This is a genomic window from Burkholderia sp. MSMB1589WGS (assembly GCF_001636105.1).
Lineage (GTDB): Bacteria > Pseudomonadota > Gammaproteobacteria > Burkholderiales > Burkholderiaceae > Burkholderia > Burkholderia humptydooensis.
In genome coordinates this window covers 1,719,063-1,949,748 of record NZ_LNJT01000008.1, presented here as the reverse complement: position 1 = coordinate 1,949,748, position 230,686 = coordinate 1,719,063, and the positions used below count along the sequence as shown (strand labels likewise).

172 protein-coding genes, 3 tRNA genes, 3 rRNA genes and 15 pseudogenes (2 of these 193 only partly in view) are annotated in these 230,686 nt (G+C 67.1%); 75 read left to right on the top strand and 118 right to left on the bottom strand.

Features of this window, described 5'->3' with window-relative positions; all coding sequences use genetic code 11:
* The 4 genes from WT16_RS26055 to WT16_RS34015 form a co-directional block, all read right to left on the bottom strand.
* Positions 1-8,754, bottom strand: the beginning of a protein-coding gene (locus WT16_RS26055; RefSeq protein ID WP_063534971.1) for a non-ribosomal peptide synthetase. It extends 15,288 nt beyond the left edge of the window; only the first 8,754 of its 24,042 coding nucleotides appear in the window; its start codon is at positions 8,752-8,754; the stop codon falls past the left edge of the window.
* A 105-nt stretch (positions 8,755-8,859) separates the two neighbouring features.
* A complete protein-coding gene (locus WT16_RS26050; RefSeq protein WP_063534550.1) occupies positions 8,860-23,835 on the bottom strand; it encodes an SDR family NAD(P)-dependent oxidoreductase in 14,976 nt (4,991 codons plus the stop codon).
* 11 nt (positions 23,836-23,846) lie between these two features.
* Positions 23,847-23,993: a hypothetical protein gene (locus WT16_RS34020; RefSeq protein ID WP_156521503.1), complete on the bottom strand. Its 147-nt coding sequence runs from the start codon at positions 23,991-23,993 to the stop codon at positions 23,847-23,849.
* Positions 23,994-24,122: 129 nt separating this feature from the next.
* Complete coding sequence (locus tag WT16_RS34015; protein ID WP_156521502.1) at positions 24,123-24,368, bottom strand: hypothetical protein; 246 nt, start codon at positions 24,366-24,368, stop codon at positions 24,123-24,125.
* A gap of 170 nt (positions 24,369-24,538) precedes the next feature.
* Between WT16_RS34015 and WT16_RS34010 the strand changes: the two genes are divergently transcribed.
* The gene (locus tag WT16_RS34010) at positions 24,539-25,582 is read left to right on the top strand and encodes a hypothetical protein (RefSeq protein ID WP_156521501.1); all 1,044 of its coding nucleotides are present in this window, start codon (positions 24,539-24,541) and stop codon (positions 25,580-25,582) included.
* A gap of 1,399 nt (positions 25,583-26,981) precedes the next feature.
* Positions 26,982-27,797: a helix-turn-helix transcriptional regulator gene (locus tag WT16_RS26040; protein WP_063534970.1), complete on the top strand. Its 816-nt coding sequence runs from the start codon at positions 26,982-26,984 to the stop codon at positions 27,795-27,797.
* Here the strand turns inward: WT16_RS26040 and WT16_RS34005 are convergent.
* Genes WT16_RS34005 through WT16_RS26025 form a run of 4 tightly spaced genes read right to left on the bottom strand, consistent with a single transcriptional unit; the run spans position 27,719 to position 30,733 of the window.
* Positions 27,719-28,639 carry a hypothetical protein gene (locus tag WT16_RS34005; RefSeq protein WP_156521500.1) on the bottom strand — a complete coding sequence of 307 codons (921 nt, stop codon included), beginning with the start codon at positions 28,637-28,639 and terminating at the stop codon, positions 27,719-27,721. The genes WT16_RS26040 and WT16_RS34005 overlap by 79 nt on opposite strands.
* A gap of 9 nt (positions 28,640-28,648) precedes the next feature.
* On the bottom strand, positions 28,649-28,846 hold the full coding sequence (locus WT16_RS26035) for a hypothetical protein (protein ID WP_156521499.1): 198 nt from the start codon (positions 28,844-28,846) through the stop codon (positions 28,649-28,651).
* Between the two features lie 7 nt (positions 28,847-28,853).
* Complete coding sequence (locus WT16_RS26030; RefSeq protein WP_063534548.1) at positions 28,854-29,420, bottom strand: GNAT family N-acetyltransferase; 567 nt, start codon at positions 29,418-29,420, stop codon at positions 28,854-28,856.
* 32 nt (positions 29,421-29,452) lie between these two features.
* Positions 29,453-30,733 (bottom strand): MFS transporter, encoded by a 1,281-nt coding sequence (locus WT16_RS26025; protein ID WP_063534547.1) that lies wholly within the window; start codon positions 30,731-30,733, stop codon positions 29,453-29,455.
* A 186-nt stretch (positions 30,734-30,919) separates the two neighbouring features.
* Here WT16_RS26025 and ahpC point away from each other — a divergent pair, with 186 nt between their 5' ends.
* The 3 genes from ahpC to WT16_RS26010 all read left to right on the top strand — a co-directional run bounded on the left by ahpC (position 30,920) and on the right by WT16_RS26010 (position 33,922).
* Positions 30,920-31,483: an alkyl hydroperoxide reductase subunit C gene (ahpC, locus tag WT16_RS26020; protein WP_006028553.1), complete on the top strand. Its 564-nt coding sequence runs from the start codon at positions 30,920-30,922 to the stop codon at positions 31,481-31,483.
* 140 nt (positions 31,484-31,623) lie between these two features.
* Positions 31,624-33,231 carry an alkyl hydroperoxide reductase subunit F gene (ahpF, locus tag WT16_RS26015; RefSeq protein WP_006028552.1) on the top strand — a complete coding sequence of 536 codons (1,608 nt, stop codon included), beginning with the start codon at positions 31,624-31,626 and terminating at the stop codon, positions 33,229-33,231.
* 241 nt (positions 33,232-33,472) lie between these two features.
* Positions 33,473-33,922, top strand: a complete 450-nt coding sequence (locus WT16_RS26010; RefSeq protein ID WP_231892110.1) for an AraC family transcriptional regulator — start codon at positions 33,473-33,475, stop codon at positions 33,920-33,922.
* Positions 33,923-33,973: 51 nt separating this feature from the next.
* On the opposite strand, the gene WT16_RS26005 is transcribed toward WT16_RS26010, so the two are convergent.
* From WT16_RS26005 to WT16_RS25965, 9 genes are all read right to left on the bottom strand, one after another.
* Positions 33,974-34,345 carry an MAPEG family protein gene (locus tag WT16_RS26005; protein WP_063534546.1) on the bottom strand — a complete coding sequence of 124 codons (372 nt, stop codon included), beginning with the start codon at positions 34,343-34,345 and terminating at the stop codon, positions 33,974-33,976.
* A 252-nt stretch (positions 34,346-34,597) separates the two neighbouring features.
* A complete protein-coding gene (locus WT16_RS26000) occupies positions 34,598-36,733 on the bottom strand; it encodes a hypothetical protein (RefSeq protein WP_063534545.1) in 2,136 nt (711 codons plus the stop codon).
* Between the two features lie 13 nt (positions 36,734-36,746).
* Complete coding sequence (locus WT16_RS25995; RefSeq protein ID WP_063534544.1) at positions 36,747-40,607, bottom strand: AMP-binding protein; 3,861 nt, start codon at positions 40,605-40,607, stop codon at positions 36,747-36,749.
* Between the two features lie 127 nt (positions 40,608-40,734).
* Positions 40,735-41,631, bottom strand: coding sequence for an MBL fold metallo-hydrolase (locus WT16_RS25990; protein WP_063534543.1), 897 nt, complete (start codon positions 41,629-41,631; stop codon positions 40,735-40,737).
* 14 nt (positions 41,632-41,645) lie between these two features.
* Positions 41,646-42,644 (bottom strand): ketoacyl-ACP synthase III, encoded by a 999-nt coding sequence (locus WT16_RS25985; RefSeq protein ID WP_063534542.1) that lies wholly within the window; start codon positions 42,642-42,644, stop codon positions 41,646-41,648.
* Positions 42,634-43,740, bottom strand: a complete 1,107-nt coding sequence (locus WT16_RS25980; RefSeq protein WP_015603120.1) for a 3-oxoacyl-[acyl-carrier-protein] synthase III C-terminal domain-containing protein — start codon at positions 43,738-43,740, stop codon at positions 42,634-42,636. Before WT16_RS25980 ends, WT16_RS25985 begins: the two co-directional genes overlap by 11 nt.
* Positions 43,740-44,621 (bottom strand): hypothetical protein, encoded by an 882-nt coding sequence (locus tag WT16_RS25975; protein ID WP_006028544.1) that lies wholly within the window; start codon positions 44,619-44,621, stop codon positions 43,740-43,742. The genes WT16_RS25980 and WT16_RS25975 overlap by 1 nt, the downstream gene beginning before the upstream one ends.
* 34 nt (positions 44,622-44,655) lie before the next feature.
* Positions 44,656-46,287 carry an AMP-binding protein gene (locus tag WT16_RS25970; protein ID WP_015602810.1) on the bottom strand — a complete coding sequence of 544 codons (1,632 nt, stop codon included), beginning with the start codon at positions 46,285-46,287 and terminating at the stop codon, positions 44,656-44,658.
* 755 nt (positions 46,288-47,042) lie between these two features.
* Complete coding sequence (locus WT16_RS25965) at positions 47,043-49,574, bottom strand: adenosylcobalamin-dependent ribonucleoside-diphosphate reductase (protein ID WP_015603878.1); 2,532 nt, start codon at positions 49,572-49,574, stop codon at positions 47,043-47,045.
* Between the two features lie 418 nt (positions 49,575-49,992).
* Between WT16_RS25965 and WT16_RS25960 the strand changes: the two genes are divergently transcribed.
* Complete coding sequence (locus WT16_RS25960) at positions 49,993-50,439, top strand: PACE efflux transporter (protein ID WP_015603745.1); 447 nt, start codon at positions 49,993-49,995, stop codon at positions 50,437-50,439.
* A gap of 167 nt (positions 50,440-50,606) precedes the next feature.
* On the opposite strand, the gene WT16_RS25955 is transcribed toward WT16_RS25960, so the two are convergent.
* The 11 genes from WT16_RS25955 to WT16_RS25905 all read right to left on the bottom strand — a co-directional run bounded on the left by WT16_RS25955 (position 50,607) and on the right by WT16_RS25905 (position 61,913).
* A complete protein-coding gene (locus tag WT16_RS25955; RefSeq protein ID WP_063534541.1) occupies positions 50,607-51,482 on the bottom strand; it encodes an ABC transporter permease in 876 nt (291 codons plus the stop codon).
* Positions 51,475-52,665, bottom strand: a complete 1,191-nt coding sequence (locus WT16_RS25950; protein ID WP_063534540.1) for an ABC transporter substrate-binding protein — start codon at positions 52,663-52,665, stop codon at positions 51,475-51,477. Before WT16_RS25950 ends, WT16_RS25955 begins: the two co-directional genes overlap by 8 nt.
* A 27-nt stretch (positions 52,666-52,692) precedes the next feature.
* A complete protein-coding gene (locus WT16_RS25945) occupies positions 52,693-53,493 on the bottom strand; it encodes an ABC transporter ATP-binding protein (RefSeq protein ID WP_063534539.1) in 801 nt (266 codons plus the stop codon).
* A complete protein-coding gene (locus tag WT16_RS25940; RefSeq protein ID WP_063534538.1) occupies positions 53,490-54,605 on the bottom strand; it encodes an acyl-CoA dehydrogenase family protein in 1,116 nt (371 codons plus the stop codon). Before WT16_RS25940 ends, WT16_RS25945 begins: the two co-directional genes overlap by 4 nt.
* A complete protein-coding gene (locus WT16_RS25935) occupies positions 54,578-55,144 on the bottom strand; it encodes a carboxymuconolactone decarboxylase family protein (protein WP_015603753.1) in 567 nt (188 codons plus the stop codon). Before WT16_RS25935 ends, WT16_RS25940 begins: the two co-directional genes overlap by 28 nt.
* Positions 55,145-55,266: 122 nt before the next feature.
* Positions 55,267-56,256 carry an AraC family transcriptional regulator gene (locus tag WT16_RS25930; RefSeq protein ID WP_063534537.1) on the bottom strand — a complete coding sequence of 330 codons (990 nt, stop codon included), beginning with the start codon at positions 56,254-56,256 and terminating at the stop codon, positions 55,267-55,269.
* 226 nt (positions 56,257-56,482) lie between these two features.
* On the bottom strand, positions 56,483-58,123 hold the full coding sequence (gene groL / locus WT16_RS25925; RefSeq protein WP_015603836.1) for a chaperonin GroEL: 1,641 nt from the start codon (positions 58,121-58,123) through the stop codon (positions 56,483-56,485).
* 32 nt (positions 58,124-58,155) lie between these two features.
* Positions 58,156-58,446, bottom strand: a complete 291-nt coding sequence (gene groES, locus WT16_RS25920; RefSeq protein ID WP_004525505.1) for a co-chaperone GroES — start codon at positions 58,444-58,446, stop codon at positions 58,156-58,158.
* A gap of 212 nt (positions 58,447-58,658) precedes the next feature.
* Positions 58,659-59,621, bottom strand: coding sequence for an agmatinase (speB, locus tag WT16_RS25915; RefSeq protein WP_015602593.1), 963 nt, complete (start codon positions 59,619-59,621; stop codon positions 58,659-58,661).
* A gap of 133 nt (positions 59,622-59,754) precedes the next feature.
* Positions 59,755-61,245 (bottom strand): aldehyde dehydrogenase, encoded by a 1,491-nt coding sequence (locus tag WT16_RS25910; RefSeq protein ID WP_063534536.1) that lies wholly within the window; start codon positions 61,243-61,245, stop codon positions 59,755-59,757.
* A gap of 116 nt (positions 61,246-61,361) precedes the next feature.
* Positions 61,362-61,913: a cupin domain-containing protein gene (locus WT16_RS25905; protein WP_015603327.1), complete on the bottom strand. Its 552-nt coding sequence runs from the start codon at positions 61,911-61,913 to the stop codon at positions 61,362-61,364.
* 48 nt (positions 61,914-61,961) lie between these two features.
* Here WT16_RS25905 and WT16_RS35725 point away from each other — a divergent pair.
* The 12 genes and pseudogenes from WT16_RS35725 to WT16_RS25850 all read left to right on the top strand — a co-directional run.
* Positions 61,962-62,045: pseudogene (locus tag WT16_RS35725) on the top strand (chemotaxis protein); the annotation flags it as partial.
* A 299-nt stretch (positions 62,046-62,344) separates the two neighbouring features.
* Complete coding sequence (locus WT16_RS35225; protein WP_230479360.1) at positions 62,345-62,548, top strand: hypothetical protein; 204 nt, start codon at positions 62,345-62,347, stop codon at positions 62,546-62,548.
* Positions 62,549-62,854: 306 nt separating this feature from the next.
* Positions 62,855-63,652, top strand: coding sequence for a gamma-glutamyl-gamma-aminobutyrate hydrolase family protein (locus WT16_RS25895; protein WP_063534535.1), 798 nt, complete (start codon positions 62,855-62,857; stop codon positions 63,650-63,652).
* 26 nt (positions 63,653-63,678) lie between these two features.
* Positions 63,679-65,013, top strand: a complete 1,335-nt coding sequence (locus tag WT16_RS25890; RefSeq protein ID WP_006028528.1) for a glutamine synthetase family protein — start codon at positions 63,679-63,681, stop codon at positions 65,011-65,013.
* A 34-nt stretch (positions 65,014-65,047) separates the two neighbouring features.
* On the top strand, positions 65,048-66,487 hold the full coding sequence (locus tag WT16_RS25885) for an aspartate aminotransferase family protein (protein WP_063534534.1): 1,440 nt from the start codon (positions 65,048-65,050) through the stop codon (positions 66,485-66,487).
* A 67-nt stretch (positions 66,488-66,554) separates the two neighbouring features.
* Positions 66,555-67,676, top strand: coding sequence for a polyamine ABC transporter substrate-binding protein (locus WT16_RS25880; RefSeq protein WP_043283059.1), 1,122 nt, complete (start codon positions 66,555-66,557; stop codon positions 67,674-67,676).
* 289 nt (positions 67,677-67,965) lie between these two features.
* Positions 67,966-69,045: pseudogene (potA, locus tag WT16_RS25875) on the top strand (polyamine ABC transporter ATP-binding protein); the annotation flags it as partial.
* Positions 69,042-70,022 (top strand): ABC transporter permease subunit, encoded by a 981-nt coding sequence (locus WT16_RS25870; protein WP_015603585.1) that lies wholly within the window; start codon positions 69,042-69,044, stop codon positions 70,020-70,022. The pseudogene potA and the gene WT16_RS25870, both read left to right, overlap by 4 nt.
* On the top strand, positions 70,019-70,948 hold the full coding sequence (locus WT16_RS25865) for an ABC transporter permease subunit (protein WP_015604027.1): 930 nt from the start codon (positions 70,019-70,021) through the stop codon (positions 70,946-70,948). Before WT16_RS25870 ends, WT16_RS25865 begins: the two co-directional genes overlap by 4 nt.
* Positions 70,949-71,016: 68 nt before the next feature.
* Positions 71,017-72,597 carry a DUF3138 family protein gene (locus tag WT16_RS25860; RefSeq protein WP_015603040.1) on the top strand — a complete coding sequence of 527 codons (1,581 nt, stop codon included), beginning with the start codon at positions 71,017-71,019 and terminating at the stop codon, positions 72,595-72,597.
* A 114-nt stretch (positions 72,598-72,711) separates the two neighbouring features.
* The gene (locus tag WT16_RS25855; RefSeq protein WP_063534533.1) at positions 72,712-74,016 is read left to right on the top strand and encodes an FAD-binding oxidoreductase; all 1,305 of its coding nucleotides are present in this window, start codon (positions 72,712-72,714) and stop codon (positions 74,014-74,016) included.
* 65 nt (positions 74,017-74,081) lie between these two features.
* Positions 74,082-75,374 carry an FAD-binding oxidoreductase gene (locus WT16_RS25850; protein ID WP_063534532.1) on the top strand — a complete coding sequence of 431 codons (1,293 nt, stop codon included), beginning with the start codon at positions 74,082-74,084 and terminating at the stop codon, positions 75,372-75,374.
* Positions 75,375-75,461: 87 nt separating this feature from the next.
* Here WT16_RS25850 and WT16_RS25845 read toward each other — a convergent pair whose 3' ends face one another.
* The 4 genes and pseudogenes from WT16_RS25845 to WT16_RS34000 all read right to left on the bottom strand — a co-directional run bounded on the left by WT16_RS25845 (position 75,462) and on the right by WT16_RS34000 (position 80,005).
* The gene (locus WT16_RS25845) at positions 75,462-77,237 is read right to left on the bottom strand and encodes a methyl-accepting chemotaxis protein (protein WP_063534531.1); all 1,776 of its coding nucleotides are present in this window, start codon (positions 77,235-77,237) and stop codon (positions 75,462-75,464) included.
* Positions 77,238-77,550: 313 nt separating this feature from the next.
* Positions 77,551-77,706: pseudogene (locus WT16_RS35220) on the bottom strand (copper resistance protein CopD); the annotation flags it as partial.
* A gap of 53 nt (positions 77,707-77,759) precedes the next feature.
* Positions 77,760-79,610 (bottom strand): DNA polymerase/3'-5' exonuclease PolX, encoded by a 1,851-nt coding sequence (polX, locus tag WT16_RS25840; RefSeq protein WP_063534530.1) that lies wholly within the window; start codon positions 79,608-79,610, stop codon positions 77,760-77,762.
* A 71-nt stretch (positions 79,611-79,681) separates the two neighbouring features.
* Positions 79,682-80,005 carry a hypothetical protein gene (locus WT16_RS34000; protein ID WP_063534529.1) on the bottom strand — a complete coding sequence of 108 codons (324 nt, stop codon included), beginning with the start codon at positions 80,003-80,005 and terminating at the stop codon, positions 79,682-79,684.
* 167 nt (positions 80,006-80,172) lie between these two features.
* On the opposite strand from WT16_RS34000, the gene WT16_RS25830 reads away from it, so the two are divergent.
* A complete protein-coding gene (locus WT16_RS25830) occupies positions 80,173-81,261 on the top strand; it encodes a serine hydrolase (protein WP_063534528.1) in 1,089 nt (362 codons plus the stop codon).
* Positions 81,262-81,301: 40 nt separating this feature from the next.
* On the opposite strand, the gene WT16_RS25825 is transcribed toward WT16_RS25830, so the two are convergent.
* Both WT16_RS25825 and WT16_RS25820 read right to left on the bottom strand, forming a co-directional pair.
* Positions 81,302-82,378, bottom strand: coding sequence for a DHH family phosphoesterase (locus tag WT16_RS25825; protein ID WP_006028516.1), 1,077 nt, complete (start codon positions 82,376-82,378; stop codon positions 81,302-81,304).
* Between the two features lie 197 nt (positions 82,379-82,575).
* Complete coding sequence (locus tag WT16_RS25820) at positions 82,576-83,193, bottom strand: DJ-1/PfpI family protein (RefSeq protein WP_006028515.1); 618 nt, start codon at positions 83,191-83,193, stop codon at positions 82,576-82,578.
* Between the two features lie 88 nt (positions 83,194-83,281).
* On the opposite strand from WT16_RS25820, the gene WT16_RS25815 reads away from it, so the two are divergent.
* Together WT16_RS25815 and WT16_RS25810 are read left to right on the top strand one after the other, a co-directional pair.
* Positions 83,282-84,616 carry a PLP-dependent aminotransferase family protein gene (locus WT16_RS25815; protein ID WP_059934823.1) on the top strand — a complete coding sequence of 445 codons (1,335 nt, stop codon included), beginning with the start codon at positions 83,282-83,284 and terminating at the stop codon, positions 84,614-84,616.
* Positions 84,617-84,908: 292 nt separating this feature from the next.
* Positions 84,909-85,292, top strand: coding sequence for a hypothetical protein (locus WT16_RS25810; RefSeq protein ID WP_006028513.1), 384 nt, complete (start codon positions 84,909-84,911; stop codon positions 85,290-85,292).
* A 91-nt stretch (positions 85,293-85,383) separates the two neighbouring features.
* Here the strand turns inward: WT16_RS25810 and WT16_RS25805 are convergent, their stop codons facing one another.
* The 4 genes and pseudogenes from WT16_RS25805 to WT16_RS25790 form a co-directional block, all read right to left on the bottom strand.
* A complete protein-coding gene (locus WT16_RS25805) occupies positions 85,384-85,989 on the bottom strand; it encodes a flavin reductase family protein (RefSeq protein WP_059934824.1) in 606 nt (201 codons plus the stop codon).
* An 89-nt stretch (positions 85,990-86,078) separates the two neighbouring features.
* Positions 86,079-86,708: an NADH(P)-binding family protein gene (locus tag WT16_RS25800; RefSeq protein ID WP_015603045.1), complete on the bottom strand. Its 630-nt coding sequence runs from the start codon at positions 86,706-86,708 to the stop codon at positions 86,079-86,081.
* Positions 86,709-86,827: 119 nt separating this feature from the next.
* The gene (locus tag WT16_RS34575; RefSeq protein WP_197486503.1) at positions 86,828-88,099 is read right to left on the bottom strand and encodes an NERD domain-containing protein; all 1,272 of its coding nucleotides are present in this window, start codon (positions 88,097-88,099) and stop codon (positions 86,828-86,830) included.
* A gap of 92 nt (positions 88,100-88,191) precedes the next feature.
* A pseudogene (locus WT16_RS25790) lies at positions 88,192-88,606 on the bottom strand (quercetin 2,3-dioxygenase); the annotation flags it as partial.
* On the opposite strand from WT16_RS25790, the pseudogene WT16_RS35215 reads away from it, so the two are divergent.
* The 3 genes and pseudogenes from WT16_RS35215 to WT16_RS25780 form a co-directional block, all read left to right on the top strand.
* Positions 88,583-88,762: pseudogene (locus WT16_RS35215) on the top strand (LysR substrate-binding domain-containing protein); the annotation flags it as partial. The pseudogenes WT16_RS25790 and WT16_RS35215 sit on opposite strands and share 24 nt — an antisense overlap.
* A 423-nt stretch (positions 88,763-89,185) precedes the next feature.
* Positions 89,186-89,308, top strand: coding sequence for a hypothetical protein (locus WT16_RS35460; protein WP_009893885.1), 123 nt, complete (start codon positions 89,186-89,188; stop codon positions 89,306-89,308).
* A 58-nt stretch (positions 89,309-89,366) separates the two neighbouring features.
* Positions 89,367-90,320, top strand: coding sequence for a hypothetical protein (locus WT16_RS25780; protein ID WP_063534526.1), 954 nt, complete (start codon positions 89,367-89,369; stop codon positions 90,318-90,320).
* Between the two features lie 237 nt (positions 90,321-90,557).
* Here the strand turns inward: WT16_RS25780 and WT16_RS25775 are convergent, their stop codons facing one another.
* The 9 genes and pseudogenes from WT16_RS25775 to WT16_RS25755 all read right to left on the bottom strand — a co-directional run bounded on the left by WT16_RS25775 (position 90,558) and on the right by WT16_RS25755 (position 101,799).
* The gene (locus tag WT16_RS25775; RefSeq protein WP_063534525.1) at positions 90,558-90,965 is read right to left on the bottom strand and encodes a hypothetical protein; all 408 of its coding nucleotides are present in this window, start codon (positions 90,963-90,965) and stop codon (positions 90,558-90,560) included.
* Between the two features lie 393 nt (positions 90,966-91,358).
* Complete coding sequence (locus WT16_RS33990) at positions 91,359-91,496, bottom strand: hypothetical protein (protein ID WP_156521498.1); 138 nt, start codon at positions 91,494-91,496, stop codon at positions 91,359-91,361.
* A gap of 62 nt (positions 91,497-91,558) precedes the next feature.
* A pseudogene (locus WT16_RS35210) lies at positions 91,559-91,732 on the bottom strand (Arm DNA-binding domain-containing protein); the annotation flags it as partial.
* Positions 91,733-92,153: 421 nt separating this feature from the next.
* Positions 92,154-92,951, bottom strand: a complete 798-nt coding sequence (locus tag WT16_RS33985) for a hypothetical protein (RefSeq protein ID WP_156521497.1) — start codon at positions 92,949-92,951, stop codon at positions 92,154-92,156.
* Positions 92,952-92,976: 25 nt separating this feature from the next.
* Entirely contained in the window at positions 92,977-95,319 is a 2,343-nt protein-coding gene (locus tag WT16_RS25770) for an AAA family ATPase (RefSeq protein WP_082874998.1), read from the bottom strand.
* Between the two features lie 191 nt (positions 95,320-95,510).
* Positions 95,511-96,269, bottom strand: a complete 759-nt coding sequence (locus tag WT16_RS33980; RefSeq protein ID WP_156521496.1) for a replication initiator protein A — start codon at positions 96,267-96,269, stop codon at positions 95,511-95,513.
* A 567-nt stretch (positions 96,270-96,836) separates the two neighbouring features.
* The gene (locus WT16_RS25765; RefSeq protein WP_063534523.1) at positions 96,837-99,323 is read right to left on the bottom strand and encodes a DEAD/DEAH box helicase family protein; all 2,487 of its coding nucleotides are present in this window, start codon (positions 99,321-99,323) and stop codon (positions 96,837-96,839) included.
* Positions 99,320-100,966 (bottom strand): site-specific DNA-methyltransferase, encoded by a 1,647-nt coding sequence (locus WT16_RS25760; protein WP_063534522.1) that lies wholly within the window; start codon positions 100,964-100,966, stop codon positions 99,320-99,322. Before WT16_RS25760 ends, WT16_RS25765 begins: the two co-directional genes overlap by 4 nt.
* A gap of 218 nt (positions 100,967-101,184) precedes the next feature.
* Positions 101,185-101,799, bottom strand: a complete 615-nt coding sequence (locus WT16_RS25755) for a hypothetical protein (RefSeq protein ID WP_231892109.1) — start codon at positions 101,797-101,799, stop codon at positions 101,185-101,187.
* Positions 101,800-103,368: 1,569 nt separating this feature from the next.
* On the opposite strand from WT16_RS25755, the gene WT16_RS25750 reads away from it, so the two are divergent.
* A complete protein-coding gene (locus tag WT16_RS25750) occupies positions 103,369-103,788 on the top strand; it encodes a DUF6573 family protein (protein WP_063534965.1) in 420 nt (139 codons plus the stop codon).
* Positions 103,789-103,845: 57 nt separating this feature from the next.
* On the top strand, positions 103,846-104,028 hold the full coding sequence (locus WT16_RS33975) for a hypothetical protein (RefSeq protein WP_156521495.1): 183 nt from the start codon (positions 103,846-103,848) through the stop codon (positions 104,026-104,028).
* A gap of 18 nt (positions 104,029-104,046) precedes the next feature.
* Here the strand turns inward: WT16_RS33975 and WT16_RS25745 are convergent, their stop codons facing one another.
* The 5 genes from WT16_RS25745 to acs form a co-directional block, all read right to left on the bottom strand.
* Positions 104,047-105,819: a DUF6538 domain-containing protein gene (locus WT16_RS25745; RefSeq protein ID WP_197486502.1), complete on the bottom strand. Its 1,773-nt coding sequence runs from the start codon at positions 105,817-105,819 to the stop codon at positions 104,047-104,049.
* Between the two features lie 145 nt (positions 105,820-105,964).
* Positions 105,965-106,054, bottom strand: a tRNA-Ser gene (locus tag WT16_RS25740).
* Positions 106,055-106,116: 62 nt separating this feature from the next.
* Entirely contained in the window at positions 106,117-108,132 is a 2,016-nt protein-coding gene (locus WT16_RS25735) for a VC_2705 family sodium/solute symporter (RefSeq protein WP_063534520.1), read from the bottom strand.
* Positions 108,126-108,506: a DUF4212 domain-containing protein gene (locus tag WT16_RS25730; RefSeq protein ID WP_015603650.1), complete on the bottom strand. Its 381-nt coding sequence runs from the start codon at positions 108,504-108,506 to the stop codon at positions 108,126-108,128. Before WT16_RS25730 ends, WT16_RS25735 begins: the two co-directional genes overlap by 7 nt.
* 97 nt (positions 108,507-108,603) lie before the next feature.
* Positions 108,604-110,586, bottom strand: a complete 1,983-nt coding sequence (gene acs, locus WT16_RS25725) for an acetate--CoA ligase (protein ID WP_006028502.1) — start codon at positions 110,584-110,586, stop codon at positions 108,604-108,606.
* Between the two features lie 289 nt (positions 110,587-110,875).
* Here acs and WT16_RS25720 point away from each other — a divergent pair, with 289 nt between their 5' ends.
* The 9 genes from WT16_RS25720 (at position 110,876) to WT16_RS25680 (ending at position 118,239) form a co-directional block, all read left to right on the top strand.
* Positions 110,876-111,775 (top strand): DMT family transporter, encoded by a 900-nt coding sequence (locus WT16_RS25720; RefSeq protein ID WP_006028501.1) that lies wholly within the window; start codon positions 110,876-110,878, stop codon positions 111,773-111,775.
* A 184-nt stretch (positions 111,776-111,959) separates the two neighbouring features.
* Positions 111,960-112,568 (top strand): TIGR00645 family protein, encoded by a 609-nt coding sequence (locus WT16_RS25715; RefSeq protein ID WP_063534519.1) that lies wholly within the window; start codon positions 111,960-111,962, stop codon positions 112,566-112,568.
* Positions 112,569-112,607: 39 nt separating this feature from the next.
* The gene (locus tag WT16_RS25710) at positions 112,608-114,143 is read left to right on the top strand and encodes a fumarate hydratase (protein WP_015603323.1); all 1,536 of its coding nucleotides are present in this window, start codon (positions 112,608-112,610) and stop codon (positions 114,141-114,143) included.
* A gap of 154 nt (positions 114,144-114,297) precedes the next feature.
* Positions 114,298-114,774 carry a bacterioferritin gene (gene bfr, locus WT16_RS25705; RefSeq protein WP_006028498.1) on the top strand — a complete coding sequence of 159 codons (477 nt, stop codon included), beginning with the start codon at positions 114,298-114,300 and terminating at the stop codon, positions 114,772-114,774.
* Between the two features lie 45 nt (positions 114,775-114,819).
* On the top strand, positions 114,820-115,692 hold the full coding sequence (murI, locus tag WT16_RS25700) for a glutamate racemase (protein WP_059934832.1): 873 nt from the start codon (positions 114,820-114,822) through the stop codon (positions 115,690-115,692).
* A 134-nt stretch (positions 115,693-115,826) separates the two neighbouring features.
* On the top strand, positions 115,827-116,066 hold the full coding sequence (locus WT16_RS25695; RefSeq protein ID WP_009914377.1) for a (2Fe-2S)-binding protein: 240 nt from the start codon (positions 115,827-115,829) through the stop codon (positions 116,064-116,066).
* 222 nt (positions 116,067-116,288) lie between these two features.
* The gene (locus WT16_RS25690) at positions 116,289-117,029 is read left to right on the top strand and encodes an energy transducer TonB (protein WP_041861969.1); all 741 of its coding nucleotides are present in this window, start codon (positions 116,289-116,291) and stop codon (positions 117,027-117,029) included.
* 36 nt (positions 117,030-117,065) lie between these two features.
* Complete coding sequence (locus WT16_RS25685) at positions 117,066-117,797, top strand: MotA/TolQ/ExbB proton channel family protein (RefSeq protein WP_006028494.1); 732 nt, start codon at positions 117,066-117,068, stop codon at positions 117,795-117,797.
* 13 nt (positions 117,798-117,810) lie between these two features.
* The gene (locus tag WT16_RS25680) at positions 117,811-118,239 is read left to right on the top strand and encodes a biopolymer transporter ExbD (protein ID WP_009914375.1); all 429 of its coding nucleotides are present in this window, start codon (positions 117,811-117,813) and stop codon (positions 118,237-118,239) included.
* Positions 118,240-118,602: 363 nt separating this feature from the next.
* Here WT16_RS25680 and WT16_RS25675 read toward each other — a convergent pair whose 3' ends face one another.
* Positions 118,603-119,574: a LysR family transcriptional regulator gene (locus WT16_RS25675; protein WP_006028492.1), complete on the bottom strand. Its 972-nt coding sequence runs from the start codon at positions 119,572-119,574 to the stop codon at positions 118,603-118,605.
* 123 nt (positions 119,575-119,697) lie between these two features.
* Between WT16_RS25675 and WT16_RS25670 the strand changes: the two genes are divergently transcribed.
* From WT16_RS25670 to WT16_RS25660, 3 genes are all read left to right on the top strand, one after another.
* Positions 119,698-120,570: a pirin family protein gene (locus WT16_RS25670; RefSeq protein ID WP_006028491.1), complete on the top strand. Its 873-nt coding sequence runs from the start codon at positions 119,698-119,700 to the stop codon at positions 120,568-120,570.
* Between the two features lie 120 nt (positions 120,571-120,690).
* Positions 120,691-121,176, top strand: a complete 486-nt coding sequence (locus tag WT16_RS25665; protein WP_006028490.1) for an SRPBCC family protein — start codon at positions 120,691-120,693, stop codon at positions 121,174-121,176.
* A 227-nt stretch (positions 121,177-121,403) separates the two neighbouring features.
* Complete coding sequence (locus tag WT16_RS25660; protein WP_006028489.1) at positions 121,404-121,592, top strand: hemin uptake protein HemP; 189 nt, start codon at positions 121,404-121,406, stop codon at positions 121,590-121,592.
* 300 nt (positions 121,593-121,892) lie between these two features.
* Here the strand turns inward: WT16_RS25660 and WT16_RS25655 are convergent, their stop codons facing one another.
* From WT16_RS25655 to uvrB, 6 genes are all read right to left on the bottom strand, one after another.
* The gene (locus tag WT16_RS25655; RefSeq protein WP_063534518.1) at positions 121,893-122,303 is read right to left on the bottom strand and encodes a heme-binding protein; all 411 of its coding nucleotides are present in this window, start codon (positions 122,301-122,303) and stop codon (positions 121,893-121,895) included.
* A 59-nt stretch (positions 122,304-122,362) separates the two neighbouring features.
* Complete coding sequence (locus tag WT16_RS25650; protein ID WP_063534517.1) at positions 122,363-123,763, bottom strand: 4Fe-4S binding protein; 1,401 nt, start codon at positions 123,761-123,763, stop codon at positions 122,363-122,365.
* Entirely contained in the window at positions 123,760-124,602 is an 843-nt protein-coding gene (locus WT16_RS25645) for an FTR1 family protein (protein ID WP_015602848.1), read from the bottom strand. The genes WT16_RS25650 and WT16_RS25645 overlap by 4 nt, the downstream gene beginning before the upstream one ends.
* 60 nt (positions 124,603-124,662) lie before the next feature.
* Complete coding sequence (locus WT16_RS25640; protein ID WP_006028484.1) at positions 124,663-124,992, bottom strand: cupredoxin domain-containing protein; 330 nt, start codon at positions 124,990-124,992, stop codon at positions 124,663-124,665.
* 59 nt (positions 124,993-125,051) lie between these two features.
* Positions 125,052-125,603, bottom strand: a complete 552-nt coding sequence (locus WT16_RS25635; protein ID WP_009914338.1) for an iron transporter — start codon at positions 125,601-125,603, stop codon at positions 125,052-125,054.
* A 223-nt stretch (positions 125,604-125,826) separates the two neighbouring features.
* Positions 125,827-127,917 carry an excinuclease ABC subunit UvrB gene (gene uvrB, locus WT16_RS25630; RefSeq protein ID WP_006028482.1) on the bottom strand — a complete coding sequence of 697 codons (2,091 nt, stop codon included), beginning with the start codon at positions 127,915-127,917 and terminating at the stop codon, positions 125,827-125,829.
* A 278-nt stretch (positions 127,918-128,195) separates the two neighbouring features.
* Between uvrB and WT16_RS25625 the strand changes: the two genes are divergently transcribed.
* Positions 128,196-129,395 carry an amino acid aminotransferase gene (locus WT16_RS25625; RefSeq protein WP_006028481.1) on the top strand — a complete coding sequence of 400 codons (1,200 nt, stop codon included), beginning with the start codon at positions 128,196-128,198 and terminating at the stop codon, positions 129,393-129,395.
* A 181-nt stretch (positions 129,396-129,576) separates the two neighbouring features.
* On the opposite strand, the gene WT16_RS25620 is transcribed toward WT16_RS25625, so the two are convergent.
* On the bottom strand, positions 129,577-130,365 hold the full coding sequence (locus tag WT16_RS25620) for a 3-hydroxybutyrate dehydrogenase (protein ID WP_043283057.1): 789 nt from the start codon (positions 130,363-130,365) through the stop codon (positions 129,577-129,579).
* Positions 130,366-130,553: 188 nt separating this feature from the next.
* Between WT16_RS25620 and WT16_RS25615 the strand changes: the two genes are divergently transcribed.
* Together WT16_RS25615 and rlmJ are read left to right on the top strand one after the other, a co-directional pair.
* The gene (locus WT16_RS25615; RefSeq protein ID WP_063534516.1) at positions 130,554-131,525 is read left to right on the top strand and encodes an aldo/keto reductase; all 972 of its coding nucleotides are present in this window, start codon (positions 130,554-130,556) and stop codon (positions 131,523-131,525) included.
* Between the two features lie 140 nt (positions 131,526-131,665).
* Entirely contained in the window at positions 131,666-132,511 is an 846-nt protein-coding gene (gene rlmJ, locus WT16_RS25610; protein WP_009914331.1) for a 23S rRNA (adenine(2030)-N(6))-methyltransferase RlmJ, read from the top strand.
* A 12-nt stretch (positions 132,512-132,523) separates the two neighbouring features.
* Here the strand turns inward: rlmJ and WT16_RS25605 are convergent, their stop codons facing one another.
* The 16 genes from WT16_RS25605 to phnS all read right to left on the bottom strand — a co-directional run bounded on the left by WT16_RS25605 (position 132,524) and on the right by phnS (position 147,101).
* Positions 132,524-132,790 carry a hypothetical protein gene (locus WT16_RS25605; protein ID WP_197486531.1) on the bottom strand — a complete coding sequence of 89 codons (267 nt, stop codon included), beginning with the start codon at positions 132,788-132,790 and terminating at the stop codon, positions 132,524-132,526.
* A gap of 204 nt (positions 132,791-132,994) precedes the next feature.
* A complete protein-coding gene (locus WT16_RS32815; protein WP_006028476.1) occupies positions 132,995-133,141 on the bottom strand; it encodes a DUF3563 family protein in 147 nt (48 codons plus the stop codon).
* A 219-nt stretch (positions 133,142-133,360) separates the two neighbouring features.
* Positions 133,361-133,765 (bottom strand): Cu(I)-responsive transcriptional regulator, encoded by a 405-nt coding sequence (gene cueR / locus WT16_RS25600; RefSeq protein ID WP_009914330.1) that lies wholly within the window; start codon positions 133,763-133,765, stop codon positions 133,361-133,363.
* A 159-nt stretch (positions 133,766-133,924) separates the two neighbouring features.
* Positions 133,925-134,037: ribosomal RNA gene (rrf, locus tag WT16_RS25595) — 5S ribosomal RNA — on the bottom strand.
* 184 nt (positions 134,038-134,221) lie between these two features.
* A 23S ribosomal RNA gene (locus tag WT16_RS25585) occupies positions 134,222-137,102 on the bottom strand.
* Between the two features lie 395 nt (positions 137,103-137,497).
* Positions 137,498-137,573 (bottom strand) — tRNA-Ala (locus tag WT16_RS25580).
* Positions 137,574-137,610: 37 nt separating this feature from the next.
* A tRNA-Ile gene (locus WT16_RS25575) sits at positions 137,611-137,686 on the bottom strand.
* Positions 137,687-137,750: 64 nt separating this feature from the next.
* Positions 137,751-139,281 (bottom strand): 16S ribosomal RNA (locus WT16_RS25570).
* Together the 16S, 23S and 5S rRNA genes with 2 tRNA genes alongside form the textbook arrangement of a ribosomal RNA operon.
* A 218-nt stretch (positions 139,282-139,499) precedes the next feature.
* Positions 139,500-139,718: an enoyl-CoA hydratase gene (locus tag WT16_RS25565; RefSeq protein ID WP_231892108.1), complete on the bottom strand. Its 219-nt coding sequence runs from the start codon at positions 139,716-139,718 to the stop codon at positions 139,500-139,502.
* Between the two features lie 70 nt (positions 139,719-139,788).
* Positions 139,789-140,337 (bottom strand): phosphonate degradation HD-domain oxygenase, encoded by a 549-nt coding sequence (locus WT16_RS25560; RefSeq protein WP_063534514.1) that lies wholly within the window; start codon positions 140,335-140,337, stop codon positions 139,789-139,791.
* 4 nt (positions 140,338-140,341) lie between these two features.
* Positions 140,342-141,796 (bottom strand): phosphonoacetaldehyde dehydrogenase, encoded by a 1,455-nt coding sequence (gene phnY / locus WT16_RS25555; protein WP_015604083.1) that lies wholly within the window; start codon positions 141,794-141,796, stop codon positions 140,342-140,344.
* Positions 141,793-143,064 (bottom strand): phosphonoacetate hydrolase, encoded by a 1,272-nt coding sequence (phnA, locus tag WT16_RS25550; RefSeq protein WP_009914324.1) that lies wholly within the window; start codon positions 143,062-143,064, stop codon positions 141,793-141,795. Before phnA ends, phnY begins: the two co-directional genes overlap by 4 nt.
* A gap of 31 nt (positions 143,065-143,095) precedes the next feature.
* Entirely contained in the window at positions 143,096-143,950 is an 855-nt protein-coding gene (gene phnV / locus WT16_RS25545; protein ID WP_063534513.1) for a 2-aminoethylphosphonate ABC transport system, membrane component PhnV, read from the bottom strand.
* The gene (phnU, locus tag WT16_RS25540) at positions 143,940-144,887 is read right to left on the bottom strand and encodes a 2-aminoethylphosphonate ABC transporter permease subunit (protein ID WP_063534512.1); all 948 of its coding nucleotides are present in this window, start codon (positions 144,885-144,887) and stop codon (positions 143,940-143,942) included. Before phnU ends, phnV begins: the two co-directional genes overlap by 11 nt.
* The gene (gene phnT / locus WT16_RS25535) at positions 144,865-145,962 is read right to left on the bottom strand and encodes a 2-aminoethylphosphonate ABC transport system ATP-binding subunit PhnT (RefSeq protein WP_063534511.1); all 1,098 of its coding nucleotides are present in this window, start codon (positions 145,960-145,962) and stop codon (positions 144,865-144,867) included. The genes phnU and phnT overlap by 23 nt, the downstream gene beginning before the upstream one ends.
* Positions 145,963-146,018: 56 nt before the next feature.
* Positions 146,019-147,101, bottom strand: coding sequence for a 2-aminoethylphosphonate ABC transporter substrate-binding protein (gene phnS / locus WT16_RS25530; protein ID WP_006028971.1), 1,083 nt, complete (start codon positions 147,099-147,101; stop codon positions 146,019-146,021).
* Positions 147,102-147,341: 240 nt separating this feature from the next.
* Here phnS and WT16_RS25525 point away from each other — a divergent pair, with 240 nt between their 5' ends.
* Complete coding sequence (locus WT16_RS25525) at positions 147,342-148,451, top strand: 2-aminoethylphosphonate--pyruvate transaminase (RefSeq protein WP_063534510.1); 1,110 nt, start codon at positions 147,342-147,344, stop codon at positions 148,449-148,451.
* A 50-nt stretch (positions 148,452-148,501) separates the two neighbouring features.
* On the opposite strand, the gene WT16_RS25520 is transcribed toward WT16_RS25525, so the two are convergent.
* From WT16_RS25520 to aroQ, 3 genes are read right to left on the bottom strand one after another with little or no spacing between them, the layout of a single operon-like run.
* Entirely contained in the window at positions 148,502-149,848 is a 1,347-nt protein-coding gene (locus tag WT16_RS25520) for an MFS transporter (protein WP_063534509.1), read from the bottom strand.
* Positions 149,849-149,897: 49 nt separating this feature from the next.
* Complete coding sequence (locus WT16_RS25515) at positions 149,898-150,752, bottom strand: shikimate dehydrogenase (protein ID WP_015602966.1); 855 nt, start codon at positions 150,750-150,752, stop codon at positions 149,898-149,900.
* Positions 150,749-151,204, bottom strand: coding sequence for a type II 3-dehydroquinate dehydratase (gene aroQ, locus WT16_RS25510; RefSeq protein ID WP_009914313.1), 456 nt, complete (start codon positions 151,202-151,204; stop codon positions 150,749-150,751). The genes WT16_RS25515 and aroQ overlap by 4 nt, the downstream gene beginning before the upstream one ends.
* 259 nt (positions 151,205-151,463) lie before the next feature.
* On the opposite strand from aroQ, the gene WT16_RS25505 reads away from it, so the two are divergent.
* Positions 151,464-153,461: a sugar phosphate isomerase/epimerase and 4-hydroxyphenylpyruvate domain-containing protein gene (locus tag WT16_RS25505; RefSeq protein ID WP_063534508.1), complete on the top strand. Its 1,998-nt coding sequence runs from the start codon at positions 151,464-151,466 to the stop codon at positions 153,459-153,461.
* Between the two features lie 20 nt (positions 153,462-153,481).
* On the opposite strand, the gene WT16_RS25500 is transcribed toward WT16_RS25505, so the two are convergent.
* The 3 genes and pseudogenes from WT16_RS25500 to WT16_RS35720 all read right to left on the bottom strand — a co-directional run bounded on the left by WT16_RS25500 (position 153,482) and on the right by WT16_RS35720 (position 156,109).
* The gene (locus WT16_RS25500; RefSeq protein WP_063534507.1) at positions 153,482-155,131 is read right to left on the bottom strand and encodes an L-lactate permease; all 1,650 of its coding nucleotides are present in this window, start codon (positions 155,129-155,131) and stop codon (positions 153,482-153,484) included.
* 281 nt (positions 155,132-155,412) lie between these two features.
* A pseudogene (locus WT16_RS33970) lies at positions 155,413-155,665 on the bottom strand (malate synthase G); the annotation flags it as partial.
* A 327-nt stretch (positions 155,666-155,992) separates the two neighbouring features.
* Entirely contained in the window at positions 155,993-156,109 is a 117-nt protein-coding gene (locus WT16_RS35720; protein ID WP_308411149.1) for a malate synthase, read from the bottom strand.
* Here WT16_RS35720 and WT16_RS25490 point away from each other — a divergent pair.
* Positions 156,108-156,314, top strand: a complete 207-nt coding sequence (locus tag WT16_RS25490; protein WP_009914306.1) for a hypothetical protein — start codon at positions 156,108-156,110, stop codon at positions 156,312-156,314. The genes WT16_RS35720 and WT16_RS25490 overlap by 2 nt on opposite strands.
* 144 nt (positions 156,315-156,458) lie before the next feature.
* Here the strand turns inward: WT16_RS25490 and WT16_RS25485 are convergent, their stop codons facing one another.
* Genes WT16_RS25485 through WT16_RS25465 form a run of 5 tightly spaced genes read right to left on the bottom strand, consistent with a single transcriptional unit; the run spans position 156,459 to position 160,954 of the window.
* Positions 156,459-157,337 (bottom strand): AraC family transcriptional regulator, encoded by an 879-nt coding sequence (locus WT16_RS25485; RefSeq protein ID WP_063534505.1) that lies wholly within the window; start codon positions 157,335-157,337, stop codon positions 156,459-156,461.
* 35 nt (positions 157,338-157,372) lie between these two features.
* A complete protein-coding gene (locus tag WT16_RS25480) occupies positions 157,373-158,665 on the bottom strand; it encodes an FAD-dependent oxidoreductase (protein WP_063534504.1) in 1,293 nt (430 codons plus the stop codon).
* Positions 158,662-158,895 carry a 2Fe-2S iron-sulfur cluster-binding protein gene (locus tag WT16_RS25475; RefSeq protein ID WP_006028982.1) on the bottom strand — a complete coding sequence of 78 codons (234 nt, stop codon included), beginning with the start codon at positions 158,893-158,895 and terminating at the stop codon, positions 158,662-158,664. Before WT16_RS25475 ends, WT16_RS25480 begins: the two co-directional genes overlap by 4 nt.
* Positions 158,892-160,025 carry an FAD-dependent oxidoreductase gene (locus WT16_RS25470; RefSeq protein ID WP_063534503.1) on the bottom strand — a complete coding sequence of 378 codons (1,134 nt, stop codon included), beginning with the start codon at positions 160,023-160,025 and terminating at the stop codon, positions 158,892-158,894. The genes WT16_RS25475 and WT16_RS25470 overlap by 4 nt, the downstream gene beginning before the upstream one ends.
* The gene (locus tag WT16_RS25465; RefSeq protein WP_063534502.1) at positions 160,022-160,954 is read right to left on the bottom strand and encodes a 4-hydroxyproline epimerase; all 933 of its coding nucleotides are present in this window, start codon (positions 160,952-160,954) and stop codon (positions 160,022-160,024) included. Before WT16_RS25465 ends, WT16_RS25470 begins: the two co-directional genes overlap by 4 nt.
* 57 nt (positions 160,955-161,011) lie before the next feature.
* Between WT16_RS25465 and WT16_RS32790 the strand changes: the two are divergent.
* From WT16_RS32790 to WT16_RS25435, 7 genes and pseudogenes are all read left to right on the top strand, one after another.
* Positions 161,012-161,196: pseudogene (locus tag WT16_RS32790) on the top strand (hypothetical protein).
* A gap of 10 nt (positions 161,197-161,206) precedes the next feature.
* Entirely contained in the window at positions 161,207-162,127 is a 921-nt protein-coding gene (locus WT16_RS25460; RefSeq protein WP_006028985.1) for a dihydrodipicolinate synthase family protein, read from the top strand.
* 266 nt (positions 162,128-162,393) lie between these two features.
* Positions 162,394-164,019, top strand: coding sequence for an APC family permease (locus WT16_RS25455; protein ID WP_063534501.1), 1,626 nt, complete (start codon positions 162,394-162,396; stop codon positions 164,017-164,019).
* 75 nt (positions 164,020-164,094) lie between these two features.
* Entirely contained in the window at positions 164,095-165,687 is a 1,593-nt protein-coding gene (locus WT16_RS25450) for an aldehyde dehydrogenase (NADP(+)) (protein ID WP_063534500.1), read from the top strand.
* Positions 165,680-166,714 carry an Ldh family oxidoreductase gene (locus WT16_RS25445; RefSeq protein WP_015603763.1) on the top strand — a complete coding sequence of 345 codons (1,035 nt, stop codon included), beginning with the start codon at positions 165,680-165,682 and terminating at the stop codon, positions 166,712-166,714. The genes WT16_RS25450 and WT16_RS25445 overlap by 8 nt, the downstream gene beginning before the upstream one ends.
* A gap of 333 nt (positions 166,715-167,047) precedes the next feature.
* Positions 167,048-168,340, top strand: a complete 1,293-nt coding sequence (locus WT16_RS25440) for an MFS transporter (RefSeq protein ID WP_015603255.1) — start codon at positions 167,048-167,050, stop codon at positions 168,338-168,340.
* A 97-nt stretch (positions 168,341-168,437) separates the two neighbouring features.
* The gene (locus WT16_RS25435) at positions 168,438-169,859 is read left to right on the top strand and encodes an MFS transporter (protein WP_015603493.1); all 1,422 of its coding nucleotides are present in this window, start codon (positions 168,438-168,440) and stop codon (positions 169,857-169,859) included.
* 81 nt (positions 169,860-169,940) lie between these two features.
* Here WT16_RS25435 and WT16_RS25430 read toward each other — a convergent pair whose 3' ends face one another.
* From WT16_RS25430 to WT16_RS25410, 5 genes are all read right to left on the bottom strand, one after another.
* Positions 169,941-170,378: a DoxX family protein gene (locus WT16_RS25430; RefSeq protein ID WP_015604064.1), complete on the bottom strand. Its 438-nt coding sequence runs from the start codon at positions 170,376-170,378 to the stop codon at positions 169,941-169,943.
* 262 nt (positions 170,379-170,640) lie between these two features.
* Positions 170,641-172,359 carry a lactate permease LctP family transporter gene (locus tag WT16_RS25425; RefSeq protein ID WP_063534499.1) on the bottom strand — a complete coding sequence of 573 codons (1,719 nt, stop codon included), beginning with the start codon at positions 172,357-172,359 and terminating at the stop codon, positions 170,641-170,643.
* Positions 172,360-172,672: 313 nt separating this feature from the next.
* Entirely contained in the window at positions 172,673-173,362 is a 690-nt protein-coding gene (locus WT16_RS25420; RefSeq protein ID WP_063534964.1) for an LUD domain-containing protein, read from the bottom strand.
* Positions 173,359-174,810 (bottom strand): LutB/LldF family L-lactate oxidation iron-sulfur protein, encoded by a 1,452-nt coding sequence (locus tag WT16_RS25415; protein WP_063534498.1) that lies wholly within the window; start codon positions 174,808-174,810, stop codon positions 173,359-173,361. The genes WT16_RS25420 and WT16_RS25415 overlap by 4 nt, the downstream gene beginning before the upstream one ends.
* The gene (locus tag WT16_RS25410; protein WP_063534497.1) at positions 174,807-175,613 is read right to left on the bottom strand and encodes a (Fe-S)-binding protein; all 807 of its coding nucleotides are present in this window, start codon (positions 175,611-175,613) and stop codon (positions 174,807-174,809) included. The genes WT16_RS25415 and WT16_RS25410 overlap by 4 nt, the downstream gene beginning before the upstream one ends.
* 392 nt (positions 175,614-176,005) lie before the next feature.
* On the opposite strand from WT16_RS25410, the gene WT16_RS25405 reads away from it, so the two are divergent.
* The 3 genes from WT16_RS25405 (at position 176,006) to WT16_RS25395 (ending at position 178,367) form a co-directional block, all read left to right on the top strand.
* Positions 176,006-176,725 (top strand): FCD domain-containing protein, encoded by a 720-nt coding sequence (locus WT16_RS25405; RefSeq protein ID WP_009914283.1) that lies wholly within the window; start codon positions 176,006-176,008, stop codon positions 176,723-176,725.
* A 64-nt stretch (positions 176,726-176,789) separates the two neighbouring features.
* Positions 176,790-177,359, top strand: a complete 570-nt coding sequence (locus WT16_RS25400) for a hypothetical protein (RefSeq protein WP_059932392.1) — start codon at positions 176,790-176,792, stop codon at positions 177,357-177,359.
* Positions 177,360-177,539: 180 nt separating this feature from the next.
* Positions 177,540-178,367 carry a hypothetical protein gene (locus WT16_RS25395; RefSeq protein WP_043283198.1) on the top strand — a complete coding sequence of 276 codons (828 nt, stop codon included), beginning with the start codon at positions 177,540-177,542 and terminating at the stop codon, positions 178,365-178,367.
* An 80-nt stretch (positions 178,368-178,447) separates the two neighbouring features.
* On the opposite strand, the gene WT16_RS25390 is transcribed toward WT16_RS25395, so the two are convergent.
* The 6 genes and pseudogenes from WT16_RS25390 to malR form a co-directional block, all read right to left on the bottom strand.
* Positions 178,448-179,626 (bottom strand): acyl-CoA dehydrogenase family protein, encoded by a 1,179-nt coding sequence (locus WT16_RS25390; RefSeq protein WP_015603541.1) that lies wholly within the window; start codon positions 179,624-179,626, stop codon positions 178,448-178,450.
* Positions 179,627-180,008: 382 nt separating this feature from the next.
* Positions 180,009-180,665: a methionine ABC transporter permease gene (locus WT16_RS25385; RefSeq protein ID WP_006029001.1), complete on the bottom strand. Its 657-nt coding sequence runs from the start codon at positions 180,663-180,665 to the stop codon at positions 180,009-180,011.
* Complete coding sequence (locus tag WT16_RS25380; RefSeq protein WP_063534963.1) at positions 180,658-181,842, bottom strand: ATP-binding cassette domain-containing protein; 1,185 nt, start codon at positions 181,840-181,842, stop codon at positions 180,658-180,660. The genes WT16_RS25385 and WT16_RS25380 overlap by 8 nt, the downstream gene beginning before the upstream one ends.
* Before the next feature lie 20 nt (positions 181,843-181,862).
* A complete protein-coding gene (locus tag WT16_RS25375) occupies positions 181,863-183,257 on the bottom strand; it encodes an LLM class flavin-dependent oxidoreductase (RefSeq protein WP_063534962.1) in 1,395 nt (464 codons plus the stop codon).
* A 17-nt stretch (positions 183,258-183,274) separates the two neighbouring features.
* Positions 183,275-184,105, bottom strand: a complete 831-nt coding sequence (locus WT16_RS25370; protein ID WP_059932388.1) for a MetQ/NlpA family ABC transporter substrate-binding protein — start codon at positions 184,103-184,105, stop codon at positions 183,275-183,277.
* A gap of 260 nt (positions 184,106-184,365) precedes the next feature.
* Positions 184,366-184,791 (bottom strand): annotated as a pseudogene (malR, locus tag WT16_RS25365) (LuxR family transcriptional regulator MalR); the annotation flags it as partial.
* Here malR and WT16_RS35205 point away from each other — a divergent pair.
* The 5 genes and pseudogenes from WT16_RS35205 to WT16_RS25345 all read left to right on the top strand — a co-directional run.
* Positions 184,720-185,024, top strand: a pseudogene (locus WT16_RS35205) (ketol-acid reductoisomerase); the annotation flags it as partial. The pseudogenes malR and WT16_RS35205 sit on opposite strands and share 72 nt — an antisense overlap.
* A complete protein-coding gene (locus tag WT16_RS25360) occupies positions 185,021-186,091 on the top strand; it encodes a fkbH domain protein (protein WP_063534495.1) in 1,071 nt (356 codons plus the stop codon). The pseudogene WT16_RS35205 and the gene WT16_RS25360, both read left to right, overlap by 4 nt.
* 30 nt (positions 186,092-186,121) lie before the next feature.
* Positions 186,122-186,394: pseudogene (locus WT16_RS25355) on the top strand (acyl carrier protein); the annotation flags it as partial.
* Positions 186,382-186,714: pseudogene (locus WT16_RS25350) on the top strand (AMP-binding protein); the annotation flags it as partial. The pseudogenes WT16_RS25355 and WT16_RS25350, both read left to right, overlap by 13 nt.
* Before the next feature lie 298 nt (positions 186,715-187,012).
* Positions 187,013-187,912, top strand: a complete 900-nt coding sequence (locus WT16_RS25345; protein ID WP_063534492.1) for an AEC family transporter — start codon at positions 187,013-187,015, stop codon at positions 187,910-187,912.
* 147 nt (positions 187,913-188,059) lie between these two features.
* On the opposite strand, the gene WT16_RS25340 is transcribed toward WT16_RS25345, so the two are convergent.
* A complete protein-coding gene (locus WT16_RS25340) occupies positions 188,060-188,530 on the bottom strand; it encodes a GNAT family N-acetyltransferase (protein WP_015603616.1) in 471 nt (156 codons plus the stop codon).
* A 155-nt stretch (positions 188,531-188,685) separates the two neighbouring features.
* On the opposite strand from WT16_RS25340, the gene WT16_RS25335 reads away from it, so the two are divergent.
* Both WT16_RS25335 and WT16_RS25330 read left to right on the top strand, forming a co-directional pair.
* Positions 188,686-189,345 carry a GntR family transcriptional regulator gene (locus tag WT16_RS25335; protein WP_063534491.1) on the top strand — a complete coding sequence of 220 codons (660 nt, stop codon included), beginning with the start codon at positions 188,686-188,688 and terminating at the stop codon, positions 189,343-189,345.
* Positions 189,329-190,570: a dicarboxylate/amino acid:cation symporter gene (locus WT16_RS25330; protein WP_063534490.1), complete on the top strand. Its 1,242-nt coding sequence runs from the start codon at positions 189,329-189,331 to the stop codon at positions 190,568-190,570. Before WT16_RS25335 ends, WT16_RS25330 begins: the two co-directional genes overlap by 17 nt.
* Before the next feature lie 560 nt (positions 190,571-191,130).
* Here the strand turns inward: WT16_RS25330 and WT16_RS25325 are convergent.
* The 4 genes from WT16_RS25325 to WT16_RS25310 all read right to left on the bottom strand — a co-directional run bounded on the left by WT16_RS25325 (position 191,131) and on the right by WT16_RS25310 (position 198,054).
* Positions 191,131-192,663 (bottom strand): efflux transporter outer membrane subunit, encoded by a 1,533-nt coding sequence (locus WT16_RS25325; RefSeq protein WP_015603741.1) that lies wholly within the window; start codon positions 192,661-192,663, stop codon positions 191,131-191,133.
* 10 nt (positions 192,664-192,673) lie between these two features.
* Positions 192,674-195,859 carry a multidrug efflux RND transporter permease subunit CeoB gene (gene ceoB, locus WT16_RS25320; RefSeq protein WP_063534489.1) on the bottom strand — a complete coding sequence of 1,062 codons (3,186 nt, stop codon included), beginning with the start codon at positions 195,857-195,859 and terminating at the stop codon, positions 192,674-192,676.
* A 61-nt stretch (positions 195,860-195,920) separates the two neighbouring features.
* Entirely contained in the window at positions 195,921-197,150 is a 1,230-nt protein-coding gene (locus WT16_RS25315) for an efflux RND transporter periplasmic adaptor subunit (RefSeq protein ID WP_009914257.1), read from the bottom strand.
* 49 nt (positions 197,151-197,199) lie between these two features.
* Complete coding sequence (locus WT16_RS25310; RefSeq protein ID WP_015603779.1) at positions 197,200-198,054, bottom strand: alpha/beta hydrolase; 855 nt, start codon at positions 198,052-198,054, stop codon at positions 197,200-197,202.
* A 188-nt stretch (positions 198,055-198,242) separates the two neighbouring features.
* Here WT16_RS25310 and ceoR point away from each other — a divergent pair, with 188 nt between their 5' ends.
* Positions 198,243-199,247: a putative multidrug efflux transcriptional regulator CeoR gene (gene ceoR / locus WT16_RS25305; protein WP_006029017.1), complete on the top strand. Its 1,005-nt coding sequence runs from the start codon at positions 198,243-198,245 to the stop codon at positions 199,245-199,247.
* A gap of 387 nt (positions 199,248-199,634) precedes the next feature.
* The gene (locus tag WT16_RS25300) at positions 199,635-199,925 is read left to right on the top strand and encodes a DUF4148 domain-containing protein (protein ID WP_015603389.1); all 291 of its coding nucleotides are present in this window, start codon (positions 199,635-199,637) and stop codon (positions 199,923-199,925) included.
* Between the two features lie 211 nt (positions 199,926-200,136).
* On the opposite strand, the gene WT16_RS25295 is transcribed toward WT16_RS25300, so the two are convergent.
* Both WT16_RS25295 and selD read right to left on the bottom strand, forming a co-directional pair.
* The gene (locus WT16_RS25295) at positions 200,137-201,198 is read right to left on the bottom strand and encodes a purine nucleoside permease (RefSeq protein ID WP_063534488.1); all 1,062 of its coding nucleotides are present in this window, start codon (positions 201,196-201,198) and stop codon (positions 200,137-200,139) included.
* 321 nt (positions 201,199-201,519) lie between these two features.
* On the bottom strand, positions 201,520-202,584 hold the full coding sequence (selD, locus tag WT16_RS25290; RefSeq protein ID WP_009914253.1) for a selenide, water dikinase SelD: 1,065 nt from the start codon (positions 202,582-202,584) through the stop codon (positions 201,520-201,522).
* A gap of 241 nt (positions 202,585-202,825) precedes the next feature.
* Between selD and WT16_RS25285 the strand changes: the two genes are divergently transcribed.
* A complete protein-coding gene (locus WT16_RS25285) occupies positions 202,826-203,662 on the top strand; it encodes a DMT family transporter (protein WP_015603674.1) in 837 nt (278 codons plus the stop codon).
* A 124-nt stretch (positions 203,663-203,786) separates the two neighbouring features.
* Here WT16_RS25285 and WT16_RS25280 read toward each other — a convergent pair whose 3' ends face one another.
* Entirely contained in the window at positions 203,787-205,361 is a 1,575-nt protein-coding gene (locus WT16_RS25280; RefSeq protein ID WP_043283199.1) for a PLP-dependent aminotransferase family protein, read from the bottom strand.
* A 141-nt stretch (positions 205,362-205,502) separates the two neighbouring features.
* Between WT16_RS25280 and WT16_RS25275 the strand changes: the two genes are divergently transcribed.
* Both WT16_RS25275 and gabD read left to right on the top strand, forming a co-directional pair.
* Positions 205,503-206,786, top strand: coding sequence for a 4-aminobutyrate--2-oxoglutarate transaminase (locus WT16_RS25275; RefSeq protein WP_006029023.1), 1,284 nt, complete (start codon positions 205,503-205,505; stop codon positions 206,784-206,786).
* Positions 206,787-206,870: 84 nt separating this feature from the next.
* On the top strand, positions 206,871-208,340 hold the full coding sequence (gene gabD / locus WT16_RS25270; protein ID WP_006029024.1) for an NADP-dependent succinate-semialdehyde dehydrogenase: 1,470 nt from the start codon (positions 206,871-206,873) through the stop codon (positions 208,338-208,340).
* A gap of 112 nt (positions 208,341-208,452) precedes the next feature.
* Here the strand turns inward: gabD and WT16_RS25265 are convergent, their stop codons facing one another.
* Together WT16_RS25265 and pcaF are read right to left on the bottom strand one after the other, a co-directional pair.
* Positions 208,453-209,997: a PAS domain-containing methyl-accepting chemotaxis protein gene (locus tag WT16_RS25265; RefSeq protein WP_015603181.1), complete on the bottom strand. Its 1,545-nt coding sequence runs from the start codon at positions 209,995-209,997 to the stop codon at positions 208,453-208,455.
* Between the two features lie 663 nt (positions 209,998-210,660).
* On the bottom strand, positions 210,661-211,863 hold the full coding sequence (gene pcaF / locus WT16_RS25260) for a 3-oxoadipyl-CoA thiolase (protein WP_015600691.1): 1,203 nt from the start codon (positions 211,861-211,863) through the stop codon (positions 210,661-210,663).
* Between the two features lie 235 nt (positions 211,864-212,098).
* Here pcaF and WT16_RS25255 point away from each other — a divergent pair, with 235 nt between their 5' ends.
* Positions 212,099-212,884, top strand: a complete 786-nt coding sequence (locus WT16_RS25255; RefSeq protein WP_006029026.1) for an IclR family transcriptional regulator — start codon at positions 212,099-212,101, stop codon at positions 212,882-212,884.
* A 303-nt stretch (positions 212,885-213,187) separates the two neighbouring features.
* Positions 213,188-213,904, top strand: a complete 717-nt coding sequence (locus tag WT16_RS25250; RefSeq protein ID WP_015603543.1) for a TetR/AcrR family transcriptional regulator — start codon at positions 213,188-213,190, stop codon at positions 213,902-213,904.
* Between the two features lie 286 nt (positions 213,905-214,190).
* On the opposite strand, the pseudogene WT16_RS25245 reads toward WT16_RS25250, so the two are convergent.
* Both WT16_RS25245 and WT16_RS25240 read right to left on the bottom strand, forming a co-directional pair.
* Positions 214,191-214,886: pseudogene (locus tag WT16_RS25245) on the bottom strand (MFS transporter); the annotation flags it as partial.
* A gap of 138 nt (positions 214,887-215,024) precedes the next feature.
* Positions 215,025-216,236 (bottom strand): M20 aminoacylase family protein, encoded by a 1,212-nt coding sequence (locus WT16_RS25240; protein ID WP_063534487.1) that lies wholly within the window; start codon positions 216,234-216,236, stop codon positions 215,025-215,027.
* Between the two features lie 157 nt (positions 216,237-216,393).
* Here WT16_RS25240 and WT16_RS25235 point away from each other — a divergent pair.
* A pseudogene (locus tag WT16_RS25235) lies at positions 216,394-217,142 on the top strand (LysR substrate-binding domain-containing protein).
* A gap of 232 nt (positions 217,143-217,374) precedes the next feature.
* Entirely contained in the window at positions 217,375-218,157 is a 783-nt protein-coding gene (locus WT16_RS25230; protein ID WP_015603626.1) for an ABC transporter substrate-binding protein, read from the top strand.
* A 126-nt stretch (positions 218,158-218,283) separates the two neighbouring features.
* Here WT16_RS25230 and WT16_RS25225 read toward each other — a convergent pair whose 3' ends face one another.
* Positions 218,284-220,407, bottom strand: coding sequence for an acyltransferase family protein (locus WT16_RS25225; RefSeq protein WP_063534486.1), 2,124 nt, complete (start codon positions 220,405-220,407; stop codon positions 218,284-218,286).
* Positions 220,408-220,676: 269 nt separating this feature from the next.
* Between WT16_RS25225 and WT16_RS25220 the strand changes: the two genes are divergently transcribed.
* Positions 220,677-221,792: a succinylglutamate desuccinylase/aspartoacylase family protein gene (locus WT16_RS25220; RefSeq protein WP_009914239.1), complete on the top strand. Its 1,116-nt coding sequence runs from the start codon at positions 220,677-220,679 to the stop codon at positions 221,790-221,792.
* A 204-nt stretch (positions 221,793-221,996) separates the two neighbouring features.
* Here the strand turns inward: WT16_RS25220 and WT16_RS25215 are convergent, their stop codons facing one another.
* Complete coding sequence (locus WT16_RS25215; protein WP_006029034.1) at positions 221,997-222,806, bottom strand: MetQ/NlpA family ABC transporter substrate-binding protein; 810 nt, start codon at positions 222,804-222,806, stop codon at positions 221,997-221,999.
* Between the two features lie 303 nt (positions 222,807-223,109).
* On the opposite strand from WT16_RS25215, the gene WT16_RS25210 reads away from it, so the two are divergent.
* From WT16_RS25210 to WT16_RS33965, 4 genes and pseudogenes are all read left to right on the top strand, one after another.
* Positions 223,110-224,258 (top strand): porin, encoded by a 1,149-nt coding sequence (locus WT16_RS25210; RefSeq protein ID WP_015603693.1) that lies wholly within the window; start codon positions 223,110-223,112, stop codon positions 224,256-224,258.
* A gap of 208 nt (positions 224,259-224,466) precedes the next feature.
* Positions 224,467-224,727 carry a DUF2866 domain-containing protein gene (locus WT16_RS25205; protein WP_006029036.1) on the top strand — a complete coding sequence of 87 codons (261 nt, stop codon included), beginning with the start codon at positions 224,467-224,469 and terminating at the stop codon, positions 224,725-224,727.
* A 267-nt stretch (positions 224,728-224,994) separates the two neighbouring features.
* Complete coding sequence (locus WT16_RS25200) at positions 224,995-225,378, top strand: DUF6232 family protein (RefSeq protein ID WP_063534485.1); 384 nt, start codon at positions 224,995-224,997, stop codon at positions 225,376-225,378.
* Positions 225,379-225,473: 95 nt separating this feature from the next.
* Positions 225,474-225,569, top strand: a pseudogene (locus WT16_RS33965) (N-acetyltransferase); the annotation flags it as partial.
* 19 nt (positions 225,570-225,588) lie between these two features.
* Here the strand turns inward: WT16_RS33965 and dhaL are convergent.
* From dhaL to WT16_RS25165, 6 genes are all read right to left on the bottom strand, one after another.
* Positions 225,589-226,248 carry a dihydroxyacetone kinase subunit DhaL gene (gene dhaL / locus WT16_RS25190; protein WP_063534483.1) on the bottom strand — a complete coding sequence of 220 codons (660 nt, stop codon included), beginning with the start codon at positions 226,246-226,248 and terminating at the stop codon, positions 225,589-225,591.
* On the bottom strand, positions 226,245-227,249 hold the full coding sequence (locus tag WT16_RS25185; protein ID WP_015603786.1) for a dihydroxyacetone kinase subunit DhaK: 1,005 nt from the start codon (positions 227,247-227,249) through the stop codon (positions 226,245-226,247). Before WT16_RS25185 ends, dhaL begins: the two co-directional genes overlap by 4 nt.
* Before the next feature lie 4 nt (positions 227,250-227,253).
* Entirely contained in the window at positions 227,254-228,390 is a 1,137-nt protein-coding gene (locus WT16_RS25180) for an erythritol/L-threitol dehydrogenase (protein ID WP_015603458.1), read from the bottom strand.
* Positions 228,391-228,468: 78 nt separating this feature from the next.
* Positions 228,469-229,239 (bottom strand): SDR family oxidoreductase, encoded by a 771-nt coding sequence (locus WT16_RS25175; protein ID WP_063534482.1) that lies wholly within the window; start codon positions 229,237-229,239, stop codon positions 228,469-228,471.
* A gap of 11 nt (positions 229,240-229,250) precedes the next feature.
* Positions 229,251-230,279: a substrate-binding domain-containing protein gene (locus tag WT16_RS25170; protein ID WP_006029042.1), complete on the bottom strand. Its 1,029-nt coding sequence runs from the start codon at positions 230,277-230,279 to the stop codon at positions 229,251-229,253.
* Between the two features lie 31 nt (positions 230,280-230,310).
* Positions 230,311-230,686 carry the final stretch of an ABC transporter permease gene (locus tag WT16_RS25165; protein WP_063534481.1) on the bottom strand. Its footprint extends 614 nt past the window's final position, so 376 of the gene's 990 nt are visible here — the last part of the coding sequence; its start codon lies off the right edge, out of view; the stop codon is at positions 230,311-230,313.

Below are 230,686 nucleotides of genomic sequence, written 5' to 3'. Positions count from 1 at the left end.
GGCCTCGCCGGCCGCGTCATCGCGCTCCGGAGCCGGGCGGCCCGCCTGCCGGCATTGTGCGACGATCACCTGCTGGCCGAGCGGCAGCGCACTGTCGAGCGGGAAATGCACGTCGTCGAAACCGACGCGCTCGAGCTGGCGCTGCCATTCGGCCGGGAACAGGCCCGGACAACCCGGGATGCGCGCCGGCTCGTCGTCGTAGCGCCACCAGCCCTCCAGCAAGCCGAAGGTCAGGTGCGAGAAGATGCAGTTCCCGCTCATCTCGTTCAGCACCAGCACCCCGCCGTCGCGCATGAACGCATGCGCGTTGCGCAGCGTGCGGCCGATGTTGCGCGTCGCATGCAGGACGTTGGCCGCGATCACGATGTCGTAGCTGCCGAACTTGTCCGCATGCGGATGGCCATTCGCGGGCGGCGCCTCGATGTCGAGGATCGCGGTCTTGAGGAACGGCGCGGCCGGTGCGTAGGTGTCCTCGGCATAGAACAGGAAGGATTTCGACAGATCCGTGTAGCGGTACTCGTCGATATGCTCGCGCCACGGCAACAGGCCCGGCAGCACCTTGCTGCTGGTGCCGCCCGTGCCCGCGCCGATCTCGAGGATTCGCAGCCGCGCGCCCGGCTCGCGCGCCACGCGGTGGCGCACGTAGTCGGTCACCGTCGCGGCGACGCCCTCGTTGAAGTAGTCGGCGATCGGATGATTGCGGTGCACGTTCTCGACCAGTTGCATCGACGAATCGGGAAACATCACCGTGGTCGCCGCGATCCCGCCGCCGAGGATCGCCGGCAGGCTGCGCAGGCACGTGTCCATCAACTCGATGCCGGCGCGCACGCTCGGATGGGCGCGATAGCGGTCGCGCACCTGCGCCCAGGCCTCGTCGGCATCGTCGAGCGCCTGCGCCGCGACGGCGCCCGATGCGTCGATGAGCGCGTAGCGCAGCAACTGCCGGCAACTTTCCTGGTACCAGCGCTCGTAGGCCGCCGCGAGACGGCTGCCCGACGCGGGCAGCCAGGCGCCGTCGGGCGCGCGCCCGACCGGCAGCGCGTCGAGCGCACCGAGCGCCTCGCGCACCTTCAGCAGCGCTGCGCGCTCGACGGCCGGATCGCGCAGGCCGTTATGCTCGCGCAGCGCGTCCGCACGCCGTGCGAGCGGGCTCGCGCCATGCCGGAGCCGATGCTGCCGGTAATCGGCCGCGGGGGCGCCGCCGTGCGGCGCATCCGCCGCCGGCGGGGTCGTGGCGACTGCGGCGCCGGAGGCGCGCGGACGGGATTCGACAGCCATTTGCCGCATGTGATTGTCCTGCATGAATTGAGCCAGCCGTTGCATCGCGAGTTCAGGTTCGACCGAGCCGACGCCGGCCGCCGCCATGCGGCGACGATATTCAGGCGTCGCGACGACTCCGACACTCCCCCAGTACCCCCAGTGGACGAGCTTGACCGCGCACCGCCACTCGTCCGCCATTGCCAGCGCGTACGCATCCTGGAAGCTGCAGCCGGCCGCGTAGTTCGACTGGCCCGCGGCGTTCGCGAACGAGATCGTTCCGGAAAAGAACAGCATGAAATCGAGGTCGCAGCCGCCGAACGCGCGCGCGAGATTCACCGAAGTCGCGACCTTGGCGTCGAGCGCGCGCGCGAACTGCGCGTCGCTCATGCTCGCGATGCCGTGATCGTCCAGCACGAGCGCCGAATGGACCACGCCGTGCAGCGCGTCCACGCCGAGCTCCGCGAGGCGGTGCCGCGCGCGGCGCAGCGAGGCGAGATCGGTCGCGTCGGCCTGCAGGTAGATCGGCGCGGGGCCGAACGCGCCGAGGCGCGCGATCTCGTCTTCGATCTCGCGATTGCGCGGCTTGCGCCCCAGCCAGACCACGCGGGCGCGATAACGGCGAATCATGGTTTCGGTCCAGGTGCGGCCGATGCCTCCCGCACCGCCCAGCACCACGTAGTGGCCGCCCTGCCGATACAGCGTCGGGCGCGGCGCGGGCGCGGCCGTCTCGACGAGGCCGCGCGCATGCCAACGGCCGTCGCGCCAGGCGAACACCACCTGCTGGCTCGCGCGCGGCCAGCGCGCCGGCGCGGGCAGCGCGGCGAACGCGCTCACATCGAGCAGGCGCACGCGCCAGTGCCGATATTCGCCGGCAAGGCTCTGCGCCAGTCCGATCACGCCGGCGTGGGCCGGTGCGATCGGCTCATCGTCGCGCACCCGTTGCGTGCGCTCGACAATGAAAGTGCAGTCGAGGTCGGCGTGTTCGAAGCCGTGGCGGATCAGCGCCTGCAACCAGCGAAACGCCGCGATCACGCCGTCGCGCTGCGCGTCGATCAGCGCCGCGTCGTCGACGCGCGCGGCCAGCGCCGGCAGCGCGAACACCAGCGCGGCATCGGCGGGCAAGGCCGCCAGCGCCGTGCCGTCCGGCTCCGCGCGCAGCGGCACGTAACGCGCGAGCCGGCCCGCGAAACACGCGGCAAGCGCCGCGGGCGGCGTTTCGCCGATGCCGAACAGCACGACGGGCGTCGTCGAGACGCCGGCCTCGTCCGCGTCGTCGAGCGGGGTCCAGCCGATCGTCAGCGTGCGAAGCTCGGCGGCTGCCGCGGCATCGGCGGCATCAGTATGATCAGTGTGATCGGCCGTCGCCTCGTGCGCCGTCGCGCCCGGCAGCGCGCGCGTGACGAAATGGCGAATCGCGACCAGCAGCGCGCCGGACGCGCCATGTATGAAGATGTCGTGCCGCGCTTCGCGCGCCATCGAGGCCGTCTCGTGATCTTGCACCCGCACCCACACGTCCGCCTCGAGCGGCGCGAACACGTCGACACGCTCGACGAAGAACGGCAGCTTCTGTTCCGCCAGCGCCGCCCGCGGCCACTTCGCGGGATTCCCGCCGTGGCGCCGGACCAGATCCAGCGCGACGCTCGCCTGCAGCGCGCAATCGAGCAGCGCCGGGTGCAACGGGAAGGCGGCGAGCGAGCCGCACCCCGACTCGGGTAAGCGCACGCGGGCAGTCAGTCCGGCGTCGTTCCATCCGGCCTCGACGAGGCCGAGGTAGGCGGGCCCGTACCGAACGCGTCCTGCCGCGATCCAGCGATACCAGTCCGCCCCGTCGATCCGTTGCTCCGCGAGCGCCTGCCGCAGCATCGCCGGCGCGACGCGCCTGGCGGCATCTTCATCGTCGGCGTCGGCGCGCGTGTCGAGCGCGAGCCCGCCCTCGGCGAACACGATCGGCTCGCCCGTTGCGGCATCGACGCCTGTCAGCGCGAACGGGACGGGCGCACGCCAGTCCTGGCCGGGGGAGCGCGCGGCCAGTTCGACGCAAAGCGGCAGCGTCTCGTCGTCGCACACCACCGGCCGCAGCCAGGCGACGCGCTCGATGCGCAGGCAGGCCGCGCCAGGCACCGCGGCGTCGGTCATCGCGGCCGCGCGCAGCAGCTCGAAGGTCATCACGGCTGGCAGCACGCGGCGGCCGTCGACGCGATGCTCGTCGAGGTAATAATCGTCGCGCCGCAGCCGAACATGGACCTGCCGCGCGCCGTTGTCGCCAAGCTGCACGTCGAGCTGCAAACCGGCCGGCGCGCCGGCCGCCGGCCGCGCCGCGGCGGCTGTGCGCGGTGCGGCCGGCACACCGGCCACCGCATAGTGCCGGCGCGCGAACGGGTAGGTCGGCAGATGCACGCGGCGCACCGGCGCGCCGGCATGCAGCGGCGACCAGTCGACGTCGTGGCCCTCGACCCACAGAGCGGCCAGCGCGGCCAAGTCGCGACGCGCGAGGCCTTCGACAATCGCCGGCGCCGCCGCGTTCGCGGCGTCCGGTTCCGGCGCCGCATCGCCGGGCCGCGAGCACGCGATCGCGGCGGGCAGCGGCGCCGCCGTCGCGCCTTGAGCCGCATCGGCATAACGTTCGAGCAGCGCGCCCGCCTCGCGCGCGTCGGCCGCGATGATCGCGAGCCGGTGCCTCATCGGCTGGCGGCCGAGCTGCAGCGTGGCCGCCACCGCGCCGAACGGCAGATTCGGATGCGCGGCGAGGTACACCGACAACGTGCGCGCCATGATCGGCAGCAGCCGCGGCACGGCCGCCGACAGCAGCACCAGTTGCGGTTCGGCCGCCGGCGCATCGGCATCGCGCGGCGCGACGGGGAGCTCGGGGCCGGCCTCGAGAATCGCATGAGCGTTGGTGCCCCCGAGGCCGAACGAGCTGAGCGCCGCGCGCGGCGGATGTGCCCCCTCGGGCCACGGCGACGCCTCGCGCTGCACGCGCAAGCACGACGCGGCCCAATCGATCGCCGGATTCGGCGTGACGACGTTGATGGTCGGCGGAATCATGCGATGCTGCAGCGCCAGTGCGACCTTGATACAGCCCGCGAGCCCCGCCGCCGTGTCGAGATGGCCGATGTTCGGCTTCACCGAGCCGATCGCGCAGAATTGCCGCGCCTCGGTTCGCTGCCGGTACGCTTCGTCGATCGCCATCACCTCGACGGGGTCGCCGAGCCGCGTGCCGGTGCCGTGCGCCTCGACATAGGCGATCGACGCGACCTCGACGCCGGCCGCGCGTTCGAGCGCGGCGCGAATCACGCGGCCCTGGCCCTGCACGCTCGGCGCGTAGAAGCCGCTCTTCTGCGAGCCGTCGTTGTTGACGGCGACACTGCGCAGGATCGCGTGGATCGCGTCGCCGTCTTCCACGGCCTGCCGCGCGTTCTTCAGCACGATCACGGCAACGCCCTCGCCCGCCATCATGCCGTCGGCATCGGCGTCGAACGTCCGGCAATGGCCGGTGCTCGAGAAATTGAGGCCCGGCTGATAGAGGAAGCCGGCATTGGCGTGCGGAAACAGCGTCGACGCGCCGACGATCGCCTGCCGGCATTCGCCCGCGCGCAGGCTCTTGAACGCGGCGTCGATCGCGACCAGCGACGACGAGCAGTTCGTGCCGATATGCATGCTCGGCCCGGTCAGGCCGAGGTGATAGGAGATCAACGCCGCCGTCGAACCGACCTGCGACATGACGTAGGCCAGATATCGGTCGTTGTGCTCGATGTCGGCGGCGTTGTCCAACAGGCTCTGGTAGCCGCTATTGCCGGTCGAGACGAACACGCCGGTCGCATCGAGCCGCCCCGGCGCATAACCGGCATCCTCGAGCGCTTTCCATGCATGCATCAGCAACTGGCGCGACTGCGGATCGGCGAATTCGGCCAGCTTCGCCGACAGCTTGAAGAAATCGGCGTCGAAGCTCGTCTTGCCGGGAATCGTGAAACGCACCGGCACGTAGTCGGGATGGCTCGCGAGGTCCGGCGCGACGCCCGCCTCGTCGAGCGCGGCGCGCGAAAGCCGTTCCGCGCTCTCGCGGCCGGCCAGCAGATTGGCCCAAAACGCTTGATGGTCCGTCGCGCCCGGAAATTCGCACGAGATGCCGATGATCGCGAGGCTGTCGTCGTAATAGTCGGGCACGACGGGGGACGCATCCGCCTCGTTTGCGGCGGCCGCCGCGCGGCCCGCGCCCTGGCTCGCCACCAGATGGCCCGCGATTTCGCGCACCGTCGCAAAGCGGAACAGGTTCGCGGGCGCGAACGCGCAGTCGAACGCCTGCTCGATCGCGCGCGCGAGCAGCACCACGGACAGCGAATCGCCGCCCGCCTCGAAGAAGCCCTGGTCGAGATGCGCCGGCGCGACGCCGAGCACCTGCCGCCAGAGCTCGCGGACCCGCGCCTCGGTCTCGCTCGCGTCGGCCGCGTCGTGCCCGGCCGACGCGAGCACGATCGGCCTCAGGCTCAATGCGCGCCGATCGAACTTGCCGTTGCCGGTCACCGGCAGTTCCGCGAGCGCGACGAAGAAAGCCGGCACCATGTAGTCAGGCAGCTTTCCGGCGACGAAGGCGCGCAAGTCCCGCGTGCGCGCGTCGTCGTGAGCCCCCGGTTTGCGCGCCACGTAGTAGGCGACGAGATGCCGGGTGCCGTTGGCATGCTCGTGCGCGACGACCACGCTCTGACCGACGTCCGGATGCTGGTTGACGGCGGCCTCGATTTCGCCCAGCTCGATGCGGTAGCCGCGAATCTTCACCTGCGCATCGTTGCGGCCGACGTACTCGAGTTCGCCGCGTGCATTGCGCCGCGCCAAGTCGCCCGTCCTGTAGCAGCGCGCGCCCGCGATCTCGACGAAGCGCTCGCGCGTGAGTTCCGGCCGGTTCAGGTAGCCGCGCGCGACGCCTGCGCCGCCGACGTACATTTCGCCGATGTCGCCATCCGCCACCGGCGCGCGCTGCTCGTCGAGCAGCAGCACGTCGAGGTCGGGAATCGGCCGGCCGATCACCGACGCGCTCGCGCCTGCCACGTCCGCGGCCGTCACCGGCGCGTAGGTGACGTGGACCGTGGTCTCGGTGATGCCATACATGTTGATGAGCGCGGGGCGGCTGTCGCCATGGCGCGCGATCCAGGGCGCGAGTTGTGCGAAATCGAGCTTCTCGCCGCCGAACACCACGTAGCGCAGCGCCAGCGGACGCCGCGGCACGCTGCTCTCGGCCGCACGCACAACCGCGTAGAACGCGGCCGGCGTCTGGTTGAAGACCGTCACCTGCTCGTCGGCCAGCACTTCCAGCAGCCGCGCCGTGTCTTTGCGCTGCGCCGCGTCGAGAATCACGAGACGGCCGCCGTACAGCAGCGCGCCCCAGATCTCCCAGACCGAGAAATCGAAGGCCGCGGAATGGAACAGCGTCCAGACGTCGTCCTCTCCGAAGCCGAACCAGGGGTCCGTGCGGTCGAACAGGCGCAGCACGTTGCCGTGCTCGATCATCACGCCCTTCGGCTTGCCGGTGGTGCCCGAGGTGTAGATCACGTAGGCGAGATCGTCGCGCCGGACCTCGGGTAGCGCGAGGGCCGGCTCGCGCGCAGCCGACGCGGCAATCGCCGCGCCGTCACGATCGAGCACGATGCGCCGCGCGACGGTGGCGACCGGCGCCTCGCAATCCGAGGTCGTGACGGCAAAGCGCGCGCCGCTGTCCTCGCGGATGATCGCGACGCGCTGCGGCGGCGCACTCGGATCGACCGGAACGTAGGCGGCGCCCGCCTTCAGAATCGCGAGGATCGCCGTGATCAACGCCGGCGACGGCGCCACGCACAACAGCACCAGATCGCCGCGCTGCACGCCGCTTGCCGCGAGATGCCGCGCGAGCGCGTCACTGTCGCGGTCGAGTTCGCCGTAGGCGATGTGGCGGCCCGCGAAGCTCAGCGCGCGCCGCGCGGGGTCGCGCCGGCTGCGCGCCGCGAAACGCGCGCCAAGGCTCGCCTCGCCCGCGCGGGCGGCGGGCTCGCGCGTGGCGTCGCCGTGCGGGACATCGGGCGCGCCTGTCTCGCCGACGTCGCCGCGCGCCGTCAGCGCGCCCACCGGCCGGTCCGGATCCGCGAGCGCCTCGTCCAGCACGGCGACGAACGTCCGTTGCAACGCGCGCGCGGCATCGCCCCCGATCACCGCGCTCTTGTACTTGAGGTTCACTGTCCAGGCGTCGCCGGCTTCGACGGCCTCGCACGTCACCGGATACTCGTCGCGCTGAAAGACATCGTCGACGAATGCGAGCTCGATGGTGTCGGCGAGCCGCTCCGGCAGCGCGCCGATGTCGATCGCATCGCCGAACTTCTGGTAGGCGAACACGGCCTGGATCGACGGCGGCGCACCGGCATGGCGCGGCAGCGCACGCAGCAGTTCGGCGAACGGATACCAATGGTCGAGCGCGCGATAGACGTAGCGCTGGCAGCCGTCGAGCCATTGCGAGAACGGCTGCGCCGGATCGAGGTCGCAAATCACCGGCACGAGATTCGCGAAATTGCCGATGCTCGACGCGAAACCGCTGCCGGGGCGGCCGAGCGTCGGCAAGCCGAGCGTGAAGCAGCGCTTGCCGCGCCAGGCCGACAGCGCGAGCGCGAAAGCGCCCATCAGCAACGTGGACGGGCTCGACGAGCCGGTCTTGCGAAACGCATGGACGCGCCCGGCCAGCGCGCCATCGATCGCAAACGACAGCCGCTCGGTCGCGAACACGGAGGCATCGGCGGCGGCGGGCGCGGGATCGAGCGCCGCGTCGAGAGGCGGCAGGCCGTTCGGGCATTGCATGCGCCAGTAGGCGAGACTCTTGCGCCCCGCCGCCGAATCGAGATAGTCGGCCTCGTGCTTCACGAAATCGACGAAGCTCGCGCCGTCCGGCGCCGCCGACGGCGCGCACTGCCGCTTCATGGCGCGGTAGTCCTGCCAGATCGTCGAGAGCCAGCGGCTGACCGAAGCGCCGTCGCAAACGATGTGATGCACCGCCAGCAGCACGACGGTTTCGCCCGAGGCCGCGACGTGCAGATGGATCCGATAGATCGGACCGTCGTCGAGCGAGAACGGAACGTCGGCGTCGCGCCGCGCGCGCTCGCGGCAAGCCTCGAGCGTCTCGCCGAGATCGAATTCGCGCCACGCGAGTTCGCGGGCGGAGTCGACGCGCTGCACCAGCTCGCGCCCGTCGGCGACGATGCGCACGTTGAGCAGTTGGTGGCAATTCACGAACCGCTGACAAGCGCGCCGGAACAGCGCGCGATCGAAGCTGGCGCCAACCGTGCAGGCGACGGCCACGTTGTAGAGCGGGTCCGCCGGATACAGCATCTGCCGCGACCAGATGCCCCGCTGATTGCGCGACAGCGGTGCCTCGGCGTCGACCATCAGGTGCCGCTTCAGCCATGTCTCGACGTCGTTCCCCGTCAGCGCGCGCGCCGCACCGCCGCCGCCGGAAGCCGCCAGCCCTTTTGCCTCGCTCATCGATTTGCTCCCGTCACGCTCCCGCTTCATCCCACTCTCCCTTGCCCGGGCCGCGACGCGTGTCGCACGCGCACCGGCCGGGCCACCTTGGCGTTTCGCCCCGCATCATTCGGCGACAGCTCCCATGCCGTCGCGGCCCCCGGACGCGCGCAGCGTGCTGCGTAACTGCGCGATCGACAGGTCGCCGCCCAGGAAGCGTTCGAGCAGGCCCGACGCCTCCCCCTGCGCACCACTCGCCGTATCGCGTCCCGCTTCGCTTGCCGGCGCCATGCGCGCCGCCGGCGCGTGCACGCCACGCCCCAGTTCGTCGAAGCGCGGCGCGAACGACGCGACGAGGCCGGCCACCGGCGCGTCCGGCGCGCGCAGCATCGCGTCGGCCAGCTCAACGATCCGCAGCGGCAGCTTCTGCATCGTCTCGTGCTCGAACAGCGCGCGGCGGTATGCGTGGAAGATGTAGAGACGCCCATCGATCCGCAGGAACTGGAAGAACAGCGACGCAAGCGGCTGATCGAGGAAATGGATGCGGCGCTGTTCGAGCACCGCATCCATGTAGGTCGAGACGCCGTGCTCGCCGGCGATGCTTACCCTGGCCGTATCGATGTCGGCGCTGTCGAACACGACATCGCCGACCATCGCGCCGCAACCGGCCTCGCCGTCCACTCCGGCGATCCGCAGCAGATCGGCCGCCGGAATGCGCACGTGCTGAAGCGCGGTCAGCAGGGTTCGGCGCACCGCGTGCAACGTATCGATCACGCTGCGGCCCGGATCGAGCTCGAACGGCACGAAGGCGACGTTCGAGAAATCGCCGAGGCACGCGGCCAATGCCGCGCTGTCGCGCTGGTTGTGGATCACCTGCAGCACCGGGCGATCGTTGCCGAAGAACTCGCGTAGCACGATGGCCAGCACGGCCGCGAACAGTTGCGGATACGAGATGCCATGCGCGCGCCCCAGTTCCGCGATCCGCTCGCCGAGCGCCGGCGGCACCGGCACGATCTGGTTCGCGGCGAGCTCGCGCGACGGCGAGGAGGAGGAGGACATCACGTCCCGGCGGTACGGCAGCCGCATCTCGACGTCGACGCCCGCGAGCGCGTCGCGCCACCAGGCGCGGTGCGCATCCGCGCCGGCGCCGCGCGCGTCGTGCTGGCGCAGCGCATAGAGCCAGTACTGATCGGGCTGCCGCCAGTCGTCGTCGCGTGCGGCCGCCTCGCCGCCCAAAGCGCCGTAGAGCGCCATCAGTTGCGAGAACAGCAGGCCCGGCGTGAACGCATCGGCATGCGCATGATGCGCGACCAGGCCGAGATGGAATGCGCCGTCCGCCTCCGTGAGCCATATCCGGATCGCCGGGCCGCCGTGCTCCTCGAGCAGCGCATGGCTTCGGCTGCTCTGGATGAACTGATGGAAATCCTCGCGGCTGCGCGTCGAGATCGAATCGAGCGAGACGCCGACGAGCTCCGATACGCACTGCGCATGGCCGTCGCCGACCGCCACGTAACGCGTGCGCAGCAGGTCCTGCTGCCGCGCGAGCAGGATCAGCGCATGCCGCAGGCGCTCGACATCGACCTCGGCCGCGTACAGGCGGAACACGTGGAACACGTTCCAGGCCGTGTTGCCCATTCGCTCGGTCAGATGCAGGTGGCGCGCCTGTTCCTGCGACAGCGGCGCCCAGAGCTGCCCAGGCGCAAGCGCGCCGAGGCCCGCGGCGAGCGCGTCCGGCTCGAACCGCCGCAGATGCGCGTCGATGCCGACCGAGCGCGCCGCCAGCAACACCGCCTGGTCGGTGTCGCGGAACACCGCGATGCCGGCGTCGAGCAGCTCGGCCAGCACGCGGTCGCGATCCTGCCGCGACGCCGGCGCCGCCGCCTGCTGCGCCAGCGCGACCGCGACGACCTCCTCCGCCGCCCGCAGCGCGGACAGGCGTTCGCCGAACCACGGATACTGCACCGCCGGCAGCGGCGGCGCGTCGGCCCGCGTCACGCCATCGCCCTGTGCGGCCGCGAAGGCGCCAAGCGCTTCGAGATGCGCGTGCAGCACCGCCGGGGTGCGCCGGTCCAGCAGTTCGACAAGCGGAACCTCGACGCCGGTCCGCTCGCGAATCGCCGACAGCAGGCGGAGGCTCATCAGCGAATCGAAACCCATCTCGCTCCAGTTCGCTTCAGCGCTCACTGCGTCCGCGGCCTCGCCGGTGATCGTCGCGACCTGGCGCAGCAGCCAGCGCTGCGTATCTTCGCCGGCCGGCTGCGCAGCCATATCCGGCCCGCTCGCCGGCGCCTCGCGCAGCCAGTGGCGCGTGCGCGCGAACGGATAGCCGGGAAGCGACAGAGGCGCGCGATCGGCCGGCGCGAAGCCGCGGCGCGCGTCGAATGCGATGTCCTGCATGTACCAGTGCGCGGCGCGTTCGAGCGGCAGCGGCGCGCGCCCCGCGTCGAACGCCGCCGCCTCGCCGCGCAGCGCCGCGCGGATGTCGTCGTCGTTCGATGCCGCGCCGGCCGGGTTCGTCAGCACCTCGGAATCGCCCGCGTTCGCGACGAAGCGCGCCAGCAGTTGCTCCGCGTGGGCACGATCGCGAGCGATCAGCGCACAGCGATGACGGAAGTGATGGCGCCGCGACAGCAGGTTCGCCGACAGCCGCGCGGGCGACCACGACCTATCGTCCGTGGCTCGCACGTAGGCGAGCAGGTCCCGGCCGCGCTGCCGCAGCGCCTCGGGCGTCGGCGCCGAGAACGCCAGCAACGCCGGCCCTGCGGCCGGCGTCGGAACCGCGGCCGGCGGCGCCTCGGACACGACCAGATGCACGTTGATCCCCGTCGCGCTATACGAGCTGACGCCCGCGCGCCGCGCGGCGCCCGCGCGGCGCGGCCAGGGCCTCGCGTGCGCCGGAATCTCGAACGGTCCGCCGTCGGCGCCCGCGGCGGCTGTCGCGGCATCGACGTTCGCCGTCGGCGGCAGCGTGTCGCGATGCAGCGCCAGGATCACCTTCAGCAGGTGCGCGATGCCCGAGGCGGCGAACGAGTGGCCGACGTTGTTCTCGACGGTGCCGAGCGCGAGCGGACGCCCGACGGCTCGCCCGCCGAACACGGTGCGAAGGCCCTGCAGTTCGACCTTGTCGCCGAGCGGCGAGCCGCTCGCATTGGCCTCGAAGAAATCGAGCGAAGCGGGATCGATGCCGAAGCGCCGGTAGACGGACGTCAAGAGCGCCGCCTGCGAGGCGGCGCTCGGCGCCGCGATGCCCTGGGTGCGGCCGTTATGGGCGCTGCCCCATGCATCGAGCACGGCGTAGACGCGGTCGCCGTCGCGCACGGCGTCCTGCAGCGGCTTGAGCACCAACGCGCCGACCGCCTCGCCCGGCAGCATGCCGGTTGCGGCGGCACCGAGCGCGGCGCCGCGTTCCGTTTCGCTGAGCAAGCGGTAGTAGTGGCCTGTTTCGATCAGGTTGCGCGTCGAATACACCATCGCGCCGCCCGCGATCGCGATCTCGCACTGGCCGAGCCGCAGGCTGTCGCAGGCTTGTCCCACCGCCAGCAGCGACGACGCGCAGCCGGCGTCGATTGCCATCACCGGCCCGTGCAGATTCAGGTGATAAGCGACCCGGCCCGGCAAGGTCGAAGCCGAAACCTGCGGCGCGACGCCGAGCACCGACTGCACGTGCAGATCATAGTCGCCGCCGCTGCCGGCAAACACGCCCCAGTTCGCGCCCGCGAGCCGGTCGGGCACGAGGCCCGCGTCCTCGACGGCGCGCCACGCTTCCTCCAGGAACATCCGTTCGGCCGGTTCCATCATCTGCGCCTCGTTCGGACTCAGATGGAAGAACGCGTGGTCGAACTCGTCGATGCGCTCGAACAGGCAGCCGTGATCCGGCGCGCCATCGCGGGGGGGAAAGCGCCCGGCCGGCACCGCGCCGATCAGGCTCTTTCCCTCGGCCAGCACTCGCCAGAACGCATCGACGTCGCCGGCGCCGGGAAAGCGCGCCGAGATGCCGATCACGGCCACGCGCAACGCGTCGGATGCGGCGCCGGCCGGCGCGTTCGATGCGTTCGATGCGTTCTGTTCGATCGATGCGTTCGGCACATTCGCCGCATTCGAGTCGCCCGGGCCGGCCGTCGCCGCGCCGCCCGCCGCCACGGCGGCGGCCGGCTGCGCAGCCGGCGGCCGCCGCATCGATGCGAGCACCGGCCCGATCACCTCCTCGTCGCCGAGGGTCCGGTTGCAGAGATCGAAGTGATCCTCGCCGCCGACCACCACGGTTCGCACTTGCGGCATCCTCTCGACCCACGCGTCGAGCAGCGGGATCATCGAGCCGTGCACGCGCTGGAGCCTGTGGAGGTAGTTCGGGTTGTAGACCTGATCGGAGGTCGCCCGCGCGGACGCCGTGCGGAACATCAGAATCTCGACTTCGTCCGGCCGCGCGAGCGGCTGCCAGCGGTATTCGCGCATGCAGCGCAGGTTGTTGCGATGCGTGTCCGACATCGAGCGCAGACGCGTGCTCAGGATCTGCGGCGCCTGACGCACGCCGCGCTCGACGATCAGCTCGACCAGCCGCGACTCGAGCCGCTCGTCGTCGCGGGCGCCGTCCTCGTCGAGGCCCAGCTCGGGCGCCGTGATCGTGAGGTCGTCCCATTTGACGAGCCCGTCCTGCTTGCGCTGACGGAACGCGGGATCGAGGTGCAGCATCGCGATCATCAGGAAGTTCGCGTTCGTCAGCCAATTCTGCAGTTCGTCGAGCGCGAAGATGTCCGAATCGCGTTCACACGTGATGAGCGGCGTTTCCAGCATGAATACCGAGCTCACCCGCCGGCCCGCGTTCTGCAGCACGCGCGCGACCTCGTAGGCGACCACGCCGCCCATCGAAGCGCCCATCACGTGATACGGCCCGGCCGGATCGACCGCCTGGATGATCTCGGCGTGGTGGCGCGCCATCTCATACGCGTCGGCGCAGGCCGGCTGCCTGGTCAGGAAGCCGCGCGCCTTGATGCCGACCATGCGGCAGCGCGTGCCGACGGCCGCGGCGAGCTTGCCGAACATCGCGACGTCGCCCGATGCCGGATGCAGGCAGAACAGCAGCGGGCCATCGCCTTCGGTCTGGAGCGGCACCATTTCCTCGTAGGTGCGGCCGTGGCGGCGCAGGTTGTCCAGCAGCGCGGCGTGATCGAGCGGCGGCGGCTGCCGCCCGGCCGCCGGGGCGGCGACCGCATCGGCGGGCATCTCGACCGTGACGGCCGCCGCCATGCCCGGCACCCCGACGCGCGAGCGCCGCTGCGCCGCGACGTGGCCGGCCAGCGCGGCGAGCGTCGGATGATCGAACAGCACCGTTTCCTCGAGTTCGAGGCCGAGCCGCGCGGAAAGCGCCGCGACGAAGCCGACCATCCGGATCGAATCGACGCCGAGCTCGAAGAAGGTCGCGCCGTCGTCGAACCGTTCCGAATCGGGATAGTCCAGGATCGCCCTGACGGCGGCCTTCAACTGCAGCAGGACCGCGCCGTCGTCATCGTGCGAAGCCGCCGCAATGCTCGCGCGATCCGCGCGCGCGGCTGGCGCGGCGGCAAGCGCGCGAGGCGTGGCGGGCGCGGCAACGCCGGTTCCGGGCGGCGCGGCGGATGCGGCTGCGCGACCGTCGGGCCTATTCGACGCCGCGCGCAGACGCGCGACGTGTACGCAAAATTGCGCGACGGTCGGGCAATCGAACAGCACCGTTTCTTCGAGCGGAAGCGCCAAGCGAGCGGCGATCTCGTTCACGAACGACACCATCCGGATCGAGTCGATGCCGAGCTCGAAGAACGTCGCGTCGTCGATCGCCTCGGTCGGTTCGACATGCAGCAGCGCGCGGATCGCGTCCTTCACCTCGGCCACCGTCTCGTCCGGCGCCGCGCAGCCGGGCGCGGACAGTGCGACGGGCGGCGGCGCGGCCGTGTCCGCCGGGGTCGAGGCGGCCTCGATGCCGGCGGCCGTGCGCTCGCCGGCGCGGCGCGCGCACGGCGTCTCGCGCCAGAACTCGCGCGTATCGAACGGATAGGCGGGCAGCGCGAGCGGCGCGACGCGCATCGCCGCCCACGTATCGCCGTAGGCAGCCGGCCAGTCGACATCGCGCGCGGCCAGCCAGGCCTGCAGAGCCTCGTCGAGCCGGGCGCGCAACGGCGCCGCCGCGCTTGCCGGCGCTTGCGGCGCAGCGGTGCGGGCCGGGGCCGGCGGCTCGCCCGAGGCGAACTCGCGCAGCCAGCCCATCAGTTCGCGGCGGCTCTCGACGAGGCAGCCGGCGCGCACCGTCATCGCCTCGCGGCCCATGTGCAGCGTCCGGGCCACGTCCTCAATGCGCAGTTCGGGATAGGCGGCGAGGTGGTCGTGCAGCTCGGCGGCCATGCGCCGCAGCGCATCCCCGGACCGCGCGGACAGCGCGATCGCGACGACGGCGGCACGTGCGGCCGGCGGTGCGCCGATCGCCGGCGCCCGCTCGACCACCATCGCGGCGTAGGTGCCGCCGGCGCCGGCGGCCGTGATCAGGCAGGCCGACGCATCGCCCTGCTCCGGCCACGGCTCATACGCCGTAACGAGCCGCAGCCCGCTGTCGGCCAGCAACGCATGGTCGAGCCGCGCCGGGTCGACCAGGGTCGGCGCGAGCGCGCGATGCCGCAACTGCGCGACGACCTTGCTCAGTTGCGCCATGCCGGCTGCCGCCTCCGGATGGCCGAGGTTCGGCTTGACCGAGCCGATCGCGCACGGCTGCGCGCGCGTGCGGAACACGTTCTTCAGCGCGCCCCATTCGATCGCGTCGCCCATGCTGGAGCCGTTCGCGGCCGATTCGACGTAGGCGACGTCGTCGACACGCCGGCCGGCGCGCGCGATGACACGGCGAATCAACGCTTCCTGCTGCGCGAGGCTCGGCGCGGTATAGCCATGCGTGTGCCCGCTGTGGCTGAGGCCCGTCGCGGTGATGACCGCGTCGATCCGGTCGCCGTCGGCGAGCGCCGCGTCGAGCCGCTTCAGCACGACCGCGCCCACCGCCTCGCCGGGAATGAAGCCGTTGCCGCCAAGCGAAAAGCAGTTCACGTCCGCCTCGTTGCTCAACATGCCGAGGCGCTCCAGCGCGAGATAGTCGTTCGGATGCAGGTGCAGGTTCACGCCGGCCGCGATCGCGAGTTCGGCTTCGCCTTGCCGCAGGTATTGGCAGGCGTGATGGATCGCCGTCAGCGACGACGTGCACATGGTGTCGAATGCGATGCTCGGCCCGCGCAGGTCGAGGAAGTACGAAACGCGGTTCGCCATGTTCGCGAACGAGGTCGAGGTGACGGCCTCGCGCGCGCCGACGCCGACATCCGCGTGCGCCGCCGCGCCCGACGAGAAATGATTGAAGCCGCTCTTGGTCGCGCCGACGCAGACGGCGACGTTGCGGCCATGCCGCGCCGCGATCCGCTCGCGCGTATAGCCGCTGCTTTCGAGCGCGGCCCAGCACGACATCAGCACCATCCGCTCCTGCGGATCGATCGCGTGGACATCGACGGGCGCGATCTGGAAGAACGCCGGATCGAACTGGGCGAAGTCGTCGAGGAACGCGCCCTTGCGGCCGCGCAGCGCCGGATGGAGATCGCGCCCGGCATCGGCGTGCGGGCCGTGCCAGCGGCGGACCGGCAGTTCGCCGATCTCGCTCGACGCATTCTTCAGGCTCCGCCAGAGCGCGTCGAAAGACGGCGCATTGGGATAGCGCCCGCCGATGCCGATGATCGCGATCGGCATGTCGCGCGCCGCGTCCCCCGGGGCGTGGACGGCCGCGGACGCCGGCTTCGGCGCCGGCGCCGCGTCATGCGCGGCGCGCGCTGGCGCGGCCGGTTGCGCCTCGCCGCACACGGGCACGAAGCGGTCGGCCGGAATTCCCTGGAGGCGGATCTGCTCGGCCAGGTACGCGGCGAGCGCCTCGAGCGTCGGGTATTCGTAGAACAACGTCCTCGGCAGTTGGTGAAAGTTGGCGGCCAACGCCTTGTTCAGCTTCGCGAGCAGGATCGAATCGAGGCCGAGGTCCGCGAGCGGGCGATGTTCGTCGATCGTCGCGGGGTCGAGCTTCGTCGTGTCCGCCAGCACGCGTTTGAGATACGGGTACAGCGCCGCCGGGCTGGGCGCGGCACCGGCGGTTGCGGTCGCCGGCGCGCCGGCGACCGCGTCCGGCTGGCGGCGTGCCGACGCCGCCAGCGTGCGCGCCACCGCCTCGCCGGCGCCCGTCCCGACGAACACCTGTTGCGCGGCGCCGGCGAGCGCCCGATCGAGCGCGCGCATCCCGGCCTCGCTCGCGATCGCGTCGAGGCCGTGATGCTCGCGCAGCAGCGCCGCGAGTTCGGCGTCGAGCGCCATCCCGCCGTCGCGCCAGAACGGCCAGTTGATCGAAACGCTGTGCCCCGCCCGCTCGCCGGCACGCACGCGCGCGGCGCGACGGTGCGCGAACGCGTCCATGAACGCGTTGGCCGCCGCGTAGTCGGCTTGGCCGGCATTGCCGAGCACGCCCGAGATCGACGAGAACAGCGCGAAGAACGCGAGCGGCTGGCCGCGCGTCGCGCGGTCGAGGTTCAGCGTGCCGGCCACCTTCGGCGCCAGCACGGCCCGGAAATCGTCTTCGGACTTGTGGATCAGATAGGTGTCGCGAACCATTCCCGCGCAATGCAGTACACCTCGGAGCGGCCCGTGCGAGGCGACGATCGTCGCGACGCAGTCCTCCAGCGCCGGCCCGTCGCAGACGTCGACGCTGCGATAGACGATCCGCAACCCGGCTTCGCGCAGCGCGGCGAGACGATGCCCGCGCGGCGAGCCGGCAAGCGCGGCCTCGTCGCGACGCGCCAGCAGGACGATCGTCGCGCCGCGATCGCGCGCGCCGAGCCATTCGGCGCATTGCAGCGCGAGCGCGCCCGAGCCGCCGGTGATCAGGTAGACGCCCGCGCCGCCCGTGGACGCGGCCGGCCGTGCCGGCGGCGCCAGCGGATGCCAGGCCCGCACGTGCCGCTCGGGGCGGTAGCGGACCGACACGTCGCAGCCTTCGCGCATCTCGTCGTTCAGTATCGCGAACCATGCCGCCGCATCCGGCGCATCGTCGAATTCGATCAATTGCGCCGACAACATGGGATTTTCCTGCATCGCCGATTTCAGCAAGGCCGCGAGGCCCGTCCAGACCTCGTCCCGCGCTCCGGCCGCCGTGACCTGCACGCGAAGCGGCTCGCGCAGGCCGCTGCGGAGCAGTTCGCGCAGCCAGGTCGACAGCGCGGCCGCGCAATCGGCATAAGCATCCTCCCGTGTCCCTGCGGACAACGCGAGGAAATGCATCGACGCGTCGCTCGCCCGGCTCGCTGCGCGCAACGCCTCGCGCGCAGCGGCGTCGAGCCCGCAGAACAGGACGTGGCGCGCGATGACGCTCGGCGCCGGCTCGCGCGCGGCGGGCAGGTCCGCACGGACCCAGACCGGAGCGAACAGCACGGCGTCGCCGGCGGGCATGGCGGCCGGCGCTGCGGCGAGGCCGGGCATGGCCTCGCTGGGTTCGAGCCAGTGCGGACGCCCGTCGAACGGGTAGGTCGGCAGGCTGATCCGCGCCGGCTTGCGCGCCGTGTGGAGCGCCTCCCAGGGAATGCTGAAACCGTGCAGCCACAGCTGCGCGATCCGATGGTGTTCGTGCTCGCGCGCCCACTTGCGCAGCAATTCGCGCATGTCCGCCTGCCCGTCGAGGAAGTCGCCGAGCGCGTTGCGCGAGGCCGTGCTGCCGCACAGCCAACGCGCATCGGCGGCGGCGCCGCCCTGGAACCGTTCGAGCGCATCGAGCAGCGTGTCGCGGTCGTCAACGAGGAACACGACGCGATGATCGAGATGCTGACGGCCGACCTGCAGCGTGTACGCGAGCGCGCCGAGATCGATCTCGGCCGCGGCGTCGCGCAACAAGCGCTCGCGCAAGCGGCCCGCGAGGCGCGGCAGCAACTCCGGCCGATGCGTGGACAGCGGCACGAGATGGCGGCCCGCGCAGCCCTGCGCGACGCTCGCGGGCCACGCCTGGAGCACCACATGCGCGTTCGATCCGCCCGCGCCGAAATTGCTGATGCAGGCGGCAACAGGCCCCTCGTCCCCCGTCTCGGACCAGTCGGCCAGCGTGCGCTGCACCGCGAAGCCGGCCGCGGCGAAATCGATCGCCGCGTTGTCCTCCGCGGAGGTCGGCGTCGGCACCCAGCGGCGGTGACGGAATTGCAGCAGCACCTTGCTCAGGCTCGCGAGGAACGCGTTCGACTCGCCGTGGCCGACGTTCGCCTTCACGGAGCCGATGCGCCGCTCACCCGTTGCGCCGAGCTCACGAAACGCCCGGCCGAGCGCGCTGACCTCGATCGGATCGCCAAGCGCCGTGCCGGTGCCGTGCGCTTCGACATAGGCGATCCGCGCCGCCGGCACGCGCGCAGCGCGCAGCGCGCCCGCGATCAGGCTCGCCTGCGCATTCGGATTCGGCACGGTGAAGCCGTTGGTCTTGCCGCCGCTGTTGACCGATGAGGCCTTCACGACGGCATGGATGTTGTCGCCGTCGGCGAGCGCGCGCGACAGCGGCTTGAGCAGCACCGCGCCGACGCCCTCGCCGAGCAACGTGCCGTCCGCGTCGCGCCCGAACGGCGTGCAACTGCCGCGGCCGGAAAGCATGCCGGTCTGCGTGTACTGGATCAGGCGGCTCGGATGCAGAATGAGGTTGACGCCGCCGACGATCGCGGCCTCGCAGTCGCCGTGGCGGATCGCCCGGCAAGCCAGGTGAAACGCCGTGCCGGACGACGCGCAGGCCGCATCGATCGACATGCTCGGCCCGCTGAGATCGAAGTGGTACGAGACGCGGTTCGCGATCTGATAGTAGTCGGTATGGCGATACTGTTCCGGTTGCCGCAGCGCATGCAGATTCGCATACATCGCGTAGTCGTTCGACAGCACGCCGACGAACACGCCGGTTGCGCGGTCAAGCGTGTGCCGCGTATAACCGGCATCCTCCAGCAGCCCCCAGACGACCTGCAGGAACAGGCGCTGCTGCGGGTCCATCAGCTCGGCTTCCTTCGGCGTGATGCCGAACAGATCCGCCTCGAAACGCTCGATGCCGTCGAGATAGCCGGCGCGGTCCACGTGGCCGTGCAACGTCGCCGCGACTCCGGGCAGCGCCCGATCGATCAACTGCCGCCGCGCGTCGGGCATCGGCGCAATACGGCTCTCGCCCGCCTGCAGCAATTGCCAGAACGCGTGCATGTCGCTCGCGCCCGGATAGACACCGTGCAGTCCGATGATCGCGATCTCGTCGCGGGTTTCGTCCGCCTCATGCGCGTCTGGCGCGTCATGTGCATCGTGCCGCTCCGGATGCACCGCCTGGCGCGGCGGCGTCGCGGCCGGCGCCGGCGCGAGCCCGGACGCCGCCGCGCCGTACTCGGCGATCAGCGCGCGCACCACGTCGCGCAGCGTGCGATGCTCGAACAGGAAAGTCGGCGCGAGTCCCGGCACGAGCCGCTCGAGTTCGACGGTCAGGTTCACGATGTCGATCGATTCGAGACCGTATCGTTCGAGCTCCTCGGATTCGGACAGCGTGTCGGGGTCGATTGCCAGCACGCGCGCGTAACGCAGCTTGACTTCACGCAACAACGCCGCCTCACGCTCCGCCCCGCTCGCGATGCGCGTCGAGCCTGCGCTGCGCCGCGCCGCGACACCCGTTTCGGACGCGCGCGCAACGCCCGGCGCGGCGTCGGACGTCGAGTCGCCCGACGGGCCAAGCGCGTCGAACGCAGCGTGCAATCGCTGCGCGATGCCCACGTAGTCGGCGCCCTGCGCGCGAGTGTCCGCACTCACGACGAAAGGCGGCGCCGCGGGCGCGTCGTCGGCGCCGGGCCGCGGCGAGTGTTCGAGATAAGCCTGCCGATCGAGCGTCTCGCGCAACGCCTCGCGCTCGAACACGTAACGGCTCGTCTCGCCGAGCGCCGCGGAGTCGACCAAGATCGCGGACGGCGCGAGCTTGTCGAGGAACTGCCGGAACGGCGTGTTTCTGCGAGTCGGCGCGAACGCGACATGTATCTGCGCGACGCCGTGCTGCTGCGCGACCGCGACGAGCCGCTGCATCACGCGATCCTCGACCGTGCGTCCGAGCACGCGGCAACTGAGCAGGAACGCATCGACGTAGAGGCAGGACGGTTCGATCCGGTACGCGACGAGCCCGGTCGTGCCATAGTCGCCGAACCGGTCGACGACGTCGATCGTGAGCAGTCGCCATGCGTCGTCGTGCATCATCGCGACGATCTCGGCCCGGTCGCGCCGGATCGTTGTGTTGTTGAACTGGTTCGTTCGCAGCGTCATCTGCGACGCGCGATCGACGCGCGCCGCCGTGACCGGCTCGATCGCGACATCGAGGTTCAACCCTTCGATGAAGGCGCGGAACGATTCGGCCGACTTGCGGAACCGTTCGCGCTCGGACTGTTCGCGATACATCCGCGTGCGCGCGCCGTCCTCGCGGGTGTGCGCCAACTGGTCGAACACCCAGAGCCGATCCGCCCATTCCGACGGACGGAGCCCGCCTTGCGTCGTGCATACCGTCAGCACCTCGGGCGCGCCGGCGCGGACCTCCGCGCATTCGAGCGGGTTGTCGTCGAAGAACACGAAGCTGCTCATGCCGAGATCGAGCTCCTCGGCGAGCGCGCGCAGGTTCTCGGACTTCGGCAGCCAGTTGATCTTCGCGGCGGCGATGTCCTCGCGCGTCAGCACCATGCCGGGATGCCGGTCGAACACGTCCCAGACGTCCTCCTCCCGGTTCTTGCTGCACAGACACAGGATGAAGCCGCGCGCGAGCAGCGCCTTCATCGACTGCTGGAACGCGCGCAGTTCGTCGTCGATCACAAGCTGGCGAACGTCGGCCTCCTCGCCGCACACGCCGCGCCACAGCGTGTTGTCGCAATCGAGCACCACCACCTTCGCGGGCGGCTGCCGCTTGGCGTTCAGCATACGAACGGCGAGCGCCGCAAGGAAGCCGAAATAGCCCTGCACATAGGGAATGTGCGCGATGCGGTTGCGCGACGCATCGTCGATGCGCGTCGCGTCGATCCGGTGCATCGCGTGGTAGTCGCACGCGAACACGGTGGCGAGGTTCGGCAGTTCGCCGGGCAGCGCGCGCAGCCGCGCATGCACCGCGTCGAGCAGTGCGGCGCCCTGCGCATCGGCCGGGTCGAGGCGCGGATCGGGGCAGACGATCAGCAATTGCCAGGCGCGGCTGCGTTGCGCGAAACCGCGCAGCGCGGCGACGAAATCGTCTGCGACCCGCCGCACGAAATCCGTCTCGTCCGACAGCCGCAGCCCGTCGTCATGCCAGCACGCCTCGCGTTCGTGCAGCCAGTCCGAGACGCGCAGGTACAGCAGATTGACCGCGCCCTCCGCGGTATTGAGCGCGCTATCCGGACTGAGCAGGTCCTGCATCATTCGGTTGTATCCGGTCTGCCGCACCGCATGCTCGCCCGGCAGGCAGGCGAGCCAGGCATCGAATTCGCCGAGCATGGCATCGAGCGTGAAGCTGGCGCTCACCATTAGCGTCGCCGTCGCGCGCGGCGCCGCGTCATCGGTGAAGCGCGCGAGCAGGCGGTGACGCTCGCCGCCCGCCGTCAACGTATTGACGATGCGCATCGCAACCTCATCCGGCGCCTGCGCGTTGAGAATCCGCGTCGGCGTGTTGCTCATCTCGGTCAACAGGTTCGACGGCCGCGCGATCAGCATCCGGATCGACGGCTGCGCATCGGCGAGCCGCCGCATGCACGCCTCGGTCCGCCGTTTCAGTTCGACGTAGTGCGCATAACCGGCCGGCGCGGTATCGACCATCTCCGACGAAATCGCGACGCCGATGCCCTCGCTCGCCGCGAGCAGATCGGCGAACGCCTCGAGCGGCGCCTCGACGAGCCTCAGGTTGCGCGCAAGATAGTCGTCGCGGCGCGCCGCGGACGACGCTTCGTCCTCCATCCGCAGCGGCGGTTCGCAGGCGTTGCAGACGAGCACGTCCAGGCGAGCGTGCCGCGCGCGCAGCTCGGCGGCCACCGTGTCGAGCCAGGCGCGATCGCCGGCGTCGCCCCGCACCAGCGTAACCGCAAGGCCGTGTGCCTCGAGATCGCCGACGACGGCGCTCGCCTGCGCGGTGCTGCCGAGGTAGTTCAGATAGACGCGGCAGCCGAGCGCGGCGAGGCTGCGCACCAACGCCGCGCCGAGTCCTCGCGAGCCGCCCGTCACGAAGGCGACCTTGCCCGCTAGACGCGTCGCGCCCACGTCGGAGCGCGCCGCGAGATAGTGGGCGACAGGACGGTCGATGAGCGACTTGCGGACGAACGAACGCAGTTCGCCATGCGCGAGCGCCGCATGCGCATCGCGCACCTCCAGGCGCGTGTCGAGCAGCCCGAAGTCGCGATTGAACGACGCCACGGCATGCCGATAGGCCAGCGCGCCGGCGGCGGCGCGACGCCCGAACGTCAGGCGCAGCGCCGAAAACAGCGCTCGCCGGCCGGGCAGCTTCATGCCGGTCAGGAAGCTACACAGCGCGATCGTATCGAGCACCGCCGCACCGAACGCGCGCAGTGCACGCGGATAGCGCGCGCCGAGCCCCGTCGGCCGGTACTCGCCGATTCGCTCGATGCCGGCCGCCAACGCATCGTCGTCGTGGTCGTCGACTTCGGCGGCGTCAACAGCCTCAACAGCCTCAACAGTGTCAACAGCGTCAACGGCGTCGGCGAGCGCGTCGGCCGGCGCCCACGACACGGCGATCTGCATGAGCGCCACCGCGCCGTCGCACAAGGTGACGGTGTGGCTGTCTTCGTCGTGCGAATCGATCCGGCAGCCGTAGCGCCGTCCGACGAGCATCGGGCCGCGGAAGCTGGCCGACAGGCGCGTCACGCGTACCGGCCCGGCCGGCGCGATCCGCTCGAGCGCGGCCAGCGCCCCGATCGCGCCGTGCACGATGCAGGTGCCGAACGACGACCGCCGTCCATAGTCCGGATCGACGTGCAGCGGATTGCGGTCGCGGCTGAGGCGAGCGAAGGTCTCGACATCCGCCGGCTCGAACAGCACGTCGAAAGGGACCGGAGCGGCATTTTCCATGGCGGAGTCTTTCACGTGAGATTGACAATCGTCGACGAACGGGCGGGGCAAGCGGCGTCGGCACGGCAGGCGACGCGCCCGCCGTCCAGGAAGAGGAAAAAATTGGAACGGCGAAACAGCGTAACGGCGAAATGGACACGTGACAGCCGATCGGTCATCGGCACACCCTTACGCAGCGACGCCGGCTGGGCGATAAATCGAAAATCGGGGAGCGCGAATCATGAATAACGAAATAAAATTGACACAATTCCATTCTTTAAAATCACTGAATCATCCCGCCTCGACATCTAAAATAAATCGACGCAATCAAATAAACAAACAAAATCCCTATAAACACGGCAATTAAAATCCGCGAATTCCATCAATGCGTTCGACTTGGCGATGAATCGCGATTCATCATCCTCGTCCGGCCCGCGCATGGATGGCTTTCGCGCCTCGCCGGCAGACTCGACGCCGGTTCGATCGAGCAGCGATCCATACCCGCGGACCGGATCACGCCGGACATCGATTCGCCGAATTCCGTCGAATGCCATCAATGTCTTATTCAGGCTTCTCACCCCCAAGATTAAGCAGGATCGCCCACTCCGTCTGCACCCAATTACCGGGACATTTCTCGGATTTCATAATTTCGCGCCAATTAACATAAATTCCATGAAACGGAAAAGACTATCATCACCTTCTTCATTGAATGTCCGGAATTTTCATGACAGACAAGGCGGATGCCCGCACATACCATTCAGCTTCGGTCCGGAACAAGCGGCAAATCGTCGGCGCTCGCGTCGAATCGAAACGCAGCGCCTTGCGGACACAGCCGCCGCACGACCATCTGTTCGATGATCCGTCAGGACGCTGCCGCGAGCGCGGCGCCCTGACAACGATCGTCACCATGCCGATCGAGGCTCGCTTGCCACTGCCGACGAGAGATGGCCAGTACACATCCCGCTCCGGGCGCGCGTTCGTAAGCGGTTACGGAAATGCGGCAGGTTGGCCCACCCGCCGGTCGCGCAGCGGGTCTGCGATCACGCCGCAGCGCCGGGCTTCGGATTCGCCGTACATTCCCATCGGCCGTGCCGACATGGCGCTCGGTCAAAACCGGCCGCCCGTCGCGTCGCAAACATTCCCGGAGTCGTTCCCGCGCCCGGCGGAGAACGCAGCCCCGTTCACGCGCACCCCGAGGGTGCCGCCACCGGCGCACAGTCGACCGCTGCCCGCGATCGCGACGCAACCGCTTCCGCCGATGGCCGACAAGGGCGAGCGCGCTTGTTCTGCGACGGAACGCTTCGGTCGAGCCGTTCCCGGATATGGCAGTCGATCCGCGCCCAATCATCACATCCGGCCCCGACACGCCCCATATCGCGCCGAACAGCGTTCGATCGACGCGGCCGCGACCGACGGCTTGAGCGAAAAGTCGAAAGCCAAGCGGCCGTTGACGAACCTGCCGGCCCTCCAACCGGAAAATCCGCCGCACCGCGTTCTCATTAAACCCTGGAAGATGCGCCGACATCCGGTGGCCGAACGACGGCGGCGCCGCAATCAGCGCCTCGATCACTTGTCGCCCTCGCCCAACAGGGAATGGAACTTTTTCGCGCAACGCCGTACAACCATCGCTTCGCCATACGTTCCCACCCCCTTGATCCGGCACTCGCACGGCTCCTTCATGCCCTGCCGGTTCGTGCGCCGGGCATTCTCCAAGCCGCGCCCGGCATTCGCGGCTCAGTTCTCAATTACAGCGGACGACCGATCGTAGGCCCGACCTCGGCGACTGCCCATTGCCCTGAATGATGTTCAATACCAGTGCGCCTTTACGCATCGCCGCCCATCGACCGATGTCTTCGCCATCTTCGCGCTCATCGCCCCTCCGTCCATTAAGACGTGATCAGGAAGTCACCGGATCGTTACAGATGTTCCCTCATGAAGCGGCATTTACGGTCCGTCACATGGTTTATTAAGCGACTACGTACATGATGGAAATTTATCGCATTCTCAATATTTATTAAATCACAAAAAATACATGCAAATTTGCTTTACATCCCCTGAACAATGAGATACAAATTTCACAACCCGATATGACTAGATGTGAAAATGTATACTTTCCATGCTTTTTATAAAAATGACAAAAATGTCATGAAATTTCTGTCATTTTTATATCGTCCAATCGATAGCCCGCGGCACGCCTGATATCTCGAGAAATTCAATTCATTGATTCCCGATACGAAGGAATGTGGATGTTACCCCCCCTTTCGAGAGGAGAGGAATAGGCAGCCTGGCGTTATGAAATTCGGCGTAGAGACCGAGTACTTTCCGGTACTCCTCTCGAATGTCGCCTGCAAATATTCAACATACGCGTCCGGCTGATCAATGGCGAAAATACGACCCGTTAGTCGCATACAAATGCTGCACCCTTGTGAGCTAAATTTTGCGGAAACGCGAGATGGAACAGCGTGATTTATGAAAAATGAGCACGACCGAGAAAAATATCGCATTTCGGATGCCTTCCCCTTGTGCATTCAATATTCGCTGTCTAACCGGAGCCGTAGTATGCGGGCCACGGCCGAGCATTTGCCCGGGTTCACCTCGATCGACACATTGAACGACATGCCGCTTGCGTATGCCCGGCCACGGGCCGAACAACGCCGGAAGCACACAAAGCGTTTTCTGGAGTATTGCGGATAGGCATGAATGACAGCGAGCGACGCTCGTCATTTCCGTGGTCGCAGACGCGCTGCGACGGCATAGCCTGCTGATGCGTCCGGGAACAGCTCGCGCATTGCCGCTGTCGCGGCCGCGCTCACTTTCGTCTTTGCATCGTGCGCAGATTGTGTGCCGAACCTCGTTTCGGCAACGGATTGGTTGTCGCGGCATCGATGCTCAATTGCGCAGGATCGGCGCCATATGCTGTCGCGCGGCGTATCGAAACAGCGCTTGGGTCCATTGGCCTGGCGCAGTCAGGGCGCTGCGCGTTATCGATGCCTCGTCATATTGCGCCACGACGAGAACGACGAACTCGCGGCGGGTGGTTTCGGTCGGAGCGGTACGCGTGCAGCGGTCATCGACCGGCGGACGCACCATCGCGGCCAGAGGAACTGAGGAAAAACGAGTAGCGAAGCGCGCTATCGTGAACAAACTGGCAGATGGAGGAAACGGGATTGGTCGACATCTTTTGCAAGCTGGGAAAAGTCATATCCAGCATTGGCGCCGAGCGCTTTGCCACTGATCTACATTCGTTGTTTGTCGCATCTATGAACGTAGAAGCCACCAAGATTACTGCATGGTCCATCAATGACATGAAAAGGGAAGTTGTCGACGTGCATCTGTTGGGGGCATTCACGTCACAACATCAAGACCTATGGGCCGACATTCTGAATGTCGATCTGGAAAAAAAGTCGGTTGAGCATCCGCTGTCGAAGAAAGTACTGGCTGCGCGCGATACGCAGTTGATCCACATGAACGTGCTCCAACCGAACCAAGACGAGTTCGGGTTGACATCCTCGCCCTATCACGACCGAGGATTCCAGTGCCACCTGGTGTCATGCAAGACGAACCGCCGCTATGTGATTTCGTTGTGCCGCTCCCCGCAAGCGCGCGACTTTACCATTCAGGAAATGTCGCTTCTGAAAAGCTACGCCGAAACGCTCATGCCGCTCGTCGAGATGCACTCGTCGCATCGACGATGTGCGATGTCGGACCGTCCAGCGAAAATTCCGGGCCATACGGTGTGCTCGACCGGCGTCGAATCCGTGCGTCAGGGGTTCGAGCATAGGCTCAAGGATGCGGCCATTATGCTGTCCGATCGCGAGATCGAAGTGTGTGTTGGCTTGCTGACCGGCAACACGTTTCGCGAAATGGCAACTGAACTCGGGGTGAAAAGCAGCACTGTCGAGACTTACATCAAACGCGCGGCGGCAAAACTTGGCTTCAAGGGACGACACGGTCTCATAAAGTGGGTGCTCGACGAAGCCTGATCTGGCCGTCGGCGCGCCATCACGCCGGGAGGTGCGGTGGTCGTGGCATCTCGCCCAAAGGCTCCAGCGCTCCGGCCAAGAAGACTCGAAGCGACACGCCCTGCGCGGGCGCGTCGCTCACGGCGCGAAAACCCGCTCTGGCCAAGCCACCTCGACGGCGCGGCTTCCCTTAGAACTGACGGCCCGCGTCCACTACCGCGCCGAAGTCCGACCGGCTGTTGCCTGAGGCTAGCTCTAGGATTGCCCCCAAATTCCAGTGGATTTCGGTGGAGCGCAGCAGCGCTCAATAGAGGAAAAATTTGCACAAGCCCTTGAAAAACATAGGACTTATGGAGCCTGTGCCATTGACCATAATCCGCGTTGAGTTCGGCGAGTTCGGCGCATTGGCGAATTGGTGCCTGGACGATGAGATCGCCCACTCCACTACGCTTCAGTTGCGCGAGCGTCGCAACGATATTCCCCGGTTCGACAAAGCGAATGCCGTCGCCGCCTCCGCTGTCCAGAGTCGGTTTGACTACCAGTTCCGGCCAGGGCTTCACCAACGCACACAACCGCGGCACATCGATCAGCGTCAACTCTGCACCAGCCAACCTGCCTCCGACGACGCGCGCCAGCACGAGCGGTTCATTCGTAATTTGCAGGCGACCGTAGAAGTTCTTGTCGAAATACTTTCCTATACGGCTGCGTTGCGAGAGTGCAGGTTCGATATGACTGAAGGGCAGTGGTCCGCTCACATAGCGCGGATCGAACACACCGTTTGCGGTATGGAATGCGCGATGCCAGAGTGCGCTCGACGCCGGCAGACCAAAGCGCTCGAGGTAGGCGGTCGTGTCGGCATGCATCGCTCCGGTTCAGTCGTTAAAGAACGGCAATGACGGCATATCCATCATTTCGATGAGCAGCTTGCGATACCCCAGCCAAATGACACGATGGCGCAGATATTCGTTGAACCTGTGCTGAAGGAGTTCATAGCTAGATAGCAGCCTGTTGGGCTGCACGGCACCAGGCACGGTTCGAACGCCCGACTTCATTGCCGTGACGGTCCACATGATCAAGCTACACCTTGTCGTTGATGCGGGAAGTTAGCACGTGATCGGCCCAGGCTCCGTTGATCTTCAAATAGGCGCGAGCCGTGCCCTCGACCTCGAAGCCAAGACGCTTCAGCAGTTGGCCGCTGCGGACATTTTCCGGTCGGTAATTCGCCATCACTCGATGCAGGGCGTACGTTTCGAATACGAACTCGATCGCTCGCTCCAAGGCTTCGTACATCAGCCCTCGCCCTTGTGCGCTCGCTGCAATGGAAAACCCCAGATGGCAAGCCTGAAATGGGCCGCGCACGATATTGGTGAAATTGCATTCCCCGATCACGGCTTCGCTCTCCGGATTCCGGATCAGTAAATGGAGCGCATTTTCGGCGCACATCTGCTGCACCATACTCGCGATTCTTCGATCGATCGCTTCGATTGTGTAGAACTCGTCGGCGCGCAATGGCTCCCAAGGTTGCAAATGCTGCCGGTTCTCGACATGGTATCGAAGCAGTTCGGAGGCGTCGTCGGTGGCCAACATCTGCAAAGCCAGGCGAGCGGTCCGCAAACCGGCGGTGGGGAAATTCTGGGCTAACATCTATATGGATTCTCTCGATCGAACACTGAAAATCAGGCCTGCGCGTCGTCCAGGCCAATGCTGCTCTCCCGCTTGGCCGAAATGGCGTCGCATACGATAGTCAAGGCCAGCACGAGCATGGTTAGCACCATCAACTGCGTGAAAATCCGATCCGGACTGTCCACACCCGTACCGTCAGCGGTCAACATCGCGGAATAGGATCCGTACGCGACCAGAACGACGATCTGGACGATGCTGAAGACCGTGGCGCGAAGGTGCTCAGGCACCTCCACGAGGAACTTCGATTGCAACGTCATGTTGCCCGGAGAATAAAGCGCATTAAAGAAAAGCGCAAATCCGATCACTGCAGCAATCGGATGGCCGGAGCGAAAGCACACAAATGCCAGCAGCGCCAATACGCTCTGCGCCGTCAGCGAAAAATAGATCAGCTTATTGGCGTTAAGCCGCTTGGATACAGCGGGCGCGATCCAACCTTTCGGATAGTGCGCAAGATCGAATGCGGCGAGAATCAGAAAGCCCAACAGCACGGCACGCCATGACGCGTCTTGCAAGCCGATCTGACGCAGTTGCGATACCATCAGATAGGTATGCACGTGGATGACGGTCAGGATCGACAGGACCATGCGGAAGAGCATAAGCAGGAACCGGATCCTCGACGTGCTCTCCCGATGTCGAAGCTCGGCGGCGAACTGCACGAGTCTCCGTCCGTGTTCGCGGCAATGCCTATGAAAGGCATTCGCCTGGGGTGGCGTCCTTTCCTCGCTCTTCGCGAAGAAGAAAAGCATGGAAAGCCCACCATAAACCACTACGGGGATCAGCAACGACCATTCGCTCTGGCGCGTGAAGTAGTAGTTCCCGAACACCGATGCCAATACCAAAACGGGAAGAAAGGCCGAAAAGAAATTGCCGTAGGCCTGTGAACGCGCAAGCGCCTTTGCGCGCAACTCGTTTGCTTCATCGCCTAGAAGGCCGGATTTCGACACGTGCAGATCGACGAAATCCTGTATGAACGCCTGCAAGCATCCCGAGACGAGCGCCCCACCGAGCGCACTCAAGATGCTACTCGCGATCAATAGTGTCAATGATGATGGCACCTTGCTGTAATGGCTGTAATGGCACGACAAGAACAAAAACAGGCTGGCGATCGAGCAAGTCGCATAACCATACACCAGCGTGCGTCGGTGTCCGAACACGTCAGCGAATACACCTGCCGGCAATTCCAGCACAGCGCTCAGGTAAAAGCCGATGCCCACGCGCAAGGAGACTGCGAATCCCGGCAGTCCACTCAAGACGCCCACGATCAGATGGGGCATCTGGTTCGATATCGATTCGCCGCCTTCCCCGGAATTCCACGATGAACTTCTTTTCGCCCGCGGCCCGGCTGGGCGGCGAGATAGGCAATACCGATTCCGTCCATTGAAACATGCAATTTCACAGAACCGGCCCCCATCGCCATACTGGCGCTTCCTGATCACACACCAATTCAAGAGGAAACGCAAATGCCGATCATCAACAGCCAGATCAAACCGTTCAAGGCCACCGCATACCACAACGGCGACTTCGTGCAGGTCAGCGACGAGACCCTGAAGGGCAAGTGGTCCGTCGTCGTGTTCTACCCCGCCGACTTCACGTTCGTGTGCCCGACCGAGCTCGGCGATCTGGCCGACCGCTACGCCGAATTCCAAAAGCTCGGCGTCGAAATCTACGCGGTGTCGACCGACACGCACTTCACGCACAAGGCATGGCACGATACGTCGGACACGATCTCGAAGATCCAGTATCCGATGATCGGCGATCCGACGCTCGCGATCTCGCGCAACTTCGACGTGCTGATCGAAGAGGAAGGCCTCGCGCTGCGCGGCACGTTCGTGATCAACCCGGAAGGCGAGATCAAGCTGTGCGAGATCCACGACAACGGCATCGGCCGCGACGCGGGCGAGCTGCTGCGCAAAGTCCAGGCCGCGCAATACATCGCCGCGCATCCGGGCGAAGTCTGCCCCGCGAAGTGGACGCCGGGCGCCGACACGCTCACGCCGTCGCTCGATCTGATCGGCAAGATCTGAAGCCGCACGGCGGCATCGCCGCCGTGCGCGCCATGCGCCGCCGCGTTTTTCGCGGCGCGCTCCCGGCACCGCCCGCCCCATCGCCGCCTCGCCCGCATACGGCGAGCAAGCCCCTCTTTCGCTACGGAATCCGAATCGTCATGCTGGACGCCAATCTCAAGACTCAGTTGAAATCGTACCTCGAACGGATCACGCGTCCCGTCGAGCTCGTCGCATCGCTCGACGACGGCGGCCAGTCGCGCGAGCTGCGTGCGCTGCTCGACGAGATCGCGTCGCTTTCGCCGCAAGTCTCGATCGTCGAGCGCCGCGACGGGGCGGAGCGCACGCCGTCGTTCTCGGTCGGCGAGCCGGGCAAGGCCGCGGGCATCCGCTTCGCCGGGATGCCGATGGGCCATGAGTTCACGTCGCTCGTGCTCGCGCTGCTGCAGACGGGCGGCCATCCAATCAAGCTCGACGACGCGACGATCGAGCAGATCCGCGCGCTCGACGGCGATTACGCGTTCGAGACGTACATCTCGCTCACCTGCCAGAACTGCCCGGAAGTCGTGCAGGCGCTCAACGTGATGGCGCTCGTCAACCCGCGCATCCGCCACGTGATGATCGACGGCGCGCTGTTCCAGGACGAAGTCGAGGCGCGCCGGATCATGGCCGTGCCGACGATCTTCCTGAACGGCGAGACGTTCGGCCAGGGCCGCAGCAGCGTGAAGGAAATCCTCGCGAAGCTCGACCGCGGCGCGAGCCGGCGCGCGGCGCAGGCGCTCGCGGAAAAGCCCGTGTTCGACATGCTGATCGTCGGCGGCGGCCCCGCCGGCGCGGCGGCCGCGATCTACGCGGCGCGCAAGGGCATCTCGACCGGCGTCGTCGCCGAGCGCTTCGGCGGGCAAGTGCTCGACACGATGGCGATCGAGAACTTCGTGTCGGTCAAGGAAACCGAAGGGCCAAAGTTCGCGACCGCGCTCGAGCAGCACGTGAAGCAATACGAAGTCGACGTGATCGACGTGCAGCGCGCCGACCGGCTCGTGCCGGGCCGCATCCACGAAATCCGCCTCGCGAGCGGCGCGGTGCTGAAGGCGAAAGCCGTCGTGCTCGCCACCGGCGCGCGCTGGCGCGAAATCGGCGTGCCCGGCGAGCGCGAGTATCGCAACCGCGGCGTCGCGTACTGCCCGCATTGCGACGGCCCGCTTTTCAAGGGCAAGCGCGTCGCGGTGGTCGGCGGCGGCAACTCGGGCGTCGAGGCCGCGATCGATCTCGCCGGCATCGTGAGCGAAGTGACGCTGATCGAATACGGCGCGCAACTGCGCGCGGACGACGTGCTGCAGCGCAAGCTGCACAGCCTCGCGAACGTGACGGTGCTCACGCGTGCCCGCACGACCGAACTCACGGGCGACGGCGCGCGGCTGAACGGGCTCGTCTACGAGGACATGCGCACCGGCGAAGCGAAGCGCATCGCGCTCGAAGGCGTGTTCGTGCAGATCGGCCTCGTGCCGAACGCCGAATGGCTGAAGGGAACGGTCGAGCTGTCGAAGCACGGCGAGATCGTCGTCGACGCGCGCGGCGCGACGTCGGTGCCCGGCGTGTTCGCCGCCGGCGACGTGACGACCGTGCCGTACAAGCAGATCGTGATCGCGGTCGGCGAAGGCGCGAAGGCATCGCTCGGCGCGTTCGACTATCTGATTCGAAGCGAAGCGGATGCGGCGCAGGCGGCGGATGCCGAAGCCTCGGCGAGCGCCGAGATGATCGCCGCCTGATCCGCCCCAAAACCTTTCAATCGTCTACCGTTGGCCCTCGTCGCGATGTGAAGAGCATCGTGGCGAGGGCATTTTTTTTGATTCTTCACCGGTTCCGCGGAAAAGCGGCGCGGAAATGACGATGAGGGGGTCCGTCACGATGCTCAATGCGTTCGTGTCGCCGAACGCAGCCGATGCGGCGCGCATGCCCGATCGCTGCTGCGTGTACGGCGTTTCGTCGCTTTCGTCGCTCCTGAAGCAGTTGCTCGACGAGGCCGTCGACGTGCCGGCGATGTACGACATCGGCGGACGCGACGGCAAACTGATGGACCTGCTCGTCGCGGAAATGGCGTTGATGCGGCGTCTGTCGCTTCACGCGCCACTGCCGAGCGATCCTCGTCTCGCTCGCGCGTGCCGGTGCTTGTTCGATGCGCCGTCGATTGCGATCGGGCTCGACGCGATGGCGGCCGAAGCCGGCATGAGCTGGCGAACCATGACCCGCCTTTTCCGCATGCAGACCGGCGTGAGTTTCGCCGAGTGGCGCGAGCAGGTCTGCCTGCTCGCGGCCATCGAGCGCCTGAGCGAAGGACAGGCCGTGCCCCGCGTCGCGCTGGATCTCGGCTACGCAAGCCCTAGCGCGTTCACGTCCGCGTTCCGTCGCGTTCTCGGTGAAGCGCCGACCCGGCATCTGGAAGTGCGCGCAACCGCATGAACGGGTTGCAACCAAGGCACGCCGACGCGGCGTCGGGCACGGGGCGCGTGCTCACGGCGCGGCGAAGAACAGCCAGACCACGCAAACGAGGCCGACCGTCCACATGAGCGAGCGCAGCGTCGCCCAGTTCAGCAGATAGAGCACGCCATACAGCGCGCGCGATGCGGCGAAGACGATCGCGAGCTGATCGACGCGCTGCACGTTCGCGCCGTTGTGCCACGCGACGACGAGCGCCGCGGTGAACAGCGCAAGCGCCTCCCACGAATTCTGATGCGCGGCGAACGCGCGCGCTCGCCAGCCTTCGAGCTGCGCGAGATAGCGGCGCGGCTCGCGGTTGTCGTACCGGCTGCCCGACTTCGCGCACATCGTCCAGACGAACGGCATCAATGCGGTGATCAGCAGGCAAGTTTGCGACACGGTCATGCTTCCCCTCCCTTGTGGATTTTGACGAACCGGTTCGCTTGCGAACTGGCTCGATTGTCATGATCGACGCGCGGCGAACGCCGCCGCCGCGCCAGCCGCACTATACGGCATTGCATCGGTGTGGAAGCGGGATCGGCGAGCCGTGCGGGGAGATGACGCCCGAACCGATGTCGAGTACGAAGTCTAGATGTCGCGCGGGCGCGCGCCGCTCAAGCGCGCCGCGCGCCCGCCGGGGCCGGCGGGCGGACGGCATCACGCATGCGCAGCGTCGTAGGCGACATAATCGGCGATGCTGAAGAACCGGTATTCGTTCAGCAGATCCGGGCCGGGGAAGCCCTCGGGGTGGATGCGTCCGTGGATCGCGTCGCGCGGGCTCAACCCCGCGAGGCACATCGCGAGCATGAACTCGTCGAACGGCGCCATGAACTGCCGCGACAGGAAATGCATCCCCCAGTTGAACACCGACGGCAACTGCTCGGTCCGCGTCCAGCGGCCCGGCTCGGCCGCCGCGTCGTCGAGCAGGCTCGCGGCCCACGGGCTATGCCCTTCGACGACGAGGAAGCCGTGCTTCGCGTGCGGCTTCCAGCGCGCGACGAAGTCGATCAGGTCGGCGGCCGCGACGTAGCCGGGCACAAGCCCTTCGGCATCGCTGTACGCGACGCGGAACGCGCGCCTGATCGCGTCGAGCGGAACCGGCAGCGCCGCATCGTCCGAAACCGTCAGTTGTCCCGGATAGTAACGTTCGGCGACGCTGCGCAGATGCGCGCGATCGACCTGCCGCAAATGGCGCTCGAGAACCGCATCGGCGGCATCGCCGCCGCGCACGCCGAGGCGGCGGTTGTGCACGAGGAACATGAACGTGTGCAGCAGATCGCTCAGGCGCGCCGCACGATGACTGCCGTCCGGGCCCTTCACGGTCAGGCCGCTCGCGGCCACTGCTTCGTCGTAACGATCGGGCTGCGAAATGTCGGCGTCGATCACGCGCACGTGCACGCCCGGCACGCCGCTCAGCGCGGCGAGCGTATCCGCCGCGCGGCTGCGCGCCGATTCGTTGTAGTCCGCGCCGATCACGATGAGCGGATAGTCGGCGAGATGCCGGCCGCGCCGCGTCGATTCGATCACGTACTGCGCGAGCCGCCTGAGCGCGCTGCCGTCGCCGCAGCCCATGTCGGAAATGCCGGCCGGCTGCTGATCGAGCGGCGTCTCGTCGAACAGGCGCCGGATGATCTTCGCCGTGATCTCCTTCGACGCCGGGCCCGAGCCCGCGCCGCTCGACGCATACACGTTCATCACGCGATCGATGTGCCCGTCGCGATCGACGTCGAGCGGATCGGGGTCGCCGAACAGCAATTCGTCGAGCAGCGCATACGAGCGCAGGTACGATGCGGCGAGCCCCGCATACGGCGCGGCGATCGGCCGATGGATGCGTCCCGCCTCGTTGAGCCGCACGCGCGCGCCGTCGGCCTCGATGTCGGCCACGCCCGCGTGGCGCAGCAGCGCCCATGCGGCGTCCAGCGCGACGCGGTCCGCGTGCGGCCACGCGTCGCCGATCGCGACGCCGTCGCGCCGCGCGTCGAACGCCTCGAAGAAGCTCGCCGCGACCTTGCCCTGCTGCGCGCCCTGCTTCTCGAACACCGGCATGTCGAGCGCGACCCACGTCGGGCCGAGCAACAGCCCGTCCATCGCGGTGCGCAGTTGCGCGTCGGCGTGCCGTTCGAGATCGTCGCGCGCTTCCGGCAGCGGCCATCCGTCGATGCAGACTCGCACGAGCGCCGCGTATTCCTCGCTCTGGCCGGCGTGCTCGCGCCGGCGATGACACAGCGCATGCAGATGCTGCAGCAGCGAAGCCGCATCGGCCAGGCGCGTGAAAAGCGGCCGCTGCGCGTTCACGCACTCGACGACGCGCGCGCCGGCGGGCGTCAGCGCATAGCCGGCGTGCTCATCGCCGCTGCCGAGCGTCACCCAGCCGGCGAGGCCGAGCAGATTCAGCGCGCCCCACAGCAGCCCGAGGTTGCGCGTCGGATCGGCCTTGCGCGTGGCCGCGAACGCGCGCATCGCGCGCGGCTCGCCGGCCTTCAGGCCGTCGAACGCGCCCGCGAGCACGAGGCGCGTGAGCGTCGGCACGAGCACGATGCCGTTCGCCCAGTTGCAACTGCGCGTGTAGGCCATCACGCGCTGCGCGTCGTCGCTGCCGATGCGCAGCGTCGCCTCGCGGTCGCCGCGGCGGGTTTCGATCGGCGCGCCGGCGTCGGCGATCTCGACGCGCAGCGGCGTGCCGAGCGGCACGCCGAGCAGCTTGCAACTGTCGTCGGCATGCGAGCGGAGGTAGTTTTCGAGCTGCGCGGTCAGGGTGCCGGCAGACGTGGCAAGTTCACAAAGCGACTGCATGATCGGATGCGCCTCACAAGGAAGAAGAAATGGCGGACGAAGCCGCGTCCGCTTGCGCGGGCGCGTGCTGGCCCATTCGGGCGGCGAGATGCGTCGCCAATGCGTCGATCGACGCGTGATCCCAGACGGCGGACGCATCGACGGTCGTGCGAAACGCGTCGCCGAACGCCATCGTCAGCTCGACCGCGAGGATCGAATCGAGGCCGATGTCGGCGAAGGTCGTCTCGGCCGTCAGCGCGATCCGGCGATTGCGCAGACGCTCGCCGAGCCACGTCAGCAGCCAGCGCTCGACCTCGCGCTTCAGCCCGGGGTCGGCCTGCCCGGCCGACGCGGACGCAGGCTCGGGCGAGACGTCGGCGGCCGGCGGCGGCTCGTCGACGGCGAGCGCCGCGCCGATGCCGGCGGGCTCCGCACGCGTGTCGTAGTCGGCGCGCAGCAGCGGATCGATCCGTTGCGTCGCGCCCGGCACCGTCTGCTCGATCGGACCGATCTCGCGCTCGTCGCGCTGCGCCCACTCGGCGAGCTGCGCGGCGCTCGACAGCACGCGCCGGCGGCCCACCTGGCGCTGCGCCGCCTCGACCGCGAGCTCGTATTGGCTCTGCGCCCAATCGAGCGTCGCGCCGTCGGCGCCGCGCCGCTTCGCGGCCTGCTCGACGGCGGCCAGCAGCAGCGCCCATTGCGCGACGCTGCCGAGCCAGTAGTTGACCCAGTTCGTCGCGTGCGCGGCCCCGCCGAGCGCTTCCGCGTTCGCGAGCCCCTCTTCGAGCAGTTGCTCGCCGAGCCCGCGCAGCTCGGCGGCCAGCGCGCCCGCGCCCGTGCGCTCGCCCAGATAGCCGAGCAGATCGTCGCCGCGGTTCAGCAGACGGCTGCCCAGATGCGCGAGCAGCGTCTCGGTCGGCCCCTCGAAGATGCGCGGCAGCCGCGCATCACGGAAGATCTGCGGCGCGACATTCGTTTCGATGTAGCCGCGCCCGCCCAGCATCTGCATCAGTTCGTCGGACGTTTGCGACAGGCACTCCGAGCCGAGAATCTTCGCGATCAGCAGGCCGTCTTCGGGCGCGTCGCGCCCCGCGTCGAAATCGGCCGCCAGTTGCTCGATCAGCGCGCTCAGTCCGTCGATCCGATGCCGCAGGTCGCCAAGACGCTGACGGGCGAGCGGATGGTCGAGCAGCAGGCCGGTGCCGATCCGGCGGCGCGCCGCATAGCGATGCATCAACTGCGCGCAGCGCTTCATCGCGCCGACGCAGACCGCGCCGATGCCGAGGCGCGCGAAGTTCATCGTCTGCTGCGCGACCGCCATCCCCTGCCCGGGCGCGCCGAGCCGGCACGCGTCGCTCACGCGCGCGCGATCGAGGTGGAGCGTGTTCTGGATCATCCCGCGCACGCCCATCGTCAGGTCTTCCGCGCCGATCCGCAGGCCGGGCGTGCCCTGCCGGACCGCGAGCCCGACCATGCCGGCGCCGTCCGCCTGCTTCGCGAACACGTTGATCACCCCCGCCCACGCCGACGATCCGCTCCAGCTCTTGCGGCCGCTGATGAGCCAGTGATCGCCGTCGATGCGCTGCGCGGTCGACACGATCGCGCGCGCGTTCGAGCCCGCATCCGGCTCGGTCAGCGCGAACGCGGCGAGCGTGCGCCCCGTCGCGAGCAGCGGCAGCAGCTCGTCGCGCAGCGCGGGCTGCGCGTGCAGCATGATCGGCCGGATGCCGAGCGTATTGTTCAGGCCCACGAAGAATGCGAGCGTCGTGTCGATCGTCGCCAGTTGCGACACCAGCGCCAGCATCTCGCGATGCGTGAGACCGAGGCCGCCGTATCCGCGGTCGATCTGCATGCCGAGGAGCCCCGCGTTGCCGAAGTCGAGCACGATGTGCGGCGGAATGGTCCGGCGCTCGTCGATGGTTCGCGAATCGATTCGCGTGCGCGCGTAGTGGCGCAGCCAGTCCTTGAGCTGCTCGACCTTCGCGGCGTTCGGCGAGGCGGCGCTGCCCGCGGCGGCCGCATCGGTTGCATGGGCTTGCCCGGCCGGCGCGGCGCAAGGCGCCTGCGCGGCGGCCGGCGAAGCCGACGACGCGGACGCGGCGGCGCCGCCGCCCTGCGTGGCTTCGGCCACGCAGTCGTCCGCGTCCCAGCGCGCGAGCACCGTCAGCTCGCCGTCGCGCAACCGCTTGCGGCATTCGCTGCGCCGCACCTTGCCGCTCGATGTCTTCGGCACGCTGCCGGGCGACACCAGCAGCACCGCGCCCGGGCTGATGTCGTGGCGCAGCCAGATCGCCTCGCGCATGCCCTTGAGCAGCGCGTCGAGATCGCCCTTGCGATGCGTGCGCTCGATCTCCGCGACGACGACGAGCCGCTCCTCGTCGCCCGCGTCGACCGTGAACGCCGCGCAGCCGTTCGGCACCAGCTCGGGTCGGCTGCCGATCACCGCGTACTCGATGTCTTCCGAGTAGTAGTTGCGCCCGGCGATGATGATCATGTCCTTCAGGCGGCCGGTGACGTACAGATCGCCGCGATGATAGAAGCCAAGGTCGCCCGTGGCGGCGAAATCCTGCCCGGCCTCGCCGCCGATGCCGCGCTGGAACGCCGCGAGCGTCTGTTCGTACTGCTGCCAGTAGCCGGGCGCGACGCTCGCGCCCGCGACGCAGATCTCGCCGATTTCGTCGTCCGCGCAGCGCTCGTTCGTATTCAGATCGCGCACGACGACCCGCTGCCCGCCGATCGGCACGCCGACGCTGACGAGCACGCGCTCGCCGTCGCGCTCGTCCATCTGCGGCGCGAGGCCCTCGAACTCGCGCCGGATCGCGACCTTCTGCTGCTGCAGCGCCGCCTGGTCGACGCACACCGTGCGAAGCGGCCGCGGCGCGCTGCGCCCCGCGACGAGCAGCGTGCATTCGGCGAGGCCGTAGCACGGCTTGAAGCGCTCCGGATCGAAGCCCGTCGGCGCGAAGCGCTGCGCGAACTCCGCGAGCGTGCCGTAGCGGACCGATTCCGCGCCGCTGTACGCGGTCTTCAGGCAGCTCAGGTCGAGCGTCGCGAGCGCTTCATCAGGCACGCGGCGGCTGCACATCCGGTAGGCGAAGTCGGGCGCGCCCGTCACGTCCGCGCGATGGTCGCTGATCGCGCGCAACCACAGGAACGGATGCTGGATGAAGCGCTCCGGCGCCATCAGCACGCAGCGAAAGCCGCCGAACAGCGACGTCAGGACCCCGCCGATCAAGCCCATGTCGTGATACGGCGGCAGCCAACTGACCATCGTGCTCTCGTCGTGATACCCCATCCATTCGCCGATCAGCGAAAGGTTGTGGATCAGGTTGCCGTGCGTGACCATCACGCCCTTCGGCTTGCCGGTCGTGCCCGACGTGTACTGCAGGAACGCGACGTGCGAAGGAGCGACGTCGGCCGGTTCGAGCGTCGCGTCGAGCGGCTTCGCGGCGTCGAGGTCGAGCAGCGCGACGTGCGACGCCGCCGTATCCTCCAGCAGCTTCGCGCAGCGCGTGAAATCGTCGCCGGTGGACAGGATCGCCTTCGCGCCCGCGCTCTCGACGATGCCGACGATGCGGCTCGCGTGCTGCCGGTTGCGCGGCGGATACGCGGGCACGGCGACCGCGCCCGCGTACAGGCAGCCGAGGAAGCCCGCGACGTAGTCGAGCCCCGGCCGGCACAGCAGCAGCACGCGCTCGCCGACGCCGACCGACTGCCGTTGCAGCAGCAGCGCGACGCGGCGTGCGGCCAGCTCGAGTTCCGCGAACGTGATCGATTGCTGCTGCTCGTCGTCGGGCTGACCGCTCAGGAACAGATACGCGACTTTCTCGCCTCTCGTCGCCGCGCGCGCGCGCAGCAGCTCGTTGATCGTCTTCGGCAGATTGGTGGTGGTCATGGCGTCATCCGACAGGAAATGAAACCCACGGTCGTGGTGGTTGCGTTCGGCGGCCGGCGCCGACGATCCGACGTGAGCCGGCCGGTGGGGCGTTCGGCGCGGGCGTCGCCCGCGCCGGCGTGCGCGCCTACGCGGCGCGCTGGAACAGGTCGATCATTCGCTCCATGCTCTTCAGATGCAGCGCGCGCGGCACCACTTTCGCGCTGCGCGCCGCATAGCGCTCGGTCCATTGCCGCGCGAGCGCGCGCGTCGCATTCGTGTCGCCGCGCGCGGCGCGCGCTTCGTCGTTGCGCGCGGCAAGACCGTCGCGCGCATGCCGGACCGCGTGCCGCGCGACGCCGCCGCCGACGACGCCGTAATGGCCGAGCGCGATCCGCGACGCGTGCTGCTGCTCGATCGCGTCGAGCGACCGCCGATAGGCGGGCAGATCCTGGAACACGAGCGGCAGCCATTGCGTCGGCGCGTGGTATTCGCCGAGGGCGTCCGACACGAACAGCAGATCGAGCTGCGGGCAGTGATAGCCGAGCAGGCATGCGCTGTGGCCCGGCAGCGCGATCGCGCGCATCCGCATCCCTTCGCCGATGTCGAGCGCCCTGCCCGGATTGAGCGGATACAGCGGAATGTCCGACAGGTCGGCGAGCTCGGCCTCGGCGACCGGCTCCCACGCGACGGACGCCTGAGCGTCGAGCATCCTGATCGTTCGGCACGCGGACGGGCTCTGCAGCGCGTCGGCCGTATCGGGCGAGCCGACGATGTGCAGCCACGGCATGCGCGGCGCGAGCGTGCCGAGCAGGCTGCAATGATCGTAGTGCGAATGCGTGATCAGCCAGTAGCGCAGATGCCGGATGCCGCCGTAGTCGCTCAGCAGGGCGTGAAGCTGCCGCCACACGAGCTCGGTCATGCCGCTCAGCCCGCCTTCGACGAGCGTCGCGGCTTCGTCGTTGACGACCACGTACAGCGGCACGTCCTCGGTGCCGACGATGGCGAGCTGCGAGTCGATCCAGCCTGGAGTGCTGTGCTGCATGTCGTTCGGCCCCTTCAGCTCCGATAGAGCGCGCACGCCCAGGTCGAGCCCGCGCCGTAGGTCACGAGCAGGTTCAGTTGGCCGGCCGGCATCCGCCCCTGCTCGCGCGCGAGCGCGAGCGCGACCGGAAACGCGGCGCTCGCCATGTTGCCGAGATCCTCGACGGAAATCATGCAGCGCTCGCGCGGCAGGCCGAGTTGCTCGACCACCGCGTCGATGATCCGCAGGTTCGGCTGATGCGGCACGACGAGCCCGATGTCGCCGAGCGCGAGCCGGTGCTTGTCCAGCATCTGCCGGCACGCGCCGACGATGCGGCGCGTCGCGTCCTCGAACATCTCGGCGCCGCGCATCCGGAAGCAGTGGCGGCCCGCCGCGATGTCGTCGGCGTCGATGAAGTTCGGCCGCTTCGCGCCCGGCGCTTCCGTCTGCAGCAGATCGAACTGCGTGCCGTCCGCGCCGAGCGACAGATCGATGAGGCCGCGCGTCGCGTCGGGCTGCGCGCGCAGCACCATCGCGGCCGCGCCGTCGCTCAGCAGGATCGACAGGTTGCGGCCCGCGTTGCTCGTGTCGATCCGCCGCGACAGCGCTTCCGCGCAGATCAGCAGCACGTTGCGATACAGGCCGCTCGCAACGAAGTGCCGCGCGATCTCGAGCCCGTACAGCGCGCCGCTGCATTGCGCGCGGATGTCGAAGCACGGAATCTCGCGCAGCCCGAGCCGCGGCTGCATGTAGCACGCCTGCGACGGATCGTGATGATCGGGCGACAGCGTGTTGACGATCAGCAGATCGATGTCGGCGGGCGCGACGCCCGCGTCGGCCATCGCGCGCTCGGCGGCCGGGCACGCGAGATCCGCGAGCTGCCGGCCGGGCGCGAGGTAGCGGCGGTGCCGCACGCCGGTGCGCGTGCGGATGAACGCGTCGCTCGTATCGATGACGCGCGCGACTTCTTCGTTGCCGACGATCCGCTCCGGCAGCGCGTGGCCGAGCCCGGCGATCTCCAGGTTATGCCGCATGTTCGCGCTCCGTCGCATCGAGCGTCGAGCCCGCGTCGGTCACGGCCGTCTCGCCCCAGCGCCATAGCTGCGCGCCGAAGCCCCAGCCGGCGCCCGCGCCCGCGATCACCACCTGCGAGCCCGGCTTCACGACGCCGCGGCGAATCGATTCGTAAAGCGCGAGCGGCACCGCGGCCGACACGAGGCACGCGCAATCGGCCAGGCGAATCACGTATTGATCCGGCGCGAGGCCGAGGCGCTGCGCCCACGCGCGCACGAGAATCTCCGACGGCTGATGGAACACCATCGCGTCGATATCGTCCGTGCGCAAGCCGGTCTTGCGCAGCAGACGCTCGACGATGTCGGGAATCGCCTCGGGCATGAAGCGCGCGATCTGCTCCTGCGCCTCGGGCTTCAGCGTGAAATACGCGCCGAAGCGCTCGGCCTGGCGCTCGGCGTCGTCGCGATCCGCTGCGGGCTTCGGGTAGCGCCATTGCATCGTCGCGAGAGCGTAGTGCGTCGCGTCGCTGCGGTAGACGGCGTTCAGCCAGTCGGCGCCGTGCGGATCGTGCGCGTCGGCGACGAGCACGGCCGCCGCCGCGCCGTCGCCGAACGTCGTCGACGATTTGCTCGCGTAATCGACGACCGCCGACATCCGCTCGGACGAGCACACGAGCGCGCGCTTCACGCGCCCCTGCTTGATCAGGTTCGTCGCGAGCTGCATTTGCAGCACGAAGCTCGCGCATTCCATTTCGACGTCGGCATCGAGCGCGCGGCGCGCGCCGAGCCGATCGCGCAGCGCGCGCGACAGCCGCGGCGCGAAACGCCTCGCGCCATCGGCGGCGGTGACGAACGGCGACGTGATGTTGAACAGCACGAGATCGAGTTCGGCCGCGTCGACGCCCGCGCGCGCGAGCGCCTGGCGCGCGGTGCGCTCGGCCATCGCGAACTCGGATTCGCCCGCGTGCGGATCGATCACGTAGCGCGACTCGATGCCCCAGAACTGCCACCACTCGGACGGGATCGGCTCGACTTCATCGAAGGCGGCATCGTCGTTGCGCAGCAGGCGCGACGGCAGATTGCACGCGAGACTGGCCATGCGAACGTTGTAGGACATCAGACCTCCATTGCGATGCATGCGATGCGGGGCTTGAACGCGTTGAGCGTCAGCGCGGCGACGACCCGCGCGTCGCCGCGCGCGCCCGCGCGGGTCGCGAGCCACGCGGGAAGCTGGAACGCGGCGGGAACGCCGGCGTCGCCATCGATCAAGTCGATCACGTCGGCTTGCGCCCCGCTCGCGAGGCCTGCGTCGTCCGCGAGCCAGCCGCACACCCAGGATTCACGGAACAGTTCGGATACCGGCGCGTCGATCCTGCTTCGCACGTCGCCGACGACCTCGCGCACGGCCGCGTCCGCATTGCGCGGCACGGCGCGAAAGCGCCCCGCCGCCGGGTCGAAGCCGCCGTCGAAGCGCGCGACGACGCCCGTCTCGTGCGCATGCCGCGCGGACACGCCGGCCAGCGTCGCGAGGCTCGGCGCGTCGAGATCCGCGTAGCTCGCGTGATAGCGGTCGCCGCGGCCGGGCGAGAGCACGATCGCGCCCGCGCCGTCCGCATGGCCGCCCGATTCGGCGCCGTCGACGTCGGCGAGCGCCTCGGCCTTCACGACGAGCGCGCGGCGGTAGCCGAGCTGCCGGCAATGGCTCTGCACGAGATCGAGCGCGAGCGTCCAGTCGGCGTCGAGCAGATCGAACACGGCTGCGTTGGCCGCGCGCAGATCGCGCTGCACCGGATGCGCGAGCCGCGGCCCCGCGATGCCCGCCGCGTCCGCCATCCGGTTCGGTGAAACCGACAGGCTGACGATCAGATCGAGCTCCGAAGGCAGGCAGCGCGCTTTCGAAAGCGCCTGCCGCGCCGCCTTGAGCGCATAGTCGTTCGCAAATGCCAGCGCGTGCGCCGCGCCGTCCGGTATTGCAATACCCGCTCCCAGTATTTTCATGTCGCCTCGATGTCGAATGGGTTGGGCGATGCCGTCAGGCCGCCTGTGCGTCGTCGGCGGCCGCCTGCCGCAGCTTGAAGCGCTGCAACTTGCCGGCTTCGTTGCGCGGCAGACCGGCCGCGCGATACTCGATGCGCCGCGGATACTTGTACGGCGCGATCCGCGCCTTCACGTGCTGCTGCAACGCCGCCGTCAGCGCGTCTGAGCCGCACACGCCGGGCCGCAGCACGACGTGCGCGCATACGAGCGTGCCGCCGCGCCCGTCGGGCGCGCCGACGACGCCGCACTCGAGCACGTCCGCGTGGCTCAGCACCGCCTCCTCCACCTCGGCGGGCGAAATGGTGTAGCCGAGGCTGATGATCAGATCGTCGGCGCGCGACTGATAGAACAGGTAGCCGTCCTCGTCGAGATAGGCGGCGTCGCCCGTCAGGTTCCACCCGTGCCGCACGTAGTCGCGCTGGCGCGCGTCGCTCAGGTAGCGGCAGCCGGTCGGCCCCTGCACCGCGAGACGGCCGACGTGATAGGGCGGCAGGCGCTCGCCGCGCTCGTCGAGGATCGCGAGCCGGTAGCCGGGCACCGCCTTGCCGATCGCGCCTTCCTTCGCCTGCATGTCGTCCGCGGACGCGAAGATGTGCAGCATTTCGGTCGCGCCGATGCCGTCGATGATGCGAATGCCCGTGCGCGCGAGCCACGCGTTGCGCGTCGGCACCGGCAGCGCCTCGCCCGCGCACACGCATTTGCGCAGGCTGGAGATGTCATGATCGCCGATGTCGTCGAGCATCGCCCGATACGCTGCCGGCGCGGTGAACAGGATGCTCACGCGATGCGCGCCGATCGCGGCGAGCAGCCGCTCCGGCTTCGCCCGCTGCAACAGCACGACGCTCGCGCCGACGCTCAGCGGAAACAGCAGCAGCGCGCCGAGCCCGAACGTGAACGCGAGCGGCGGCGAGCCGCAGAACACGTCGTCGGCGTTCGGCTTCAGCACGTGCTGCGGGAAGCAATGGCAGATCGCCATCACGTCGCGATGGAAATGCACGGTCGCCTTCGGACGCCCGGTCGTGCCCGACGTGAACGCGACGATGCAAGGATCGTCGGCGCGCGCGTCGACCGGGTCGAACGTCGCCGGGTATTCGCGCATCAGCCGCTCGAACGCGGCCGCGTCTTCCTCGTCCGTGCCGTAGCACCGGATGAACCCCACACCGGGCACCGCCGCCATCGCGGCGCGCAATTCGGCGGACACCGACGCTTCGCAGAGCGCGTGCGAGACCTTCGCCTGCGCGATGACTTTCGACAGCTCGCCCGCGCGCAGCAGCGGCATCGTCGTCACCGCGACGCCGCCCGCCTTGACAACCGCGAACCACGCGGCGGCGAGGAACGGGTGATTGGTTCCGTGCAGCAGCACCCGGTTGCCCGGCACGAGCCCGCCGTCGCGCACGAGCAGGTTCGCGATCCGGTTGCTCAGCTCGAACAGTTCGCGATACGACCACGCGGCGCCGCACTCGGTGCGAATCGCGACGCGCTCGCCCCAGCCTCGCCGGGTCACGGCGTCGTCGAGCAGCACCGCCGCGCAGTTGATGCGCTCCGGATACTGCAGGCCCGGCAACTCGAAGACGAACTCCGGCAGATCGGTCGTTGCAGGCAGATTCGTGCGGCAAAAGTTGTCCATCGTCAGTGCTCGCGAGAGGTTGACTGAGAAACCAGGATGATTCGGCGCAGCGCAAGTCGGACGACGCGCGCCGGAACCGCGATTCGCCGAGAGCGCCCGAATGGGAATGTCGGGCCCGTCTGATTCAGATCGTTACCGCTCCGGAATGCATCGTTTCAATTCATTGAACCATGTCCAATGAATCGGCTTTCATTAAAAACAACTTCCGGCTCATTCCGGCTCATGTTGAGCGCGCAATGTTAAAAACAAATTTCAAAAAAATAAAGCGCTTTCTGAATACCCCGCCATAAACAGTTGGTTATTCAACCCAACTCCATCTGAGCCCCGACCCCTCCGCCTTTCCATGATTTTCTCTGCCCAATCAAAAGGATCGGCAACATCGTTTTATGCGGCATAAATATTTTCAGCCTGATTCTCGCGGACCCCTTGACATTTCAGATATGAAAATAAATCCAGCCATATTTTTAAACCGCCATTTTCAATTTCCCGCATTGAATCGGATTTCGGCCATATGCGACGGCGGCGTGATTCGGACTCTGTTCGGCATGCCGCGATGTATATCGCCGGATCGGCGAGTCGCGCGCGGCAGCGTCACGCCATCCGTCGCCCGGCGTGCACGGTGGCGCAAGCGGGCATGGCCCGTATGGATGCGAGGAATCGAGCGGAAGGAAAGAAGGCGGGATTGGGAAGTCTGATGGGCGCGCGCCGCCGGCTTCGTCGCCGGCGCGCGCACGAGCGGACGACCGCTCAACCGCTCAACCGCACGCGCCGATCTCGCCGCACGCGGTGCAGAAATCGCAGCCGTCCTTGCGAATCACTGCGTTCGCGCCGCACGAATTGCATTTGCGGCCGAACATCGTGCGCAACTCGCCGGCGCTGTGCGACGCCGCGGCCGTCTCGTCATCGCTTTCGCCGCTCGCCGCCCCGGTCTCGGCCGCGAGCATTGCGGCAACCGCATGCAAATCCGCGCCGCCGCGCGGCAGTTTCGCGAGCAGCCGCGACGGCACCTGGTTGCCCTCCGCGTCAAGAAAGCCGCGGCGATGCAGGATCTGCTGGATCGCATAGCTGAGCGCGGCGACTTCGGAATCGTGCCACAGCGGAATGCGCCGGCCGTCGAGCCGCTGCGTCTCGCCGAGCCGCACCTGCCCGCGGTCCCACGACACCTTGCGCAGATCCTGCAGATTGCGCGCGACGAAGCCGCCGCGCGCGGCGAGCGACAGCGAGCGCATCGTCGCCGTGATCCATTGCTGCGATTCGTCGCGCTGGCCGACCGGAATGAAGAACTCGATCGGCCGCTCGATCGTCACTTCGTCGCCGCCGATGCGCCCCGTCACCTCCATGAACGACACCGCGACATACAGCGACTTCTTGCCGAGCTGCGTCAGGTATTCGACCTTCTCGATCACCGCCGGCAGCTCCCCCTTCGGCCGGTGGTCGATCGCGATGCGCAGCGGATCGAGATCCGCCTCCTCGAGCGTGTCGTCGGGCTCGGACGTGTGGAGCACCGCGCCGAGCGTCTCGTTCGGGCGATACGTCGCGAGCCCCTTCAGCCCGCTCTTCCATGCGTCGAAGTAAAGGCTCTCGAAATCGTCGAACGGATAGTCGGCGGGCACGTTGACCGTCTTCGAGATCGACGTGTCAATGTACGGCTGCACGGCCGCCATCATCGCGAGGTGGTCGTGCGCGGACATCTGCAGCGCGCTGACGAAACAGTCGGGCAGCGCGTCGACGTCGCCGCCCAGCTCGCGATACAGCCGGTACGCGTAATCCTCCACCGCGAACGTCTGCCGGCTGCCGTCCGCCATGATCTTCGTGCGCTGATACGTCCACGAGAACGCGGGCTCGATGCCGTTCGACGCGTTGTCCGCGAACGCAAGGCTCACGGTGCCCGTCGGCGCGATCGACAGCAGATGGCTGTTGCGGATGCCGTCGCGGCGAATCGCCTCCTGAATGTCGTCCGGCAGCCGCGACGCGAACGTGCCTTCCTCCAGATACCGGCTCGCGTCGAAGAGGGCAAACGCGCCGCGCTCGCGCGCGAGCTCGACCGACGCGCGATACGCGGCGTCGCGCATCTCGCGCCCGACGCGCGCGGCGAAATCGCGCCCTTCCTGCGTGTCGTAACGCAGGCCGAGCATCACGAGCGCGTCGCCGAGGCCCGTGAAGCCGATGCCGATCCGCCGCTTCTGCTCCGCTTCGCGGCGCTGCTCCGGCAGCGGCCAGAGCGTCACGTCGAGCACGTCGTCGAGAAAGCGAACCTGCGTGCGCGTGCGCTCGGCGAGCGCGTCCCAGTCGAACGCGCTTGCGCCGCCGTCCAACTGCGCGAACGGATCGATCACGAAGCGCGTGAGGTTCAGCGGCCCGAGATTGCAGCAGCCATACGCGGGCAGCGGCTGCTCGCCGCACGGATTCGTCGCACGAATCGACTCGATCGCGCGCAGGTTGTTGTCGTCGTTCATCTTCGAGATGAACACGACGCCCGGCTCGGCGACATCGTACGTCGAGCGCATGATCTTGTCCCAGATCGCACGCGCGCGCCTTTCCGCGTAGACCCACATTCCGTCGTCGCGCCGATGCAGATCGCCCGCCGCGCGCAGCGCGGGGGACGGCTCCGCGCGATGCACGAGCTGCCACGGCAGGTCCTGCTCGACCGCGTTCATGAACGCGTCGGTCACCGCGACCGAGATGTTGAAGTTGTTCCAGCGCCCCTTCGAATGCTTCGCCTCGATGAATTCGAGCAGGTCCGGATGATCGCAATCGAGCACCGCCATCTGCGCGCCGCGCCGCGCGCCCGCGCTCTCGACCGTGCGGCACGACGCGTCGAACACATCGATGTAGCTGCACGGCCCGGACGCGCTCGAGCCCGTCGAATGCACGTATGCGCCGCGCGGCCGGATCGCCGAGAAGTTGTAGCCGACCCCGCCGCCGCGCCGCATCGTCTCCGCCGCCTGCAGCAGCGCGACGTAGATGCCGGGCAGCCCGCGCTCGTCGACGCCCTGGATGCAGTCGCCGACCGGCTGCACGAAGCAGTTGATCAGCGTCGCCGCGATCGGGCTGCCCGCCGCACTCATGATCCGGCCCGCGCCGAGCGCGCCGCGCTGCAGATGCTCGACGAAGCGCGCCTCGATCTCGTCGCGCAATTCGGGCGGCTCCGCCTGCGCGATGCCGCGCGCGACGCGACGGTAGATGTCGTCGACCGTCTGCTCGTCGCCCTTCGCATATTTTTCCAGCAGCACGTCGATCGAGAATTGTTGGGGAGCGAGATGGAACTCGGTTGAGATGGTCGCCATGAACAGCCTCTCTACGGCAATGCGCGTGGATGATCGGGCTCGACACTATAGCCGCGGATGTGGCGGCCGAGAGCGGCGCGTCGCCGCATGCGACGACCATACCGCAGCGGCCATTTCGCCGCAATCGGCGGCGCGCGGCGATCGCATGAAACTACGGCCGGGTCAATGAAACGGAAGGCCGGTCAGAGGGGGAAGATCGGGCCGGCGGCCCGGCGGGCGCTGCCGCGCAAGGAGCAACCGGACAACCAGGGAAGCAAGATGCTTGCCGCTGCGCAACATGCGTGCGGCGCACGGCTGGAAGGCAATCGCGCGCCGAATTCGGTATCCTCTGTCTCGATCGCTTCGTCAGATCATTCGCGTCGCCCTCGACTCCACGTCGAACACGGCCTATCCGACATCCCCGGTTCCACACTCCGCCATGCAAGGGTTCAAGAGAAAAATCGTCTACGTCACATGCTTCGAGCTGATCGCCATCGCGATCACCACGACCGGATTTTCGCTGCTCACCGGCCAGGCCCCGACGCACGCGAGCATCGCGGCAGTCGCTTCTTCGGCGATCGCGGTGGTCTGGAATCTGGCCTACAACACCGCGTTCGAATGGTGGGAAGCCCGCCAGACCCGGCGGGGCCGCGGCTTGCTGCGCCGCGTCGCGCACGCGGCCGGTTTCGAGGCCGGGCTGGTCGTCATGCTGGTGCCGCTGTTCGCGTGGTGGCTCGACGTTTCGCTGTGGCAGGCGTTCGTGCTGGATCTGGGCCTGATCGCCTTCTTCCTCGCGTACACGTTCGCGTTCAATCTCGCATTCGATCGCCTGTTCGGGCTGCCGGCGTCGGCGCAGCCCGCGCCTTCGGAGGCTTCGTCGGGCTGACGCGGACCGGCCGTACACGATAGGCGCGCGCCATGCGCGGCCGGCACGACGGTTAATGCGCCGGCGCATCGGCGCTGCGGCACATCAATGCGCCAGACAGCGCGGCCCCTGGAAGCGGTCCGCGATCACGCGTCCCGCCGAGCCGCCACGCCGCGTATTGCTCCGCATCAACCGCTCGCGCTCGTCCAGCGGGCGAGCGCGGCCCGCGCGAGCGCATCGAGCGCGAGCCCGATCGCGCCGATCACGACGATCACCGCCGCGAGTTCCGGATACGCGAGCCGGTCGCGCGTATCGAGCACCAGATAGCCGAGCCCCGCGCTCACGCCGAGCATCTCGGCCGGCACGAGCACGATCCACAGCACGCCGATCGCGAGCCGCATGCCGCCCAGCACCGACGCGGTGATCGCCGGCAGCACGACGTGCCACGCGAGCTCGGCGCGCGTCGCGGCGAGGCTCTCGCCAAGTTCGAGCCAGCGCCGGTCGATCTGCGCAACGCCGGACGCCGTGCTCATCAGGATCGGCCAGAGCGCGGCGAACGCGAGCAAAAAGCAGATCGAGCGCTCGCCGATGCCGAACGACATCACCGCGACCGGCATCCACGACAGCGGCGAGATCATCCGCAGCAACTGGAACGTCGGTGACAGCAGCGCGTCGAGCCATTTCACGCGCCCGATCAGCAGCCCGAGCGGCACGCCGAGCGCGAGCGCGATGCCAAGGCCCGTCGCGACGCGCATGACGCTCACGCGCACGTGCATGCCGAGGCGCTCGTCGCGCAGCAGCGCGGGCACGCTGTCGAGCGCGCGCTCCGGCGCGAACAGCCGGGCGGGCGATTGCGGGCCGGCGAGCCAGTGCGTCGCCGCCCACCAGAGCGCGATCGCGCCGGCGATGCCCGCGGCCCCGATCGCCGCATCGCGCAGCCCGCGCGCGAGCGATGGGCCGCGGGCATCGGCGGAGACCGCGGCAACCTGCGGCGCCGCGCCGTGCTCGCGATGAGCGAGCGCGCCGCCGCGCGCCGGCGCGCGCCGAATCGATGCGTCAGACAACGATCGTCTCCTCGCGCGTGAACGATTCGGGCAGCCCGAACGCCGCCAGGCCGCCGACGGCCGCGATGCTCTTTCTGACAAACCGCGCATCGACGAGCTCGCTCGCGGCGCGCGCCGGATCGAGCCGCTCGAGGAAGCGCGCATCGCCGTCCATTGCGGTGCGCTTCAGGCGCCGCACGAGCTCTTCGGTGTAGCTCGGGAACGGATACGGCTGGAAATCGATCCGCTTCTCGCGCCAGTCCGCATGCCGGATCGCGCCGCGCGCGCGGTAATCGGCGTCGAGCGCCGCCGACGGCGCGAGCACGCGCGACAGCGTCTGCACCGGATGCGGCGTGTAATGCTGCGCGCCCTCCTTCGACAGCAGCCGCGCGGTTTCGTCCGGATGCGTGCGCGCCCAGAGCTGCGCCTTCACGATCGCGTCGACGACCTTCTGCGACCACTGCGGCCGCTCGTTCAGATCCTGCTCGTGCATGAACACGACGCAACATGCATGGTTCTTCCATACGTCGCCGGTGAAGCGCAGGATCTTGCCGATCTTCATCAGCTCGACCGCCGCGTTGAACGGCTCCGCGACGATGTAGCCCGCGATCTGTCCGGCCGCGAGCGCGGGCGGCATGTCGGCGGGCGCCATCACGACGAGGTTCACTTCGTTCGCCGCTACGTTGCCCGTGCGCTTGAGCGCCGGCGCGAGCCCGTTCTCGCGCAGCAGATGCTGCAGCACGACGTTGTGGATCGAATACCAGAACGGCACCGCGACGGTCTTGCCGCCGAGCCCGCGGACCTCGTCGATCGCGGGCGCGACCGTCAGCGCCGAGCCGTTCACGTGATTCCACGCGACGACCTTCGCCGGCACGCCGCTACCGTAGCGCGCCCACACCGTCATCGGCGACAGCAGATGCACGACGTTGACCTGCCCGGACAGGAACGCCTCGACGAGCTGCGCCCAGCTTCGCAACAGCCGCGGCTTCTCGGCCGCGACGCCCGCCGCGTCGAAATAGCCGTTGTGATGCGCGACGAGGAGCGGTGCGGCGTCGGTGATCGGCAGATAGCCGATGCGCACCGGCGCGTCGGGCTCCGTCGCCGCGCGCGCCGCGCGTTGCGCAAGCAGCGGCATCGCCGCCGCGCTCGTGAACAGCGCGGCGAGCTTCAGCCATTCACGGCGGGTGATCGGTACTTCGCACATCGTCGGTTGGTTCCTCGAATGAAAAAATCAGGCAGCGGAATGCGCATCGCTCGCACGCGCGCGCCCCGCGGCTTCCGGTGCGTCGCGCAGCGCGCGCAACGTGCGGTGGATCTCGATGCGCAGCGAAGCGACGCGCTCGAGCGCCGCGTCGCGCGGCGCAATCGACCACACGCCCGCGGTCCCGCCGCGCCCGTCGAGCAGCACGATCCGGTCGGCGACGCGCAGTGCTTCGTCGATGTCGTGCGTGACGAGCACGGTCGCCGCGCGCGTGTCGGCGGCGACGCGCAGCAGCAGGTCCTGCATGTCCATGCGCGTCGCGGCGTCGAGCGCGCCGAACGGCTCGTCGAGCAGCAGCACCTGCGGCTGCCGCGCGATCGCGCGCGCGAGCGCGACCCGCTGCGCCATTCCGCCCGACAGTTGCGCCGGAGCGTGGCCGCGCGCGTGCGCGAGCCCGACTTCGTCGATCGCCCACGCGACGCGGCGCGCGCGTTCGTCGCGCGACAGGCGCGGCTGCCGCTTGAAGTCGAGCCCGAATGCGACGTTGCGCTCGACCGACAGCCACGGCAGCAGGCTCGCTTCCTGGAACATCAGCACGACGTGCGGATGCGGCCCGTCGAGAGGGCGGCCCGCGATCTCGACCGAGCCGGACGCGGGCTCGCGCAGGCCGGCCAGCACGCGCAACAGGCTCGATTTGCCCGCGCCGCTCGCGCCCAGCACCGCGACCCGCTCGCCCTCGCCCACGGCGAGATCGAAGCGGTCGAGCACGGGCGGCCGCGCCGCGCCGTAGCCGAACGTCAGCGCGCGAGCGTCGAGGCGTGGCGAGCTCATGCAGCGTCTCGCGCCGCGTGTTTCGCGAGCTCGCTCTTCAACTGCACGAGGCTCGGCGTGACGACCGGCACGAACGCGGCCTCGCGCCAGCGGCGCTCGAAGCCGTTGTCCGCGCCGTCGCACCGCACGTAGGCGCGGCCGCCGCTCGCCTGCAGCTCGAGCTGCACGGCCGTCTGCGCGAGCTCGGCAAGCGCGATCCGGATCTCGAAGAGCCGTGCGCGCTGCGCGCCGAACGCGCCGTCGCGCAGGCCGGCGACGAGCCGCTCGACGTTCGCGTCGAGCGCGTCGCTCGCGGCGGCGATTTCCGCGTCGAGAATGCGCCGCGTGGCGCCCGCCGAGCAGCGCGCCTCGTCGAGCGAGCGGCTCGCGAGCCCGATCGCCATCGCGCATTGCATCGCGAGGAACGCGGGACGCACGGCGGGCAGGAACGCGTGCGCATCGTCGTGGATGCGCCAGCGCGCGTCGAGCGCGACGTCGTCGAAGCGCAGCGCCGCCGTGTTGCTGCCGCGCAGCGCGATCAGATCGAGGTCGCCGCTTCTCGCGACGCCGGGCGCATCGTCGCGCACCGCGAAGATCGACGCGGCGCGCCCTTCGTGCGCGGCCGCGACCGCGACGAGCGCGCCGCCCGGGCGCACGTTCGTCACCCACGGCAGCGCGCCGTTCAGCCGCCATGCTTCGGAAGACGAAGGATCGGGCGTCGCGTCGAGCTGCAGCGATTCGATCCCCTGAAGGTGCTTCATCGCGTTCGACAGGCCGGTCGCGCCCGCCGCTTCGCCGCTCAGCAGCGCCGGCAGCCAGCTCGCGCGCAGCTCGGCATTCGGGCTGCGCAGCAGATATTCGATGAACGTGCGCTGCGCCCAGCACACGAATGCGGCCGTCAGCGAATGGCGCGCGAGCGCGGCGATCGTCGCGACCGCGTCGACGACGTCGCCCGCCGCGCCGTCGCGCTCGGGCACGCCCGCGCGGAAAGCGCCCGCGGCCGCCAGGCGCGGCATGAGCTGCTGCTTCGTTTCGGTCGATATGTCGAGCGACGCCGCGTGCGCGTCGAGCCATTCGGTCAATGCCGGATCGAGTGCGATCCGGGTCAGGCGGTTTGCGTGCGAGGTTCCCATCGGTAGGCGGCCAGTTCAGGATTCAGTTCGTTCTGCGCGAGGTTGTTCGCGAAATTGCAGAGCGTCGCGAGACTCACGCCGAGCACGACCTCGAGCGCGTTCGCGCGCGTGAAGCCCGCCGCGATAAACGCGTCGAGCTGCGCGTCGCCAACCGCGCCGCGCGTCGCGATCACCGCGCGCGTGAACGTCGCGACGGCCGCGAGGCGCGCATCGGCGGGCGGCTCGCCCGCGCGCAGCGCGTCGACGTCCCGCTGCGGCACGTGCGCCTTCTTCAGCGCGACCGCGGTATGCCCGGCGACGCAAAAGCCGCAGCCGTGCGTCGCGGCAGCCGTGATCTGCACCGCCTCGCGCTCCGCGAGCGCAAGGCCGCTGCGGCCGTTGATCTCGGCGACGGTCAGATACGTTTCGAGCGCCGTGGGCGCATTCGCGAGCGATGCGACGAGGTTCGGCAGGAAGCCGTTGTGGTTCAGCGTCCGGGTCAGATACGGCACGCTCGCTTCGGGCGCGTCGCTCGGCGTGAGAAGAGGAAGGCGGCTCATCTGAGGCTCCTAGTGGAATGCCTCATTGTCCGAAGCGCGCGATCGGCGGGCAATGCGCGAAAGTCTGCGAGTGCTGCGAATTCGTCCACGCATGCGAAGCGGCGAGCGCGGCGGCGAAGCGCTCAATGCAGCGCCGCGTTCGCTCCCGGCGCGCGCGCGACAGCGCCGCCGCGCAGCGGGGCATCGGCCTGCCCGCGCCGGTACGCGCCCGGCTGCAGGCCGACGATCCGCTTGAACGCATGCGCGAACGCCGATTCCGACTGATAGCCGACCCATTGCGCGACGCGCGCGATCGCCTCACCCTGCCGCAGCATCTCGGCCGCGATCCTCATCCGGATCAGCGTGACGAATTGCGCGGGCGGCTGCCCGCATGCGTCGACGAAGCGCTTGTAGAACGCCGCGCGCGACATGTGCGCGAACGCCGCCATCGCATCGGTCGTCCACGGCTCGCCGGGCCGATCGATGACGGCCGCGATCAGGCTCGCGAAATCGGCGCGGCGCATCAGCGGCGCAAGGCCGCTCGCGAGCGAATCGTCGTCCACCGCGTCGCGCACCGCGTAGAAGAACAGCAGCTCGGTCAAACGCGCGATCAACGGCGACGGCTCGTCGAACGAGCCGGGCTTCGCGGCCTCCGCGCGAATCAGGCCGACGATCGCGTGGATCTGCCCGGCCGCCGCGCTGCCGCGCCGCACGACGAGGCAATCGGGCAGATACGACGCGATCCAGTCGCTCGCGCCGCTGCGGAACGCGAGAAAGCCGCACGCGAGGCCGACCGCACCCGGCACGCCGGGCTCGAAGCGTTGCATCGCCGAAGGCGTCGCGCGCGCGGCGTCGCGCGCGCGGGCGGGCGGCGCCGGCTCGGAAGTCAGCGCGTGCGGAACGTCGCGCATCAGGAATATCGCGTCGCCTTCGGCGAGCGGCACGCTCGCGCGGCCGTCGCCGAAATGCAGCCAGCAGCGGCCGTCCAGCACGACGTGGAAGCTCGCCTTCGCGCGCCCGGCCGTCGACGCGCGCCAGCCGTCGCCGCAATATTGGCCGACGTGGAAGATCGAGCTGACGGGCTCGAGGCTCGACAGCAGCCAGTGAATGATCTTGTCCGTATGCGAGCGCATGCGCGGCGTCCCCGGTCGTGTCGTGTTGGTCGAATGCGATGGTAATCGCATTACGGTAACGGCTTCGCGACGGCAGACGAACCAACGTTTCGTTGGACGCTTATGAGCGATGGAAATAAACGGGGCGCGGCGGGCGTCGAACGGACCGCTCGATGCCCGCCGCGCGAGGGCGCTTCGGTTCGTCGTATGACGCTTCGCCATCCACGCCTGCGCTACACGCTCACGCTCAGAAGTCGAAGCCCGGACCGCCCGCGCCCGGCACGCCCGCCGGCTGGGCGGGCGGCGCGTCCTTCGGCGCTTCGTGAACCGTTGCATCGGTCGTCAGCAGCAGGCCCGCGATCGACGCCGCGTTCTGCAGCGCGGTGCGCGTGACCTTCGTCGGATCGAGCACGCCCGATTCGACGAGGTCGCCGTATTCGCCCGTCGCCGCGTTGTAGCCGTAGTTGCCCTTGCCGGCCGCGACCGTCGCGACGACGACGCTCGCCTCCTCGCCCGCGTTCGCGACGATCTGGCGCAGCGGCTCCTCGAGCGCGCGCAACACGATGCTGATGCCCGCCTTCTGATCGGCATTCGCGCCCGCGAGCTCCGCGATCGCCTGCTTCACGCGAATCAGCGCGACGCCGCCGCCCGGCACGATGCCTTCCTCGACAGCCGCGCGCGTCGCGTGCAGCGCGTCGTCCACGCGGTCCTTCTTCTCCTTGACCTCGACTTCGGTCGCGCCGCCGACCTTGATCACCGCGACGCCGCCCGCAAGCTTCGCGACGCGCTCCTGCAGCTTCTCGCGATCGTAGTCGGACGTCGCATCGGCGATCTGCGCGCGGATCTGCTTCACGCGCGCCTCGATGTTCGCCTTGTCGCCCGCGCCGTCGATCAGCGTCGTGCTCTCCTTGCCGACCTCGATGCGCTTCGCGCGGCCGAGCTCCTGCAGCGTCGCCTTTTCGAGCGTGAGGCCCGTTTCCTCGGCGATCACCTGGCCGCCCGCAAGGATCGCGATGTCCTCGAGCAGCGCCTTGCGGCGGTCGCCGAAGCCCGGCGCCTTGACCGCGACGGTCTTCAGGATGCCGCGGATGTTGTTGACGACGAGCGTCGCGAGCGCTTCGCCCTCGACGTCCTCCGCGATGATGAGAAGCGGCCGGCCCGCCTTCGCGACCTGCTCGAGCACCGGCAGCAGATCGCGAATGTTCGAGATCTTCTTGTCGTGCAGCAGGATGAACGGCTCGTCGAGCACCGCGAGCTGGCGGTCGGGATTGTTGATGAAGTACGGCGACAGGTAGCCGCGATCGAACTGCAGCCCTTCGACCACGTCGAGCTCGTCGGCAAGCGACTTGCCGTCCTCGACGGTGATCACGCCTTCCTTGCCGACGCGGTCGATCGCCTCGGCGATCCGCTGGCCGATCGATTCCTCGCCGTTCGCCGAGATCGTCGCGACCTGCGCGATCTCCCTGCTCGTCGTCGTCGGCTTGCTGATCTTCTTCAGCTCGTCGACCGCGGCGGCCACCGCCTTGTCGATGCCGCGCTTCAGATCGAGCGGATTCAGGCCCGCGGCGACGTACTTCTGCCCTTCGCGCACGATCGCCTGCGCGAGCACGGTCGCGGTCGTCGTGCCGTCGCCCGCCGCGTCGCTCGTCTTCGACGCGACCTCCTTCACGAGTTGCGCGCCGATGTTCTGCACTTTGTCCGCAAGCTCGATTTCCTTCGCGACCGACACGCCGTCCTTCGTGACGACGGGCGAGCCGAAGCTGCGCTCGAGCACGACATTGCGGCCTTTCGGGCCGAGCGTGACCTTCACTGCGTTCGCGAGCAGATTGACGCCTTCGACGAGCTTCGTGCGCGCGCCGTCGTGAAAAATGATTTCTTTCGCTGCCATGATTCGGCGCTCCTTATCGGACCGGTATCGGATCAGGAATGAACGACTGCGACGATGTCTTCCTCGCGCAGCACCAGCAGTTCGTTGCCGTCGACCTTCACGGACTGCCCGGCGTACTTGCCGAACAGCACGCGCTCGCCGACCTTCACGTCGGGCTCGACGCGCTTGCCGTCGGCGTCGCGCCGGCCGGGGCCGACCGCGACGATCTCGCCCTGATCGGGCTTTTCGGCCGCGCTGTCGGGAATCACGATGCCGGATGCGGTCTTGGTTTCCTGATCGAGTCGCTTGACGATGACGCGATCGTGTAGCGGACGTAGGCTCATGCTCACGTTTCCTTATCGAAGTCGTTGGCACTCGGGCTCGGTGAGTGCCAATCAGGTGTCGAGTATAGAAACGCGCGCCCAAACGCTCCAATAACGGATTCGCACAAACTTATCGGGGAAAACGCATTAGCCGCGGCGTCGGGTTCGGCCGGTCCGCCGCCGGCGCGGCCCTCGCCGCGCGTGCGCAAGCAAGGGCCCGCCGACACGGCCCGTCAGCGCGCGCCCACCTTGCGCTGCCGCCACAGGCACAGCAGATCGCACGCGACATGCGCGGCCGCGATCGCGGTGATCTCGCTGTGGTCGTAAGCCGGCGCGACCTCGACGACATCCGCGCCGATCAGGTTCACGCCGCCGAGACCGCGCACGATCGCGAGCGCCTGCGCGGACGACAGCCCGCCCGCGACCGGCGTGCCCGTGCCCGGCGCGAACGCGGGATCGAGGCAGTCGATGTCGAACGTCAGATACGCGGGCCCGCCGCCGACGATCGACGCGATGCGCCCGGCCGTCGCGCGCGGCCCGTGCTCGTGCACCCACGCGGCGTCGAGCACGTCGATGCCGAGATAGTCGTCGTTCCACGTGCGGATGCCGATCTGCACCGACGTCCGCGGATCGATCAGCCCCTCGTCGACCGCCTTGTAGAACATCGTGCCGTGATTGAGGCTGTCCGGCTCGTCGTCGGCCCATGTGTCGCAATGCGCGTCGAAATGAATCAGCGACAGCGGCTTGCCGACCTTCTGCGCATGCGCGATCAGCAGCGGATACGTGATGTAGTGATCGCCGCCCAACGTCAGCATCTTCGCGCCCGATTGCAGGATCGTCCGGGCGTGCTCGACGATCGCGGGCTTGATCGAGAGCGGATTGTGCGCGTCGAACCAGCAGTCGCCGTAGTCGATCACCGCGAGATCGTCGAACGGATCGAATCCCCAGGGATACGGATGCAGCTCAGCAAGCTGCACGCTCGCCGCGCGCACCGCGGCGGGGCCCAGGCGCGCGCCGGAGCGGAACGTCGTCGCGAGGTCGAGCGGCACGCCGGACACGACGACGTCGACGCCGCCGAGATCGCGCGTGTAGTTGCGTCGCATGAACGACAGCACGCCCGCGTAAGTGTTTTCGATCGAGGAACCGTAGACGGATGGACGGCGGATCGCGCCGTCGCCGTGGAGCGTTTCATTCATGGAATGACCCGATGGAGGGACCGGCCCGCTCGCGATGCGGCTCCCGAAAAAGAGGCGAGCAGGCCGGCGGCCGGATTCATTGGGAACGCGGCGACGCGTTGCGCGCGCGCCGCCGCGCTGGCTTGCGAATCCTTTAGCGCAGCCGCACGAGCGTCGACTTCAGCTCGGTGTACTTCTCCAGTGCGTGCAACGACTTGTCGCGGCCGTTGCCCGATTGCTTGTAGCCGCCGAACGGGAAGTTCATGTCGCCCCCTTCGTCGTAGCAGTTGACCCAGACGGTGCCCGCGCGCAGCCGGCGCGCGACGTCGTGCGCGGTCGTCAGGTTCGCGGTCCACACGGCCGCGCCGAGCCCGTATTCGCTGTCGTTCGCGATCCTCACCGCTTCGTCGACCGAATCGAATGTGATCACCGACAGCACCGGCCCGAAGATTTCCTCGCGCGCGATCTTCGTGTCGGGCGCCGTGTCGAACACGGTCGGCTCGATGTAGAAGCCGCCGCTCGCTTCGTTCACGCGCGCGCCGCCGAGCAACAGCTTCGCTTCGGCGCGGCCCGTCTCGATATAGCCGAGCACGCGCTCGAGCTGGATCGCGTCGACGATCGCGCCCATCGATACGTCCGGATCGAGCGGATTGCCGGGCTTGTATGCGCGCGCCGCGGCGACGAGCTTTGCGAGAAACGCATCCTTGATGTCGCGATGCACGAGCAGGCGCGAGCCCGCCGTGCACATCTCGCCCATGTTGTAGAAGATCGCGCCCGCCGCCGCCTTCGCCGCGCGGTCGAGATCCGGGCAGTCGGGCAGCACGATGTTCGGCGATTTCCCGCCGAGCTCCAGCCAGACGCGCTTCAGGTTCGATTGCCCCGCATACTGCATGATCAGCTTGCCGACGCCCGTCGAGCCCGTGAACGCGAGACAGTCGACGTCGCGATGCAGCGCGAGCAGCTTGCCAGGCTCGCCGCCGCCCGGCACGACGTTGAACACGCCGGCCGGAATCCCCGCCTCGTGCGCGAGCTGCGCGACCCTGATCGCCGTGAGCGGCGATTTCTCGGACGGCTTGAGCACGACGCTGTTGCCCGCGGCGAGCGCCGGCCCGAACTTCCACGATGCCATCAGGATCGGGAAATTCCACGGCACGACCGCGGCGACCACGCCGAGCGGCTCGCGCGTGACGAGGCCGACGAGATGATGATCGGCCGGCACCACTTCGCCGCCGACCTTGTCGATCGCCTCCGCGAACCACTCGACGCAGTACGCGGCGCCCGGCACGTCGACCGTCGTCGTGTCGCCGATCGGCTTGCCCGCATCGAGCGTCTCGAGCAGCGACAACTCGTCGAGATGCGCGCGCATCAGCGCCGCCCAGCGCAGCAGGATCGCCTTGCGCTCGCGCGGGTTCAGCCCCGCCCACGCCTGTTCGTCGAACGCGCGCCGGGCGGCGGCCACCGCCGCGTCGACGTCGGCCGCGCCGCAGTCGGCGACCTTCGCGAGCACGCGGCCGTCGATCGGGCTCACGCAATCGAACGTCTTGCCGCCGTGCGCGCCGCGATACGCGCCGTCGATGAATGCGCGCCCCTCGATCGCGAGCGTCGCGGCCTTGTCCTGCCAATAAGCCAAAGTGGTCTTGTCCATCGGAATAGCCTCATGGAGTGGGATTCGCCGCGCGTCGTGACGTCTGGGCCATGCGTGACATAGCGGCGCTGCGTGCCCGCGGCGCGCGGTCGGCGGCGAATCGCGTTGGCGCGTCGTCAGAAGGTGGGCGGCGAATTCGCCGACACGACCTCGCAGACCTGTTCCGCGCTGGGATTGCGAAAACGGTGCGGCAAGCGGCTCTCGAAGTAATAGCTGTCTCCGGGGTCGAGCAGCCACGTCGTGCCGTCGACGGTCAGCTCGATCTGCCCCGATACGACCACGCCGCCCTCGTGCCCCGCATGAGTGAGCATTTCCGGCCCGGTGTCGGCAAGCGGCCGATAGACCTCGCGCATGATGCACATGTTGCGGTCCTTGACGCCCGAGCCCGCCAGATAGAAGCCGATCGTCTCGTTGCCGAGATTCGGCATCCCGGCGCGCCGCGAGACGACGGAGCGATTCTCGCCGACCTCGAACGTGAAGAACTCCGCGAGGCTCATCGGAATGCACTCGAGCAATTTCTTCAGCGATCCTACCGAAGGACTGACGCGGTTCTGCTCGATCAGCGAGATGGTGCCGTTCGTGACGCCCGCGCGCTTCGCGAGCTCGCGTTGCGACAGGCCGTACTTCATGCGCACGTGGCGCAGACGAGTGGCGACTTCAGTGGACATCGATAGGGATTCCGACACGATTGTTGAGCGTCGACGACCGACGATTGCGTGGCACGAGTGTCGAATATTCTAATCACTTTCAGCCGTTTTCTGCCCGGGAAAACCCTGCAAGGCGTTCGAAATATTGCACGCCGCCGCACGCTTCCGTTTACGCAGGATAACGGCCCTTCACCGAGAAAAACGCATCGCTTCGTATTTTTGAAAAATATTTGACGCCGTTTTTGGCTCGTATATGCTGATCCACAGGTCGGCGTCATGTCATCGTCATGTTGCGGTGCATTTCAGACGGTATCCGAAATTTACATCGCGTTGACGATCCTGCCGCCGGACCGATGCCCCGATTGATTAAACGCCGGATGCGTTCGATGAACCGGGGTGTTCAAAACTTTCAACGTCACCAGTCGAGTGTAATCGTGAGAGTCCGTGGCCCTCTGGTAAGGTGGGATCGAAGACATGCGGCGAGCATCCCGCATGACGTCGCCCTCTCCGACGGCAGCAGCGGCGCGCTTGTTCCTCGCCTGCTTCCGTCCGTATTCACCATCCTGTCCCGTCGCTCCGTGCGACGTCACAACGCCGTCTCCGCACGCGGCTACATCGCCGTGCACATCGACGAAGTCGCCTCGCTGCTGCCGTAGCGCCTCTCCTCCTGACGCTGTTCGCTCCGAACGCCAGTGCTGACGCCTGAACGGCGCAGCGGCCTGCCGCATCGTCGCGCGCGCGCTCGACCATCCCCGCTGCGCCGCGCGCTCGTGTTCGAGCAAGCGGAATCATTTTTCATCGCGCGCATGGCGATTGCCGGCTTGCGGCCGCCGCTCGCCCATCGCGCACACGCCTCATCGGCTTCACGCACTGCGCGACGCCGACGGGCCCGCTCACGCCTGCCGTATTGCGATTTTCGATGCGCGATTCGCAATCCGGGCATTCATCGAAACGTGAAACTCATGCAAAGCAAACCATTGGTCGGTATCACTGCGGATAAAAAAATGATGGGCGCGCATCCATCGCATATGGTCGTCGAGAAATACATCGCGGCCGTCGTCGACGGCGCCGATGCGCTCGCGATGCTCGTGCCGGCGCTCGGCGCGCGGCAGGCGGCGCGAGACGTGCTCGCCGCCGTCGACGGGCTGCTGTTGACCGGCAGCTACTCGAACGTGGAGCCGCATCGCTACGGCGGCGATCCGAGCGCGCCCGGCACGCTGCACGATCCCGCGCGCGACGAGACGACGCTGCCGCTCGTGCGCGCGGCGATCGACGCCGGCGTGCCGGTGCTCGCGATCTGCCGCGGCTTCCAGGAGTTGAACGTCGTGTTCGGCGGCACGCTGCATCAGCAAGTGCATGCGGTGGACGGATTCGACGATCACCGCGAGGACAAGGGCGACACGCTCGACGCGCAGTACGCGCCGGCGCACGCGATCCGCCTCGCGGCGGACGGGCTGTTGCAACGTCTGCTCGGCGGCGCGACGCACGCTCACGTGAATTCGCTGCACGGCCAGGGCATCGCGCAATTGGGCGCGGGCCTCGCGATCGAAGCGGTCGCGCCCGACGGGCTGATCGAAGCGGTTCGTGCGCCGCACGCGCGCGCGTTCGCGCTCGGCGTGCAATGGCATCCGGAGTGGAAGCACGCGGACGATCCGCTGTCCACCGCGATCTTCCGCGCATTCGGCGATTCATGCCGCGAACGGATGCGCGCCCGCATGCAGCACGACGCCCGGCCGCCGGCGCACGCGATCGACGCGTGACCCGACCCACTACAACGAGAACGATCATGCAAGACATCGACGAATTCCTGAAGAAGCACCGGATCACCGAAATCGAAGCGATCATCCCTGACATGGCGGGCATCGCGCGCGGCAAGATCATTCCGCGCAGCAAGTTCGAAACGGGCGAATCGATGCGCCTGCCGCAGGCGGTGATGATCCAGACCGTCACCGGCGACTACCCGGAAGACGGCAGCCTGACGGGCGTCACCGATCCCGACATGGTCTGCCTGCCCGACGCGTCGACGATCCGCCTGATTCCGTGGGCGATCGATCCGACCGCGCAGGTGATCCACGATTGCGTGCATTTCGACGGCACGCCCGTCGAAATCTCGCCGCGCCGCGTGCTGCGCCGCGTGCTCGAGCTTTACAAGGCGAAAGGCTGGAAACCCGTGATCGCACCGGAGCTCGAGTTCTATCTGGTCGACATGAACAAGGACCCGGACATCCCGCTCGCGCCGCCCATCGGCCGCACCGGGCGGCCGGAGACCGGGCGCCAGTCGTATTCGATCGAAGCGGTCAACGAGTTCGATCCGCTCTTCGAAGACATCTACGAATACTGCGAAGTGCAGGATCTCGAAGTCGACACGCTGATTCACGAAGTCGGCGCCGCGCAGATGGAGATCAACTTCCTGCACGGCGATCCGCTGAACCTCGCCGATCGCGTGTTCCTGTTCAAGCGCACCGTGCGCGAGGCGGCGCTGCGGCACCACATGTACGCGACGTTCATGGCGAAGCCGATGGAGAACGAGCCGGGCTCGGCGATGCACGTGCATCAGAGCATCGTCGACGAGCAGACCGGGCGCAACCTGTTCACCGCGGACGACGGCAGCCCGACCGACATGTTCTACGCGTACATCGCCGGGCAGCAGAAGTACACGCCCGCGCTGATGCCGATCTTCGCGCCGTACATCAACTCGTATCGGCGGCTCTCGCGCTTCATGGCCGCGCCGATCAACGTGCAGTGGGGCTACGACAACCGCACGGTCGGCTTCCGGATTCCGCATTCGTCGTCGGTGTCGCGCCGCATCGAGAACCGGATTCCGGGCGTCGACTGCAATCCGTATCTCGCGATCGCGGGCACGCTCGCGGCGGGCTACCTCGGCATGACGCGGCGCCTCGTGCCGACCGAGCCGCTCGTGAGCGACGGCTACAGCCTGCCGTATCAGCTACCGCGCAATCTCGAGGAGGGGCTCACGCTGATGGCCGCGTGCGAGCCGCTTGCCGAGATCCTCGGCGAGAAGTTCGTGAAAGCCTATCTCGCGTTGAAGGAAACCGAATACGAAGCGTTCTTCCGCGTGATCAGCTCGTGGGAACGCAAGCATCTGCTGCTGCACGTCTGAACGCGCACGCAGCCCATCCATCCAGGAGGAAACGATGAGCTACCGACTGAACAACGAATCCGCATGGGTCCAACCCGCCGCGCCCGCCGCCGGCGCGCACGCGCACGAGCGCCGCACGAGCGCCGAATACCGCGCGCTCGACGCCGCGCACCACATTCACCCGTTCTCGGACATGGGCTCGCTCAATCGCGCGGGCAGCCGCGTGATCGTGAGGGCCGAAGGCGTCCATCTGTGGGATTCCGACGGCAACAGGATCATCGACGGCATGGCCGGCCTCTGGTGCGTGAACGTCGGCTACGGCCGCGACGAGCTGATCGAGGCCGGCAGCCGCCAGTTGCGCGAGCTGCCGTTCTACAACACGTTCTTCAAGACCACGCATCCGCCCGTCATCGAGCTGTCCGCGCTGCTCGCGGAAATCGCGCCGCCGGCGTTCAACCGCTTCTTCTATTGCAACAGCGGCTCCGAGGGCAACGACACGGTGCTGCGCATCGCGCATCAGTACTGGCGCACGCAGAACCGCCCGCAGAAGAAGTTCGTGATCTCGCGCAGCAACGGCTATCACGGCTCGACGATCGCGGGCGCGACGCTCGGCGGCATGAGCTACATGCACGAGCAGATGCCGTCGAAGGTCGAGCACGTCGTCCACATCGATCAGCCTTATTACTTCGGCGAAGCGGGCGAGGGACAGACGCCCGAGGCGTTCGGGCTCGAACGCGCGCGGCAGCTCGAAGCGAAGATCCTCGAGCTCGGCGCGGAGAACGTCGCGGCGTTCATCGGCGAGCCGTTCCAGGGCGCGGGCGGCGTGATCTTCCCGCCGTCGACGTACTGGCCCGAGATCGAGCGGATCTGCCGCCAGTACGACGTGCTGCTCATCGCGGACGAAGTGATCGGCGGCTTCGGGCGCACCGGCGAATGGTTCGCGCATCGGCACTTCGGCTTCGAGCCGGATCTGATGACGCTCGCCAAGGGCCTGACGAGCGGCTACGTGCCGATGGGGGCCGTCGCGCTATCGGACTGGATCGCCGACGCGCTGATCGCGCACGGCGAGTTCAACCACGGGATGACGTACTCGGGGCATCCGGTTGCGGCGGCGGTGGCCGTCGCGAATCTGAAGGTGCTGCGCGACGAACGGATCGTCGAGCGCGTGAAGACCGATACCGGTCCCTACTTCCAGCAGTTGCTGCGCGAGACGTTCGCGAACCATCCGATCGTCGGCGAGATCGCGGGCGCGGGGCTCGTCGCGGGCATCCAGCTCGCGCGCGAGCCGGGCGCGCGCAAGCGCTTCGAGAACGGCGGCGAAGTCGGCACGATCTGCCGCGACTACTGCTTCAACGGCAACCTGATCATGCGCGCGACGGGCGACCGGATGCTGCTGTCGCCGCCGCTCGTGGTCTCGAAGCCCGAAATCGACGAGATCGTGTCGAAAGCGAAGAAAGCGATCGATGCGACCGCGCAGCAACTGGGCCTTTCCTAACGGCATTGCCAATCGGGCGGGTGGCGCGCGGGCGCCGCGCGCCCACCTTCATCATCAGGGGAACAACATGAGTGTGAGCCATCTTCGTCATGCGGTCGCGCGCGCTGCGCTCGTCGCGCTCGCCGGCGCGTCGGCGCTGGCCGCACCGGCCGCGCAAGCGGTCGGCGCCGAGCTGAACGTCTACAACTGGTCAGACTACATCGCGAAGGACACGATCCCGAACTTCGAGAAGCAATCGGGCATCCACGTCAAATACGACAACTACGACAGCGACGACACGCTGCAGGCGAAGCTGCTCGCGGGCAGCTCCGGCTACGACATCGTCGTGCCGACGTCGAACTACATGGCCAAGCAGATTCAGGCGGGCGTCTACCAGAAGCTCGACAAATCGAAGCTGCCGAACCTGTCGAACCTCGATCCGACGCTGATGAAGATGATCGCCGACGCAGATCCGGGCAACCAGTACGGCGTGCCGTGGGCGTTCGGCACCGACGGCGTCGGCTACAACGTGCAGGCGGTGAAGAAGGCGCTCGGCGAGAACGCGCCCGTCGACAGTTGGGCGCTCGTGCTCGATCCGGCGAACGTGTCGAAGCTCAAGGGCTGCGGCGTGTCGTTCCTCGATCAGGCGGTCGACGTGTTCGCCGCGACGCTGCAATACATGGGCAGGAATCCGAACAGCACGAACCCGGCCGACTACCAGGCGGCGTTCGACGTGCTGAAGAAAGTCCGCCCGTACATCACGCAGTTCAACTCGTCCGGCTACATCAACGATCTCGCGAACAACGACGTGTGCGTCGCGCTCGGCTGGTCGGGCGACGTCGGCATCGCGCATCGGCGCTCGGCCGAAGCGAAGCGCCCGTACGACATCAAGTTCACGAATCCGAAGGAAGGCGGCCTGCTGTGGTTCGACGTGATGGTGATCCCGAAGGATGCGCCGCACGCGGAAGCCGCACTGAAATGGATCAACTACATCGAGGACCCGAAGGTCAACGCAGCGATCACGAACGAAGTGTTCTATCCGACCGCGAACCGCGCGGCGCGCCAGTTCGTCGCGCCCGCCGTCGCGCAGGACCCGACCGTCTACCCGCCCGAAGACGTGCTGAAGAAGATGACGCTGATGCGGCCGATGCCCGCCGACATCCTGCGGCTCGAAAACCGTCTGTGGGCGCAACTGAAGACGGGACACTGATCACGAGCGATTCCGGCGCGCGGCAATCGCTCGATTGCCGCGCGCCCCAAGCAAGCAATCCGGCGGCGGCGCGTTCGGCCTGAAGTTCAGCCTGAAGTTCAGCCCGAAACGCCCGGCGCCTCGATTCCCGGTCGCAGTCCCCCCGCGATTCGCCTTGTGCGCGTCGCGCGGGAGCGCTCATGCCTGCGATCCCCAAACGAAGGATGGCTACTTCATGAAATCGACGCCTTCAATCGACACCGCGCAACTGGCGCGTCCCCCGGTCGCCACGCCGGCCGGAACGAACGAGTTCGTCCGCATCGAGAACGTCGTGAAAAAATTCGGAGACAGCACCGCCGTCGACAACGTCAATCTGTCGATCGCGAAAAACGAGCTGTTCGCGCTGCTCGGCAGCTCTGGCTGCGGCAAGTCCACGCTGCTGCGGATGCTCGCCGGGCTCGAGACGGCCACGTCCGGGCGCATCTTCGTCGACGGCGAGGATCTCGCGGCGCTGCCGCCGTATCGGCGGCCCGTCAACATGATGTTCCAGTCGTACGCGCTCTTCCCGCACATGAGCGTCGAGTCGAACGTCGCGTTCGGCCTGAAGCAGGAAGGCACGCCGAAGCAGGAGATCCGAGAGCGCGTCGCCGACGCGCTGAACCTCGTGCAGATGGGCCGCTACGCGCAGCGCAAGCCGCATCAGCTCTCGGGCGGCCAGCAGCAGCGCGTCGCGCTCGCGCGCTCGCTCGTCAAGCGGCCGAAGCTGCTGCTGCTCGACGAGCCGATGTCCGCGCTCGACAAGAAGATCCGCCAGAAGACGCAGCTCGAGCTCGTCAACATCATCGAGAAGGTCGACGTGACCTGCGTGATGGTCACGCACGATCAGGAAGAGGCGATGACGATGGCAAGCCGCCTCGCGGTGATGAGCGAAGGCCGGATCGTGCAGATCGGCACGCCGAGCCAGGTCTACGAATTCCCGAACAGCCGCTTCTCGGCCGAATTCATCGGCTCGACGAACCTGTTCGAGGGCGTCGTCGTCGAGGACGAGCCCGATCACATCTTCGTCGAAAGCGAGGATCTCGAAGCGCGGATGTACGTGAGCCACGGCGTCACGGGCCCGCTCGGGATGCCGGTCGGCATCTCGGTGCGGCCGGAGCGCGTGCGCGTGTCGCGCGAGAAGCCGGCCGAGCCGCACAACTGGGCGCGCGGCGTCGTCACCGACGTCGCGTACATGGGCAGCTATTCGCTGTACCACGTGCGCCTGCCGAGCGGCAAGACGGTCATGTCCAATCTTTCGAGCTCGCACCTGATGCAGGACGGTGCGCCCGCGTACAACGACGACGTGTTCGTCTCCTGGTCGCCCGCAAGCGGCGTGGTGCTCACGCAATGAGAACGTCTCCCTCCTCCTCCCTCGCGGCGGCTACGCCCGCCGCCCGCGGCGCGGCGCCCGTGCGCGCGCGCGTCGCGCGCCTCGCGGCGCGCTTCACGCCGTCTGGCCGCGGCGTCGCGATCGGCGTGCCGTTCCTGTGGCTCGCGCTGTTCTTCGCATTGCCGTTCGTGCTCGTGCTGAAGATCAGCTTCGCCGATCAGGTGATGGGCATCCCGCCGTACACGGCGCTGATGAGCGTCAAGGACGGCGCGGTGCAATTCGCGCTGCAGCTCGGCCATTACGCGTTCCTGCTGCAGGACAGCCTCTATGTCGCGACCTATGTCAGCTCACTGAAGATGGCCGCGGTCTCGACGCTCCTGTGCCTGCTGATCGGCTATCCGATGGCGTACTACATCGCGCGCTCCGCGCCCGCGACGCGCAACCTGCTGATGATGGGCGTGATGCTGCCGTTCTGGACGTCGTTCCTGATCCGCGTCTACGCATGGATCGGCATCCTGAAGGACGATGGCCTGCTGAATCACGCGCTGATCGCGATCGGCCTGATCCACTCGCCGCTGCGCCTCTATCACACCGATGCGGGCGTCTACATCGGGATGGTCTATTCGTACCTGCCGTTCATGGTGATGCCGCTCTACGCGCACCTCGTGAAGATGGACCTCACGCTGCTCGAGGCCGCCTACGACCTCGGCGCGAAGCCCTGGGTCGCGTTCACGCGGATCACGCTGCCGCTGTCGAAGAACGGAATCATCGCGGGCAGCCTGCTCGTGTTCATTCCCGCCGTCGGCGAATACGTGATCCCGGAGCTGCTCGGCGGCGCCGACACGCTGATGATCGGCCGCGTGATGTGGGACGAGTTCTTCAACAACATGGACTGGCCGATGGCCTCCGCGGTGACGGTCGCGATGGTGCTGCTGCTCCTCGTGCCGATGGCCGTGTTCCAGTACTACCAGGTGAAGGAGCTGGAGGACGCGAAATGATCAAGCCCAACAAGCCGCTTTCCGCCGGCGTGCTGACGCTCGGCTTCCTGTTCCTCTACATCCCGATCGTGAGCCTCGTCGTCTATTCGTTTAACGAATCGAAGCTCGTCACGGTCTGGTCCGGCTTCTCGCTGAAGTGGTACGCGGCGCTCCGGCAGGACGACGAGCTGCTGACGAGCGCTTGGCTATCGCTGAAGATCGGCCTTTTGACCGCGTTCGCCTCCGTGTTCATCGGCACGTGGGCGGGCTTCGTGCTCGCGCGCTTCGGACGCTTTCGCGGCTTCACGCTGTACACCGGGATGATCAACGCGCCGCTCGTGATTCCCGAAGTGATCCAGGGGATCTCGCTGTTGCTGCTGTTCGTCGCGCTCGAGCAGATGCTCGGCTGGCCCAGGGGGCGCGGGATGGTGACGATCTGGATCGGTCACGTGATGCTGTGCGTGTCGTACGTCGCGATCATCGTGCAGTCGCGCGTCAAGGAGCTGAACAAGTCGCTCGAAGAAGCGGCGCTCGATCTCGGCGCGACGCCGCTCAAGGTGTTCTTCGTGATCACGCTGCCGCTGATCTCGCAGGCGCTGCTGTCCGGCTGGCTGCTGTCGTTCACGCTGTCGATCGACGATCTCGTGCTGTCCGCGTTCCTGTCCGGCCCAGGCTCGACGACGCTGCCGCTCGTTGTGTTCTCGCGCGTGCGTCTCGGCCTGAATCCCGAAATGAACGCGCTCGCGACGCTCTTCATCACCGCGGTGACGATCGGCGTGATCGTCGTCAACCAGATGATGCTGAGCCGCGAGCGCCGACGCGCGCGCGACATGCGCCAGGCGTTCGCGCAGCCCGCGCCGTCCGACTCGCCCGAATCCGACGCGGCCGGCGGCGCGCCGCGCGCGCCGCAAACCGCGGCGACGCGCAAATCGCTCGGCACGGCCTGACGACGCCCCGCTCGCCCGAATGCGCATCGAATCGAAGTCCCTCGCAATACGACACCCAGGAGAATCGCATGAAGAAGAAGTTAATCTGTCTGCTCGTGGCCGGGTCGCTGCCCGGCTTCGCGGGCGCTGCGTCGACGAGTGCGCAGATCAAGGCGCTGCAGGCGCAGTTGAACGCGCTGCAGGCGCAGATGAAGGAGCTGCGCGCCGCGCTCGCTTCGCAGCACGGCGCGACGGGCGGCGGCGCCGCTGCGGGCACGGGGGCGGCAACCGCGGCGGCCGCCGCGGCGCCCGTCGACGAATCGTCGCCGGACTACGGCCGCGCGCCCGCGACGCTGACGAACGACGACGTCACGCAGATGAAGCAGCAGATCGCGAATCAGCAACTGAAGGTCGATTCGCTGACCGACGCGGCGAACACCGGGCCGATCGCGGGCCTCTCGGTGACGGGCTACATCGATCCGACCTACGTGTTCAACCGCGCGGCGGGCACGTCGTCGTTCCTGTTCGCGAACCACGAGAGCAACTACAACTACTTCAACAGCACATTCGGCGATCTCTACCTCGACATCAAGAAGACGTTCGGCGTCGGCCCGATGGCGCCGTCGGCCGAGATCACGCTGATGCCGAATCGCGGCAACGGCATCACGCTCCTGCAGAACTCGCGCGGCAACATCGGCAACAACATCCTCAACACCGCCGTCGTCAACGTGCCGCTCAGCGCGACCACGACGCTCGTCGCGGGCCTCATGCCGAGCTTCGGCGGCTACGAGGTGCAGCAGTCGAACCAGATGCTCACGCTCACGCACAACCTGCTGTACGACTTCTCCGATCCGGGCAGCTACATCGGCGTCGGCGCGAACTACACGAAGGGCAACTGGGCGTGGAAGTTCCTGCTCGGCAACGAGCAGTACCGCACGTACGGCTCGGTCACGCAGACGGGCACGAACGCGCTCGGCGACCCGATCACGACGAGCAACAAGGTGCCGACGTTCACCGCGCGCGTCGACTACACGTGGTCGAGCGCGCTCGATCTCGGCGGCTCGTTCAACATCGGGCGGCAGACGCTCGGCAGCGCGACGACGCAGTCGGGCGCGGTCGTCTACGGTCCGGGCGGCCAGTCGTCGAGCCCGTACGGCACGTTCTTCTTCGCCGAAGCGGATGCGACATACACGCTCGCCGACATTCAGTACAACGCGGAAATCGACTACGGCCAGCAGCAGCACGCCGCGTTCAACGGCGGCCGCGCGCAGTGGTACGGCTTGTCGCTGCTCGCGCACCGCAAGTTCAACGTGCCGGTGCTCGGCCGGATGGGCGCGACGCTGCGCTACGACTTCCTCGCGAACAGCAAGAACGGCGGCGGCGGCGGCGGGGTCGCGCTCAACGGCAACGGGATGGATACCGCAGACGGCTTCGGCATCGATGCGGACTGCCTCGCGACATCGAAGGCGAACGGCGGCCTCGGCTTCGAGTGCAAGGGCGCGAACCGGCAGGACGTCGCGCTCGACCTGCTGTTCTACCCGACGCAGCAGATCACCGTGAAGGTCGAATACCGGCACGACTGGGCGAACAACAAGGTGTTCCTGCGGAACGACGGCTCGTACAGCAAGTCCAACGATCTGCTTGCGACGCAGTTCATCTACTCGTTCTGACGTCAATGGCGCGACGCGCGTGCGTTTGCGCCACAACCTTTCTCTGAAGCATCACGCGCCGCGACTGCACGACGTCGCGACGCGTGCATGCCGAACGACTTTCGCGTTTTGCCCATGATCGACACCTTCGCCCGCCGCGCCGACGCGCTCGCCCGCCGCTCATACTACGAAGCCACCGTTCGCCGCCCGGCCGACGACCCGGTGCTCGACGATGCGCTCGACGTCGACGTCTGCGTGATCGGCGCCGGATTCGCCGGCCTGTCGACCGCGCTCGACTGCCTCGCGCGCGGCCTGTCGGTCGCCGTGCTCGACGCATATCGGCCTGGCTGGGGCGCGTCCGGCCGCAACGGCGGGCAGTTGATCGCGGGCTTCGCGAAGGACGGCGAAATCGAGCGCCAGCTCGGCATCGAAGGCGCGCGCGAAGCATGGGCGCTGTCGCTCGACGCGCTCGCGCTCGTCGACGAGCGCATCGCGCGCTACGGCATCGACTGCGACCTCACGCGCGGCTATCTGACCGTCGCGACGCATCCGCGCCGCGTGCCGGAGCTGCGGCAGTGGATGGATAGCGCGACGTCGCGCTGGGGCCATCCGTCGCTCGAATGGCTCGATGCGCACGCGGTTCGCGCGCGCATCGCGTCGCCGCGCTATGTCGCGGGCGTCCACGATCCGCTGTCCGGGCATCTGCATCCGCTCAAATACTGCATCGGCCTCGCCGACGCGGCACGGCGCGAAGGTGCGCGGCTGTTCTCGCACACGCCCGCACTCGAAGTCGCGCGCGGCGCGCGGCCCGTCGTGCGCACGCCGTCGGGCGAGGTGCGCTGCCGCTACGTCGTCGCGTGCTGCAACGCGGGCCCTGGCGGCGTGCTGCCCGCCGCAGCGGCCGCGCGCATCGCGCCCGTCGCGTCGTACATCGTCGCGACCGAGGCGCTCGGCGCCGACCGCGCGAACGCCCTGATCTCCCGGCGCGACGCGGTCTGCGACAACAACTTCTTTCTCGATTACTTCCGGCTGTCCGCCGACCACCGGATGCTGTTCGGCGGCCGCGCGAGCTCGGCGGGCGCGTCGCCCGACGCGCTCGTCGGCGCGATACGCAGCCGGATGATCGGCGCGTTCCCGCAGCTCGCCGACGTGCGCATCGAATTCGCATGGGGCGGCTTCGTCGACGTGACCCGCAACCGCGCGCCGGATTTCGGCGCGATCGATCCGAACTACTTCTATCTCCAGGGCTTCAGCGGCCACGGCGTCGCGCTGACCGGCATCGCGGGCCGCATCGTCGCGCACGCGATCGCGGGCGACACGCGCGCGTTCGATCTGTTCGCGCGGCTGCGACACCGGCGCTTTCCCGGCGGCCCCGCGTGGCGGCAGCCCGCGCTCGCGCTCGGCATGCTGTATCACCGCGCGCGCGAGCTGCTGTTCTGAACGCGCGGGCTCGCCCGCGAGCGCGGCACCGCCGGCCCGCCCAGCAACCCATCGATCCATACGCCATGCTCGAGTTCATCAACCAACCGCACGCCGCGTCGTACTACGCGGCGACCGTCAACGACACCACCCGTCATCCGCCGCTGGAAGGCACGATCGACGCCGAGGTCTGCGTGATCGGCGCGGGCCTGACCGGCGTGTCGGCCGCGCTCAATCTCGCCGAGCGCGGCCATTCGGTCGCGGTCGTCGAGGCGTCGAAGGTCGGATGGGCGGCGAGCGGGCGCAACGGTGGCCAGTTGATCGGCGGCTTCGCATGCGGAATCGACGCCTTCGAGCCGTATCTGAACGCCGACGAAATCCGGCTGATCTGGGACATGGGGCTCGAGACGCTGTCGATCGTCAAGGAAAGGATTGCGAAGCATGCGATCGACTGCGCGCTGATGCCCGGCTATCTGACCGCCGCGAACAAGCCACGCGACGTCGATGCGCTGCGCCGCTCGCGCGACGAAGCGGCGCGCCGCTTCGGCTACGAGCGCTTGCGCTACGTCGAGCGCGACGCGCTCGCGCAATACGTGCAGTCGAGCCGCTATCTCGGCGGGCTCTTCGATCCGGACAGCGGCCATCTGCATCCGCTCAACTACACGCTCGGGCTCGCGCGCGCGGCCGTCGAAAGCGGCGCGCGCATCTACGAGGACAGCGCCGTCACGCGCATCGCGAACGAAGCCGGCGGGCACGTCGTGTCGACCGCGCGCGGCGCGGTCCGCGCGAAATTCGTCGTGCTCGCATGCAACGCGTTTCTCGGTGCGCTCGCACCCGCGCTGTCGCGCAAGATCATGCCGGTCGGCACCTACGTGATCGCGACCGAGCCGCTCGGCGAAGCGCGCGCGCACGCGTTGATGCCCGCGCAGGCCGCGATCTGCGACAGCCGCTTCGCGCTCGACTACTTCCGCCCCACGCCCGATACGCGCCTGCTATGGGGCGGCAAGGTCAGCTATTCGACGCTCGAGCCGCGCGACCTCGCCGACGCGATGCGCCGCGACATGCTGAAGACCTTCCCGCAGCTCGCCGACGCGAAGGTCGACCATGCGTGGGGCGGCTTCGTCGACATCACGATGAACCGTGCGCCGCACTTCGGCCGGCTGTCGCCGACCGTCTATTTCGCGCAGGGCTTCTCCGGGCACGGCGTGAACACGACGGGGCTCGCGGGCAAGCTGATCGCCGAGGCGATCGACGGACAGGCCGCGCGCTTCGACGTGTTCGGCAAGATCCGCCATCGCGATTTTCCGGGCGGCGCGGCGCTCAGGATGCCGGCGCTCGTGCTCGCGATGGCGTGGTACCGGTTGCGCGATCTGCTGTGACGATGCGGGGCGCGCCGGCGTTCGGGAAACCTGACGAATGCGGCGGCCGATGACGTTGCGCGGCGATCGCGCGCCGTCATCCGGCGCTCAGAACGTTTCCCAGTCCGCGTTCGCATCCGCCGCGACCGTCGCGCGCGAAGCCGATGCGGCTGGCGCGGGCGCCGCGGCAACGGCGGCGGACGCGGCCGGCTTCGCGACGTCGAGCGTGCGCGCCGCGTGCGCGGCCCGTGTCGCCGGCGTCTTCGCCGCCACGCGCGCCGGCGGCGCGGCCCGATGCGGCGGTGTCACCGGCTCCGCCAGCGAGCCGGCCGCGAGGCCATCGAGCCGGAAGAACGCGACCGCCTGCTTCAGCTCGCGCCCCTGCTCCTCGAGCGAATGCGAAGCGGCCGCCGCCTCCTCGACGAGCGCGGCGTTCTGCTGCGTGACTTCGTCCATCTGCGTGATCGCGAGATTGACCTGTTCGATGCCGCGGCTCTGCTCGGCCGACGCCGCCGCGATCTCGCCCATGATGTCGGTCACGCGCGCCACCGCCTGCGTGACCTCGGTCATCGTCCTGCCCGCTTCGCCGGCGAGCGTGGAGCCGTCGCGAATCTTCTGCACCGATGCGCTGATGAGCTCCTTGATCTCCTTCGCCGCGCTCGACGAACGCTGCGCGAGCCCGCGCACCTCGCCCGCGACGACCGCGAAGCCGCGGCCCTGCTCGCCCGCGCGCGCCGCCTCGACGGCCGCGTTCAGCGCGAGGATGTTGGTCTGGAACGCGATGCCTTCGATGATGCCGATGATTTCCGCGATCTTCGACGAACGCTCGCTGATATCGCTCATCGTATCGACGACCTGGCCGACGACCGTGCTGCCGCGCAGCGCGACGTCCGATGCATTCGACGCGAGCCCGCTCGCCTGCTGGGCGTTTTCCGCGTTCTGCCGGACGGTCGACGTGAGCTCTTCCATGCTCGACGCGGTCTCCTGCAGCGACGCCGCCTGCTCCTCGGTCCGCGACGACAGATCGAGGTTGCCGGCCGCGATCTGCCCGGACGCGGTCGCCACCGCGTCGCTGCCCATCCGCACGCGCTCGACGATGCCCTTCAGGCTGTCGTTCATGTCTCCGAGCGCCTTCAGCAACTGCCCCGTCTCGTCCTTCGACGTCGCGTCGATGTGCGCCGTCAGGTCGCCGTCGGCCACGGTGCGCGCGAACTTCACCGCGTCGCCCATCGGCTTCGTGATCGAACGCGAGATCAGCACGCCGAGCCATAGCACGACCGCGAGCACGACGGCGGCCGCCGACGCCTCGAGCGTCACCGCGCGATCGATGATGTCCTTCGCTTCGTTCGATCCCGCCTGTCCGAGATCGACGTTGAACGCGCGGTGCGCGGCGAGCGCCGTGTTCACCTGCTGCGCGAGTTCGGTCATCCGCGTGCCCATCAGCTCGCCCGCTTCCTGTTTCTTGCCGTCGCGCGACAGCGCGAGCACGTTGTCGCGCATCGTGTCGAACTGGCTCATCAGCGCGCGATCCGCCGCGAGCAATTCCTTGTCCTTGTCGTTGGATAGCAGCGCGTCGTACTTCGAGAACTGGTTGTCCACATTGCGCCGCTCCTGCGCGATCTTCTGTTCGAGATCCCTGGTTTGATCGGCGTTTGTCGAGAACGCGTGCTGATTCACGAGCAGCAGCATCGAATCGAAAGCGCGCTGCGCATCGTCGAGCACGACGAAGCTCGGCACGGTGTTGACCGTCGAATAGCTGGCGGCCGTGTAGACGCGGCGGCTTTCGTAGATGCCGAAGCCGGTGATGGCGCACAGCGCGGTGAGCGCGGCAAGGATCAGTACGATCAGCCGGGCGCCGATCTTCATGTCGTAGAAGAGTTTCATGATGCAGACGCAGGTAACAGTGGGGAGGTGAACGGCTCGGTTGACGACATCGCGAAGGCGCGTTCGATGACGCGAGCCAATCGTATGAAAATTGATCGTGCTCCCGTCATGCATCTGTATGGTTGGAACGCACGCTTCGCATTGCCATCCGTCACCGTTAGCCCGGTATACGGCACGCATGGGCGTCGTCTGAAGTGCTGTTCGACAGATCGATTGCCGATCGATGATCGATGACAACGTGCATGCCGCAATCGCGGTTTCGTCTGCTGTTTGTCTGCTGTTTGTCTGCTGTCTGTCTGCTGTTTTCCGGCTTTCAGAGCGCGCCCGGCAGCGCGCTCGACGCGAGCACCGCAGCCGCCGCAACCACGCCGAGCAACACGAGCGATTCGGTCCGCAACACGGCGCCGAAGCGCCGCAATGGTCGGATGAATGCATCCGCATTCGTCGATGGCGGCTTGAACGCCGCGAGCCGCAGCGCGCGAATCAACCGGCGGCTGACTTGCGACTGCCGTGGCGGCGCGCTCAGGCCGCCCCGCGCGCGTTCTTCTTCGTGCGGCGCGCGCCGCCGTCATCAGTGCCGCGCACGGCCGTCCGCTTGGCCGGCGCACGCTTGGCCGGGCCGCCCGCGGACGACGCCGTACCGCCCCCCATCGTCTGCGCGAGCAGCGGCCGCAACTGCGCGAGCGTGCGCGTGTTGAGCACCTGCTCCTTCGTCAGCCAGCCGCGCCGCGCCTGATCGACGCCGATCCCGAGATGGCCCAGATCCTCGCGACGGTGCGCATCCGAATCGATCGACACGAGCACGCCGGCCTCGGCCGCTTGCCGGCACCAGACGTCGGCGAGATCCAGCCGTTGCGGCTGCGCGTTCAGCTCCAGATGGCAGCCGCGTGCGCGCGCATGCTCGATCACGCGGGCGAGATCGATGTCGTATGCGTCGCGCTCGCCGAGCAGCCGCCCCGACGGATGCGCGAGGATCGTGAAATACGGATGGTCCATCGCGCGCAGCACGCGCGCGGTCTGCGCGGCGCGCGACAGATCGAAATGGCTGTGAACCGCGCCGACCACGAGATCGAGCCGCGCGAGCACGCCGTCGGGCAGATCGAGGCGGCCGTCCTCGAGGATGTCGACCTCGATCCCCTTCAGGAGCACGATGCCGTCGAGCGTTTCGTTCAACCGGTCGATCTCGTCGATTTGTCTGGCGAGACGGTCCGCGTCGAGACCGTGCGCGACGCCGAGCCGGCGCGAATGATCGGTGATCGCCAGATAGTCGAGGCCGCGCTTGCGCGCCTCGAGCGCCATGTCGTGCAGGCTGTCGCGCCCGTCGGTCGCGTTCGTGTGCGCATGCAGGTCGCCGCGCAAATGCTTGCGCTCGACGAGCGTCGGCAGCCGGCCCTCGCGCGCGGCTTCAATCTCGCCCTGGTTCTCGCGCAGTTCGGGCGGCACCCAGGCGAGGCCGATCGATGCGTAGACCGATTCCTCGGTCGCGCCGGCGATGCGCCGCTCGCCGTTGAACACGCCGTATTCGTTGATCTTCAGGTCGCGTGCCTGCGCGATGCGCCGCATCGCGATGTTGTGCGCCTTCGATCCAGTGAAGTAGACGAGCGCCGCGCCGAGCGACACCGGCGACACGACGCGCAGATCGACCTGAATGCCGCAGCGAAGCACGATGCTCGAGCGCGTGTCGCCGCTCGCGAGCACGCGCGCGACTTCGTCGTACGCGACAAAGCGCGCCGACACCTTCGCCGGATCGCTCGACGTGACGACGATGTCGAGATCGCCGACGGTCTCGCGCCGCCTGCGGAAGCTGCCGGCCGCGACCGCCTCGGACACGCACGGCGTCTCGCGCAGATAGGTGAGGAGCGGCGTCAGGTATTGCGTCGCGAACGACAGCAGGAACCGCTGCGACTTGCGCCGCAGCCGCGCGCCGATCGCCTCCGCGATGTGCGCCTCGGTTTTCTCGCCGAAGCCGGGCAGCCCGCGGATCTTGCCGTTCTCGGCCGCGTCCTTCAATTGCTCGAGCGTCTCGACATGCAGCGCGTCGTGCAGCGCGCGCACGCGCTTCGCGCCGAGCCCAGGCACGCCGAGCAGTTCGACGATCGCGGGCGAAAGCGCCCGGCGCAGTTGCTGCTGCAGCTCGCAGGTGCCGGTCGTCGCGATCTCGCGCAGCTTGTTGGCGAGATCGGAGCCGATCGTCGGGATGTCGTCGAGGCTCCTGCCGTCGGCGATCATCGCGCCGATGTCGCGGCCGAGCCCGCCGACCGTGCGCGACGCGTTGCGGTACGCGCGCACGCGAAACGGATTGGCGCCCTGTATCTCGAGCAAGTCGGCGATCTCCGCGAAGACCGCCGCGAAATCGGCATTGTGGATCGGCATGGTCGACCTCCCGTCACATGGACGGCGGCGCGGACCGGCGCGATGCGCGGCCGCGCGTGCATCGCGCGCTTTCATCTTGGGCCGCGACGCGCGTCGGGGCCGTGCGCGGACGCCGGCGGCCGCGCATGCCGGCTCCCGGCATCGCGCTGCGCTCGCTCGACGCCCGGCACGACAAGCCCAGCATAGGCCGCGCGCGGCACCCGCCATTGCGTTGGATCAATCGGCATCGTCTCGCATATTTCGTGCGCGCGCGCAGCCGACGCGCGCATCGGAAACAGGACCGGGAAAACGGTGCAGGAATCCCGGCTGCCGGGCGGGATCGATTCCAGAACGAAGCGCGCCAGGGGCGCGGCGCGCTTCGTCGCGCGGCCTTCCCGCAGCGTGAATTTCCTCATCCGACAGGAATGCAAAACGATCGTTTCAAATTAAATAATTTGGATGAGGAATATTCCCTATGTCACTGTAATTGCTACCGTAATAGGCCGTTACTATAATCGTTCCAAAGCCGGCATCCAAAAACAGGGGCGCCATGAAAGCGACACCGTTTTCCTCGTTGAAAGCGATGTGTGGATTCGTACTTCGTACGTCGAAACGAACGGTGTTGCCGATCGTCCTCGCATCCGTACTCGCCGTTCCGTCGTTCGGCGCGCAGGCGAAATCGCCCGTGTCGAAGCGGCATCCCGCGGCTGCCGCTTCGATTCGCACCGCCAGTTTTCATCCGCAGCCGGGCCACGCGTCGCTCGCGCGGCACGCGCTCGCCACGCACCACATGAGGGCCGGCCGCTACCGGCTGGCGGGCGGCATGCGCCGCGTGGCGTTCTCGCCGCGCGCGCCGCTCGGCGGCCGCGCGTTCGAGCCGCGCGACACGCCGCGACTGGTCGGACTCCGGTCGAACATCGTCTACATGGTCGACCAGCACACGGGCGAAGCGCTGTTCGACCGGAATTCGCAGTCGGTCGCGCCGATCGCGTCGGTGACGAAGCTGATGACCGCGATGGTCGTGCTCGATTCGAAGGCGCCGCTCGACGAGCCGATCGAAGTGACCGACGACGATCGCGATCAGGACAAGTTCACGGGCTCGCGCCTCGCGATCGGCTCGACGCTCACTCGCGACGACATGCTCCACATCGCGCTGATGGCGTCCGAGAATCGCGCCGCGGCGGCGCTGTCGCGCTACTATCCGGGCGGCCGCGACGCATTCGTCGACGCGATGAACCAGAAGGCGCGATCGCTCGGCATGGTCGACACGCATTTCGAGAATCCGACCGGGCTGTCGAAACACAATGTGTCGACCGCACGCGATCTCGTGAAGATGGTCGAGGCCGCTTACCAGTACCCGTTGATCCGCCAGTATTCGACCGATCTGAAATACGACGTCGACACGGGCCTGCGCACGCTCTACTACCACAGCACGAACATCCTGCTGCGCGACGACGACTGGAACATCGGCGTGCAGAAGACGGGCTATATCAAGGAGTCCGGCATTTGCCTCGTGATGCAGACGACGATCGACGGGCGCGATGTCGTGATGGTGCTGCTCGATTCGGCCGGGCGGCATTCCGACTTCTTCGACGCCGCGCGGCTGCGCACGATGCTGACGTCGGGCGGCGCGCACGTGACGGAAGCGAATTCGGCGGCAAGCGGCAATTGACGCGACGCGCGCGGCCGGCCGTGTCCGCCGCCCGCGCGTCTTACGCGCTTTCGGCGGGCGCGTCGAAGCTCGCGCGGAATTGCGCGGCGAACTCGTCGACCCGATCGGCCGGCAGATAGTTGACGCCCGCCGCGCGCTTGCGTCCGCCGCCCGTTTCGAAGCGTCGGCAGAAATCGTCCGCCCCGATCGTGCCGCTCTCCGGCACGCGCACGCTGACGACGTAGCTGCCGTCCGTCCTCGGACTCAGAATCGCCAGCGCGCACGCCGGATGCTCGCGCACGAGCTCGTTCGCAAGCACGCCGGTCACGCGGCGCGCCCAGCGCTCGGCGGGCAGCACGAGCATGATCGCGCGCGACGCGGCCACCGCCGGGCGCACCGCGCGCGCGCAGCGCAGGTCGGCGTCATAGCCGTCGCTCAGCACGCGCAGCACGTCGGTGCTGTCGATGAAGTCGAGCGGCTCCGCGAACGGCTGCATCATCTCCGCCAATGCGGCGGGATCGAAATGCAGATCGTCGACGTGCTCGCCGTACGCGTTGTAGTTCAGGCACAAACCGAGCCGCGCGTATCGCTCGAGCGCCGCCGGCGCGATGCGATGCGCGCGCGCGAGCGTCTCGCCGAGCCGCGGCAGCGCGTCGCCGAACGCCGCGACGATCGCCCAGCGCGCGTGGCGTCCGTTCAGGTAGCGATCGACGATCGCGCTCGTGCAGACGTCGGCGGCGGTGTCGATGTACGCGTGAAAATTCGGATGGTCGGGCAACGCGCCCGCGAAGTGATGGTCGAAGTAGCGCAACCGCGCGCCCGCCGCGAGCAGCCGACCGACGTCCGCGCGGTTCTGATCGTGCGATACGTCGAGGACCGTGACCTCGTCGCCGGCGGCGGCCGACACGCGGCCCAGCAATCGGATGTCCCGCTTGACGCCCGTCACCAGCGTGCCGCCCGGCCCTTCGGCAAGGCGCAACTGCTGCAATGCGCACAGGCCGTCGGCGTCGCCGTTGAACGCGAAGATCCTCGCGGGCGACGTGCGCGCGGCGACGCCGCCCGCGGCGGCGGCCGCGGCTTCGTCGATTGTCGCTTGCGGGCCGCGATGCGCGCGGCGGGCGATGCCGGAAGTCAACATGGGTCTCCTGAAGGCGGGCGAGCGGCTCGCGAGGCGTTTCGCCGGAATGCGGCGTGGCGTCGGTCGTCGGTCGTCGGTCGTGAGTCAACCGTTCAGCATGTTCGACGTTCTGCATTCGTCATTCGACGCACCAAGATTGTATCGCTTCGCCGTCGATCGACCGCGTCGACCGCACCGACACGCGCGCCGCCCTTCGCTCACGCGGCCGTCGCCGAAGCGGCCAGATACGGCACGACATGCGCCATCGCCCGCGACACGTAAGCCTCCTTCTCGCCAACGGGCGCGACGTAATGCAACGCGCGCTCCGCCGCTTCCCGCCCGTCGAGACGCGCAATGACCCACGCGGCCAGGTAATGCGACGCGAGGCAGCCGCCCGCCGTCGCGACGTTGCCGTTCGCGAAGAACGGCCGGTTCAGCACGTCGACGCCGGCCTCCTGCACCCACGGCTTCGTCGTGAGATCGGTGCACGCCGGCACGCCGTCGAGCAGCCCGAGCTTCGCGAGCACGAGCGTGCCCGAGCACTGCGCGCCCAGCAACTGCCGGGCCGGATCGAGCCGCAGTTGCGCGAGCAGCGCGGCGTCGGCCACGACTTCGCGCGTGCGCATGCCGCTGCCGACGAGCACCGCGTCGGCGTCGTTCGCGTCGCGCAGCGACGCCTGCGCGTCGATCGCGACGCCGTTCATCGAGCGCACGCGCGGCGTCGGGCTCGCGATCGACACTCGCCAGCCCGGCTTCTTCACGCAGTTGAGAATGCCGAGCGCGATCAGCGAATCGAGCTCGTTGAAGCCTTCGAAAGTCAGAATGGCGATATGCATGGCGTCGTCTCCGTCGCGGGTCGATTGCAACGACGCATCGTATGTCCGAGAATCAATACAATCAAATAATTGTCATGGATACATCGGCATGGCCCACGCCCGCTACAAACGCCTCGTCGACACGCTCGCCGCCGACATCCGCTCGGGCCGCCTGCCGCCCGGCACGCGTCTGCCGACGCATCGCAAGCTCGCGGCCGCCGAGGGCCTCGCGCTCGTCACCGCGACGCGCGTCTATGCGGAGCTCGAGGCGATGGGGCTCGTGAGCGGCGAGACCGGCCGCGGCACGTTCGTCCGGGAAACCGCGCTGCCGCGCGGGCTCGGCATCGACCAGCACGCGAGCGCCGCCGGCGTCGTCGATCTCGCCTTCAACTATCCGTCGCTGCCCGAGCAGGCCGAACTGCTGCGCGGTGCGCTGCGGCAGCTTGCGTCGTCGGGCGACCTCGACGCGCTGCTGCGCTATCAGCCGCACGGCGGACGATGGCACGAGCGCACGTCGGTCGCCCGCCATCTCGCGTGCCGCGGGCTGCCGGTCGACGCGCCGCGCGTGGCGATCGTCAATGGCGCGCAGCACGGGCTCGCCGTGGCCGCGATGGCGCTGCTGCAGCCCGGCGACGTCGTCGCCGTCGACGCGCTCACTTATCCGGGCTTCAAGGTCGTCGCCGATGCGCAGCGTCTCGAGCTCGCGCCGGTTCCGGCGTCCGGCCAGGGCCCCGACCTCGACGCGCTCGAGCGCCTCTGCGAAACGCGGCGCGTGCGCGCGGTGTACGCAATGCCGACGCTGCACAATCCGCTCGGCTGGGTGATGAGCGCGCGCCGCCGGCGCCGGCTCGTCGCGATCGCTCGCCGCCACGGGCTGCTGATCATCGAGGACGGCGCGTATGCATTCCTCGCCGACGATCCGCCCGCGCCGATCGCCGCGCTCGCGCCGGAGGCGACCGTCTACGTGTCCGGGCTGTCGAAGAACGTCGCGACCGGGCTGCGCGTCGGCTTCGTCGCGGCGCCCGAGCAATGGATGCCGGCGATCGAGCGCGCGATCCGGGGCACGACATGGAACACGCCCGGCGTGATGACGGCGATCGCATGCGGCTGGCTCGACGACGGGACGGTCGCGCGCCTCGAGGCGGACAAGCGCCGCGACGCGGCGGCGCGGCAGGCGATCGCGACCGGCGCGTTCGCGGGGCTGCGCTGCGTCCGCCATCCGGCGTCGTATTTCGTGTGGCTGCCGCTCGCCGACGATGCGCGGGCCGACCGCGTCGCGATGGCGCTGATGCGCGAGCGGGTGGCGGTGTCGACCGCCGAGCCGTTCGCGACGTCCGCGCACGTGCCGCACGCGATCCGCGTCGCGCTCGGGTCCGTCGATCCGCAAACGCTGCGCGATGCGCTGCGCAAGGTCAGGCGGGCGATCGACGCGTATTCGTATTAGGACGCGTGCCGGCCTGCGCGCGCGATTCCCCGGCTGGCGTCGGAGCAGAAATCAAACCGTCCGGCCGTTACCGGTCTTGCGACCGATGATCGAAGGCCGATTGACCGCCCTACCAGAACTCATAGTCGACAAAACACTTTCCGCGCACAACCATACATGGACGAGGCGAACATACGTACCCCGCCGCCTCCTTTCATTCGCGCGCCGGCCGCACGCCGCACCCTCTCGCCCCATCCGGCGGCATTCGCGAAATAGCGCATTCGATTCCCCCAGCGAACAAGAGGAATTCACGATGAGCACCGACATCACCTATACCGAATCAGCCATTTCGTCATCCCCGTCCACGTTCAGCGCCAATTTCGCTTATGACTCGGACTGGCGGCCGGCGGACAACACGATCAATACGAGCCTCATCTTCAAACACAATTTGAAATGCATCCCGTATCCGGTCTGCCTGTTCTTCTCGCCCGATCAGGAAAAGGTTTACCCCCTGATCTGGAGCTACTATGGACCGACTTCCGGAAACCCCGCGTCGATCAGGATCGACGAGACGAAGGTCACGCTTTCGATCAGCAGCGGAATCCCGTTGCACGGTTTTTTCGAGCCTCAGACGGGCGGCTGGACCTACTGGCGATCCGGATTTTTCAGAGTCGCCATTCCGAGCCAGTCTCGCTGAAGCATCTGATTCGTTTCGAATCGGCCGTCGGAGGATCGACAGACGGCCAACTGCCGACGAGGACGTCGAGCGCAGCGCGCGGCGCGCGCCTCTACAGCGCGGCTTCGGCGTCCTGCTCGCCGGCCCCGCGAGCCGACAGCGGCTCGCCGATCGCATAGAAGTGGCCGCCCGCGACATGATGCAGGCTTCGCCACGCGGGATCGGCCTGTTCGAATTGCCAATGCCCGTCCTTGAACGCGCGCGTATCGGACCATGCGGCGGCAACCTCGCCGATGAACAGGTCGTGCGCCTGCTGGTTGTGCGGCTCCGGCACGAGCGTGCACGCGAGCCACGCCGAGCAGCCCGCGACGAACGGCGCGTCGTGGCCGTCGATCGAAAAGAGCCGCACGCCGGCGCGCCGCAGCTTGTCCGGCTGACTCGACAGGCTATGGCTGCCGACTTCCTGCGTGAGCTGCAATTGCGCGGCCGTCGGCACCTGGACGACGAAGCGTCCGCTGCGCTCGATCAATTCGCGCGTCTTCGTCGCCTTGTCGAGCACCACCGTCAGCTTCGGCGGCGAGAAATCCAGCGCACACGCCCACGCCGCCGCCATCACGTTGTCCACGCCGTCGTGGCGGGCGGATACGAGCACCGTCGGGCCATGATTGATGAGCCGGTAAGCTTTCTTCAGCTCGACCGCTGCGATATGACTGTCCATTCAGACTCCGTAGAAAGCATTGCCATTGAGGGAGCGGCGCGAATCGCGAGCGAGCCCGATGCGCCGGCATGCGAACCCGCGCGCGGCGATCAGGTCAGCCGATCGGACGTGACGAGATGCGCGCCCGGCGCCGGATTCAGCGCCGCGTCGAGCAACGCGCGGGCGATCGTCGGCGCCGGATTGAGCCGCCAGCCGCGCGGCAGCAGCGGCCCGAACAGCGTCAATGCAAGCACGGCGGCTCGCTCGCCGGCGCGGAATTCGTCCCGATGCCCGCCGATCAGGCCCGGCCGCACCGCGGTAAACGATGCGAACCCGAGGGCCGCCAGATCCCGCTCCAGTTCGCCCTTCACGCGGTTGTAGAAAAAGCGCGACGACGGGTCCGCGCCGAGCGCCGAATTGAGCACGTATGTCGGCGTGCCGTGCCGCCGGGCGATGCGCGCAACCGCGAGCGGATAGTCGTGATCGACTAACCGGAACGCGGGCCTGGAGCCGGCCGCGCGCATCGTCGTGCCGAGCGTGCAGATCGCCGCGTCGGCGCGCCACCACGGCGCGTCTTCGGGCAGACGATCGAAATCGACGCGCGGCGCATGCAGCTTCGGATGCGCGGGCAGCGCGCGGCGCGCGAGCGCCGTCACGCCATCGACGCGCGGATCGGCGAGCGCCAGGTCCAGCACGTGACGGCCGACGAGCCCCGTCGATCCGACGAGCAGCAGTTTCATCGTGAATCCCTCAGTGCGTATCGCGCATCGGCGGCGGCGGCCTCGCCGCCGCTCATCGCAAATGCGCGCGGTTTCGTTGATCGGATCGTCGATCGCGTACCGGCGGGACAGCCAGGCTGTCACTCCGGGTCCACGCGTCCGTTGCAGCCCAGACGGTCGACGCCTGGCGGGCAGGATACGGGATATTCGACCGTGGGCGGCGATTCGGATCGGACAGCGGACGCCGGCCGTTCGGCGACGGCCGCCGCATCGGCCGCCGCGCCCACTCGGGCCGTATCGGTCCCGGCCGGCGCGGTCGTCCGGCGCGGTTTCGACGCGACGTGCCTTTTCGGGCGATGCGGACGCGGCGGCTTGACCGTCGTCGTCTGCGACGCGGCGACAGCGGTTGCGTTCGGCGGGACAGCGCGCGTGTCGCTTCGCCAGACGAACGCAGCCGCGCTCAACAGTACGAAGACGCCCAACGGCAGGCGGCGCGCCCGCTCGCCGCGGGCGGGCCGCACCGCCGTGGCGACGGAAGGCAGCCCGGGACGTGCGGCTGCGTTCGAGTTGCGCGCGGCGTGCGCATCGCTTGTGGCCGCGGGCGACCAAACGGCAGGCGCGGGCGCAGCGCGTCGAACGACGCCGCGCCGAGCCGGCGCGACGTCTGCCGGCAGCGCGCGAGGCAGCCCTTCGTCCGTCCGGACGGTCGACGGCACGACGACCGGCTGGGACGGGTTCGGCGGGGCGGAGGCGTCGAACGGCGCAGGCGCAGCCGCTCCAGACGGCTCGAATGTTCTGGGCGATTCGGCCGCAAACGGCGGCCGCCCTGCCATCGACCGCGCCGGTCCGGCTACCGCCAGTTGCAGCGTCGAGCGATCCAGATTCAGCGTGCCGGCGAGCAGGCGCAGCCAATCGAGCGGCCACGGCTCGCCCGCGCGGGCGGCCAGCAGTTCGCCGAGACGCTCGATTCCGCGAATCGCGACCCACTCGTGATCCATCTCGTCGAACATCGAGCCGGGCGCGATGCCGGCCTCGAACAGCACGGCCGCGTTGGGATAGGGAATCCACCTGCCGGACATCTCGACGCCCAGCCGTTTCCGCACCGCATACTTGTTCTTCAGCGCCTGGTCCCAGCCGTTCCGCTCGCGCCGAAGCGAGCCGTCCGGCGAGACGCTCGACCATGAGCCGTTGACGAATCCGATGACGGGCACGCGAAAACCCTTGACCTCGAGCAGCAGCGTCGTCGATTCGGTGCCGACGAGAAAATCGATCTGGCATCGGCCGATCGTGAAGTTCGAGAGCACGACGGCAGGCAGACCGCGCGCGTCCAGATGCTCGAAAAGCGCGATCAGCACGCGCTTTTCCGAATCGGGCTCGATTTCGGCGCCGCAGTAGAGTTCGATGCTCGACATGAAGGGCAGCGGCGAGCCTGCCGACCCGCCAACTTTCATATGACGATTCGGATTCTACCGCTTCACCGGCGAACATCCACCGCGCGCCCGCGTCACGCCCACTCGGCGGTGACTTCGATCGGCCGCAGATCGAACAGCAGCACCTCCGCCTGCTTGCCGTTCGCGATCTGCAGCGCTGCTTCGTCGCGAATCCGCTCGCCGTCGCCCTCGCGCAGTTCGACGCCGTTGACCGTCACCGATCCGCGCGCGACGTGCACATAGGCGAAGCGCCGCGGCGGCAGTTCGAACCGCTCGCTCGCGTCGCCGTCGAAGAGGCCCGCGTAGACCCGCGCGTCCTGCCGGATCTTCAGCGAGCCGTCCTGCCCCTCCGGCGACACGATGAGGCGCAGCCGCCCGCGCTTTTCGTCGTCGCTCACGCTCGCCTGCTGATATCCAGATCTGCAGGAAATGCACCGGTTCGTCCGCGGAATGGTTGAACTCGCTATGCGCGATGCCCTTGTCCGCGCTCTCGCGGGGCTCGGCGTCGCGCTGCTGCCGCACTTCATCGTCGCGGCCGCGCTGGACGCGGGCCGGCTCGTGACCGTGCTCGAACCGTTCGCGCAGGCTCCGCTGCCCGTCAACGCCGTGTATCCGCAGCACCGGCAGGACATGGCGGCATGCCGGGCGGCCGACCGTCCGTCGACGACGATTCGGCGCAATGCGTCGTCTCCGTCTGCCGATGTGCGTGCGCGATTGCGCGATCTCTCGAATTCCGGCGCCCGAAATTATTCGAAAAATTGAATCGAAGATCAGAAACACCAATATGCAATCCACTCCTCGCTTTCCCACTATTTAAGAAGCCGGATTCGCTTTCATACATCAATTCCAATCACCATTGCGATTTTCGGCCGGCGACGCATCGTGCCCTCTCCCGTGTTTAGTACACGACAAGTAAAAACAATATCGACAATTGCATTCAATAAAATCGACAAGTAATATCGAATGCACTTGTAAGGCATTGACAAGAAATGCCGCGCAAGCAGCGGCGGCCTGGCCGCCATGTTTCCATGTTGAATAACTCGTGCTCACAACACCTGGAGAATTGACATGCAGGAAAATCAGCAAATCGATTTGCTCGCCTGGATGCAGGAAGATACGCATGCTGAAGCCGTCGACATGATGGTCGAGGATGCGGTGGTGCCGTTCGGCACCGCGCTCTGGCCGGTCTAAGCAGGCCATTCGATCTGACGGAAGGGCGCGCGCCCTTCCGTCGCTTCCGGAGACACGCATGCTGAACCTGCACCGCGCACTCGGCTTTCATCCCGCACTGCGCGACAAGCTCGCGCGCTCGGATACGGCGAATCTGCTGGTCGGATACGACGCAAGCAACCGCGATATCGCATTGCAAGCGTTTTCCGCACTGCCCGAATCGCTCGACGCAACCACGCTCTGCCTCGAAAGCACGCCGCCCGCCGACATCATCGCGGCGATCGACCGCTCCGATCTGTTCGTCCTGCTATACGACTCGTCGTGCCTGCCGACGCCGTCGCCGAGCGGCCCGCCGTTCCTTTCGGCAATCCGGCCCGCAATCGTCGAGCACTGGGGCAAGTCGGTGCTGTTCAAGGATTACGGCCCGCATCTCGACGAAGCCTTCTCGGAATCGCTCGACGACATCGCCGCGCGCAACGGCCGGCTGATCGACGCCGCCGCGCGCGCGTCGCAGGTCCGCTTCATCGACGAGGCCGGCAACCTGCTGACGGGCTCGCTCAAGCCGGATCAGAAATGGACGAGCGTCGACGGCATGGGCAACCTCGACGTCGTGCCCGGCGAGATCGCGACGCACGTCGCCGATCTGCACGGCTCGATCGTGTTCAGCGGGACGTTTCTCAGCACCATTCCGTTCGCCGTCAAATACAAGGTCGCCGAGCGGCTTGCGACGCTGCGCATCGAGAACAGCACGATCGCCGGCTTCGACAGCGATCATCCTGGCTTTCGCCACGATTTCGCGTCGTATCTGGAACGGCACGCGAACCATCGCAAGATCGAGGAGTTCGGTATCGGCACGAACCTCGGAATCAAGGGGCTGTACGGCCGCAACGCCGGCTTCGAGGAGCGGCATCCGGGCCTGCATCTCGGTCTCGGCGGCGGCGAACAGGGCAGCCATCACCTCGATCTGATCTTCGCCAACGGAACGCTGGCGTTCGACGACAGGATCGTGTTCGATCGCGCATTCGCGGTGTGATGCCGTCGTGCGGCGCGAGGCGCGAGCGCAGATCGTGTCCGAGATTTTCATCGCGGATCAGCGGGCGGGAATGCCGCTCGGGCGCCTTCCCGGGCGCAACCCGCGTCGGCCGCCTCGGTTCGAGCCACGCAGGCCTCCCACGGTCAACGGAACCGGCACATGGACCGGTTCAAGTGTCGAGCATCCAATTTGAACCGCGTCCGCTTTGGGAACCGCGTCGCATGCCGAAATAAGAAATCAGGAGTCTTCCTTGAAGATATCCTGGAGTTGCGTGCGCAGCCGTGAAAATTCTTTGGGATTTTGCGTCTTCAGTTGCAGGAGCCTGGCATTTATTTCCTCGGCGATCGACTCTGACTCTTCCTTTTTGATTTGCTCGATCTCGCCCTGTATGCGCTCGAGGCATTCCACGGACTCTTTCGCTTCCGCCGACATCGTTCCTTGATTCCTGGCGATGTCCAGCAGCACCTCGGTGATCAGCCCGAGTTGGCGCCCATACGAGGCAACCTGGAATGCTTTCCGCTCGACCCTTCCATTGCCCGCGCCTGGATCGATGGTGTCGAACAAATCAGGCTGAATCGTCTGGTCGACGGCGCCGCTCAATGGAAAATAAAAATTCGGAGCCCAAAGCCATATCCACGGATACATGTGGTTCCCCTTTTCGATAGCATTTGAATACATCTGTCTCAAGAAACTGCCGATGGAAACTTGTATTCGACACCCCGCAGGTTGTGGCGACGTCGGACGTCTCGATCCGAACGACGTTCAGATGGCGGACCGTTCACGTTTGGACATGGATACGAGATGGTCGGCCCGGCTGTTGCACGAATATTCGACTTCGCACCTTGCAGATTTCAGGGAGACGCGCCCGGTGGCGAAGAATCGTCGCGGCCCGACTTCCTTCTTCATGCGGCTCTTTTCCCATTATCGGGCACGCCGTCAATGGTATAGGGTATTTCTGCAACGCGGCGGCGGATTCAAAGCGCTTCTCATGTCTATGCACCACCTCCTATACGGAAGTGTTGCGACGATCAGTCGAATTCACCCTGTGTTCAGGAAACCGAATGTCGTGGGTTCGCCGCCTGATCTGTCGAGCGCGATCGAATTGAACGCGGCAGGCTGCAATGCGGTGCCTGCGACTTGTATGGACGCTTCCGGCTCGTCGACGACAAGACGCATGGCCCATCGTGAATCACCTATACACGGTGCGCCGCAGACGGTCAGACGGATTGGCGGAACAGGCCGAGGCCCGTCCAACGAGCCCGATTGGCGAACGAGTATCGAAAGATCCAAGACCGCGATCCGCTTTGCGAAATTGGAAGATACAGACCGCCACCGTCAGCGTGATGGCCGGGATCGACCTCACGCGCGACGCGCAGTGCATTCAAACGATGGATTTGTCTGGAAGACGCCATACCCACGATCCAACCTACATTTGACGGTCGGATTATGTGGGTTGACTAGGGACGGGGCAAACAGCTTGTTACCCACGAAATGTCCGTCTGGCGTGACATTCCGGGGAGTCCAGTGACTCGCAGAGAATCGCTGAAACACTTGACTGGCGGAGAGAGGGGGATTCGGGTTGCAAAATAAAAAGTCATTTAAAAACAATGACTTGGCGCATCGCTCAGATAGCCTTTTGTACCTGAGTATGCCCGCAATTCTGTACCACTCACGCACTCAAGGCAACACCCGCTACGCCGCCCTGGGAGCATTCTTTACCCGTTGGCGCCTGGCGTTGCCTTTCTCGACCACGACCTTTCCGGCGAGCAAGGCAGCCATGCGCCGCAGCCGCTCGGAAGGAGGCACCCGGAAAGCCGAGGCACCGGGACAAACTCACGAACCCTCACCAAATGCTTGCGTGATTACATTTATCTTTATGAAATGAATCTGCTGCTGCCCTCCGGTCACTAGCATTCCAGCCAGCGCATAGTGCATGCCATTAGCATTTTTATGCCCAACAAATACAGGCGAGCCACTAAAACCATCCAGCTCGTTTCGCCAAGATATATTTGCTAGCCTCAACCTATCATCTCCACCAGAACGTGCGAGATGTCCAGTAAATTTGGCCGCCTGTAGGAAGACGGTATTGTTATTATCCTTAAAATTCAAAAAATCCGTCTCCGTTCCCGAAGTCGGGTAGCCAATACACGAAAATAAAATCCCCCTTTCGGCCGCAATATCACCTTGCGCCAGAGGGAGCCTGACGAACTCATCCAGCCAGTCTCCTGTTGGCGGCAATTTAACTGCGCGCGACAATAGATTCTTTCTTTGCCTCTCTTTACTCAGTCGAGTTATAGGAAGAATAACTATATCAGCCAGCTCGCCAAGCTCCGGCGAAGAGCTGTCCCTAAGGGATATAATCTTCTCAAAGACGACATAATCATCTGGATTTATATTCCTTTTGTTGTGCGTGACTAACACCCTTAGACGCCCAGCCGCCTCTTCCACGGAAAGATTGTTGTGCCTTTCTAAACAATGCCTTGCGGTAATGTAATAGAGCTCTCTTCCTCGTCTCGCAAAAAATCCCGTCCCGCGTTTGTATGGATAATCCTCAAAATCTCTCTCTATAAAGAGATTCGGGGCAACACATTCGCTTGGGTACCCAGTGTGGATAAAGGATATTTTCGCCATCAAAACACCGACATCGCAGACGTCGCTATAGGTCGCAATAGATGAAGGACAACATTTCCTCCGCCAAGCTTGCCCAATCATCAGGGCTGCGAGATGACCAAGCATGGTGAGGGCCGTTGAGGGCCTCTCGGAACTGGTGAAGCCTCTTCGCCCTTTCTTGAGTAAGCGCGCCTGCTGACTCAAGTCCGGTAATTAGCTCACCTAACTGGCATTTATCGAGCCCGTTGTCAAAAATTTGCTGCCTATATCGCTCATGAATCTCAGTTTCCAGGAATACTCTCAGGTCAGAGTCTATCTCTCTATCCCGCGCACCGTCGATAAAGCTTCTAAGCTTCTTATATTTACGATGATGCTCCGTCTCAACAAAGTCGTCCTCCGCGCCATGGGATAATGCGGTCCCATTCAAATCTTTGCTCAGCTTCAGAACTGCCATGCTGCCTGATAATCTCATATCGACCAGCATGTGTCGCGCAAGCCTCGGATAATGCGTCAGAAAAATCGCTTGACAGAAACTATCCAGAGCAGATTGAATCTCCATCATGGTTATCGAAATCCTGTTATCGTCGAAGCTGGTAACAGGGTCATCGAAAACCAATATTGTCTTCTTCTTTTCATCGTCAGACATTATGGAGAGCCTCGCCCAAAATATAGACAAAGCCAAGGCGCGCCTATCCGACTCACTAAAAACACGCACCAATTGCGATGTTGGTATTTTCTTGCCCTTGAACTTAACAATAAGCGATATGACAGGTTGATGCCCTTTTGCATCGAGAGTGGTGTCGGTGCTTATAGTGAAATCTCGCGACCCAAATTTAACAAAATAATGATTAATTTTTTCAAAAAATTTCTCAAGGAAAGCAGACTGTTGCTGCGACAGTTCCTGCTGCCCCTTCTTTATTTTCTGGTCGAGCTCAGAAATCTTAGCGGATAGCGCCTTGTATTCTTCGCATGCGGCATTCATTTGGAGGCGCCTTTTCTTCAGGCCAAGCGTCCCTAACTCGACATTGTGCGAATTTATCTCCTTCTGCAATCTCTCAGTTTCTATTGACCGTTTGAATGCGGTAAATTCATCATTGATTTTCTGTGCCGTGGCATTATATCCGGCGACTGCTTTTGCAATTGCCTCCTCCGCCAACAATATTGATGCGCTATCGAGTCCCTCAATTTCCTCGTGTGGTATTTCGCGCTTCTTTTCAATGAGTGGGGCTAACTTTAGCTGAATGTCACTCCATACCTGATTAAATGCATCGGCCGATTTAGTAAGCTCGACTGCGGCCTCTTCTAGCGTGAGCGGGAGTGGCTTGAACGATTCGCCTTCGACCAATTCGGGGTACAACTGAATTGCATTAATATTGGCCTGTACTTTTGCCTCGTAAGTGACCCCATTGTATTTCTGGAATCGCTCAAATGCAGCCTTCATGCTTGCGTTCATTTCGGCGAACTTCGCCTTGAACGCCTCATTAAAGCTCTTGCGATATACATCAATGAGCCCATTGGCTTCTTCGCCGAATGGTTGCGAGCAAAATGGACAATCATTTCCTTGCACAAATTCTAGTCCGTGACGAATCCACTGCTGGGCATCAGGTCGCCCCTGCATGTGAGCCTTAATATGCAGCTCCAGCTTTCTTTTGGCTTCGTCGTCTACTGCCTGGAGTGAAAGTTTGAGCAACTCATTGACTTGACTAATCGCATCACTGGCGCCTATCACGAAACGGCAATCGACCAATTCAGGCCGTGCAGCAATCTTATTGGCGTTGACAATCTGCTTTTGCTTTTGGTCTATGGAGACGTTCAACTGAGCGATGGCCGTTTCAATTGCCACCTCTGACTCGGAAACCTGAGTGCTTATAAACGCCTGAATATTTGGGATTCCGTTAAATCCCTTTTCAATGACCTTCAACTCGCTTTTGTTTTGAGTTTGCGCCTTACTGTCAACTGCAATTTGCTCGGCCTGAATCACACCCTGCTCGCCCAAGACAAATTGGGTTAGGGCCTCTTTGTTTCGCCTATCTATGTCCTGACCTGTAAAAAGATTGCGTGAAATAAAGCCAGAATCAAATACGGCATATTTCAATCCGTAAGGTATAGCATCAATCCAGGCGTTATCTTGAAATCGCAGAGGTATCTCGGGTTGTCCGTCCTCCGACATGCTCAGCAACACTTTTTGTGCCGCTGATGCCGGAATGGTTTTCCTTTCTGTTATCGGAGTTGTATCAGGAGCCTCCAATGTCCTCAATACGTCGCATAGCGTAGACTTTCCATAGCTATTACTGCCATAGACCAAAGTCAGCTTTTTAAGCTCGACTGCGGCGGCCTTGCAGGAAATATAAGGCCCAACCCCAGATATTTCTTTGATTCTTTTTAGCATTCTTAATCCCCGTCTTTTGTTAATTCTAAGGCGCGCGTGAGACGTAGGGGTCGTCACGGCTCGCAACTTCGAACCACCTTACTAGCGACGATGCAATGGCTGAATCCAAGCCAGATGATTGTACGCGCACTATGTGTAGTGCTTGGGCCAGCTACGCCACGCCCCCGAACGGAGGCTCCTGAGTCCCCGTGTCATAGCGACTCATCCGATGGCCCATATGCCGCCCCAGGAGCATTCCTTACCCTTCGATGGCTGGCGTTGCCTTTCTCGACGACGACCTTTCCGGCGTGCGAGCCCGCCTTTACCAACTCGCATCGAGACCACCCCGTGGCCGCCTGCACTTTCGAAAGCGCATTTTCAAGGACATGCAACCATTTACTGGTCTGCATCGACTTCCGGCCCATCTGGCCCTTGAAGGTCTCATGCCATGTGGGATTTACTTTGTCATTCGACGCAAAATGTGCGTGAAGACCCCGGGCAAGCGGATCGCTCGCAAGCTCTTCACGCACCTGCCCGGGGAATGCCAGCCATCTACCGCCGTCAAGCAGCGCCGCCACGCCGTCCGCAATCGTGACGCGGTAATCGTAGGGTTTCGCATCGTCGGCAACGCGTTCAACCTTCGATAGCAGCCGAGTTCGAGCTCGCTGCTCCATCTCCTTGGTAGCGTTGTCGCGCTCTTCAAAATGGAACTCCGCTGAACATAGGCGTTGCAGCGAGTCATCTAGCAACGCGTCCGATTTGCCGCCACGACTACGGCCCAACGCTGTGAGCGCTTCACCTCGTTTAAAGAACACCGTTGCTCCGTCTTTCGGGGTGCCATAGCGATAAGCACGTGACAACAACCAGAACATCAAGTCAGCGTCGCTTTGCGACAGACGTGGTCCGTCAAGCTGCTCAACGCGATACTGCGACATAGCATCAAGCAGCAGTGGCGCAGTCTTGGTAATCATCGGGCGCTGGGCGGCTCCAGCATACTCAAGCGTACTGAAGACGGAGCTACGCACAAGGACATGCGGTGCAATTCGAGTATCTTCTTTCACGCCGTGCGGTAACTTGAGTTCCGGCCACACGGTGCCTGCGGTTCTTGACACTATCTATCTCCAGGGAAGGGAGATAAGTATAGTGCGCCATGGACTGATAGCTAACCAATCCATGGACTGACGGCTTTTGTGGGTGGACTGATGGATTCGTTGAATTTCAGATTCCCACTCTTTTATTGACAATATTTGCTTCTCGGAAGCCGGCAAGGCATTTCAATATCAGACTTCCAAATAATAATTCAGGGGCGAAGCCCCTCGGCGGCAGAGACCTGCTTATGCTGACCATCACAGGCCGCCGAGCCTCCCCTTTACCTCAGGCACGCATACATCCAACATAGACCGCTGCGCGGTCGGGCATCCAGGGATGCACGTGCTGATACGTGGATTTACGAGCGCCCGGCTCGTTGGCCGGGCGCATGACGCCTTCCTGGTTGCACTTGTCCGACACTTCATGTGATGCCGGTACATGCGGGCGCTCTACTCGTATCGCAGCCGGGAAACCTCAAACAGCCCGTCATCCACCAGGTCGCCATCGGCCAGACGGAAAAGGCGTAGCTCCTTCTTGTCCTTGGCTCCGACGCCGACCATGAACGCCCGACCATAGTGCATGTGCACGGCCCCGGCCTTTTCCTTGTCGTACTGCTGGAGCTGCGGCCCCTTGAACTCCACCAGCGCCACGCCGCCCCCCGCCTTGCGGTCCTTGACCGCCACCAGGAAGTCCGGGAAGAAGCCAACGCCACTGGACCAGCGATACAGGGCGACCGACTCCGATTGCCGCACAGGGTTACGATGCCACCACTCGACCTCTGAGGACGTGTCCAGTATCTCGGCAAAGCGAAGCTCCTCCGGCGACAAGTCTGCCGGGAAGATGCCATAGACGTTGCGTTTCGCAGGCTCCAGGCGATACTTGGACCGAAGCACAGGCGGCAGCATGAAGGTTTGAGTCAGAATCTGGCTGGCGCGGCAGCGCTTGTGTGCCTGCCGAATCAGACTCGGATTGCGTACTAGCACCAGCTCAAGCTGCTGCGTCAGCCCCTCGTCGGACTCGGGCAGGTCAAAGCCGCCCGCCTCCAGAGCGTCACGGAAGCGCTTGCGCAGCGCCTGGAGGAACAGGCGGTTGTCCACGTCGGGGTACTCGAAGGCAATCTGCCTGGCCCGCTGCGCGATGCCGATAGCTGACATCTTGGCCCAGACATCTTCGTCGTCTGGGGTGTCACCGTCTTCAAAGATGTCCACAGTCCGCTTGACCAGCTTAGTCCGGCTGCGGTCGCGGTCGGCAAGTACACCTGAGAAGTCCACGAACGACACCAACTGAGCCTCGAAGTCGTCGGGATTGGTCGGCAGAACTTCAGTGACGAACTGTGGCAGACCTTGTACCTTCAGCGGGTAGTCGTACTGCTCTTCCGCATCGAGTTCGAATGCGGCGACTAGCGCCGTCGGGCCGTCGTGCGCGCCATGGGTTAGTTCGGTCTTGGCAAGCTCAGGAAATAGGGCGGACGTGTGCTGAAACAGCGGGGTACCGTTCTGCCCTTGGCCGCCACTTGCGATTGCCGAATCTGCGCTTTCTGGCGTTACGGCGGCGGATTGCGCATGATCGGGCGGAGGAAATATCGCCGCCGTCTGGCCCGTTTTTACGACCTGTACAAACGACGAGTCCACCGTGAACGTGACGACCGTTTCGGGCGTGGTGTTTGCGGTGTGCTCCTGAAGCTTGTTAATGACAGTTGCCGCGCCCGCTAAGCCCTCTTGGGCCTCACGGTTCGCCAGGAACACATAACCGTAGTTCAAGACCTGTGGGGTACCTGGCCGGCGCTGCAAGAGGGGATGCACGCGCATGATGCGCCCCACCACCTGGATGCCGAAGTTCGCATCACGGGTGCCACGTAGGGCCGCGAGCGTGAAGGCACGCGGGGCATCAAAGCCCATGGCGACCGCCATTTTAAAAACCAACACCTCAACGGTTGGGTCTTGCGCCAAGGCCTGCAAGTTGGGGTCGGGCTCTTCGGAGACATGGACCTTGACAGCAGACTCGGGGAACTTGAGCGGGCCGGTTAGGTACTCGCGGGCCTTGTCCAGTGCCGCTCCCCCATTGGGGACTTGTACGAGCATGAGTGGCGTGAGCTTGATGCCGTTCTCGGCCAGCACGCCCTTGATGTGTCGGTGCATGGCCGCACACTCAGACATGGCTACTTCTTCGAAGTCCACCAGAGCGGCATCGTTATTGTTCCCGGTCAGGAACTGAGCCGTCTTCACCCCGAACTTGAGCAACCCGGCCTGATAGCCCTCATAACGCGTGATGCTGGCCCAGTCTGTCGAGTCGCCCACCTGGTAGCCCGTCTTGTCAGCGAAGCTGGCAACATCGGTGTCCCTGGGGGTTGCTGTCATCATCAAGGCGTAATCGGGCTCCAGGGTCTCAGCAAAGAAGCGGTAAGCCTCCTTTGCCTTGACGAAGCCATGATGTGCTTCGTCCACGACGACGCCCACACGCAGGCCCAGGGCACGGGCCTGGGCGATAAGGTCATCGACCGACAACCCGTCATCGCCCGTGGTGCGAGCAAGGCGCGACTCCTTGGTCTTGGTAGCAACCGTCTGCCACGTAATTACGAACAGCGCCCCAGATGCCAACTCATCCGGGGTGCGCTGGTGCTCGATGTTCAGAATCTTCAGTTGCGGTGCTTGACGCTGCAGGCTGGCCGCAGCCTGGTCAATCAGCGTCGCGTAAGGCGCGAACCAGAACCAGACCACGTTATCAAACGACGAAAACCGAGCCACGATTTCTGTGGCAATCAACGTCTTGCCGACACCAGTCGGAGCCTGGAGCATGACCGCTGCTGATTGCTTGCGCAGCTTGCCCAGTTCCTGCGGGTTGGTCAGGCGGTTGTAGTCGTCACGCAGATTCTGGAAGCGCGTGACGATAGCAGTGATGTGGCGCTCTTGAAACAGCAATGGGTCGATGCGGCTCATGCTTGGTCCCCTCCCAGATTGCCGAACCTGAAGCCGCGCGTCAGGTCTGTGGGCACATCTCTCAGATTATTCTCGTTGACCATGCCCACCAGCGCGGCGGGGGTCCAGGTGTACACAATTGCTTGCGGGTGCTGCGCCAGCGCATCCCGCAAAGCGGCCTTCATTTTGGCCGTGGTGGCGGGCAGGTAGATGAGTGCCTGTCCATTCCAGACCGAGACCGCAGCCAACGCTCCCAGCTCAGTCAGCGGGTGATGGTGTTTCATTTGGATGTACGACCAGACCAGGCCATCATCCAGGTGCTCTTCGAGTCTGTGGGTCGGAATGTGCTTGGCTCGCAGATATGCAAAACCGTCGCCGAGCCCTTCGACCTGTTGGCCTTTGGCCGACGTATAGCCTTCGGCGGCACGCCGCACGCGGGTAGCGCAGACATCGCTGCACAAGTTCTTGTCCGGCTCGTCGGCGGTAGCTTCGGTGCTGGACACGAGGATGAAGCGACGCTCGCCCCCGTCTTCCTTGTTTAGCTGAAGGATCGCTTGGGCGAGCGTCCCTGACCCAGCGAAGAAATCCACCACCAAATCCCCCGGCTTTGTCGCCAGGCGCAAGATGCGGTCCATCAATTGCAGGGGCTTGGGCGTCGAGAACACATCCTCGTTGCGCTCCTTCGGCAGTATCTCGTTGAGTTGCTTCTTGGCGTCTTGCGTGTGGCCGACCGCATCGTAGGTCCACAGCGTTTGGGGCACCACACCTTGCTTGACCTCAGAGAGGAAGCGCTTCAGACGCGGCGTATTGTTGCCATCCTTGCCCCACCAGATGCGGTTGTCTGCGTCCAGCTCCGAGAACTTCGCTTTGGAGACTCGCCAATACGACCCGGCAGGCGGTCCATCAATGACGCGCCCGGAGGGGCATTCGATTGGGTACCGGCCCTCGCCGTAGAAGTTCCGCGCAGCCAAGTCCCCCGATGTCCAGGGGCCTCGCGGGTCATTGTCTGGGTTCTTGTACGCCTTATCCTGTGCTGCTGAGCGTGGCAGCGGATTGGGCCGCCAGATGTCCCGGTTGGCCGCATAGACAAGGATGTACTCGTGGTCATCCGAGAAGTGAACGGCGGTGTTCTTGGGTGAAAAGACCTTCTGCCAAATGGCGTTCGCAATGAAGTTATGCTCGCCAAACACCTTGTTCATCAGCAGACCAAGGTTGAACAGCTCATTGTCGTCGATGGACACGAAGATGACACCATCTTCGGCCAGCAGGTCTTTTGCGAGCCGCAACCGCTGGTACATGAATTCCAGCCACGTCGAGTGCCGATAGCGGTTCGTCGGGTCGACGTAGCTATCGTTGTAGACGAAGTCTTTGCGCCCTGTGTTGTACGGCGGGTCGATGTAGATGAGCTTGACCTCACCGGCGTGCGTGCTGACCAGGTGCCGCAAGGCGTCGTAGTTGTCGCCTTCGATGATGAGATTACGCCATGGGGCGGGGCCGCACGACAGGGCCCGATCAAGCTCCAAGCCAACAAAATCTCTGTTCAGGGCCTTGTCGTGCTCAATCCCGCGCCTTTCCCACACCAGGCCGTAGGGCATTTGGCTGTCGCGCCGCTGCAGCATCTCAATGAGCGCTTCGCGGCTCAGGTGTTCGTATTCTGTTGCCATCCCGGCGTCTTTCCTTTCCTACTCTTATCGGTCGCTATTGTCCGTGACGAAACCTATGAAAACCGCCCCCGGCCGAAGTGACTCAGCCGGGGGCGGGAACCTATACGAGCGGTAGCCGGTGATGCATTCCGCAAGGTCAAGACCAGGATTTGTAGCCTCAACGAGATGGTTTTCGTGCAGCGTGGTACCGGCCCAAGCCACGCTCCATAGCCTTTCTATTAAGGGAACAGTGTATCCTCAAAACGGTATAGCTCCGATTGGAAGCATGACAGCACATCGACCTGCTGTCGAGTCCACCCCATACCCTCCAAATCCAGGCGCAGCTTGGCTTCGAAGGCAGAAGTGCAGATGAAAATCAAGCGTCCCCACGATTGCCCCGGCCCCAAAAGCTGGGGTCCGTCGCGGCGGGTACTGTCGCGCAGCACCTTGCCCAACCAGACCAAAAGCGCCTTGTAGTCCTTGGCATTTTTGCGGGACCGCTCGACTTCGACCCACCAGACGCGATTGCCGCCACGCAGGAGCGCATCTGGCCGCTTGCCAGCGATGCCCGCCTCGCCGCCGAGCCAGAGCCCCTGGGCAATCTCTCTATCTGTACTGACCCGAAAGCCTTGCACCATACCGGAGATGGCGACCTGGTTTGCGATGCAGCGGTGCCGGTAATACGCGGTACTGAAACCGCGGACCAGGTCTTTGCCGCTAATAGCCGTCACGCCGGCATCTTTCAACGCTCGCGCACCGCCTTCCGACAGGGCGTAGATGCGACTGCCGTCTGGCCCTTGCCCGGCGATGACAAGCCGCGCTTCCAGAAGGCGGCGCATCGTGCGTTGCGCCATCCGCAATGCCGATGCAGTAGGCAACGTTGGCCCCAGGCCAGGCGCGCCGCTTGACCTGAAGGCCCACCGCTGCCAGCACAGAGCGGCCAAGTCGCGCGTGCGCAACCAGCCGAATCTATGCAATGCACGGAGGACTCGTGCCTCGTTCTCGCGGGCAATTTGGCGCCCATCCTTCTTACTCATCATGACCCTCCCAGAGTCGTTGTCATGATTCGTATAGGGTGGCCGCCTGTTCATCCCCGTGTGCGACGGGAGACGAACACGGAGAACGAACAGCCGCGAAGCGGCTGGAGCACACCGCACCCTCTTACCTGGCTGGACGCCAGGCCGGGTGCTTGTCCCGGCTGGATGCCGGGACATCTGCCTTGAAACACCGGCGCCCCCACGCCTTCCGTGACCCGCTTCCAGCGGGCCACTCCACGCGCGGGCAAGCAGCTCACCCGGCCCGCTGAACGCGCTTGGGTGACCCGCTTGCCCGCGCCTGCGGCTTGGGGGGCGCGGGGCTACGCCCCCCACACAGAACCGCCGACGCTGGGGGTCGGCTATCGCTGCGGCGACGCTCTGCGAGCTGCCGGCGATTTCTGCGCGGCTCCCCCCGGCGTCGCGCTGACGGTGTGGGCACCGTGCAGCTCGCCGGGCTACGGCTGGACGCCTTGCCCCGCCGCGTTGCTTCGCAACCAGGCGGCCCCCCAGCTCCGCTCCCGGCCCTTGCCGGGCGGCTGCGCGCCTGTGGCTTGCCAGAACGGCCACCGACAGGCAGCTCGCAGCCGACTGCTTGTGCTTGGTCATTTCCGTGACGCCATCACGGAAACAAGGTGGGGTTCTCGTGGCGATCGCCACGAGAACCCACGACAGCCTGGCGGCAAATCAGGAGACGAACGAACGCGACAGGTTGTCACGGTCATTTCATGATGGCGTCGCGCAGTCACGGATAGTTTTCGTGACGACACGTCACATCAACGCTTTGATGCACTGTGACGCTGCCTATACTCTGGATGCGAGACAAACACGACCCCTTCACGTTGGACCTGTTTGTTGGGGATGCAGCTCCACAACCGTCCAACGTGTCCATGCCCAAGATTGGCCGTCCACGAAAACCCGACGCGCTCAGCGATGCCGAGCGCGCCCGACGCTATCGCGCCCGAAAAAGGGCTCGTTACGCCGAGCTGAAGGACGACAGCAGGCCGCTTAGCTCGAAAGTCATCGACTTGTCTGCGCTCGCGGCCTGGAAGCGCAAATAAGGCGGCTATCGCCGCCACCGAGCTCTCGCCAGCGCGACGGCATTACTGCCGCCGTTCTTCTGAGTTCGTCGCTATTCCTGCGATGCAACCGCAATCCACCCCGACTGCACACGACCTGCGGTCACTTCGTGCGCCTCTGCACCCGGTCCCCCGCTGGGGGCTGCGGCTTTGACTGCGCTTGTTCCGTCCGTTTGGCTGGCGGTCTCTTACCGCAGGCGACGAACTCAGAAGAACGGCGGCAGAAATGCCAGCGAGCACCATGCGACATCCCGGGCAAGCATGGATTCAGGCTCGGAATCTTGAAGCCCGGCAGCAGTTGGAGGACACGATGCAAGAATCATCCTTGGACATTGAGCAAATTTTGGGCGAAGTCATCTACCGATACACACGCTCGCAGGCGCTTGCGGATGGTGTTCTAGTGGACATCACGGAAACCGCGCGACAAGCCGGATTCCGGGTGCCTGTTGCCATGACCGCGGCAGCGTGGAGTAAGGCCATTGCCTGGTCCGATGCCGATTCAGCGCGCCAGACGCACCAAGACGAGAGGGGGCGGCTTTGGGATGTAGTGTGGATGGGGTATATGGCGGCACGTCGGGTCAGCGCTGGTTGCCGGGTGCCATTTCAGCTTTACGTCGTGCCGCGCGGAGGGGCGGCGATACGCCCCAAGCTGATGACTTTGCACATGGTCATTGGCCCTGGTGATGAAGGCGAACCGGTCATCACCATCATGAACCCGAACGAAGACTGAACCCTGCAGCCCGCCCGATCGGGGCGGGCTGATGAAGCCAACTAAGGAGCTGACACTATGAGCAACGCACCGGATGACATCGGCCCGGACATCAACCCCGCGACCGGCCTGCCGCTGATTGACGACACCTACATCGACGTAGGCGGCAACCCATACGGCACCGATTCACACACGTGGCAGCCATCGTATAACCCAGGCCCCAGCTACGCGCCGCTACCGCCGACCTTCGACCCCTGGTGAAGAGGCGCCAGTGCGCCTCTAACGAGAGCGTGAGGCTACCGGTGCCGGAACCGGCACTGGTAGTTCTACGCCGTAATCCAGCTTCGCCAGACGCGCAGACATGTCAGCCAAGGTGAGCAACACCGTTTCGTCCTCGTAACCGTCCGCGACCTGGTTGTCCGACGACTCTTTATGGCCGCTGATGCAGCGCAGATTGACGCCAATTTTCCTGCCGTATGTCAGCAGCGTGTGCCGGAACGTGTGAGAGCCGCGTACCGCGTTTCCCTGCTCGTTAGCGACGCCGTGTAGGCCGATGGTTCGCATGTAGTTCGCCACAAACTTTCCAGGCGCTGCGCCAGCATCACCGCTCGTCGGCGTCCACTGCGGAAATAGCCGCCGTGCTCCGCCACGCTTCGTTTGTTCGAGGTAGTCCGGTAGACCGAGCCGAACCAGTTCAGCATGCATCGGAATCGTACGCGGTTTGCCGGTCTTCACCGACTTGATGACGTCCGGGTCTGGGCTTTCGCCGGGCTCATTGGTCAACCGCAGCCACCAGATTCCGTCCTTGCTCCCCCAATCGCTCTGAGGGTTAATCTGGCAGATTTCTCGAACACGGGCGCCCGTGTACAGCTCTATCGCCAACAGCCAAAACTTATGCACCTGGGCAGGGCTGCCTACAATTTTCTTCATCCGGTCATTGAAGAAAATCAGGCTAATCTCGTCAGGCCGCAGCGCGCGCTGCTTGCGTTCGGTCGTCGTGCGTGACCCAAGATACGGAATATTCGTTGTCAGAGTTGTTGGGAACCCGACATCTTGCCAATCAGCAACGGCGCAGTCGATAAACGTGCGCAGTGACGCGAGATATGAGCCTTCATAGGTCTTCAGCGACAGCGTTTCGCTCCACTCCTTGCTCGCCAAATCTCGGATGTTCTGACCGCTTTTCCGGCGTAGATCAGACCAGCGAGGCGGGAGTTTCTGGACGGTAAGCAGGAAGTCTTTGACATGCGACTGACGCAGCTCGGTGATGGGCATGTCTCCCACCACTTCGAGGAAGGCGGGGAGAATGAATCGGTGCTTCTCGTTCATTGCCCGTTGAGCAGGCGGGAGATGTTCAAGGAACTCTTTGATTGCCGCAGATAGCATCATCACGTTCGCAACGCCGACGACCGCCCCAGATTCCCCTACCGGCCTTTTTAGCGGAGCGGCCGGGGTGGCAACCGGCCGGTCTTCGCCGTTATCGCGAGCCTGTACAACGCCAATGCCCGCCAGGTGCGCACGCACGAAAGCAAGCAGAAGCCTTCCTTCGTCCACGGTACCAATGAGCTCATCTGCGAGCCGGTATCCGTTCAGGTACAGCGTCTGATGCGTAACTTGCTGGAATGCACTGCAATCGCCCGTAGCCAGGGCTCGCCTCAACAGCCTCTCGGACTCGGAGTGGGCTTCCCGTGCCTCGCCCATTTCGAGCCCAGCTTGTTGGCCCACGGCGGCAGCCTCACGCCGCTGAATGTCTGCGATTTCGGTTGTGGCGAATACCGTTGAGAAGAACCGCTGCGCAACATCTGGGGTGACTTCGTTGAGGACTTCAAGGTCGTCCCATACATGGAAGCCATTCTTGCTGAGCCGCTGCAACCCGTTGCGGGCCGAAGCAATCCGTTCCGTTGACTCGTGCGCCAGGCGGTCGCGTTCGCGGCAAGCCGTTCGGTAGTCCCCGCTGAGCTTTTCCTTGAACTCTCGTCTACCGATGATGTGCCGCACGTCTTCAGGCACGCCGCGACGAAAGAGATACCCGGTACCGGTCCGGGTCTTGAACATGAATTGAGGCATACGGTCGCGTGGCCGTACCCCCTTGCTGCCTGTTGCCTTGTACCTGCTTTTGTACCTTCGTTTGTACCATACGAAAAACAAAACCCCTTGAGACACCGGCGTATTCTGGCGATTCAAGGGGTTAGAGGCAACTTGGCGGAGAGAGGGGGATTCGAACCCCCGATAGGCTTTCACCTATACACGCTTTCCAGGCGTGCGACTTAAACCACTCATCCATCTCTCCGGGAAGACAGCAAGTATAGCAAACTCCGGAACCAAGCCGCCAGTCCCAGCGAAAACCGCCCGTCACGGATGCCGGATATAGTCGACGAGCGCGTTCGTATACGCATCCGGCCGCCGATCCAGCAGGCTCACGACGATCGCCATCGCAAACCCGGCCGGCACGCCGAACACGCCGGAGCTGATCGGCTCGATGCCGAGCCAGTTCGGCCCCGCGAAGCCCGTGATCTGCGTGAAGAACGGATACGTCGACACGATGTAGTACACGCACACGCCAAGCCCCGTCACCATCCCGGCCACCGCGCCACGCGTCGTCGTGCGCTTCCAGAACACGCCAAGCACGAGCACCGGAAAGAAGCTCGACGCGGCGAGCGAGAACGCCGCCCCGACCAGGAACAAAATCTTTCCCGTATTCAGCGACGCGACATACGACGCAAACAGCGCAACGCCAAGCAGCAGCACCTTCGAGATCGTCACGCGCCGCTGGCTCGACGCGTCGGGCGCGACCATGTGGTAGTAGACGTCGTGCGACAGCGCATTCGCGATCGTCAATAACAGTCCGTCCGCCGTCGACAGCGCCGCGGCAAGCGCGCCCGCCGCGATCAGCCCCGACACGACATACGGCAGTCCCGCGATCTCTGGCGCCGCAAGCACGACGATGTCGGGCTGCATCTGGATCTCCGACCAATGGATCATGCCGTCGCGCAACTGATCGGCGACGCTGATGAGCCCCGGCTCGAATCGGTGCCATTGCGTAATCCATGCAGGCAGATCGGCGAACGGCCGCCCCACCAGATTCGTCAGGATCTCGTGCTTGATCAGCACCGCGAGCACCGGCACCGTCAAATAGAACAGCGCGATGAAAAACAGCGTCCAGCCGACCGAGCGCCGCGCGGACGCCACCGACGTCGTCGTGTTGTAGCGCGTCAGAATGTGCGGCAGGCTCGCCGTGCCGAGCGACAGGCACAGCAGCAGCGCCAGGAAGTTTCGTTCGCGCGGGCGGCGGTCGTCGTCGCTCGCGGCCGGAAACGGCTCGTGCATCGGCACCGGGTCCGCCGCGCGCGCGAGCAGATCGTCGCGCGCCTGCTCCCACACGACCCGCGCCGCCGCCGGATCGCGCGGAAACTCGGCGAGCTCGCGCTCGCGCAGGTTGATCTCGCGCAGCGGCCCGTTGTGCCGGCGCAGCGCGGCAACGTCTTCCACGAGCCGCGCGCGCGCATCTTCGTAAGACGCCGGCAGCCGATCGAGCTGCGCCTGGATCTCGGCCGCCTGCCTGCGATACGCGTCGCGCACCTGCCGTTCCTGCGGCGCGTCGCGTATCTCCGTCTCGAGCGTTTCGACACGCGACATCAGATGGCCGTAATTGAATTGCGGCACGGGCCCGAGGCCGTTCTTCATCGCGATCAGCGAAACGGGCAGCAGGAACGCGATGATCAGGATGATGTACTGCGCGACCTGCGTCCACGTGACCGCGCGCATCCCGCCGAGGAACGAGCAGACAAGTATCCCCGCGAGGCCGCAGAAGATGCCGATCGAGAAATCGACGCCGATGAAGCGCGTCGCGATGAGGCCGATGCCCTGTATCTGCGCGACCAGGTAGACGAACGAGCACAGGATCGCGGCAATCGCCGCGAGCGCCCTGACGAGCGTGCTCGAAAAGCGCGTGCCCAGGAAATCGGGAATCGTGTAGCGCGCGAGCTTGCGCACATACGGCGCGAGCAGGAACGCGACGAGGCAGAAGCCGCCCGTCCAGCCCATCAGGTACGCGAGCGCGTCGTAGCCGGTCGCGTACAGCGAGCCCGCGAGACCGATGAACGAGGCAGCGGACAGCCAGTCGGCGGCGGTCGCCATGCCGTTGAACGCGGACGGCACGCGCCGCCCGGCCACGTAGTATTCGACGAGATCCGAGGTCCGCGACAGCAGCCCGATCACCGCGTAGACCGCGATCGGCACGAACAGGAACACATAGCCGATCCACACGCCCGGCCCGGTCGCGCGCTCGATCCGCCACAGCAGCAGCACGAACGCGGCGAAGCCGATCGTGTACAGCGCATACGCGCGAACCAGCCGATTCGTCAGCATGCGTCGGCATCCGTCGAAATGGCTTCGTTGCGCTTCGCTTCGTCCGCATACGCGTCGTAGTCGCGCCGCAGAATCCGGTCGGCGCGCTGCATCAGCACGATGTAGACGCCGATCAGCGCGAGATAGACGAGAATCGCGCCCTGCGCGCCGACGTAGAACGGCAGGCTGAAGCCGGCGAAGCGCAGATGCGCGAGCGCCGGCGCGAACAGCGGCACGACGAACGACACGGCGAAGCCGATCGTCATCAGCACGGCGATCAGCGCGACGTTGAAACGCCAGTAGCGCGCATGCGCGCGCGCGAGCGGCACCGGCACGAACGGCGGTTCGGCGGGATGCGACGGCGTGGGCGAAGAGGTACCGGAAGAAGCGGCCATGCGCTTGTGTAACAAAAAGCCCCTGCGCAGGCAATCGGGATTGCCGCGCAGGGGCTCGGGCGGCGCGCATTCGGCAGCGCGCCGCGCGCCGTCACGCTCAGCGCACTTCGGCGAGCTGTTCGAGGATCGCGGGGTTCTCGAGCGTCGACGTGTCCTGCGTGATCGCCTCGCCCTTCGCGAGCGAGCGCAGCAGGCGCCGCATGATCTTGCCCGAACGCGTCTTCGGCAGGTTGTCGCCGAAGCGGATGTCCTTCGGCTTCGCGATCGGCCCGATCTCCTTGCCGACCCAGTCGCGCAGCGCCTTCGCGAGCGCCGCCGCCTCTTCGCCTTCCGGCCGCGTGCGCTTCAACACGACGAACGCGACGACCGCCTCGCCCGTCGTGTCGTCCGGCCGGCCGACCACGGCCGCCTCCGCGACGAGTTCGTGCGACACGAGCGCCGATTCGATCTCCATCGTGCCGAGCCGGTGTCCGGACACGTTCAGCACGTCGTCGATGCGGCCCATGATCGTGAAGTAGCCGGTTTCCTTGTCGCGCACGGTGCCGTCGCCCGCCAGATAGAGGCGGCCGCCGAGCTCTTCCGGGTAATAGCTCTTCTTGAAGCGGTCCGGGTCGCCCCAGATCGTGCGCGCCATCGCCGGCCACGGACGCTTGACGACGAGAATGCCGCCCTGCCCGTTCGGCACGTCCTGGCCCGTCTCGTCGACGACGGCGGCCATGATGCCCGGCAGCGGCAGCGTGCACGAGCCCGGCACGGTCGGCGTCGCGCCGGGCAGCGGCGTGATCATGTGGCCGCCCGTCTCGGTCTGCCACCACGTGTCGACGATCGGGCAGCGCCCGCCGCCGACGTGCTTGTGATACCACATCCACGCTTCCGGATTGATCGGCTCGCCGACCGTGCCGATGATCCGCAGGCTCGACAGATCGTAGCTCTTCGGGTGCACGTGGTCGTCGGCCTCGGCCGCCTTGATCAGCGAGCGGATCGCGGTCGGCGCGGTGTAGAACACGGATACCTTGTGGTCGCCGATCATCTTCCAGAAGCGGCCCGCGTTCGGATAGGTCGGCACGCCCTCGAACACGACCTGCGTCGCGCCGACGGCGAGCGGCCCGTACGTGATGTACGAGTGGCCCGTGACCCAGCCGATGTCGGCCGTGCACCAGAACACGTCGGTCGGCTTCCAGTCGAACGTCCACTTCATCGTCTGCGCGCCCCACAGCAGATAGCCCGCCGTGCTGTGCTGGACGCCCTTCGGCTTGCCGGTCGAGCCGGACGTGTACAGGATGAAGAGCGGATGCTCGGCGCCGACCCACTCGGGCTCGCACGCGTCGGACTCGTTCGCGACGATCTCGTGCATCCAGACGTCGCGGCCCGCGTGCCAGCCGACGTTGCCGCCCGTGCGGCGATAGACGACGACGGTCTTCACCGCGTCGCAGCCGCCCATCGCGAGCGCCTCGTCGGCGATGTTCTTGAGCGGCAGCGCCTTGCCGCCGCGCATCTGCTCGTCGGCCGTGATGAGCGCGGTCGCGCCGACGTCGACAATGCGCTCGTGCAGCGACTTCGACGAGAAGCCGCCGAACACGACCGAGTGCGTCGCGCCGATCCGCGCGCACGCCTGCATCGCGACGATGCCTTCGACCGACATCGGAATGTAGATGACAACGCGGTCGCCGCGGCCGACGCCGCGCCTCTTCAGCGCGTTCGCGAAACGCGACACGCGCGCGAGCAGATCGGCGTAGGTGACGCGCGTGACGGTGCCGTCGTCGGCCTCGAAGATCACCGCGACGCGCTCGCCAAGGCCAGCGGCGACGTGGCGGTCGAGGCAGTTGTACGACGCGTTCAGCTCGCCGTCCTCGAACCACGTGTAGAACGGCGCGTTCGTCTCGTCGAGCACCTTGCCGAACGGCTTGTGCCATTCGAGCGTCTCGCGCGCGAGACGCGCCCAGAATCCTTCGTAATCGCGCTCAGCCTCTTCGGCGAGCGCCCGATAAGCCGCCATGCCGGAAATGGCTGCCGCCTTCTCCACGGCGGCGGGCGGCGCGAACTGGCGGCGTTCGTGCAGAACCGATTCAATCGCAGACATCGACTACCCCTTGGTGAACATGGAACCCACTACGTGCCGGCGCGATCGGGCGCGCCGTGTCTGATTGGCGCGCGACGCGCCTGTCTCCCACCCTGCGCGCCGCATGCGGCTCACGTGACGCGCGATGCTGCACCGCACCACGCCGGACGGCCGCGGCAAAACGATGCAGACGTTTCACGATAAGCGCCGGAACTTACCCGTCACTTACGCGGCGAGCGGCCCGACGCGGCTTTACGCTGGCTTTCGTGCGACCCTACAATGCTAACCAACTCGTCGCCCGGATTCCAGCTTGAATCGCTACGCCTTCTTTCTCATCGCGTCGATGTTGCTCGTCGGCAGCAACGTCGGCATCGGCAAATCGATCGTCGCCTTCGTTCCCGTCACCCTCCTCGCCACGCTGCGCTTCGTCATCGCGAACGCGGTGCTCTGGCCGCTCTTCAGCCCCGTCAAGATGCGCACCGTCAAGCGCGGCGAATGGCTGAACCTGTTCCTGCAGGCGTTCTTCGGCACGTTCATGTTCACGCTGCTGATGCTCAACGGCGTGCAGCGCACGAGCGCCGTCGCGGCGGGCGTCATCACAAGCACGATCCCGGCCGTCGTCGCGCTGTTCGCATGGATCTTCCTGAGCGAGAAACCGAACAGGCGTGCGCTCGTGTCGATCGCGCTCGCGATCGCCGGCGTCGTGACGATCAATGTCGCGAACGGCACCGCGAGCGAAGGCGGCGCGCACGCGGGCTCGCTCGCCGGCAATCTGCTGATGCTCGGCGCGGTCTGCTGCGAGTCGATCTACGTGATCCTGTCGCGGCGCCTCACGCAGACGCTCGCGCCGATCGACATCTGCGCGTACACCCACCTGTTCGGCCTGCTGCTGATGCTGCCGCTCGGCGCGGGCGCGCTCTGGCATTTCGACTACGCGAGCGTGCCGGCGGGCGTCTGGACGCTCGTCGTCTGGTACGGCCTGTCCGCGAGCATCTTCTCGTTCTGGCTGTGGATGAAGGGCATCCGTCACGTGCCGGGCAGCCTCGCCGGCGTGTTCAGCGCGGTGCTGCCGATCTCGGCCGCGATCTACGGCATCCTGTTCCTCGGCGAACGGCCGACGCTCGCGCACGGCATCGCGCTCGCGTGCGTCGTGACGGGCATCGTGCTCGCGAGCCTGCGCGTGCGGCGCTCGCCGCCCGTCTCACCCTGAACTCGCCCTGAACGCACGCCGCCCGCGCCCGCGGCGCACGGTCGGCCTCGCGCCCAGCCGGCACCGCCGGCCTCGATGCGCGGCCTCGATGCCGCGCCGCTGCCAGCGGCCCGACCGACGCGTTACAATAACGCGCTTTTTTTCAAAAACGCTCCATATCCCCGCATCCCCGCTTCGCCCGACCATGTCCGCCGCCCCGACCGATCTGCGCGCCGCCCGCCCGGCCCGCCGCAAGATGCGCCCGCTGCCCGCCGTCATCTTCATGAGCCGCTGGCTGCAAGTCCCCCTTTATCTGGGCCTGATCGTCGCGCAGGCGATCTACGTGTTCCTGTTCCTGAAGGAAGTCTGGCATCTGCTGTCGCACGCGGCGAGCCTCGACGAAACGAACGTCATGCTCGCCGTGCTCGGCCTCATCGATGTGGTGATGATCTCGAACCTGCTCATCATGGTGATCGTCGGCGGCTATGAAACGTTCGTGTCGCGCCTGGGCGTCGAGGGCCATCCGGACGAGCCGGAATGGCTCGACCACGTGAACGCGGGCGTGCTGAAGGTGAAGCTGTCGATGGCGCTCATCAGCATCTCGTCGATCCACCTGCTGAAGACGTTCATCAATCCGGACCAGCACACGGTGCACGCGATCATGTGGCAGGTGCTGATCCACGTCGCGTTCCTCGTGTCGGCGATCGTGATGGCGTGGGTCGACCGCCTGACGACACACACGCACCCCGAGCATTTCCACGAAGCGCCGACGCACCCGTCGGCGCCGCGCGAGCCGGCGCAACAGTCGGCCTGAGTCGATTCCCATACCCACAGTCCTCACAGAGCCTCAGCCATGACCGTCATCAAACAGGAAGACCTGATCCAGAGCATCGCGGATTCGCTGCAGTACATCAGCTACTACCATCCGCTCGACTACATCCAGGCGCTCGGCCGCGCATACGAGCTCGAACAGAGCCCGGCCGCGAAGGACGCGATCGCGCAGATCCTGACGAACAGCCGCATGTGCGCGGAGGGCAAGCGCCCGATCTGCCAGGACACGGGGATCGTCACGATCTTCGTGAAGGTCGGCATGGACGTGCGCTGGGCAAGTGAAAACGGCGGCGCGACGATGAGCGTCACCGACATGATCAACGAAGGCGTGCGCCGCGGCTACACGCATCCGGACAACGTGCTGCGCGCATCGATCGTCAACCCGCCCGAAGGCGCGCGCAAGAACACGAAGGACAACACGCCGGCCGTGATCCACTACGAGATCGTGCCGGGCGACAAGGTCGACGTGCAGGTCGCGGCGAAGGGCGGCGGCTCGGAGAACAAGTCGAAGTTCGTGATGCTGAACCCGTCGGATTCGATCGTCGACTGGGTGCTGAAGACCGTGCCGACGATGGGCGCGGGCTGGTGCCCGCCGGGGATGCTCGGCATCGGCATCGGCGGCACCGCCGAGAAAGCGATGCTGATGGCGAAGGAATCGCTGATGGAGTCGATCGACATCCAGGAGATCATCGCGCGCGGCCCGAAGGACTGGGTCGAAGAACTGCGCGTCGAGCTGCACGAGAAGGTCAACGCGCTCGGCATCGGCGCGCAGGGTCTCGGCGGCCTCGCAACCGTGCTCGACGTGAAGATCATGGCCGCGCCGACGCACGCGGCGTCGAAGCCCGTCGCGATGATCCCGAACTGCGCGGCCACGCGCCACGCGCACTTCGTGCTCGACGGCTCGGGGCAGGCGTCGCTCGAGGCGCCGTCGCTCGACGCATGGCCGAAGGTCCACTGGGAGCCGAACACCGAAACGAGCAAGCGCATCGACCTGAATACGCTGACGCCGGAAGAAGTCGCGTCGTGGAAGCCGGGCCAGACGCTGCTGTTGTCGGGCAAGATGCTCACCGGCCGCGACGCCGCGCACAAGCGCATCGCCGACATGCTCGCCAAGGGCGAGAAGCTGCCCGTCGACTTCACGAACCGCGTGATCTACTACGTCGGCCCGGTCGATCCGGTGCGCGACGAAGTGGTGGGCCCGGCAGGCCCGACGACGGCGACGCGCATGGACAAGTTCACCGAGACGATGCTCGCGCAAACGGGCCTCATCTCGATGGTCGGCAAGGCCGAGCGCGGCCCCGTCGCGATCGACGCGATCAAGAAGCACAAGGCCGCGTATCTGATGGCGGTCGGCGGCGCCGCGTACCTCGTGTCGAAGGCGATCCGCGGCGCGAAGGTGCTCGCGTTCGAAGACCTCGGCATGGAAGCGATCTACGAGTTCGACGTGCAGGACATGCCGGTGACGGTCGCGGTCGATTCGCAGGGCACGTCGGTCCATCAGACGGGGCCGAAGGAGTGGCAGGCGAAGATCGGCAAGATTCCGGTCGCGAGCGCGTAAATAGGAATGATTTTCAGGCCGGATTTCAATCCGGCCTTTTTGATGCGGTGGGTCCGTTCCGTCTTTCGGACATCGAACGGATTCGCCCTTGGCTTTTCAGGAACGAGCGTTTATCGTTCAGGGACTCAAGCCCCACACATCACAAGGAACGAACATGCAAGGCGACAAGAAAGTCATCGAATATCTGAACGCCCAGTTGAAAAACGAACTGACCGCAATCAATCAATATTTCCTGCATGCGCGGATGTACAAGCACTGGGGGCTCGAGAAACTCGGCAAGCACGAATACGACGAATCGATCGGCGAAATGAAGCACGCGGACTGGCTGATCGAACGCGTGTTCGTGCTCGACGGCCTGCCGAACCTGCAGGATCTGCACAAGCTGCTCGTCGGCGAGGAAACCGAGGAGATCCTGAAATGCGATCTGAAGCTCGAGCAGGTCTCGCAGGCCACGTGCAAGGAAGCCATCGCTTATTGCGAATCGGTGCGTGATTACGTGTCACGCGAAATCTTCGAGAAGATCCTCGACGATACCGAAGAGCACATCGACTGGCTCGAAACGCAAATCGATCTGATCGGCAAGGTCGGCATTCAGAACTATCAGCAGTCGATGATGGGCTCGCCGGAGTAATTCCCTCTCGTCGATATTTCATTCGGTTCACGCTCGGTCGCCCGCATGACGACGCCGCACACGTCCGATTCCCGCGTATCGCCCGCCCGCACGCCGATCGGCATCTTCGATTCGGGGCTCGGCGGCCTGTCGGTGTTGCGCGCGGTGCGCGAGCAACTGCCCGGCGAGGCGATCGTCTACGTCGCCGATTCGCGCCATGCGCCATATGGCCCGCGCGACGACGCGTTCATCATCGAGCGCACGCTCGCGATCGGCGAATGGCTCGTCGCGCAGGGCGCGAAGGCGCTCGTCGTCGCGTGCAACACGGCCACCGCGCAATCGATCGCCGTCGTGCGCGAACGTCTGCCGATCCCGCTCGTCGGCGTCGAGCCCGGCATCAAGCCGGCGGCGCTGCATTCGAAGACGCGCGTCGCCGGCGTGCTCGCGACGCAGGCGACGCTGCGCAGCGCACGCTTCGAAGCGCTGATCGCGCGCTACGCGGCCGACTGCCGTTTCATCCGCCAGGCGGGGCACGGCCTCGTCGAGGCGATCGAGCGCGGCGACACCGGCTCGCCCGAGTTGCGTGCGCTGCTCGCGGGCTATCTCGAGCCGATGCTCGAAGCAGGCGCCGATACGCTCGTGCTCGGCTGCACGCACTACCCGTTCCTCGACGCGGCGATCCGCGACGTGACGTCGAACCGCCTTCATCTGATCGACACGGGCGATGCGATCGCCCGCCAGCTCGCGCGCATCCTCGACGAGCGCGGGCTGCGCGCGCCCGCCTCGTCCCGGCCGGCGCCGCTGCCGCGCCTCTGCTCGACGAGCGACGGCCGGCATTTGCAGACGCTCGCCGCGACGCTGCTCGGGCTCGACGTGCCGGTCGAATCCGTCACCATTTCGTCTCCCAGCACGGCCGCGTCGGCCGCCGATCCGTCGTAGCCTCACCGCTGCGGCCTTCCCCGGAAACCCTTCCAAGCACCTGGTTTTGTTACAAAAAACCCGGAGCCGCGCTTGCCAACCCGTACAAATATAATGATAATAATTCGCATTAACGTTAGCTATCGCGCTCCATCATGATCGTCTGCGTATGCAAGTCCGTTTCCGATCGGAAGATTCGCGCATCCTTTGAGGAAGGCGCGGACACCTTCGAAGAACTCCAGTTCGAACTCGGGGTCGCCACCTGCTGCGGCAAGTGCGAGGAAACCGTGCGCGGGATCATGGCGGAACAGGGCGTTTGTGCGAGCCGCTGCGGTGTCGAGCACCCCGCGGCCGTGCCGGTCCCCATCATGTTCTACGAACGCAAGGCGGCTTGACCGGCGTGCCAGGATCGCACGCGGCGCCGCGCGCCGCGCTCTCGTTTTACCAGCCCGTCAGCAAGCCTGCCCGCGCAAGCCAACGGCCTACCTGTAAAGGAGCCCGTAATGGAATTGCTGATCGGATTCGTGACTACCGTGTGCATCTCTTTGCTGATTTTCCGCAAGTGATGCAACACTTCGCGGCGCTCATCACGCGCGCCGCCGTGCTACGAAGCTAACATGCAGGTTTCGAATTCCTTGCCGGCCGCATCCGCGCCGGCCTTTTCCCGTATGAATCCCCGCGTCGTCACCGCTGCCGCGACGGTTCTCGCCGGACACGCGCTCCTGCTCACCGGCGCGCTGCTGATGCGCAACGACGTGCCGCATCGTCCGCTCGAATCGAAGACGATCACCGCCGAGTTGCTGAGCGCGCCCGTCGCGCAGCCGGTCGGCATCCAGTCGGCGCCGGCGCCCACGCCGCCGAAGCCCGTCCCGAAGGTCAAGCCGAAGCCGGCGCCCGTCCCCCGGCCCGTCGCGAAGCCGAGCCCGACGCCGCTGCCCGTCACGCACGAGCCTGCGCCGAATGCGATCACCGCGCCGGAACCCGCACCGCCCGCGCCTGCCGCGCCCGCCGAGACGAGCGCGAAAGCCGTGCCGCCCGCGGGCGCGCCGGCGAACCGCCCGACGATGGAGATCGTCGCGCCGAAGGAAGGCGCGCACCTGACCTGCCAGATCGCGAAGGCCGCCTACCCGTCGATGTCGAAGCGGCGCGGCGAGACGGGTGTCGTGAAGGTCCGCTTCGTCGTCGGCCTGACGGGCAGGATCGAAAGCGCGCAGGTCGTCCAGAGCAGCGGCTTCCCGCGCCTCGACGACGCGGCGCTCGACGCGATCCGCTCGTCGCCGTGCCAGCCATATCTGCAGAACGGACAGCCGATGCGCGCCGCCTACACGCAGCCTTATGACTTCACTCTGACCGACTAATCTCAGCAACACCGAAAGAAACAACAAGGAAAGGAAATGCAAAGCTACGGAATCGCGCACGTGTGGGCGCAAGGTGACTTCGTGACACGCTCCATCGCGGTCGCGCTGCTCGTGATGTCGGTCCTGTCGTGGATGGTGATCGTCATCAAGGGCTGGAACGTGATTCGCCTGAAGCGCCTGTCGAAAGACGCCGAACAGTCGTTCTGGCATTCGGACGATTTCGACGAAGGCGTGAAGAAGCTCGGCCGCGCATCGTCGTCGGCGCAGGACAACCCGTTCCTCGCGCTCGCGCTGTCCGGCAAGGAAGCCTCCGATCATCACCATCAGACGCAGCCGCACCTGCACGACCGGATGGACGTGTCCGACTGGGTCACGCGTTGCCTGAAGGACACGATGGACGAAGGCATCGCGCGGATGCAGGGCGGCCTCGCGATCCTCGCGTCGATCGGCAGCACCGCGCCGTTCGTCGGTCTGTTCGGCACCGTGTGGGGCATCTATCATGCGCTGCTCGTGATCGGTGCGACGGGCCAGACGTCGATCGACCAGGTCGCCGGCCCCGTCGGCGAATCGCTGATCATGACCGCGTTCGGCCTGTTCGTCGCGATTCCCGCCGTGCTCGGCTACAACGCGCTCACGCGCGCGAACAAGAGCATCGTGAGCCGCCTGCGCCGCTTCGCGCACGGCCTGCATGCGTACTTCGTGACGGGCGCGCGCCTCGCGTCGTCGGCGCAGCGCGACGGGCTGCGGCTCGCCGCGCGCGCGAACTGAGCGGAGGCTTGCGATGGCAATGAACCCCAGCTTCGGCGACGAGGACGACGACGGCCTGATGAACGAGATCAACATGACGCCGCTCGTCGACGTCATGCTCGTACTCCTGATCATTTTCCTCGTCACGATCCCGGCGATGCACCATGCGGTGAAGATCGATCTGCCGCGCGCGAGCAGCCAGCCGGTCGAGGTGAAGCCGAAGACGATCGACGTCGCGATCGAAAGCGACGGCACGGTTCTGTGGGACGACCAGCCGGTGAGCGCGACCAATCTTCAGTCGCGCATCGCGCAAGCCGCGCAGACGAACCCGCAGCCGGAACTGCATCTGCGCGCAGACCGCAAGGTCGCCTATGAACGCGTCGCGGAAGTGATGTCGGCCGCGCAGGCAGGCGGCCTGACGAAGCTCGGCTTCGTGACCGAGCCGAAGTCGAACGCGAAGTAGGCGCAGCGCATCTCGCGTGCGATAAACGCACGCGGCCCCCAAAGTAAAAGGCCTCCATCGCCAGATGAAGGCCTTTTTTCATGCGCGCACGGGCGCCTTCGGGCGGCGGGCCCGGCGGCCTGACTGCTGCGCGTCGAGCAACGCGATGCGACATGCCGTGGTCTGCACGGACTTGCGCGGTCTGCCCTATCTGGCTCGCAACATATGCGGCCACCTTGTTTCGCTCGGCACCTTCCCTCACGAAATCGGGATTCCAATATAGGCCGGGTCGAGCACGCATTCAAGCGGCTGCCGATTGAAACTACCGATTGCGTGACTCGCGTCAAATGACAAAACCGATGCGCGCGCGATCTTCCGATTCCGTCAGAGCGAAATCCTCGTCTCCGCGTCCTTCGTGCCGCGCTCCGGACAGCCCGGGTCCTTGTAGTTTTCGTTGTCGAGCTTCTCGACGAGGTAATCGACGAACGCGCGCACGGCGGGCGGCATCCCCTGCCGCGACACGAACACCGCATAGAGCTGCGGCACAGGCAGCGTCCATCCCGGCATCACCGGCGACAGTTGTCCCGCGCGCAACGCGTTGCCGTACATCGATTCCGGCAGCGCGGCGATTCCGACCCCGTCGAGCACCGCTTCGCGAATCGTCATCAGATCCGCCGTCACAAGGCGCGGCTCGTGCTCGTGCGCGTGGCGCGTGCCGTCCGGCGCGATCAGGTTGAACACGTGCCGCCCGTCTCCGGACGGCGTATCGAGCGTGTCGAATCCCGCCAGATCGTCGGGCACGAGGGGCGGCGCATTCTGCTGCAGCAGGCTCGGCGCGCCGACGAGCATCTGCTCGGTGCGCCACAGCGGCCGCACGACGATGTTCGCATTCTGCGGCGGCTCGGATCGCACGCGCAGCGCGACGTCGATCGAGTCTTCGAACAGGTCGATCACGCGATTCGTCACGCGAATCTGCACGCGCACTTCAGGATAGCGGCGCAGGAATTCCGGCAGCAGGCGCGACAGCATTGTCTGCGACACCGTGACGGGCACGCTCACGCGCACTGTGCCGCGCGGCGCCGAGCGCAGTTGCTGCACCGCGTTCATCGCGGCCTGCGCCTCCGACAACATCGCCTGGCAATGCTGATAGAAGAGCTGGCCGGCCTCGGTCAACGCGAGCTTGCGGGTCGAGCGCTGCAACAGGCGCACGCCGAGCGTCGCCTCGAGCTCGGTCAGCCGCCGCGAAAGGCGCGACTTCGAGATGCCGAGCACGCGTTCCGCGGCCGAGAAGCCGCCGTGCTCGACCACCTGAGAGAAGTACATCAAGTCGTTCAGGTTATGTGCATCGATAGTCATTTCATCGTTCCAATTCCACAACGATCCATTGCGAATCGAGCGGATTTAATCGGCAATTCGCTCAATATAATAGCCTTACGTTGCAAAAATAACGTTATTTCCCATCACTCCGAGAGCTTTTCCATGACTATCGCCCGCTCGATCCAGCGTACCTACCCGGCGCTCCGCACGACGGAAGGCGGCGGCTTCGTGGTTCACCGCCCGTTTCCGACCCGCCTGCTGACGGATTTCGATCCGTTCCTGTTGCTCGACGAAATGGGGCCCGTCGATTACGCGCCGGGCGATGCGAAGGGTGCGCCCGATCATCCGCACCGCGGCTTCGAAACCGTTACTTACGTGCTGGAAGGCTGGTTTCGCCATCGCGATTCGGCGGGACATGCGGGCGCGCTCGGTCCGGGCGACGTCCAGTGGATGACGGCGGGCGCGGGCGTCGTCCACAGCGAAATGCCCGACCCCGAATTCGCGCGCCGGGGTGGCCGCGCGCACGCGTTCCAGCTCTGGGTGAACCTTCCGCGCCGCGACAAGATGATCGCGCCGCGCTATCAGGACATTCCGGCCGCGCGCATTCCGACCGCCAAATCGCCCGACGGCCGCGCGATCGTGCGGGTGATCGCCGGCGAGGCGTTCGGCGCATGTGCGACGATCGAGACGCGCACCCCGATGCTCTACCAGCACTTCACGCTGTCGCCCGGCGCAATCGTCGAGCAGCCGGTGCCGCCCGGCTTTCGCGTATTCGCCTATCCGATCGAGGGCAGCGGATTCTACGGAGCGGACGGGACGGAGGTCGACGCGCGCCATGTCGTCGTGTACGCGGAAGACGGCGACACCGCCGTATTCGCCGCGGGCGATGCGCCGCTCGACTTGCTGCTGATCGGCGGCGCGCCGCTCAACGAGCCGATCGTGCGCTACGGCCCGTTCGTGATGAACACCGAGGACGAGATCCGCGCGGCGGTTGCCGATTACCAGAGGGGCCGGATGGGCCGCATTTCCGCATAGACGGCGGCCGCCCCCATTGGCCGAACGGCAGAGGGCCGAAGCTCCGCCGCCGCGGCGGATTTGCGTCACAATAGCTTCTCGCGCCCGGCATGGGCCGCACTACAGAAGGAATCCGCCGCTTTGAACTTCGAACATCTGATCCAGATTAACGCCGCCGACAACCCGTCCCTGCCGACGCTGACTCGCGCGCAGCTGTGGGAAGGCCTCGTGCTGCGCGCCGAGCAGCCGCAGTTGTTCGTGATCGGCCTAGACAACTGCATCGTTCACGCGCGCACGGAAACGACGCTCGAGCGCGAACTGCACTATGGCAACGCGACGGTACGCGATCGCGTGACGTTCACGCCGAACGAGCAGGTCCGCTACGACATCCATGCGGCCGACGGCGAGATCGGCGGGTCGCTGACGATGACGATCGAAGAACGTGACGATCAGCAGTTGTTCCTGCGCTTCGAGTATCGGACGACGCTGCCTGTCAGCAACGACAGCGAGGACGCACGCCAGACGCAGGGGATCGTGAGGGAAGCCTACCGCGCATCCGACATCGACACCGTTCGCCTGATTCGCGAGTACGCGCAGGGCCGCAAGGACCCGGACCCGCTGCACTAACGATCCCTGGCGGCGGTGCATCCGTCGCCCTCTTTGTCTCCGCCTATCGGCAATCAGTTTTCGATCGATAAAGATACATTGTAAATGGGAATGGTTATCATTTAGTATTCATTCCATCGAATCGCCACTCACCGATCGCCTGAATGACCGAACTTATGCGCTCTACTACGCTCACGTTGCGCCGCACCGGCGGTACCGCACCCAGCAGCCGTTCCAAGGCAGCAGCGGTGACGACGCCGGCCGAATCGGCAAAGGCCATCGCGAAGCCTGCCGCCGCCGCAAGCGCAAGCGCCGGGCAGCGCGTAGTGAGCAGCGACGCGTTGCTGCAAGGCCAGAGCCACGTGAGCATCGCGCATAACGGCGAAACCTATCAGTTGCGGGCCACGCGCCTCGGCAAGCTGATCCTGACGAAGTAACGAACCGAGTATTGTGGGGACCACCTCTCCGAGAGGTGTTAGGCATTAGCCAGCCACAACGGCTTGCACGCGAGTCTAGACCCCTTCGTGCAAACATATTCAAGCAGCCGTTGCAGCAAGCCAAGCCGCTTTTTTTGGGTTCTCACTGCGTGAAAGAGAAAAGCGACGCGTCACCGGACGCGTCGCTTTTTTGTTTGACGGATGGGCGGAGACGGTCAATCGCGAAACGCACGAACAGCGGCTCGTCGATCGTCTCGACGCCGAGACAGACGAGCGACGCAATGTGCCGCACCGTGCCGATCAGCCGGCGTCGGTCAACGCGGCGATTCCCGCGCGGGCGACGGCCGCATCCTGCTCGGACTTCACGCCGGACACGCCGACCGCCCCGACCGTCTCGCCTTCGACGACGATCGGCACGCCGCCCTCGACGAGGCCGACGAGCGGCACGCTCAGGAACGACACGCGCCCTTGCAGCACGATGTCTTCGTAGACCTTGCTCTCGCGACGGCCAAGCGCGGCCGTGCGGCCCTTGCCGATCGCCATCTCGACGGTACTCGGCGCGGCGCCGTCCATCCGGTGCAGATGCAGCAGATGCGCGCCGTCGTCGAAGATCGCGACCGTCACGGACCACTGGTTCGCGGCCGCGAACGACTCGGCGGCGGCGGCCATCCTCTTCACGTCGTCGCTCGTCAGAACGGATTTGGTTCTCATCTCGACACTCCTTCGCGATGCGCGTCCATCGACGGCTGCATCATACCGCTCGAAGCGCGTCAGAATCCCCAGAACATCAGCCACCACGCACTATCGACCACCGCGAGCGCGGCGCCGAACCAGAGCATCGCGACGAGCCGCCGCAGCAAGCCCGCATAGCGGCCGGTGACCTGCCAGGCAAGCCACGCGCTCCACAGATTCGCGCCGACGAGAATCGCGATGCGAACATCCGACGCCCAGCCGAGCGGCACATGCTCGGCGCGCAACAGCGAAAGCGTCGTCGCCGACAAGCCGAGAAACACGCCCGCGCCGGCGAGCGGAATCAGCGCCTGCGCCAGATGATGGAGCCGCACGCGCTCGAAGCGGCCGAGCATTGCGGCGGCGCCGGCGAGCAGCACGGCGAGCGCCGTGCCGTAAGCGAGCCCCGTGCCGACGATGTACGCGATGACGAGCGAGCCGTCGAGCCACGAGAACACATCGTTGTGCTCGGGGTAGTGCGTGAAGATGAACCAGGGCGCGTTCGTATCGAGCGGCCACATGATGTCGTGATCGATCAGCCAGCCCGCGAGCGCCTGCTTGATCTGCACGAACCACGGGCTCACCGTCCAGTGGAACGCGCCGATCGCGACGCCGAGCAGGCCGTAGAGGATGAGCGCGGTGTCCCAGCCGCTCGCCTGCTTGTCACCGAGCGCGACCACTTCCTCGGACGGCGAGCGCGTCGTCAATTCGATCGCGCCGCGGTGGCCGCTGCATCGGCCGCACATGTGGCACGCCGCCGCGCCCTTCATGTTGCGAAGCGGCACGAGCGGCGCGCAGTTGATCGGAATCACGCGGTGGCCGTCCTCGCCCTTCTTGTACGAACGGCGCCATGCGTCCTCGTCGACCTTGTAGCGCAGCGGCGAAAGACGCGCGAGCAGCGAGAAGACGCCGTTCACCGGGCACAGATAGCGGCACCATACGCGCTTCTCGCGTCCGTACAGAAAGCCGATCACGATCGCGGCGAGCGTCGAGCCGCCGAGCACGAGCAACACGGCGCGCGGATACTGATAGACGCTGACCATCTGCCCGTAGATCGTCGTCAGGCCGAACGCGACGAACGGCCAGCCGCCCCAGCGCATCCAGCGCGGAATCGCGCGGCCGCGGCCGAACTTGCTCGCGAATTCGCTCAATGCGCCCTCTGGACACAGCACGCCGCACCAGACGCGGCCGAGCATCACCATCGACAGCAGCACGAACGGCCACCAGATGCCCCAGAACACGAACTGCGCGGCGAGCGTCAGGTTGCTCCACAGGTGCGCGGTATCGTCGGGCAGCGGCATGAACGCCGGCACGAGGATGAGGAGCGCATAGACGAGCACCACGGCCCACTGGATGCCGCGGATCAGCGCGCCGTGGCGCTGCATCCAGTGCCCGGCTTGCGCGACGAAGCTCGTGCGGCGACGGCCGACGACTGCGCTCATGCGGGCCGCCCCGCAGTCGCCGCCGGGCGGCGCGCGGCGCGCTTGATCAGCAGGTAGACGAGCGCCCAGTAGGCCGCGTACGCCACGAGATTCGTGAGCGACGGATGCGCGCGATAGCCCGTCAGCGTCGACACGAGCGAGCCGAACGTGCTCGAATCGTCGAGGATCGCCGACGTATCCCACAATTGCGCGATGCCGAGCGGCAGGATTTCCTTGTCGATCAGCTTGTCGACGCCCGTCTGGAACAGGCCTGCGCCGAGGAACAGCAGCATGATTTCAGTGACGCGGAAAAAGTGCCGCCACGAGAAGTACTTGCCGCCGAGTTGCAGTACGTAGAACGTCAGGAACGCGAGACCGAGGCCGATCAGCACGGCGAGCATCTGGCCGCCGTCGACGTGCCCGGACTGGCCGAAGCCGAGCCCGTAGAGGAAAATAACCGTCTCGCTGCCCTCGCGCGCGATCGCGAGCGCGACGAGCACTGCGACGCCCCACCAGTTCGCGTCCTGCGTGCTCTTCTGCAGCGATTGCTCCATGTCGCGCTTGAGCGTGCGCCCGTGGCGCTTCATCCATAGCACCATCTGCACGATCAGCACACACGCGATCAGCACCATCGCGGTCTGAAAGTAGTCCTGCGCGTCGCCCGACAGCACTTCGGTGAAGCCGACGAGCGCGGCGCCAAGGCCCACCGCCATCAGCAGGCCGACGCCAACGCCCGCCCACAGATAAGGCAAGCCGCGGCGCGCATCGTCGTCGCCGTTCTTCAGCCATGCATAGAGGATGCCGACGACGAGCAACGCCTCGACGCTCTCCCGCCAGACGATGAACAAGATCTGACCCATTTGTTTTTACCTCCCGGCGCCCGCCGCGCGGCACGTGCCGCGCGTCAAACGCGAAAACCGTTACTTCGCGACGATGACGCCTTGCGCCTGCTGGTGAAAATCGTCGAAAAACTTGTACTCGCCCGGCGACAGCGGCGCGATCACGACGAACGATTCGCCGCCCGGCGCGAGCACCTTCTCCTTGCGAAGCTGCACGCTCTCGAACTCGACGGCGCCCTTGCCCGTGTTGCGAATCTGAATCTTGATGCGCTGGCCGGCCGGCACTTCGATGCGCGCCGGATTGAGCTTGCCGTCAGCCATCTCGAGCTTGAAGGTCGGCAGATCGGCCGCGTGCGCTGCGCCCGCGATGAAAATCGCGGCGGCGAATGCGAATGCTCTGGGGAATGTCATCGTATTTCTCTAAAAAGACAGCGCGCTCATCGCGCGCTGTCCGTTTGCTGCTCGCGCGATCAGTACCCGCCCTTCTTGCCGATTCCGGCGAACGGGAAATCGTATTCGAGCGTGATCGGCTTGAACCACGCGCCGACGCCGGTTTCCTTGTCGACGTGGCGGCCGAACGCCATGTGACCCGTCTGCATCGGCGGCTTCACGACGAGCGTCAGGTGATACTTGCCGGGGCCGTTGAGCTTCACGTTGTCGCCGTAGTGCGGACCGTCGCTCGCGACCATGCCCATCAGATCGCCTTCCGACTTCCACTTCGCGTCGCCCTGCTTCGTCAGCTTGTATGCGACTTGCAGATACGGCATCCAGTCGCCTTCGGCGAAGCCCGTCGGGTTGTTCTTGACCGCATGGATATCGGCTTCGAGGTGGATGTCCGAATCCGACGCCTTGCGCATCATCCCTTCCGGATCCATCGTGATCGGCTGCAGGTACACCGCGCCAATCTCCATCCCGCCTTGAATCTGGTGCTTGCCGATCGGGTATTCGGCCGCCGTCGCCGACAGCGCAGCGCACGCGGCCGCCAACGCGACGCCGCTGCGGACAAAGGAAGAACGCAACATTGACACTCCTGTTTTTATCTCGTGTTACACGTCCCGCCCGCGCGGACCCGGAACCCGGGGGTGAGACAAAAAAAGCGATGAAGAACGCTAATGCGAACTATTCTCAATACAGGCGCAAGTGTAGCACCGAACGCCCTCCAAAACAAATGGAGATGCCGCTAAATCCCTGATCCGACAAGGCTTACAGCGAGATTAACGAATGCGGCGGGGCGCCGCGGAACCCTCATTCGACCCCGCTCAGATGATCGCCCACATTCGCGCCGAATACCCGTTCGCGCAGCAGCGCGAGCTGGTCGCGCGTCTGCGCGGCTTTCTCGAACTCGAGATTTTTCGCGTAATCGGCCATCTGCTTCTCGAGCCGCTTGATTTCCTTCGCGATCTGCTTCTCGGACATGTCTTCGAATTTCGCGCGCTGCTGCGCCTCCTTCAGTTCGGCGCGCGCTTCGTCGGCGTTGTAGACGCCGTCGATGATGTCCTTGATCCGCTTCACGACGCCGCGCGGCGTGATGCCCATCTCCTCGTTGTACGCGATCTGCTTCGCGCGCCGCCGCTCGGTCTCGTCGATCGCGCGGCGCATCGAATCGGTGATCCGGTCCGCGTACAGGAGCGCCTTGCCGTTCACGTTGCGCGCCGCGCGTCCGATCGTCTGGATCAGCGAGCGCTCGGCGCGCAGGAAGCCTTCCTTGTCCGCGTCGAGGATCGCGACGAGCGACACCTCCGGAATGTCGAGCCCTTCGCGCAGCAGGTTGATCCCGACCAGCACGTCGAACGTGCCGAGCCGCAGGTCGCGAATGATTTCGACGCGCTCGACGGTGTCGATATCGCTATGCAGATAGCGGACCTTGACGCCATGATCCGCGAGGAATTCGGTCAGTTGCTCGGCCATGCGCTTCGTCAGCACGGTGATCAGCACGCGCTCGTCGGCCTTCACGCGCTCGGTGATCTCGGACAGCACGTCGTCGACCTGCGTGCTCGCCGGCCGCACCTCGATCTCGGGGTCGACGAGCCCCGTCGGCCGCACGACCTGCTCGGCGGTCTGGCCGGACACGCGCCGCTCGTAATCGGCGGGCGTCGCCGATACGAACACTACCTGGCGCATCTTGCGCTCGAACTCGGGGAACTTGAGCGGCCGGTTGTCGAGCGCCGACGGCAGCCGGAACCCGTAATCGACGAGGTTCTCCTTGCGCGCGCGGTCGCCGTTGTACATCCCGTTCAACTGGCCGATCAGCACGTGCGATTCGTCGAGCAGCATCAGCGCGTCGGACGGCAGATAGTCGACGAGGGTCGGCGGCGGCTCGCCCGGCGCCGCGCCGGAGAAGTGTCGCGAATAGTTCTCGATGCCCTTGCAGAAGCCGAGCTCCTGCAGCATCTCCAAGTCGAACCGGGTGCGCTGCTCGAGGCGCTGCGCCTCGACGAGCTTGCCGTCGCGGTGGAAGAACTCGAGGCGATCGCGCAGCTCGTCCTTGATCGTCTCGACCGCGCGCATCACGGTCTCGCGCGGCGTCACGTAGTGCGACGACGGATAGACGGTGAAGCGCGGAATCTTCTGCCGCACGCGCCCCGTCAGCGGATCGAACAGGTGCAGCGAATCGACCTCGTCGTCGAACAGCTCGACGCGCACCGCCATCTCCGCGTGCTCGGCCGGGAAGATGTCGATCGTGTCGCCGCGCACGCGGAACGTGCCGCGCTGGAAGTCCTGCTCGTTGCGCGTGTACTGCATCGCGATCAGCCGCGCGATCACCTCGCGCTGGCCGATCCTGTCGCCCGTGCGCAGCGTGAGGATCATCTGGTGGTATTCGGACGGGTTGCCGATACCGTAGATCGCCGACACCGTCGCGACGATCACGACGTCGCGCCGCTCCATCAGGCTCTTCGTCGCCGACAGCCGCATCTGCTCGATGTGCTCGTTGATCGACGAATCCTTCTCGATGAAGAGGTCGCGCTGCGGCACATACGCTTCCGGCTGGTAATAGTCGTAGTACGACACGAAGTACTCGACCGCGTTACGCGGGAAGAACTCGCGGAACTCCGCATAGAGCTGCGCGGCGAGCGTCTTGTTCGGCGCGAACACGATCGCCGGGCGGCCGAGCCGCGCAATCGTGTTCGCCATCGTGTAGGTCTTGCCCGAGCCCGTCACGCCAAGCAGCGTCTGGAACGACAGGCCGTCCTCGACGCCTTCGACGAGCGTCGCGATCGCGGTGGGCTGGTCGCCCGACGGCGGATAAGGCTGATATAGCTGGAACGGGGATCCGTCGAACGTCACGAATTTCGATTCGTCGAGATCGTCGCGGGTGTCGGAATGATGTTCGGACATGTGGATGCGGGAGGCGGCGGGCCGAAACGGAGCAAAAGATCATTCTAGCGCTTCGACGTCCGGCCGGCTCCGCATCACCGTGCTCGGGATTTGGCGGCCGGACGCGCAAAAACCGCGCGCGCGGCCGAGACATTAGCCGAATGGAGACGTCGAATTCGTTACAATGGCAAGCTGCCGCGTTTCGCTTTCGCGCCGGACTGCCGAGCGTTGCCCGATGATCGCCGGCCCGCATCGACGCCCGAAGCTGACCCTCTTTTCACAACTGCTGCGAATCAATTATGTCGCTCTTCTCCGCTGTCGAACTTGCCCCCCGCGACCCTATCCTGGGCCTGAACGAAGCATTCAACGCCGACACTCGCCCGACCAAGGTGAATCTGGGCGTCGGCGTCTACACCAACGAGGACGGCAAGATTCCACTGCTGCGTGCGGTGCGCGACGCGGAAAAGGCGCGGGTCGAAGCCGGCCTGCCGCGCGGCTATCTGCCGATCGACGGGATTGCCGCCTATGACGCGTCGGTACAGAAGCTGCTGCTCGGCGACGATTCGCCGCTGATCGCGGCCGGCCGCGTCGTGACGGCGCAGGCGCTCGGCGGCACGGGCGCACTGAAGATCGGCGCAGACTTCCTGCACACGCTGAATCCGAAGGCAAAAGTCGCGATCAGCGATCCGAGCTGGGAAAACCACCGTGCGCTGTTCGACATGGCAGGTTTCGAAGTCGTCGCGTACCCGTACTACGACGCGAAGACGAACGGCGTCAACTTCGACGGCATGCTGGCCGCGCTCAACGGTTACGAGCCGGGCACGATCGTCGTGCTGCACGCCTGCTGCCACAACCCGACGGGCGTCGACCTGAACGACGCGCAATGGGCGCAAGTGGTCGAGGTCGTGAAGGCGCGCCAGCTCGTGCCGTTCCTCGACATCGCCTATCAGGGCTTCGGCGAGAGCATCGAGGCCGATGCGGCCGCGGTGCGCCTCTTCGCGGCGGCGGATCTGAACGTGTTCGTGTCGTCGTCGTTCTCGAAGTCGTTCTCGCTGTACGGCGAGCGCGTCGGCGCGCTGTCGATCATCACCAACAGCAAGGACGAAGCCGCACGCGTGCTGTCGCAGTTGAAGCGCGTGATCCGCACGAACTACTCGAACCCGCCGACGCACGGCGGCGCGATCGTCGCTGCGGTGCTCGCTTCGCCGGAACTGCGCGCTTCGTGGGTGCAGGAACTGGGCGAAATGCGCGATCGCATCCGCGCGATGCGCAATGGCCTCGTCGAGCGCCTGAAGGCGGCCGGCGTCGAGCGCGACTTCAGCTTCATCAACGCGCAACGCGGGATGTTCTCGTACTCGGGCCTGACGTCGGCGCAAGTCGACCGTCTGCGCGAAGAGTTCGGCATCTATGCGGTGAGCACCGGCCGGATCTGCGTCGCGGCGCTCAACACGCGCAACATCGACGTCGTCGCAAACGCGATCGCCGTGGTGCTGAAGTAAAGCGGGCGCCGCCGCTGCGGAAACGAGAAACGCGCTCCCGGCGGAGCGCGTTTCTTTATGTCCCAGGCCACACGGGACTCCGCCCGGGACTCACGCGCGGCCGCGGGCAGCCGAACGGCCGAAACAACGCAAAATGGCCGTGCCATGCCGCACTTCGACGCTTGCTCATTCAAGCCACCGCTTACTGCATGAACCAGCCGTGGCTGACGACGAACGACTGGCCGGTCAGCGCCGCGCTCGGGAACGCCGACAGGAACAGCACCGTCTTCGCGACGTCCTCGACCGTCGTGAACACGCCGTCCACCGTCTGGCCGAGCATCACCTTCTTCACCACGTCCTCTTCGCTGATCCCCAGCTCCTTCGCCTGCTCCGGAATCTGCTTGTCGACGAGCGGCGTGCGCACGAAGCCCGGACACACGACATGCGAGCGCACGTTGTGCTTCGCGCCTTCCTTCGCCAGCACGCGCGCGAGGCCCAGCAGCCCGTGCTTGGCCGTCACGTACGCCGACTTCAGCGGCGACGCCTCGTGCGAGTGCACCGAGCCCATGTAGATCACCACGCCGCCGCGATCGTCCTTGTACATGTGCTTGAGCGCGGCCTTCGTCGTCAGGAACGCGCCGTCGACGTGGATCGCCTGCATCTTCTTCCAGTCGGCGAACGCGTAGTTCTCGATCGGATTGACGATCTGGATGCCCGCGTTCGACACGAGGATGTCGACCGAGCCGAACGTCTCGGCCACCTTGTCGATGCCTGCGTTGACCGCGTCCTCGTTGGTCACGTCCATCGCGACGCCGATCGCCTGGCCGCCCGCCTGCTTGATCTGCCCGGCCACCGCGTTCGCGCCGTCCTGATTCAGGTCGGCGATCGCCACCGCCGCGCCCGCGCGCGCGAGCTCCAGCGCGATTTCCTTGCCGATGCCGCTTGCTGCGCCCGTCACGACGGCCGCCTTCCCGTTCAAGTTCGAAGTCATTCCCCAAGTCTCCGTCAGTCAAGTCAATGAAAGCATCGCGTCCGGCATCGATCCAGTCTGCCGGATAGCATAGGCCGAATGGCGCGGCTGTCGCCGCGCGGCCGACACCGCTATTGTGCATGAACGGGACCGCGCATCGCGGTCAAACGAGCTAAGCTTGTGGTCGGTCACGCTCGATCGGAGGCGTTATGAACTACCGAAGGCTGGGACGTTCCGGATTGCAGGTCAGCGAGCTGTCGATCGGTTCATGGGTCACCTACGGCAACCAGGTCGACCGCCGTACGGCGCGAGAATCGCTGGCTGCCGCGCGCGACGCCGGCGTCAATTTCTTCGACAACGCCGAAGTGTATGCGGGCGGCAAATCAGAGGAAATCATGGGGCATGCGCTGAAGTCCCTCGGCTGGCCGCGCATCAGTTACGTGGTGTCGACGAAGTTTTTCTGGGGGCTCGCAGAAGCGCCGAATCAGTACCACACCCTCAACCGCAAATACTTGCTGAACGCGATCGACACGTCGCTGCAGCGCCTTCAGCTCGACTACGTCGACCTCGTGTTCTGCCATCGTCCCGATCCCAATACGCCGATCGAGGAAACCGTATGGGCGATGAGCGACATCATCGCGCGCGGTAAGGCACTCTATTGGGGTACGTCCGAATGGAGTGCCGACGAGATTCGCGCCGCATACGAAATTGCTGAACGGCATCATCTGCGCAAGCCGACAATGGAGCAGCCGCAATACAACCTGTTCCATCGCAAGCGAGTCGAGCTGGAATACAGGCGTCTCTATGAAGACTTCGGCATGGGGCTCACGACCTGGAGCCCGCTCGCTTCGGGGCTGCTGACAGGAAAATACCGGCATGGCGTTCCCGCCGGAAGCCGAGCCGAAATTCACGGCTACGACTGGCTGCGCGAGCAATTGACAGACCCGGCGAGGAACAGCGTCGTGGAAGCGCTCGGCGAGATTGCGAACGACCTCGGTTGCACCGTCGGCCAGCTCGCGCTTGCGTGGGTGCTGAAAAACCCTCGCGTCAGCACGGTGATCACCGGCGCATCGCGCGTCGAGCAGATCGTCGAGAACATGCGCGCGCTCGACGTGGCGGCAAAGATCACGCCGGACGCGAAGCAGCGAATCGAGCAGATCGTCGGCGATGCGTATCAATAGCCGAACGGCAGGCCGTGTTGCATACTCGCGTACAATACGCGACCGCATCGGCCGGCCACATCCGCGAGCCAGTATCACCGCATGATCTGCACGCCCGGCGCTTGGCCGATTTTCACGTATCGCTCCGTATTTCTCTCGCCATGCTCAGCTATCGTCACGGCTTTCACGCCGGCAATCACGCGGACGTCCTCAAACACGCCGTTGTCGTGCAGTTGCTGCGTTATTTGAACAAGAAAGACAAGTCGTATTGGTACATTGATACGCACGCTGGCGCAGGCGTCTATTCGCTGTTCGACGGCTATGCGGCGAAAACCGGCGAATTCAGCACGGGGATCGAAAAAATTTGGGACGCGACGGATCTGCCCGAGGCGCTGTCCGACTATGTCGACGAAGTGCGCGCGCTGAACAGCGACGGCGAGTTGCGCTACTACCCGGGCTCGCCCTATCTCGCATGGCGGCTGATGCGCGAACAGGACCGGATGCGCTTGTTCGAGTTGCACAGTACCGAAATCGACGTGCTGCGTCACAATTTCCGTGACGCTGGACGCCGCGCGATGATCTACGCCGGCGACGGATTCGAAGGCATCAAGGCATTGCTGCCGCCGCCACCGCGGCGTGCGCTCGTGCTGGTCGATCCGTCATACGAGGACAAGCGCGATTACGCGAAGACGATCGCTTGCGTCGAGGAAAGCCTGAAGCGATTTGCAACGGGGTGCTATGCGATCTGGTATCCGCAGGTAAGCCGCCCGGAATCGCAGAAATTCCCCGATCACCTGAAGCAGTTGCAGCCGAACAACTGGCTGCATCTGAGCTTGACGGTAAGCCGGCCGCCATCGGACGGCTTTGGGCTTTTCGGCAGCGGGATGTTCATTCTGAACCCGCCATATACGCTGGTCGATACGATGAAGGAAACGCTGCCTTATCTCGTCGAAGTGCTCGGCCAGGACGGCGGCGCGAAATTCGCGATCGAGCATCGCGCCAACTAACCGGAACGCCGCTTATTGACGCGGCTGGGGCGCCTTGAGCGGAACGGCCGAGTTCGGCACTTCGATATACGGGATGACGACCAACGGTGCAGTCGAACCGGGTGGCAGTTCAGTCATCGGGGCGGGTTGCGTCGGTGCGACGATTGGCGCACGCGATAATGGCGCGTTTTGCAGCACGATGCCGCTCTTGCCGTCGTGAATTCCGCTTTGGGTATCCAGGATCAGCGGTGCACGCGTGCTGTCCGATCCGGCGACCGCGGTTGTCGCGATACCGAACAATGCAGCGCAGCTCGTCGCATAGCAAAAGAAGCGATTGACGACTCTCATCCGGCCCCCGTTTCAGACGATGTTGATTGTATGTTGATAGACGGTGATCTCTGGCGCACGACATTTTCAGCTTACAAAAAGACAAAGCCCCGTCAATACGGGGCCTTTCCTTTGCTTGCGCATCGAGCGCGTGGTGCGGCGTCTTGCCGCGCCGAGTTACAGCGAGTAGCCGTTGGTTTCCAGCGAGCGAATACGCTGTTCGAGCTGAACGATGTCGCTCGACGATGCCAGATAGGCTTCACGGCGGTTGCGTTCTGCAGCCTCAAACCAGTTGCTCAGCTTTTCGATGATGTAGGCAAACATGTTGGCTCTCCAAGGAAGGTTGAGATCCCCTGGTGAATCGATGTCAGGGATATCCCGTATAGGGTTAACCCGATTATAGCGGGATTGCACCAACTTGCCAGTGAAATGCTCGAATGCGATGCATGCCAGTTTGGAATAGCTCAAACAATCCCAGCTTAAGCGCCTGATTTTTTGGATATTTCCTCGGCTTGCAACGGCAAGACTCTACCCTTGCATGCACTACTTTGGATCACAACAAGGATCCGCCAAGCGCTCCAAAATGGGGCAGTCTGGACGATCGTCCCCGTTGCAATGGGCTGCAAGGTTCGCGAGCGTATTCCGCATGTCCGTAAGCTCGGCGATCCGGCCATCGAGCTCGGCCACGTGCGCGAGCGCGATCGCTTTGACTTCGGCGCTTGCCCTTGAGCGATCCTGCCAGAGTGCGAGCAGTCTCCTGATGTCGTCGACAAGAAATCCGAGCCGCCGCGCCTGCCGAATGAAGCGAAGCAAATGGATCTCCTCGTCTTGGTAGACGCGATATCCAGAATCGGTCCGCTTCGCGGGATTGAGAAGCCCCACGCTCTCGTAGTAGCGAATCATTTTCGCGCTGACACCCGAAGCCTTTGCGGCCCTCCCGATATTCACGACGTGCTCCAGACAGGATCGAAGAATCAGATGTTAGCGCGTTCTTCCGATTCTTCTCTTAGATGACTGGGGGATGCGCCCGCGCGTTGTTTTTTGTTGAGGCGGGGGAGTAAAAGGCGAAACCCCCGCCTGTGAGGGGCGGGGGTTTCAAGAGGAGGAGCCTGACGATTACCTACTTTCACACGGGGATCCGCACTATCATCGGCGTGGAGTCGTTTCACGGTCCTGTTCGGGATGGGAAGGGGTGGGACCGACTCGCTATGGTCATCAGGCAAAGAGGGTTGTTGCGTTGCTTGGCAGCGCAACCAATCTTGGAAGAAGCAGTAATCTTGGGTTGTGAGGTTGCATCTCACACATACGCGGTACTTCAACCGCTGTACGTCGAGTGCCCTTGCACTCGACGCTCGATATCCGTAAGCGCTGAAGCGCTAACGGCTATCGAGACAGACTTGTTATAGGATCAAGCCTTACGGGCAATTAGTATCGGTTAGCTGAACGCATTACTGCGCTTACACACCCGACCTATCAACGTCCTGGTCTCGAACGACCCTTCAAGGGGATCAAGTCCCCGGGGAAGTCTCATCTTAAGGCGAGTTTCCCGCTTAGATGCTTTCAGCGGTTATCTCTTCCGAACATAGCTACCCGGCGATGCGACTGGCGTCACAACCGGTACACCAGAGGTTCGTCCACTCCGGTCCTCTCGTACTAGGAGCAGCCCCCTTCAAACTTCCAACGCCCACGGCAGATAGGGACCAAACTGTCTCACGACGTTTTAAACCCAGCTCACGTACCTCTTTAAATGGCGAACAGCCATACCCTTGGGACCGGCTACAGCCCCAGGATGAGATGAGCCGACATCGAGGTGCCAAACACCGCCGTCGATATGAACTCTTGGGCGGTATCAGCCTGTTATCCCCAGAGTACCTTTTATCCGTTGAGCGATGGCCCTTCCATACAGAACCACCGGATCACTATGACCTGCTTTCGCACCTGCTCGACTTGTCGGTCTCGCAGTTAAGCACGCTTATGCCATTGCACTATCAGCACGATTTCCGACCGTACCTAGCGTACCTTCGTACTCCTCCGTTACGCTTTGGGAGGAGACCGCCCCAGTCAAACTGCCTACCATGCACTGTCCCCGACCCGGATCACGGGCCAAGGTTAGAACCTCAAACAAACCAGGGTGGTATTTCAAGGACGGCTCCACCGAAACTAGCGTTCCGGTTTCATAGCCTCCCACCTATCCTACACAGATCGGTTCAAAGTCCAATGCAAAGCTACAGTAAAGGTTCATGGGGTCTTTCCGTCTAGCCGCGGGTAGATTGCATCATCACAAACACTTCAACTTCGCTGAGTCTCGGGAGGAGACAGTGTGGCCATCGTTACGCCATTCGTGCAGGTCGGAACTTACCCGACAAGGAATTTCGCTACCTTAGGACCGTTATAGTTACGGCCGCCGTTTACCGGGACTTCAATCAAGAGCTTGCACCCCATCATTTAATCTTCCGGCACCGGGCAGGCGTCACACCCTATACGTCCACTTTCGTGTTTGCAGAGTGCTGTGTTTTTATTAAACAGTCGCAGCCACCAGTTTATTGCAACCCCTTCACCCTCTGCGCGCAGGCGCATCAAGCTACCAGGGCGTACCTTATCCCGAAGTTACGGTACCAATTTGCCGAGTTCCTTCTCCCGAGTTCTCTCAAGCGCCTTAGAATACTCATCTCGCCCACCTGTGTCGGTTTGCGGTACGGTCATCGTTAGACTGAAGCTTAGAGGCTTTTCTTGGAACCACTTCCAATTGCTTCGCTCCCGAAGGAGCTCGCGCCACACCCTTGAATCCTGCGCCCGGATTTGCCTAAGCGCCTTCTCCAATGCAGCGACCGGGACTTCCAACACCCGGACAACCTTCCGCGATCCGTCCCCCCATCGCATCTAACGACGGTGCAGGAATATTGACCTGCTTCCCATCAGCTACGCATTTCTGCCTCGCCTTAGGGGCCGACTCACCCTACGCCGATGAACGTTGCGTAGGAAACCTTGGGCTTACGGCGAGGGGGCCTTTCACCCCCTTTATCGCTACTCATGTCAGCATTCGCACTTCCGATACCTCCAGCACACCTTACAGTGCACCTTCGCAGGCTTACGGAACGCTCTCCTACCATGCGAGCAAAGCTCGCATCCGCAGCTTCGGTATATGGCTTAGCCCCGTTACATCTTCCGCGCAGGACGACTCGATCAGTGAGCTATTACGCTTTCTTTAAAGGGTGGCTGCTTCTAAGCCAACCTCCTGACTGTTTTAGCCTTCCCACTTCGTTTCCCACTTAGCCATATTTGGGGACCTTAGCTGGCGGTCTGGGTTGTTTCCCTCTTGACACCGGACGTTAGCACCCGATGTCTGTCTCCCGTGATTGCACTCTTCGGTATTCGGAGTTTGCTATGGCGGGGTAATCTGCAATAGACCCCCCAACCATGACAGTGCTCTACCCCCGAAGGTGAGACACGAGGCACTACCTAAATAGTTTTCGGAGAGAACCAGCTATTTCCAGGTTTGTTTAGCCTTTCACCCCTATCCACAGCTCATCCCCTAACTTTTCAACGTTAGTGGGTTCGGACCTCCAGTACGTGTTACCGCACCTTCATCCTGGCCATGGATAGATCACCTGGTTTCGGGTCTACGCCCAGCAACTGAACGCCCTATTCGGACTCGCTTTCGCTACGCCTGCCCTATTCGGTTAAGCTTGCTACTGAACGTAAGTCGCTGACCCATTATACAAAAGGTACGCCGTCACCCCCGAAGAGGCTCCGACTGTTTGTATGCATGCGGTTTCAGGATCTATTTCACTCCCCTCCCGGGGTTCTTTTCGCCTTTCCCTCACGGTACTGGTTCACTATCGGTCGATCACGAGTATTTAGCCTTGGAGGATGGTCCCCCCATCTTCAGACAGGATTTCACGTGTCCCGCCCTACTTGTCGTACACCTAGTTCTTTCATACTGTTTTCGCCTACAGGGCTATCACCTGCTATGGCCGCACTTTCCAGAGCGTTCGGCTAACAATACAAATAAAGAGTACAGGCTCTTCCCATTTCGCTCGCCACTACTTTGGGAATCTCGGTTGATTTCTTTTCCTGCGGTTACTTAGATGTTTCAGTTCACCGCGTTCGCCTCACATGACCTATGTATTCAGTCATGGATACTCCAAAAGGAGTGGGTTTCCCCATTCGGACATCTACGGATCAAAGCTCGTTTGCCAGCTCCCCGTAGCTTTTCGCAGGCTACCGCGTCCTTCATCGCCTGTGATCGCCAAGGCATCCACCACATGCACTTGTTCGCTTGACCCTATAACGAGTCTGTCTCATGTCGGCCATCGTTAGCGCTTTAGCACTTACGATGGCCCCATCCCCGAATGGGGATGACAGCCGCTACAGGTTGAGTTCTCGCGTTGTGCCGTATTCCAATTTGATGTCGACCAGTGTTAGCGCTTTAGCGCTTACCCTGGTCCCACTCCCGTAGGGAGCCGAACATGAAGTTCGAATCATCTTGAGATACATCGATACAATCACAACCCGGATAACTTCCACGTCCATCTCAAAGACGCTTCCGCTATCCAAATTACTTACTTCTTCCAGATTGTTAAAGAACGACAGCCGATACAGTTGCCTGCATCACTCTGACTGGCTCAATCGCCAAGGACAAAGATTCGACTCAAGTCGAACGCTTGTCATTGAAGATTGTGGTGGAGGCAGACGGGATCGAACCGACGACCCCCTGCTTGCAAAGCAGGTGCTCTCCCAGCTGAGCTATGCCCCCGTACAGAGACACTCAGGTTCCCTTCTCGCCAGACAATTGGTGGGTCTGGTTGGATTCGAACCAACGACCCCGCCTTATCAAGACGGTGCTCTAACCGACTGAGCTACAGACCCCTGAGTCTGTCCTGATTCACAGCCGATAAGCGTGAGCGCTCAACTTCGCGGATTTAAGCTCGAGAAAGGAGGTGATCCAGCCGCACCTTCCGATACGGCTACCTTGTTACGACTTCACCCCAGTCATGAATCCTACCGTGGTGACCGTCCTCCTTGCGGTTAGACTAGCCACTTCTGGTAAAACCCACTCCCATGGTGTGACGGGCGGTGTGTACAAGACCCGGGAACGTATTCACCGCGGCATGCTGATCCGCGATTACTAGCGATTCCAGCTTCATGCACTCGAGTTGCAGAGTGCAATCCGGACTACGATCGGTTTTCTGGGATTGGCTCCCCCTCGCGGGTTGGCGACCCTCTGTTCCGACCATTGTATGACGTGTGAAGCCCTACCCATAAGGGCCATGAGGACTTGACGTCATCCCCACCTTCCTCCGGTTTGTCACCGGCAGTCTCCTTAGAGTGCTCTTGCGTAGCAACTAAGGACAAGGGTTGCGCTCGTTGCGGGACTTAACCCAACATCTCACGACACGAGCTGACGACAGCCATGCAGCACCTGTGCGCCGGTTCTCTTTCGAGCACTCCCGCCTCTCAGCAGGATTCCGACCATGTCAAGGGTAGGTAAGGTTTTTCGCGTTGCATCGAATTAATCCACATCATCCACCGCTTGTGCGGGTCCCCGTCAATTCCTTTGAGTTTTAATCTTGCGACCGTACTCCCCAGGCGGTCAACTTCACGCGTTAGCTACGTTACTAAGGAAATGAATCCCCAACAACTAGTTGACATCGTTTAGGGCGTGGACTACCAGGGTATCTAATCCTGTTTGCTCCCCACGCTTTCGTGCATGAGCGTCAGTATTGGCCCAGGGGGCTGCCTTCGCCATCGGTATTCCTCCACATCTCTACGCATTTCACTGCTACACGTGGAATTCTACCCCCCTCTGCCATACTCTAGCCCGCCAGTCACCAATGCAGTTCCCAGGTTGAGCCCGGGGATTTCACATCGGTCTTAGCGAACCGCCTGCGCACGCTTTACGCCCAGTAATTCCGATTAACGCTCGCACCCTACGTATTACCGCGGCTGCTGGCACGTAGTTAGCCGGTGCTTATTCTTCCGGTACCGTCATCCACCCCGGTTATTCGCCAGAATGATTTCTTTCCGGACAAAAGTGCTTTACAACCCGAAGGCCTTCTTCACACACGCGGCATTGCTGGATCAGGCTTGCGCCCATTGTCCAAAATTCCCCACTGCTGCCTCCCGTAGGAGTCTGGGCCGTGTCTCAGTCCCAGTGTGGCTGGTCGTCCTCTCAGACCAGCTACTGATCGTCGCCTTGGTAGGCCTTTACCCCACCAACTAGCTAATCAGCCATCGGCCAACCCTATAGCGCGAGGCCCGAAGGTCCCCCGCTTTCATCCTCAGATCGTATGCGGTATTAATCCGGCTTTCGCCGGGCTATCCCCCACTACAGGACATGTTCCGATGTATTACTCACCCGTTCGCCACTCGCCGCCAGACCGAAGTCCGCGCTGCCGTTCGACTTGCATGTGTAAGGCATGCCGCCAGCGTTCAATCTGAGCCAGGATCAAACTCTTCAGTTCAATGCCTGTTACTGTTTTCGGTTGTTTCCAACCGGTCGCTCACTCAAAGCTGACAGGTCGTGAATTGCTTCACAAACCTGACTTACTTTAGTGTGAGACTCTTGATACTTTTGCTCGCGATCCGAAGATCGTCCGCCACATCAAGCGCCCACACTTATCGGCTGTTCATTGTTAAAGAGCATATCTGCGAGAAGATTTCACTACTTGCCACCGCCTTCTCAGCAGCGCTGCGTTGTCAGCAGCAGAGAAATGAGATTATGATCACTTATTCGCAGCGCGTCAACAACTTTTTTACCTCCGCGCCACCGAAACTGCGTCATCGCCGTCTCGCGCTCCCGTTCGTCCTCGCGGTCGACCGTACTGCCCGAGCTCAAGACTTCCCACTCCCCCTTCGCGCCGCGTTCGCCGTAGCGCGAAAGAGGCGTGATTCTAGACACATCCCCTCCCTCGCGCAAGCTCTTTTTGAGGGTCCCGTTATAGATATGAATGCGGGAGTCGGTCGTTACTTCAGGACACCATGACGCGCGCGACCGCGCGCATGTAGTGACCCAGATCCGGCGTCGGCTTGCCGGCCACCTTCGCGAGATCGTCCCAGCGCCGCACGCGGATCGCGTCCGGCGCATAAGGACGCTTCAGAAACGCCTCGGCTTCCGCATCCGAGAAGACGCCACCCTGCAGATGCAAGCTGCGCACCGAGTCCGCGGACAGGCGCGCGTAATACGACGCGTCGATCGCGCACAGGCAGCGCTTCGCGTCGACGTGCAGCCGGATCGGCTCCAGCACCGCGTCGGAAAACAGCGGCCGCAGGAACGGCAGCACGTAATACTGATGCAGGTCGTCGATGCCGTGCGCGGTCGGCGTCTCGCCCTGGCGGTTCAGCAGGTGGCCCAGATCGTGCAGCAGCGCCGCCGCGATCAGCGCGTCGCCCGCGCCCGCCTCTTCGGCGAGCTGCGCGCTCTGCAGCGCATGCTCGCGCTGCGTCACCGGCTCGCCGCTGTAGGCAATGTCGCCGTGGCGGTCGAACAGCATGCGAATGTCATCGAGGGTCAGCGCCATTTCGTCACGCCCACGGTAAAGAGAACATCTTCAGATTCGTGAAGCTCTTCATCGCTTCCTGCACTCCTTCCTTGTATCCCAGACCCGAATCCTTGATGCCGCCGAACGGCGTCAGTTCGAGCCGGTAGCCCGGCACCTCCCACACGTTCACCGTGCCGACGTTCAGTTCGTTGACGAAACGCACGATCGCATCCGCGCGATCCGTGCACACGCCCGACGACAGGCCGAATGCGGTGCCGTTGCTGATCCGGATCGCGTCGTCGATCGTGTCGAACGCGATGATCGGCGACACGGGCCCGAACGTCTCCTCGCGCACGAGCGTCATCGACGCGTCGACGCGGTCGAGCACCGTCGGCGCATACAGCGCGCCGCGCCGCGCGTTGCCCGTCAGCAGGCGCGCGCCGTGCGACACCGCTTCGTCGACGCGCGCCTCGAACAGCGCGGCGGCAGCCTCGTCGATCACCGTCCCCATCCGGTTCGCCGGGTCGAACGGATCGCCGTATGTCCACGCGCGGGTCTGCTCGACGAGCAGTTCCGTGAAGCGTGGCGCGACGCGCTTCTGCACGAGGATGCGCTTCACCGCCGTGCAGCGCTGCCCCGAATTCTTGTACGAGCCCTGCGCGGCGAGCGTCGCCGCGCGTTCGAGGTCGGCGTCGTCGAGCACGATCAGCGGATCGTTGCCGCCCAGCTCGAGCACGATGCGCCGGTAGCCCGCCTTCGCCGCGATATATTTGCCGATCGCGACGCCGCCCGTGAACGTGATCAGCGTCGCGCTCGGGTGCGTCAGCAGTTCGTCGGCGATTTCGCGCGGATCGCCCGTCAGCACCTGCAGCATCGGCTCGGGCAAGCCCGCTTCGTACAGCACGTCGGCGAGATACAGCGCCGACAGCGGCACCTTCTCCGACGGCTTCACGATCACGCGGTTGTTCGTCGCGATCGCGGGCGCGATCTTGTGCGCGACCTGGTTCATCGGATGATTGAACGGCGTGATCGCGACGATCACGCCGTCGAGCGGCTGCCGCTGCGAGAACACGCGGCGCGACGTGCCGTGCGGCGTCAGATCGCACGAGTAGCTCTGCGCGTCGTCGCGCAGCGCCTCGATCGACGCGAACTTGAACACGTCCGCGACGCGGCCGATCTCGTAGCGCGAGTCCTGTTTCGACAGGCCCGATTCGAGCGAGATCAGCGTCGACGCCTCTTCCGCGCATGCGATCAGGCGCGCGGCCGCGCGCTCGAGGATCTGCGAGCGCTCGTAGCGCGACAGCGCCGGCCGGTACGCGGCCGCATAGTCGAACGCGCGGCGCACGTCGTCGACCGTCGCGAGCGGCACCGTGCCGACGCGCCGCCCCGAATACGGGTCGAATACGTCGAGCGTGCGCGCGCGCGTCGCCCGCTCGCCGCGCCAGCGCAACGTCTCGCGGCGGTACGCGGGGTGATCGCGAAGCTCGCGCGTCGTCATGGCGCGGGCCGGTTCAGCGCGAGGTCGAACAGATCGAAGTTGCGCAGCCGGCGGCCCGGCTCGATGCCCTCGATCCGGCGATTGAACAGGAGCGGCACGCGCTGCTCGGACAGGCCGCCGTGCGAGCGCAGCGGCACCGTCAGCCCCGACAGGTCGTGCTCGCGCGCGCGCGTGCCGAGCGCGACGTCGCGCCGGCCCACGACGACGACGTCGCCGATCCGGTCGGCCGGCAGCTCGAAGCGCTCGGCCGCCGTCGCGTTGTCGAGCGCGAGCTCGATGCCGTCGAACTCGCGCAGCCGGCCGATCACCGCGCCCGCGTCGACGCCGTGAGCGACGTAGATCGTCGCGAACGAGCCGAGCGCGCCGTGATGGACGACGTAAGGATCGGTGATCGGCAGGATCACGCGCGCGCGGCGCGGCCCGAGCCACGCGTCGAGCGCGTCCTGCAGGTAGACGACGTTCGGCTCGCCCGTGCGCGGATCGTGCTTCGCGTTCATCCCGTGATCCGCGGTCAGGCCGATCACCCAGCCGAGCGCGTCGAGCGCCGCGAGGTAGCGGTCCATCATCGCGTAGAACGCGTTCGCGCCGTCGCTGCCCGGCGCGCACTTGTGCTGCACGTAATCGGTCGTCGACAGGTACATCAGGTCCGCGCGCCGGTTCCGCGCGAGCCGCACGCCCGCCGCGAGCACGAATTCCGACAGCGCCGCGCTGTAGACGTCGGGCGACGGCAGGCCGACGAAGTCGAGCACGTCGGCGATGCCGTTCTCGCCGAGGTTCGCCTGGTTCGCCTTCTCCGCCGAGAAGCACACGCCGCGCATCCGCCAGCCGAGCAGCCGGCGCAGCTTGTCCTTCGCCGTCACGACGGCGACTTTCGCGCCCGCGTCCGCCGCGGCCGCAAGCAGCGTGCCCGCGCGCAGGTACGCGGGATCGTTCATCATCACCGCGGCGCCCGCGCCGCCCTGCGCGTCCGGATCCCAGAAGAAGTTCCCGCAGATGCCGTGCACCGAAGGCGGCGCGCCGCACACGATCGACAGGTTGTTCGGGTTCGTGAACGACGGGATCACGCAGTCGGCGTCGAACGCCGAGCCCTCGCGCAGCATCCGCGCGATGAACGGCGCGACGCCCGCGTTCGCGGCCTCTTCGAGGTAATCGCATTCGCAGCCGTCGACGCAGACGGCGACGGTCGGCTCGGCCGGCATCCGGTAGACGCGGCCGTTGACTTCGATGTGTCGATTCATGGCGTTTCGCCCCTCGGGCCTTTCGTTCATGTTACGCGCGAACGGCGCGCCGCCGCGCCGCTCATCGTGCCGGCCGCGGCGCGCGCGCCGCAATCGCGACGAGCGCGGCGAGCGACGCGCCGAGCAGCAGCAGCGACAGCGCCGACGCGGGCAGGTAGTAGCCGCGCTCGACGTCGCCGATCACGACGATCGGCACGGTCGCGAAGCCCGGCGGATAGACGGTCAGCGTCGCGCCGAGCTCGCCGAGCGACAGCGCGAAGCCGAGCGCGAGGCTCACGCGGATCGCCGGCACGAGCTGCGGCAGCAGCACGCGGCGCAGCACCATCGCGGGCGGCGCGCCGAGGCTCGCCGCCGCCTCGCGCAGCACGGTCAGCTCGGGGCGCAGCGCGGCGGCCGCGCACCGGTAGCAGAACGGCAGCACGAGCGCGAGCTGCACGAGCACGACGATCGCGGGCGAGCTCGACAGGTCGACGGGCTTCGCGTGATACGCGATCAGCACCGCGAGCCCGAGCACGACGCTCGGCACGCCGTTCGGCAGCATCACGAGCGCATCGACGAGCGCGCCGACGCCGCGCCGCGCGCGGCCTTCGAGCGCGAGCGCCAGCGCGATGCCGAGCGCCGTGCCGAGCGCGGCGACGCCGAGCCCGATCTCGAGGCTCGCGGCGAGCGCGTCGAACTCGGGCCGACCGAGGCGTTCGAACCAGCGCAGGCTGTAGCCGGCCGGCAGGATCGTGCCCGACCAGTGCTCGGCGACGCTCGACAGCGCGACGACCACGACGGGCAGCACGAACAGCCAGCAGCAGGCGGCGGCCGCGAGCGCGACGAGCGCGCGAGCCGCGACGCGCGACGCCGCATCGGTCCAGCGCAGCTCGCGGCGCGGCACCGCCGCGGCGCGCGTCGGGAAATCAGCGGACATCGCGCCCTCCTTCGCTCGCGCGCCGGCTCATCCGCCGGTACAGCGCATAGAGCGTGAGCGACATCGCGAGCATCACGACCGCGCCCGCGGCCGCGGCCGGCAGATCGATGTCGACGGTCGCGCTGCTGTAGATCGCCACCGGCAGCGTGACGAGCCGCGCGCTGCCGAGCACGAGCAGGATGCCGAATTCGTTCAGCGTCAGCAGGAAGCACAGGATCACGCCCGCCGCGATGCCCGGCCACGCGAGCGGCAGTACGACGCGCCGCGCGCGCATCCAGCCGTTCGCGCCGAGGCTCGACGCGGCTTCGACGAGCCGCGGATCGAGCGTCGCGAACGACGCGAGCGTCGGCCGAACGACGAACGGCGTGTAGAACACCGTCTGCGCGAGGATCACGCCGCCCGTGCCGAACAGGAAATCGAGCGGCGGCGCGTCGAGGCCGAAGACGCGTTGCAGCGCGATGCTGACCGAGCCTTGCGAGCCGTACAGGAAGATCAACGTGAACGCGACGAGAAACGACGGGAACGCGACGTATAGCTCGAGGAAGCGCGTGACGAGCGACGCGCCCGGGAACGGCCGGAAGAACAGCAGCGCGGCGAGCAGCACGCCGACGACCGACGCGGTGCCCGCGCTCGTGAACAGCACCCACAGCGTCGTGCCGAGCACATCGCGGACGTCGTGGCTCGCGAAAAAGGTCCGGTACGCGGCGAGCGTCGGGCCGTGATCGCCGAGCACGCTCAGCAGCACGAGCCGCGCGAGCGGATACAGCACGAGCGGGCCGAGCACGACGGCCGCGAGCGCGACGATGCGCACGGTCGCGCGCCGCTCGCGGCGCCGCGCGGCGGCGTCGTGCGCGGCGGCCGACGCGCGGATGCGGGCGTGCACCGCGGGATCGGCGGCGAGCGCCGCCCGCGGCTCAAGGTGAGATAAGGACGACATCGTCCGCCTCGCAATCGAGCGATACGCGCGCGCCGCGCTCGGGCGCCGGGCCGCGGCCGCGCTGCATCGCGACGAGCACCGGCTCGTCGCACGCCGCATCGAGCATTACGGTCAGCGACAGCGCCGCGCCGTGCCATTCGACCGACGCGATCGTGCCGTGCAGCCGCCCTTCGCCGAGCGGCCGCACGGCGAGCCGTTCCGGCCGCACGCACGCGACCTTGTCGCGCACGTCGTGGCGCGGATCGCCGAACGCAAACACGACGTTCGGCGGCAGCAGGTTCGCCGCGCCCAGGTATCGCGCGACGAAGCCGTCGTCGGGCGCGTCGTACAACTGCTGCGGCGTGCCGAGCTGCGCGACGCGGCCGTCGCGCATCAGGAGCGCGCGGTCGGCGAGCACGAGCGCGTCGTCGCGATCGTGCGTCACGCAGACGACGGTCAGGTTCGGCAGCCGCTCGTGCAGCGCCTTCAGCTCGCTGCGCACCGACGCGCGCAGGTTCGCGTCGAGCGCGGACAGCGGCTCGTCGAGCAGCAGCACGTCCGGCTCGATCACGAGCGCGCGCGCGAGCGCGACGCGCTGCTGCATCCCGCCCGACAGTTGCGCGGGCAGATGATGGCCGGCGTCGCCGAGCTGCACGAGCTTGAGCGCATCGGCGACGCGACGCGCGATGTCCGCGGACGACATGCGCCGCGCGCGCAGCCCGAACGCGACGTTCTCGAATACGGTCAGGTGCGGGAACAGCGCGTAGTTCTGGAACAGCAATCCGAGATTGCGCTTGTGCGGCGGCGCGTGCGTCAGGTCGCGGCCGGCGACGGCGAGCGTGCCCGCCAGGCCGTCCGCCTTCACGAAGCCGGCGATGAAGCGCAGCAACGTCGTCTTGCCGCAGCCGCTCTTGCCGAGCACGGCGAGCAGTTCGCCCGCGCCGATGTCGAGCGACAGATCGTCGAGCACCGTGCGCGCGCCGTAGCGCACGCTCAGGTGCTCGATGCGCACGCCGCCGGGCGCGCCCGCGCGCGGCGCCGCGTGCGGGCGCGCAGCATCGAACGCGCCGGAATGGGTGAGACTTGCGGTATCCACCAGGTTTCGTCCTTCGACGCGTCATCGCGTCGGCTTGCCGCGGCCGCGGCGTCCGCTCATTTCGGCTTGACGACTTCGGTCTGCTTGCCCGAATCGCCGATCACTTCCTTCTTCCAGCGCTCGGTCCACACGGGCTTCTTCGCCATCACCGCGTTCCAGTCGACCGGGATCAGCTTCACGCCGGCAATCGCGCGCTTCACCGCCTCGCCGTTCCTGCCCGCGAGCGGCACGTCGGTGCGGCCCGGGATGCCGAACATGTCGGGCACCTTCGCCTGCACGTCGGTCGACATCAGGTAGTCGATCAGCTTCTTGCCCGCGTCCTGGTTCGGGCTGCCCTTGATGAGGCCGATCGCATACGGCAACTGGAACGTCGTCGGCGGCTCGCCTTCCTTCGCGGCGACGAAGATCGGCTTGATCGACAGGCCGCCGTGCTCGGCGTCGTCGAGATCCATCTGCAGGTCGCCGTTCGCGACCGCGATCTCGTTGCGCGACAGCAGCACGTTCAGGTAGCCCGTGCCCTTCGTGTGGAACTTCACGCCGCGCTCGAGCTTCGCGAGATAGTCGAACGCCTTGTCCTCGCCCATCAGCGCGCTCGTCAGGATGATGACGGCCATTCCGTCGCCCGCCGTCGCCGGGTTCGAGTACGCGAGCTTGCCGCTGTAGTCGGGATGCAGCAGATCGGCGAACGTCTTCGGCTGGCTCTTCACGACCGACGGGTTGATCGCGAACGAGAAGTAGTTGTTGACGAACGTCGCCCATGAGCCGTCTTCCGCCTTCGCGATCGCCGGCACGTTCTTGTAGTTGACGCTGCGGTACGGCTGCAAGAGGCCCAACTGGCCCGCCTGCTGGATGAACGGCGGCAGCGTGACGATCACGTCGGCCTTGGGCGAGCCCTTCTCGACGTTCGCGCGGTTCACCACTTCGCCGCTGCCCGCCGTCACGATGTTCACCTTCACGCCTTCCTGCTTCTCGAACGCGGGCAGCACGTCGCGGTACAGGTTCTCGAGGCCGTCCGCCGTGTACAGCACGACGGCTGCCGCCTGCGCGTGCGTCGCCGCGCCTTGCAACAGCGCGGCTGCGCCGGCGGCGAGCGCGAAGCGGCGCCAGGCGCCGCCGCGCGGGAAATTCGAATACGTCATGTCGCTTCTCCGTAGGGTGGAACCACGAACGGCCGAACGGCGCGCAAACCTCGTCCGCACGGGCCGCGCCGCCGGCCCGCCGCGGCCGGACGCTCCGGTCTTTCGCGGCACCCGAAGCATCACAGCGTTCGATGACAGCTCCGTGACGATCGATCTGATTTCCAAAAAATGACATATTTCGCCACTATCCTCCACATCCGCCAACGACCCGATTTCGACCTTTTCCGGAGTGATGAAGCCATGCCAGAACGTGATTCCATCCTGCTGACGCCTGGCCCGCTGACGACGTCGCGCATCACACGCGACGCGATGCTGCGCGACTGGGGCTCGTGGGACGCCGCTTTCAACCGGCTGACGAAGAGCGTCTGTGCGGATCTCGTGCGGATCGCGGACGGCGGCGACGCATACGTCTGCGTGCCGCTGCAAGGCAGCGGCACGTTCGCCGTCGAGGCAGCGCTCGGCACGCTCGTGCCGCGCGACGGCTGCGTGCTCGTGCCGGACAACGGCGCGTATTGCGCACGGATCGCGAGGATTCTGCGCCGGCTCGGCATCGCGCACGTCGAACTGCGGTTCGCTGAGGACGAGCCGGCGAGCGCGCAAGCGATCGACGCGGCGCTCGCGCGCGACGCGCGCATCACGCACGTCGCGCTCGTGCATCTGGAGACGAGCGCCGGCCTGCTGAACCCGCTCGACGACATCGCCGCCGTCTGCCGCGCGCGCGGCAAGGCGCTGATCGTCGATGCGATGAGTTCGTTCGGCGCGCTGCCGATCGCGCTCGCGGGCAGCGGCATCGATGCGCTGGTCTCGGCGAGCGGCAAGTGTCTGGAAGGGGTGCCCGGCATGGGCTTCGTGATCGTGCGGCGCGCGCTGCTCGAGGCGGCCGAGGGGCGCTCGCCGTCGGTCGCGCTCGATCTGCACGACCAGTACGCGTACATGCGGCGCACGTCGCAATGGCGCTTCACGCCGCCGACGCACGTGCTCGCCGCGCTGCGCGCCGCGCTCGACCAGTTCTTCGACGAAGGCGGCCAGCCGGCGCGCGGCGCGCGCTATGCGCAGAACTGCGCGACGCTCGTCGAGGGCATGCGCGCGCTCGGCTTCGAGCCGTTTCTCGACGCGCGCGCGCAGGCGCCCGTCATCGTCACGTTCCACGCGCCCGCCGATCCCGCGTATGCGTTCGCCGCGCTCTACGCGGCCGTGCGCGACGCGGGCTACGTGCTGTATCCGGGCAAGCTGACGACCGCCGACACGTTTCGCGTCGGCTGCATCGGCGCGCTCGGTGCGCCCGAGATGCGCGGCGCGGTGGCGGCGATCGGCGGCGCGCTGAAGTCGCTCGGGATCGCGATGCGGTGACGCGCTCCCGCCGTCGTGCGCGACGCCGATGAAAAACGGCGCGCTTGCCGCTACAGCTCGATCCGCTTGATGTCGCCGACGACGAAGATGTACGACAGCGCGCCGATCAGCGCGACGACGCCGATGAACGCGAGCGCGCCGACGAACGATCCGGTCGCCGCGACGATGAAGCCGACGACGAGCGGCGTGACGATGCCCGCGAGGTTCGCGGCGAGGTTGAAGATGCCGCCCGTCGCGCCGAGGAGGCCCTCGGGCGCGATGTCGGACACGAGCGTCCAGCCGAGCGCGGCCATTCCCTGCGCGAAGAACGCGACCGACATGATCGCGATCACCGCCTCGTTGCTCCGCACGTAGTTCGCGAGCACGATCGTCGACGCGAGCAACAGGCCCGCGATGATCGGCAGCTTGCGCGCGACGTTCGCCGATTTCCCGCGGCGCAGCAGCCAGTCGGAGAAGAGCCCGCCGAACATCACGCCGACTGACGCGGCGATGAACGGCATCACCGCGAAGAAGCCGATCTTGAGCCAGCCCATGTGGCGCTCGGTCGCGAGGTAGGTCGGGAACCACGTGAGGAAGAACACGAGCGTCGAGTTGCCGGCGAACTGGCCGAGGCAGATGCCCGCGAGCTGGCGCTTCTTCAGCAATCGGCCGGCGATGCGCCAGTTGAACGTCGCGCGCGAGCCGCCGCCCGCCGCCGACTGCACGAGCCCGCCGCCTTCCTCGATGTACGCGAGCTCGGCCGCGTTCGCGCGCGGATGGTCCTTCGGCTCGTGATAGAACTTCCACCAGACGAAGCCGAACACAATGCCGACGCCGCCCACGACCCAGAAGAGCGAGCGCCAGCCGAACGCGCCCATCAGCGCGAACAGCGCGGGGCTCAGGAACGCAAGGCCGATGTATTCGCCGACGGTATAGGTGCCCGTCGCCATCGCGCGCTCCTTCTGCGGAAACCACGTCGCGACGACGCGGCTGTTGGTCGGAAAGCACGGCGCCTCGGAAAGGCCGAGCCCGAGCCGGCACGCGAGGAGCGGCGCGACGCCGTGCACGAAGCCCTGCAGCAGCGTGAACAGCGACCACAGCGTCATCGACCAGTAATAGGTGATCCTGCTGCCGAAGCGGTCGAGCAGCAGGCCGCCCGGCACCTGCGCGAGCACGTAGGTCCACGAGAACGCGGAGAACATCACGCCCATCGCCGCCGCGCCGATGCCGAGCTCTTTCGTGAGCCCCGGCGCCGCGACGCCGAGCACCGTGCGATCGAGATAATTGATCATCGTCCCGATCGCGAGCAGCGCGAGAATCCGGTAACGCGCATTCGAGCGCGGCTGCGCGGCGCCCGCCACGCGGGCAGGCGCGCCGGCCGCGTTCGGCACGGCGTCGGTGTTGATCGGCTGGGGCATCGATGTCTCCTGTTGTATCTGTCTGTCTTTTCTGTCTGTGTCGGGGAATTCAGCGCGCGACGAGCGCCTGGAAGTGCCCGAACATCCGTTCGGCGTCCGGCGGGCGGCCGGTGAAGATCTCGAACGCGTCGGCCGCCTGGTACACCGCCATGCCGCCGCCTGGCAGCGTGCGGCAGCCGAGCGCGCGCGCGGTGCGGATCAGCTCGGTCTCGAGCGGGAAATAAACGATGTCGGCCACCCAGAGATCGCTTCGCAGCAGTTCCGCCGGCAGCGGCAGGCCCGGGTGCCCGAGCATGCCGGTCGGCGTCGCGTGAATGAGGCCGTTCGCGTTCGCGAGCGCGTCGGCGAGCGGGCCGCCCGCGCTCAGCCGCGCGTGCGGGAAGCGCGCCTGAAGTTGATCGGCGAGCGAGCGCGCGCGCGTCGGGTCGACGTCGAAGAGCGCGAGTTCCGCCGCGCCCATCGTCAGCGCCGCATGCGCGACGGCCGCGCCCGCGCCGCCCGCGCCCAGTTGCACGACGCGTTCGAGCGGCGCGCCCGGCAGCCCGCGCGCGAACGCCTTCGCAAAGCCCGACCAGTCGGTGTTGTGTCCGATCCGCCGACCGTCGAGCAAGCGCACCGTGTTGACCGCGCCGAGCGCGGCCGCGTCCGGCGACAGCTCGTCCAGATGCTCGATCACGCGCTGCTTGCACGGATGCGTGATGTTCAGGCCGTCGAAGCCCATCCGCTCGGCGGCCGCGAGCAGCTCGGGCAGCGCGTCGGCCGCGAGCCGCAGCGCGTCGAGATCGATGCGCCGGTACACGTAGTTCAAGCCCTGGCGGCGCCCCTCCTCCTCGTGCATCGCGGGCGACAGCGAACCGCCGATCCCGGCGCCGATCAGGCCGATCAGAAACGAACGTCCGCTCATCGCGCACCCTCCTCGCGGATCAGCGTCGCGATCCGTTGCAGCGCGAGCACGTAGCCTTCGGTGCCGCAGCCGCAGATCACGCCATCGGCGACCGCCGACACGAACGAATGGTGACGGAACGCCTCGCGCCGGTGGACGTTCGAGATGTGCACTTCGATGATCGGCTTGCCGAGCGCGGCGAGCGCATCGGCGATCGCGACCGACGTGTGCGTGTACGCAGCCGGATTGATCACGACACCCTCGACGCGCTCGCGCGCTTCATGCAGCCAGTCGATCAATTGATGCTCGGCGTTCGACTGGCGAAACTCGAGCGCGAGGCCGAGCGCGTGCGCGGCGTCCGCGCAGCGGCGCTCGACGTCCTGCAGCGTTTCCGAGCCGTAGATGTGCGGCTCGCGCTTGCCCAGCAGGTTCAGGTTCGGCCCGTTCAGGACCAGCACCTTCGGCTTGCTCATGTATGACACTCCGGTGAAAAACGGGTACGCATCCGTAGACGAACGCGCCCGCGTCGTCAAGATTCGGCGCCAGTGTGCGCTTGCGCTCGCGCAATGTCTTTCCGGGTTTTCTATAATTTGTACCATCCAGTTAGTTCGTATACTCTGCGACTCGCGCCTTTCCGACCCTCGACGGCTCGCGGCCGGCGATGCGGCGCGCCTCCTCCGACGGCGCGCCGCGTCCGGCCGCGAGCCGTCCTTCATCAGCAGGACATCCACCATGCAGCGTTCGATCGCCACCGTGTCGCTATCGGGCACGCTCGTCGAGAAGCTCAGCGCGATCCGCGCCGCCGGCTTCGACGGCGTCGAGATCTTCGAGAACGACTTGCTGTACTTCGACGGCTCGCCCGCCGACGTGCGCGCAATCGCCGCCGATCTCGGCCTCGACATCGTGCTGTTCCAGCCGTTTCGCGACTTCGAGGGCGTGCCGCCCGAGCGTCTCGCGCGCAATCTCGAGCGCGCGAGACGCAAGTTCGAGCTGATGCACGAGCTCGGCGCGGACCGCATTCTCGTGTGCAGCAACGTGTCGCCAGACGCGATCGGCGACGACGCGCTGCTCGTCGACCAGTTGGGCGCGCTCGCGCGCGCCGCGCAGGAAGCGGGCGTCGTCGTCGCGTACGAGGCGCTTGCGTGGGGTCGGAACGTGAAGACCTACGGGCACGCGTGGCGGCTCGTCGACGCGGTCGACCATCCTCATCTCGGGCTCGCGCTCGACAGCTTCCACACGCTGTCGCTCGACGATTCGCCGGACGGCATCGCGCGCATTCCCGGCCACCGGATCGCGTTCGTGCAGATCGCCGACGCGCCGAAGCTCGCGATGGACGTGCTCGAATGGAGCCGGCATTACCGGTCGTTTCCGGGCCAGGGCGACTTCGACCTCGCGGGGTTCACCGCGCGCGTGATCGAATCGGGCTACGCAGGGCCGCTGTCGCTCGAAATCTTCAACGACGGCTTTCGCGCCGCGCCGACCGCGCTGACGGCCGCGGACGGCTATCGGTCGCTGCTGTATCTCGAGGAGACGACGCGCGAGCGGCTCGCGCGGGATGTGCGGCAGGCGCGGCAAGCGCAGCGGACGCCGCGCGACCTGCCGGCGGCACGCGAGGCCAGCGAAGCGCGCGCCGCGAGCGCGCCGCGCGCGCACATCGCGCCGACGCCCTCACAGCTGCCCTCGCAGCCGCTCTTCGCGCCGCCGCCCGCGCCCGCGCACATCGGCTTTCAGTTCATCGAATTCGCAGTCGACGCGGCCGCCGCCGACAACGTCGCCGGCTGGCTCGGCAAGCTGCGCTTCAGGCGCGCGGGCCGCCATCGCTCGAAGGACGTGACGCTGTATCAGCACGGCGCGGCGTCGATCGTGCTGAACGCCGAGCGCGACTCGTTCGCCGACGCGTTCTTCCAGGCGCACGGCCTGTCGCTGTGCGCGTCGGCGTTTCGCGTCGACGACGCGCGCCTCGCGTTCGAGCGCGCGGCGGGCTACGGCTACGCGCCGTTCTCGGGCCGCGTCGGCCCGAACGAGCGCGTGCTGCAAAGCGTGCGCGCGCCCGACGGCAGCCTGAACTACTTCGTCGACGAGACGCCCGGCGCGCCGACGCTGTACGAATCGGATTTCGTGCTGACCGACATCGACGGGCCGAGCGAAGTCGGCCCGCTCGTCGGCATCGATCACGTGTGCCTCGCGCTGCCCGCCGACGCGCTCGATACGTGGGTGCTGTTCTTCAGGACCGCATTCGGCTTCGAGGCCGAGCGCAACTGGCTCGTGCCCGATCCGTACGGGCTCGTGCGCAGCCGCGCGGTGCGCAGCCCGGACGGCTCGGTGCGCATCGCGCTCAATGCGTCGGTGGACCGGCATACGGCCGTCGTCCGGTCGCTCGAGCGCTATCGCGGCACGGGGCTCAATCACGTTGCGTTCCGCACGAGCGACATCGGCGCGGCGATCGCCGAATTCGCCGCCGACGGCGTGCCGTTCCTGCGGATTCCACGCAATTACTACGACGATCTCGCCGCGCGCTACGCGCTGCCCGACGAGACGATCGACACGCTGAGCCGCCATCACCTGCTGTACGACCGCGACGACGCGGGCGGCGAGTTCCTGCACGCGTACACCGAGCTCGTCGACGGCCGCTTCTCGTTCGAGATCGTCGAGCGGCGCGGCGGCTACGACGGATACGGCGCGGCGAACGCGGCCGTGCGGCTCGCGGCCCAGGCGCAGCGCGGGACATGAGCGGGCCGCCCGCCGGCACGTCAATGCGGCAGCGCCGGAATCATCCAGCTCAGCACGTGCTGCTGCAGGAACACGAGCACGCCAAGCAGCAGCGTCAGGAACACGCTGTGCCAGAACGTCCGCGCGAACACGACGCCTTCCTGCCCTTTCAGGTCCGTCGTCGACACGCCCGTGGCGATGTTCTGCGGCGAGATCATCTTGCCCATCACGCCGCCCGACGAGTTCGTCGCGGCCATCAGCACCGGATCGAAGCCGAGCTGCCGCGCGGCGACGACCTGCAGGTTGCCGAAGAGCGCATTGCCCGACGTGTCGCTGCCGGACAGGAACACCGCGATCCAGCCGAGCGTCGCCGACACGAGCGGGAACAGCGCGCCCGTCGACGCGACGCCCATTCCGAGCGTGTAGCTCATCCCCGAGTAGTTGAGCAGGTACGCGAGCCCGACGATCATCATCACCGTGACGATCGCGATGCGCGTCTGCCGCCATGTCTGCGCGACGCAGCCCGAGAAGCTCGCGAAATCGGTGCGCGTCCAGACGGCCGTGACGACCGCCGACAGCAGGATCGCGGTGCCGGTGCCGAGCGGCTGGAAATCCCAGATCGCCGCGTACGACTTGTGATAGAGCGTCACGTAGACCGCGTCGTGCAGGCCGGGCCACTTGATCTTCACGTCGCCGATCGCGGCGACGCCCGCGTGCACCCAGAAGATCACGATCACCGACACGACGAGCCACGGCAGCCAGCCGCCGTAGCCGACGCGCCCGTGCGCGGCGGCGGCGCCGGCGGCCGCCGCGCCGCGCGGGATCGCGAACTGCGGATCGGGCTGCGGCTTCCAGATCTTCAGGAAGCCGATCGTGACGATCAGCGACGTGAGCGATGACAGCACGTCGGTCAGTTGATAGCTGATGAAGTTCGACGTGACGAACTGCGCGAGCGCGAAGCTGCCGCCCGACACGAAGAGCGCCGGCCACAGCCGGCCGATCGAGCGCGGGCCGCCGTAGATGCCGACGACGTAGAACGGCAGCAGCAGCGCGAAGAACGGCAACTGGCGGCCGACCATCGCGCCGAGCGTGTCCGGATGCAGCGACGTCACCGCGCCGAGCACGGTGATCGGCACGCCGAGCGCGCCGAACGCGACGGGCGCGGTGTTGAAGATCAGCGTGAACGTGAGCGCCTCGAGCGCCGGGAAGCCGAGCGCGATCAGAAGCGCGCTCGTGATCGCGACCGGCGTGCCGAATCCGGAGATGCCTTCGAGCAGACAGCCGAACGAGAATGCGACGACGAGCAGCACGAGGCGGCGATCGTCGGGCAGATGATCGAGCATCCATTGGCGAAACTGATCGAAGCGGCCCGATTTCACCGCGACGTTGTAGAGAAGCAGCGCGTTGAACACGATCCACATGACGGGGATCAGCGCGAGCGCCATGCCGGCGCCGACCGCATTCAGCGCGAGACCGGCGGGCATCCCCCAGACGGCGACCGCGACGACGCCGCCCGTCAGCAGGCCCCCGAGCGACGCCTGCCACGCGGGGCGCCGCAGCAGCCCGAGCATCGCGAGCGCGACGGCGATCGGCAGCACGGCGACGGCGAACGACAGTGCGAGCGAATGGCCGACGGGGGTGAGCGGCTGGGCGAACGCCGTTCCCGCCGGCAGTGCGAATGAAGGGTTCATGTTGTCTCCTTTTCCCCTCGGAACGATTGTCGTGTCGATCTTGTGTCCGGCTTGCATCGCGCGCCGGCGTCAGAGCGCGGCGTCGCCCGCGTTCGGGCGCTGCTTGAACGCGAGCCGGTATCGGTGCAGCGGCTCGGTATGGCCGCTCGGCTGCGCCGCGCCTTCCAGCACGAGCGCGCGCGCCGCGCCAAAAGCATGCGAATTCGCCGGATCGGGCGCCATCGGACGATAGTTCGGCTCGCCCGCGTTCTGCGCGTCACGACGCGCGCCATCCGCTCGAACACCGCGTCGACGAACGCGCGATAGCCGCGCAGGTCGCGCACCGGCCCCGGATGCGCGGTGCCAGCCGTCGAGCTCGCGCTGCAAGCGGTCGCGCTCGGCGAGCAGCGCGCGATTGTGCGGCGCGAGGTCGTGCACGAGCGCGGCGAAGCCCTGCCAGAACGCGTCGGCGTCGACGCCCGTGCCGGGCATCGCTTCGCGTTCGATGAACCGGACGAGCGCTTCGTCGACCCGGAGTTCATGTAGCTCGATCATCGTGCTTTCTTCGTCGTTCGTGGCAAGGATGCCCGCGCGCTTCGGGCGCGCGGTTTGCGGCCGCGGTCGCGGGCGGGCGGCACGGGCAGCCCGGGCAGCGCGTCGTCGGTCAGGGTTTCATAGAGCTTAGTCGTCCGGCAGCCGAGCCGAAACGCGCGTTTTCATGGCTCTCGCGGGCGGTCCGCACGTGTGGCGTCGCGACATTGCCGTGCAATGTCGCGCGCATCGGCCCAATGTCGTCGGACCCCGATGTCGCCCTTGCCCGACAAGGCCGTTACATGCCGTAAACCTTTCGTCGAGCCCGCCGCCCGCCGCTTTAAGAATCGTTTAAGACTCGCCCGGCACCATCCGTTGCCAGTACCGTTTCAGGAGGTTTGCGATGAGCGCCGTCGACACGTCTGCCGCGGTTCGCCCGGCCGCCCCCCCGACCAAGCCGAAAACCATGCTGCGTCGCCTGCTCAGCCATCACGAGATCGCGACGCTGCTGATCCTGCTGCACGCGCCGATCGGCGCGAACGCGAAGCCGGAGTTGCCCGCGTTGCAGGAAGCCGGTCTCGTCGAGATGATCCGCTCCGACATGGACGCGGCGCCGTCCTTTCGTCTGACGGAAGACGGCAACGCCGTGCTCAAGGGCCTCGGCTATCGGTAACGTCAGGAATCGATCGTCCGCGGCAGCGCGGCAGCCGGACTTCGCCCGCCTGCCGGCTGACGTTCCGACATGACCGGCCCGACGGGCCGGTTCGTTTTTGTCCGCATGGATTTCGAGTGACGCGCCCGGGCGGCCGCTTCCGCGTCAAGCCCCCCGCCCCTCCTGCAGCATCATCCGGTACTCGGTCGGCGTCACGCCGACGGTCGCCTTGAACTGCCGCGTGAACGCGCTGTGATCGGTATAGCCGCACAGCGCGGCGACGTCCGTCACCTTGTCGTGCGTGACGAGCAGCGCGGTCGCCGCGTCGAGCCGCGCCTTCAGCAGCATCTGCCGCGGCGTCAGGTGAAACACCTTGTGAAAGTAGCGTTCGAGCTGCGCCACCGACATCCCCGCCATCCCGGCGAGATGCTTCAGGTTCAGCGGCTGCACGTAGTGCGCGTGGATGTAGCGGACGACGTCCGCGATGCGGCTGTACGCCGGGTGCGAACTCTCGTGCGCGCGCAGGTCGCGCGACAACCCGGCGATCCCGACGATCCTCCCCTGCGCGTTGCGCAGCGGTTCCTTGCACGTCAGGCACCAGCCTGGCTGGCGCCCCGAATACAGGTGCAGTTCCAACTGATCGGTCAGTTGCCGGCCGCCCGCGATGATCGCCAGATCCTGCTCGACGTAGCTTCGGCCGAAGCGGCGCGGAAAGACTTCATCCGCGGCCTTGCCGTACAGGTCGCGCTTGTCCTTGTAGCCGCAGCGCTGCGCGAGCGCGCGGTTCACGAGCGCGTAGCGCGCGTGCGCGTCCTTCACGAAGAACGCGACGTCGGGCAGCGCGTCGAACACCGGCTCCAACTGCGCGAAGTGCGCGAGCATCGCGGCGAAGCCGTCGTCGTCGCCGCCGTTCTGCGCGGCGAGTTGCGCCGCAGCGCAAGCCGGCGCGGACGGCGAAGCCGATGCGCCGTCCACGGGCGCCGCCGCGGAGACGGCCGATGCGGCGGACAACTTCTCGGGCGGCACGGCAAGCAAAGTCATCATACGGATCTCGCGCGTCGTAACACGGTTGGCGTCGATTATAGGAGCGCGTCGTCGGGTGCGGCGAGCAGCGTGTCGATTCGCGCGGGCGAGAACGGCGGGCGCGGCGGCGCGTCGTCCCAGCCGAAATACGCGTGCGCGGCCGCGCCGCAGACGCGCCCCTGGCACGCGCCCATCCCGCAGCGCGTGAGCAGCTTCGCGTCGCGCGCCGACGCGTGCGCGCGCACCGCGCCGATCGTCACGTCCTCGCAGCGGCACAGCAGCGTATCGTCGGGCGGCAGCGCGCGGGCCGCGTCGCGCAGCGCGAACGTACCGGCCGCGCGCGCCGCGAAGCGCCGCCACGCCGCACGGCGCCGCAGCAGCGCGGCCACGCGCGCGCGGCCGTGCTGCGCGGCATCCGCGCCGACCGCCGCGAGCCCGGCGAGCTCGCCTTCGATGCGCGCGAGTTCGACGCCGCCGACGCCCGTGCATTCGCCTGCCGCATGCACGTGCTCGACCGAGGTGCGCTGCGCGTCGTCGATCGCGATCGCGCGGTCGCGCACCGTGCAGCCGAGCGCCAGCGCGAGCGTCAGGTTCGGCACGAGGCCGAAGCCGCACGCGAGACGTTCGCAATCGAGCGTCTCGCGCGCGCCGTCCCGCTCGATCGTGACCGCGCGCACGCGCGCGTCGCCGTGCGCTACGCGCACGACCGCCCCCGTCAGGTAGCGCGTGCCGACGAAGCCGCACGTGAGCCGCGCCGCCTGCGCGAGCTTCGACGGCGTTGCCGCGAGCGACAGCGCGAAGCGCGCGAGCGCCGCGAGGGGTGCCTGCTCGACGACCGCGACGACGCGCGCGCCCGCCGCGCGCGCGGTGGCGAGCGACGCGATCAGGAGCGGCCCGCTGCCCGCGATCACGACGCGCTCGCCGCGCACCGGCGCGCCGCCCTTCACGAGCGCCTGCAGCCCGCCCGCCCCTGTCACGCCGGGCAGCGTCCAGCCGGGAAACGGCAGCAGCAGCTCGCGCGCGCCGCAGCACAGAATCAGCTTCCGGTAGCCGAGCGCGAGCGCGCGCTGTTCGTCCTCGACGAGCAGCATGCCGGGCCGCGGCGCGGCGACGACGCGCGTCGCCGCCAGATGGCGCACGTTCGGCTGCCGCAGCACGTCGAAGCTCGCGCGCGCGGCCGCGCCCGGCGCGGCGTTCGGCCCCTGCCGCCAGATTTGCCCGCCCGCGCGCGGGTTGTCGTCGACGATCGCGACCGTGCGGCCGCTCTCCGCCGCCGCGCGCGCGGCGGCGAGCCCCGCCGGCCCCGCGCCGACGATCGCGACGTCGACCGTCAAAACCTCGTTCGTCATCGCGTGCGCTCCACCTGCATGCCTTCGCGGCAGAGCGTCTGGCACGCGAGCCTGCGCCGCCCGTCGACCGTCACCCGGCACTCGTGGCAAATGCCCATCCCGCAAAACGGCGCGCGCGCGGCGCCGGTGCACGACGCGCGCGTCGTGTCGTCGCCGGTGAGCGCGAGCGCGGCCGCGACAGTCATCCCGTCGGCCACGTCGAGCGGGCGGCGATCCAGATAAATGATCATTGAAGCTCTCCGGCCACGGCCGATTTCGATGTCGACAGGAAACGCCCCGGCAGATACGGCCCGGCGTCGATCGCCGCGCGCTCGCCGAACATCAGCGCGGCGAGCACGCGTGCGCTGCCGGGCGCGGTCGTCACGCCGAGCCCCTCGTGCCCGACCGCGAGCCACAGGCCGCGCCGCGACGGATGCTCGCCCAGCAGCGGCAGGCCGTCGGGGCTCGCCGCGCGAAAGCCCGTCCACGCGCGAATGCCGTTCAGGCCGGCGAGCGCGGGCAGATAGCCGAGCGAGCGCCGCAGCATCCGCGCGAGCACGGGCGCCTCGACGCGCGGGTCCTCGGTGTCGAACTGCCGCGACGAGCCGATCAGCAGTTGCCCGGTCGGCCGCGGCTGCACGTTGAACGCGACAGACGTGCCGTCGCTCGCATGCGCGCTCGCCGCGTAGCCGAGCTCGACGAGCTGGTGCGACACCCGCGCCGGATAGCGGTCGGTGATCAGCAGATGGCCCTTCTTCGGCCGCAGCGGCAGCCCAGGCACGAGCGCGCGCGCGGCGACGCCGTTCGCGACGACGACGGCGTCCGCGCGCAGCACGCCGCCGCTTTCGAGCGCGACGCTCGCGCCGTCGATCGCCACCGCCCTCGCGCGCCGCAGCGCGACGCCCGGCAGCCGCTCCAGCAGCCAGCGCGCGGCGACGGGCGCGTACAGGATGCCGTCGCCCGGTATCTTCAGCGCGCCGCCGAGATCCGCGCGCAGCATCGGCTCGAGCGCGGCGAGCGCCGCGCGGTCGATCAGCGCGCCCGCGACGCCGCGCTCGGCGAGCGCCGCCTGCTTCGCGCGCGCGAGGTCCATCTCGTGCGCGTCGGCCGCGAGCCACAGCGTGCCGCAGTTGCGATACGCGCAGCCTTCCGGCATCGCGTCGCGCAGCGCGCCCCACAGCCCGATCGAGTAATGCGTGAGCGCGAGCTCGGCCGCGTTGTCGTCCATCGCGACCAGGTGGCCCATGCCCGCGCCCGTCGCGCCGCCGCTGCCGTCGTCGACGACGACGACGCGCAGCCCGCGCTGCGCGAACTCGTGCGCGCACGCGGCGCCGACGATGCCCGCGCCGATCACGATGACGTCGGTCTTCGCATCGATCACGACGCGATGCCCCAGCCGAACGGATCGTCGTCCTCGATCAGGAGCGTCGCCTCGGCGCTCAGATGCGCGCTGCCGCGGATCGTCGGCACGATGCCGCCTTCGGCCGGCGCGTAGCTCGCCGTGAACGTGCTGCCGATCACGCTCGCCTGCCGCCACACGGCGCCCGCCGCGAGCTTGCCGTCGGCCGCGAGGCACGCGAGCTTCGCGCTCGTGCCGGTGCCGCACGGCGAGCGGTCGTATGCGTGACCCGGGCACAGCACGAAGCTGCGGCTGTCGTGCTCGGGATCGTCGGCGAAGAGCTCGATGTGGTCGATTCGAGCGCCGTCGCGGCCCGTCACGCCCGCGCGCTCGAGCCCCGCGCGCACGGCCGACGCGTATGCGGTCAGCGCCGCCACGTTCTCGCCCGCGACGCGCTGGCCGTGGTCGCTCACGAGGAAGAACCAGTTGCCGCCCCACGCGACGTCGCCCGTCACCGCGCCGTGCCCCGGCACGTCGACGACGACGTCCTTCGCGTGCCGGTACGCGAGCACGTTGCGCACGCTCACCGACAGATCGTCGTGCAGCGTCGCCTCGACATCGCCCACCGGCGTCTCGATCCGGTGCACGCCGGGCGCGATGCGGCCCATGTGGTGCAGCGTGCGCACGAGCCCGATCGTGCCGTGCCCGCACATGCCGAGATAGCCCGCGTTGTTGAAGAAGATCACGCCCGCCGCCGCGCCGGCCGAAACCGGCTCGCACAACAGCGCGCCGACGAGCACGTCGCTGCCGCGCGGCTCGAGGATGCATGCCGTGCGATAGCGGTCGTGATCGCGCGCGAGCGCGGCGAGGCGCTCGGCCATCGGCCCGCCGCCGAGCGGCGGGAAGCCGGACACGACGACGCGCGTGGGTTCGCCGCCCGTGTGCGAATCGATGATGTGGATGTGCTTCATGTCGCGTCGATCCAAGGTGGAAATGCGCATAGCTTCCCTTGTCGCGCAGCGCGCCGCTTGTGGGTTTTCGATGATGCGCGCGACGAAATCGGCACAGCCCGGCGCGCGCGGCGGCGGATCGCGCCCCGATTGTGCCGATTTCATCTTTTCACGGTTGGAAAAGGCTCAAGCCTCGCGGCTTTCCGACGGCGATACTGAATCACGCACCGACGCCCCCCGTCGGCCACCTCATTCGAACGTAGGAGATACTCAGTGAGCCGTAACGCCATTCAATGGAGCGGGGTCTTCCCCGCCGTCAGCACCCAGTTCAAGCCGGACTTCTCCCTCGATGTCGACGCGACGCACCGCGTCGTGAAGAACCTGGTGAACGACGGCGTGTCGGGCCTCGTCGTCTGCGGCACGGTCGGCGAGAACACGTCGCTGTCCACGTCGGAAAAGCTCCAGGTGATCGAGGCCGCGCGCGACGCGGCGGGCGGCAAGGTGCCGGTGATCGCCGGCATCGCCGAGTTCACGACCGGGTTCGCGCGCAACACGGTGCGCGAGGCGCAGCGCGCGGGCGTGGACGGCGTGATGGTGATGCCCGCGCTCGTCTACTCGGCGAAGCCGCACGAGACGGCCGCGCACTTTCGCGCGGTCGCGACGGGCACCGATCTGCCGGTGATGGTCTACAACAATCCGCCGATCTACAAGAACGACGTGACGCCCGACGTGCTGATCGCGCTGCAGGACTGCGAGAACATCGTCTGCTTCAAGGATTCGTCGGGCGACACGCGCCGCTTCATCGACCTGCGCAACGCGGTCGGCGATCGCTTCGTGCTGTTCGCGGGCCTCGACGACGTCGTCGTCGAGAGCATCGCGGTCGGCGCGCAGGGCTGGGTGTCGGGGATGTCGAACGCGTTCCCGAAGGAAGGCGAGACGCTGTTCCGCCTCGCGAAGCAGAAGCGCTTCGACGAAGCGCTCGCGCTGTATCGCTGGTTCATGCCGCTCTTGCACCTCGATGCGCGCCCGGACCTCGTCCAGTGCATCAAGCTGTGCGAAGAGCTCGTCGGCCGCGGCAGCGCGCTCACGCGCCCGCCGCGCCTCGCGCTGCAAGGCGACACGCTGGCGCAGGTGAAGGCGATCGTCGCGAAGGCGCTCGAAACGCGCCCGGCGCTGCCGGACGTCGGCCTCTGAGCGACGCGGCCGCGGCGGCGCGCGTCGCCGGGTATGCGGCCGCAGTCGCGAACCACGCGCGCGCCGCCGGCTCCCCGTCCGATGCGCGGCGGCCGCGCCGCGCGCGAAACCGTGACGACGCCACGCCCGCACGGTCCTGCGCGATCCCGCATGCCGCAGCCAAGCCCTCGAAGCCGACCTGACCGGCACGGACTTCAACCGCGCGAGCCGCCGCGCCTCGCCCTGCAGCCGATCGAACAAATCCACCAATCACGGAGACAAAACCCATGCCCGCCCAAGGCAATGCCCAGCGATCCGTGCCGCTCGCGCGGCCCGCGCCCACCGATGCCGGACCCGGCAAGTTCAAGAAACAACTGTCGCTCACCGACCTGACCTTCATCGGCCTCGGCGCGATCTTCGGCTCGGGGTGGCTGTTCGCCGCGAGCCACGTGTCGACGATCGCGGGCCCGGCCGGCATCTTCTCGTGGCTGCTCGGCGGCTTCGCGGTGCTGCTGCTCGGCATCGTCTACTGCGAGCTCGGCGCGGCGCTGCCGCGCGCGGGCGGCGTCGTCCGCTATCCGGTGTTCTCGCACGGCCCGCTGCTCGGCTATCTGATGGGCGCGATCACGCTGATCGCGTTCTCGAGCCTGATCGCGATCGAGGTCGTCGCCGCGCGCCAGTATGCGGCCGCGTGGTTTCCGGGCCTGACCGCCGCGGGCTCGGGCAATCCGACGACGCTCGGCTGGCTCGCGCAGGCGGCCCTCCTCTGTTTCTTCTTCTACCTGAACTATTCGAGCGTGAAGACGTTCGCGAAGGCGAACAACGTGATCAGCGTGTTCAAGTTCGTCGTGCCGCTGTCGGTGATCGTCGTGCTGTTCGCGTTCTTCAAGCCCGCGAACCTGACGATGCACGGCTTCGCGCCGTTCGGCATGCCCGGCGTCGAGATGGCCGTGTCGGCGGGCGGCATTATCTTCGCGTATCTCGGCCTCACGCCGATCGTGTCGGTCGCGAGCGAGGTGCGCGATCCGCAGCGCACGATCCCGATCGCGCTGATCCTGTCGATCGTGCTGTCCACGCTGATCTACGTGCTGCTGCAGCTCGCGTTCCTCGGCAGCATTCCGGGCGCGATGCTCGCGGGCGGCTGGCACGACATCAGCAAGGCCTTCTCGCTGCCGTACCGCGACATCGCGCTCGCGCTCGGCGTCGGCTGGCTCGCGTACATGGTCGTCGCCGACGCGATGATCTCGCCCTCCGGCTGCGGCAACATCTACATGAACGCGACGCCGCGCGTCGTCTACGGCTGGGCGAAGACGGGCACGTTCTTCAAGGTGTTCACGCGCGTCGACAAGGCGTCCGGCATCCCGCGCGCGGGGCTGTGGCTCACGTTCGCGCTCGCGATCTTCTGGACACTGCCGTTTCCGTCGTGGGAGGCGCTCATCAATACCGTATCGGCCGCGCTCGTGCTGAGCTACGCGGTCGCGCCCGTGTCGGTGGCCGCGCTGCGCCGCACCGCGCCCGGCCTGCCGCGGCCGTTTCGCGCGAGCGCGTTCGCGATCACCGGCCCCGCTTCGTTCGTGATCGCCGCGCTGATCGTCTACTGGTCCGGCTGGAGCACCGTGTCGTGGCTGCTCGGGCTGCAGATCGCGATGTTCGCCGTCTATCTCGCGTGCCGCCGCTGGGTGCCCACCGCGCATCTGAGCCTCGCCGAGCAGGTGCGCTCGTCCGCGTGGCTGATCGCGTTCTACGCGCTGATGATCGTCGCGTCGTATTTCGGCGGCTTCGGCGGCACCGGGCAGCTCGCGCATCCATACGACACGCTCGTCGTCGCGGCCATCGCGCTCGTCATCTACTACTGGGGCGCGCATACCGGCGTGCCGCCCGCGAAGCTGCAGCTCGACGACGACGAGAACTGACGCGCGGGCCGGGCGCCTCCCTTTTTTCATCGGCCGGGCCGGCAACGCCCGGCCCGCACTTTTTCGAGGAGAATCATGCGACTCACAGGCCAGCTTTTGATCGGTCAATCCGCGGTGCCAGGGCAGAACGGCTCGTTTCGCGCGATCGAGGCCGCGACCGGCGCGCCGCTCGAACCCGCGTTCGGCGGCGCGAGCCCGCGCGATCTGGAAACCGCGTGCGCGCTCGCCGACGATGCGTTCGACGCGTATCGGGAAACGGCGCCCGGCGCGCGCGCCGCGTTTCTCGATGCGATCGGCCGGCACATCGGCGCGCTCGGCGACGCACTGATCGAGCGCTGCGCGGCCGAATCGGGGCTGCCGCGCGCGCGGATCGAAGGCGAGCGCGCGCGCACCGTCGCGCAGCTCGGGCTGTTCGCGGCCATCGTGCGCGACGGCGGGTTCATCGACGCGCGCATCGACCCCGCGCGCGCGGACCGCAAGCCGCTGCCGCGCGTCGACCTGCGGCTGCGCAACGTCGCGATCGGACCCGTCGCCGTGTTCGGCGCGTCGAATTTTCCGCTCGCGTTCTCGGTCGCGGGCGGCGACACCGCGTCCGCGCTCGCGGCCGGGTGCCCGGTGATCGTCAAGGCGCATTGCGCGCATCCCGGCACGTCCGAGCTCGTCGGCCGCGCGATCCAGGCGGCCGTGCGCGAGTGCGGGCTGCCGGCCGGCGTGTTCTCGCTGTTGTTCGACGCGTCGCGCGAGATCGGCCAGGCGCTCGTCGCCGATCCGCGGATCAAGGCGGTCGGCTTCACGGGCTCGCGGCGCGGCGGCGTCGCGCTGATGCACATCGCGGCCGCGCGGCCCGAGCCGATTCCCGTCTACGCGGAGATGAGTTCGATCAACCCGGTGCTGCTCATGCCCGGCGCGCTCGCCGCGCGGCATGACGCGATCGCGCAGCAGTTCGTCGCGTCGCTCACGCTCGGCGCGGGCCAGTTCTGCACGAATCCGGGGCTGATTCTCGCCATCGACGGCCCGGAGCTGCGCGCGTTCGAGAAGGCCGCGGCGGCCGCGATCGGCGCCGCCGCCGCGCAGACGATGCTCACGCCGCCCATCCACGCGAGCTACTGCGAAGGCGTCGCGCGGCTCGCATCGCACGGCGCGGTCGAGCGGCTCGGCGAAGGTCCCTCGGGCGGGCGCCAACAGGCGCGCGCCGCGCTGTTCGCGACGACGGCCGATGCGTTCGTGTCGCGCGCCGAACTGCGCGACGAAGTGTTCGGCCCGGCGTCGCTCGTCGTGCGCTGCGCGGATGCCGACGCGCTGCACCGCGTGCTGAAGTCGCTCGAAGGCCAACTGACGATCGCCGCGCATCTCGGCGACGGCGACGCGCCGCTGTTCGCCGCGCTGCGCCCGACGCTCGAGCGCCGCGCCGGCCGCATCCTCGTGAACGGCTTCGGCACGGGCGTCGAGGTCGGCCACGCGATGGTGCACGGCGGGCCGTTCCCGGCGACCTCGGACACGCGCACGACATCGGTCGGCGCGCGCGCGATCGAGCGCTTCCTGCGGCCCGTGTCGTATCAGGACGTGCCTGATGCGCTGCTGCCCGACGCGCTTCGCGACGGCAACCCGCTGCGCGTGCCGCAACGCATCGACGGCGCGCTCGCGCCGCGGGAGGCCCGCGATGACTGATCCGCAAGCGCTCGCGCGCCCGGACGTCGTCCTGTCGCTCGACGACGTGCGCTCGCTCGCGCTGCGCGTGCTCGCGCGCCACGGGCTGTCCGACGCGCACGCGCGCGCGATCGCGAACGTGATCACGCAGGGCCAGCGCGACGAATGCCATTCGCACGGCGTCTACCGGCTGCTCGTCTGCGCGCGCTCGCTGCGCCTCGGCAAGGTCGATCCGCACGCGGCGCCGACGCTGCGCCGGCTGTCGTCGTCGATCGTCGCGGTCGATGCGCATCGCGGCTTCTCGCTGCTCGCGTTCGAGACCGGGCTGCCGGTGCTCATCGAGATGGCGCGGCAGCACGGCATCGCCGCGATGGCGATCAACCGCTGCTATCACTTCTCCGCGCTGTGGCCGGAGGTCGAGGCGATCGCCGCGCACGGCCTCGCCGGCCTCGCGATGAATCCGAGCCATAGCTGGGTCGCGCCGGAAGGCGGCGCGCAGCCGGTGTTCGGCACGAACCCGCTCGCGTTCGCGTGGCCGCGCCCGGGCGGCACGCCGTTCGTGTTCGATTTCGCGACGAGCGCGATCGCGCGCGGCGACATCGAGCTGCACGCGAAAGAGGGCAGGCCGATTCCGCCGCACTGGGCGATCGACGCGAACGGCGCGCCGACCACCGATCCGAAGGCCGCGCTGCAAGGCGCGATGCGCACGTTCGGCGCTCACAAGGGCTCGGCGCTCGCGGCGATGATCGAGCTCCTCGCCGGCGCGCTGATCGGCGACCTGACGAGCGCCGAATCGCTCGCGTTCGACGAAGGCGCCGGCGCGACGCCGTGCCACGGCGAGCTCGTGATCGCGCTCGATCCGAAGGTGTTTCTCGGCGACGCGCTCGACGCCGGCCTCGCGCGCGGCGAGCGGATGCTCGGCGCGATCGTCGCGCAGGGCGCGCGGCTGCCGTCGCAGCGGCGCTTCGACGCCCGCGCGCGCAGCGTTGCGAACGGCGTGCGAATCCCGGCCCGGCTCTACGACGAGATCGTCGCGCTGCTCGACTGACGCGCCGGCCGCGTCGCCCGTAGCGGCTCGCGCCGCCGCAGCCGCCCGCCCGCGCCGCCGCGCAAGCGGGCGGCGCCCCCCGCACATGGTTTTCCGCCCGCCGGCAATTGCCGATTTCCACGATACCGGTGCGACCGTCGGCAATTCGTCAGTCCTGTAGAATCGCCGGCATCGCGTCACGTTCGTCTTCCGCGCGGCTCCCATCCGGCCGCCGCGCGGGCCGTGTCCCGTGCGCCATCCCGCGCGTTGCACCGTCTGTTCGACGACGAGGCCCGCCGCCCGGCTCCGTTTTCCGCGCGGTACACAACCATTCGAACCAAGATCGCCCTGACCATGCCTGCTTCCGAACTGAGCGCCGCCTCGAACGCCGCGCCTCGCGCCCTGACGGGCCGCGACTACAAGACCCTGGGCCTCGCCGCGTTGGGCGGCGCGCTGGAGTTCTACGACTTCATCATCTTCGTGTTCTTCGCGCCCGCGCTCGGCCAGTTGTTCTTTCCGCACGACATCCCCGACTGGCTGCGCCAGTTGCAGACGTTCGGCATCTTCGCGGCCGGCTATCTCGCGCGGCCGCTCGGCGGCATCGTGATGGCGCACTTCGGCGACCTCGTCGGCCGCAAGCGGATGTTCACGCTGAGCGTGCTGCTGATGTCGGTGCCGACGCTCCTGATGGGCCTGCTGCCCACCTATGACAGCGTCGGCATCCTCGCGCCCGTCATGCTGCTGCTGTTCCGCGTGCTGCAAGGCGCGGCGGTGGGCGGCGAAGTGCCGGGCGCGTGGGTGTTCGTGTCCGAGCACGTGCCGCCGCAGCGCATCGGCTATGCGTGCGGCACGCTGACGGCGGGCCTCACGATCGGCATCCTGCTCGGCTCGCTCGTCGCGACGGCCGTCAACAGCCGTTTCTCGACGGCCGAGGTCGCCGCGTTCGGATGGCGCATCCCGTTCCTGCTCGGCGGCGCGTTCGGCCTCGTCTCCGTCTACCTGCGCCGCTGGCTGCACGAGACGCCCGTGTTCGCCGAGATGAAGGCGCGCAAGGCGCTCGCGGCCGAGATCCCGCTGAAGGCGGTGATCCGCGACCACGGCTGCACGGTGATCGTGTCGATGCTGATCACGTGGATGCTGTCGGCGGCGATCGTCGTCGTGATCCTGATGACGCCGACGCTGCTGCAAAAGCAGTTCCATATCGCACCCGCGACCGCGCTGTTCGCGAACAGCGTCGCGACGCTCTGCCTGACGGCCGGCTGCATCACCGCCGGCTCGCTCGCGGACCGCTTCGGCGGGAAAGCGGTGCTGTCGATCGGCGGCGTCACGCTCGCCGCGTGCTATTACGCGATGTACACGCAGATCGCCGTCGACACGGCGCGCCTCGTGCCGCTCTACGGGCTCGCGGGCTTCGCCGTCGGCACGATCGGCGCGGTGCCGTCCGTGCTGGTGAAGAGCTTTCCGGCCGTCGTGCGCTTCTCGGGCATCTCGTTCTCGTACAACATCGCGTACGCGGTATTCGGCGGGCTCACGCCGGTGATCGTGTCGCTGCTGATGAAATCGAATTCGCTCGCGCCGGCGCACTATGTCGCCGCGATCTGCGTGCTCGGCGCGGTCGCGATGCTGTTTTCGAAGGACGCCGAATAGCGTCGGCCGCGCGGGCGGCGCAACGCCGCCCGCGCCGCATTCGACATTTCAGAAGACTCCGCAACGTCGCTGTCCCGCACCGCACTACGATGCGCGCATGGACACGCACATTCCCCACCCCGCCCTTTCCCGCGCCGCGCTCGTGCGGATCGTATCGACCGTGAGCGCGGGCTTCGTGATCACGCAGCTCGACGTGACGATCGTCAACGTCGCGCTCGCGCGGGTCGGCATCGATCTGAATGCGAGCGTCGCGGGCCTGCAATGGATCGTCGACGCATACACGCTTGCGGTCGCCGGCCTGATGCTGTCGGCCGGCGCGCTCGGCGACCGCTTCGGCGCACGACGCCTGTTCGCAGCCGGGCTCGCGCTGTTCGCGCTCGCGTCGTTCGTCTGCGGCGTCGCCGCGAACGCGACGACGCTCGTCGCGGCGCGCGCGCTGCAAGGATTCGCGGCGGCCGCGATGCTGCCGAATTCGCTCGCGCTGCTCAACCACGCGTGCGCGCACGATCCGCGGCTACGGGCGCGCGCGGTCGGCTGGTGGACCGCGTCGGGCGCGATCTCGATCGCGGCGGGCCCGGTGCTCGGCGGCGCGCTGATCGCGCAGTTCGGCTGGCGCAGCATCTTCTTCGTCAATCTGCCGCTGTGCGCGGCGGGCCTCGTCGCGACGTTCCTGTGGATCGGCAAGGACGAACGGCGCGCAGCGGCCGCATCCGGTCATGGCGGCGCGCGCGGCATCGACCTGCCTGGCCAGTGCCTCGCCGTCGCCGCGCTGACGCTCTTCACCGGCGCGGTCATCGACTGGCGTCCGGCGCTCGTCGCCATCGCGCTCGCGGCCGCCGCCGCGTTCGTGCTCGTCGAATCGCGCAGCGCGCATCCGATGATGCCGCTCGCGCTGTTCAGGCGGCGCACGTTCAGCGTCGCCGTGCTGTTCGGCGTCTGCATGAATCTGTCGTACTACGGAATCATCTTCGTGCTGAGCCTGTATTTGCAGCGTGTGCGCCACGACACGCCGCTCGAGGCGGGGCTCGCGTTCCTGCCGCTCACGGGCGGCTTCCTGCTGTCGAACGTCGCGAGCGGCTGGGCGACCGCGCATTACGGCCCGCGCGGGCCGATGATCGTCGGCGCGCTGATCGGCGCGACCGGGTTCGCGCTGCTGAGCGCCGTGCGCGCGGACACGCCGGTCGCGGCGCTCGTCGTGCCGTTCCTGCTGATTCCGGGCGGCATGGGGCTCGCGGTGCCCGCGATGACGACGGCGGTGCTCGCATCGGTCGAGCGCGCGCGCGCCGCCACCGCGTCCGCCGTGCTCAACGCCGCGCGGCAGGCGGGCGGCGCGATCGGCGTCGCCGCGTTCGGCGCGCTCGCGAGCGGCGCGCTGCCGGCGGAAATCGTGTCGGGATTGCATGCGTCGGCGCACGTGTCGGCCGCGCTCTTCGTGATCGCCGCGGCGATGGCGGCCGCCGTGCGCGGTACGCCGCATCCGGCGGCGTCGGGCAAGCCGGCGAACGCGAACGCGCGCTGAGCGACGCGCGCTCGCCGAATGCGGCCGACGCATGGCGGCGCATCGAGCGAAGCGCCGCCATGCGCGAGCCCCGCTGATCGCTCAGCGCAGCGACCCGTAAGACGACGACGGCCGCCGCGCGCCGTCGATGCTGGCGCCGCCCGCGCCCGTCACGTACAACAGCAGGAAGCCGCCCGCGATCGCGACGTTCTTCCAGAAATGCACGACCATGTCGCGCTGCAAGGCCGAATTGGTCGCGTCCCAGAAATTATGTCCGAACAGCGCGGCCGCGAGCGTGTAGATCGCCAGCACGAGCGCGAGCGGCTTCACCTTGTAGCCGACGACGAGCAGCACGCCGCCGAGCGTTTCGAGCGCGACGACCGCGGGCGCCGCGACCTGCGCGAACGGCACGCCGAGCCCCTTCAGATAGCCGACGAACTCGCCGTAGCCCATCAGCTTCATCGCGCCGCCCCAGAGGAACAGCACGGCGAGCAGGAGCCGTGCGAGAAAAATGACGCCGGAATCGACGGAACGCGTCATGCGTGACCTCCTGTGATCAATCGACGAACGCCGCGCCGGGCGCGGCGTATCTCGTAAATCCGCCAGAATAGGAGGTCTCGTCCGTCGTTCCAAGCAAAAGGTTGTAGCAAATCTTTACACGGCAGTCCGTACGAAACGGCACAAGCGAACAGACGCGGCGCATGCACGCGCCCCGCTCGCCGCCCGCATGCGCCGGCGCGAACGAAACAGCGCGCACTGTCACGATCGACGGCGAACGCGCGGATGCGTTCGCCCCGCGCATTCAGTGCGCGATCATCCCCGTCAGCCAGTACGCCTGCACGCAGGTCATCACGCCGACGATCAGCGCGAAGAACAGGCTGTGCCGCAGCGTGAAGCGGAACAGGTCCGCCTCGTGGCCGACGAGGCCGACGGCCGCGCACGCGACCGCGATCGACTGCGGCGAGATCATCTTGCCCGCGACGCCGCCCGTCGTGTTCGCCGCGACGAGCAGCGTGCCCGGCACGCCGATCTGCTGCGCGGTGGTCGCCTGCAGCGAGCAGAACAGCGCGTTCGACGACGTATCCGAGCCCGTCAGGAACACGCCGATCCAGCCGAGCAGCGGCGAGAAGAATGGAAACGCCGCGCCCGTGCCCGCGAGCAGCAGCGCGAGCGTCGTCGACATTCCCGAATAGTTCTCGACGAACGCGAACGCGAGCACGAGGCCGATCGACAGCACCGGGCGCTTCAGCTCCTTCAGCACCTCGAAGAACGTGCGCACGCCGGTGCGCGCCGGAACGTTCAGGATTGCCATCGATACGATCGCCGACAGCAGGATCGCGGTGCCCGTCGCCGCGAGCAGATCCCAGTTGAATACCGCGGGCACGGGCGTCGGATGCGCGACGACGGGCGCCATCTTCTGCGTGAGCTTGTCGAGATGCGGAACGTGGAATGACAGCGTCGTGAACGCGAGCGCGCCGCCCTTCGCGAACAGCGCCTTGAACGGCTTCATGCTCCAGATCGTCACCATCACGGTCAGCACGACGAACGGCGACCACGCGCGCGCGATCTGCGCGAACGAATACGGCGAAGGCTGCCGGCCGCCCGTCGCGCGCGCGCCGCCCAGGCCGCCCGGCATGCCGCCGAGCGCGAGCGCGCCGCCGCCCGCCGGCACGACTGCTGCCGCGCGCGCGGCCTCGCGCGCGCGCAACGGCCGCCACACCTTCAGGAACGACGCGAGCGCGACGAGGCTCGCGAGCGCCGACGTCACGTCGGGCAGCTCGGGCCCGATGTAGTTCGACGTGAAGAATTGCACAAACGCGAAGCTGCCGCCCGCGACGAGCGCGGCGGGCCACGTCTCGCGCACGCCCTTCACGCCGTCCATCACGAACACGAGCCAGAACGGCAGGAAGAACGACAGGAACGGCAACTGGCGTCCCGCCATCGCGCCGACCGCCATCGGATCGAGGCCCGACACCTGGCCCGCGACGATCACCGGAATCCCGAGCGCGCCGAACGCGACGGGCGCGGTATCCGCGATCAGGCACAGGCCCGCCGCGTAGAGCGGATTGAAGCCGAGGCCGACGAGCAGCGCGGACGTGATCGCGACCGGCGCGCCGAAGCCCGCCGCGCCTTCGAGAAACGCGCCGAATGAGAAGCCGATCAACAGCATCTGCAACCGCTGATCGTCGGTCAGCGACACGATCGAGCTGCGGATGATGTCGAACTGGCCGCTCTTCACCACGATCTTGTAGAGGAACACCGCGGTAACGATGATCCACGCGATCGGCCACAGGCCGTACGCGAAGCCGTAGGCCGCCGACGCGAGCGCGCGCTCGGCGGGCATCCCGTAGACGGCGATCGCGACGACGAGCGAGAGCGCAAGCGTGAGCGCGCCCGCGACGTGTCCCTTGAGCCGCAGCACCGCGAGCGACACGAAGAACAGAATGATCGGCGCGCCGGCGGCGAGCGCCGACCAGCCGACGCCGCCGAGCGGCAGATAGACCTGGTTCCAAACCTGCACGTGTGTCTCCTTCCGTGAATGAACCTGAATGGGCGACGGCCTCGCGGGCCGTTCGTATCGGCGCGCCGGTCGGTGCCGGCGCTTTGGTTTCGGTGCGGCGCGCGTCGTTCGTCGTCGCGCACCGCATGCTGCTGACTGCGGTTCCTTGTCCGTGCCGGGAGGGGCGATGCCGGCGAATTGCCGGGCCCACGACGCACGGCTTCGCCCATTAATCGGCTCGCCGCGCTCGGCCTGCGCCGCGCGGCGATCGACACACCGCTGCGTCGAACCCGGCCGCGCGCCGCGCACATCCGGCGCGGACCGGCGCAGATCATTACGCGTCGTCGCAAATCAGCACGAGCACGCGCTTCGGGCCATGCACGCCGACCTGCACGGTCTGCTCGACGTCGGCGGTGCGCGACGGCCCCGTGATCACGTTGACCGCGCGCGGCAGCGTCGCGACCGTCGCGCGCACGCGCGCCCACGCATCCTCCATCGTCGCGACGATCGCGCTGCGCTTCACGAGCACGACGTGCGTCGCGGCGACGAAGTTCAGCGACGTCGGCGTCGCGCTCGACGACAGGCACACGACGCTGCCCGTCTCCGCGATCGCCGCGAACGACGGCGTGACGCTGACGAGCCCATCGCGGCGCAGATCGACGCCGGGCAGCGCGCAATGCGCGCGCCACGGCAATGCGTCGAGCGCCGCGGCCACGACGAGCGGCGCATCGGCGAGCCCCGCATCGCGCAGGTATGCATCGACGGCGGCGGGTGCGTCAGCGGCCGTCGCGACGTGCGCGCACGTCGCGGACACCTGCTGCACCTTCGCGACGAAGCGCGCGACGAGATCGACGCCGCCGAGCGAGATCACCGGATCGCGCGCGGCGGCCGATGCGGAAAAAGACGCCGCGTTCGAATCGAGCGCCCCACGCGCATCCGGCGCGGGAGACTGCGCGGCGAGCGGCGCGCGCTCGCTGCCGAGCGCCGCGCGGATACGGCCGAGAATGTCGTCGCGCGCGCTCATCGGCCGCCCTCCCGACGCGGATTCGCGCGCGTCGCGTCCCACGTCTCGAAGAACGTGCGCGGCGGCGGTTTCGGCAATTCGCGCGAATCGGTCCAGCCGGATGCGAACGGCACGCGCGCGATGCTGCCGCGCTTGCCGCCGAGTGCGCGCAGCGCGCGCGCGCCGGCGCGCGTGAGCCAGTGATAGAGCGCCGGCCGCCGCGCGACCGCGCCGAACGCGCGCAGCAGAAAACGCGTGCCGGGCGCGGTGAGCCGCGCGTCGAACTGCATCCCGCGCAGTTTCTTCAGCAGCGTCGGCAGCGGAATCTTCACCGGGCAGACCTCCGCGCAACGCCCGTTCAGCGTGCACGCGTTCGGCAGATCGGTGTTGTGCTCGATGCCTTGCAAGAGCGGTGTGAGGACGGCGCCCATCGGCCCCGGATAGACCCAGCCATACGCATGCCCGCCGACCGCGCCGTACACCGGGCAATGGTTCATGCACGCGCCGCAGCGGATGCAGCGCAGCATGTCGCGAAATTCGCCCGCGAGCATCCGCGTGCGGCCGTTGTCGACGAGCACGACGTGGTATTCCTGCGGCCCGTCGAGATCGTCGCCGCGCTTCGGGCCCGTGCTGAACGTCGTGTACGACGTGATCTCCTGCCCCGTCGCGCTGCGGCCGAGCAGGCGCACGAACAGCGCGACGTCGTCGAGCGTCGGCACGACGCGCTCGATGCCCGCCGTCACGATGTGCACGCGCGCGAGCGTCGACGTCAGATCGCCGTTGCCCTCGTTCGTGCAGATCACGTTCGAGCCCGTCTCGGCGACGAGAAAGTTCGCGCCGGTGATGCCGACGTCCGCGACGAAGAACTTCTCGCGCAACACCTGGCGCGCCTCGCCGACAACGTCCGCGACGCTCTCGCGCGGCCCGTCGTACTGCGCGGGCGAATGGTGCCCGGCGAACAGTTCGGTAACCTGACCGATCGTCTTGTGCAGCGCCGGGAACACGATGTGGCTCGGCCCTTCGTGCGCGAGCTGCACGATGTATTCGCCGAGATCGGTCTCGACGACTTCCATCCCCGCGCCCTCGAGCGCGGCGGGCAGGCCGATCTCCTCGCCGACCATCGACTTGCCGCGCGTGATCGTCTTCGCGTTCGCGTCGCGGCAGATCTTCAGCACGATCTCGCGCGCCTGCGCCGCGTCGCCCGCCCAGTGGACGACGCCGCCCGCGCGCGTGACGGCCGCCTCGTAGCGTTCGAGATACGTATCGAGATTCGCGAGCACGTGGTCCTTCACGGCCTTCGCGCGCTCGCGCAGCATCTCGAATTCGGGCAAAAGCGACACGACGCGCCGCCGCTTCTCGATCCAGCCCTCGCCGAGCATGCCGAGCGCCTCCTGAAGCTGCGCGTCGTGCAGCGCGGCGCTCGCGCGCGCCTTGAACGTCGCCGTCGCGGCGAAGGGTTGCGCGCTCATTCGCCCTCCCCGCAGATCGGCTCGACGTTCATGCCGGTCAGCACTTCGGCGACGTGATAGACGCGCACCGGGCTCCCCTCGCGCTTGAGCCGCCCGCCGATGTTCATCAGGCAGCCGAGATCGCCGCCCGCGAGCACGGTCGCGCCGCTCGCGGCGACGTTCGCGGTCTTGTCGGATACGATCTTCGTCGAGATCTCCGGATACTTCACGCAGAACGTGCCGCCGAAGCCGCAGCAGACTTCGGCGTCCTTCATTTCCTTCAGCGCGACGCCCTCGACGCGCGCGAGCAGCGCGCGCGGCTGCGCCTGGATGCCGAGGCCGCGCAGGCCCGAGCAGGTGTCGTGATAGGCGAGCGTGCAATCCGGCACCGCGGCGCGCTCGGGGCCCGCCCAGCCGAGCACGTCGACGAGAAAGCTCGTCAGCTCGTGCGCGCGCGCGGCGAGCCGCTCGGCGCGCGGCTTCCATGCGGGATCGTTCGCGAGCAGGTCCGGATAGTCGTGGCGCAGCGTGCGGATGCACGAGCCGGACGGCGCGACGACGTAGTCGTAGTGCTCGAATACTTCGATCGTGCGGCGCGCGATGCCGCGCGCGTCGTCGAAATCGCCGCTGTTCAGCGCCGGCTGGCCGCAGCAGGTCTGCGCGCGCGGCGCGTCGACCGTGCAGCCGGCTGATTCGAGCAATTGCACGGCCGCGAGCGCGGCGCTCGGCCGGAAGAGATTCGCGAGGCACGTGACGAACAGGCCGACGCGCGGCGTCTCGCGGGTGCCGCCGGAAGCGCCGGCGGTCTGCGGGGATGAGTCCATGTGTTTGATCCGGCCGCTCGCCGCGGCCGCTGCTTGGCTTGAACGGATGACATCGACGAACGGGCGTCGAAGAGAACCCGCGCGCAAACGCGCGGAACCGCTTTCGATGCCCTATACTTTGGTCAAGTTGGTCTGACCACGCTGGCCAAGATAGTGAGATAGCGGCCGGCTGTCAATGCCGGCGCGATCAGGGAAAACGCCGATCAGCAACCCGCCGATTGCGCCAAAACCCGCGCCGGCATGGGCCCGGAAGGTCGCCGGCGCCCCGCCGGGTATAATTCCGCGCGGCCTGTCACACGCCCGGCACGCCCCGGCGCGGGTCGGCCGACGCGCACGAACGGCCGGCCGCGCAAGCCGGCGCCGCGCCACCCAACCGTCCAGAAGGCCCGTGCATGACGTTTCAGCCAGTCGAGTCCTATACCCGCGTGCGCCTGTCCGACGTGGTGTCCGACCAGATCAAGTCGCTCATCTCGGCGGGCAAGCTGCTGCCCGGCCAGAAGCTGCCGACCGAGCGCGAGCTCGCCGCGCAACTGAGCGTGTCGCGCCCGTCGCTGCGCGAGGCGCTCGTGCGGCTCGAGGCGGACGGCTTCATCGGCTCGGTCGGGCGGGGCGGCTTCGTCGTCGCGGACATCACGGCGCCCGTCGTGTCCAATCCGCTCGCCGATCTGCTGTTGCAGGACCCCGCGGCGAGCCACGACGTGCTCGAGCTGCGCCACGGCCTCGAAACGATCTCGACCGCGTATGCGGCCGAGCGCGCGACGCCCGGCGATCTCGCGAAGATCAAGGACGCGTTCGATACGCTCGCGGGCCATTCGCTGAAGCACGAGCCGGGCCGGCTCGCCGAAGTCGACGCGAACTTCCACCTCGCGATCGCCGATGCGACGCACAACGTCGCGCTAATCCACGTGATGCACGGCATCCACGGGCTGCTGCAGGAATCGATGCACAAGTCGCACCGGCTCGTGAACCACGCGGACGCGATGGAGCGCGCGCTCCTCGAGCAGCACACCGAGATCTACGAGGCGATCGCCGCGAAGGACCCCGAGCGCGCGCGCGCGGCGGCGGAGCGGCACCTGCGCTACGTGCGCGCGCTGTACGAGCAGGCGGCATGACCCGCGGGCGCGCCGCGGCGGCCGCGGGCGATGCTAAATTGAGGCTTTTCGACGAGGAGCCCGCATGCCGACGCCGGAGCATCCCTGGAATTCGCTGGAGATCGTCAAGCTCGCCGCCGAAGTGCTCACGCCGGTTTCCGTCGCCGCGTTCGGCTGGCTCGTCAGCCATCGGCTCAAGCAGCTCGAGCTCGTCCAGTGGACGAACCAGAAGCTGATCGAAAAGCGGCTCGCGCTCTACGACACGATCGCGCCGCTCCTCAACCGCCTGCTGTGCTTCTACACGTGGGTCGGCCCGTGGAAGGACATCTCGCCCGACGACGTGATCCGCGCGAAGCGCGAGCTCGACCAGACGATCCACGTCTACCGCCACCTGTTCGACGACGACGTGTACCGCGCATACCAGTCGTATCTCGACGCGCTGTTCGACACGCATTCCGGCGCGGGCCGGGACGCGCGGATCAAGTCGACGATCGCGGGCCCCGACGGCGACCGCATCGGCCACGGCACGTATCGATGGAATCCCGCGTGGTCCGGGCGCTTCACGAACGCGAACGTCGCGTCGCGCGACGAAGTGAGGGCGCGCTATCAACGGATCATGGACGGGCTGCGCCTATCGCTGGGCGTCGCGCATTAGGCATGCATTAGTCGTGCGTTAGTCGCTCGGCCGGCCGCCGGCCGTTCGCGCCGGCATCCGGTCGCGCCGCCGCACCGCCCGTCGGCACGAAAACCGCCAATCGCCACGAACCGCACATCGGCGTGTCACATATCGCGTGTCTGATTCGGGATACTGATTTCTGGTTGACTTCGTTCTTCGTTGATCTCACGGCCCGCATGCGGCGCCGGCGCGCGAGCGCCGCGCCGTCCGGGCCGGACCGGCACCGACATGAAAGCACGGCCGATGCTCGAATATGCGCTGCACCCGGTCGAGGATCGACTGGTCCACGTCGACGAACTCTGTCGCGCGGACCCCGTCCCGCGCGGGTGGGCGCGCTGTCCGCTCTGTCTGGAAGCGCTGTACGTCGTGCAGTTGCGCGACCGCTCGCACGCGCGCCGCTTCGTCCATCTCGCGGGCGAGTTCGCGCGCTGCCCGCTCGTCAACGACGCGCTGCCGAACCCGCTCGCCGTGCACCTCGGCCCGCCGCTCGACGAGCACGGCCGGCGAGCCCGCGCAACCTTCTTCCAGCACTGGCAGCGGCACCTGCACACGATCCGGCAGACGGCGGCCGCGTTCGGGATCGCGCGCTTCATGCGCGCGATCGAGCTCGCGGACGTGCTGAAGCTGTGGGCGTGGCCGACGCTCGCGCAACGCGACATCCCGTACATCCTGCTCGTGCTGACGGAATTCATCGCCGCGCCGCGCGGCGAGCGCAAGCAGGCCGCGTGGTCGCGCTTCTGGTTCGACGCGTCGGTGCAGCAGGTCGACGATCTGCGCAAGCCGCGCGGCGTGCTGCCGCGCCTGTTCCGGCTGCGCTACCGGCTGCCGAGGATGTCCAAGTTTCCGAACGCGCGGCACCTGATCGACTGCCAGCCGGTGCTGATGGACGACATCGGCCCGAGCGATGCGGCGATCGGCACGCCGCGCGCCGACATCGCCGCGTTCGAGGCGTTCGCCGCGCGCTTCGCGCGGCGGCCGATCGAATGACGGCGCGAAAGACGGCATCGAAAACGAAAACGAAGCGGGACGGCCGCGCGCGCCGCGAACCGGCGGCACGCGCGGCCGCGTCACGTATAGAGCGACGCGTCGGGCAGCGTGCCCGTCAGCGCATAGCGGCCGACGTCGCGCAGCCGGTAGTCGAGCGGATCGTGCAGCGTGTGCGTGCGCGCGTTGCGCCAGAAGCGGTCGAGCGCGAGCGGCGCGGCCGTCGCGCGCGCGCCGCACGCGTCGAACAGCGCCTCGCTGACGTCGAGCGCCGCGCGCTGCGCGACGATCTTCGCCTCCGAGATCGCGAGCGCGACTTCCGCGCGCGCATCGGCCGTCAACGCGTCCTGCTCCGTCCATGCGCGCTGCAACGCCCGCGCCGCGCGATCCGCGAGCGCCTCGGCGCTCACCGTCTGCACGCGCATGTCGCCGAAGCGCTGCAGCGTGTACGGATCGTCCGCCGCGCGCTCCACGCCCGAGTGCACCCACGGCCGCCCCGCGCGCTGCACGTAGTCGCGCGCCTCGGCGAGCGCGCCCTCCGCGATGCCGACGAACAGATTCGTCAACACGAGCTGCGACACGAGCGTGCGCAGCGTCGCGCGCGGCGTCGGCGGCGCTTCCGACCGATGCAGCACCTCGTCTGGCTCGACGCGCACGCCGTCGAACGCCACGCTGCCGCTGTCGGTCTGCCGCTGGCCGATCGGGTCCCAGTCGTCGCGCACCGTGATCCCTTCGCGCTGCGTCGGCACGACGGCGAACACCGGCTTGCCCGTGTCCGGATCGTGCGCGGACACCGTCATCCGCTGCGAGCCGCGCGTGCCCGAGCAGAAACCCTTGACGCCGTCGAGCCGGTAGCCGCCGTCGCCCGTCGCGCGCGCGACGAGCCGCGCGTCGAGCGGATTCACCGCGTTGCCCCACCACCAGTCATGCTCGACCGTGCCGCGCAGATAGCGCTCGCGCTGCGCGGCGCTGCCCCACACGTCGACGCTGACGATCTGCAGGCACTGAAAGCCGAGCAGATGCGCGAGCGCGCTGTCGACGCGCGCGAGCGCGCGGATCGTGTGGTAGATCACGGGCCAGCCCGCTTCCTGGCCGCCGAATTCGCGCGGCACCGCGAGCGTCAGCAAGCCGGCGTCGGCGATCCACCGCTTCTCGCGCGACGCATGGCCGCCCGCGCGATCGCGTTCCGCCGCGCTCGCGCGCAGCGCCGCGATCAGCTCGGCGAGCGTGCGCGGCGGCGTCCGGTCGGCTTCGACCGTCATTTCAACCAGGACTCGTGGATCGTTCATACGGAAGCTTCCCAGGTGGCGGGCATGTCGGTCGATGCGGCGACGGCCCGCGATGTCACGCGTGCGCACGCGCCGCACCGCCGTTTGTGGTCGATCGCCCGATTAGCGGTGTGGTGTGCGTCGAATACTAGCGCCGGGCACCTGTAATCAATGTACAGATATGTGTCCGGACAGTGTCGCGGCGGCCGTCGGCAAGGATTTCTTGCATTTCTTACGAAAGGCGGTTCGTTCGGATACCTGCCTGTCGACGCGGTGGCGGCGTCGCGTCCATGAAGCCGCCATCGTCATGCCCTCGTCATGCATCCGCAGTCAGTCCGATGTGCGGGCGGCGTCTCGGCGCATGCGCAGGCCGCGCTCACGCGCGCTTCGCGAGCCGCCGCACGACGCGGTCGCCGGTGAACTGCACGACGGTGACGAGCGCGATCAGGATCACGATCACCGTCGCCATCACCGTCGAATCGAAACGCTGGTAGCCGTAGCGTATCGCGAGATCGCCGAGCCCGCCCGCGCCGACCGCGCCCGCCATCGCTGTCGAGCCGATCAGCGCGACGACCGTGATCGTGAAGCCGCCGACGATCCCCGGCAGCGCCTCCGGCAACAGCACGTGACGGACGATGTGACGCCGCTTGGCGCCCATCGCCTGCGCGGCCTCGACGAGCCCCTTGTCGACCTCGCGCAGGCTCACCTCGGCAATGCGCGCGAAGAACGGAATCGCCGCGATCGACAGCGGCACGATCGCGGCCCACACGCCGATCGTCGTGCCGATCACGAAGCGCGTGAACGGCAGCAGCGCAACGAGCAGGATGATGAACGGCGTCGAGCGGAACGCATTGACGATCGCGCCGAGCGCCGCGTTCACGCCGCGCCGCTCGTAGATGCCGCCCGGCGCGGTCGTGACGAGCACGAGCGCGAGCGGCACGCCGACGAGCGCGGCAACGAGCGCCGACGCGCCGACCATCCACAGCGTGTCGCGGATCGCGTCCGCGAGTTCGGGAAACCACAGTTCAGACATAGCCGAGCACCTCCACATGATTCGCATGCCGGCGCGCGGCGGCGAGCGCAGCCGCGATCCTGTCCGGGCCGGCCGCGCCTCGCGCGGCGAGCGACGCGGCGATCACGAGCCGCCCCTGCACGCGCCCCTGGATCCTGTCGAGCCCGCCGTGCACGAAATGCACCGCGTCGCCGACGTTGCGCGCGAGCGCGCTCGTCAGTGCGCCGAGATCCGGCTCGCCGCCGTCCGCGCCCGTGTAGCGGACGGCGAGCAGCAGTCGCGCGCCGCACGGCAGCGGGGCGGCGCCGTCGAGCGGCCGCACGCGCGTCGCGAGATCGGCCGGCAGATCATGGACGAGCGTGCGCAACAGCGCGCGCGTCGCGCCATGCCTCGGATCGCCGAACACGCGCCATACCGGCCCCGTCTCGACCACCTCGCCATGCTCGACGACGGCCACCGTATCGCACACCGCGCGGATCACTTCCATCTCGTGCGTGATCAGCACGATCGTGAGCCCGAGCCGCCGATTGATGTCGGCGAGCAACGCGAGGATCGACTGCGACGTCTGCGGATCGAGCGCGGATGTCGCTTCGTCGCACAACAGCAGATCCGGATCGTGGACGAGCGCGCGCGCGATGCCGACGCGCTGCTTCTGCCCGCCCGACAGGCTCGCCGGATACGCGTCGCGTTTCGCGGCCAGGCCGACGAGATCGAGCAGCGCGTCGACCTTGCGCGCACGCTCGGCCTTCGGCACGCCGGCGATCTTCAGCGGCAGCCCGATGTTGTCGGCGACGGTCTTCGCGGACAGCAGGTTGAAATGCTGGAACACCATGCCGATCCGGCGCCGCAGCGCGACGAGCCCGCGCTCGTCGAGCGCGCCGACGTCGACGCCGTTCACGCGCACCGCGCCCGACGTCGGCCGCTCGAGCCCGTTGACGAGCCGCAACAGCGTCGACTTGCCCGCGCCGCTGCGACCGATCACGCCGAACACGCCGCCGCGCGCGATGTCGAGCGACACTTCGCGCAGCGCGGCCGACGGGCCGCGCGGACCGTCGAACACCTTGCTCGCCAGCTCGAACGACACCGCCGCGCCCATCGCCGAAGCGGCGGCCGCCGCGTCGCGCGCAGCGGGCGCGGTCTCGCGCGGCGCGGTGGCCGAGCGTTCGATGAAACTGGGGGAATCGAGTAGCTGCGCCATCGCGTCGCCTCGTCGCTTCGTCACACTTTCCCGGTTTCGCTCGCACCGTCGAACCGGTGCCGAGCGCCCGCATGCCAGCCGGGCAGCCGCCCGTCTGCGCCGAACAGCTTCGCGCGCAGCGTCGGCGCGCAATCGTAGTCCTCCTTGTAGAGGCCGCGGTTCTGCAACTCCGGCACGATCCGGTCGACGAAATCGACGAACGATTCGGGCATCACCGTGCGCGTCACGTTGAAGCCGTCGACGCCCGTTTCGTCGACCCACGCGGCGAGCTCGTCCGCGACTTGCGACGGCGAGCCGACGACCGGGTGATAGCGGCCGCCGATCGACATCTGGTCGAGAACGCGCCGCACGGTCCACGCGCCCGACGTGCTCTTCTTCGAGATCGCGTCGACGGCCGACTGGATCGAATCGGTCTTCACGTGCGCGATCGGCTCGTCAAGGCCGAAGCGCGAGAAATCGATGCCGGTCGAGCTCGCGAAGTGCGCGAGCCCCGCTTCCGGGTTCGCATGGCGCCGGTATTCGTCGAACTTCTCGCGCGCCGCCCGCTCGTTCTCGTCCGTGACGACCGTGATGCCCGCGAAGATCCTGATCGACGCCGGATCGCGGCCGATCCGCGCGGCGGCCGCGCGAATGTCGGCCACCGCCAGGCGCGCGGCGGCCTTGCTCTGGCCGTTCACGAACACGCATTCGGCGTGCTTCGCGGCGAACTCGACGCCGCGCGCCGACGATCCGGCCTGATACAGCACCGGCGTGCGCTGCGGCGAAGGCTCGCTCAGATGAATCGCGTCGATCGAGTAATACGGGCCGTCGTGGCGCACGCGGCGCACCTTGTCGGGCCGCGCGAACACGCGCGCATCGCGGTCGCGGATCACCGCGTCGTCGTCCCAGCTCCGTTCCCACAGCTTGTAGACGACGTCCATGTAGTCGTCCGCGCGCGCGTAGCGGTCGTCGTGCTCGATCTGCTTCTCGAGGCCCATGCCGCGCGCGGCGCTGTCGAGGTAGCCGGTCACGATGTTCCAGCCGACGCGGCCTTTCGTCAGGTGATCGAGCGTCGACATCCGTCGCGCGAACAGATACGGCGGCTCGTACGTGAGGTTCGCGGTCACGCCGAAGCCGAGATGCCGCGTCACCTGCGCCATCGCCGGCACAAGCAGCAGCGGATCGTTGACGGGCACCTGCACCGATTCGCGCAGCGCGACATCGGGGCCGCCGCCGTACACGTCGTAGACGCCGACGATGTCGGCGAGAAAGATCCCGTCGAACTTGCCGCGCTCGAGCGTGCGCGCGAGATCGGCCCAGTAGTCGAGATCGGTGTACTGCGCGGAGCGGTCGCGCGGATGCGTCCACAAGCCATGATTGATATGGCCGACGCAATTCATGTTGAACGCGTTCAGCAGGATCTTTTTCTTCGCCATCGCGCGCGCCTCCTGCCTCACCAGGCGACCGCGTACAGCGAGCCGAACGCGTTGTCGAGCGCCTTCCTGACCGCCGGCGAATGCTGATAGATCGCAATGAACCGGCGGATGCGCGGATCGTTCACGCGCTCCGGCCGCACGACCCATTGCAGCGCGAACAGCTTGTTCTCGAGCCCGTCGAACAGCAGCGCGCCGTTCGGGTCGGCCGTGCCGGCGAGCTTGATGAAGCTCGGATAGCCTTGCGCGAGATCGACGTCGTCGAGCGAGCGCGCGAGTTGCGACGCCTCGAGCGGCAGGATCTTCAGATGCTTCGGATTCGACACGATGTCGCGCGTCGTCGCGCGGTAATCGGCGCCCGGCTTCAGCTTGATCAAGCCCGCGCGCTGCAGCAGCAACAGACCGCGCCCGCCGTTGACGGGATCGTTCGCGATCGCGACCGTCGCGCCGTCCTTCAGTTGATCGAAGCTTTTGACCTTCTTCGAATAGAGGCCGATCTTCATGATCGTGCCCGGCGCGATCGCGACGAAATCATAGTGTCCCTGCTTCTTCGCGTTCTCGAGGAACGGGATGTGCTGAAAATAATTGACGTCGATGTCCTTGTTCGCGAGGGCCGCGTTCGGCGTGTTCCAGTCGGTGAACTCGATGATCTTCACGTCGAGGCCCTGCGCCTTCGCCTCCTTCGCGGCCACCTTCAGCGCGTCGATCTGCGGGCTCGTCGCGATGCCGACCTTCAGCGGCCCGGAATCGGCATGCGCGAGCGGCGCGGCGAGCGCGGCGCTCGCGAGTGCGGCGGCCGCAACGCGCGAAGCGCGCCTGACGACGCGCGCGAGAAAAAGGCGAGACGACATAGGAGGGACTCTCTTCAGGATGCCGGAACGAACACGGCCGGCGGGCGGGCGAAGCCGCCTGCGCTTGCGCGACGGCGCGGCTGCTTCGTTTCGAAATGAACTGCGATCGATGATAGGGCTGGCCGGCAGGGGTGGTCTACGAAGCGATTTCGCAAAGTAAATCGCGCGGGGCGATATAGCGCGGAGCGCGGAGCGCGCTGCGCAGCGACTGGATGGCGCAACTGCGCGATGCCGCGCGCATGCGCTCAGCGGGCGCGCGCTCAGATCAAGCCGCGCGCCGATGCCATGACGACCGCCTGCGCCCGGTTGTTCGCGCCGATCTTGCGCGCGGCGTTCGACAGATGGAACACGACCGTGCGCTCCGAAATGCCGAGAATCTTCGAGATTTCCCAGGCCGTCTTGCCGCGCCCCGCCCATTGCAGCGATTCGCGCTCGCGCGCGGTCAGGTCGCACGAGCCCTGCCGTCTCAGCCGGCAGTCGAGCAGTTCCTGCATCGCCGCGTGCACGAAGCCCGCAAGCAGTTGCGACAGGCTCAGCAGCCGCAGTATGTCGCTCGCGTCGTGCTCGAAGGGATCGTTGGTTGCCATGCTGAGCATGCTGATCGCGCCGCTGCGATCATGAACGGGGCAACTGAGCCCGTAGACGAGGCCGTACGACTTCGCTTCGTCGCGCATGAGCTTCGCGCGGCCGTGCGCGTGCTCGACCAGATCGACAGCGGCGACTTCTCCGCGTATCTGAAGGCGCATGCGGCGAACGCTACGCATCGCTCGACGAAGCACGCCGCGCGGCGCTGAAGCGCCCGCACAACGTCGCGCATGCGCACGTGCGCGCGGCGTTCCGGTTCCCGACGGAGGCCGCGGGCGGGCTCTACGAGGCGCCGCCCGCAGCCGCCAACGCCGAGCCGGAGGCCGCGCGATGAGCGCCGGGCGTCTCTACGTCGGCGCGACGTTCAACGCATCGCCGCTCGACCCGCTGCTGCGCGCGCGGGGCTTCGGCGACGTCGCGTTCACGCGCTACAACCAGTTGCTGCAAGCGCTGCTCGCGCCCGATCCGCAGCACGTGGACGATGCAACGCTGCTGCTCGTGCGGCTCGCCGATTTCGTGCGGCACAAAGCAAGCGACCGCACGCAATCGCCAGACGCGCTCGCCGCGCTGCTCGCGCAACGCGCGCAGGCGTGGCTCGACGCGCTCGCGTCGTTCGCCGCCGGCCGCGCGACGCCGCCGCGCGTCGTCGTGCTGCCGTCGCCCGCGCTCGACGCGCGCGGCGCGGCGCTCGCCCGCTTCTTCGAGCGCCGGCAACTGCGCATCGCAAGCATCCCGTTCGACGACAAAACCGCGCTCGCGAAAAGCGCACGCCTGAGCCACACGGCCGCGACGTTCCATCTGAGCGGTCGCCCACTTCTCGAAGCCGATCTGCTCGACGCGACTTCGCGCGACGCGGCGGGGCTCGCGCTGACCGTCGCCGACCGCTTCGGCCAATACGGCTGCAGCGGCTTCGCGCTCGTGCGCGTCGATGCCGGGCTGCCCGTCCTCGCCGATTTCGTGCTGAGCTGCACGGTGCTCGGCAAGCAGGTCGAGCACGGCGTGCTGCTCGCGCTCGCTCAGGCGGCGCAACGCGCCGCGTTGCCGGCCGTCGCGCTCGACTACGCACGCAACGACGGCAACCAGCCGGCCGTCGACTTCGTCGACGCGATCGCCGCGCAGGCGGGCGTCGCCATCGACCGAAGCGGCCCGCGCGCGCGGCTGCGCATCGCGCCGTCCGCGCTCGCCGAGGCCGTGCTCGCGTGTGCGAAAGCGCCGCAAGCGCTCGCGGCGGCCGCACAGGCGCTCGATCTGTGGAGCAAGGACGTGAGCCTGCCGCCCGTCGAGCCCGGCGACTTCGTCGCGCTGCTGAACGCGGGCGGCTATGCGTCGTCGATGAGCTCGAACCACTGCCTGCGTGGGCAGTTCCACGAGCTCGCGCTGTTCGGCGCCGCGCCGCACTGATCCCAACATCAACGACAAGGAGCCCCCAGCGTGTCCTCGCTTTCACGACAATTGAGCGCTCTCGGCAGCCGGATCTTCACGGGCGCGCCGTTCGGCCCCGGCGTGTCGATGCAGAATCTCGCCGAATGGTCGTCGCTCGCGCATGTCCAGTTGCTCGGCAGGGTCGCCGCCGAACTCGGCGTCGACATCGACATCGAAGAAGCCTATCGGCTCGACAGCTTCGAGCGGCTGCTGCAGTACATCGAGCGCCAGCGCTGGCCGGGCGGCGGCGCGCCGGCCGCATCCGCAACGTCGAGCGCGGCGAGCAGGCGGGCGGCGTCGTCGTGCTCGAGGCGATCGGCCGGTTCGATCTCGCGGCGCTCGCGCCGGAAATCGGCCGCGAAGCGTGGGACGCGTGCCAGTTGACGCTGAGCGGCGTGATCCGCGTGAAGAAAGGCGAGATTCATACGACATCGAGCGGCAAGATCCAGCGCGCGACCTGCGCGAAGATGCTCGCGGACGGCGCGTTCACGATCGAGGACGCGTATCTGCACGACGCCGCGCAAGCGTGGCTCGCGCCGGTGGTCGAACGGTGCGAGAGAGCCTGCCGCGAGCCGTCGGGGGACGCTCGGGCGGTTGCCTGAGCGTGCGGGGTGGCTTGGTGCGACGCGCCGTCGGGCGAACGACGCACGGACGTCGGCACGGCAAATCATGCCGCACTTTATGCCGCCCACCGCACCGCCAATCGCAGCCGAGCCTCACCCGCCTCCTCGCATCGCGCGCCCTGCCGGGTTATAGTCCGGCGGGGCGCACGCCACGCGAACGCACGCTGTGCGCGCACGGTGCGTCGCATCCATCCCGGTCCCGCGCAGATTTTCGACATCAATCCGCACGGGCGGCCCGCCGGGCCGCTTTGCATCCGATGCGTTCAAACACCGATCGATGGCTTCGTTGATTCTCGTTCTCGCCTGCCTCGTCGCAGGCGCCGCGCTCGCGCGGAGCAAGCGCCTGCCGGACAACTTCCCGGCCAGCCTCAATTACTTCGTGATCCAGATTTCATTGCCCGCGCTCGTGCTGCAGCACCTGCACAAGATTGCGTTCGCCGCGGACGTGCTATGGCTGTTCGCGACGCCCGCGATCGTGTTCGCGGCGACGGCCGCGCTCGCGCTCGCCGCGGGCGCGCTGCTGCGTCTCGACAAGGCGACGGTCGGCTGCCTCACGCTCGTCTGCGGCACGAGCAACACGTCGATCGTCGGCGTGCCGGTCGTGCAGGCGCTGATCGGGAGCGCCGCGGTCGGCCACGCGCTCGTCGTCGACCAGGCGAACTTCATCGTGATGTGCACGGCGGGCCTCGTCGCCGCCGACGTGTACGCGGGCAGCGCGACGAGCTGGCGCGGCGTCGCGCGGCAGCTTGCCGGCTACCGGCCGATTCAGGCGATGGCGCTTGCGCTGCTGCTGCGGCCGGTGCCATTTCCGACCGTCGTCGAGGACGTGCTGGCCGCGCTCGGCGCAACCCTCACGCCGATCGCGATGATCTCGGTGGGCGCGAGCTTCAGCGTGCGCCACGCGCGCGACGCCGCGCGCAATTTTCTGGTCGGAATCGGCTTCAAGCTGCTCGTCGTGCCGGCGATCGTGCTCGCGTGCGGGCTCTACGTGTTCTCGCAGCGGGGCGTGCCGCTCACCGTCGCGCTCGTGCAGGCGACGATGCCGCCGATGATCATCGCGGGGCTCATCGCGATCGACAAGAAACTCGATCCGCCGCTCGCGGGCGCGCTGATGACGCTGGGCGTGCCGGCGTCGATCGCCGCCGCGTGGCTATGGCGCGACGTGCTGCCTTATTGAAGAACGGCACGAAACGGCCGTTTTATTTGTTTCGCAACACGAACTATTTCTACGCGCCGCAACGGGAGCGAAGGATGCATCGCCCCGTCGATCGAACGCCCAAACACGAACGCCCAAATGCGCGGCGCGCCGGCGCTCGCGCAACCGTCATGCGTTGTCGGGCAACAGGCGATGCATTTCATGGAACACCATGTCGGCGCGCGCTGCGATCGTCAGCGGCACGCCGAACGTGGCGAAGCCGAGCGATTCGTAGAAGCCGCGCGCCGAATCGCGCGCGGTGCACCAGACAACCTTTCCGTTCTGCCGCTGCGCGTGCTCGATGCACGCATGCATCAGCCGCGTGCCGACGCCCTGCCCCTGCATGAACGGCTCGACGGCCACGCCGCGCAGCCGCCATGCGCCGTCCGCCGGGAAATCGCGGAACGGCTGCCGGCAGATCGTCGCGACGGCGACGATTCCATCCGACGTCCGGGCCGCGAGATGAAGCGTCGCGTCGTGGTCGTCGCACGGAAAGCGGCTTGCATTCTCGTCCCCATCCAGCAGGATTCGGGCCCGGAGCGGCAACACGGACGCAACCGGGACGGTCACGATGGAATACGACTGTTGATCGACGCACATCGGCTGTTTACGAAAAAATTGATTGACTCATTCTAAATCCGTGAAAGATTTCGATCGCGAAAAAATATTTGTTGTTCGCCCCCGCCAATACGGTTAATCTAAATAAATGCTGCTCGCGTCATTAAATTCAAGCAAGCAATCTGCGATCACAGATAATGGAGAAAATCTCGTCCGATACGGGAAGCGCCTATGACGAGATCCGCTCGCGGATCTTCGACGGCCGGTTGTCGCCCGGGCAGAAAATCTCTCACCGGGGCCTCGCGCACGAACTGGGCGTCGGGCAGATGCCGGTGCGCAGCGCGCTGCAATTGCTCGCGTCGGAAGGGCTCGTCAACATCGTCGACAAGAGCGGTACCTTCGTCAACGAGCCGACGCGCGACGATCTGCGCGAAATCTACGAGTTGCGGCTCGCGCTCGAAAGCACCGCCGCGTATCTCGCGGCGCGCGGCGGCGCAACGGACCGCCTGTCGCGCTCGCACACGCAGATGCGCAGGCTCGTCGACGAAAACATCGCCGACATCATGACCGAGCAGAAAATCGGCTGGGTCTTTCATGACGAAATATTCAAGGCGGCGCGCAACGACCGGCTATTTACGACATACAAGCTGCTGCACGCGCAAACGCACGCGCTGAATGAACTGCCGCGCAGCGATTTCGCGACGGTCAGGCGCGGCACGCTCGAACATTTGGAGATTTACGCGGCCATCGACGCACGGGACGCGGAAACGGCGCGACGCCGGATGTGGAATCATGTGATCGACGGTACTCCGGACAGAATCCGATTAATTCGAGCTCAATATGACACTGGCCAATAAAAAAATCCCGTTGCCGCTACAGATGATCCTCGGCCTCGCGCTCGGCGTGGTTTTCGGCCTGCTCGCGCCCGCCGCGAGCCGCGACCTGGCCTTCATTTCGACGCTGTTCGGCCACGCGATCAAGATGGTCGTGCTGCCGCTGATCCTGCTGTCGGTTACGCTCGGCGCATTCCGCGCGGGCACGCAGCGCGGCCGGCTCGGCAAGACGGCCGCGTTCAGCCTCGTGTTCTTCGTGCTGATGACGGTGATCGCCGCGTCGCTCGGCCTCGCGCTCAACTGGCTGTTCAGGCCCGGCATCGGCGCGAGCCACGCGCAAACGGCCGCGATGCCGGCGAATCTCGCAAGCGGCATCGACTGGATGAAGTTCCTGACCGACATGATCCCGTCGAACATCGTCGGCGCGCTCGCGGCCGGCAATTCGCTGCCGGTGCTCGTGTTCGGCGTGCTGCTCGGCTGCGCGCTCGCTGCGGTCGAGGACCGCGCGGCGCCGTTCGTCGCCGTCTGCGAATCGATGCTCGCCGCGTTCTTCAAGATGACCGAGTGGGTCGTGTCGCTGTCTCCCATTGCGATCTTTGCTGCGATTGCAGTATTGCTGTCGTCGAAGGGGCTTGCCGCAATGACGCCGCTCGCGAAGCTGCTCGGCATTGCGTATCTCGGCATGGCGGTCCTCGCCGCGTGGCTCACGCTGATCGTCAAGCTCGCCGGCCAATCGCCGCGCGCGGTCGTGCGCAAGGTGAGCGAGCCGCTGATCCTCGGCTTCACGACGCGCTCGTCCGAAATCACGTTCCCCGTGCATCTGAAGAAGCTCACGGAGATGGGCGTGCCGTCGTCGGTTGCGTCGACCGTGCTGCCGCTGTCGTACATCTTCAATCGCGAAGGCGCGGTGCTCTATACGGTGCTCGCGGTCTGCTATCTCGCCGACGCCTATCAGCTCGCGTGGAGCTGGCCGCTGATGATCACGATCGCAGTCCTGACGATCATCACGATCGACGGCGCCGCGAACGTGCCGTCGGGCGCGGTCGTCGCGATCACGGTGATCCTCGCCGCGATCGGGCTGCCTGCCGATGCGGTGCTGCTGATTCTCGGCATCGACGCGTTCTTCGACATGGGCCGCACCGCGCTGAACGTCTACGCGAGCACTGTCGCAACGACGCTCGCAAGCCGCGTGTCCGGCGTCGCACCCGAAGTCGCGGATGCCGTGACGGCGCACGCGTCGCGCGTTTGACGTGCGTTTGACAACAGTTTTTTGCAGGAAGATTTTTTTGCGAGCGTGACGCTCGGCGGTTCGGGAGGTGCGGCACGCCGTGCGTGCTTCTGCACGCACGGCGTGCCGCCTCGCATGACACCGCTCGCGCGATTGTAGTTCCGTCTGCGAGTATTTCTGGCCCTCGGATGCAGGCGGTTACGCAGTCCCTGTCGCCCTACGCTGGGACTGCGCTTTTTATTGTCGACCAGCAGCGCAACGAGACGGTGGTGCCCCGTCTCATGCGCCGCTGCCAAGTGTAAGTCGAGGCCGCTGCGCGCGAAACAAAAATCGCGCGATAGCATGTACTCCAGGCCGATTCCGGCACGCATGCCGCCTGCGCGCCGCCGATGCGAAGCGGCGGCCGCGTGCCCCGTGCATCCATCGCGAATGCCGCCCGTCACGCGACGGGCGCTGCATGCTTGCGCCCGTCGCGTCCGCGCGGCTCTCAGGCTCCGATTCTCCCATTCCCCGGCTCGTCGGCTCTCGAACGTCCTCGCGCTCGCGTACGCCGTCGGCATGCCCGAAGGCATGCCGCATGCTCAACGCGCCGCGACGTCCTGCTTGCGCGGATCGCGCGAGCCGAGCGCCACGTCGCTGCCCCAGCCGCCGCCGAGCGCCCGAATCAGGTTGACCGTCGACACCGCCTGCGTGCCCGTCAACTGGTTCGATTGCAATTGCGATTCGAGCACCGAGCGCTCGCTGTCGATCACGTCGAGATAGCTGACCGCGCCTTCCTGATACTGCGTGCGCGACAGCGTCGCCGCGCGCCGCGACGCGTTGACCGCGTCGCTCTGCGCACGGATCTGATCGTCGAGCAGACGCAGATCGGCGAGGTTGTCCTCGACTTCGCGGAACGCGACGAGCACCTGCTGCCGATAGTTCGCGACTTCCTCGTCATACTTCGCGCGCGCCTGCGCGACGCCCGCGCTGCGGCGCCCGCCGTCGAAGATCGGCAGCGTGAGCGCCGTGCCCGCGAACGGTCCGAGCAGGAACGTGCGGCTCGACCACAGGAACAGATTGCCGAGCGTCGCTGCTTCATAGCCGAACGAACCCGTGATGTCGAGCTTCGGGAAGTACGCGGACTTCGCCAGGCCGACGCGCGCGTTCGCGGCCATCATCGCGCGCTCGGCCGCCGCGATGTCCGGCCGCCGTTCGAGCAATGCCGACGGCAGCCCCGCCGGCACGCGCACCGCGACCGGCACGATCGGCGTCTCCTTGAACGCGAAATCCGCGGGCGCCTTGCCAAGCAGGATCGCGAGCGCATGCTCGGACGCGGCGCGCCGCCGCGCGACGCCGACCGCATCCGCCTGCGCGGTCGCGAGTTCGTTCTTCGCGCGCGACACGTCGAGCTCGCTGATGTCGCCTTCGCTGAAGCGGCGCTGCACGAGCTTCAGCGCTTCCCCGCGCAACTCGACGGTGCGGCGGTACAGATCCTGGTCGGAATCGAGCCGGCGCAGCTCGAAGTAGTTCTGTGCGACGTCCGCCTGCAAGGCGAGCTGCACCGAGCGGAACAGCGCCTGGCTCTGCGCTTCGTCCGCGCGCGACGCTTCGACATTGCGGCCGACGCGCCCGAACAGGTCCGCCTCGTACGACACGGTGCCCTGCGCGCGCCAGAGCGTCGCCGTGGTCGGGCCGCTGCCCTGGGGCTGAAACTGCGACGCGGACGACAGGCCCTCGCGCGTCGGCCCGAAGCCCGCGCCCACTTGCGGAAACCACTGCGAGCGCGCGGCGCGGGTCGCCGCGCGCGCCTGCTCGACGCGCGCCGCCGCAGCCTTCAGGTTCTGGTTCGCGGCGAGCGCCTGTTCCTCGAGCGCGTCGAGCGCGGGGTCGCCGAATACCCGCCACCATTCGCCGCGATGCGCTTCGTCGGCGGGCTCGGCCGCCTTCCAGGTGCCGGCCTGCTCGCCCGGCGAGAGCGCCGGCGCTTCCTTGAACGCGGCGGGCGTCGCGACGTCCGGCCGCTTGTAGTCGGGCCCGACCGCGCACGCGGCGAGCAGCGCGACGAGCAGCCCGCTCGCCGCCGCGATCTTCGCGACGCGCGCGATGCGTTCGTTGATGTTGGTCTCGTTCATCTTTCTATCCTCAAGCGTCCGGAGCCGGCACGCCGTAGCCCGCCGAATCCTTCTGCGCGACGTGAATCTTGCCGCCCGCGAGCGTGCGCAGCACCACATAGAACACCGGCGTCAGCATCAGGCCGAACAGCGTCACGCCCAGCATCCCGAAGAACACCGCGACGCCCATCGCATGCCGCATCTCCGCGCCCGCGCCGGTCGACAGCACGAGCGGCACGACGCCCATGATGAACGCGATCGACGTCATCAGGATCGGGCGCAGCCGCAGCCGGCTCGCCTCGACGGCCGCCTCGAACGGCGTCTTGCCGTCATGCTCGAGCTCGCGCGCGAACTCGACGATCAGGATCGCGTTCTTCGCGGACAGCCCCACCAGCACCATCAGGCCGATCTGCGTGAAGATGTTGTTGTCGCCCTGCGTGAGCCACACGCCCGTGAGCGCCGACAGAATGCTCATCGGCACGATCAGGATCACCGCGAGCGGCAGCGTGAGGCTCTCGTACAGCGCGGCGAGCACGAGGAACACGAGCAGCACGCTGATCGGGAACACCCAGAACGCCGAATCGCCCGCGAGGATCTGCTGATACGTCAGGTCGGTCCATTCGAACTTCACGCCGCGCGGCAGCGTCTGCGCCGCGATCCGCTCGACGGCCGCCTGCGCCTGGCCCGACGAGAAGCCGGGCGCGGGCCCGCCGTTCACGTCGGCCGCCGTGTACGCGTTGTAGCGCACGACCATCTCGGGGCCGAACGTCGGCGACACCGTGACGAGCGACGACAACGGCACCATCTCGCCCGCCGCGTTGCGCGTCTTCAACTGCAGGATGTCGTCCGCGCGCTGGCGGAACGGCGCATCCGCCTGCACGCGCACCTGGTACACGCGGCCGAAGCGATTGAAGTCGTTCACGTACAGCGAGCCGAGATAGATCTGCATCGTGTCGAACACGTCGGTCACGTTCACGCCGAGCTGCTTCGCCTTCACGCGGTCGAGATCGACGTTCAACTGAGGCACGTTGATCTGGTAGCTCGTGAACAGCGGCCCGAGCTCGGGCGCCTGCTGCGCGCGCTTGATGAAGTCGTTCGTCGCGTCCGCGAGCCGCGCGTAGCCAACCGCGCCGCGATCCTCGATCTGCATCTTGAAGCCGCCCAGCGTGCCCAGGCCGAGCACGGGCGGCGGCGGGAACACCGCGACGAACGAATCCTTGATCGCCGCGTACTGCTGGTTCAGCGCGCCCGCGATCGCGCCCGCCGACAATGCCTTGCCGTGACGCTGATCGAACGGCTTCAACGTGACGAACACGATGCCCGCGCTCGAGCTGTTCGTGAATCCGTTCACCGACAGCCCCGGGAACGCGACCGCGCTCTCGACGCCCGGCTGCTTCAGCGCGATCGCGCCCATGTCGCGGATCACCTTCTCGGTGCGGTCGAGCGACGCGCCGTTCGGCAGTTGCGCGAACGCGATCAGATACTCCTTGTCCTGCGCGGGCACGAAGCCGCCCGGCACGATCCGCGACACCATCACGGTCGCGCCGACGAGCACGAGATACACGCCGAGCATCACCGCCTTTCTCGACAGCACGCCGCGCACGCCGCGCCCATAGTTCTCCGCGCCGCGGTGGAACACCTTGTTGAAGCCGCGGAAGAATCCGCCGAGCACGCGATTCATCGCGCGCGTGAGCCAATCTTCCTTGTCGCCGTGGCCCTTGAGCAGGATCGCGGACAACGCGGGCGACAGCGTCAGCGAGTTGAACGCCGAGATCACCGTCGAGATCGCGATCGTCATCGCGAACTGCTTGTAGAACTGGCCCGTCAAGCCCGACATGAACGCGAGCGGCACGAATACGGCGACGAGCGTGAGCGCGATCGCGATGATCGGCCCGCTCACTTCCTGCATCGCCTTGTAGGTGGCGGCCTGCGCGGTGAGTCCGTTCTCGATGTTCCGCTCGACGTTCTCGACGACGACGATCGCATCGTCGACGACGATCCCGATCGCGAGCACCATCCCGAACAGCGACAGCGCATTGATCGAATAGCCGAACAGCAGCAGCAGCGAGAACGTGCCGACGATCGACACCGGCACCGCGATCAGCGGAATGATCGATGCGCGCCACGTCTGCAGGAACACGATCACGACGATCACGACGAGCGCGATCGCCTCGAGCAGCGTGTGCACGACTGCCTTGATCGACGAGCGCACGAACTGCGTCGGGTCATAGACGATCTTGTAGTCGACGCCCGCCGGGAAGTCCTGCTTGAGCTCGGCCATCGTCTTGCGCACTTCGTCGGAGATCGCGAGCGAGTTCGCGCCCGGCGACTGGTTGATCGCCATCGCGACGGCCGGCTTGTTGTCGAGCAGCGAGCGCAGCCCGTACTCGGACGCGTCGAGCTCGATCCGCGCGATGTCGCGCAGGTGCGTGACGCCGCCGTCCGGCGCGGTCTTCACGACGATGTCGCCGAACTCCTCTTCGTTCTGCAAGCGCCCGCGCGCGTTCACCGAGAGCTGCAGCGGCGTGCCCGGCAGCGTCGGCGACGCGCCGATCACGCCGGCGGCGACCTGCACGTTCTGCTCGCGGATCGCGCGCACGACGTCGTCGGCCGTCAGGTTGCGCTGCGCGACCTTCTGCGGATCGAGCCACACGCGCATCGCGTAGTCGCCCGCGCCCCAGAGCTGCACCTGGCCGACGCCCTGGATGCGCGACAGGCGATCCTTCACGTTGATGAGCGCGTAGTTGCGCAGATACGTCATGTCGTAGCTGTCGTTCGGCGAGATCAGGTGCACGACCATCGTCAGCGTCGGCGAGCTCTTGACCGTCGTGATCCCGAGCCGCTGCACGTCTTCCGGCAGGCGCGGCAGCGCCTGGTTCACGCGGTTCTGCACGAGCTGCGTGGCCTTGTCCGGATCGGTGCCGAGCTTGAACGTGACGGTGATCGTCATGTTGCCGTCGCTGTTCGCCTGCGACTGCATGTACAGCATGTCCTCGACGCCGTTGATCTGCTCCTCGAGCGGCGACGCGACCGTCTCGGCGATCACCTTCGGGTTCGCGCCCGGGTACTGCGCCTTGACGATCACGGACGGCGGCACGACTTCCGGATACTCGGAAATCGGCAGCAGGAACATCGCGATCATCCCGGCCAGCAGGATGATGACCGACAGCACCCCTGCGAAGATCGGTCGATCGATGAAGAATTTTGATATGTTCATGGAAGGCTCTATCTGATTGGGCGCGCTGGCGCGGCGGGCGCTCCGAGGAAGCGTCCGGGCGTCACGCGCGCGCGTTGCCTTGAGCGGCCTGCGCACGCTGCACGCCGCCCGCGACAGGCGTCGCGGCGGCAGCGTCGTCGCCGCCCGTCATCGGCACGAGATGCGGCTTCACCTGCTCGCCCGGCCGCACGCGCTGCGTGCCGTTCACGACGATCCGGTCGCCCGCCGCCAGGCCGCCCGCGATCACGCGCTGGTTGCCGTGCTGCGCGCCGAGCTGCACTTCGCGATACGACACGCGGCCCTGCTGGTCGACGACGAACACGAACTTCTTGTCCTGGTCGGTGTTGATCGCCGCGTCGTCGATGAGGAGCGCCGGATGCGGCGCGCTGCCGCCCACCTTCACGCGCGCGTAGAGGCCGGGGACGAGCGCGCCATCCTGATTGTCGAAGCGCGCGCGCACGCGGATCGTGCCGGACGACGTGTCGAGCCGGTTGTCGACCGAATCGATCACGCCCTGCCGCGAGTAGCCGCTCTCGTTCGCGAGGCCGAGCTCGACGGGCACCTTGCGGCCGTCCTTCGCGCCGCCGATGTATTGCAGGTAGGTCTGCTCGTCCGCGTCGAACGACGCGTAGATCGGCGACACCGACACGAGCGTCGTGAGCGGCGCGGCCGACGCGCCCGCCGACACGACGTTGCCGAGCGTGATCTCCGCGCGCGACACGCGGCCCGACACGGGCGCCGTGATCCGCGTGTAGCCGAGGTTGATCCGCGCGGTCTCGAGCGCGGCGTCGGCCGCCTTCAGGTTCGCCGACGCCTCGCGCGCGGCGTTCTGCTTCTCGTCGTAGTCGCGCTTGGCGATCGCGTTGTCGCCGATCAGGCGCTGCGCGCGCTGCCAGTCGCTCTGCGCGTAGCCGTTGCGGGCCTGCGCGGCGGCGAGCTGCGCGGCCGCGCGATCGACTTCGGCCTGATACGGACGCGGATCGATCACGAACAGCACGTCGCCCTTCTTCACGAGCGCGCCGTCCTTGAAGTTCACCGACACGATCGTGCCGGACACGAGCGGACGCACGTCGACCTTCTCGACCGCCTCGAGGCGTCCCGAGTAGGACTGCCAGTCGGTGATCGTCTTCGACAGCACGGTCGCGACGTCGACTTCCGGCAGCGGCGCCGCCGATTTCTCCGGCGCGCTCGCGTTCACGCGGATCGCGCCGAACGTGCCGAGGCCCGCGATGACGACGACCGCGAGCGCCGCGGCCGCGATCCGCGAACGGGAAGTACGCAAGATAGCCATGAAAAAACCCCCAAGTTGTCGGTTGTTCTGGATTCGGATGAAAACGGCTTCAGCCCGGAAAACCCGCGCTGAAGCGGAACTGGAAGAATCGCGCCACCTCTTCGAGCGCGCTCGCGTGGTCGGCGAGCGCCGCGTGCGACACGTCCCGGTAGCGGACCACCTGCGTCGGCACGCCCGCGTCGATCAGGCAGCTCGCGTATTTCTCGGCCTCGACATGCAGCACGTCGTTCTGCGCGGTGGCGACGAGCGTCGGCGGCAGCCCCGCGAGGCGCACCGATTCGAGCGGCGCCGCGTATGGATGCATTCGCTGCGACGGCTGCGGCAGGTATGCGCGGTAGCACGCGGCGCACTCCTGCGCGGTCGTGTCGGACGACGCGAGACGCGCCGCGTCGGCGAGCCGCGTGAGGCTCGGGTCGAGCATCGGGCCGATCAGCGCCTGCGCGGCAATGCGGATCTCGCCGCGGTCGCGCGCGATGAACGCGAGGCAGTTCGCGAGCTGGCCGCCTGCGTCGTGCCCCGCCACGCCGATCTTGCGCGGATTGCCGCCGAACGCGCGCGCGCGCGCCTCGGCCCAGCGCGCCGCGCAGTACGCGTCTTCCGGCGCGGCCGGAAACGGGTGCCGCGGCGCGAGCGAATAATCGACCGACACGACGAGCGCCGGCACGTGCTCGGCGAGATGGCGCGCGGCGCGATCGGCGTCGTCGAGTGCGCCGCGCACGAAGCCGCCGCCGTGGAAATAAAGCACGACCGGCAGCGAGGACTTGTCGGGGCGCCGATACAGACGCAGCGCGATGTCCTGCGCGTAGCCGCCGATCACGACGTCCGACACCGCGAGCGCCGGCCGCACGCGTGCGCTTTCGACGCTCGTGCCCGTGATTTGGCGGCGGAAATCGAATGCATCCATGACGTGTATTGCGCAGCGTCGCGCGTCCATTGCGAGATGGATCGCATTCTGGGTCCGGCAGACATCGGGATAAATGCCTATAATCCGGCAACACAATTCACGTCCTCTGAACAATCATCGGCTGCGTCGCCTTCATCGGTGTCGCGGCCTGCATCTGTTCGGGGTGCAAATATCGCGGAGGTAGAGTAATGGACCGGCTGCAGGCCATGCAGGTGTTTACGCGCGTCGTCGATACGAACAGCTTTACCAAAGCGGCCGAGACGCTCGGGCTGCCGCGCGCGTCGGTGACGACGATCATCCAGAATCTAGAGGCTTTCCTCGGCGTGCGGCTGATGCACCGGACGACGCGCCGGCTGTCGCTCACGCCCGACGGCGCCGCGTACTACGAGCGCTGCGTGCGGATTCTCGCGGACGTCGAGGAAACCGAGGCGAGCTTCCAGGTCAACAACCGAAAGCCGCACGGCAAGCTGCGGGTCGACATGCCGGGCTCGATCGGACGCCTGATCGTGATCCCTTCTCTGTGCGAATTCCATTCGCGCTACCCGGATATCGACCTGCAGATCGGCCTGACGGACCGGCCGGTCGATCTGCTGCAGGAAGGCGTCGACTGCGTGATCCGCGTCGGCGCGCTGCAGGATTCGTCGCTCGTCGCGCGCCGGGTCGGGCTGTTCGAGGGCACGACGGTCGCGTCGCCCGCGTATCTCGAGAAGTACGGCGAGCCGCAGACGATCGAGGCGCTCGCGCAGCACAAGGCCGTCAACTACTTCTCGAGCCGCACCGGGCGCACGATCGACTGGGCGTTCCTGATCGACGGCAAGGAAGTCGAGGTGAAGATGAACGGCCTCGTGTCGGTCAACGACGCGGATGCATACGTGACTTGCGGGATCGAAGGCTTCGGGCTGATCCAGCCGCCGCTCTTCATGGTGCTGCCGCACCTGCGCAACGGCACGCTGAAAGAGGTGCTGCCGGGCCACAAGCCGCTGCCGATGCCGATTTCGGTCGTCTATCCGCACAGCCGGCATCTGTCGCCGAAGGTGCGCGTGTTCGTCGACTGGGTCGCCGAGATCTTCGAGCGCTGCCCGCTGCTGAGCGGCCGCAAGGGGCTCGATGCGGCGTGCAGCAAGCGCACGTTCGAGGAAGCCGAGCGCGCGCCGTCGCTCGACACGCCGGTGTTGAACGAGTGGGTGGCTTGAGCGGCGAGTCGCGTGGGCGAATGCGCGCGCCGGCGCCGCGCGCGCCCGTCAATTCATCATATGTTTGCGTGGCCGGCAAACAGCTAGCAAGAAGTGCGTCCAATTGAAAGCGCGCCGATCGGCCGTCATCACCCATCGAACGCCTCGCCGCTTCGCGTGAATGATCCGCGGCGCGGCTATCCGATCGAAACGCACGCGCGATACGGCACGTCGTCGCATGCCGTCGCGTACTCAAAAAACCCTTGCCGACGTCACGGACTCCGATTGTTCCATCCTCGCGACAATTCAATTCGCGGCATCGCCATTTATCGCCGCGGCGCACGCTTCTAAAGTACAGCCTGTCGCGCACCGCTTCCACGTGCGCATCGAATCGACAGGAGTCACATCATGAAACGCAGCAGTCTTCTCGCCGCCGCCTTCGCGCTCGCCGTTGCCGCGCCGGCATTCGCGGACGGCGGGATCGGCCCTGCGGGCAGCTACGGCGACACGTCGTGGCACGGTCACGGCACCCGCACGCGCGCCGAAGTCCGCGCGGAACTCGAACAGGCGCAACGCGACGGCACGCTCGCCGCGCTGCGCAAGTCGATGTCGTACGCGCCGCCCGGCGCCGAGCTTGTCGCGCAACGCCCGTACCGCCCGGACCCCGACGCGAACCAGCTCGCGGGCGCGGGCCGGTAAACGCGACGCGCCGCGCATCGCAACCGATGCGCGGCGCGTCGTCCTGCATGCAGCCGCTTCATTCGTCAGCGTGAGATCACGATCATGAACAGCCCGATTCCATCACAGCTCGATCACTGGGACGACAGCACGCCCGTCTGGAAACCGTTCCGCTCGAGCTCGCCGTCGCGCTGACCGGCGCTGATGGCGCGCGTCGCGCGCGCCGCATTCGTCAGCGGCGCGGCACGCCGTCCTTCCATTCGCTCCAGTGCGTGACGATGTCCTGCACGAGCGGATTGCCCGCGCGATACAGGTTCTCGGTCGCGAGCGGGAAGCCGCCCTGGTCCGCGTAGTTCAGCAGATTGTCGGCGCTCGTCTGGCCTTGATACGGGCGATCGAAGTCCGAGCCGGTGCGCAGCACCGCGACGCGGCTCAGGTCGACGCGGTTCACGCCCGCCGCGCGCTTGAGCGCTTCGAACGTCGCGTTGTCTTCCTGCGCGGTCATGCAGTACGTGCCCTTGTTGTCGGTGAGGATTTTCGTCCACTGGCGCGCGCGCTCGCCGAGCAGCGTGCCGGAAAACCACGTGTTGCCCGACGACGTGTCGCAGCGGGTCACGACGGGCGGCTGGTTCGCGGGCGCGTAGTTGAACTTCGCCCGCGCGGCCTGCGCCTGCGCGCTGTCGGCGAGCTGCACGTTGCGCGACAGCGCATACGCGGCGTCCGCGAGCTTGTCGTTCAACTGGAACACTTCGGTGCGGTAGTCGAGCGGCGGCTTGTCGTTCGGGCTCTTCGTGTTGATGCCGAGATAGCCGCCGTTCCAGCCCGCGGGAATCTCGCGCGCGTCGAGTTCCCATTGCAGGCCGAAATCGACGAGGTACTTCGCCCACGCGGCGGTGCCGAGCGTGCCGCGCGCCGGATCGACGCCCGCGATGCCCGAGATCAGGAAGTACGTCTGCCGCAGATCGAAGCGGCGCGAGAACGTGAGCGCCATGATCGTCGACGCGGCGTTCGCATAGCCCATGCCCGTCGTGACGACGCACACGTCCTGCCTGTTGCAATGCACGTCCGGGTAGTCGGGCGACAGGCCGGGCACCGCGACGCTCTTCCACGGGCCGAGACGATCGAGCCACGCCTGGCCCTCCGGGCCGAACATCGAGATGATCATCACCTTCACCGGGCGGCCCTGGGCACCGGCTTCGGCGAATGCGTCGCCGTTGTTCTGCGCAACGGACGGCGCCGTCGCGCACGCGGCAAGCGAAAACACGGCGGCGGAAAGTATCGAGCGAGTCAGCATTAGCGTTCCTTATTAAAAATGAGTTCGATGAGAACGGCATTCGAGACTGCGCGAGCAGTATAAAGGAGGTCAATATCCGGACGTGAGCGAAAGCGGCGGCGTATGCGGATACGGCAGCGGCAACGGTCTTGTCGCCACCGCGAGCCGATGCGGGCGGCGAAAGCCGGCCGCCTCGCGCCCGTCCTGAGCGCGTGGCCGCTCGCGCCGTCGCCGATGCATCTCGTCTACGCGCAGGACCGTCGCCGACGGCCAAGCTGCGCAGCGCGATCGATTTCCTGCTGGCGAAATTCGGCGAACGCGACAAACGCTGACGCGCGCGCGTCAGCTCACGTCGACGCGCGCCGGCCCGTCGGCCATTTCGCCGATCACCGCTGCGCGATCGAAGCCGTCGCCGGCGAAGCAGGCGAGCACCTCGTCGACCGCGTCGGGCGCGCACGCGACGAGCAGCCCGCCCGATGTCTGCGGGTCGGTCAGCAGCGCCTGCGCGACGGCGGGCAGGCCGTCGCCCAGGCGCACGTCGTGACCATACGCGGCCCAGTTGCGGCCGGACGCGCCGGTGAACACGCCGTCGGCCGCGAACGCCTCGACGCCCGCGAGCCACGGCAGCGCGCCGTAGCGCACGCGCGCGGTCAGCCCCGCGCCGCGCGCAAGCTCGAGGGTGTGGCCGAGCAGGCCGAAGCCCGTCACGTCGGTCAGCGCATGCACGCCAGGCAGCGCGGCGAGCGCCGTGCCCGGCCGATTGAGCTTCGTTGTCGTCGCGATCATCTGCGCGTAGCCTTGCGCGTCGAGCCGGTCCTTCTTCAGCGCGGCGGACAGCACGCCGACGCCGAGCGGCTTGCCGAGCACGAGCACGTCGCCCGCGCGCGCGGCCGCGTTGCGCTTCACGCGCGCCGGATGGACGACGCCAAGCGCCGCGAGCCCGTAGATCGGCTCGACCGAATCGATCGAATGGCCGCCCGCCACCGGGATGCCCGCGTCCGCGCACACCGCCTCGCCGCCGCGCAGCACCGCGGCGATCGTCTCGTGCGGCAGCACGTTGATCGGCATGCCGACGAGCGCGAGCGCGAGGATCGGCTTGCCGCCCATCGCGTAGACGTCGGACAGCGCGTTCGTCGCGGCGATGCGGCCGAAGTCGAACGGATCGTCGACGATCGGCATGAAGAAATCGGTGGTCGCGACGATCGCCTGCTCGTCGTTCAGGCGGTAGACGGCCGCGTCGTCGGACGTCTCGGTGCCTACGAGCAGATCGGGAAAGAGCGCGGGCGGCGCATTGCGCCTGAGCAGCTCCGACAGCACGCCGGGCGCGATCTTGCAGCCGCAGCCGCCGCCGTGCGACAGGCTCGTGAGGCGCGGCGGCGCCGCGTCGGTTTGCTTGGTCTCGGTCATCACCAAATCCGATAAAAGACAGAACGCTCTATTATCGACAATCCGGCGCGCAGTTGCGCGCGAGCCGGCCGTGCGCCCGCCGCGCGCCCGCTGTGCTCATTTTCCGGGCGACACACGGCGCGGCATGCGACATGAGACAGGACGCGCGCCCCGCGCGAGCCGACGCGAAATCGCAAACGCGACGATAATCGTGCGCTTCGCCATCCCGGCCCGCCGCTGTCGGCCGCCTGCACACGCGTCGATGGATCAACTGTTCGTCCTGCTCGTCCTGTTCTCCGCGCTGCTGCACGCGGTATGGAACGCGCTCCTGCACGTGAGCGAAGACCGCGTCGCGCAGCTCGGCACGATGTCGGTGCCGTATCTGCTCGCCGGCGCGGCGCTCGCGCTCGCGCTGCCGCTGCCGCCCGCCGTCGCGTGGCCGTACATCGCGGCGTCGGCGCTCCTCGAGCTCGGCTATTGCGTCGCGCTGCTGCGCGCGTACCGCAGCGGCGAGTTCAGCCAGATCTATCCGATCGCGCGCGGCCTGTCGCCGCTCGTCGTCTGCGCGCTGGCGCTCGTCGTGCTCGGCGAAAAGCCGACGCCGTTCGCGCTCGCCGGCATCGCGTTCGTGTCGCTCGGCATCGTGTCGCTCGCGTTCAAGCGCGGCTTGCGCTTTTCCGGCGAAAGCGTGCCGTACGCGATCGTCACTGGCCTCTTCATCGCCGCGTACTCGGTCGTCGACGGCCGCGGCGTGCGGCTCGCCGGCAACCCGCTCGCATACGTCGCATGGGTGTACCTGCTGTGGAACGCGCCGCAGTTCGCGCTGATCTGCCGGCTGCGCGGCGGCGTGCGCGCGCTCGCCGGCTCGCGCGCCGCCGTGTCGCGCGGGCTCGTCGCCGGCACGCTGTCGCTTGCCGCGTATGCGATCGCGATCGTCGCGTACCGGCACCTGCCGGTGGCGACCGTGTCCGCGCTGCGCGAGACGAGCTCGATCTTCGCGGTCGCGATCGGCTGGCTCGCGCTGCGCGAGCGGCCCAACGCGCGGCGGCTCGCCGCGTGCGCGCTCGTCGTCGCGGGCGCGATGCTGATCCGGATCTGACGCAAACGCCGGCTTTGCGCGGAATCGGCCGGTTCGCGGGCTCAGCCGGCGCGGGGTTTGCCGACGCGGCGCGTGCAACGCGCGCCGCCCCCGCCGGCCCCCGCCGCCCCGCTACGCGCCTGCGTCAAGCCGCCGCCGTCGCCGCCGCGCGCCCGAACACCACGTCGTCGATCGCCTGCGACAGCGTGTCGAACGCGCGCGCGATCTCGTCCTCCGGCACGCACGCGTAGCCGAGCAGCAGCCCCGACGCCGCGCGCGTCGCATCCGCGTAATAGCCGGACAGCGCGCGCACGACGATGTCCCGCTCGAGCGCCGCGCGCGCGACCGCGCGGTCGTCGGCGCCGTCCGGCAGCCGCATCACGAGATGCAGCCCGGCATCGCCGCCGACGGCCGGCAGCGCGTTGCCGTAGCGGCGCGCGAGCGCGTCGAGCAGCGTCTGCCGGCGCTGCCCGTACAGCGTGCGCATCTTGCGGATGTGCGACACGAAATGCCCTTCCGCGATGAACTCGGCGAGCACCGCCTGCTGCAACAGTTGCCCCTCGCGGTACAGCTCGGCGCTCGCGGTCGCGAAGCTTTCGGCGAGCGGCTCCGGCGCGACCAGATAGCCGACCCGCAGCCCCGGAAACAGCGTCTTGCTGAAGCTGCCGACGTAGATCACCTGCCCGGCCGTGTCGAGCCCCTGCAGCGACGCGAGCGGCCGGCTGCCGTAGCGGAACTCGCTGTCGTAGTCGTCTTCGATGATCCACGCGCCATGCTGGCGCGCGTATTCGAGCAGCATCCGCCGGCGCGCGAGGCTCATCACCATCCCGAGCGGATACTGATGCGACGGCGTGACGAGCATCAGCTTCGGCGGCGCCGCGAAATCGGCGGCTGCGGGCGCGATCCCTTCCTCGTCGACGGGAATCGGCCGCGTCGTCAGGCCCGACACGTGCATCACGCTGCGCACGCCCCAATAGCACGGGTCTTCGGTCCAGATCACGTCGCCCGGATCGGTCAGCAGGCGCACCGCGAGATCGATCGACTGATGAATGCCCGTCGTCACGATGATCTGCCCGGGCGCGCAGCGCACCGAGCGCGACGTGCGCAGATAATCGGCGAGCGCCTCGCGCAGCGGCGCGAGGCCGCCGCCCGGCGCATAGGTCAGCAGCTCGGGGCGCAGCCGCCGCCAGTACTTGTTGTGCAGCCGCGTCCACACACGCGCCGGAAAGCGCGACACGTCTGGCACGCCCGGCATGAACGCGCCGCCCTGCCGCTTCGACACGCCCGCGCCGCCGACGAGGCGCGCGCCGCGCGCGGACAGCGAACGGGGCGCGAAGCCGGCCTCGGAAGCAGGGTCGGATTCCACGCCGGCCGCCGCCCCGGCGGTCGACGCCGCCACGCCGCGCGCACCCGGCGGCGATTCGGCCGGCGCGCCGACGATTTCGTCCGGCGCGCTGTCCGCGACGAACGTGCCGCGCCCCGTCGCCGAGCTCACGTAGCCTTCGAGCGCGAGCTGCTCGTAGACCTGCGTGACGGTGTTGCGCGCGATCCCGAGCTCCGCCGCGAGCAGCCGCGACGACGGCACGCGCGCGCCCGCCGGCAGTTCGCGGGTCAGGATCGCCTGCTGCAGCAGCCGGTGCAATTGCCGGTAGATCGGCTGCGCGCCGCCGCCGCGCACGATCCGCTGCGCCAGCCAGTCCGACAGCACGCTCACCCGCATAATTGGCTCCTACATATTTATTAAAATGGCTCTGATTTTCAGAGCCAAGTTTGATTATAGTCGTTTCAACGCGCACGCCGGACGACGTGCCCGCCAGCGGCCGTCGCCGCCGGCGCATCCGAACCCCGAGGAGAGACGACTGTGAACAATGCCGATCTGCACGCCCGCAAGAACGCCGCGACGCCGCGTGGCGTCGGCGTGATGTGCGATTTCTACGCCGCGCGCGCCGAGAACGCCGAGCTGTGGGACGTCGAGGGCCGCCGCTTCATCGATTTCGCGGCCGGCATCGCGGTCCTGAACACGGGCCATCGCCATCCGAAGATCGTGAAGGCGATCGCCGGGCAGCTCGAGCAGTTCACGCACACCGCCTATCAGATCGTGCCTTACGCGTCGTACGTCGAGCTCGCCGAGAAGATCAACGCGCGCGCGCCGATCGCGCAGCCGAAGAAGACCGCGTTCTTCACGACGGGCGCGGAAGCCGTCGAGAACGCGGTGAAGATCGCGCGCGCCTACACCGGCCGGCCGGGCGTGATCGCGTTCGCGGGCGGCTTCCACGGCCGCACGATGATGGGCATGGCGCTCACGGGCAAGGTCGCGCCGTACAAGATCGGCTTCGGCCCGTTCCCGGGCGACGTGTTCCACGCGCCGTATCCGAACGCGCTGCGCGGCGTGTCGAGCGCCGATTCGATCGCCGCCGTCGAGACGCTGTTCAAGGCCGACATCGATCCGAAGCGCGTCGCCGCGATCATCTTCGAGCCGGTGCAGGGCGAAGGCGGCTTCAACCCGGCGCCCGCCGAGTTCGTCTGCGCGCTGCGCAAGCTGTGCGACGCGCACGGCATCCTCCTCATCGCCGACGAAGTGCAGACGGGCTTTGCGCGCACGGGCAAGCTGTTCGCGATGGAGCACTACGACGCGCGCGCCGATCTGATGACGATCGCGAAGAGCCTCGCGGGCGGGATGCCGCTGTCGGGCGTCGTCGGCCGCGCGGACGTGATGGACGCGGCCGCGCCGGGCGGCCTGGGCGGCACGTACGCGGGCAATCCGCTCGCCGTGGCCGCCGCGCACGCGGTGCTCGACGTGATCGACGAGGAGAAGCTCGCCGAGCGCGCGAACGCGCTCGGCGACAAGCTCAAGGCGAAGCTCGCGGCATTGCGCGCCGACGTGCCGCAGATCGCCGACGTGCGCGGCCCGGGCGCGATGGTCGCCGCGGAATTCGTCGATCCGGACACGCGCGCGTCCGACGCCGCGTTCACGAAGCGCGTGCAGACGCTCGCGCTCGAACGCGGGCTGCTGCTGCTCATCTGCGGCGTCGACGCGAACGTGATACGGTTCCTCTTTCCTCTCACCATCCAGGATGCCGTGTTCGACGAAGCGCTCGGCATTCTCGAGAGCGTGCTGAAGGAAGCGGTGGGCGTGCCCGCCTGAGTCTTTCGCCGCCCGCGCGCGTCGCGGCCCCCGCCGCGTCGCGCGCGGGCGGCGCCAATCGTTTCCGGATACGGTCGACACACGATGACTACCACTCACGAAACCCTTGCACTGAAAGATCCCGCGCTGCTGCGCGAGCGCGCGTTCGTCGCGGGCGAATGGCAGGGCGCCGACGGCGGCGCGACGTTCGAGGTCCGCAACCCGGCAACGGGCGCGCTGATCGGCACGGCGCCCGCGATGGGCGCGGCCGAGACGCGCCGCGCGATCGACGCGGCGAACGCCGCGTGGCCCGCATGGCGCAAGAAGACCGCGAAGGAGCGCGCGGCGATCCTGCGCAAATGGCACGATCTGATGGTCGCGCACGCGGACGACCTCGCGCTGATCCTGACGACCGAGCAAGGCAAGCCGCTCGCCGAGGCGAAGGGCGAGATCGGCTACGCGGCGTCGTTCCTCGAATGGTTCGCCGAGGAAGGCAAGCGCGTGTACGGCGACACGATCCCGTCGCCCGCCGCCGACAAGCGGATCGTCGTGACGAAGGAGCCCGTGGGCGTGTGCGCGGCGATCACGCCGTGGAACTTCCCGGCGGCGATGATCACCCGCAAGGTCGGCCCGGCGCTCGCGGCCGGCTGCCCGATCGTCGTGAAGCCGGCCGAGGCGACGCCGTTCTCCGCGCTCGCGATGGCGGTGCTCGCCGAGCGCGCGGGCGTGCCGGCCGGCGTGTTCAGCGTCGTCACGGGCGACCCGAAGGCGATCGGCGGCGAGCTCACGTCGAACCCGGTCGTGCGCAAGCTGTCGTTCACCGGCTCGACGGCGGTCGGCCGCCTGCTGATGGCGCAATGCGCGGCGACGGTCAAGAAGGTGTCGCTCGAGCTCGGCGGCAACGCGCCGTTCATCGTGTTCGACGATGCGGATCTCGACGCGGCGGTCGAGGGCGCGATCGCGTCGAAGTACCGCAACAGCGGGCAGACCTGCGTGTGCACGAACCGCTTCTACGTGCACGAGAAGGTCTACGACGCGTTCGCCGGGAAGCTGACCGCCGCCGTCGCGAAGCTGAAGGTCGGGCTCGGCACCGAAGCGGGCGTCGTGCAGGGGCCGCTCATCAACGGCGCGGCGGTGCAGAAGGTCGAATCGCACATCGCCGACGCGCTCGACAAGGGCGCGCGCGTGACGACGGGCGGCAAGCGCCACGCGCTCGGCCACGGCTTCTTCGAGCCGACCGTGCTGACGGGCGTCACGCCCGACATGAAGGTCGCGAAGGAAGAGACGTTCGGCCCGCTCGCGCCCCTGTTCAGGTTCTCGACCGACGAAGAAGCGATCCGCTACGCGAACGACACCGAGTTCGGCCTCGCCGCGTACTTCTACAGCCGCGACATCGGCCGCGTCTGGCGCATCGCCGAGGCGCTCGAATACGGGATGGTCGGCATCAACGCCGGGATCATTTCGAACGAGGTCGCGCCGTTCGGCGGCGTCAAGCAGTCGGGGCTCGGCCGCGAGGGCTCGCACTACGGGATCGACGATTACGTCGTGATCAAGTACATGTGCGTTGCCGTGTGACGTGTGATGCGTCGCGCGCGCCGCACAGGCGGCGCGACCGTCCGAAACGCCGCCGGCGCTTCGCGCGCCGGCAGGCACGGGAATCGGCGACACATACGCGTCGCCCGATGCGTCAGCGAAACACGCCCACCGCGTCGACGAGCAGCGACGCCTGCTGCCGCAGGCTCTCCGACGCCGCCGCGCTCTGTTCGACGAGCGCCGCGTTCTGCTGCGTGATGTTGTCGAGATGGACGACCGCGTCGTCGACCTGCGTGACGCCCGCGCGCTGCTCGGTCGTCGACGCGCTGATCTCGGCGATCAGATCGGATACGCGCTTCACCTGCGACACGATCTCGTCCATCGTCCTGCCCGCGTAGTCGACGGTCTGCGCGCCGGATTCGACCCGCTCGACGCTCGCGCCGATCAGCGTCTTGATCTCCTTCGCCGCATTCGCGCTGCGCTGCGCGAGCGCGCGCACCTCGCCCGCGACGACCGCGAAGCCGCGCCCCTGCTCGCCCGCGCGCGCCGCCTCGACGGCCGCGTTCAGCGCAAGGATATTGGTCTGGAACGCGATGCCGTCGATCACACCGATGATCTCCGCGATCCGGTGCGAACTCTCGGTGATCTCGCCCATCGTGCTCACCACCTCGCGCACCGCCCGCCCGCCGCGCTCCGCCGCGTGGCTCGCCGATTCGGACAGTTGGTTCGCCTGCGTCGCGGTCTCGGCGTTGCTCGACACGGTCGCCGTCATCTGCGCCATCGACGCGGCCGTCTGCTGGACGCTCGCCGCCGCCTGCTCGGTGCGCGCGCTCAGATCGTGGTTGCCCTGCGCGATCTCGTTGATCGCGCGCTGCACGGTCAGCACCTGCTCGCTCACGTCCTCGATCAGCCAGCGGAACATCAGCCCGAGCTGGTTGATCGTGCGCAGCGTCATCCCGATCTCGTCGACGCGGTTCATGTTGACGCCCTCGCGGCTCGCCCCCGTCGCGACGTCGAGCGCCTGTTGGCGCAGCGTGCGCAGCGGACGCGCGATCTGCGCGTCGAGCCACCATGCGGCGAGCGCCGCGCCGCCGAGCGTCGCGCCCGCGAGCTGCGCGAGCGGCGCGCCCGTCATGCCGGCCGCCCACGCGGCGCCGACGATCGCCGGCGTCAGCGCGACGATCGGCAGATGGATGCGCGCGCGCACCGACATCGTCTGCAGCAGCGAACACACGCGCAGCAGCCCGGCGCGCACGACCAGGCCCTTGTGGAAGCGCCGGCTGCCCGCGCGACCCTCGCGGAAATCGCGATAGAGCGCGTCGGCGGCGGCGATCTCGGCGCGTGCGGGCTTCGTGCGCACGGACATGTAGCCTTGCGTCTGTCCGCCGCGAATCACGGGCACCGCATTCGCGCGCACCCAGTAGTGATCGCCGTTCATGCGGCGGTTCTTGACGAGCGCGGTCCACGGCTCGCCGCGCTTCAACGTCGCCCACATGTCGGCGAACGCGTCGCGCGGCATGTCGGGATGGCGGACGACGTTGTGCGGCGCGCCGACGAGCTCGTCGCTCGAAAAGCCGCTGATGTGCACGAACGTCGCGTTCGCATACGCGATGCGGCCGTGCGGATCGGTCGTCGACATCAGCGTCGCGTCGTCGGGAAAATCGAACTCGTGGCGGGTGACAGGTTGGTTGTTACGCATGAGCGCTCCGAATATGGGATCTGCGTCCTTTAACTGCTTTCATCGGCCGAATGAATCAATCGAATTGCTTTCGATGGGCCTGTACTCTTTATTTCGGCAGAAATTCAAAAAAATTGACCTTGTCCCGGGAAAGCCCGACACGGCAACTTTGGTATTGACATGCGTCAACCAATGCGCCCGGAAGCGCCGCCTTCATGGTACGCGGCCGGCCCGGCCGGCATTGCCGCATCCGGACGGCTGTTCCCGGTCATTCGGTTCTTTCCGATCGGAATCGAACAATTTCGCATGAATTATTTCATGACTCTTGTCGGTCAAATATTCAGGAATTGAAAATGATATTCACCGGCGAAAATACTCCCTCTTTGAAATGGATGCGAAATGTGTCTGATTCAGTTATCCCGACATTTCCGCAAGACGCGAATTCATCTTTTGCGCCAACGAGTTAAGCGAGTGTGGGAGCGGCGCGGTGTAAAGGGGACGACGGTGCGCATCGCAGGACGATGCGAAGGGACGGGAGGAACCGGCTCGGCGACGAAGGAGCGGGCACGCAGCGCAATCGCCCGCCGAAGCCGGGAATCGGGATAGGGGCGAACACAAACGGCCCGGCTCTTTCGAGCACGGGCCGCCTGAGGGAAGCCGCCGCGCGACGCGCGGCGGCGCGCATCACACGCGTTCGATCGCGATCGCGATGCCTTGCCCGACGCCGATGCACATCGTGCAGAGCGCGAAGCGGCCGCCCGTGCGATGCAGTTGATACGTCGCGGTCGTCACGAGCCGCGCGCCCGACGCGCCGAGCGGATGCCCGAGCGCGATCGCGCCGCCGTTCGGATTCACGCGCGGATCGTCGTCCGCGACGCCCAGCAGCCGCAGCACCGCCAGCCCTTGCGACGCGAACGCCTCGTTCAGCTCGATCACGTCGAACTGCGCGAGCGTCATCCCGAGCCGCGCGAGCAGCTTCTGCGTCGCCGGCGCCGGGCCGATCCCCATCACCCGCGGCTCGACGCCCGCCGTCGCGATCCCCAGCACGCGCGCGCGCGGCGCGAGGCCGTGACGCCGCGCGGCCGCCTCGCTCGCGACGAGCAGCGCGCATGCGCCGTCGTTCACGCCCGACGCGTTGCCCGCCGTCACCGTGCCGTCCGCCCGCACGACGCCCTTGAGCTTCGCGAGCGCGTCGAGCGTCGTCTCGCGCGGATGCTCGTCGCGCGCCACGACGAGCGGCTCGCCCTTCTTCTGCGCGATCGTCACCGGCACGATCTCCTGCGCGAGCGTGCCGTCGGCCTGCGCGCGCGCCGCCTTCTGCTGGCTGCGCAGCGCGAACGCGTCCTGGTCGGCGCGGCTCACGCGGTAGTCGGCCGCGACGTGCTCGGCCGTCTCCGGCATCGAATCGACGCCGTACTGCTGTTTCATCAGCGGATTGACGAAGCGCCAGCCGATCGTCGTATCGAAGATCTCGGCCTGCCGCGAGAACGCGCTCGTCGCCTTGCCCATGACGAACGGCGCGCGGCTCATGCTCTCGACGCCGCCCGCGATCATCAGGTCCGCCTCGCCCGCCTTGATCGCGCGCGCGGCGATGCCGATCGCGTCCATCCCGGAGCCGCAGAGGCGGTTGACCGTCGCGCCGGGCGCGGCGTGGGGCAGGCCGGCGAGCAGCAGCGACATGCGCGCGACGTTGCGGTTGTCCTCGCCGGCCTGGTTCGCGCAGCCGTAGACGACATCGTCGACGGCGGCCCAGTCGACGTCGCGGTTGCGCTCGACGAGCGCCTTGAGCGGCACCGCGCCGAGATCGTCGGCCCGCACCGGGGCCAGCGCGCCGCCGTAGCGGCCGATGGGCGTGCGGATTGCGTCACACAGGAATGCTTCGGTCATGTCGTCTCCGGTCGGTCTGATCCCGCGAGCCGGCTCGGCATCGCCGCCTCCGCTCGCCTTGAATTCACGCGATGAAAGTTCGATATATGAACATAAGATCGTTAATCGAACGTTTTCCGTGCGATCATAGGGAGCGCATGGCCTCCCGTCAAGCGTCGGGCCTATGCGGGGCGCGGGTTGGCGCAACCCGACCCCATGCGCTAATCTTCTCCGCTGCACATCATTCCCACCCGCCATGAGCACAGAATTTCAGGCCAAACCCGGCGACTCCTATGTCCAGTCGTTCGCGCGCGGACTCGCGGTGATTCGCGCGTTCGACGCGGAGCACCCCGAGCAGACGCTCACCGAGGTCGCGTCCGCGACCGGCCTGACCCGCGCGGGCGCGCGGCGCATCCTGCTGACGCTGCAGACGCTCGGCTACGTCGAGGCCGACGGCCGCCTGTTCCGGCTCACGCCGAAGATCCTCGATCTCGGGTTCGCGTATCTGACGTCGATGCCGTTCTGGAATCTCGCGGAGCCGGTGATGGAGCAGTTGTCCGAGCGCATTCACGAAAGCTGCTCGGCGGCCGTGCTCGACCGCACCGAAATCGTATACGTGCTGCGCGTGCCGACGCACAAGATCATGACGATCAATCTGTCGATCGGCAGCCGGCTGCCCGCGTACTGCACGTCGATGGGCCGCGTGCTGCTGTCGTCGCTCGACGACGCCGCGCTCGACGACACGCTCGCGCAAAGCACGCTGCGCGCGTACACGCCGCGCACGCTCACCGATCCCGTCGCGCTGAAGGACGAAATCGCGCACGTGCGCAGCCAGGGCTGGGCGATCGTCGATCAGGAACTGGAAGCGGGGTTGATTTCGTTGTCGGCGCCGATCCGCAACCGGCGCGGGCAGGTGATCGCCGCGATGAACATCAGCGGCAACGCGCAGCGGCACACCGCGAAGCAGATGGTGAAGGCGTTCCTCGATCCGCTGCTGGAAGCGTCGCAGACCGTGTCGCAACTCGTCGCGCGACGCGGCTGACACAAGCGCGCTTGGGAGCCGCCCCGCCCCCAAGCGCGCACTCTCCACTTCATCTTCGGCCAGAACGGCTCAGCGGCGCTTGCACGGCCCTATCTTTGTTTTGCTTATCAAGCAGCGCCGCTCGCCGATCGAATCCTGTCCGAATGGTCAGGTTATAGCGCATTAGCGCCGTGAATTCAATGAATTAAAAAAAGCTGTCGCAAATCCGCGGCCGGACGCCCGCCGGCAGGCCGCGACGCGTCCGCTGGACGCCGCGGCGTCTACAATGTCGGCCTCCGGTTGCCGCCGACACGAGCGCACGCCATGCCACACGACGATCCGACGACGCCCCCCGACGCGCCCGCGCCGCGCGCCCGGACGAAAGCGGCGCGCGCGCCGAGCCGCGCGCGCAAGGCGCACATCCGCGAGCTGAACGAGGCGCACCTGCTCGCGTGCGCGGAAGCGGTGTTCGCCGAGCGCGGCTTCGAGGGCGCGAGCACCGCGCGGATCGCCGAGCGCGCCGGGCTGCCGAAGGCGAACCTGCACTATTACTTTCCGACGAAGCTCGCGCTGTACCGGCGCGTGCTCGACGACCTGCTCGAGGACTGGCATGCCGCCGCCGACAGCTTTGACGTCTGCGACGATCCGGTCGCCGCGCTCGGCGGCTACGTGCGGGCGAAGATGGCGCTGTCGCGCGAGCGGCCGCTCGGCTCGAAGGTGTGGGCGAACGAGATCATCAGCGGCGCGACGCACATGCAGGACCTGCTGCTCGAGCGCGTGAAGCCGTGGATGGATACGCGGATCGCGTTGATCGAGCGCTGGATCGCGCGCGGGCTGATCGAGCCGGTCGAGCCGAAGACGCTGCTCTACATGATCTGGGCGACGACCCAGCATTACGCGGACTTCGATGCGCAGATCGTCGCGCTGTCCGGCAAGCGCGCGCTTGCGGCGAAGGCGTTCGACGCGACGACCGACGAAGTCGTGCGGCTGATCCTGCGCGCTTGCGGCGCGCGGTCGCCGGGTGCGCGGGAGCGGGGATAGGGCGGCGCGGCAGGTAGCGAGGGTATGGATTCGGGATTCGGCCTCAGCTCCAATTCCAGCCCCGGCTCCGGCCCCATGCTTCAGACTTCGGGCGCTACCTTTACGCCATGCCCAATATGCTCCGCCCCCCAGCCCCCAAGCGCGCCTCGAAGTTCGGGGCCGAGCGTCGAGATTCGTCGGCGCCGATCTGCCGTCTTCTTTTCCCATTTTCCGCGTCGCGTCCCGCCTCTGACGAAGGCGCGCCGCGAATTGCTCGCGCGCCGCCCCGCCGTCCGCCCCGCCGGCCTCAATCGACCGCTTCCGCCGCCGTCTCGCACAGCATCCCGACCGCGACGAGCGACACGATCACGCACGCGGCCACATACGCGGCCGGCGCAAGCTTGCTGCCCGTCACGCGCACGAGCCACGTCGCGGCGAGTTGCGCGGCGCCGCCGAACAGCGTCACCGCGAGCGCGTAGGCGATCGAGATGCCCGTGGCGCGCACGCGGCGCGGAAACGACTCGCACATCAGCGCGAACGCGGACGCGGAGCCCATCGAGTAGAACAGCAGCATCAGCGCGGTGAGCGGCATCACGACCGCGAGCGACGGATAACGGTTCATCAGCGCGAATGCCGGAAACAGCAGCGCGACGAGCACGCCGCGCCCGACGAAGATCAGCAGGCGCCGGCTGCCGATCCGGTCGGACAGCCAGCCGAACAGCGGGCACGTGACGAGCATCACGCAGCCGGACGCGACGCCGACGAACATCGACAGCTTCATCGGCAGGCCGAGCGTGTGGATCGCATAGGTCGGCATGTAGAACGTCAGGATGTACGTCGACACGGTGCCGCCCGTCACCGTGAGCGTCAGCAGCAGCACCGTGCGGCCGTGCTGCGCGAACAACTCGCGCAGCGCGCCGCCATCGATCCCGTGGTGGCCGGCACCCGGCGCGTCGTCGGCGAGGCGGCGGCGCAGATACATGCCGACGGGCGCGATCAGCATCGGCGTTCGCCGGTCCGTCCAGCTTCGATCGGCTTCGATCGGCCGACGGCGGGCGTGCGTTGCCGACGCGCGCGGCGCATCGTAAGCTGCAATCGCAACCGGCCCGCGAGCGGTCAACCGGCATCGGCCATTCGTCGCTCATGCCCTTCCCGTGCCCGTCTCGCATCGCGCCAGATATCGCTCGACGAGCCGCGCCCAGAACGCCGCGCCCGTCACGAGATTGCGATCGTTGAAGTCGTATTTCGGGTTGTGCACCATGCAGCCGTCCTCGCCCGCGCCGTTGCCGAGCCGCACGAACGAGCCCGGCCGCCGCTGCAGCATGAACGCGAAATCCTCGCTGCCCATCAGGATGTCGGCCTGCTCGACGACGTTGCGCTCGCCGACCAGTTCCTTCGCGACCTGCGCGGCGAAATCGGTTTCGGCATGCGAATTGACGACGACCGGATAGCCTTCGATGTACTCGACGCTCGCGCTCGCGCCGTAGCTCGCCGCCTGCGCGTCGACGAGCTCGGCGATGCGGCGCCTGAGCAGTGCGCGCACCGCGGGATCGAACGAGCGCACCGACAGTTCGAGCCGCGCGCGGCTCGGAATGACGTTGTTCGCGGTGCCGGCGTGCAGCGAGCCGACCGTGACGACGGCGGGCTGCGCGGGATCGACGTTGCGCGCGACGATCGTCTGCAGCGCCAGCACGATGCTCGCCGCGACGACCACGGGATCGACCGCCAGATGCGGCCGCGCCGCGTGGCCGCCCACGCCGTGGACGTCGATCACCGCCTTGTCGCCCGCCGACATGAACGCCCCGCGCCGCGTGAGGAACACGCCCGGCTCGACACCCGGATGGTTGTGCATCCCGAATACCGCGTCGCAAGGGAAGCGCTCGAAGAGGCCGTCGTCGATCATCCGCTTCGCGCCGCTGTCGACGCCGTGCTCCTCGGCCGGCTGGAAATACAGATGGACGGTGCCGGAGAAGTTGCGCGTCTGCGCGAGCCGCCGCGCGGCGCCGAGCAGCATCGTCGTGTGGCCGTCGTGGCCGCACGCGTGCATCTTGCCGGGCACGGCGCTCGCGTACGGCAGCCCGGTCGCCTCGGCGATCGGCAGCGCGTCCATGTCCGCGCGCACGCCGATGCTGCGCGCGCCGTCGCCCGCGCGCAGCGTGCCGACGACGCCCGTCGCGCCGACGCCGCGCGTCACCTGCCAGCCCCACGCCTCGAGCTTGCCGGCGACGAGCGCGGCCGTCTCGACCTCCTCGTACGCGAGTTCCGGATGACGGTGGATGCGATGGCGGATCTCGCGCAGTTCGTCGGCGAGCGGGGCGAGGTCGTCGACCTCGGTAAAGCGGGCGTCGTTCATCGAAAGGCTCCGTGACGGCGGCGTCCGGGCAATCGGACGCGCGGAAACGGGTCACTATAGCAACGCCATAACGGTTCAATAAGATGCCGTTTTTTTCACCGCGATAAACTGCGGTTATCACCCCGCCTTCGCCGTCATGAAGCTCCAGCATCTGTAGGTGTTCGTCTCCGCCGCCCATCACAAGAGCCTGCGCGCCGCCGCGCGCGAGCTCGGCGACATGCGCCGCACCGTCGAGGCGGTCGAGCAAGCGCGCGGCGAGCTGTCCGGGCGCAGTCCGGGCGCATCGCGATCGGCACGATGCCGTCGATCGCGCTCACCGCGCTGCCGCGCGCGGTGATGAAGTTCCGCGCGATGATGCCGCGCGTGAGCCTATCGCTCGAGGAAATGACAGTGCCCGACGCGCTCGCGCGGCTGCGCAACGGCGAGCTCGACCTGGCCGCGATCCACCACATCCCCGCGCTTGAGCGCGACTTCGCGCAACTGCCGCTGTGCTCGACGCAATTCGTCGTCGCGATGCGCGAGGGCCATCCGCTCGCGGGCGCTCGGCGGCTCGCCGAGTTGCTCGACGCCGAATGGATCGTCACGGCCGGCGCCGATCACTTCCCGCACAGCGTGATGATGTCGATGTTCAACGCGCACGGGCTGCCGCTGCCGCAGCGGCGGCTGCGCGCGCTGTCGTCGTTCGCGGTGACGCTCGGCCTCGTCGCGCGCTCGGACGTGATCGGCTGCTTCACGAAGCCGCTCGCGGCGATGGTCGCGCCGCTCGGCATCCGCGCCGCGCGCCTCGACGACATGCTGCCGAGCTACGCCCTGTCGATCCTGTCGCGCCGAGACCTGCTGCCGACACCCGCCGTCACGCAGTTCATCGCCTGCCTGCGGCAGGCGGCCGACGAAACGTTGACGTAGATCATTCCCCAGCCGGCAACGGCACGCCGCGCCGCACAGGCCGCCGCGGCGCTCGCCCGATCGCTATCGGGGCTTCTACTAAGCAGCCTCCGGCTATTTTGTCTTGGTAATCTTGGCGCACCGTTCGTCCCGCACCGGACGAGGGCACCAGTCAGCCCGGCCGCAGCCGCGCCGGGCCGAAGCGCACCGCGGCACGACCGCGCGCAACCATCGAACTACACAAGGAATGACAGTGAAAAAAATCTTGGCGGCTTTGACCGTGGCCCTGCTGGCGGTGTCGGCAGGCGGCGTGCAGGCGAAGGATTGGTCGACGATCCGCTTCGGCGTCGACGCGAGCTATCCGCCTTTCGAATCGAAAGGCCCGGACGGCAAGGTGGTCGGCTTCGACGTCGATCTCGGCAACGAGATCTGCAAGCGTGTGAAAGCAAAGTGCGTGTGGATCGAGAACGACTTCGACGGCATGATCCCGGCGCTGAAGGCGCGCAAGTTCGACGGCGTGCTGTCGTCGATGTCGATGACGCCGCAGCGTGAAGAGCAGATCGCGTTCTCGTCGAAGCTGTTCAACACGCCGACGCGCCTCGTCACGAAGAAGGGCGCGAACCTGATGCCGACGGCCGAGTCGCTCCAGGGCAAGACGGTCGGCGTCGAGCAGGGCACGATCCAGGAAACCTACGCGAAGGTCCACTGGGCGCCGAAGGGCGTGAAGGTGCAGCCGTACCAGAATCAGGACCAGGTCTACGCCGACCTGATCGCGGGCCGCCTCGACGCGGCGCTGCAGGACGCGGTGCAGGCCGACATCGGCTTCCTGAAGACGCCGCGCGGCAAGGATTACGCGTTCGCCGGCACGGACCTCGACGATCCGAAGACGCTCGGCGAAGGCGCGGGCATCGGCCTGCGCAAGGAAGACACCGACCTGAAGGCGAAGATCGACAAGGCGATCGCCGACATGCGCAAGGACGGCACGTACGACAAGATCGCAAAGAAGTACTTCGACTTCGACGTTTACGGCAAGTAAGCCGGCGCGCGGGCGGCGCGCCAATGCGGCGCGCCGCGGTCGCGGCGGGAACGGGCTTCGCTTCGCGGCGAAGCCCGTTTTTTTCATGCGATTGCCGCCCCCGGCCGGCCAAGCCGCTACAAGCCGCTACGCAGCCTCCATCAACTCGCGCATGAACGCCTCGAAACCCGGCAGCACGCGCAGGTTGCCATAACCGCTGATGTGATCGCCGTCGAAAAACAGCGGCCGCGCGCCGTCATACGCGGAGCACGTCCTCTCGCCGCACAGAAGCGGCAGCGGATCCCATACACGAACGTCCGGCACGTGCGCCGCGATCCGCGCGTATGCCGCCAGCACGGGCGCCCGTAGCGCGTCGATCTCGCCGCGGCTGATGAGCGGGCCACGCGCGCAGATCGCATTGCGCCGATTGAACCAGTCCGAGCAGCGGTACGGCACCGTCCGGAACACGGGCGGCGGCGCTTCCAGCACGATCCGCGCGCCTCTTCGCTCGATGTCCCCCAACACGGCAATCGCATCGGCAATCGCCCGTTCGCGCGCTTGCGCCGCCTCGCGGCCGAACGACAGCCGGTGCGCGTCGCCGTCGCCGACGAACGCCCATTGCGTGACGAGCCGTGGCAGCCGAAGCGACGGAAGAAACACGACGTCTCCCGGCTCGAGTCTCGACAGCATGTCGTTCTGCGCCGCGTCGCCGTACCGGCGGCACCCGGGATCGCCGCGCTCGCGCCACGGCTGAAGGCTGACGAACGGGCAGCCCGCGTTGTTGTACGAATAGACCGTGATGCCCGTGCGCACGACGAACTGCTTGAACATGCCCGCATACGCCATCGCGTGCGAATCGCCTATCACGAACAGGCGATGCCTGCTTTCCGGCGGCCGGCCGCAATGCTTGCGCGTGTAGATCCATAGCTTGCCGCCGCTCACGTCGCGCTCGTCGACGTCGGCGACGCATCCCGGATACGCGGCGTTCGTATCGATGCCGTACGGATACCAGTCGAGCCGATGCCGCGCGACCGTGCTGAGCGAGAGCTGCGGCTGCGCGACGGCCAGCATCGACGAGAACGCCGCGCCCGCCGCCATCGCGCCCGCTCCCCACGCGAGCACGGCGAAGCGAGGCGCGCGGCGCGCCGCTGCGCCGCGCCGCAACGGCGTCTCGACGAAACGGTACGACGCGCTCGCCAGCGCGAACGCCATGAGCAGCGCGCTCGCCTTGCTGCCTGCCGAATCGAGCCCGGCCGTCCAGCGGAACACGACGAAGACCGGCCAATGCCACAGATAGAGCGAATACGACATCCTGCCGACGAACCGCAGCGCGCGGTGCTCGAGCACCGCGGCGATCGGGCCCGCACGCGCGCGCCCGTGCAGCAGGCCGAGCAGCCCGAGCGTGCCGGCGACGGGCACGATCGCGCCGGGAAACGGATAAAGCGCCGGCTTCGATGCGACGCATCCGGCCAGCACCGCAATCGCCGACGCCCACAGGCCCGCTCCGATCCCGAAAGCCGCCGCCGCGCGCGCCGCCGGCTTGCCCGGCGAGCGGCCGAAGCGCGCGACGCACTGATACAGCAGCACGCCCGCCGCGAGTTCCCAGAAGCGCCCGAAGATCAGGTAGAACGCTTGCGCGTGCTTCGCGGGGCCTGTCCAGACGCTCCACGCCAGCGACGCGCAAAGCCCCGCCGCGAACAGCGCGGTCGACACGTATCGGCGCTTCCCGCCCGCGAGCCACGTCCGGAACAGCAGCGGGAACAGCAGATAGAACTGCTCCTCGACGCCGAGCGACCATGTATGCGTGTACGGATTGAATTCGGCCTTCGGCGAAAAATAATCGCCGCCCGGCGCGCCGAGGATCACGTTGCTCAAGCCGAAGAACGCGAGCAGCCCGGTCGTCCGGTTCCGGTCGCTCAGGTAGGACGCCGGAATGAAGAGCGTCGAGATCAGCGCGGTCGCGAGCAGGACCGCGACGAGCGCGGGCAGGATCCGCCGCATGCGCCGCGCGTAGAAAAACAAAAGAAATTGCCCGAACGACATCGACCCGCGGTCCGCGACCGACGCGCTCACCACGAAACCGGAAATCACGAAAAAAATGTCGACGCCGGAAAACCCGCCTGGCAGCCAGCGCGCGTCCAGGTGATACAGCATGACGGACAGCACCGCCCACGCGCGCAGACCGTCGATGTACGGCAGATAGGCGGTTTTTCCGCGCGCGACGGGCTCGCCGGCCCGGCTGCCCGGCCACTGCAATTCGCTCACTGACATAGGATCGATCCTCGGCCGAGCCTGAGCCGCCGCGGTTCGCGCGGCGAAAAAAATCGACGCCCCACACGTGCTGCGGCAAACAGTGTATCGATTAAAAAATCGTCATAATTTTGATCCGGCGCGTGCGCCGACTTCGACGCAAGTCATTGATCGAGCAGAAAAACCGCAATCGGCCGGCACAAGCTTGGTGCAGCCGCGACGATCCACGTACAATCGTTCATTCACCGACATCGAACGACGCCGCGGCGGCTGCGCCGCTGCCTCCCATCATGCAAACGCAGACCCATCCGCTGATCTCGCCGGCCGTCGGCACGGCGCGCCACATCACGAGTTTTCATTACGGCCCGCGCAGCGGGAAGAAGGTGTACATCCAGGCGTCGCTGCACGCGGACGAACTGCCCGGCATGCTCGTCGCGACGCTGTTGCGCCGCAAGCTCGCGGTGCTCGAGGCGGCGGGCAGGCTGCGCGACGAGATCGTCGTCGTGCCGGTCGCGAACCCGATCGGCCTCGCGCAGCACGTGTTCGGCGATCATCTCGGCCGCTTCGAGCTCGGCTCGATGCAGAACTTCAACCGCAATTTCCATGACCTCGCCGCGCTCGTGATCCCGCGCATCGAAGGGCACCTCACGCACGACGCAAGCGCGAACCTCGCCGCCGTGCGACGCGCGATGGGCGAGGCGCTCGCCGAGCAGAAGCCGCGCACCGAGCTCGAATCGCAGCGGCTCGCGCTGCAGCGTCTGTCGTACGACGCCGACATCGTGCTCGACCTGCACTGCGACTGCGACGCGGTGATGCACATCTACACGAATCCGGACCTGTGGGAAAACGTCGAGCCGCTGTCGCGCTATCTGGGCGCGAAGGCGTCGCTGCTCGCGCTGAACTCGGTCGGCAATCCGTTCGACGAGATCCACAGCTTCTGCTGGTCCGAGTTGCGCAGCCGCTTTGGCGAGCGCCATCCGATCCCGAACGGCACGATCTCGGTGACGGTCGAGCTGCGCAGCGAGCGCGACGTGTCGTACGAGCTCGCCGAGCACGACGCGCAGGCGATTGTCGAATACCTGACGCTGCGCGGCGCGATCGATGGCACGCCCGCGCCGCAGCCGCCGCTCGAATTCGCGGCAACACCGCTCGCGGGCACCGATCCGCTCGTCGCGCCGGTGTCGGGCGTGATCGTGTTCCGCACGCCGGTGGGTGTGTGGATCGAGGCGGGCCAGGACGTGGCTGACATCGTCGATCCGCTGACCGATCGCGTCGTCACGCTGAAGAGCAGCGTGTCCGGCGTGCTGTACGCGCGGCAGATCGCGCGTTTCGCGACGGCCGGGATGGAAGTCGCGCGGATCGCCGGCGCGACGCCGATCCGCACCGGGTCGCTGCTGTCGGCCTGAACGGACCGGTCGGCGTCCGTCGCAAAGCAGTGGCAATCCGCGGCGGGTCCTGGCGAATCGCAACGGATCGCAGCGGATCGCGATGGATCGTGGCCGCACGCGGCAAGCCGCGGCCGGATGCCGCGGTGAGCGATCGCCCACCCGCGCGCGCCGCCGCGCCTTCGGACGCGCGCAGCGCGCCGTCCGCCCCTGTCGGCCTGTTCATCAGAACGCCGGAATGATCGCGCCGTTGAATTTCGTTTCGATGAATTTGCGCACGTCGTCCGATTCGTACGCGGCGACGAGCTTCTTCACCCACGGCTTGTCCTTGTCCTGCGCGCGCACGGCGATCAGGTTCGCATACGGGCCCTTCAGATCCTCGATCGCGATCGCGTCCTTCACCGGCGACAACCCCGCCTTCACCGCGTAGTCGGTATTGATCGACGCCGCGTCGAGGTCCGGCAGCGCGCGCGGCAGTTGCGCGGCGTCGAGCTCGACGAGCTTGATCTTCTTCGGATTCTCGGCGACGTCGAGCGGCGTCGCGTTCACGCCGTTCGCGCCGGCGCCCGGCTTCAGCTTGACGATGCCGTACTTCTGCAGCAGCAGGAGCGCGCGATTGCCGTTCGACGGATCGTTCTGGATCCCGACTTTCGCGCCGACGGGCAGATCCTTCAGCGACTTGAGCTTCTTCGAATAGAACCCCATCGGCGACGTGTACGTCAGCCCAACGTTCACGATCCGGTAGCCGCGCTGCCTGATCTGGCTGTCGAGGAACGGCTGGTGCTGGAAGCCGTTCGCGTCGAGGTCGCCCGCGTCGAGCGCCGCGTTCGGCTGCACGTAATCGTTGAATTCGATCACCTTGATCGCGAGCCCGTCGCGCGCGGCGACCTTCGTGACTTCCGCCCAGATCTGCGCGTCGGGGCCGCTCATCGTGCCGATCTTCAGCGCCGGGCCGCCCGCATGCGCGAGCGTCGCGGCGATCGCCAGCACTGCGCCGCCGGCCGCCCGGCGGATGATCGAAGCAAATCGTTGCATCGCTTGTCCTCGCATCCCGTCATGTGGAAAGCGCGCATCGTCGCATGTGGCGCCGAACGGACAAACCAAGCAATTTTCATACATATATTCCTGCGCCCGGTCAATCAACCAGCGAAATCGGCATAACGCGGCCGGCGCAAATCGCCATCATCACGTGTGGCGTGGGCGCGACACACTGTGAACATGACAGCAATTGTCATATTCATTAAGCGCCCCGTCGATACAGTGCGCTTCCGTTCCCCTTCCAAACGCCTTAAAGAGCGCCGCGGAACCGCAAACATTCTTACTGCTCGGAGATTTGCCTTGAACAAGAAACTGTTGACCACCGCTATCCTCGCCGCAACCGCGAGCGCGGCACACGCACAAAGCAGCGTGACGCTGTACGGCCTCATCGACGCCGGCGTCAGCTACGTGAACCACAGCAAGAGCGCAGGCGGCAGCAGCAAGCTCTTCAAGTACGACGACGGCATCGCCCAGGGCAGCCGTTGGGGCCTGCGCGGCACCGAAGACCTCGGCGGCGGCCTGAAGGCGATCTTCGTGCTCGAAAACGGCTTCAACAGCGGCAACGGCACGATCGGCCAGGGCGGCGCGATCTTCGGCCGCCAGGCCTATGTCGGCCTGTCGCACAAGGACGCCGGCACGCTGACGTTCGGCCGCCAGTACTCGTTCACGACCGACATCCTCGGCTCGAACTACTCGACGGGCGGCAATACGGTCGCGGGCAACTACGCGTACCACGTGAACGACATCGACCAGTTGACGTCGAGCCGCATCAACAATGCGGTGAAGTTCCAGAGCGCGAACTACGCGGGCTTCACGTTCGGCGCGTTGTACGGCTTCTCGAACTCGACGTCGTTCGCGGGCGCGCCGGCGACGACGAACGGCACGACGACGACGCCCGGCTCGTCGCGCGCATACAGCTTCGGCCTGAACTACGCGAACGGCCCGATCGGCCTGGGCGCCGCGTACACCGACATCCGCTATCCGGGCCAGGCGACGCCTGCGTTCACGACCAACATCGCGAACCTGACGATCAGCAACGTGCGCGACCTGCGCAGCTTCGGCGTCGGCGGCCGCTACATCTGGGGCCCGGCAACCCTCTGGGCGCTGTGGACGAACACGCGCCTCGAGCCGGTCACGGGCGGCAGCACGACGTACAACGCATACGAAGCGGGCGGCAAGTACGCGTTCACGCCGGCGCTGTCGGCCGGCGTCGGCTACACGTACTCGCGCGTGTCGGGTGCGAACTCGGGCCACTGGAACCAGGTCAACGGCGCGCTCGACTACGCGCTCAGCAAGCGCACGGACGTGTACCTGCTCGCGATCTACCAGGAAGCGTCGGGCAACAACCTGCAAGCGCAGATCGGCTCGAGCACGAGCTACTTCAACACGTCGGGCACGGGTTCGAAGAACCAGTTCGCCGCACGCGTCGGTATCCGCCACAAGTTCTGAGCATTTGCTCGACAACTCGCGGCACACTACGGCAAAAACGCCCCGCCTCGCGCGGGGCGTTTTTTTTTGCCGCTTTTAAGTTTCGCTTAATTCTGGGTTGAGAGGATGCTCACACCCCCCCTGTTGGCCGCCTGAGCATCGGCGGCTTTTTTTTATCCGGATTGCGGCGGCGAAGACCGTCCAACGCAAGACAGGATCGGAGGAAACGATGGTCGAAGATACCGTTTTCAGCAGCCTGCGCACGTTACTCACGCACGAGCACGCGTTCCCGGTGCAAAGCTGCCGCGTGTCGATCGCGATGCAGCGCCCGTGGGGGCGCCCATACCGGCTCGTCGAATGGACGATGCACCTCGATGCGCCCGCGCGTCGGCGCATCGTGCCGGCCGAGAGCACCGAGGCGGAAATCGCCGAGGCGGTCGCGTCGCACGTGCCCGGCCGCCTGTACGAAGGCGGCACCGCGCTGTACTGACCGCGCGCAGGCGTTCGCCGGCCCGCGGCGCGTAAGCCGTACCACAACGACGCGCGATGCCGCGCGATGCGGCAAGACGCGATTCGGCCCGATCGCGCGAAGAGCCGGCCGACGATCGTTGCTGTCGCTTTTTTCGCTTTATTACCGTTTATTTCCCGGCCGCCTGCCGCGCCGTTCGTCTTCGGTCTCGATCCGTGCGTCGCCGGGTCCCGTTCATACGTCGGTCAAATCTGCTACGCTGCGCGTTTTCGATTCACACCCTTTTTGATGGAAAACGCCTTCAACGAACGCGGCGTCACGGTCACGCGCAACAGCCTGTCCGCCGCAGGTCAAATTTTCGCACTGCGCGAGATCCGCGGCGTCGAGGTTCGCACCGTCAGGAAGAACAAGATCGTGCCGTGCGCGATCTCGCTGACCGGCGCCGCCGCCGCGGCCGCGGGCGGCACGTTCGGTTCGGGCGCGCTGCTCGTCGCGGGCGTGATGCTCGTTGTCGTCGGCTATCTTGCATGGACGACGCAGGACGTCACGCACCGGCTGATCGTCGACATGCCGGACGGCAAGCACGAGGCGCTCATGAGCGTCGACCGCGATTTCGTCGAGCGCGTCGCGCACGCGGTGAACGCCGCACGCACGGCAACCGCGGCAGCTTGACGCACCCCCCGCCCTCTTTCACGATTCGTGCCGCGCAGGCGCGCGACATCGCGCAGCAGCGCGACGCGCCCTCGCACGCGTGTTCGTCGAGCCGGCCGCCCGAGAACGCCGCGTCGCATGCGCTGCACCGCGCACTCGGCTTCGGCGAGACCGAGCGGGTCGCGTTCTTCCTCAAGACGCTCGCGCGCTGACGCAGCGGCCTGCCCGCTTTCAGTTCAACCGCGCGCCGATCGAGCTCGCGATGCTGCACAGAATCAGGCAGCACGACGTCGCACCCGCATCGAGCGTGCCGACCGACCGCTCGCCGAGCCTCGACGCGCGCCCGATCCTCGCCTGCAGCCAGCGCGTCGATTCCTTGCCGCGCTCGGCGGCCGCGCTCATCGCGGCGAGCGCGTGCCGGAAATCGTCGCCCGCGCGCAGCGCCTCGTGAAACGCGGCATTGGCGGGCGCGAGCGTGTCGATCAGCGTCTTGTCGCCGACCTTCGCATCGCTGATCGCCTGCACGCCGGCCAACCCCGCGGACAACGCTTGCCCGAACAGCGCCGCGTCGAGCGTGTCGCGCCCCTTGAGCGCCGCGGCGAAATCCAGGAAGAAGCTGCCGTAAAGCGGTCCCATCGATCCGCCGATCCCGTCCATCAGCGACGTCGACAACACGTCGAGCGCATCCGGCAGGCTCGTCGCGCCGCGCGCGTCGAGCCGCGCGCCACACTGGCCGAAGCCCTTGCTCATGTTGATGCCGTGATCGCCGTCGCCGATCGCCGCATCGATTTCGGACAGGTGATCGCGATTGCGCTGGATCACGTCGACGAGTTCGCGCACGACGAAACCCGCGCCGGCGAGCGGCAGGCGCTGAACGGTGGCGGTATTCATGCGCGTTCTCCCACGGTGAGGCCGATGCTGCTGCACGGCGCGGCGAACAGTTGCTTCAGCTCGTCGTCGAGCCGGGTGATCGTCAGCGTGACGCCCATCATCTCGAGCGACGTGAACAGATTGCCGACGAGGCGAAAACCGATCTTCAGCCCCGCCGCCGCGAGCCGTTCCGCTACTTCGGCGTACAGAATGTATTGCTCCATCAGCGGCGTCGCGCCGAGCCCCGACACGAGCACCGCCACCTCCTCGCCGCGTTCGAGCGGGAAATCCGGCAGCACGATGTCTAGCATCATCGCGGCCATGTCCTTCGCGCTCACCGTGCGCATCACGCGCACGCCGTGCTCGCCGTGATGACCGATGCCAACTTCCATCTCGCCGTCGGCGATGTGGAAGTTCGCCTTGCCGTTCGCCGGAATCGTGCACGCGGACAGGCCGATGCCGACCGAGCGTGTGTTGTCGATCGCCTTCTTCGCGCTCGCGACCACGGCGTCGAGATCGCCGCCCGCCGCCGCCCTCGCGCCGCCCGCCTTCCACATCAGGATCTCGCCCGCGACGCCGCGCCGCTTCGCGCGCTCGTCGCGCGGCGCCGACGCGACGTCGTCGTTCGCGACGACGGTCTTCACGTCGATGCCCTGCGCGGCCGCCATCCTGACCGCCATCTTCACGTTCATGTTGTCGCCCGCGTAGTTGCCGTACAGGCATGCGACGCCCGCGCCGCGATCGGCGCGCCGGAACGCGTCGAGAAAGCTCTTCGCGGTCGGCGACGAGAAGATCTCGCCGACCGCCACCGCATCGACGAGCCCCGGCCCCGCGTAGCCGAGAAACGCGGGCTCGTGCCCCGAGCCGCCGCCCGTGACGACGCCGACCTTGCCCGGCGCCGGCTTCGCAACGCCGATCACGCGCGGGTTGTCGGCGTCGAGCGAGAGCGCCGGATGCGCGGCGACGATCCCGCGCAGCATGTCCTCGACGACGTAGTCGGGATGATTGATGACACGATTCATGCAGTTAACCTCGCGGATCCAGGACGACCTTCAACGATTGCTCGCCGCGCTCCATCACCGCGAACGCGTCGGCGAAGCGCGACAGCGGGAACGTGTGCGTGACGATGCCGCGCACGTCGATCTTGCGCGACGCGATGAACTCGATCGCGCGCGGGTACATGTACGGGCCGAGATGCGAGCCGAGCACGTCGAGCTCCTTGCGGTCGCCGATGATCGACCAGTCGACGCTCGCGTCGTCGTTGAACACGCTGAACTCGACGAAGCGGCCGAGCTTGCGCAGCATCGCGAGCCCCTGGCCGACCGCGCGATGGTGGCCGGTCGCCTCGATGTAGATGTCGCAGCCGTAGCCTTCGGTGATCGCGCGGATCTTCTCGATCACGTTCTCCTCGCCCGGATTCCATACTTCGTCCGCGCCCATCCTGAGCGCGAGCGCTGCGCGCTCCGGCTTCATGTCGAGCACGATCAGCTTCTTCGGATGGCGCAGCCGCACCGCGCCGATGATGCCGAGCCCGAGCGTGCCCGCGCCCGCGACGACGACCACGTCGTCGAAGCCGACGTCCGCGCGATCGGCCGCGTGCAGCGAGCACGACAGCGGCTCGATCAGGATCGCCTCGTCGGTCGGGATCGAATCGGGCACGCGGTGCACGATCGCCTCCTTCGTGAAGATCATGTACTCGGCCATCGCGCCGTGCACGTTGTTCTGGAATCCGTACAGATCGTGCTTCTGGCACATCCAGTACTGGCCGTGCCCGCAGAAGCGGCAGCCCCAGCACGGCACGATCTGCTCGGAGATCACGCGCTCGCCCACCTTCACGCCGCGCCGCTCGGCGCGCGGCCCGAGCGCGACGACGCGGCACACGAACTCGTGGCCGGGAATCATCGGCGGCTTCACGTAGCGCGGCTGCACCGCGTCGCCCCAGAACGACGGCGCGCCGCGGAACGTCTTGATGTCGCCCATGCAGATGCCGACGCGCTCCACTTCGGTCAGGATCTCGTCCGGCCCCGGCTTCGGCACCGGCACCTGTTCGAGGCGGTAGTCCTGCGGGCCGTGGCAGACCACGGCGCGCATCGTGGCGGGCAGCGCGGGCGCATCGCTGCGCTCGGCCGCGCGTTGCGGCGGCGCTTCGGCTATCTGTGACATCCAACGTCTCCTGAGTATTGGTCGATCGGTTCCGGAGTTCCGGCAATGACGGCGGCCGCCGCGCGGCCCGCCGTCGCTTCAGCGCACCGTGTAGCCGCCGTCGATGACGACGTTCTCGCCCGTCATCATCGCGGCCGCGTCGCTCAGCAGATAGAGCACGAGCGCGGCGATCTCGCCCGGCTGCGCGAAGCGGCCGGCCGGGATCTCGCGCTTCGCGCGCTCGCCGGCCTCGCCCGCCCATGCCTGCTTGCCGAGCGCCGTTTCGACGATCGTCGGCGACACCGCGTTGACGGTAATGCCGTGCGGCGCCCATTCGAGCGCGAGCGCCTTCGTCATCCCGACGATCGCGGCCTTGCTCGCGCAATACGCGGCATGCCGCTCGAGCCCGACAACGCTCGCCTGCGACGCGAGATTGACGATCCGCCCGCCGCGCGCACCCGCGATCATCTGCCGCGCGGCCGCCTGCGCGACGAAGAACGATGCCTTCACGTTGATCGCCATCGTCGCGTCCCACGCGGCTTCGCCGACGTCGAGCGCCTTGTCGAGCAGCGCGACGCCCGCGCTGTTGACGAGCATGTCGACGCCGCCGAAGCGCGACGCGGCGAGCGCGACGCCCGCCTGCGCGGCGGAGCAGTCGCGCAGGTCGAGCGACATCCCGCTGTGGCGCGCGGCGCCGCCCTCGAGCGTCGCGGCGATCCCCGCCGTTTCGGGGTGCCGATCGACGAGCGCGACGCTCGCGCCGCGCTGCGCGAGCAGCCGCGCGCACGCATGGCCGATGCCCGCCGCGCCGCCCGTCACGAGTGCGACGCGCCCCGTCAGGTCGAACGCCCTATCCCAGAGATTCGTCATGGCCGCCGCCCTCAACCGCCCGTGACCTGCTTGTACAACTGATCGGCGTTCGCCGGCGTGACGGGCACCCACGGCAGGATGTAGCGCTTCGCGGTGCCGCCGTCCCACTTCAGATCCTTCGCGTAGCGCTGCCAGATCACCGACTGCGGCTTGTAGCTCGCGCCGACGAGCTGCCGCAGCACCAGATCGAGCGCGCCTTGCGACTGCGCCTGCGCGTCCTGCAGGAACGTCGTGATCTCGCCGCGCTTCGCGGCCTGGATCGCGTCGGGCATCCCGTCGATCGACGTGATCGGAATGTCCTTCGGCGTGAGCCCGCGATTCTTGATCGCCTGCAGCGCGCCGAGCGCCATGTCGTCGTTCTGCGCGATCACGCCATTGATCTGCTTCGGATGCGCGTTGAGCCAGTCTTCCATCAGGTTCATCGCTTCCGCGCGCGACCAGTTCGCGGTCTTCTTCTCGATCACCTTGATGCCCGGATATTTCGCGAGCACCTCCATCTCGCCCTTCTCGCGATCGATCTGCGCGGACTGGCCGATCGGCCCCTGGATGATCACGACGCTGCCCTTGCCGCCGATCCGCTTCGCGAGCGCTTCGGCCTGCAGGCGGCCGCCCTCGACGTCGTCGTTGCCGATGTACGGCACCTTCGGCGTCGCGAGCATCGTGTTCGATGCGATGAGCGGCGTGTCCGACGCCCCCGCGCGCGTCGCCACGCCGATTCCCGCCTTCGTGTCGATCGGCACGAACAGGATGCCGCTGTACTGCTGCGTGAGCATCGTCTCGATCTGGTTGTTCTGCGTGAGCGCGTCGTAGTTGCCGTCGAACACCGTGAGCTGCACGGCGCCGCTCTTCACCGCGGGATGCGCCTTGATCTCGCGCACCCAGTTCTGCATGAACTGGCCTTTCATCCCGTAGACCGCCGCGCCGACGCGATAGGGTCCGCTCGCCGCGTGCGCCGCGCCCCCCGCCGCCATGATCGCGAGCGTCGCGCCGAGCGCCGCGGCCGCCGCGATGCGGCCGAACCAGGTCTTTCGTGTTTGCATTGTTGTCTCCTCCGGGTAGGAATGCGCTGCGTCAGCGCTGCTGTTTGCGGGCCACGTCGATGAGCACGGCCAGCACGATGATGAGTCCCTTGGCGATCTGCTGGTAATACGACGACACGCCGAGCAGATTCAGCCCGTTGTTGATCACGCCGATCAACAACGCGCCGAACAGCGTGCCGACGACGCCGCCCTGTCCGCCCGACAGGCTCGTGCCGCCGATCACGACGGCCGCGATCGCATCGAGCTCGTATGACACGCCCGCCTGCGGCAGCGCGGACGTCGTGCGCGCGGCGAGGATCATCCCCGCGAGGCCGGCGAGCGCGCCCGACGCGACGTACACCGAGAACACGACCTTGCGCACGCCGATGCCGGACGTCCGCGCGCTCTTCTCGTTGCCGCCGACCGCA

Coding starts and splice junctions, on each gene's coding strand:
- WT16_RS26050 (WP_063534550.1), bottom strand. CDS start 23,835: ATGGAAAATGCCGCTCCGGTCCCTTTCGACGTGCTGTTCGAGCCGGCG.
- WT16_RS34020 (WP_156521503.1), bottom strand. CDS start 23,993: ATGACCGATCGGCTGTCACGTGTCCATTTCGCCGTTACGCTGTTTCGC.
- WT16_RS34015 (WP_156521502.1), bottom strand. CDS start 24,368: ATGGCATTCGACGGAATTCGGCGAATCGATGTCCGGCGTGATCCGGTC.
- WT16_RS34010 (WP_156521501.1), top strand. CDS start 24,539: ATGACAGACAAGGCGGATGCCCGCACATACCATTCAGCTTCGGTCCGG.
- WT16_RS34005 (WP_156521500.1), bottom strand. CDS start 28,639: ATGCATGCCGACACGACCGCCTACCTCGAGCGCTTTGGTCTGCCGGCG.
- WT16_RS26035 (WP_156521499.1), bottom strand. CDS start 28,846: ATGTGGACCGTCACGGCAATGAAGTCGGGCGTTCGAACCGTGCCTGGT.
- WT16_RS26030 (WP_063534548.1), bottom strand. CDS start 29,420: ATGTTAGCCCAGAATTTCCCCACCGCCGGTTTGCGGACCGCTCGCCTG.
- WT16_RS26025 (WP_063534547.1), bottom strand. CDS start 30,733: ATGCCCCATCTGATCGTGGGCGTCTTGAGTGGACTGCCGGGATTCGCA.
- ahpC (WP_006028553.1), top strand. CDS start 30,920: ATGCCGATCATCAACAGCCAGATCAAACCGTTCAAGGCCACCGCATAC.
- ahpF (WP_006028552.1), top strand. CDS start 31,624: ATGCTGGACGCCAATCTCAAGACTCAGTTGAAATCGTACCTCGAACGG.
- WT16_RS26005 (WP_063534546.1), bottom strand. CDS start 34,345: ATGACCGTGTCGCAAACTTGCCTGCTGATCACCGCATTGATGCCGTTC.
- WT16_RS26000 (WP_063534545.1), bottom strand. CDS start 36,733: ATGCAGTCGCTTTGTGAACTTGCCACGTCTGCCGGCACCCTGACCGCG.
- WT16_RS25995 (WP_063534544.1), bottom strand. CDS start 40,607: ATGACCACCACCAATCTGCCGAAGACGATCAACGAGCTGCTGCGCGCG.
- WT16_RS25990 (WP_063534543.1), bottom strand. CDS start 41,631: ATGCAGCACAGCACTCCAGGCTGGATCGACTCGCAGCTCGCCATCGTC.
- WT16_RS25985 (WP_063534542.1), bottom strand. CDS start 42,644: ATGCGGCATAACCTGGAGATCGCCGGGCTCGGCCACGCGCTGCCGGAG.
- WT16_RS25980 (WP_015603120.1), bottom strand. CDS start 43,740: ATGTCCTACAACGTTCGCATGGCCAGTCTCGCGTGCAATCTGCCGTCG.
- WT16_RS25975 (WP_006028544.1), bottom strand. CDS start 44,621: ATGAAAATACTGGGAGCGGGTATTGCAATACCGGACGGCGCGGCGCAC.
- WT16_RS25970 (WP_015602810.1), bottom strand. CDS start 46,287: ATGGACAACTTTTGCCGCACGAATCTGCCTGCAACGACCGATCTGCCG.
- WT16_RS25965 (WP_015603878.1), bottom strand. CDS start 49,574: ATGGCGACCATCTCAACCGAGTTCCATCTCGCTCCCCAACAATTCTCG.
- WT16_RS25960 (WP_015603745.1), top strand. CDS start 49,993: ATGCAAGGGTTCAAGAGAAAAATCGTCTACGTCACATGCTTCGAGCTG.
- WT16_RS25950 (WP_063534540.1), bottom strand. CDS start 52,665: ATGTGCGAAGTACCGATCACCCGCCGTGAATGGCTGAAGCTCGCCGCG.
- WT16_RS25945 (WP_063534539.1), bottom strand. CDS start 53,493: ATGAGCTCGCCACGCCTCGACGCTCGCGCGCTGACGTTCGGCTACGGC.
- WT16_RS25940 (WP_063534538.1), bottom strand. CDS start 54,605: ATGGGAACCTCGCACGCAAACCGCCTGACCCGGATCGCACTCGATCCG.
- WT16_RS25935 (WP_015603753.1), bottom strand. CDS start 55,144: ATGAGCCGCCTTCCTCTTCTCACGCCGAGCGACGCGCCCGAAGCGAGC.
- WT16_RS25930 (WP_063534537.1), bottom strand. CDS start 56,256: ATGCGCTCGCATACGGACAAGATCATTCACTGGCTGCTGTCGAGCCTC.
- groL (WP_015603836.1), bottom strand. CDS start 58,123: ATGGCAGCGAAAGAAATCATTTTTCACGACGGCGCGCGCACGAAGCTC.
- groES (WP_004525505.1), bottom strand. CDS start 58,446: ATGAGCCTACGTCCGCTACACGATCGCGTCATCGTCAAGCGACTCGAT.
- speB (WP_015602593.1), bottom strand. CDS start 59,621: ATGAATGAAACGCTCCACGGCGACGGCGCGATCCGCCGTCCATCCGTC.
- WT16_RS25910 (WP_063534536.1), bottom strand. CDS start 61,245: ATGGACAAGACCACTTTGGCTTATTGGCAGGACAAGGCCGCGACGCTC.
- WT16_RS25905 (WP_015603327.1), bottom strand. CDS start 61,913: ATGTCCACTGAAGTCGCCACTCGTCTGCGCCACGTGCGCATGAAGTAC.
- WT16_RS25895 (WP_063534535.1), top strand. CDS start 62,855: ATGCAAAGCAAACCATTGGTCGGTATCACTGCGGATAAAAAAATGATG.
- WT16_RS25890 (WP_006028528.1), top strand. CDS start 63,679: ATGCAAGACATCGACGAATTCCTGAAGAAGCACCGGATCACCGAAATC.
- WT16_RS25885 (WP_063534534.1), top strand. CDS start 65,048: ATGAGCTACCGACTGAACAACGAATCCGCATGGGTCCAACCCGCCGCG.
- WT16_RS25880 (WP_043283059.1), top strand. CDS start 66,555: ATGAGTGTGAGCCATCTTCGTCATGCGGTCGCGCGCGCTGCGCTCGTC.
- WT16_RS25870 (WP_015603585.1), top strand. CDS start 69,042: ATGAGAACGTCTCCCTCCTCCTCCCTCGCGGCGGCTACGCCCGCCGCC.
- WT16_RS25865 (WP_015604027.1), top strand. CDS start 70,019: ATGATCAAGCCCAACAAGCCGCTTTCCGCCGGCGTGCTGACGCTCGGC.
- WT16_RS25860 (WP_015603040.1), top strand. CDS start 71,017: ATGAAGAAGAAGTTAATCTGTCTGCTCGTGGCCGGGTCGCTGCCCGGC.
- WT16_RS25855 (WP_063534533.1), top strand. CDS start 72,712: ATGATCGACACCTTCGCCCGCCGCGCCGACGCGCTCGCCCGCCGCTCA.
- WT16_RS25850 (WP_063534532.1), top strand. CDS start 74,082: ATGCTCGAGTTCATCAACCAACCGCACGCCGCGTCGTACTACGCGGCG.
- WT16_RS25845 (WP_063534531.1), bottom strand. CDS start 77,237: ATGAAACTCTTCTACGACATGAAGATCGGCGCCCGGCTGATCGTACTG.
- polX (WP_063534530.1), bottom strand. CDS start 79,610: ATGCCGATCCACAATGCCGATTTCGCGGCGGTCTTCGCGGAGATCGCC.
- WT16_RS34000 (WP_063534529.1), bottom strand. CDS start 80,005: ATGAGGAAATTCACGCTGCGGGAAGGCCGCGCGACGAAGCGCGCCGCG.
- WT16_RS25830 (WP_063534528.1), top strand. CDS start 80,173: ATGTGTGGATTCGTACTTCGTACGTCGAAACGAACGGTGTTGCCGATC.
- WT16_RS25825 (WP_006028516.1), bottom strand. CDS start 82,378: ATGTTGACTTCCGGCATCGCCCGCCGCGCGCATCGCGGCCCGCAAGCG.
- WT16_RS25820 (WP_006028515.1), bottom strand. CDS start 83,193: ATGCATATCGCCATTCTGACTTTCGAAGGCTTCAACGAGCTCGATTCG.
- WT16_RS25815 (WP_059934823.1), top strand. CDS start 83,282: ATGGCCCACGCCCGCTACAAACGCCTCGTCGACACGCTCGCCGCCGAC.
- WT16_RS25810 (WP_006028513.1), top strand. CDS start 84,909: ATGAGCACCGACATCACCTATACCGAATCAGCCATTTCGTCATCCCCG.
- WT16_RS25805 (WP_059934824.1), bottom strand. CDS start 85,989: ATGGACAGTCATATCGCAGCGGTCGAGCTGAAGAAAGCTTACCGGCTC.
- WT16_RS25800 (WP_015603045.1), bottom strand. CDS start 86,708: ATGAAACTGCTGCTCGTCGGATCGACGGGGCTCGTCGGCCGTCACGTG.
- WT16_RS34575 (WP_197486503.1), bottom strand. CDS start 88,099: ATGTCGAGCATCGAACTCTACTGCGGCGCCGAAATCGAGCCCGATTCG.
- WT16_RS35460 (WP_009893885.1), top strand. CDS start 89,186: ATGCAGGAAAATCAGCAAATCGATTTGCTCGCCTGGATGCAGGAAGAT.
- WT16_RS25780 (WP_063534526.1), top strand. CDS start 89,367: ATGCTGAACCTGCACCGCGCACTCGGCTTTCATCCCGCACTGCGCGAC.
- WT16_RS25775 (WP_063534525.1), bottom strand. CDS start 90,965: ATGTATCCGTGGATATGGCTTTGGGCTCCGAATTTTTATTTTCCATTG.
- WT16_RS33990 (WP_156521498.1), bottom strand. CDS start 91,496: ATGCGTCTTGTCGTCGACGAGCCGGAAGCGTCCATACAAGTCGCAGGC.
- WT16_RS33985 (WP_156521497.1), bottom strand. CDS start 92,951: ATGGCGAAAATATCCTTTATCCACACTGGGTACCCAAGCGAATGTGTT.
- WT16_RS25770 (WP_082874998.1), bottom strand. CDS start 95,319: ATGCTAAAAAGAATCAAAGAAATATCTGGGGTTGGGCCTTATATTTCC.
- WT16_RS33980 (WP_156521496.1), bottom strand. CDS start 96,269: ATGATTACCAAGACTGCGCCACTGCTGCTTGATGCTATGTCGCAGTAT.
- WT16_RS25765 (WP_063534523.1), bottom strand. CDS start 99,323: ATGAGCCGCATCGACCCATTGCTGTTTCAAGAGCGCCACATCACTGCT.
- WT16_RS25760 (WP_063534522.1), bottom strand. CDS start 100,966: ATGGCAACAGAATACGAACACCTGAGCCGCGAAGCGCTCATTGAGATG.
- WT16_RS25755 (WP_231892109.1), bottom strand. CDS start 101,799: ATGGCGCAACGCACGATGCGCCGCCTTCTGGAAGCGCGGCTTGTCATC.
- WT16_RS25750 (WP_063534965.1), top strand. CDS start 103,369: ATGCAAGAATCATCCTTGGACATTGAGCAAATTTTGGGCGAAGTCATC.
- WT16_RS33975 (WP_156521495.1), top strand. CDS start 103,846: ATGAGCAACGCACCGGATGACATCGGCCCGGACATCAACCCCGCGACC.
- WT16_RS25745 (WP_197486502.1), bottom strand. CDS start 105,819: ATGTTCAAGACCCGGACCGGTACCGGGTATCTCTTTCGTCGCGGCGTG.
- WT16_RS25735 (WP_063534520.1), bottom strand. CDS start 108,132: ATGCTGACGAATCGGCTGGTTCGCGCGTATGCGCTGTACACGATCGGC.
- WT16_RS25730 (WP_015603650.1), bottom strand. CDS start 108,506: ATGGCCGCTTCTTCCGGTACCTCTTCGCCCACGCCGTCGCATCCCGCC.
- acs (WP_006028502.1), bottom strand. CDS start 110,586: ATGTCTGCGATTGAATCGGTTCTGCACGAACGCCGCCAGTTCGCGCCG.
- WT16_RS25715 (WP_063534519.1), top strand. CDS start 111,960: ATGTCCGCCGCCCCGACCGATCTGCGCGCCGCCCGCCCGGCCCGCCGC.
- WT16_RS25710 (WP_015603323.1), top strand. CDS start 112,608: ATGACCGTCATCAAACAGGAAGACCTGATCCAGAGCATCGCGGATTCG.
- bfr (WP_006028498.1), top strand. CDS start 114,298: ATGCAAGGCGACAAGAAAGTCATCGAATATCTGAACGCCCAGTTGAAA.
- murI (WP_059934832.1), top strand. CDS start 114,820: ATGACGACGCCGCACACGTCCGATTCCCGCGTATCGCCCGCCCGCACG.
- WT16_RS25695 (WP_009914377.1), top strand. CDS start 115,827: ATGATCGTCTGCGTATGCAAGTCCGTTTCCGATCGGAAGATTCGCGCA.
- WT16_RS25690 (WP_041861969.1), top strand. CDS start 116,289: ATGCAGGTTTCGAATTCCTTGCCGGCCGCATCCGCGCCGGCCTTTTCC.
- WT16_RS25685 (WP_006028494.1), top strand. CDS start 117,066: ATGCAAAGCTACGGAATCGCGCACGTGTGGGCGCAAGGTGACTTCGTG.
- WT16_RS25680 (WP_009914375.1), top strand. CDS start 117,811: ATGGCAATGAACCCCAGCTTCGGCGACGAGGACGACGACGGCCTGATG.
- WT16_RS25675 (WP_006028492.1), bottom strand. CDS start 119,574: ATGACTATCGATGCACATAACCTGAACGACTTGATGTACTTCTCTCAG.
- WT16_RS25670 (WP_006028491.1), top strand. CDS start 119,698: ATGACTATCGCCCGCTCGATCCAGCGTACCTACCCGGCGCTCCGCACG.
- WT16_RS25655 (WP_063534518.1), bottom strand. CDS start 122,303: ATGAGAACCAAATCCGTTCTGACGAGCGACGACGTGAAGAGGATGGCC.
- WT16_RS25650 (WP_063534517.1), bottom strand. CDS start 123,763: ATGAGCGCAGTCGTCGGCCGTCGCCGCACGAGCTTCGTCGCGCAAGCC.
- WT16_RS25645 (WP_015602848.1), bottom strand. CDS start 124,602: ATGGGTCAGATCTTGTTCATCGTCTGGCGGGAGAGCGTCGAGGCGTTG.
- WT16_RS25640 (WP_006028484.1), bottom strand. CDS start 124,992: ATGACATTCCCCAGAGCATTCGCATTCGCCGCCGCGATTTTCATCGCG.
- WT16_RS25635 (WP_009914338.1), bottom strand. CDS start 125,603: ATGTTGCGTTCTTCCTTTGTCCGCAGCGGCGTCGCGTTGGCGGCCGCG.
- uvrB (WP_006028482.1), bottom strand. CDS start 127,917: ATGTCCGAACATCATTCCGACACCCGCGACGATCTCGACGAATCGAAA.
- WT16_RS25625 (WP_006028481.1), top strand. CDS start 128,196: ATGTCGCTCTTCTCCGCTGTCGAACTTGCCCCCCGCGACCCTATCCTG.
- WT16_RS25620 (WP_043283057.1), bottom strand. CDS start 130,365: ATGACTTCGAACTTGAACGGGAAGGCGGCCGTCGTGACGGGCGCAGCA.
- WT16_RS25615 (WP_063534516.1), top strand. CDS start 130,554: ATGAACTACCGAAGGCTGGGACGTTCCGGATTGCAGGTCAGCGAGCTG.
- rlmJ (WP_009914331.1), top strand. CDS start 131,666: ATGCTCAGCTATCGTCACGGCTTTCACGCCGGCAATCACGCGGACGTC.
- WT16_RS32815 (WP_006028476.1), bottom strand. CDS start 133,141: ATGTTTGCCTACATCATCGAAAAGCTGAGCAACTGGTTTGAGGCTGCA.
- WT16_RS25560 (WP_063534514.1), bottom strand. CDS start 140,337: ATGGCGCTGACCCTCGATGACATTCGCATGCTGTTCGACCGCCACGGC.
- phnY (WP_015604083.1), bottom strand. CDS start 141,796: ATGACGACGCGCGAGCTTCGCGATCACCCCGCGTACCGCCGCGAGACG.
- phnA (WP_009914324.1), bottom strand. CDS start 143,064: ATGAACGAAAGGCCCGAGGGGCGAAACGCCATGAATCGACACATCGAA.
- phnV (WP_063534513.1), bottom strand. CDS start 143,950: ATGTCCGCTGATTTCCCGACGCGCGCCGCGGCGGTGCCGCGCCGCGAG.
- phnU (WP_063534512.1), bottom strand. CDS start 144,887: ATGTCGTCCTTATCTCACCTTGAGCCGCGGGCGGCGCTCGCCGCCGAT.
- phnS (WP_006028971.1), bottom strand. CDS start 147,101: ATGACGTATTCGAATTTCCCGCGCGGCGGCGCCTGGCGCCGCTTCGCG.
- WT16_RS25525 (WP_063534510.1), top strand. CDS start 147,342: ATGCCAGAACGTGATTCCATCCTGCTGACGCCTGGCCCGCTGACGACG.
- WT16_RS25520 (WP_063534509.1), bottom strand. CDS start 149,848: ATGCCCCAGCCGATCAACACCGACGCCGTGCCGAACGCGGCCGGCGCG.
- WT16_RS25515 (WP_015602966.1), bottom strand. CDS start 150,752: ATGAGCGGACGTTCGTTTCTGATCGGCCTGATCGGCGCCGGGATCGGC.
- aroQ (WP_009914313.1), bottom strand. CDS start 151,204: ATGAGCAAGCCGAAGGTGCTGGTCCTGAACGGGCCGAACCTGAACCTG.
- WT16_RS25505 (WP_063534508.1), top strand. CDS start 151,464: ATGCAGCGTTCGATCGCCACCGTGTCGCTATCGGGCACGCTCGTCGAG.
- WT16_RS25500 (WP_063534507.1), bottom strand. CDS start 155,131: ATGAACCCTTCATTCGCACTGCCGGCGGGAACGGCGTTCGCCCAGCCG.
- WT16_RS25490 (WP_009914306.1), top strand. CDS start 156,108: ATGCTGCGTCGCCTGCTCAGCCATCACGAGATCGCGACGCTGCTGATC.
- WT16_RS35720 (WP_308411149.1), bottom strand. CDS start 156,109: ATGGTTTTCGGCTTGGTCGGGGGGGCGGCCGGGCGAACCGCGGCAGAC.
- WT16_RS25485 (WP_063534505.1), bottom strand. CDS start 157,337: ATGATGACTTTGCTTGCCGTGCCGCCCGAGAAGTTGTCCGCCGCATCG.
- WT16_RS25480 (WP_063534504.1), bottom strand. CDS start 158,665: ATGACGAACGAGGTTTTGACGGTCGACGTCGCGATCGTCGGCGCGGGG.
- WT16_RS25475 (WP_006028982.1), bottom strand. CDS start 158,895: ATGATCATTTATCTGGATCGCCGCCCGCTCGACGTGGCCGACGGGATG.
- WT16_RS25465 (WP_063534502.1), bottom strand. CDS start 160,954: ATGAAGCACATCCACATCATCGATTCGCACACGGGCGGCGAACCCACG.
- WT16_RS25455 (WP_063534501.1), top strand. CDS start 162,394: ATGCCCGCCCAAGGCAATGCCCAGCGATCCGTGCCGCTCGCGCGGCCC.
- WT16_RS25450 (WP_063534500.1), top strand. CDS start 164,095: ATGCGACTCACAGGCCAGCTTTTGATCGGTCAATCCGCGGTGCCAGGG.
- WT16_RS25445 (WP_015603763.1), top strand. CDS start 165,680: ATGACTGATCCGCAAGCGCTCGCGCGCCCGGACGTCGTCCTGTCGCTC.
- WT16_RS25440 (WP_015603255.1), top strand. CDS start 167,048: ATGCCTGCTTCCGAACTGAGCGCCGCCTCGAACGCCGCGCCTCGCGCC.
- WT16_RS25435 (WP_015603493.1), top strand. CDS start 168,438: ATGGACACGCACATTCCCCACCCCGCCCTTTCCCGCGCCGCGCTCGTG.
- WT16_RS25430 (WP_015604064.1), bottom strand. CDS start 170,378: ATGACGCGTTCCGTCGATTCCGGCGTCATTTTTCTCGCACGGCTCCTG.
- WT16_RS25420 (WP_063534964.1), bottom strand. CDS start 173,362: ATGAGCGCGCGCGACGACATTCTCGGCCGTATCCGCGCGGCGCTCGGC.
- WT16_RS25415 (WP_063534498.1), bottom strand. CDS start 174,810: ATGAGCGCGCAACCCTTCGCCGCGACGGCGACGTTCAAGGCGCGCGCG.
- WT16_RS25410 (WP_063534497.1), bottom strand. CDS start 175,613: ATGGACTCATCCCCGCAGACCGCCGGCGCTTCCGGCGGCACCCGCGAG.
- WT16_RS25405 (WP_009914283.1), top strand. CDS start 176,006: ATGACGTTTCAGCCAGTCGAGTCCTATACCCGCGTGCGCCTGTCCGAC.
- WT16_RS25400 (WP_059932392.1), top strand. CDS start 176,790: ATGCCGACGCCGGAGCATCCCTGGAATTCGCTGGAGATCGTCAAGCTC.
- WT16_RS25390 (WP_015603541.1), bottom strand. CDS start 179,626: ATGACGGTCGAAGCCGACCGGACGCCGCCGCGCACGCTCGCCGAGCTG.
- WT16_RS25385 (WP_006029001.1), bottom strand. CDS start 180,665: ATGTCTGAACTGTGGTTTCCCGAACTCGCGGACGCGATCCGCGACACG.
- WT16_RS25380 (WP_063534963.1), bottom strand. CDS start 181,842: ATGGCGCAGCTACTCGATTCCCCCAGTTTCATCGAACGCTCGGCCACC.
- WT16_RS25375 (WP_063534962.1), bottom strand. CDS start 183,257: ATGGCGAAGAAAAAGATCCTGCTGAACGCGTTCAACATGAATTGCGTC.
- WT16_RS25370 (WP_059932388.1), bottom strand. CDS start 184,105: ATGTCGTCTCGCCTTTTTCTCGCGCGCGTCGTCAGGCGCGCTTCGCGC.
- WT16_RS25360 (WP_063534495.1), top strand. CDS start 185,021: ATGAGCGCCGGGCGTCTCTACGTCGGCGCGACGTTCAACGCATCGCCG.
- WT16_RS25345 (WP_063534492.1), top strand. CDS start 187,013: ATGGCTTCGTTGATTCTCGTTCTCGCCTGCCTCGTCGCAGGCGCCGCG.
- WT16_RS25340 (WP_015603616.1), bottom strand. CDS start 188,530: ATGTGCGTCGATCAACAGTCGTATTCCATCGTGACCGTCCCGGTTGCG.
- WT16_RS25335 (WP_063534491.1), top strand. CDS start 188,686: ATGGAGAAAATCTCGTCCGATACGGGAAGCGCCTATGACGAGATCCGC.
- WT16_RS25330 (WP_063534490.1), top strand. CDS start 189,329: ATGACACTGGCCAATAAAAAAATCCCGTTGCCGCTACAGATGATCCTC.
- WT16_RS25325 (WP_015603741.1), bottom strand. CDS start 192,663: ATGAACGAGACCAACATCAACGAACGCATCGCGCGCGTCGCGAAGATC.
- ceoB (WP_063534489.1), bottom strand. CDS start 195,859: ATGAACATATCAAAATTCTTCATCGATCGACCGATCTTCGCAGGGGTG.
- WT16_RS25315 (WP_009914257.1), bottom strand. CDS start 197,150: ATGGCTATCTTGCGTACTTCCCGTTCGCGGATCGCGGCCGCGGCGCTC.
- WT16_RS25310 (WP_015603779.1), bottom strand. CDS start 198,054: ATGGATGCATTCGATTTCCGCCGCCAAATCACGGGCACGAGCGTCGAA.
- ceoR (WP_006029017.1), top strand. CDS start 198,243: ATGGACCGGCTGCAGGCCATGCAGGTGTTTACGCGCGTCGTCGATACG.
- WT16_RS25300 (WP_015603389.1), top strand. CDS start 199,635: ATGAAACGCAGCAGTCTTCTCGCCGCCGCCTTCGCGCTCGCCGTTGCC.
- WT16_RS25295 (WP_063534488.1), bottom strand. CDS start 201,198: ATGCTGACTCGCTCGATACTTTCCGCCGCCGTGTTTTCGCTTGCCGCG.
- selD (WP_009914253.1), bottom strand. CDS start 202,584: ATGACCGAGACCAAGCAAACCGACGCGGCGCCGCCGCGCCTCACGAGC.
- WT16_RS25285 (WP_015603674.1), top strand. CDS start 202,826: ATGGATCAACTGTTCGTCCTGCTCGTCCTGTTCTCCGCGCTGCTGCAC.
- WT16_RS25280 (WP_043283199.1), bottom strand. CDS start 205,361: ATGCGGGTGAGCGTGCTGTCGGACTGGCTGGCGCAGCGGATCGTGCGC.
- gabD (WP_006029024.1), top strand. CDS start 206,871: ATGACTACCACTCACGAAACCCTTGCACTGAAAGATCCCGCGCTGCTG.
- WT16_RS25265 (WP_015603181.1), bottom strand. CDS start 209,997: ATGCGTAACAACCAACCTGTCACCCGCCACGAGTTCGATTTTCCCGAC.
- pcaF (WP_015600691.1), bottom strand. CDS start 211,863: ATGACCGAAGCATTCCTGTGTGACGCAATCCGCACGCCCATCGGCCGC.
- WT16_RS25255 (WP_006029026.1), top strand. CDS start 212,099: ATGAGCACAGAATTTCAGGCCAAACCCGGCGACTCCTATGTCCAGTCG.
- WT16_RS25250 (WP_015603543.1), top strand. CDS start 213,188: ATGCCACACGACGATCCGACGACGCCCCCCGACGCGCCCGCGCCGCGC.
- WT16_RS25240 (WP_063534487.1), bottom strand. CDS start 216,236: ATGAACGACGCCCGCTTTACCGAGGTCGACGACCTCGCCCCGCTCGCC.
- WT16_RS25225 (WP_063534486.1), bottom strand. CDS start 220,407: ATGTCAGTGAGCGAATTGCAGTGGCCGGGCAGCCGGGCCGGCGAGCCC.
- WT16_RS25220 (WP_009914239.1), top strand. CDS start 220,677: ATGCAAACGCAGACCCATCCGCTGATCTCGCCGGCCGTCGGCACGGCG.
- WT16_RS25215 (WP_006029034.1), bottom strand. CDS start 222,806: ATGCAACGATTTGCTTCGATCATCCGCCGGGCGGCCGGCGGCGCAGTG.
- WT16_RS25205 (WP_006029036.1), top strand. CDS start 224,467: ATGGTCGAAGATACCGTTTTCAGCAGCCTGCGCACGTTACTCACGCAC.
- WT16_RS25200 (WP_063534485.1), top strand. CDS start 224,995: ATGGAAAACGCCTTCAACGAACGCGGCGTCACGGTCACGCGCAACAGC.
- dhaL (WP_063534483.1), bottom strand. CDS start 226,248: ATGAATACCGCCACCGTTCAGCGCCTGCCGCTCGCCGGCGCGGGTTTC.
- WT16_RS25185 (WP_015603786.1), bottom strand. CDS start 227,249: ATGAATCGTGTCATCAATCATCCCGACTACGTCGTCGAGGACATGCTG.
- WT16_RS25180 (WP_015603458.1), bottom strand. CDS start 228,390: ATGTCACAGATAGCCGAAGCGCCGCCGCAACGCGCGGCCGAGCGCAGC.
- WT16_RS25175 (WP_063534482.1), bottom strand. CDS start 229,239: ATGACGAATCTCTGGGATAGGGCGTTCGACCTGACGGGGCGCGTCGCA.
- WT16_RS25170 (WP_006029042.1), bottom strand. CDS start 230,279: ATGCAAACACGAAAGACCTGGTTCGGCCGCATCGCGGCGGCCGCGGCG.